The organism is Paraburkholderia sp., assembly GCF_050742655.1.
In the GTDB taxonomy this organism is placed as follows: Bacteria; Pseudomonadota; Gammaproteobacteria; order Burkholderiales; family Burkholderiaceae; genus Paraburkholderia.
Window position 1 is genome coordinate 1 of sequence record NZ_JBOIGG010000010.1, and the last position, 230686, is coordinate 230686.

Genomic DNA, 230686 nt, shown 5'->3' on the forward strand with positions numbered 1-230686 from the left:
TGCGAGCCACGTCGGATACCAGAACGAGCGGACCTCGCGTTTGGCCTGATAGCGCGAACCCGCGCCGCCATCGAATCCGTCGTACGACGGGGCCTGCAAAAACAGCGTTTTCATGAATGCTCCTGCATACCAGCGCAGGCGCGTTTCTTGCCGTGCCAGGAGGGCGGGCAGCGCGGCGCTGCGAATGGCGCGAATGGTAGGGGGAGAAGCTGAAGGAAACCTTAAGTCGATATTGTCGCGATCTGCCCGGCGGGTGCGCGTTTACGTTTGACTGGCGGGCGCCTTTCACATTGGTATTTCCGATGACCGTTCGCTTGCGCCACTGCACGGCTCATTGCGTATGCTACCGGTTTCGGTGCGAGCAATGAACTGGATCAGAAATATTCTCCGGACAGACGCATCTCATCACACGAACATGACAGCTTGTCGATCGAACCGGTCGCGAGGCTGGAGGCGTTTTACCAGCAGCACTTCGGGCTCGAAGTCGTCGAGGAGATCGAGAACGAGTGGGCGGTCCTGACGGCGGGCGCGATGGAACTCGCGCTGCATCGCGTCGGCGCCGGGTGGCGCGATGCAGCGGCTACCGGCAGCTCGAATGCGAAGCTGGTGTTCGCTGTGCCGTCCGGGCTCGAGGCGCTGCACGACCGGCTCGTCGCCGCAGGGGTGCCAATGCGCGGGCTGAAACGCTACGATGGCTTTGCGCAGTTGATGTGCGATGGCGAGGATCCCGAAGGCAATGCGTTCCAGCTCGCGCAACAGGACTGAACAGGCGCCGCAGGAATAATCCGGCGCGCCGCTTCGTTCTTCCGTGCGTCTTCCTTGCATCTGCCTTGCTTCTTCACCTTTACCTCAAACGACCGCCGGAGACTCCATCATGACCCGCCCCACTCCGTTCCGCTTCGGCGGCCGTGCCGCACTCGCGGGCCTCGTCGCGATCTGCATGCTGTATCTGCCGACCGCACGCGCCGCCGATGCATTCGTGCTGGCTTCACCCGGCCTCACCGACGGCGCGACGCTCAATGCGCGTCACGCCGCGAGCGCGCGCGATTGCGGCGGCGGCAACGTGTCGCCGGCGCTGCAATGGCGGCATGCGCCTGCCGGAACACGCAGCTTCGCGGTTACGATCTTCGATCCCGACGGTGCGAAAGGACTCGGCGTCGTCCACTGGATGCAGTACGGCATCCCGGCTTCGGTCGATTCGCTCGCGGAAGGCGGCGCGATGCCGGCGGGCAGCGTCGGCGGCGTGAACCGCACCGGGCACACCGGCTATTTCGGCCCGTGCCCGCCGGTCGGCGACATCGCGCATCACTACGTCGTGCAGGCCTACGCGCTCGATCTCGCGCCCGATGCGCTGCCGGCCGGGCTCACGCGCGACGCGCTGCTCGTCGCGTTGAAGGATCACGTACTGGCGGCGACGAGCATCGTGCTGCGCTATGCGCGGTAGCGCGGCGGTTGTTTTGATCTACGCGGAAGATCCTGCGGTGCTCGACGACCCAACGATAAGGGCCTGCGTGGAAATGCCGCCGCCGCGTCGCAGATGAACGCAGCGGCAGGCACTGCAAGCGTCAGCTCGACGTATAAGCGACGTACGGGCCGGTGACACTGCCCGCGGCCGGTCTGCCGACAATCCCGTGATACACGTGCCGCCCGTAGTAGAACGGAATGCCAAGATCGAAGTTGCCGGGGATCGACGCCGCGAGGTTGTTGAACGCGAAGTTGCCCGAGTTGAACAGCGTGGTCGCGTTCCCGACGTTGAACTGCACGGTCGCTGTCGTAGAATCGGCCGCGGTCAGCGTCGCGGTCAGGCCGGTCGCGCTCGCCGGAATGAAGAAGCCGCTCGAGTTGGTCGGTAGCGACGCGTCACCGAAGAACAGGCCGTTCGATCCCGAGTCCATGAACGCGCCGTTCGTGTACGTGCGGCCGTTGAATACGGCAGTCAGGTTGCCAACGTCATCGGTCGGCAGGATTGTCGCGGACGTGCCGGCAAGCGCGTTGTTCGACTGCGTGTCGATGCCGAACACGAGCGTGCCGGTACCGGTCGATGCACCGGTGTCCGCCACCTGTGCCATCTCGACGATCACGCCGTTGTTATCAGTCGGGAACGATGCGACCGGATTCGAGACCTGCTGCACAACCGGCACTGCTATCGCCGTGCAAGTCGTGCCAGTGCATGAATAGTACGTACCCGGTACAGCCTGACTCGCGCAATTCGCGCCGCAGTCGTTCACCGCGGAACCGATGCCGAGAATGCCATTCGCGCCGAGCTGCGATACCGTCGTGATGCTCTTGCCGGTCGTGCAGTCGGTCGTCGGCATGGTCGCGCTTAGATTCGCGCTGTCGCCGATCACCTGGATCGACACGTTGGTCGCGATCTCGCCCGACAGCTTCACGTCGGCGGCACGCACGGTGCCCCATGTATCGCCGGAACCGAAGCCTGCGCACTCGGCGGTCGTCCCGCCGCCGACGCCGACGTTCGTGAAGGCGCTCAACTGCGTGGCGGTAAGCGTCGACGCGAACACACGCAAACCATACGAGCCGGTATCGACCAGCACATTCGGAATCGTCACGCAGTTCCCCGCCGCATTCGTATTTGCCGTGCAGATCACCACGCTCACCATCGGGAAGTTGCGGATGCTGCTACTGCTGCCGAACGGCGCCGACACCAGGATCGGCATCGCGTTCGTCGCGTTGCTCGACACCGGCACCGCGCTCGCGTCCGCGAACGTGCTCGCCGTCGTGGTAGTGGTCGTCGTCGGCGTGTTCGTACCCGCAGTCGTGCCACCGGTCTGCGTGCTGCCGTTGTTCGTGCTGCTCGTCGACGAGCTGCCGCCTCCGCCGCCGCACGCGACGAGCACCGCACACACCCCCGCTACCGCGGCCATCCAGACAAACTTGCGTTTCATATTTCCCCCGATCATTGGATATCGTCTGTCGTCACGCCGCTCGGCAACGCGGCCGGCAGCCATGCGCGGCCGGAGAAGTTGCCCATGTGGCCGCCGCTCTGCACGACGAGATCGCTACGCTGCACGACCGCCGAACCGATGCCGCCGCCCTGCGCGGCACGCGTTTCGTCGAGCGATTGCACGTAGCTGGGGAAGTAAGTGCCGAGCAGCGTACCGAGTTGCGGCATCCGCGGCCCTTGCCACGCGATCGCGAACACGCTGCCGTTCTGGCCGACGTACTCGCGCACAACGGTACCGGTCGCGAGCGTCGTCGAGTTGACGGTGTACGCGACGGCAATCGCGCTCATGCGCCGCACGGCGATCGTGCCCGCGCTGCCCGTGCTACCCGATGCGCTGGACGATACGTTGCCGGCCGGCCAAGTGGGCGCGCCGCCGAGCGCGGCATGCGCGGGCGTCGCCGTGATGGCGGCGACCGCTGCCGTCAGCGCCGCCGCGTTGCGAAGGATGCGAAGCTTCATGAAGTCCCCAAAGAAGGTGCTATTGGAATGTCGAATGCCGCGCTTCGCCGATGAACTGGCGACGAAGCGGGTATGGCGATGAGATGAGCTGCGGCTCGCGCCGAAGGGAGAAGTCGAGACAGGAGAGAAAGGTCGACAGAAGGCGCCGCAGCGCGACGCGCGCGCAACCGCGCAGCATGCCGCCGCACGATCGTCGTCGCTCACATGGAAAACAAAGCGCGGGCTGGACCATCGCGCCTTCCTCGATTTCGACATCCGCTGTTGCGTCGCCTGGCTACGCGACGTCCGTCCGTTTCGGTGTTGTTGTTCGTTGTTCCGCGCGCGGTCTCGTGCCGGCGCGTCGCTCAACGTCTGCTGCCATGTACTGCCGTGTGCTACCCGGTTTCGCGCTGCGTCCGTGCCATCCCGATCGTCTGAATGTTACGGACATTTCTTACGGAGAATTATCGACGCGCCCGCCCGCGACTTTAGGCTCCCATCCCAATATTTTTTATTACGAAGTTATTACGTCATGCGCATCGATGCGCAATGGGTCGAAACCCGTTGACCAATCAACGCCCTACCGGCTCGACGGGTGCGGGCGCAGCGCGTGAGCCACGCGATGCCGCGATCCCTGCGCGGGCAGGAAGCACGGTCGATGAGTGGATCGGCTGCGTGCATTGCTGTCGACTAATGGCGCCGCTATCCTGATGCGTCGCGGACAAACGCAAGGCACGCACATCGCGCGGCGCCTGGCGTTTGTCCGCCTCGATCCAGTCACTCAAAAGATCTAACGGGGAGCGCGAACCGATGTTCAGCACAGGTCTCTTTTTCACGGCGGCGGGCGTGGGTCTCGCGGTGGCCGCACCGATCGGTGCGATGGGGATGCTGTGCATCCGCCGCACGTTGACGGCCGGGCCGCGCGCGGGTCTTGCGATCGGCTTCGGGATCGCGAGCGGCGACGCGTTCTATGGGCTCATTGCGGCGCTCGGGCTCGTGGGCGTCTCGCACTTCATGCTGGCCTTCGACCGGCCGCTGCATCTCGCCGCCGGCTTGTTCCTGCTGTACCTCGGCCTGCGCGCGGTACTGCAGAAGACGCCCTCCTCCGACGCTCAGGCCGAAGGCCCGGCGCTTGCACGGATCGGCCGTGCCGGGGCACTGCGCGCCTATGGCGGCGCGTTCCTGCTGACGCTCACCAATCCACAGACCGTCATCATGTTCGCCGCGCTGTTCGCGACGCTGGCGCCGCGCGGACCGTTTTCATCGAGCGTCGCACTGACGACGGTGGCTGGCGTGTTCTGCGGATCGATCGCGTGGTGGTGCTTTCTCGTGACAGTGGTCTCGCTCGCGCGGCATGCGGTCGGTAGCCGCGTGCGCACGCTGATCGACCGGGCGGCCGGCGTGGCCCTCGCGGCATTCGGTGTCGTCGAGATTCGCCGCGCGATCTGAGGTTCAGGGAAGGTTCAAAGCGCGCGCGCCGTCTTCGCCCGCCACACTCCTTCGAGCGAATACACCGCGAGTGCGATCCAGATCGCCCCGTAGCCGATCATCCGCACCGGACCAAACGGCTCCGAGTAGATCAGCACGCCGATCAGCAGTTGCAGCGTCGGCGTCACGTACTGGATCACACCGAGCATCGACAGCGGAATGCGGCGCGCGCCCGCCGCGAACAGCAGCAGCGGCACCGCGGTGATCGGCCCGGCCAGCGCGAGCAGAAACTGCACGCCCGACGATGCCGAGACGAAGCCGCTGTCGCCGTGCGCAGCCAGCCATCCGAGATAGAGCAGCGCCAGCGGAAACAGGAGCACCGTTTCGAGCGTGAGCCCTTCGAGCGCGCCGAGCTGCGCAGTCTTGCGCAGCAGCCCATAGCCGCCGAACGACAGCGCGAGCACGAGACTGATCCACGGTAGATGGCCGCTCTGCCACGTGAGCCACACGACGCCGCTGGCCGCGATCGCCACCGAGAGCCATTGCAGGCGACGCAGCCGCTCGCCGAGAAACGCGAGCCCAAACAGCACGTTGATCAGCGGATTGATGAAGTAGCCGAGACTCGCCTCGACGATATGGTCCGCGTTCACCGCCCAGATGTAGATGCCCCAGTTGGTCGACAGCAGCACGGCGCTCGCGGCAAAACGTGCGAGCAGCCGCCGGTCGCGCAGCACGGGCCCGAGCCAGCGCCACTGCAACCGTACGGTAAGCACGACGAACAGGAACAGCATCGACCAGATCATCCGGTGCGACAGCATCTCCAGCGGAGAGATCTGGTGCAGCGCCTTGAAGTAGACCGGAAAGAGACCCCACAGGGTAAAAGCGAGAAACGCGTAGACGACGCCGGGATTCATTGTTTTATCGATTGGGCGGAGAGGCTGGCTTCGAACGGACAGGCGAAACACGATTGTAAGCCGGCACGCTTCGCGAGCGACGCACCGACATACACGGTCGCGCCGGTTTTGCGACAATAGCGGACTTTCGCCGCCAGGCAGGACCCATCGGCTCCGTTCCCCCGAACGAACGATCCATCCGGCCGACGCGCTTCACAACCCGTATCCCTACGACCGCCCCCGGTCTGCCCAATGGTTCTTCCCCACATCGATCCGCTGTACTCCGTCTCCGGCCTCGCGGTCGGCTTCCTGGTCGGACTGACGGGAGTCGGCGGCGGCTCGCTGATGACGCCGATCCTCGTGCTGCTGTTCCACGTGCATCCGGCCACCGCGGTCGGCACGGACCTGCTGTACGCGGCCGCAACGAAGGCGACCGGCACACTCGTGCATGGACTGAAGGGCTCGGTCGACTGGCAGGTAACAGCGCGCCTCGCGGCCGGCAGCGTGCCCGCCGCGACGCTCACACTGCTGATGCTGCATCGCTACGGGATGGACACGCCCGGCGCGAGCCGCCTGATCCAGATCGTGCTCGGCGCGGCGCTGCTCGTCACCGCGATCGCGCTGGTGTTCCGGCCGCAGCTCGCGGCGCTGGCCGCGCGACGCGATCGCGCGCCGCGCCAGGGACGCACGCTCGCGTTGACGGTGCTCACCGGCGCGGTGCTCGGCGTGCTGGTGTCGCTCACTTCGGTGGGTGCCGGTGCGATCGGCGTGACGGTGCTGTTGCTGTTGTACCCGGCGCTGCGCACGACCCGCATCGTCGGCTCCGACATCGCGCACGCGGTGCCGCTCACGCTGCTCGCGGGCGCGGGGCACTGGCTGCTGGGTTCGGTCGACTGGTCGATGCTGCTGTCGCTGCTGACCGGCTCGCTGCCGGGTATCGCGGTGGGCAGCCTGCTGTCGTCGCGTGCGCCGGATGCGCTGTTGCGCAATATCCTCGCCGCGACGCTGACGCTGGTAGGCGTGCGGCTCGTGCTGGCGTGAGTCGTGACCCAGGCGCCGGTGTGAACCAACACGGGCGCGACGGAAACGCCTACTTGAAGAACCGGCAGTTCAGATCGGTCTCGAACTGCCGCACCCACTGACCGGCGTCGTCGGCGATGTACGACTGCGCCCAGCGGCCCCGCCGGATCGTCACGAGCGGACGATGCGCGGCGTCGTCCGGATCGGCGCCTGCGGTCACGTCGAAATGCGCGGGCGCGAATCCGTGCCGCGCACATACCAGTTCGAAGGCGGCCCGCGAGCCGATCGGCAGGTCGGTATAGCGCTCCAGCGTCCTTTCCATGGCGTCTGCTCCCGTTGCACGTTCACACACAGTACGCCTGAAGCCAGGAAAATTGTGTGTCATCGGACACGTGCATGATGCATTCGCACAAATGTGCGGCACGTTCATGCGGCCGGCATGCCCTGTTCGGACCGCAGTCCTCGCAACGCAGCCCGGAATCAATCCCAAAAAACAGAACGGGCCCCGGCAATGTGCCGGGGCCCGTTCGATAGCGATTCGTATGCGCGCCGCGTCGCCGGTACGAAACCGGCCGACGCAGCCGCTACGACGCGTGGCTTATTGCTGCACCACTGACAGCTTGTTCGTCACGGACGTCACGCCCGCGACTCCCTTCGCTGCGTCGCCGGCCTTGTCGATCTGGTCCTGAGTGGGCACCGAGCCGGTCAGCGTCACGTCGCCGCCGCGGGCGCGCACGGCGATGTTCGACACGTCGACACCTTGCACCTTGCCGATCGCGGCACGCACCTTGTGGCCTAGCTGACGATTCGCCTTCTTGACCGCCTTCGTGTTCGTCGTTGCAGCGGGCGCCATCGTGGTGCCTGCATCGCTCGACTGCGCGTACGTGTTGCACGCGACGACCACCGCAACCACACCACCCAACGCTTTCAGAAAATTGACCGTTTTCATGACTTCTCCTTTTGTACTTCGGTTTGGACCGCATCTACAGGCGGCTTCGTTACGACTACCGGCGGCGGGTTCGCGCGGCGCCTCGTGGGCGCGGCGGCGAGCCGACCTGGTCTGCGACACGGTGCGAGTGGCATGATGACGCGGCCGCCGCACCACCTCCTCGTGACGATGCGCCGGCCGGCATGCCGCATCGCTTCGCGACGCGCCCGGTTCTACTCCCTCCTTGCCGCGCCGCGCCGCGCAAACGTTCAAAGCGGCAGCGATGCACAATTTAATCTAGCCGCGCGAGAAGCGCAAAGGGTTTAGCAGCGGGGCGGACGCCCAGCGGCGAGCAACGGCCGGTGCGGCTTCGCAGGATCCTGCGGACCGGGCGCGCACCGGTACGGCCTGATGACACGGCGCGCGGTCACGGGCGTGTTCACTATTTGTTACGGGTTTGTCCGTCCGACGGGTATTGGGCCCGTGCCGCGGCCCCAGCATCTCATGTACCATCGGCGCGAATATGCGCGGCATGCCTAAGCAAGGAAACTGAGCAAGGCAAGCATCGGGCGGCTGGTCCGCGCCGCGCGCTTTTTTAAGCGTCCGCTGCTGTATGGCGGCGCACGTTTCGCCACTCGACCAGATGAGACCTTCGAAGGGTTCCGCCTCCTCTCCCCGTAAAAAGCCGCGCCTCGTCGCCCGCTTCGTCGCGATCTCGTGGCGCGATCTCGCCGTGTCGTTCGGGCCGATCGTGCTCATCTGCGCCACGGCGGTCTGGTTTGCCGTGCGGCTGATCCAGCCGGCGCCGCCCGACACCCTGACGATCAGCGCGGGTCCTAAGGACAGCACGTTCTGGACCGCCGCGCAGAAGTACAAGGAGATCCTCGCGCGCAATCGCGTGACGCTCGTCGTGCTGACGTCGGAAGGTTCGCTCGACAACCTGAAGCGCCTCAAGGACCCGACCGCGCATGTCGACGTCGGCCTGGTGCAGGACGGCATCGCGCCATCCGTGTCGCGCGACGGCCTCGTCTCGCTCGGCAGCGTGTCATACGTACCGCTCGCGATCTTCTATCGCGGACCGACGATCGCACGGCTCTCCGAGTTCAAGGGCGAGCGCCTCGCGGTCGGTGCCGAGGGCAGCGGCACACGCGACCTCGCGCTCGCGCTGCTGAAGGCAAACGGCATCGCGCCCGGCGACGGTCCGACGAAGCTGCTGCCGCTCTCCGGCGACGCCGCCGCGCAGGCACTCGTCACCGGCAAGATCGACGCCGCGCTTCTGAGCGGCGACTCGGCGCAGCCACCCGTGATGTACAAGCTCTACAACACACCGGGCATCCAGTTCTACAACTTCACGCAGGCCGATGCGTACACGCGACGCTTTCCCTATCTGACGCAGGTCGATCTGCCGCCGGGCTCGTTCGATCTCGGCAAGAACCTGCCGTCGGCGACGATCCACATGGTCGTGCCGACCGCCGAACTCGTCGCGCGCGATTCGCTGCACCCCGCGCTCTCCGACCTGCTGATCGAAGCCGCGCGCGAAGTGCACGGCAAGGCGAGCGTGCTGCAGCGCGCGGGCGAATTCCCCTCGCCGCTCGCGCACGACTTCCCGATCAGCGACGACGCCGCGCGCTACTACAAGTCAGGCAAGAGCTTCCTCTACCGGATCCTGCCGTTCTGGCTCGCGAGTCTCGCGGATCGATTGCTCGTCGTGCTGGTGCCGCTTATCGTCGTGCTGATTCCAGGGCTGCGGCTCGTGCCGGCGCTGTACGCGTGGCGGGTGAAGTCGCGCATCTATCGCTGGTACGGCGCGCTGATCGCGATCGAGCGCGGCGCGCTCAGCGACACGTCGCCGGCCGAGCGCGAGACGCTGCTCGACCGGCTCGACGCGATCGAGGAATCGGTGAACGGTCTGAAGATGCCGCTCGCGTACGCCGACCAGTTCTACGTGCTACGCGAGCATATTGGCTTCGTGCGCGAACGGCTGTCCCGTGCGCCGCGCGACGCGGAAAGCCCGCACGGGCCGACGGACTCTGACGAAGGCGACGGTGAATCCGCCGCACAAGGCAACCCTCGCACCGTGCCGCCGCAATCGGCCTGAACCCGGCCACGCGAGCCGAAACCGCTGCGCGGACGGGCCGCACCGCGTAAGATCGAAACAGCGTCGGCGGCCCCTCGGACCGCCGGCCGCCGAAATCCGGGAGACATCCATGACCGATGGCATCGACGCCAGACAGCCGCTGTGGCTTTTCGACTTTGTCTCACCGTTCTCGTACCTCCTGCTCGAACAGCAGGACAAGTGGCCGAACCTGCCGTTCCTGCCGGTGCCCGTCTCGCTGTTCGAGTTGTACGGGCACTGGGGGCAGCGCGTCGGGTACGAAATCCCGGCGAAGCGCGTGTTCACGTACCGCCACGCGCTGTTTCGCGCGGAACAACTGGGCATCCCGTTCCGGATGCCGCCCGCGCATCCGTTCAATCCGCTGAAGCCGCTGCTGCTCGCCGTCGCCGCGAAAGCCGATCTCGCGTGCGTGCGCGAGATCTTCCGCTTCATCTGGCGCGAGGGCCGCGATCCGTCCACCGACGAAGGCTTCGCACTGCTCTGCGAGCGCATCGGCGTGTCCGACGGTCAGGCGCTGATCGAACGCGACGAAACGAAAGCGCAGTTGCAGCACAATACCGCCAGCGCAATCTCGCTCGGCGTGTATGGCGTGCCGACGTTCCGTCTCAACGACCAGTTGTTCTGGGGCGAGGACGCGCTGCCGATGGTGCTGTACTGCGCGCGCACGCCGAACTGGCTCGAATCGAAGGAAGTGAAGCGGATCAGCTCGCTGCCGTCCGGGCTCGCGAAAACCTGAGCGCACGGACGCCCGGCCTGTGATGCCGGCCATACCGCGCGCGCTATGCCGGCATGCGTCAAAGGGCCTAAGGTTATGGACTTCGCGCCCCCGCGTGTGCGCCGTCCGGCAGGCGGTTCCACGCAGCGCTTTCGATAAGCCCGCCTGACCCCGCCCGATCATGGACGACGACACCGCCGCCTCTCTCGACATCTGGCTCGTGCGCGTGCTGCGCACGCTGCTCGTCGAGCGCAGCGTCACGCAGACGGCGCTGCGGCTGAACCAGACGCAGCCTGCGATCAGCACCGCGCTGCGCAAGCTGCGCGAAACGCTGAACGATCCGATCCTCGTGCGCGGCAAGTCGGGCATGGTGCCGACCGAGTACGGCACGTCGTTGCTGCCGTCCGCGCAGCGCGTGCTGCGCGAAGTGGATTTCGTCGCGACGCCGCACGGCGATTTCGATCCGCTGCGTTCGCGGCGCACGTTTCGTGTCGCCGCGCCCGACTATCTGAACGACTTCTTCATGCCGACGGTAATCGCGCAGTTTCGCGAGGCCGCGCCGCACGCGCATCTGGAAATCGATTCGCTGAACCCGACGCTCGATCACGCGGCCGCACTCGATGCCGGCGAACTCGATCTCGTGATCGGCAACTGGCCGAAGCCCGACGTGCGCTTCGCGCGCAGCGACCTGTTCTCCGATACGGTGGTGTGCATGATGCGCGCCGATCATCCGCTTGCGCAGACGCCGCTCACGCGCGAAGCGTATCTCGCGGCACCGCACCTCGCACCGACGCCGTACAGCGGCGGACGCGGCGGCGCAATCGACAGCGGCCTCGCGAAGGCGCGCGCCGAACGCCACATCGTGACGACGCTGCCGTACTTCGGGCTCGTGCCGCAGGTGCTGCTGCAATCGGATCTGATCTTCACGACCACGCGACGCTTCGCGATGCACTACGCGAACCTGCTGCCGCTCGCGGTCGTCGAGGCGCCGATTCCGTTTCCGCGGATCAAGTGCTATCAGCTGTGGCATCCGCAGCCGGACCGGCCGAGCGATATCGGCTGGTTGCGCGGATTGATGGCGCAGGTGTCGGCGCGGCTCGTCGCGAAGGGGATGCGGCGCACGCGCCGTGGGTCGGGCGATTGAACCCGTGTTAAACGCGCTTCAGACGTTCGCTGCAATAGCGCCCAACGTAGCGTTCACAGTCTGCTGCGACCGCACCTGCAGCAGTTCGGCGCATACGGCGAGTGCGATCGAAGGCGGCGCCTTGTCGACGATGCCCGCCACGCCGATCGGACAGATCATCTGCGCGAGCCGCTCGGGTTCGACGCCGCGATCGATCAGCCGGCGTTCGAATTTCACACGCTTCGTCTTCGAACCGATCATCCCGAAGTACGTGAAGTCGCGCCGCCGCATGATCCTCGAGGCGAGCGCGAGATCGAGCGCGTGGTTGTGCGTCATCACGAGGAAGTACGCGCCGGCCGGCACGCTGTCGACGATCGCATCGGGCGTGTCGGTTGCCTCGACCTGCACGTTGGCCGGCACCTCGTCAGGAAACAGCTCGTCGCGCTCGTCGACCCACTGGACCACGCACGGCAGCGTGCCAAGCAGCGTCACGAGCGCGTGGCCCACGTGCCCGGCGCCGAACAGCACGATATGCATCGGCGCGTGAGGGCGTACGGGCACGTCGTGGCGGCGGCCGATCGAGCGCGTTGTGTCGAGACCGGCGATCACGATGCGCTCGCAGCAGCAGTTGCGGCGGCACGGCGCACTGCGCCAACCGCCTTGAGAATTTCCTCGGCCGTCGCGGGCGCGTTCATCGGCGGATTGACTGCATAGTCGCCGACGCTCGCGACCGCGTCGCGGATCGCAAAGAACACCGAGAACGGCAGCAGAAGCGGCGGCTCGCCGACTGCTTTCGACCGATGAATGCTGTCCTCCGCATTGCGGTTTTTGAAGAGGCGCACGCGGAAATCCGGCGGCGTGTCGTTGACGGTCGGAATCTTGTAAGTCGACGGCGCGTGCGTCATCAGCTTGCCGCCCGCGTTCCACCACAGTTCTTCGGTGGTGAGCCAGCCCATCCCCTGAATGAAGCCGCCTTCGACCTGACCGAGGTCGAGCGCCGGGTTCAGCGACGCGCCGACATCGTGGAGCGCATCGACGCGCAGCACCCGCATTTCGCCGGTCAGCGTGTCGATCACGACCTCCGACACGGCCGCGCCGTACGAGTAGTAGGAGAACGGCCGGCCCTGCAGCGTCGCCTGATCCCAGTACAGTTTCGGCGTCGCGTAGAAGCCGTCGGACCACAGCTGCACGCGTGCGAGATACGCCTTCGCGACGATCTCGTCGAACGGCATGATCGCGCCGCCGACGCCGACCGCGCCGTTCGCGAAACGCACGTCGGCGGCGGCTACCTGACCCGCGCCGTAGCGCTCGGCCGCGAATGCCGCGAGCCGCTCGCGCAGTTGCCGCGCCGCGTCCTGCGCGGCCTTGCCGTTCAGGTCCGAGCCCGTCGATGCCGCGGTCGCCGACGTATTCGCGACCTTGCTCGTATCGGTCGCGGTGACGCGCACGCGCGCGAACGGAATACCGAGTTCGTGCGCGACGACCTGCGCGACCTTCGTGTTCAACCCCTGGCCCATCTCCGTGCCGCCGTGATTCACGAGCACCGAGCCGTCGGTGTAGATATGGACGAGCGCGCCCGCCTGGTTGAAGTGCGTCACGTTGAACGCGATGCCGAACTTGACCGGCGTGACCGCGATGCCCTTCTTCAGCACCGCGTTCTGCGCATTGAATTCACGGATGCCCGCACGGCGCGCGCGATAGTCGCTGGTCGATTCGAGTTCGTCGAGCAGCTCGTGGATCACGTTGTCTTCGATCTCCTGACCGTACGGCGTCCGGTTGCGTTCGGTCTTGCCGTACAGGTTGCGACGGCGTGCGTCGAGCGGATCGAGGCCGAGCGTGCGCGCGACGTCGTCGAAGATGTACTCGATCGCGAACGCCCCTTGCGGACCGCCGAAGCCGCGAAACGCAGTGTTCGACTGCGTGTTCGTCTTGCCGCAAAAGCCCGCGATCGATACGTCCGACAGCCAGTACGCGTTGTCGAAATGGCAGACGGCGCGCGTCATCACCGGGCCGGACAGATCGGCGGAGAAACCGCAGCGCGACGTCATGTCGACCGACACGCCTTCGATCGTGCCAGCGTCGTCGTAGCCCACTTCGTACGTGTAGTGAAAATCGTGGCGCTTGCCGGTGACCATCATGTCGTCGTCGCGGTCCGGCCGCAGCTTCACCGGGCACAGCAGCTTCCACGCAGCGAGCGCCGCGCAGCACGCGAACAGCGCCGACTGCGATTCCTTGCCGCCGAAACCGCCGCCCATCCGCCGGCATTCGACCAGCACGTTGTGCGACGCGATGCCGAGCGTGTGCGCGACGAGGTGTTGCATTTCGGTCGGGTGCTGCGTCGAGCACCAGATGTGCATGCCGTCGTCGTCCTTCGGCACGGCGTACGAAATCTGTCCTTCCAGATAGAACTGCTCCTGGCCGCCGAGCAGCATCTCGCCCGCCTCGCGATGCGCGGCGCGCGCGATCTTCGCGCCGGCGTCGCCGCGTGCGAGCTTCATCGGCGGCAGCACGCGCGAGTCCGCCGCGCGCGCCTGCTGCGCGGTGAGGATCGCGGGCAGTTCCTCGTAGACGATCTCGGCGCGACGCGCGGCGAGCCGCGCGGTATCGTGCGACGTCGCGACGACGATAAAGACCGGCTGGCCGACGTACTGCACTTCGCCGTCGGCGAGAATCGGATCGTCGCCGTGGATGATCGGCCCGACATCGTTCGCGCCGGGGATGTCCCCGGCGGTCAGCACGGCGATCACACCGGGTGTCGCGCGCACGGCGTCGAGCGAGATCGATACGATCCGCGCGTGCGCCTTCGCCGACAGCCCGAGCGCGGCGTGCAACGTGCCCGCGAGGACCGGGATGTCGTCGGTATAGGTGGCACGTCCGCTCACGTGCAGATGCGCGGATTCGTGCGGACGCGACACGTGGACCTGCGCGAAGCCGTCGAGGCTCAGCGCGTCCTTCAGAAACGGTTCAGCTTGCTGGTTCATTCGAGTGGTTCTCCGTATCCCTGTGCCGTATCACGCGCTCGTGGCTTCGACCGCGCGCACGTCGAGCGCACTCTTCGGCAGCGGATCGTGCGGGCGCGTTTCGAGCCAGAAGCGGTACAGCGTGTTCTTCGCGGACTCGAGGCGGTAGTCGCTCGTCGCGCGCATGTCGGACAGCGGCGCGTAGTCTTTCGCGAGCGCGAGCATCGCGGCCTGCGCCGTGGCTTCGTGCCACTCCGCGTCGGCGAGCACCGCTTCGACGTGCGCGGCGCGCTTCGGCGTCGCGGCCATGCCGCCGAACGCGATGCGCGGTTCGCGCACCGTGTCGCCGTCCGCGATGAACGAGAACGCGGCGCAGACCGCCGAGATGTCCGAATCGAAACGCTTCGACAGCTTGTACGTGCGGAATTGCAGGTTCGCGCGACGGCCGGTGCGGGTCGGCACCTTCAGCGCGACGACAAATTCGTGCTCCGCCATGTCCTTCTTCTGGTACGCGAGGTACAGGTCTTCGAGCGGCATCTCGCGCTCGACGTCATTGCCGCGCACGACGACATGCGCGCCCAGCGCGATCAGGCCCGGCATCGAATCGCCGATCGGCGAGCCGTTCGCGACGTTGCCGCCGATCGTGCCCGCGTTGCGGATCGGCAGCGACGCAAAGCGCAGCCACATCTCGGTCAATTCAGGGTAGTGCACAGCGAGCTGCGCATACGCGTTCTCGACGGTGACGCCCGCACCGATCTCGATCCAGTCGTCGGTCACCGCGATCTGGCGCAGGCCAGCGATCTGCCCGACGTAGACGATGTCGCCGAGATCGCGCATCTGTTTCGTGACCCACAGGCCGATGTCGGTACTGCCCGCGAGAATCCGCGTAGCCGGCTGCGCGGCCTTGATCTGCGCAAGCGCATCGATCGTGCGCGGCGCGTCGAAATTGCGCCCCGCGTGCATGTAGTGGAACGTGTCGTCGCGTTCGAGCGTCGCGAGTGTGCGCGACAGCGCGTCGACGTCGACCGGCGCCTTTGGCGGCGGCGCGTCGAACATCCGCACCGCGGCGTCGACGATCGGACGGTAGCCCGTGCAGCGGCACAGATTGCCGGTCAGCGCATTGGCGATCTCGTCGCGCGACGGCACCGTGCGATCCGCGCACGACTGCTCGTGGCCGTGCTTGCCGTATAGCGACCACATCGACATCACGAAGCCCGGCGTGCAGAAGCCGCATTGCGAGCCGTGACACTCGACCATCGCTTCCTGTACCGGATGCAGCGAGCCGTCGGGCTGGCGCAGGTCCTCGACGATGAAGAGCGCCTTGCCGTCGAGCGTCGGCAGAAACTGGATGCACGCGTTGACCGTCTTGAAGTTCACGCCGCCGGCCGCGTCGCGTTCGCCGAGCACCACCGTGCACGCGCCGCAGTCGCCTTCGGCGCAGCCTTCCTTCGTGCCCGTGCAATGCGCATCCTCGCGCAGGTACTGAAGCACGGTGCGGGTGACGGGCGCGTCGCTGATCTCGCGGATCGCGTTGCGGTGGTAGAAGCGAATCGGCTGGCTCATGGGTGGATCGATCTCGATGTTCAGGCCTGTGCGGCCGTGCTGCGGGGACATTTGAAAACTATCACCTTCAATAATGGCAACCCATAGGCGCATCCGCATGCGGGATATATCGTTGAAGCGATGAATCGATGCATCGGGCGGGTGGCGGGCTTATGAAGCCTGTGTATTTTTGGCCTTTTTCAAGATATAAAGCGCCTAAAATGACAAAATTATTTGCGTGCTTTCATGGCAAAAAGCCCGCCAGACGGGCTGTTGCGCATTTCTCACACGACGCCGCACTCCAACACCGTTCTTATCCCCGAAATTATTAAGCAAATCCTGCAACGGGACCGGTTCCATGGGAAAATCACGTCTTTCCGCCGATTTCAAGTCTCGTTTTCCCCATGTCCGCCGATTCCGCCACCTCACGCAGCCAGTTTGCGACGACTCTGCAGATCCTTCCGGTCGTCTTTTTCACGTTCATCTGCTATCTGACCATCGGGATTCCGCTCGCGGTATTGCCGGGTTACGTGCACGGCGACCTCGGCTACAGCGCCGTGCTGGCCGGCGCCGCGATCAGCGTGCAGTACCTCGCGACGCTCGCATCGCGTCCACTCGCGGGCCGTTCCGCCGATACGCTCGGCCCGAAGCGGACCGTCTCGATCGGGTTGATCGGCTGCGGCACGAGCGGCGTGTTGCTGTTGCTTGCGGTGCTGTGCGGCCGCTGGCCCGTGCTGAGTCTCTCGCTGCTGGTGCTGAGCCGGCTCGTGCTCGGCTTCGGCGAAAGCCTGTGCGGCACCGGCGCGATCCTGTGGGGCATCGGCCGCGTGGGCACGACGAACAACGCACGCGTCATCTCGTGGAACGGCATCGCCACCTACGGCGCGCTCGCGATCGGCGCCCCGCTCGGCGTCGGCATCTCGCAGGGGATCGGCTTCTGGGTGCTGGGTGTCGTGATCATCGTACTCGCGGCGCTCGGCTACGCGCTCGCACGCCTGATCGCGCCGGTGCCGGTCGTGCACGGCGAACGGATGTCGTACCGCAGCGTGTTCACGCGTGTGCTGCCGCACGGCATCGGACTCGCGCTCGGGTCGGCGGGCTTCGGGTCGATCGCGACGTTCATCACACTGTTCTACGCGGCGCGGCAATGGCCGCACGCGGCGCTGTCGCTGACGGTGTTCGGCACGCTCTTCATCGGCGCGCGGCTGCTGTTCGCGAACACGATCAAGACGTATGGTGGTTTCCGTGTCGCGATCGCGTCGTTTGCATTCGAATGCGCGGGGCTGCTGCTGCTGTGGCTCGCGCCGGTGCCGCACGTCGCGCTGATCGGCGCGGCATTGACCGGCTTCGGTTTCGCGCTGGTGTTCCCGGCGCTCGGCGTCGAGGCGGTCGCGCTGGTGCCGCCGGCGAGTCGCGGCGCGGCGCTGTCCGCGTATTCGGTGTTTCTCGATCTGTCGCTGGGTATCACCGGGCCGCTCGCCGGTTATGTCGCGGGTGAGTTCGGCTATGCGTCGGTGTTCCTGTTCGCGGCCGTCGCGGCGGCTGGCGGCGTCGCGCTGTCGGCGATGCTGTACTCGCGGTACACCAAAGTGCCGAACGCGCCCGCAGCGACGTAAGTGGTTCGACGGGCTCGATGAACTGCGACGCCGGCTAGCCCGGCGTCGTTTTTTTTGCGAGCCTGGCTCACCACACCGCTCGCACCACCCTTCTCGCCGTGCCACATACCGCGCGGTTCCCCACGAATCTCATCCTTGCAACGCCGCGCCTCGCGTGCCATTGCTCAGCGATTTCTCCAGCGCAGCCACACCGGCCGGCAGATCCACCGCGACGCCGAGATCGACCATCGTGCGCCCGAGCGCATGCAGCGTCCTGAACAGGTTGTGCTCGCGGCACTGCTCGCCCATCTGCCCGATCCGCACGATCGGCAAACCGAACGACCCCGAAATCTCCACCTGATGGTGCCGTGAAATGTGCCCGCAGATGTCGCCGGGACTCAGACCCTGCGGCGCCTCGATCCCCACGACCGAATTCAGCCGGCACGACGGTGGCGTATAGAGCGCGAGCCCGAGCGCGGCGATACCTTCCTGCAGCGCGACCGAACACTTCTGATGGCGTGCGAAGCGCTTCTCCAGCGTCTCCGCGCAGACAAGCCGCAGCGCCTCGTGCAGCGCGAGCACACCCGACACCGGCGCCGTGTAGTGATAGCCCGCGTTGTGCCAGAAGTTCTCGGCCAGCGACGCGTCAAGACACCAGTGCGCGTTCGGGTGACTGCGATTCTTCAGGCGGGCCCACGCGTCGTCCGAAAACGCGACCAGCGACACGCCCGGAATCGACGACAAGCCCTTCTGCCCGCCAGTGATCACCGCGTCGATGCCCCACGCGTCCATGTCGAGCTGCATCGTGCTCAGCGTGCACACCGCGTCGACGATGACCAGCGCGCCCGCCGCCTTCGCGAGCGCCGCGATGTCCTTCAGATGGTGATTCCACACCGTGTTCGACGTCTCGCCCTGCACGATCGTGACGATCTCAGGACGCTCGCGGCGAATCGCGGCTTCGACCTCTTCGAGGCTCACCACCGCGCGGTCCGCGGCGTCGAGCGTCGAGACCTGAGCGCCAACACGGCGGCCCATCTCGGCCATCCGTTCGCTGAAGAAGCCGTTGCGGATGCTGAGCACGCGCGTGCCGCTCCACGCGAGATTCGAGATCGCCATTTCCATCGCCGCCGAGCCTGGACCCGCGACACCGAGCACCCACTTCGAATTCGTCTGGAACACGTAGCGCGCCATCGTCTTCACCTGGCCGACCACCTTCGCCATCGTGCCGCCGAGGTGGTTGATGACGATCGTGTTCGCTTTCGCGACCGCGGCGGGAATCGGCACGGGGCCGGCGCCCATCATCAGCAGCGGTTCTTCGGGGAGGATCGCGTCGAGCGACTCGACTTCGGGGCACGGAACGGACGATGGGGCAGTAGACATGATCGGTACGGTGAGAACGGTGGGTTGAGCAGCGTCGAGGCTGCACAGAAACAGCGGCCCGCTGCGCATCACGCCAGCGGGCCGTCGTTCGATGATTCACTGAACCGCAGAATTACGCAAGCCCGACGGCGCTATCGCCCCCTATCGGACCTTGTTCGGATCGAGCTTGCTGCCGGTCTGCGCGTTGAAACGCTCCACGTATTCTTCGATCAGCTTGCGCATCGCCTTGCCGATCTTCCGGTAGTCCGACTCGTTCAGGTTCGCGAGCGACACGCGCCCCGACGGATGCGCGGTCCCGAAACCACGACCCGGCAGCAGCACGACGCGCGCTTCGCGGGCGAGCCGGAACAGCAGCTCGGACGGCTCCGTGTTCTTGAACAGCCAGTCGACGAACTCGCGACCGAACGCGCGCTCGCCGAGAAACTCGAGGTCGAGGATCGTGTAGTAGTCGACCTGGTTCGGATCGTCGTCGTCGAACGAAATGCCGATCTCCTCGAACAGCGCCTGCTTGCGGCTACGGATCAGCCGCTTGAGCGCGTTCTTGTACGCATCGGGCGTGTCCATCAGCGAGAACAGCGAAAACAGCACCATCTGCACCTGCTGCGGCGTCGACAGCCCGGCGGTGTGATTCAGCGCGACGGTGCGGCTGTCCGCGACCAGCCGGTCGATGAACTTAAGCTGGTCCGGCTCCGTCGTGATCGATTCGTAGCGCTTGTGCAACTCGCGCTTCACCGTGGCGGGCAGCTTGCCGATCAGCCGGTCGAGCACGTTGTCGCGATGCGTCGCGATCGCGCCGAGCCGCCAGCCGGTCGCGCCGAAATACTTCGAGTACGAGTACACGAGGATCGTGTTCTTCGGCGCGAGCGCGAACAGCGACACGAAGTCGTCGGCGAACGTGCCGTACACGTCGTCGGTCAGCAGGATCAGGTCGGGACGCTCATCGACGATCGATGCGATGTAGGCGAGGCTTTCGTCGTCGATCTTCACCGACGGCGGGTTGCTCGGATTGACGAGGAAGAACGCCTTCACCTTTGGATCGCGCAGCTTGTCGAGTTCCTGCTTCGAGTACTGCCAGCCGTTCGCGACGTCCGCGTTCACGTTCACGACGTTCAGCCCGTAATCGTTCAGCTGCGGGATCTCGATGTACGGCGTGAAGATCGGCATGCCGAGCGCGATCGTGTCGCCCGGCGCGATCAGGCGGTTCTCGCGCAGCGTGTTGAAGATGTAGGTCATCGCCGCGGTGCCGCCTTCCACCGCGAACACGTCGAACTCGCCGACGAACGGATGCCGGCCGATCATCTCGCGGCGCAGATACTGCGCGACGATGGTCTCCGAGAGTTTCAGCATCCGGTCGGGCACCGGGTAGTTCGACGCGAGGATGCCTTCGCACATCTCGTACAGAAAGTCGCCGGCCGACAACCCGAGCTGGTCGTGCACGTACGACACCGCGCCCGCCAGGAAGTCGATGCCGGGCGTACCGCGGTTCTCGCGCACGAACAGTTCGAAGCGCTCGGTCAGACCGTCGCGCTTCGGAAATCCGCCCACGCCCTCGGGCATGTACGCAAACGAGCGTTCCGCCTCGCGCATCGCGAACAGGCCGAGCTGCCAGAAGCCGTGACGCGGAATCGTCGCGAGAAAGTTCGGGTTGCCGCGACCCGCGTTGAGCATTGCGGCGTTCGCCGGGCGTTCGACCGCGCCGCCCCCTGCCGCCTTGATGAGTTCGTCCTTCAGTTCGAACGGGCTCAGTGCGGCGAACTTCGACTGTTCGCTGCGCGCGCGCTTGCCGACACTTTTGCTCACACCTTCGCCCGCGCTCTTGCTCGTGGCGACCTTGCTCTTTGCCATGACGGATGCTCCTCGAAAAATGAAATGGACCGACCGGTGTGCGGCGCAGGACAGATTCGATCCGCGCCGCGAAGACATTGGAACGACAGCGTCAGACCAACCCGACGACGAGTGGCCCAAGCAACGTGAGCAGCACGTTCGCGATCGCATAGGTAATCGCGAACGGCACGGTCGGCACCGCGCTCTCTGCCTTGTCGAGCACGCCGCCGAACGCCGGATTCGCGCTACGCGAGCCCGTCAATGCGCCCGCCAGCAGCGCCGCGTTGCGATAGCGCAGCACGTAGCGGCCGAACAGCATCGTCAGCAGCAGCGGCACCAGCGTGACGATCACCCCTAGCAGGAAGATCGTCACGCCGCTTTGCTTCACGGTGACGACCGCCTGCAGACCGGAATTCAAACCGACGACCGCGACGAACGCGGCGAGACCGAAATCCTTCAGCAACTGCGACGCGGCCGATGGCATCACACCGTACATCGGATGCTTGCCGCGCATCCAGCCGAACACGAGGCCCGCGAGCAGGCACCCGCCGCCCGAGCCAAGCGTGAGCGGAATACCGCCCACCTTGACCACGACGAGGCCGATCAACAGCCCCAGCACCATGCCGACTCCCATGTAGATGAAATCGGTCTTGTCCGTGTACGGCAGTTCGTAGCCCGTGGCCTGCACCGCGCGCAGCGTGTCTTTCGGCGAGCCGTAGAAGGTGATCACGTCGCCGTGCTCGAGCTGCGTCCCGGACAACACCGGCAGCGGCCGGCCCGCACGCGTCGCGCTCTCGACGAACACACCGTGACGCAGTTCGCGGTCGACGTTCGCGCGCACCGCGGCGATCGTCGTGTGGTTCATGCCTTTGCGCGTGAACACGGCCCGGCGCGTCTGGATCGCGAGACTCATGCCGTCGGCCTCGATGACTTCCGCGCCGATCAGCGGCGCCGCGTCGACCACCGCTTCGCGCCGCCCGACAACCAGCACCACGTCGTCCGGCTGCAGCACGACGTCGGGCTGCGGTTCGAGCGCCTTGCCGCCGCGGCGAATCCGCTCGATCGTAAAGCGGTCCTGCTGTGCGAGCTCGACGTCCTTTACGGTGCGCCCGGCCGCGCTGCTGACGCGGTAAGCGCGCCCCACCAGTTCGGGCAGTGCGTCACGCTGCCCGGGCTCGAGTGCCGTCGCGCCGCCGGCAAGGGCCTTTTCAGCTTCGACGGATGCTTCGCGCAGCCCCTGGCCCATGAACTTCGGCAGGATGTTGACGCAGACGATGATCGCGCCGAGCGTCCCGAACACATAGGTGACCGCATACGCGATCGCGACGTCCGATTGCAGCGCTTTCACCTGGTCGGCAGGCAAGCCGAGCCGCGCGATCGCGTCGCCGGCCGTACCGATGATCGCCGACTGCGTCAGCGCGCCGCCCGCGAGCCCGGCCGCGAGACCCTTGTTCAGATGGAACAGCTTCGCGCAGATGAGCACCGTGACGAGCGCGGACACGGCAAGAAACACCGCCATCGCGATCTCACGCAGCGTCTTGCGGTTCAGCGAATTGAAGAAGCCCGGCCCCGAGTCGTAGCCGACCGCGTAGATGAAGACCGCGAACATCACCGACTTCACGCCGTTGTCGATCGTCACGCCGGCCTGACTGATCACGACCGCCACCAGCAGCGAACCGCCGACGCCGCCCAGCTGGAACCTGCCGAACTTGATCTGGCCGACGAAGTAGCCTGCGGCGAGCGAAAGGAACAGCGCAATCTCGGGAGATTTCTGGAAGATGTCGTGCAGCCAGATCATGATGTCCTCGCGATGATGAGCGTTGCGGCGATTTGCCGCGATTTGCCGGATAACGCTCCGATTCGACGGAAATTCAGGAATAACGCAACCCGCCATTAATTTAACATTAACCGGACGGCATAAGGAGATATGCGCATTAACATATCGATGTCGTTCAGGATGCCAATAAAAATTTATTTGCCACAGATGGAACTGAGGGGCCGGGGTCGGCTCGAACGGAGGGAGACACGACGCAAAGCCGCATGTAGAAACACTATCCGCCATTCACACCCCACGGGACCGGACGCCGGGAGGATCTCGCATGAACGCCGCAAGCCCTGTGGCCCACTAATGGGTCAAACCACTCATGCAAAATCGATAAAACCATTTTCGCGTCGATTCTCAATAATTTTTTACAACATCCAAACAATGAGGTTTTATCAAAAAATATTGATATCCCACTCAACTGTCCATATGATTTTTATCGAGAATCATCGAGAATCGCAATCCGCCATAACCGGTCCGGGTCAGCACCAGCCGGTATGCCGCTGCCATGCGGCGCGCTTGCCCGCGCGTCCTTTACGAGGCGAGGTCCCATGAACCAGATTCACGCGATGCGTGTCTTCGTCAGCGTGGCCGAGACCGAAAGCTTTCGCCGTGCCGCACAGCAACTCGACGTATCGAATGCGCTCGTCACGCGTTCGATCGCGATGCTCGAAGCGCATCTGCATACGCGGCTCATCCATCGCACCACCCGCAACCTGTCGCTGACCGAGGCTGGCGTGCGCTACCTCGAAGGGTGTCGCGAGTTGCTCGAGGAACTCGATCATCTGGAGCGCGCAGTCGCCGACACTGAACGCGAGCCGGGCGGCACGCTGCGCGTCGTCGCGGCGGGCATGCTGTCGCCGGCGGCGCTGACACCGCTCGTCGACGGCTACCGGCGCCATCATCCGCACGTGCGGGTGCGGCTCACGCTCGCCGAACGGTCGGTCGATCTGCAGGAAGACGGCTACGACGTCGGAATCGTCACGGCGGCCGCGACGTCGGGCAAGGATCTCGTCGAGCATCCGCTCGGTGCGAATCCGCTCATCGTGTGCGCCGCGCCGGGCTATCTCGCCGAACGTGGCGTGCCGCGCTCGCCGTTCGAATTCCCTCAGCACGCGTGGGTCGCGCTACCCCCCGCGCAGCGTAGTCCGACATGGCATTTCGCGGGCGTCGACGGCCATTCGCATGCGATCACGCTGCGGCCCGCGTACACGGTGAACAGCATGCTGATGGTGCGGCTCGCGGTGCTGTCCGGCATGGGCCTCGCGATCCTGCCCGCCCGGCTCGTCACGCACGACATCGAAACGGGCACGCTCGTGCGCGTAATGCCCGAACAGACCATCGACGATCCAGAAGCGCGCGTGTCGATCGTCTATCCAGGGCGCCGCTTTCTCGCCGCGAAGACGCAATCGTTCATCGATCACGTGGTGGCCTCGTTCGAAGGCGACCTGTCGCTGCCGCAGGGACTCATTGAAGTAGTGTCGCCGGTATCGGCCGGCGCGCCGCACACGACGCTGCGTGTCGTGCCGCATGCGTAGGGGCGCCAGTAGGGGCGCTACGGGCGGGGATCATTCCTGGGCAACCGCTACGCGGCCGCAATAACCCACATCAACCACCCGATTCCGCGACGCCCGGCCGCAGCGCCGTGCGCGCATCGTCGACCGCGCCGCATACCTCGCGCAGCAGCATCGCCTCGCGCTCGTGCACCTCGACCGGCAGCCAGCGCGCGCCCGCCTCGACGAGATAGCGCGCGCGATGCTGGCCGTTGCGAAACGCGACCACGCCTTCATGCTCGAGTCCAAGCCAGCCGAGGAGACCCGGCGCGCGACGCCGCGTCACCGTCACGTACGGCATCTCGGGAATACGTTCGTTCTCCGGATCGAGAAACTCGCGGATACCGCGCACCTTGCCCGAGTGCCATTCGTTGACCGGCTTCAGCACGTAGTCGGTGTTGTCGCGGTCGGCGCACGCGAGCAGCTTGCGCAGATCGACGAGCACGACCTGATGACGCGTGCCATCGGCGATAAACACGCGCTTCAGCCGCACGTGATCGTACGGAGCGTGGCTGGGCAGCGGAATGGTCCAGACCGTTGCGGTTTCGGGCGGCACACCGCCGGCGGCGGTCGATGACAGAGAGTCGGGCATGCGGGGGAGTCGGGCCGGCCGGCCCGTTAAAAAAGCGCCTAAGCTAAGAGTGGATTATGAAACCGGCATGACAGCGAGACCAGCGCTATGTGCGGCCTAGTTCGAACGACCCGTGTCGCATAGCGTTTTGCGGTGCAACGGACGGTGTGGCAATGCCAGGACAATGTGCGCAACCATGTTGCATGGGACCGCAGTAAGCGCTAAAGCGCTAACTGCGGTCGACAAGGACCCGAGAATGATCATCGAAACATTCAGCGAACACGTGCGCATCGAAGCCGTCGATGCGGTCGCGACGATCGTGCTCGAACGCCCCGCTCGCCGCAACGCGGTCGACCGCCCGACCGCCGATGCGCTCAGCGCCGCGTTTCGCCGCTTCGACGCACACCCCGCCTGGCACGCAGCGGTGCTGTTCGGCGCGGGCGGCACGTTTTGCGCGGGCGCGGACCTGACCGCGCTGGCAGACGACAGCCGTCGCAACGAACTGCATCCCGACGGCAGCGGCCCCGGTCCGATGGGCCCGACCCGCATGTCGCTCGACAAGCCGGTCATCGCGGCGATCGCCGGCTATGCGGTCGCGGGCGGCCTCGAACTCGCGGCGCTGTGCGACCTGCGCGTCGTCGAGGACGACGCGGTGCTCGGCGTGTTCTGCCGACGCGTCGGCGTTCCGCTGATCGACGGCGGCACGATCCGGCTGCCGCGGCTGATCGGACTGTCGCGCGCGCTCGACCTGATTCTCACCGGTCGCGCGATCGATGCGCAGGAAGCACTCGCGTTCGGACTCGCGAACCGGGTCGTGCCGCGCGGCACCGCACGCGCCGTGGCCGAGCGGCTCGCGGCCGAACTGGCCGCGTTGCCACAGGCCGCGCTGCGCGCCGACCGCCGCTCCGCGCTCGACAACAGCCCGCTCGACGATCTCGCCGAAGCGCTGCGCCGCGAAGGCGCCGGCGGCTACGACGCGGTATTCGCCGAGGGCGTCGCGGGAGCTGCGCGTTTCGCCGAAGGGGCTGGCCGACACGGCGACGCGGTCGAACCGCCAGCTTCGCCCGCTTCTTCAAATCCGGATGGCCGGTAGCGTCGCGCGCACGACAAAACGCTCGAAAAACAACGCCCCGACACGTCCCCGTTTTTGGCTCTTCCGCGCCGTTTTGGCTTAGGTACAATCCCCTACTGTTTTACCCTGGCAGCGCCCGCGTCCCCGGCCGCGCGTCTGCCGCCCGAAACGCGCGCCGCGCTCCCGTACCGATCCGCCCCATCATGCCTTTGCCTCTTCTCGCCCTTGCCGTCGCCGCGTTTGGGATCGGTACCACCGAGTTCGTCATCATGGGGCTGCTGCCCGACGTGGCGCGCGATCTGTCCGTGTCGATTCCCGCGGCCGGCATGCTCGTGTCGGCCTATGCGCTCGGCGTCACGATCGGTGCGCCGATCGTCGCGATCGCGGTCGCGAACATGCCGCGCAAGAAGGCACTGCTGAGTCTGATCGGCGTGTTCATCGTCGGCAATCTGCTGTGCGCGATCGCGCCGGGCTACGCGGTGCTGATGGCCGCGCGGATCGTCACCGCGTTCTGTCACGGCGCGTTCTTCGGGATCGGCTCGGTGGTCGCGGCCGGGCTCGTCGCACCGAATCGCCGCGCGCAGGCAATCGCACTGATGTTCACCGGCCTCACGCTCGCGAACGTGCTCGGTGTACCGCTCGGCACAGCGCTCGGTCAGGCAGTCGGCTGGCGCGCGACGTTCTGGGCGGTCACCGTGATCGGCGTGCTCGCCGCGGCTGCGCTCGCGGTATGCCTGCCTGCACGGATCGAGATGCAGAAGGCGAGCCTCATGCGCGAATTCAGCGTGCTGAAGAATCCGCAGGTGCTGATGGTGCTCGGCATCAGCGTGCTCGCATCGGCGAGCCTGTTCTCGACCTTCACGTACATCACGCCAATTCTCGAAGACGTCACCGGCTTCACGCCGCATGCGGTCACGCTCGTGCTGCTGCTGTTCGGCCTGGGACTGACCGTCGGCAGCACGCTCGGCGGCAAGCTCGCGGACTGGCGGCTGATGCCGTCGCTGCTCGCGTTCCTGCTCGCGATCTGTGTGATCCTCGCGGTGTTTTCGGTGACGATGCATACGGCCGCCGCCGCGATGGCGACGATCTTCGTGTGGGGCGTGCTCGCGTTCGCGATCGTGCCGCCGCTGCAGATGCTGATCGTCGACCGCGCAAGCCACGCACCGAATCTCGCGTCGACGCTCAACCAGGGCGCGTTCAACCTCGGCAACGCGACGGGTGCATGGCTCGGCGGGATGGCGATCGGTGCAGGCATTCCGCTCGCATCACTGCCGTGGGTCGGCGTGACGACCGCGGTCGGCGCGGTGCTGCTGACGCTGTACTCGGTGTCGATCGAGCGGCGCACGCAACGGTTGCCTGCGACGGGTGGGGCTAGCTGAAACGGCAGCGGCACTACATACGACTCCGCATCACCCCACGCGTGCGCACGCCATCCCGCCGGTGTAGCATTCCGGCCGATGAAAGTCGTCTTCACCCGTGATTTCCTCGCACTGATCCTGAGCGTCGCCGTCGTCGGACTAGGCAGCGGCGCCACGCTCCCTCTCACCGCGCTCGCGTTGACGCAGGCCGGCTACGGCACCGACGTCGTCGGGCTGCTGACTGCCGCGCAGGCGGGCGGCGGCCTGCTCGTCGTGCCGATCGCCGGCTGGGTCGCGGCGCGTTTCGGCGGACGCCAGACGATCGCCGGCGCCGTGCTCGTCGTCGCCGTCGCGACCGCTGCCATGCAGCTCACGTCGAACCTGTTTGTCTGGGCCGTGCTGCGCATGGCGTGCGGCGCCGCGCTGATGCTGCTCTTTACGATCGGCGAGGCATGGGTCAACCAGCTCGCCGACGACGCGACACGCGGCCGCGTCGTCGCGATCTACGCAACCACCTTCACGCTATTCCAGATGTCGGGCCCGATACTGGTGAGCCAGATCGCCGACTTCGGCGGCGGACGCTTCCTGCTATGCGGCGCGATCTTCCTGCTCGCGCTGCCGACGCTCGCGACGATCCGCGCCGCCCCGCATGTCGAGAGCGAGCAGGCACACGACAGCTGGCGCCACGTGCTGCCGCGGATGCCGGCGATCGTCGTCGGTACGATGTTCTTCGCGCTGTTCGACACGATCGCGCTGTCGCTGCTGCCGCTCTACGCGATGGCGCATGGGATCGCGACCGAAGTCGCGGTGCTGTTCGCGTCCGCGCTGCTGCTCGGCGACACGACGATGCAGTTTCCGATCGGCTGGCTCGCGGACCGGCTCGGCCGCGAGCGCGTGCATCTCGGCTGCGCGGCGGTCGTCGTCGTGTTGCTGCCGCTGTTACCGTGGGCCGTCTCGTCACCGTGGCTATGCTGGCCGCTGCTGGTCGTGCTCGGCGCCGCGGCCGGCGCGATCTACACGCTGTCGCTGGTCGCGTGCGGCGAGCGCTTTCGCGGCGCCGCGCTGGTGTCGGCAAGCTCGCTCGCGGGTGCGTCGTGGAGCGCAGCGAGCTTCGGCGGACCGCTCGTCGCCGGCGCGCTGATGAAGAGCGTCGGCAATGAATCGCTGATCGTGTTGCTGCTCGTGTGTGCGCTGGCGTTCGGTGCTGCCGTGTTGTGGGAACGTCGGCGCGATCTGCAAACTGCGTCGTGATGCGTGAAGCGCCCTACCGCCGCGCAGGCAGAATCTCTCCGCTACAGATGCCGAAGCCCACGCGGTATCCATCGCCCTGGCACCATCCGGCGAGCGTCAGTTCGTCGCCGTCCTCGATGAACGTCCGCGTGCCGCCGCCGTCGAGCGCGAGCGGACGCTGACCGTTCCACGTCAGTTCGAGCAGGCTGCCGGATGAATCGGCAGCTGGTCCACTGATCGTGCCCGAGCCCATCAGATCGCCGATCCGTGTGTTGCAGCCGGACACTGTGTGATGCGCGAGCTGCTGCGCCATCGTCCAGTACATGTGGCGGAAATTCGTTCGAGAAATCGTCGTGGCTGCCGTAGTCTGCGATGGCCGCAGCCGCACTTCGAGTTCGATGTCGAACGCGTGCGCGCCGTCGTGCCGCAGATACGCGAGCGGCTGCGGCGACTGCTCCGGCTGCGCGACGCGGAACGGCTCCAGCGCATCGAGCGTGACGATCCACGGCGAGATCGTGGTCGAGAAAGTCTTCGAATTGAACGGACCGAGCGGCACGTATTCCCACTGCTGGATATCGCGCGCGCTCCAGTCGTTCAGCAGCACCATGCCGAAAATGTGCGACTCCGCGTCCTCACACGCGATCGGCTCGCCGAGCACATTGCCGCTGCCGATGATGAAGCCCGTCTCCAGTTCGATGTCGAGCTTGCGGCACGCGCCGAACACCGGACGCTCGGCATCGGGCAGCTTCAGTTGTCCGTTCGGCCGCCGCACCGGCGTGCCGCTCACCACCACCGACGACGCACGTCCGTTGTAGCCGATCGGCATCTCCGACCAGTTCGGCAGCAACGCGTTCTTCGGGTCGCGGAACATCGAGCCGACGTTCGTCGCGTGCTCTTTCGACGAATAGAAATCCGTATAGCCTGGAATCCGCACCGGCAGATGCAGCGTTGCATCGGCCGCATCGACGAGCACGCGTTCGCGCAGCGCGACGTCGTCGCGCAACGTCGCGGTGTGCCGGTCGAGCAGATTGCCAAGCTGAACCCGAACGCTGCGCCATGCGTCGCGGCCAAGCGCGATGAACGCGTTCAACGCGCCGTCGTGCAATGTTTCGGCAAGACCCGGCGCAGCAGTGCCCAGCGTCAGCAACCCCGCTTCGTCGAGCATCGACAGATCGACGATGCGATCGCCGATCGCCACACCGACGCGTCGAGCCGCATCGCGCGAATCGCTGAAGATACCGAACGGCAGGTTCTGGATCGGGAAATCGCAGGCCGGATCGTTAGCCGCATCAAGCCAGCTCCTGCGCGACGGATCGAGCGTCGCCTTGAGATCGCTCGATGCGCTCATCGTTGCCCCGGGGTGAAATGTTTCTGGATGCCCTGCCAGCATTCGAAGTAATCCGCCTGCAGTTGCGCGGTTTCGAGCGCGAAGCGCGTCGGCCGGATCAGCGTGCGCGTTTCGAACATGAACGCCATCGTGTCGCTGACCTTATGCGGCTTCGACGTATCGCTGCGCGACGCTTTTTCGAACGTGTCCGCGTCCGGACCGTGACCCGACATGCAGTTATGCAGACTCGCGCCGCCGGGCACGAAGCCCTCGGCCTTCGCGTCGTACGCGCCGTGCACGAGGCCCATGAATTCGCTCGCGACGTTGCGATGAAACCAGGGCGGGCGGAACGTGTCCTCGGCCGCGAGCCAGCGCGGGGGGAAGATCACGAAGTCGAGCGTATCGACGCCGGGCGTGTCGCTCGGCGAATGCAGCACGAGGAAGATCGACGGATCGGGATGGTCGTAGCTGATCGAGCCGATCGTGTTGAAGCGGCGCAGATCGTACTGATACGGCGCGTAGTTGCCATGCCACGCGACGACGTCAAGCGGCGAGTGACCGATATCCGCACGCCATAGCTGGCCGTTCAGTTTCGCGACGAGTTCGAAGTTGCCTTCGCGATCTTCATAGGCCGCGTGCGGCGTGAGGAAATCGCGCGGATTCGCGAGGCCGTTCGAGCCGATCGGCCCGAGATCGGGCAACCGCAGCAGCGCACCGAAGTTTTCGCAGATATAGCCGCGCGCGGAGCCCGCGGTACCTTCAGGCAGCATCACCGCGAAGCGCACGCCGCGCGGGATCACTGCGATCTCGAATGGTCCGACGTCCAGCCGGCCGAGTTCGGTCGCGATATGCAGACGCCCTTCCTGCGGCACGATCAGCAGTTCGCCGTCGGCGCTGTAGAAGAAGCGATCCTGCATCGAGCGGTTCGCCGCATACAGATGGATCGCGCAGCCGTTCATCGACTCGGCCGAGCCGTTGCCGGCCATCGTCACCCAGCCGTCGATGAAATCAGTCGGCTCGGTGGGCATCGGCAGCGGATTCCAGCGCAACTGGTTCGGCGGCGTCGGCGGCACGTCGTGAAAATTCGCGACCAGCCGATGCGATGGCAGCGGCGTGAACGGCTTGTGCATCGCCGCGGGCCGGATGCGGTACAGCCACGACCGTCGATTGTGGCTGCGCGGTGCGGTAAACGCGGTGCCCGACAGTTGCTCCGCGTACAGTCCATAAGCCACGCGCTGCGGCGAATTGCGGCCCGTGGGCAGCGCGCCCGGCAGCGCTTCGGTTGCGAACTCGTTCGCGAAACCGGATTGCCACGCGCCGTGTCCGTGCGGGTTGGGTTCGACGTCGCGGCGACTGTTCGTATCGTCAGTCATCAGATTCTCCGTAAACGTTCATGCGGCGCAGGCACGGCTTCGCCCTCATCGCCCGATATTTTACGTATAGTAAAACCAATTACGATTAGTGAAAATAACGTAAACCCTGGCTTGTCGAACGAACCGGTCAATAACGTTATGACCATTTAGTGCATGCGCGTGCTACACGGACTGCTAACATCGTTAAATGAGTGCGGCATGCCGCCGCAGACCGACAAGAAACGCCCTGCCCGTCCATGATTCCCCTAACCATCCCCGATCTCGTCGCGCGCGCCGCGAGCCGTCCGTTTCTCGGCGAGCATCTGGCGCTCGGCACAGGCGAGCACAGCGGCACCGCGGTGGCCCGCTTCAACGGCTTCCAGCTGGGGAGCGCGTACGAGCCGATCTTCGACATCAGCGTGCATGCGTATGGACAGTCGCTCGGCTCGGCGCCGGAACAGGCCGACCGCCTCGGCGACGAACTCGGCTTCCAGGCGGTCACCGAGCGCATCGACGGCGAGCCGTTCGATGCACACGATTCGTTCGAGCGAATCGCTGAAGATACGCAGCTGGTCGCGCTCGACCGGATGTCGCGTGCGATGCACGCGATCAATTTCTTCGGTGCGCAGCGTCACGGGCTGCTGTTCCTGCGGGTTCACGAGCGGCTGCTGAAGAGCGTGAGGTACGACCACGGCCGGCACTTTTCGGCGGTGCTCATTTCGTTTGGGCTGAATCCGTCGCGCATCGTGATCGAACTGCCGCAGGCCGCGGTCGCGCACCGCACGTTCCTCGGCTATCTGACGAAGAGCTACCAGCACTACGGGTTCAAGGTCGCCGGCAACCTGCCGAACGCCGGACAGATCCTGTCCGTGTCCGACATGGCGCGGCTCGATTTCATCAAGATGGATGCGGGCGCGGCCTTGCGCGATTCGATGGTGAAGCCGCTCGTTGGCTATGCGAACCGGCTGCGCATTCCGCTGATCTTCGATCGCGTCGCCGACGAAGCGCAGTTCGATCTGCTGCAGCAATACGACGTGCGCTTCGTGCAGGGCCCGCTGTTCGCGACGCACGATCATCCGCGCGCGGCTTGACCCGATCTGGCTCGGTGCACTGCCACGTCGTGTCAGCCCGTGTCGCCGAGCCGGCGTGCCAGTGCCTTCAATCGCGGCGCGACGCTGTTGCGAAACACCTCCTCTCCCATCGACGAAGCCGGCCCGCTGCAACTGAGCACGAGCCAGCGGCCGTCGCGCGTCTCGCGAAACGGTACCGCGACCGCATTCACGTCGTCGTGCCATGCGCGAAACGAAAAGCAGCAGCGCGCGTCGGCGAACGCCTCGATCTCGCGCTGCGCGTCCACGACCAGCGCCGCGCCGTCGCGGCCGGCTGCCTTCTTCAGTTCGGCGAGCAAGGCGACGCGTGCATCGGCGGACTGCACAGCAAGGTACGCGCGGCCCATCGAACTCGTCAGCATCGATAGCTTCGAACCCGATGCGAGACCGAGCGTCAGCGCGGTCTCGCTGCGGATCGTCTCGAGATAGATCATGTCGAGCCCGTCGCGGCAACCCAGCGACACCGCCGCGCCGACCTCGCGTGCGAACGTGCGCATGTGCGGCCGTGCGAGCTCGAGCGTGTCGGTGCCCGACAGCAGCGCGAAGCCCAGCGACAGCACGCCCGCATCGAGTGCGTACTTGCCGAGCGTCTCGTCGAAGCGCAGATAGCCGAGCACCGTCAGCGTGTACGCGAGACGGTTCACGGTCGCTTTCGCGAGGCCCGTCCGCTCGACGAAATCGCGGTTGCCGAGCATCGTTTCGCCGGGACGGAACGCGCGCAGCAGGTCGAGCCCGCGGGCGAGCGCGGTGACGAACTTGCGCTCGTCGATGGAACCGGAGGGGGTGGAGTTGGGCGTCATCGGGTGGTACACTCGGTGCTGATTTGCAAAACATTGTTCCGCATAGCGGAACTTCCGTCAAGCGCTCAGTTAAGCAGAACCCGGGCTGTGCCGTTTGCGCGCTTGCCCATCTCGACGCCGTTTTCACCTGTTAGAAGAGTCACGAAGGAGATCCGCATCATGGCCGACGCCGCGCAGTTTCACTGGGAAGATCCGCTGTTGCTCGACCAGCAGCTGACCGAAGACGAACGCATGGTGCGCGACGCCGCGCAAGCCTATGCGCAGGACAAGCTCGCGCCGCGCGTGCTCGACGCGTTCCGCCATGAGAAGACCGACGCGGGCCTTTTCCGCGAGATGGGCGAACTCGGCCTGCTCGGCCCGACCATTCCCGAACAGTACGGCGGTCCCGGGCTCAACTACGTGAGCTACGGGTTGATCGCGCGCGAAGTGGAGCGCGTCGATTCCGGCTACCGCTCGATGATGTCGGTGCAGTCGTCGCTCGTGATGGTGCCGATCTTCGAATTCGGCTCCGACGCGCAAAAGGAAAAGTACCTGCCGAAGCTCGCCACCGGCGAATGGATCGGCTGCTTCGGGCTGACCGAGCCGAACCACGGCTCGGATCCGGGCAGCATGGTCACGCGCGCAAAGAAAGTCGACGGCGGTTATTCGCTGTCGGGCTCGAAGATGTGGATCACGAATTCGCCGATCGCCGACGTGTTCGTCGTGTGGGCGAAGCTCGAGGAAGACGGCAAGGACGCGATCCGCGGCTTCATTCTCGAGAAGGGCTGGAAGGGTCTGTTCGCGCCTGTGATTCACGGCAAGGTCGGCCTGCGCTCGTCGATCACCGGCGAGATCGTGCTCGACGAAGTGTTCGTGCCGGCAGACAACCTGATGCCGAACGTGAGCGGCCTGCGGGGCCCGTTCACGTGCCTGAATTCGGCGCGTTACGGCATCGCGTGGGGCGCGCTCGGCGCCGCGGAATCCTGCTGGCACACGGCGCGGCAATACGTGCTGGACCGCAAGCAATTCGGCCGGCCGCTCGCCGCGAACCAGTTGATCCAGAAAAAGCTCGCCGACATGCAGACCGAAATCACGCTCGGCCTGCAAGGCGTGCTGCGCCTCGGCCGGATGAAGGATGAAGGCACGGCGGCCGTCGAGATCACGTCGATCATGAAGCGCAATTCATGCGGCAAGGCGCTCGACATCGCGCGGCTCGCGCGCGACATGCTCGGCGGCAACGGCATTTCGGATGAGTTCGGCATCGCACGTCACCTCGTGAACCTCGAGGTCGTCAATACGTACGAAGGCACGCACGACATTCACGCGCTGATTCTCGGTCGCGCGCAGACGGGGATTCAGGCGTTTTTCTGAGCGCTGGGCTCACGCCCGCCGCGTCGCAGGCTCAAACAAAAACTCCCGCGTTCTTCGCAGAACGCGGGAGTTTTTTCGTACGCCAGCCGCTTACCTGTTCGGCTGCGGCGTGAGACGCAGATACGGACGCAGCGCCTTGTAGCCCTTCGGAAACTTCTGCTTGATCACTTCCTCGTCCTTCAGCGACGGCACGATCACCACGTCGTCGCCCTGCTTCCAGTTGCCCGGCGTCGCGACCTGGTAGTTGTCGGTGAGCTGCAGCGAATCGATCACGCGCAGCACCTCGTCGAAGTTGCGTCCCGTGCTGGCCGGGTACGTGATGATCAGCCGCACCTTCTTCTTCGGATCGATCACGAACAGCGAGCGCACGGTGAGCGTCTCGTTCGCGTTCGGATGGATCATGTCGTAGAGCTGCGAGACCTTGCGGTCGCCGTCCGCGAGAATCGGGAAGCCGACGCTTGCCGCTTGCGTCTCGTTAATGTCCTTGATCCACTCGTTGTGCGACGACGCAGTGTCGACCGACAGCGCGATGGTCTTCACGTTGCGCTTCTCGAACTCGCTCGCGAGCTTCGCCGTGAGGCCGAGTTCGGTCGTGCAGACCGGCGTGAAGTCGGCCGGATGCGAGAACAGCACGCCCCAGCTGTCGGCGAGCCATTCGTGAAAATGGATGCGGCCGAGGCTCGAATCCTGTTCGAAATCCGGTGCGATGTCGCCGAGACGCAAACTCATGATGCAGCTCCTTGAAGTGATCGGGCGAACCCGCGGCCTGCGGCCGCGCGAGTCGCAAGGAGTTGAAGCATACGGGAAGCCGCGGCGGCGCCGAACGAACATCGCGTCAGAACTTTATGAGTTTTTGTAATTTTCACCAGGCGCGTGGAAACTTTACGGGACAGATCCCGTCCATCCGAGGCACACTGTGCGCGTGCTTCTTCCATGCCGCCGCCGGTGAATAGCCGTGCAATGCGAGCGGTTCCGCCGCGACCCGGCCCGTATCGACGGGAACGGTTCGTGCGTAAGTGTGAGTTTGGTGCGCCGGCCAGTGCACTCGCCAGCGGACGTTTCTTTCGTTACGATTCACGCGTGGCGTGACACAGGGAGCAGTCAATGTCGGAAGTCAACAAGGAGAGATTGATGTCGGATATCAAAACCGTCCTCGCGGACGCTGAAGACCTGCTGAAGCAGGCCGCGAGCGCAACGGGCGAGCGCGCGTCGGAACTGCGCGAGACCGCGCTGTCGCGCCTGAAGCAGGCGAGAGAAAAGGCCGCCGACGTCCAGGTGGTCGTCGTCGAGAAGGGCAAGAAAGCCGCGCGCGCGACGGACGACTACGTTCACGAGCATCCGTGGGCGTCGATCGGCATCGCCGCCGGCGTCGGCGTGCTGGTCGGGCTGTTGATCAACCGCAAGTAAGCGCAAATAAGCGGGCTGCGCGGGCATGTCCTTCCAGACACGCTCGGCGTAGCGCAGCGGCGTAACCAGGCACGAAGCCGGTGACGCCAACATGCCAACATGCCGGCCGGTTTTCCGGCCGACTCCTTTCTGGTGCATCTGCACGCACAACGCGCTGAGGCCATGACGAACGAAACCCATTCGCGCGCGGACCACGGGCCCTTGCGCCGCATCCTCGGCTCCGTATTCGCCATTCTCCAGACCCGGCTCGAGCTGATCGGCATCGAGTTGAGCGAGGAGAAAGACCGCCTGCTCACGGTGCTCTTTCTCGGGCTCGCCGCGATGATGCTCGCGACGATGGCGTTGATCGCGCTGACCGCGCTCGTCGCGATCGCGTTCTGGGACACGTACCGCTGGCAGGCGCTCGCCGGTATCACATTCGTCTATGCGCTTGCCGCGCTGTTCTGCGGATTGCGCGCGCGCAGCGGGCTGCACAACGCGCCGATCGTGTTCGAGGCCACGCTGAAGGAATTCGAGAAAGACCGCGATATTTTCCGCAAGCCCTGACATGACATCCGCGGGCGGTCTGTTTTTGTCCGCTTTTATCATGTCCCGTCACTCCGTCATCACGCAGCCGACAGACCGATCATGAGCCAGTCCCAACCCGATACCGCATTTCGCAAGCGCCCCTACGAGAGGGAACTAAGCGCGCCGCATCTGCGCGCGCTGCGCAAGGAGTTGCTGATCGTCCGCGCGGATGTCGAGCGGATGGAACTCGCGCAGGCCACGCTCGAACTGCGTCAGGCCGTCACGCACTTCAGCTGGCTCAAGTTTCTGCTGCCGGGTTTCGGCCGCACGCGCTGGGGCTTCGGCCGCGGCATGAACATGGGCATCGGCGCATTGCTCAAGCAGTATCCGTTCGTCAGCTCGCTCGCGTCGATCCTGCTCGCGAAACCGTTGCGCGCGACCGTTGTCGCGGGTGCGAAGCCGTTGCTCAAGTGGGGCGGCCTCGCGTTTGTCGCGTGGGAGGCGTACCGTGTCTGGCAGCAGATGAAAGATGGCCGCAACGGAGACTGAGTAGCCCTCGAAGTCATCGCGCGACTCGCTTCATCCCGTTGTTCACGTTCTGCGCTCAACGCCTGTTCCAGCATTCGTCGACGGCGTCCGCCGCGACCTCCCCTCCACCGCCGGCACCACCAGCGCCACGGTTTGTTCGCGCGCCGGTCGCATCGAGCACGAAGGTGCCGCACGCATCGTCGCTCATCGGCCCGGGGTCAACGGGTGCCGCACGAATCGCATAGCCGCCGTTCGTTGCATCGGCTGGTAGCACGCTCAGCCGATACACCGCCGTCCCGGATTCCGGCGCGCGATCGAGACCGGGCGGCAACGTGCGCTGCGCGTCGGGGTTCGCGGACTCGACGAATTGCGCTGCCCGATACAGCGCCGCGGCGGCATCGATGCGATGCGCACGTGCGATGTGACTGCGATACGCGGGGATCGCGAAGACCGCGAGCGTCGCGGCAATCGCGAGCGCGATCACGAGTTCGAGCAGCGTGAAGGCGGTGGTCCGTCTCGTCATGAAGTGCTCGCCATCATTCAGAAAGGCCGCGCGACAATCTGTCGCCAGTGACGTTCGACCCGTTCGCCGTCGACGACCAGTTCCATCTGCAACCAGATCTGCGAAGCCCGTGTCGCGCCGAAGCCTCGCGCGGTAATCAACCACGCACGCGTCTCCGGGCGCGCCGGCAGCAGCCATCCCTCGACCAGACATTGCGGCGGCCGGGGCGTGCCGGGCCACTGCATCACTGGCGTCAGCGCAGCGGCATCGAACGTCGCTGCGTGCTGCCAGCCGACGGGCTCCAGCGCGACGTCCGGCAACGCCGACGCGGTGCCGTTGAGGGCCATCTGCGCACAGCGCGTCAACGCGGCGTCGGCGGCATGAAACGCCTGCAACGCATCCTGTGTATTCGACGCTGCGCGCGCGGCGGCAATCGACATCTCGAACCAGGCCACCGACGTCGTGAGCATCATTGCGGACAGCATCAGCACGATCGGCAACGCGACGCCGCGCTGCATACGCCGCGTGGGTATGCGGATCATCACGTGCCCTCTTCCTGATTGCGGATCGCGATGCGCCGCCAGAATGCCTGCCGGGCGCGCGCGTCGGCGGCGACGACTGTCGCGTCGTCGCAGTCGACGTAGCGCATGCGCCGGCCAAGCGGCGCGCCGCGCACCAGCACGCACAGATCGACGGCGACAACCCGCGGCCACTGGCTCCGCGCGATCGCGGATGCATCGAGTGCGCTCTGCGCACCCCGCAGCCAGTAGCGGATGCGCAGGCGCTCGATGCCTTCCACCAACGGTTGCGCGAAGCCAGGCCCGCTGCCTTCGCAATACAGTTCGGGTTCGCCGGTCGTGCTGCCCGTCTTGATGTAGAAGCCGTTGACGATCGATGCATACGGTCTGCCGTCGCTACTGTCGGCATCGCTGTCGACGCCCTGTCCGAGACAGTCGGTCGCGCGACCATCCGCCGACATCCACGTTGAAACGGTATCGCCGACGTAGCGCACGCGCAGTCCATCCGAATGGGTGGCGAGTGTCTCGCACGCCGGCTGGTCACTGGGACCGACGACTCGCGCGCCCGAGCAGCCGAAGAGTCCGGCCACAACATCCGCAGGCGGCACCTGGGCCGGCGTGAAGCCCGCCATGCGCACCTGCGCGGCAAGCAGCGACAGTGCGGCGATACCCGAGTCGTGAATGCGCGCGGTGTCCGCGGCCTGCGCAAACGCCGCCCGCTGCGAGCGATACAGCGACACGGCACCGGCCACCACGACGAGCCCCAGCGCAACGGCGATCATCAATTCGATCAGCGTATGCCCACGCGGACGACGCATCGCGACGGTCATCGCGCAAACGCCATGACGACGCAATGCATGCCCGCAGGCGCCACGATGCCGCCGCACGACTCGGGCATGTCGACCACATCGCCGCGCATCGGTGCTTTCGGCGCTTTCGACTGCGCCGTCCACAACACCTGCACGACCGACGCACCGCCGCCCAGGTCGCGCACCGATGCATCGCCTTGCGGCAGAAGCGTTGCCGCGAGTGAGCGCCAGCGTGCCGATGCCGCATCGATGGCCCCGGGGCTGCGCGCGGCCTCCGTCAATGCATCCGCCAGAAGCACGGCTTGCACGCGTGTCGCCGATGCGCGTGCTTCGCGAGCGGTCCATAGTTGAGCGGCTATCAGACCGAGCGCGGTCCCGGCCATCAGCGAAACGGCAAGCATGACCTCGATCAACGCATTGCCCTCTACACCACGACGAAACGCACGCCACTTCACGATGCCGCTCCGCAGCCGCCGTCGGCGATCCGCGCACGCCCACCCGACGCGATCCGGATACAGCGGCGCCAGCCGTCGCCGCGCATCGCCTGCGAAGCCGCACGCGGCGCGAACTCGAAGCTACGAAAGCCGCCAATCGCGAGACCGGCTGGCGGCGTGAACGTGAGATTCGTGAGGAGGCCCGTCACCCTGACAGCCGCGACGCCGGTCTGCAGGCGCAACAGCGCGGGCGGCGCCGAGCTACCCTCGTCGGCCATCACGGCCCAGCCGCACGACCAGTCCGATACGCCACTGCCGCATGCGCTACCCACCGCGAGGCAATGGCGCAGCGTATCGATGCGGCACACGGTCACACGCACGCCACGCCGCAGCGCTTCGCTGCGCGCATAGCTCAGCGTCGCAACCATCGCGTGCGCTTGCGCGTCGACCTGATCGCGCATGTGCCACGCGACGAACGAAGGCACGGCGAACAGCGCAAGCGACGCGATCAACGCAACCACCACGAGCGTTTCGACGAGCGTGAATCCACTGCGCGCACGCGGCGGCAACGGTAAAGAAACAAGCGTCATCGCGCATCTCCTGACTCGACTGGAACGCAGTCAATCTATCGATGCATGCGGGGCGAAACAATCGGCCGGACGGCCAGGTGGCGGACAGACGCAGCCCCGTGCGAGCCTGCACGTGGACAGCGAAAACGGGGAGAAGGAATGAACGAACTGAACGAAGCAGGCGTGGCGCCAACACGCATACGTAAAGCTTCAGCGTTTGCGCGACGGCTTGACGGGCGCGGGCGGCGAACTCGCGCGACGGAATTCCTCGATCACGTCCTCGAATTCGGAGACGTCTTCGAAGCGCCGGTACACCGATGCGAAGCGCACGTAGGCAATCGTATCGAGCGCACGCAACTCGTTCATCACGAGTTCGCCGAGACGCTCGCTGCGCACTTCGCGCTCGCCGCTACCGAGCAGCTGGTATTCGATGCGTGCAACCGCCGCATCGATGGCGTCGGCCGCGACCGACCGCTTTCTCAACGCAAGCTGCATGCTCGCGACGATCTTGCGGCGGTCGAATTCAGTGCGACTGCCGTCCTTCTTGACCACCGACGGCAACGCCAGCTCGACCCGCTCGTACGTCGTAAAACGTTTGTCGCAGGCCGCGCAACGACGGCGCCGGCGAATCGCGGCACCGTCTTCGGACACGCGGGAATCGACGACCTGCGTGTCCTCATGCCGGCAGAAGGGGCAGTGCATGGCAGCCTAGCGATAAACCGGGAAGCGCTTCGTCAGCTCGGCGACCTGCGCGCGCACGCGCTCGATCGTCGCTGCATCTTCCGGGTTCTCGAGCACGTCGGCGATCAGGTTGCCGACCTGCTCGGCTTCCTTCGTGCCGAAGCCGCGCGTCGTCATCGCGGGCGAGCCGAGACGCACGCCGCTCGTGACGAACGGCTTTTCCGGATCGTTCGGAATCGCGTTCTTGTTCACCGTGATGTGCGCGGCGCCGAGTGCGGCTTCGGCAGCCTTGCCGGTGATCTGCTTCGCGCGCAGATCGACCAGCATCACGTGGCTTTCGGTGCGGCCCGACACGATGCGCAGGCCACGCTTCACCAGCGTTTCGGCGAGCACACGCGCGTTGTCGACGACCTTCTGCTGATACGTCTTGAATTCCGGCGACAGCGCTTCCTTGAACGAGATGGCCTTTGCGGCGATCACGTGCATCAGCGGGCCGCCCTGGATACCCGGGAAGATCGCCGAATTGATCTGCTTCTCGTACTCGGCCTTCATCAGGATCACGCCGCCGCGCGGACCGCGCAAGCTCTTGTGCGTGGTGGTCGTGACGAAATCGGCGTGCGGCACCGGGTTCGGATAAACGCCCGCGGCGATCAGACCGGCGTAGTGCGCCATGTCGACCATCAGATAGGCACCGACCGACTTCGCGATGGCCGAGAGGCGTTCGAAGTCGATGCGCAGCGCAAACGCGGACGCGCCCGCGACGATCAACTTCGGCTTGTGTTCTTCGGCGAGCTTCTGTGCGGCGTCGTAATCGATGTCTTCTGCTTCGTTCAGCCCGTAGCTGACCACGTTGAACCACTTGCCCGACATGTTGACGGGCGAGCCGTGCGTGAGGTGACCACCGTGCGCGAGGCTCATGCCCATGATCGTGTCGCCTGGCTTCAGCATCGCGAAGAACACGCCCTGGTTCGCCTGCGAGCCGGAATTCGGCTGCACGTTCGCGGCTTCGGCGCCGAACAGCTGCTTCACGCGGTCGATCGCCAGTTGCTCGACGACGTCGACGTATTCGCAACCGCCGTAGTAGCGCTTGCCCGGGTAACCCTCGGCGTACTTGTTGGTGAGTTGCGAGCCCTGTGCGGCCATGACGGCCGGGCTCGTGTAGTTTTCCGACGCGATCAGTTCGATATGGTCTTCCTGACGGCGGTTTTCCTGCTCGATCGCCTTGAAGATTTCGGGATCGACGCTGGCGATAGTGCTTTCGGCTCTGTCAAACATACGGGTTCCGTTGAGTGTGTTCAGGTTGACCGGATCGTGCGCCGGACGGTGCGCGAAAAAACATGGCGGGCACGCGGCGCTGCTGGCGGCTGGGCCAGCCTTGACATGGCGGATGAAGGAGCGCCGCACACGCGAGGCAGGACAGCCACCGACGGCGCTAAATAACGGCGCGCGGATCACGGCTGCCCAGGCGAACGGCAAAACGGCACCCTGCGCTTCACGGTGGGTCGTTCCACCTTGAACCCGTAGGGTTCTATCGCCAGTCACGCAGGGATTGAGCGCGTTAGTGTAGGGGAACGGCCTTGAATAGGCAACCGGGGCTATCACCCGCCCGTGTCCGCCGACAGCCCCGCCCCACGGCGCCCGCACGCTGCCCGTAACGGCGAATCGACCTTGCCGCAGCGCGGCATTGGAAGTAGGCTTGTGCCCTTCCTTTTTCACCGACCATGGAGCAGCAATGATCGTGTTCGTTACCGGGGCGTCCGCAGGGTTCGGCGCAGCCATCGCAAGAGCGTTCGTCAACGGCGGCCATCGTGTCGTCGCCACCGCACGCCGCAAGGACCGTCTCGACGCGCTCGCCGGCGAACTCGGCGAGCGCCTGCTGCCGTTCGAACTGGACGTGCGCGACCGCGCCGCCGTCGAGGCCGTGCCGGGCACGCTGCCGGCCGATTTCGCCGCCGTCGACGTACTGGTCAACAACGCCGGCCTCGCGCTCGGCCTCGAGCCCGCACAGCGGGCTGTGCTGGACGACTGGCAGACGATGATCGACACCAACTGCACGGGGCTCGTGCAGGTCACCCGCGCGCTGCTGCCGGGGATGGTCGAGCGCAATCGCGGGCACGTGTTCAACCTCGGCTCCGCGGCGGCCAACTGGCCGTATGCGGGCGGCAACGTGTATGGAGCGACCAAGGCCTTCGTGCGCCAGTTCAGCCTGAATCTGCGCGCCGATCTGGCCGGCACGGCCTTGCGCGTCACCAACGTCGAGCCGGGCCTGTGCGGCGGCACCGAGTTTTCAAACGTGCGTTTCCATGGCGACGACCAGAAGGCCGCGGGCGTCTATCAGAACGTGCAGCCGCTGACAGCGGAGGACATCGCCGACTCGATCTACTGGATCGCCACGCGCCCCGCGCACGTGAACATCAACACGATCGAACTGATGCCGGTCGCCCAGTCGTTCGCGGCGCTGTCGGTGCATCGCGGCTAGGGATACACGCGATACTCGCGATACACGCGATACTCGCCGCGCATCGCTGCCGCAAGTGGCCGGATAAGCTACAAATCGCGAAGCGGCGGCGCGTTCCGGTAAAATGCGCGGCATGAATATGTCCAGCAGCCAGCCCGGCATGGAAATCGGCTTCACCTGGCCGATTCGGGTGTACTACGAAGACACCGATGCCGGCGGCATCGTGTTCTACGCGAATTATCTGAAGTTTTTCGAACGGGCGCGCACCGAATGGTTGCGCGCGTGCGGCGTCGACCAGCGGCGGCTCGCCGACGAAACAGGCACGATGTTCATCGTGCGCAGCACCGCGCTCGACTACCGGGCGCCCGCGCGGCTCGACGACGTCCTCACGGTGATCAGCCGGATCGAACGGCTCGGCCGCGCATCGGTCGATTTCGTGCAGGAGGCATGGCGCGACGGCACGCTGCTCGCCACCGGTACTATCCGGGTTGGCTGCGTCGAGCGCAGCGCGTTCAAGGCCACCGCCATTCCTCCACCGGTACTCGCCGCGTTGCGGCGCGGTCCGGTAACGACCGGCGTGTCAACGACAGGCGACTGAATCCCGTTGATACATCGCCAGTGAACTCGCAACGATCAAAGCCACACCAAGCATGGTTCGGCGAAGGATACGCCGAAGCTTCCGGTTAGCTCACCGCCAGCTTCGACACACCTTGCAGCCGGACGCCCCTTTCGGGACGTGACCAAGAACCTCTATGAACACTACACAAGATCTGTCGATCGTTTCTCTCGTCCTCAATGCGAGCCTGCTGGCCCAGGCCGTGATGGCGCTGCTGCTGCTGCTGTCGCTGATGTCATGGACCTTCATCTTCCGCAAGTGGTTTGCGATCCGCCGCGCGCGCTCGCAGACCGAACGCTTCGAACGCGATTTCTGGTCGGGCGGCGACCTGCAGGCGCTGTACCAGAGCGCCGCGAACAACCGTCATACGATCGGCGCGCTCGAACGGATCTTCGAATCCGGCATGCGCGAATTCCTGAAGGGCAAGGAAAAACGGCTCAACGATTCGAGCGCGATCCTCGACGGTGCCCGCCGCGCGATGCGCGCCGCGTTCCAGCGTGAAATGGACGTGCTCGAGGCAAACCTCGCGTTCCTCGCGTCGGTCGGCTCGGTGAGCCCGTACATCGGTCTGTTCGGTACGGTGTGGGGGATCATGAACGCGTTTCGCGGACTCGCGAACGTGCAGCAGGCCACCCTCGCGAACGTCGCGCCCGGCATCGCCGAAGCGTTGACGGCGACGGCCATCGGCCTGTTCGCGGCAATCCCCGCGGTGGTCGCGTACAACCGCTACGCGCACGACATCGATCGCCTCGCGATCCGCTTCGAGACCTTCATCGAAGAGTTCTCGAACATCCTGCAGCGCCAGGCTCACTAAGGGGTCCACCATGGCCGGTTCCTCCTCCAGCATGCGCGGCAGCCGTACGCGCCGCGCGATGGCCGACATCAACGTGGTGCCGTACATCGACGTGATGCTCGTGCTGCTCGTGATCTTCATGGTGACCGCGCCGCTCGTCGCACCGTCCATCGTCAATCTGCCGACCGTCGGCGGCGCGGCGCCGCAGCAGCAGATGCCGCCGGTCGTCGTCAACATCCGCGCGGACGGCAACATGAACGTCAAGTACAAGGACGACGCCGGTACGCAGCAGCAGGAAGCCATGACCAGGGCCGATCTGAACGGCTTCATCACGGATCGCGCGCAGACGCATCCGGATCAGCCGGTCGTGATCGCCGCCGACAAGACCGTGAAGTACGAAGTCGTGATGAACGTGATGTCGGATCTGAAGGCGCGCGGCGTGAAGCGTGTCGGGTTGCTCGTCAAATCGCAATGAATCGCAAGGAATCCGCCTACCCGCTCCAGCCGCCGCGCGAACGCGGCACGGGGCGTGCTATTACCCTTGCAATCGTGATGCATCTGCTGCTCGGGTACTTCCTGTATCACGGCATCCAGTGGCAAAACAGCACACCCGCGGGCGCCGAAGCCGAACTGTGGACCGAGGTGCCGGACACGTCGCAGCCGGTGCCCGTGCCGACGCCGGCCGTGCGGGTCGCGCCGCCGCCCGTCGACAACGAGGAAGCGGACATCGCGCTGCAGGAAAAGAAACGTCAGCAGGAACAGGCGCGTCTGGCGCAACTCGCGGAACAGCAGCGGCAGAAGCTGCAGGCCCAGCAGGAAGCGGAGGCCGACGCGAAACGCCAGCAGCAGCTTGCTGAGCAGGCGGCTCAGCTTGCCGCTCAAAAAGCAGCAGATGTGAAGCAGAAGCAGCAGGCCGACAAGCTCCGGCAGCAGCAGCTCGCGGACCAGCAAAAGCAACAGCAGCTCGAGCAGCAGAAGGAAGATCAGCAGAAGCAGACGCAGGCCGACGCGAAGAAGAAAGCCGACGCGGATAAAGCCGCGAAAGCGAAAGCCCAGACCGATGCGCAGGCGAAGAAAGTCGATCAGGAACGCCGGGCCCGCCTCGCGCAGATGCAGGGGATGGCAGGCGGTGAAGGGTCGACGGGCAATGGTCTTGCGAAGAACGGGACGGGTAGCGGTTCGGGCGGCACGGCGTCATCGTCGGGATATGCGGAAAAGGTTCAACGGCGCGTGCGGCCGAACATCGTGTGGGCCGGCGATACGCAGGGCCTCGTAACCGTCGTGTCGGTACACTGTGCGCCCACCGGCACGCTGCTGAGCGCGACCATCACAAGTAGCAGCGGCAACGCTCAGTGGGACGATGCCGCGCTGCGGGCGGTCCAGCGGTCCGATCCGATGCCGCTCGATACGGACGGCAAGGCACGGGCCAGTTTTACGATTACATTGCGGCCGGCAGGCTAGTCCGAAGCGCCCGTGCCCCGTCCCATATGGCGTGGCGGGGAACGAATCCGGCGTTTGCGGGTCTCTCTGCTGTCGCAAAGCGTTAGAACATCCGTTTTTTTTGGGGAATCGATACAGCATGAGTTTGATGACCAAGCTAGGCCTGCGAACACTGGTGGCGTCGTGCCTGATTGCGGCAGGAAGCGCCGCGCACGCACAGCTCAACGTTCTGGTGACGGGCGTCGGGTCGACGCAGTTCCCGATCGCGACCGCGAATTTCGCCAATGAGGCGAACTCTCCGCAGCAGATCAGCACAATCGTGCGCCAGGACCTGCAACGCAGCGGCAAATTTACGAATATCGATGCAGGCGGCACGCCTGTCTCAGAAACCGACTCCGTCGACCTCGGCGGATGGAAGGCCAAGGGTGCCGACGCGTTCGTCGCGGGCAGCGTCAACCGCCTCGCCAACGGCCAGTATGAAGTGCGTTTTAAACTGTACGACACGGTCAAGCAGCAGAGCCTCGGCGGTCTCGTTCTCGTGAGTCCCGAGAGCGGCCTGCGGATGAGCGCGCACAAGGTGGCCGATTTCATCTACGCAAAACTGATGGGCTCGCGCGGCGTGTTCGCGACGCGTCTGTCGTACGTGATCAAGACCGGCAACCGCTACCAGTTGCAGATTTCCGATTCGGACGGCCAGGACGCGCATATCGCGCTGTCTAGCCCCGAGCCGATCATCTCGCCCGCATGGTCGCCGGACGGCACGAAGGTCGCGTACGTATCGTTCGAAAAGAAGAAGCCGATCGTCTACATTCACGACCTGCCCACGGGCCGTCGCGTGATCGTCTCGGACCAGAAGGGTAACAACAGCGCGCCGGCGTGGTCGCCGGACGGCCGCACGCTCGCGGTCGCACTGTCGCGCACCGGCAATACGCAGATCTTTGCGGTCAATGCGGACGGCAGCGGGTTGCGGCGCCTCACGCAGGGCAGTTCGATCGATACCGAACCCGCCTTCTCTCCTGACGGGCAATCGATCTACTTCACGAGCGATCGCGGCGGCGCGCCGCAGATCTACCGGATGTCGGCCCAGGGCGAAAACGCCGGCGGCGCGCAGCGCGTGACGTTCACCGGCAACTACAATACGAGCCCGCGCGTGAGCCCGGACGGCAAGCAGCTCGCGTACATCTCGCGTGTCGGCGGCGCGTTCAAGCTCTATGTGCAGGATCTGCAGTCGGGCGTCGCGACGGCGCTCACGGACACCACACATGACGAATCGCCAAGCTTCGCGGCGAACGGTCAGTACATTCTTTACGCCACACAGGTGAACGGCCGTGGCGTGTTGGCGGCAGTGTCGACCGACGGTCGCACCCGGCAGGTCCTGTCCGTTCAGGGCGGCAGCGTTCGCGAGCCGTCCTGGGGCCCGTTTATGCAATAACACACAAGGAGAGTAAAAATGATGTCCAAACTTCGTATCGCCTTTGCCGTCCTGATGCTCGGTGCACTGGCTGCGTGCCATTCGGGCGTGAAGCTCGACGAAAACGCCAACAAGGGCGGCGCCGTGTCGACGCAGCCGAATCCGAACGCCGTCGCACAGGTCAACGTCGATCCGCTGAACGATCCGAATAGCCCGCTCGCGAAGCGCAGCGTCTACTTCGACTTCGACAGCTACTCGGTGAAGGACGATTACCAGTCGCTGCTGCAGCAACACGCGCAGTATCTGAAGAGCCATCCGGAACGTCACGTGCTGATCCAGGGCAACACCGACGAACGCGGCACGAGCGAATACAACCTCGCGCTCGGCCAGAAGCGTGCTGAAGCAGTGCGCCGTGTACTGTCGACGCTGGGCGTGCCCGATTCGCAGATGGAAGCCGTGAGCCTCGGCAAGGAAAAGCCGCAGGCGACGGGTCATGACGAAGCGTCGTGGGCACAGAACCGCCGCGCCGATCTCGTCTATCAACAGTAACCGTAACGGGTGATGAGCCGTATGACGCACCGTTTCTCCTGGCTGCGGATCGCCGCGGCCGTCTGCGTGGCAGGGACGGCCCTCGCGGCCGCTCCTGCGCACGCGGGCATCTTCGACGACGACCAGGCTCGCCAGGCGATCCTCGACCTGCGCACGAAGACCGATAGCCTGTCGGGTCAGCTGTCCGCCGCGCAGCGCACGATCCTCGATCAGACCAACCGCCTCGACCAGCTGAACCAGCAGGTCGCGACGCTGCGTGGGCAGAACGAGGACATGGCGAATCAGCTCGCCACGTTGCAGAAGCAGCAGAAGGACTACTACACCGACCTCGACACGCGGTTGAAGAAGTTCGAGCCGCAGCAGCAGACGGTCGATGGCGTAGACGGTACCGTGCAGCCGGGCGAAACGGATGCGTTCAACGCGGCGTCACAGCAGTTCCGCAGCGGCGACTTCAAGAATGCGGCGGCGTCGTTCCGCAGCTTCATCGCGAAGTATCCGCAGAGCCCTTACCAGCCGACCGCGCAGTACTGGCTCGGCAACGCGCTGTATGCGCTGCGCGACTACAAGGGCTCGACGGCGACGTGGCAGGGTGTCGTGAAGAATTATCCGCAGCACCCGCGCGCGCCGGATGCACTGCTCGCGATTGCGAACAACCAGCTCGAACAAGGCCAGAAGGCTGCGGCGAAAAAGACGCTCGAGCAGATCGTCGCGCAATACAGCGGTTCGGACGTCGCCCAGTCGGCGCAGAGCAAGCTGTCGCAGATCAAGTAATCAAGTAGCACCGCGCGAGCATGCAGCCGCACGTTCGCGCGACGCGCAGTGCCGGACAGTTATAACGACACGCGCGCCTCTCGCTGAAAAGCCCGGAGCACGAACGTGCTTCGGGCTTTTCTTATTTGCGTGCCGCACGATCACATTGCTCGCCCCGCTGCGGCCATGGCCGCGCGGTTGACACCCGAGCAGGGGTATCGCTATAATTCCGCTTCTCTTTTTGGGTCGTTAGCTCAGCTGGTAGAGCAGCGGACTTTTAATCCGTTGGTCACAGGTTCGAATCCCGTACGGCCTACCAAAAGATTCAAGGGCTACCGCGTCATACGCGGTAGCCCTTTTCATTTTGTCGGCGACGTGTAGGCGCCATGCCGGCATTTTGAGTCGATACCAGCCGAAGTGGACCTACCGGCGCAAACGGAAAACCACGGCTCAAAAGCGCATCGAGCGACAGGGTACCCGGGCCCAGGACGGCCAGCCAGACGAGCAGCGGCAACACCATGAGTTGCTGGATACCCAAGTCGGTGGACATTTCGCCGGCAAGCAACACAACCGCTACCGGGCGGGTCAGCAGTCCGATCGAAACGACTATGGGAGCGACGCTACGTATTGCGACCTCGACACTCGACGACACCGGCAAACCACCTTGAGGCAGCCCGTGCGACTTGCCCTGAACCATCTGCATCATCTGATGCACGAATACGACCTGCCCGACCCAGAGGCGCGTCGCCAGCAGAAACCAGGGCGCGCCGGGTCGACGTATCGACCTGCTCACGCGCGTCACGAATGTCAGCAGATTGCGGAGCATACGATCTCCTCGGAGATTGCCGGATGATCGTCCGCGTCAGCGCGAAATATCTGCCGTCCAGTCCTCAGTTTTGCGACGAACGGTACGCTGCCCGCGACAAAAGTCTGGTCACGATCTGAACGATCGATCGCCAAGCAGATAGTCGATCGATATCCGGCCCGGCCCCCAGGCTGCAATTCCCAACGCCATCGCTAGCCACGTCACGTGGATGGGCCAGCCGTCCGGCACCGTCAGTTCAATGAGGCAGATCATCAGTATCAAGCCGGCTGCGGCGAACCGGGTCCCGAGGCCCAGCACGAGCAGGACAGGGAATCCCACCTCCCCGCAGGCGGACAGAAATGCAAACACAGCGGGCGCAGGAAACGGATAGGGGCCGCCGGGGAGATGCAGCTTGAACACCAGCGTGAAGAGATCGATCGCCGTATCGTTAAGCTGAAGAAACCCGCGCCATTTCAGAATGCCCGATTTCCAGAAAGGGACGGCCAGGCCAAGTCGTAGCACGAGCTGAACCAGCCACGGTTGCGCGAGTCGCTGGATCAGCCGGTTCACCGCCGAGATCGCCGATACGGCTACCAATGCAATGGGCGGTTTCGTGTTCTGTGAGTTCGAGATCATGATCAATCTCCATGTTGAATGGCGGTAAACACGCCGGCCGAGATCATCCCGGCGAGGTTGGCCTTCAGGTCGAACGAAGGGGCGTCGTCAAACGCGACGGTGACCGCTTCGCCCAGTGTCGCGCCGCTGAAAAGGCGAATGAGAAATGTCGCCCCGCCAGGAGGCAACCGCGATACGGTCACGTCCTGCTCGGGTCTCGTCACAAGGGCATCTTCTGGCTCGCTTGAGCGCAGCGGTGAAACCGGACCTTCATTGCGGTTCATCGCAAAGATTGCAACGGCCGGATAGGGTGACCGTATGATTCGCGTGGCCGGGTGGGGCTTGAAACGCAACCCTGCGAGCGAGGTCGGTTTGATGCTTCCCAGGGCTTCTGCGGCAAGCACCGGCATATCGGCTGCATGGTATGCGTCCAGCCATGCGCGCTCGATGCGCGCAGTATCCGCAAGCCACGGCATCTCCTGCGCATACTCGTACGATTCGATGAACGCGGGAAAATCCCGCCCATACTCGAACAGCAACGGAGAAACAGGCGGCGTCGCGCGGACATGGAAGCGCGCCATCGCCCTGAAGAAGTCGACACCGGTGATACGCTGGACCGCAGGATAAACGGCAGCCAGCGCATCGATCAGGCTGACCGTGACGTTGTTCCGATACACGTTGTACCGCTTGACCACGCCTTTCCCGGACGCGATCACCACATCTCCCGGTGCGGCAATCGCAGGGTCCGTCAAACCCGGCGCGAACCTCGCGGTGTAGTCGTAGGGACGATTGTCAGGACACATCGCTGGCTTCCTGAACGAGCGATCTGTCGTGCACCTGCATGATCCGCTGAGCTGTCAGTGCCTGGGCGCGCAGTACAAGCCAGTCGGGCAGATTGCTATCCCATTCGATCAACGTCGGCGTTGCGCCAATACGAGCCACGACGTCTGTGTAGAGACTCCACACAGGGTCGGCGATCGCGCGGTCATGGCTATCTATCAGCAGCGGTTCGCCTTCGTCGTCGCTCTGCTGGCTATGTCCAGCCAGATGAATCTCGCCGACCCGTTCAAGCGGAAACTCCGCAAGGTAGGTCGTCGCGGAAAAGCCGTGATTGGCCGCCGAGACGAAAACGTTATTGATGTCCAGCAGAAGGCCACAACCGGTGCGTTGGGCGACTGCTTCGATGAAGCCGGTTTCACTCATCGTCGAGGACGCGAATGCAACGTACGTCGACGGATTTTCCAGGAGAATCGGACGTTTGATCGCCTCCTGAACCTGATCAATGTGTCGGCATACCGTCCGCAACGTATCTTCCGTATAAGGAAGCGGAAGAAGGTCGTTGAAGAACGTCCCGCCGTGCGACGACCAGGCCAGGTGTTCGGACACCAGTGCCGGCTCATAGCGAGCGACCACGTCGCGAAAGCGCGCGAGATGCGTGGTATCCAGCGCGCCTCGCCCGCCAATCGACATGCACACGCCGTGAATCGATACCGGATAGTTCTCGCGGATGGCCGCAAGTGCCCGATGCGGAGGGCCGCCGGCACCCATATAGTTTTCCGCGTGCGCTTCAAAAAAACCGTGTTCCAGTCCGTCCGCAAGAATCGCGGACAGGTGTTGATGCTTGAAACTGGTACCAGCGAGCACCTCGACACCGGATATCTCGCCGCGGGGGCGACCCTGCTCACCGACTGCTCCTGCCCACCTCGCGTTATTCATGGTCGCCCCCAGGTTCCGTTTATCGCCCGCTAGATCACGACTTCAGCGCAGTGAGGGAGCCATGGCCGCCGCCCGGAACCTGGATACTCGTGCAGGTACCGCCCTGGACGAACTTCCACGAGTTACCCTGGAAATCCACTGAGGACGTACCCTGGCATGTGGTACCGGGACCCGCCGCGCAGTCGTTCTGCCCTTTCAGGGCAACGCCAAAACACATCTCCTTGTGAGCGGCAACAGCAGCGCTCTCCTCGGCCTTCGTGAGCGGTGCAGCATGCGCAACAGATGCGAGAAGGCTTGCAACGGCGCCGGCGAGCACAGCAGAACTGATAGAGGTCTTTGCAGACATTGAATTTCTCCAGTAGTTGAGAACGTACCCGTGGCGGATACATAGCTAGTTCGCTAGCTGCGGCTGCCCGGTTACAGGGAAGTCGATTTTTTTAACCGGCAGCGGGAACCACTGGCTGATCGACGACGTCTGGAACGAAGAATGACCGGCGAGGCTTGCTGAAAAAGCGCGGATGCCGGGTGCCGTGTCGACACGGCACCCGGCTATTGATGCCCTCTTCATTTCACCGCCGGCAAGACCGTCTTCTGGAACGCAAGGCTGCCGGACGCATCCGGCACCTGCGCTAAACTCGGGGACCCCGCGAGCCACGCATCGAGCTATGCAGCGCCCCCGGCGGAGTTCGTCAAGCTATCGTGCCGTGTACGCCCGCGACAATGAACGGGAGAGCGTCTGTGTCAGGCAGCACCGTGAACGGCTTCGTGTCCGACCGCTTCGCCGCGGCACGCGACATTTTCGAGGCCAACTTTTCGGACCGGGCGGATGTCGGCGCGTCGTTCTGCGCGACCGTCGAAGGGGAGACCGTCGTCGACCTGTGGGGCGGCTGGGCCGACGCAGAGAGAACAAGACCGTGGGAGCGCGACACGATCGCCAACGTCTATTCGACGACCAAGACGATGACCGCGCTCACCACGCTGCTGCTCGCCGATCGCGGCGAGCTCGACTTCGCCGCGCCCGTCGCGAAGTACTGGCCCGAGTTCGCGGCCAACGGCAAGGCGCAGATCACGGTCGCGCAAGTGATGAGCCACACGTCGGGCCTGTCGGGCTGGCGCGAGCCGTTCAGCGGCGCGGACTACTACGACTGGGACAAGGCGACGCGCCTGCTCGCCGCGCAGGCGCCGTTGTGGGAGCCCGGCACCGCGTCGGGCTATCACCCGTACACCTTCGGCTTCCTGATCGGCGAGGTGGTGCGCCGGATCACCGGCCAATCGCTCGGCACGGTGTTTCGCGAAGAAATCGCCGAGCCGCTCGACGCCGACTTCTGGATCGGACTGCCCGCTTCCGAAGACCATCGCGTCGCCGACCTGATCCCGAGCGAGCCGGTAGCCGACGCCCCCGAGCCGGCGCTGACCGACATCCAGCGAATCACTATGCTCGACTCGCTGCCCGAACCCAACGCCACGCTCACCCGCGCGTGGCGCGGCGCCGAAATCCCGGCGGTGAACGGTCACGGCAATGCGCGTTCGATCGCGCTGATCCAGTCGATCGTCGCGAACGGCGGCATCGCGAACGGCAAACGGATCCTGTCGGAAGCCGGCTGCCGTCGCGCGCTCGAACAACAGATCCAGGGACCCGATCTGGTGATCATGGGAATCGAGGTGCGCTTCGGTCTGGGTTACGGCCTCGCGCCGTGTCCGCTTTTCAAGCTCGTGCCGCCGAATCCGGACACGATCTTCTGGTCGGGCGGCGGTGGATCGCTGATCGTCGTCGACCTGAACGCGCGCACGACCTTCGCGTATGCGATGAACCGGATGAAGCGCACGCTCATCGGCAACGAGCGGTCGTTCAGGATCATCGAGGCGATGTGGGAAGCGATGGCGTAGCGTAGCGGTCGATGCGGAGCCACGCCCTCCTCTACTCAAACGCCGCATCCACCGGCACCCGATACCCCACCGCCAGCCGGTTCGTTTCGTTCGCCATCCCGACCACCGCGAGCAGTTCGCCGAACATCTCGTCGGTCATGCCGGCGCGGCGCGCCGCCGCGGTGTGGCTCGCGACGCAGTACGTGCAGTTGTTCGTCACGCTCACCGCGACGTAAAGCAGCTCCTTGACGAGCGGGTCCAGCGCGCCTGGCGACATCACGTCTTTCAGGCTGTCCCACGTGCGGGCGAGAGTCGGTGGATGCTGCGCAATGTACTTCCAGAAGTTGTTGACGTCGGGCACGCCGCGCGTCTCCTTGATGTCGTCGTACACGGCTTTCACTTCCGGCGCGGCGTCCGCGTATTCGACGGGCTTCTGTTGGCTCATGACTTCCTTCTCCAGTTCCAGTGAGAAATCGACGAGCCTGTAGACTACAGGACATCTCCGCATGTCATGCAGCGCTTGCTTGCAGGAACGACCAGGATGATTTCCCACGTATTCGTCGGTGTGACCGACTTCGACCGCGCGTACCGTTTCTATTCGCCGCTGATGCAGGCGTTGCAACTCACGCAGAAGTTCTGCGACCGCGAGACGCAATGGGCGGGATGGATGGCAGCGGACGCGCCGCGTCCGCTCTTCCTGATCGGCAAACCGTATGACGGCAATCCGGCGGACCGTGGAAACGGTCACATGATCGCGTTGCTCGCGCAGGACCGCGATGCAGTGGACCGCGCGCACAAGACTGCGCTTGCCCACGGCGGCTCATGCGAAGGGCCGCCAGGACTGCGGCCGCGCTATCACCCGAACTACTATGGCGCGTACTTCCGCGACCTCGACGGCAACAAGCTCTGCGTGTGCTGCCACGATCCGGTGTAGCTGCGTGTTATAGCGGCACGTCTTCGATCAGCGTCGAGCGCAACGCGCGAATCCGCCGATCGACGAAATACCCGCCGCCTTCCGTATAGCGCAGATAAAGACGGCCGCACGACGAGCATCGCCACACCGAACAGCGGTTGTACGGGAAGTAACGCGGCGCGATCGGTGCATCGGCGGACCAGTAGTTCGTCGCACCCGGCAGGTACTCGCTGAACGTCGGCTCAGGCTCGGCGCCATAATCCGGCGATAACAACGTACCGATCTCGACGAACTGCGTTTCGTCGAGCGACAGCGGCTGCGACTGCCAGCCGTCGAGCGGCGTTTTCGTACACGCGCAAGGCGTGCTTGCCGCTTGTTCCGCTTCCGCCTGCTCCGCGAGTTCACGGAGCGCGGTAGCGTCCAGGTATTCCGACATGAGGGATTCGATTTCCGCGGGGTTCAGAAGCAGGTTGTGCACGCGACTCTACTTCGTTCGCGTTCGCGTGCGAGCCGTTATCGCGCGAATCAACCCTGCATCATGCGGTCGCGCTGCGGGATCACCCACGAGCGGTCAAAGCGATCATGAGCAATCGCGTCGAGTGCCGCCGCTTCCTTTGCCGCTTGTTTACGTGCGCCTTCGATCACCGCCTGCACGTCGGCCGGTGTGATCGCGAGCAGCCCATCCTCGTCGCCGACGATGATGTCGCCCGGCATCACGACCGTACCGCCGACGGTCACCGGCACGTTGATCTCGCCCGGTCCGTTCTTGTACGGCCCGCGATGCGTGACGCCGCGCGCGTACACCGGAAAGTCGCGCTGACGGATCGCGCCGACGTCGCGGATCGCTCCGTCGATCACGAGCCCCCGCACGCCGAGCCGCTCCGCGAAACTCGCCATGATCTCGCCCATCAGCGCCTGCGTGATTTCGCCCTCGCCGTCGATCACGAGCACGTCACCGGGCCGGCAATAGTCGAATGCACGATGGATCGCGAGGTTGTCGCCGCCACGTGTGCGCACCGTCACCGCGGTACCCACGAGCGGCTTCGGCCGATGGAACGCCTGCAGGCCGACGATGCCGCTCGACCGCGCCATGTTGTCGCTGAGCAGCGACACTGCCAGTTCGCGCAATGCGTCCAGCGTCGCCGTGCTGGCCTGCGGCGCGGATTCGTACTCGCGCCATCCAATCGGATTCATGTCGTCGCTCCTTCTGCGGATCGTTGCCTGTCCAGTTGATGCGTGAGCCGCGCGTACACGGCGCGTGCGTTGCCTTCGTAGATGCGCTGCCGGTCGTCGGGACTCAGCCAGTCGATCGCGTCGATGTAGCGGCGCGTGTCGTCGTAGTAGTGGCCCGTTTCGGGATCGATGCCCTGCACGGCGCCGATGGTCTCCGACGCGAACAGGATGTTCTCGACCGGAATCACCTTCGCGAGCAGTTCGGCACCCGGCTGGTGATAGACGCAGGTATCGAAGAACACGTTCTTCAGCAGGTAGTCGCGCAGCAGTGGCCGCTTCATGTCCTGCGCGAGCCCGCGATAACGGCCCCAGTGATACGGCACCGCGCCGCCGCCATGCGGAATGACGAGGCGCAGCGTCGGGAAGTCGGCGAACAGATCGGCGGTCAACAGTTGCATGAACGCCGACGTGTCGCCGTTGATGTAGTGCGCGCCCGTCGCATGGAAATTCGGATTGCACGACGACGACACGTGGATCATCGCGGGCACATCGAGTTCGACCATCGCCTCGTACAGCGGATACCACGAGTGATCGGTGATCGGCGGCCCGGACCAGTGTCCGCCGGACGGATCCGGATTCAGATTGCAGCCGATGAAGCCCAGTTCCTGCACGCAGCGCCGCAGCTCCGCAATGCAGTTTTCAGGTGCGACGCCGGGCGCCTGGGGCAGCTGGCATACGCCGACGAAGTTGCGCGGAAAGAGCGTGCACACGCGGTGCACGAGGTCGTTGCATTCGCTCGACCATTGCTCGTTCGCCTCTGCGCCGGCGAGGTGATGGCCCATGCCGGCCGCACGCGGCGAGAAGATCGTCACGTCGGTGCCGCGTTCGCGCTGGATGCGCAGCTGGCCGGCTTCGATACTCGCGCGGATCTCGTCGTCGGTAATGGCGGGACGCGGCGGGACCGGACCGCCGTCCTTCAGCGCGGCGATCTGCTTCGTCCGCCATGCTTCATGCTGCGGCGGAGCGGTCGTATAGTGACCGTGGCAGTCGATGATCATGTGGTTTGTTCCGTGGGTATGTTGGCGATATCGCTTGATTCAGGTATGTGTGGCCGGATCGGCGGCGAGCGATGCGATGTCGTCTTCGCGGGGCGTGACACGCATCACGAGCGCGATGATCGTCGCGATCACGAGAAACGCCGCGATGGTCAAGAGCGCGTACTTGAAGTTGCCTGTCGCGCTGCGCACGAGGCCGATGCTCCACGGGCCGACGAGGCCGCCGAACTGCGCGATGGTGTTGATCAGCGCAATCGTCGCGGCGCCCGCGGCGCCAGTTCTGAACGACGACGCGAGACTCCAGAACAGCGGGTTGCCCGAATAGATGAAGAGACCAGTCACGCACAGCAGCACATACGCGATCACCGGATTCGGGGCGTACGCGCTGCCCGCGATCGCGAGCGCACTCATGCCGTAGACGAACGCGAGATGCTTCTTGCGATCGCCGGTGCGATCGGAACTGCGGCTGATCAGGAACGTGCCGAGCACGCCAAGCAACGGCGGCGCAGCCGACAGAAAACCGACCTCGATATTGGTCGGATGACCGAGACTCTTGATGATCTGCGGTAGCCACAGAAAGAGCCCATAGATGCCGACCAGCGCGCAGCCGAACAGACACGCGAGGCTCCATACGCGGATGTCGCTCGCGACCCGTAGCAGCGGATAGTGCGTATTGCCGCCGAGTGCCGCGCGTTCGGTCGAGAGCGTCGATTCGAGCCAGCGTTTCTCGTCGTCGGCGAGCCAGGTGGCGTCGGCGGGACGTTCGGTCATGATGCGCAGCGTGATCAGTCCGAGCAGCATCGCGGGCACGCCTTCGAGGATGAACATCCATTGCCAGCCCTGCAAACCGAGCGTGCCGTTCGCGTAGGTCATCACCATGGTCGAGATCGGGCCGCCCAGCACCGCTGAAAACGACCCCGCGATGATGTAGCCACCGACGGCCCGCGCACGATAGCGCACCGGAAACCATTGCGTCAGATACACAGCGATGCCCGGCAGGAAGCCCGCTTCCATCACGCCGAGCAGAAAGCGCAGCACGTAGAAGCTCGAATCGTTGAACACGAAGGCGGTTGCCGCCGCGACCGCACCCCACGTCAGCAGAATGCGCGCGATCCAGCGGCGCGCGCCGACGCGATGCAGCAGCAGGTTGCTCGGCACTTCGAGCAGCATGTAGCCGAAGAAGAAGATGCTGCCTGCAAAGCCGAACACGGCGGGACTAAAACCGAGCTCGTGGTTCATGTCGAGCGCGGCGAAACCGATGTTGATCCGGTCGAGGTAGTTGAAGAACATCATCGCGAAAAGCAGCGGCATCAGCCGCTTGTAGACCTTTCGCATCGTTACTGTTTCATCGAAAGAAGCCGTACTCATACTTATTGTCTCCAGCCATGCCGCGGCGGCCGTGGCCTGAGCGGCGTTCTTATCGTGTATTCGTTCCGGAACGCTAACGCATCGAGCAGAACGAAAACGTCAATGATAAAAACCGGCAGACGGTGCGTCCAAGACGAGTTGCTTATGCTTGTATTGGATTTTTCTTATACTGTGCCGCCCGCGAGCGGCGCGGGCAGACAGCCGAGAAATGCGCGCAGATGCGGCGATAGATCCTCGGTGCGGAAGGTCGCAGCCAGCGTCGAGCGGTACGACGAACCGGGGCCGATGAGATGGCGAAACACGACGTCCGTGCGCCCGTGCCGCGCGACCGATTCGCCGATCAGCGTCACGCCGAGTCCCGCCGCGACGAGCGCGATCGCAGTCTGGATTTCATAGGCCTCGTGCGCGACGACAGGCGTCACGCCGGCGTCGCGATAAAGCGACTGCACCGAGCGCTTGAACTGCGCGTTCTGATGCTTCGGATAGAGGATCAGCGGCGTATCGGCGAGATCGACGATGCGTATTTTCTTGCGTGCCGCGAGCGGGTGCCCGGGTTCGAGTGCGACCATCACGCGCTCGCGCAGCAGCGGGTACGACGTGCAGCCTGGAATCGCGAGCGGTTGCCGGCCGATGCCGACGTGAATGCGCATGTCGCGCAGCGCGTCGGTCTGCTCTTCGGTGAGCATTTCGAAGAGTTTCAGTTCGACCTGCGGGTACGCGTGATGAAACGCCTTCAATGCGGGCGGCAGGATGCTGTACATCGCCGAGCGCGTGAAGCCGATGCTGAGCCAGCCCCGCCGACCGATACCGATCTCCTGCGCCGCGACGCTCGCCTGTTCCCACGAACCGAGAATCTGGCGCGCCTCGGTGCACAGATAGTGACCCGCTTCAGTGAGCCGCAACGGCCGTCGCGCGCGGTCGACCAGTTGCGTGCCGAGCCGTTCTTCAAGCAGGCGAATCTGCTGGCTCAGCGCGGGCTGTGCGATATGCAGGCGCTCGGCTGCGCGGCTGAAGTTGAGTTCTTCAGCCAGGATCACGAAACACTGCAGCGCCCGCAGATTCATCCCGACGGTTCCAGTTAGCGGAGGATCTCTTCATGGTACATCCACCGCGTTCCTGAAACGCCGCCGCTCCATCGGCACTCAGACGCACCGCAGGTGCTCGCTGTTGCAGCTGATGCCGTTCCCGCTGTCCGTCGACGCGCCAAATAAATTTATGGTACGACCCGCATCCGGACTCCCGTCTGCGTCGTAAATGACCTTGAAGACGTGCCGCTTCCGGGTTGCATTCCCCACGAGACAGGGGCGGTGCCTCTTCGTGTCCGCGATTTGCATCGCTGCGTCGCGAAGGACTTCCATGTCGTGTGCGCGCCTGCATTGCGAATCGAGCGAGATCTCCACATGTCACTTGAGGAGCATGGCCATGTCAGACAGTTCGTCAACACAGCTTGTCGATGCATTCGATCGTCGTGTGGAACGCCGTCAACGGCGCAGGCAGTTTTTCCGCAACGCGGGAGGTCTTAGCCTGGGATTGGTCGGCGGCACGTTGATCAGCGCTTGCGGGGGCGGCTCAGGCGTCTCCGCTTCCGCGGCCGCTGCGCCCACGGACGACGAAATTCTCAACTTCGCCCTCAACCTGGAATATCTCGAAGCGCAGTTCTACACCTATGCGACCACGGGTAGCGGTCTGCCCGCGAGCATGCTCAGCGGCGTCGGTACGCAAGGCTCGGTGACTGCCGGGGCGCAGGTGCCGTTTCAGGATCCGCTCGTGCAGGCCTATGCGAACGAGATCGCCAACGACGAGCGCGAGCACGTCGCCTTCCTGCGCACTGCGCTGGGGTCCGCCGCTGTTGCGCAACCGGCGATCGACATCAGCGGAACCAATCCGAACGGCGCATTTTCCGTCGCCGCGCGTGCGGCCGGTCTGGTCGGCGCGGGTGTCGCGTTCAATCCGTACGCAAGCGACAACAACTTTTTGCTCGGCGCATTCATCTTCGAAGACGTCGGCGTGACTGCCTATAAAGGCGCCGCCCCGCTGCTCTCCAGCAAGACGTTTCTCGAAGCCGCGGCCGGCATTCTCGCAGCCGAGGCTTACCACGCCGGCCTCGTTCGTACCACGCTTTACGCCAAAGGGTTGAACACCGCGAGCCTGATCGCCGCGGCCAATGCCATCTCGGCGGCCCGCGACAGTCTCGATCAGGTCGGCAACGACGACCAGGGCATCAGCGGTTCGACGGCCGGCACGTCGAACATCGTGCCGCTCGACAGCAACGGCCTCGCCTTCAGCCGCAGCGCGGCCGACGTGCTGAACATCGTCTATCTGACGAGCACCGCTGCGGTCAAGGGCGGGTTCTTCCCGAACGGCGTGAATGGAAGCATCAACATGAGTGCTTGACGGCGCGCTGAAGGCAATGCATCCCGCCGGCGGCCACGCGCTTGCGCCCGCCGGCGTGAAAGTCGAGCAATCGAAAGTCGAGACCGGCCGGTTCGCCGTGACGATGCACAGGAGACTTCATGAACGATGCGACAGGTCAGCTGGTCGCGCGGCAAACGCTCACCGAGCAAGTCCGCGTCGATGTCCGCGAGATGCTGGCTGGCCGGCGCCGCGGCCTCGGCGCGATGCTGTCGTTTGCCGGACCGGCGGTGGTCGCGTCGATCGCGTACATGGATCCCGGCAACTTCGCGACCAACATCCAGGCCGGCGCGAAATACGGCTATTCGCTGCTGTGGGTAGTGGTGTTCGCCAACGTGGTCGCGATGCTGTTCCAGATTCTGTCCGCGAAGCTCGGCCTCGTGACGGGTCGCAATCTGGCGGAGTTGTGCCGGGAAACGCTGCCTCGCCAGGCCGTGATCGCGCTGTGGCTGATGAGCGAAGTCGCGGCGATGGCAACCGATCTCGCCGAATTCGTCGGCGGCGCAATAGGGCTGTCGCTGCTGTTGCATCTATCGCTGATCGCCGGGATGACAGTGACTGCCGTTCTGACGTACGGTCTTCTCCAGTTCGAGCGCGCGGGCTTCAGACCGCTCGAACTGGCGATCGCTGCACTGGTCGGCGTCATCGGACTCTCCTATCTGGCGGAATTGCTGATCACGCCAGTCACATGGCCTGCCGTGGCCGCCGGTGCGTTCGTTCCGTCGCCGCTCGACCACGACGCGCTGCTGCTGTCCGTCGGCATCGTCGGGGCGACCGTGATGCCTCACGTGCTGTTTCTTCATTCCGGGCTAACCCAGAATCGCGTGCGCCCCCGCAACGACAGCGAGCGTCGTACCCTGCTGGCCTTTTCGAATATCGAAGTGATCGTGGCGCTCGGCGTCGCCGGTCTGATCAACCTCGCGATGGTGATCACCGCGTCCGGCGCATTCCATGCGTCCAACCCGGGCATCGCGGAGATAGAGACCGCCTACCGCACCTTGTCCCCGCTGCTGGGAGGCGCCGCCGCGTGCTTCTTTCTGGCTGCGCTGATCGCATCCGGCATCTCGAGTTCGGTGGTGGGAACGATGGCCGGTCAGATGATCATGCAAGGCTTCGTCGGCTTCCGTCTTCCCCTCTGGCTGCGACGACTCGTGACGATCGTGCCGGCGTTCGTCGTCATCGGTCTCGGCGCGAATCCGACCCAGGCGCTGATCGTCAGCCAGGTCGTGCTCAGCATCGCGCTTCCGGTGCCGATGGCGATGGTCGTCTGGTTTTCGTCGAACCGGCAATTGATGGGACATCACCGCAACCGCACGCCGATCATCGTTGCCGCGTCGCTCGGCGCGGCTGCGGTGACCGCACTGAATCTCGTACTGGTCTGGCAGACGCTGGCTTAGCCGGCGCATGACGAGGTCCGCTCAAAGGGAGGACATGATGCGATGGCAACTGCAGCAAGCACTTGTTTCGGATGGCCGCCGCATGGCGATGCCGCCGCCTGTCGCGGTCCCGACCGACCGCTTCACTGGAGACAGGACGCACGCGCGGGGCAACATGGCACCCGATGACCGCCGCACGACAGACGACGCGGACACACGTCGCCGCGACCAGCTGAATCGCCTTCTGCTCGAAGCCGGTACAGGCAGCGAGGCCGCGTTCGCGACGCTCTATCAGCGTACCAGCGCGAAGCTGTTCGGCGTGTGCGTGAAAATGCTGCGCGATCGGAACGAAGCCGAAGAGGTTCTGCAGGACGTCTATATCACGGTATGGCGCCGGGCCGCGACCTTCGACCCGTCGCTGGCCAGCGCAGTCACCTGGCTGGTGGCGATCGCGCGGAACCGGGCCATCGACCGTTTGCGGCGGCATCGCGAGGAGCGGATGGACGAGTCGACCGAAGAGGAAATCGTCGACGAAAGTCCCTCGCCTGCTGCGATGGCGGAATACAGCGAGGAGCGGCGACGTCTGGAACGCTGTCTGGAGATGCTGCCCACCCGACAGGGCAATGCCGTGCGGGAAGCGTTCTTTACCGGCGCGACCTATGTCGAACTGGCCGAGCGACTGAGCGTTCCGCTCGGCACCATGAAAAGCTGGATCCGGCGCAGTCTGCTTCAACTCAAAGCGTGTCTCGAACCATGAATACCTCACTCTCCGGTCCCGGCGATCTGCGGTGCGCGGAATACGTGCTGGGCGTCCTCGACACTGCCGGGCGCAGGGAGATCGAGAAGGCGCTGCAGCGCGATCCCCGTCTGGCCGACAGTACCGCACGCTGGCAGAACCGCCTGCTGCCACTCGGCGAAGACATCGGCGAGATGGCGCCGCCGGCGTATGTCTGGACCCGCATCGAGTCCGAACTCGGGTTTGTGTCCGCCGCACCGCGACGACCACCCACCGGGTTCTGGAACAATCTCCGCGCGTGGCGCTGGGTCGGCATCGGTTCGAGCATGGCGGTCGCGGCACTCGTGGTGCTGTCCGTCGTGCCTCTGCTACACAAGCCTGCTGCAGTGCCGGGCGCCGGCGGTTATATGGTCGCGTCCATCGTCGGACAGGATAGCGGCACCGGATGGACCGCGACCGTCGACGTTCAGCGTGCCCGTATGGTGATTGTCCCTGTGACAGCTACACCGATAGCGGTCGGCCATTCCGCCGAGTTGTGGCTGATTCCGCCAGGCGCGAGACCCATCCCGCTCGGCCTGGTCGCCGCTGACCATCCGACCATTGTGTCGCTGTCTGGACCCGGGCTCGCGCAACTTGCTACGCGGACCGTACTGGCCGTTTCGCTGGAGCCGCCGGGTGGATCGCCGACGGGACTGCCGACCGGCCCCGTAGTGGCGAAGGGCGTGGTCGACGGCGCGTGAGTGCGTGAGTGTCAGTGAGCGATGCTGCCGACGGAACACGCGCATCCGCCGCTTCGCTCGAACCGTATCTTCGATTGCTTCCAGCGAGGAAGCATCGACCATGAAGGAGAACCAACATGCGATCCTGCAACGAAACAAAAACTGTCGGCGCTACATTCGTCCTCACCCTCACCGCCGCTGTTGCACTGGCCCTGGGAATGGCGACGTCCGCTGCGACGGCCGGTTCGATGTCGACTGAAGCGACCGTGGAGGTGGGCGGCGCAGCGATGTACCCGTCGAAAAACATCATCGAAAACGCGGTGAATTCGCACGATCACACGACTCTCGTTGCAGCCGTCAAGGCGGGCGGGCTCGTGCAGACCTTGTCGGGCACCGGTCCCTTCACGGTCTTCGCGCCGACCAACGAGGCCTTCGCCGCGTTGCCAGCCGGCACGGTTCAGACACTGCTCAAACCCGAAAACAAGCCGACGCTGGTGAAAGTGCTCACCTATCACGTCGTGCCGGGGCGCATCACCGCACACGATCTCGCGATGGCGGTCGAACAGGGCGGGGGCAAGGCAACCCTCAAGACGGTCGAGGGCGATTCGCTCGTCGTCAGCAAGGACGACAAAGGATGGGCGATCACCGACGACAAGGGCGACGTCGCGCATGTGACGATCGGCGACGTCATGCAGTCGAACGGCGTGATTCACGTCGTCGATACCGTGTTGATGCCGTGACGTCCACGGTCTCCTGAAACCGTCAACCCGCGGCCGGCGTGAAGGCGCGTTCCTGGCCTTCGCGCGGCGCCTTCAGCGTGAGCCGCGCTTCAAGCCCGCCGCCGTCGCGATTGTGCAGCGACAGCGTCGCGTCGATCGCCTGTGCGAGCTGACGCGCGATCGCGAGGCCGAGTCCAGTGCCACCAGTCTGCCGGTTGCGCGACGACTCGATCCGGTAGAACGGTTCGAACACCGTGTCGAGCTGCTCCGCCGGAATGCCGGGGCCGCGGTCGAGCACGGCGATCGTCACCGGTCCGTGCGGCGTGACGGATACTTCGAGCGCTGCGGCCCCGCTGAACTTCAGCGCGTTATCGACCAGGTTCACGACGATCCGCCGCAGCGCCTGCGGACGCGTCACCACCGCGGCCGGCTGCGGGTTCTCGTACGACACGGCATGACCGGCGTCCGCGTAGTCGTAGACGAGGCTGTCGAGCAACGCATCGAGATCGATCCGACACGCTGCCTCGGCGGTGCCGTGTAGTGTGCGGGCATAGGTCACGCCTTCCTTCACCAGGCTTTCCATTTCCAGCAGATCCTGGCGTAGCTTCGCGCTCTGCGCGTCGTCATCCATCACGTCGATGCGCAGCCGCATCCGTGTGATCGGCGTCTGCAGGTCGTGCGAAATCGCCGCGAGAATCTGCACGCGCTCGGCGAGGTACATCGCGATGCGGTCCTGCATCGCATTGAACGCACGCGCGGCGCGCGCCACTTCGGATGGACCGTCCTCGCGCAGCCGTGCGGCCTTCAGATCGGGGCCGAGCGTATCGGCTGCCTGCGCGAGTTCATGCAGGGGACGCGTTGCGAGCCGCACTGCGATCCAGCAGCACGCGGCGAGCACCGCGAGCTGCAGCACGAGCACGAGCGGCAACCAGCCCGACAGCGGGATCGACGACAGCGGGTGAATGTCGATCGTGAGCGGCGTGCCGTCGGTGAGGCGCAGATGCACCTGCAGATGTTCGCGGTCGCCGGGCACCTCGTTCGCGGTGAGCGGGTACTCGGCGCCGATGCCGTCCGAGATCGAACGCTCGACCCGCGCGGACAATCGCGCGCCCGGCGGCGTGCCGGTGATGCCGGGCCCGAGCACGAACTGGTAGCTGCGCCGGGCGAGCCGCGGCAACCATGCCGCGCGTTGCGCGGGCGGCAGATGATCGAGCAGCGCGACCGAACTCGCAACTTCACGTTCGATATAGTCCATCATCAGGTTAGTCGTCGCCTGATCGCGTTCGGTCATCGTGAGCCAGAACGACAGTGTCTGCGCGAGTGCGAGACCGACACAGAGGATCAACGCGAGCCGCGCGAACAGGGTCCGCGGCCAGCGCCAGATGAACGGCCTCACGATGGATCGCCGACGACGTCGACCGCCGCCGAGAACACGTAACCCTCGCTGCGCAGCGTCTTGATGTAGCGCGGCTCGCGCGCGACGTCCCGCAGACGCTGACGCAGACGGCTCACCAGCAGATCGATCGAACGGTCGAACGGATCGGCCTGACGTCCCTGCGTGAGATTGAGCAACTGGTCGCGCGTCAGCACGCGCTGCGGATGATCGAGGAACACCCGCAGTAGCCGGTACTCCGCGCCGCTCAGCGCGACCATCGTGCCTTCGGCGTCGAGCAGATGGCGCGCGGTCGTGTCGAGCCGCCAGTCACCAAATCCAAGCAGCGGTGCTGTTTCGGCGACCTGCATGCCGGGCGGCAGCATGCGCGTGCGACGCAACACCGAGCGGATCCGCGCAAGCAGTTCGCGCACGGCGAACGGCTTCGCGAGGTAGTCGTCGGCGCCCATCTCGAGGCCGACGATGCGGTCGGTCTCTTCGCTACGCGCGGTCAGCATCAGCACTGGCACTGCGCGAAATTTGCCGGCGCGCAGTTCGCGGCACAGCACGAGGCCGTCTTCGCCTGGCAGCATCAGGTCCAGCACGATCAGGTCAGGGGCGCCGTTGTCGAGCGCAGTGCGCATGTCGCGGCCGTTGGCCGCGAGCGACACGCGCATGCCGTTCTTCTCGAGATAGCCTGCCAGCAGTTCGCGAATGCCGCGATCGTCGTCGACGATCAGCACGTGGTCGATCTTGTCCATCGCGAAATCATACCGTGCGGCGGGTCGGGTCGACGCGGCGCCGCAGCAGCCCGCTGGATGGCACCATCGAGCATTGCAGCGGATGGGAGAGCTCAGCCGCGAGGCCGCCCGCAAGGAATGCGAGGATCGCGACGAGCCGTCTCAAGCGTCCTCCACGACGGACAGGCTCGCGCCGTTCGAGACACCCGCTTCGAGCGCATACGGATCGACACCGTCGAGGCAGCCCAGGTTGACGCGCCACAGATCCGGATGCATGCGCGTCTGATGAAATGGATAGATGCCGCAATGCCGGCAGAAATAGTGCTTCGCGACCTGCGTGTTGAACTGATACAGCGACAATGCGTCCGCGCCTTCGACGACCTGCAGGTCGGCTGCCGCGACCATCGGCGACATCAGTGCGCCCTTGCGCCGGCACAGACTGCAGTTGCAGCGCGTCGCGGGTGCGACGGCGGTACGGACTTCGAATTTGACGGCCCCGCAATGGCAGGACCCGTGCAGCAGCGATTCGCTCATGGTGCGCTCCGGTTCAGGTGATGGAGGCTTTATAGCGCACTGCGCGCCGCCCGCCGAGCCGGTTCTGTATCTCAATGTATCCGGTCGGTCGACAGATACAAAACATTGCCTGCGCGGGGGGCGCCGGATACGTTTGGGCGTGTCGATGCGGTCTGCTCGCGCAGAAATGACAGAGACGTGCGGGCTTGCCGGTGGGACAGCAAACGCGCCACGCCGGCGATTACGCAGGAGAATGGAACGCGGCGGTTTGCCGCGAAGACGGCGCCGCGGGTACCGCTAGATAAGCGGTGTCAATGAAGCATCGTGACCGGCGTGGCCGTCAGCCGCCACAAACCCGTCAGCAGCGCGAGCCGGCGAAACAGGCCGAAATGGCTCGCGTCGATCACGACGACGTCGGACTGCTTCTGCTGCGCGTAGTCGGCGATCGCCTTCGCGCCGTGACCGAACACGCGCTTCCATTTGTACGGGACGCCCGCGTCCTCGAGAATCTCGCGCGTCTGTATCAGCGCGCTGGACATCGCGTGCTTCTCGTGGAGACGCAGAACAGCGGGCGAATGGAACGCGACTCCGCGCCCTTCGTCGACGGGTTCGAGCACCTCGAGCAGTTCCACTTCGGCGACGCATCGCTCGAGAAACAGGAATGCCGCGTGGCGCGCGGCCAGTACAGCGCCCTCGCGATCCACGATGGGAATCAGCAACCGCAGCATTCAAACTCCAGTTTCGACGGACGAAAGTAGTCAGGACGCTTCGATTTCAGCACACGGCGGATCTACACACTGCAAAAGCTGGGCGGGAAATGCGTAAAAATTTCGTAAACGCCGGGCGATGACCCAGCCGCGAACTCAGACGATCTCGTCGACCAAGACCGCGAGAATCATCGCGTCCGCGTTGATGGGCGGCGGATCGCTCCTGCGCGGCCGGTAGATCGCGTCGCCGGCGCGCACCGGCTGACCGCTCAACGCGCACACGCCCTTCCTGCGTGCCAGCGCCGTTCGCCACACCTGATCGCCGTAAGACCCCCAGCGCGGGTCGCTCCACGACACCACCGCTGTTCTCGGGCCGATCCGGTCGACCACCGTTACGGTCACGGTGAGCATCGATGCGGCTGAGGCGGACACGGTCGGCATCGACGCTTTGCTGCGCTTGCGATCGGCGGCGCCCGCACGGACGACTGCGTTCACCTTCGCGACCGCGACGCCGACCATACCGGTATCGAGCAGGCGCACGGCCCATTGCCATGCATCCATCGGCATGCTGCTGTCACTCACGATTCACCTCGACTGATGAAGTACCTTCGCTTCAATGGACGACGCATGCCGCACCGGACGGGATGCGTCCTCGGCCGGACATTCGTCGACGCGCACTGGCAAGCGCGGCCGCGCGGCACGTTCAGGTACCTCGCGCCGCTATTGCCGGGCTGCGAATACATATTCATCTAATGATGAATTACTTGATGGTACGTACCAGCGATCGATCTGTCAAACGAGGGGAACGGAGGGGGAACCGCGGGCAGGAACGGCCATATCTGCAGGCTCGCGCATCATGCGGTTAAACTTGTGCCGGTGTGACTGCGATAAAAATCAGTGAGGGCCCGATTCGACAATGATTGCTGGAGATACCGAGAAGAGCCACGCCAAACCCGTGCGACGTGCACGGGGGCGCCCCGCATCGTGCAGCATGGTCGGCGCCGACGCGCTGCTCAGGAGCGCGCGCGAAGCGTTCGCGCGGCAGGGATTCGAAGCGACGAGCATCCGCGATATCGCGCGGCGATGCGGCGTCGATTCGGCGCTGATCGCGCATCACTTCGGAACGAAGGAAGGGCTGTGGATGGCGGTCGTCATGCAGATCGTCAGCGAGATCGCCCCGATGAACGAAAAGGCGACGAAATTGCGGGACCGCACCGAGCTCACTCCGCGCGCGCGTTTCGAGAAAGGGATCGCGCTGCTGGTCGACCAGGTGTTCCTGTCACCGGATGTCGGGATGTTCTTTTCGACCGCCGCGACCGAAAGAGGCGATCGTCTCGACGCGCTGACCGAGCACCTGATGCGCCCGTTCTATGGCGCATTCGTGCCGCTGATGAAAGACCTGATCGCGACCGGCGAGATCGGCAAACAGGACCCGTACGTTGCGCTGTCGCTGCTCGTCAACGGGATCGGGAAAACAGTGGCCTATAGCGACGTGATACTACCGTTCACGTCGCTGCCGAAGCGGCCCGCCGCGTTCAAGGCGGCGGTGCTCGCGGCAGCGTTGCGTCTGCTGCGTTGAGACGATAACGCGGGCTCGCGTACTTCGGCCGCGAGCCGGCCGCCTCTGGAATTACGAGCGCGCGGGGCGACCCGTCTTGACGGTTTCAACTGCCGCAATCGCGGCCAGCAACTGGTTCGCCGGTACGGATTCGAGCAGTCCGAGCCCAGCCCGCAACAGTTCGCTCTTCTTCACGACGACGCCCGCTTCGAGGCACTTCTGCTTCAGCACGGCGATCTTCTCGTAGTCGGATTTCGGCATCGTGAAGCTGTCGCGCACGACCTTTTCCTTCTTCGAGCGCTTTGCCTTGACTTCGACTGGCGCGGGTGCCGGCGCCGGTGCTGCGGGCTTCGCTGCCTTCACGGTTTTTGCTGCTTTCACCGTCCTGGCCGGCTTCGCTGCCTTCACCGCTTTCGGGGCGGCCTGAACTGGCTTCTTGACCGGTGCCTTCAGTGCTTTCGCGGTCTTCGCCGTCTTGACTGCCTTCGCCGTCTTCACAGCACGGGGCTTCTTCACTGTGGTCTGTGCCACTTCGACTGCCGGTTGCTTCGGTTTTGCCGCGGCGCGCGGGGCTTTCTTCACGGGAGCCGCGGCTTTCTTCGCGGGTGTCGCGGCTTTCTTCGTTGCGGTCCGGGTCGTACGGGTGGCGTTCACATTTACCTCCTTGATCAATAAACAATATAAACAGTATATATCGTTTATGAGATACCTCGAAAGTACACCAGAATACCGCGCTCAGCCCGCATCGACCGGCACGTACAGACGCGTGGCACCGCGCTGGATCAGCAATGCGATGCTGCGGCGGTTCTCGCCGACCTGGGTCGCGAATTCCGCCACCGTCGCGACCGGCGCATCGTTGACCGACAGCACGATGTCGCCCGCATGCAGGCCGATACGCGCGGCACGCCCCGCGACGCGCTGGATCAGCAGCCCGTGATCGACCTGCGACTGCTGCTGTTCCTGCGCGGTCAGCGGACGCAACGCGAGACCCCATTCGGTCGGCAGCGCGGCCTCGGCCGGGGTAGCGCCACCGTCGCCGGGCAGTGCCCCGACGGTCGCTGCGAGCAGCACCGCGCCGCCCGCGCGCCACACGCGCAGATCGACGCGCGTGCCCGGGCGCAGCTTCGCGACCCGGCCCAGCAGATCCCCGGAATCGTTGACCGGCACCTCATCGATAGCCTGCACGATATCACCGGCGCGCAGCCCCGCCGACGCGGCGGGCCCACCCGGCTCGACCATGCTGATCAGCGCGCCGTCCGCGCGCGTGAGGCCAAACGAGCGCGCGAGCGACTGGCTCAGATCCTGCGCGGCGACGCCGAGCCGTCCGCGGCTCACGCGTCCGGTGCGCAGCAGTTGATCCTTCACGTCGAGCGCGACGTCGATCGGCACCGCGAACGACAGCCCCTGATAACCGCCGGTCTTCGAATAGATCAGCGAGTTGATCGCGATCACGTGACCGTTCAGATCGAACAGCGGACCGCCCGAGTTGCCCGGATTGATCGGCACGTCGGTCTGGATGAAGGGCACACCGGTCTCGCCGGGCAGCGAACGCGACCGCGCGCTGACGATACCCGCCGTGACCGTATTCGCGAAGCCGTACGGCGAACCGATCGCCATCACCCAGTCGCCGACCTCTACCTGCGCCGGGTCGCCGGTGACCGCGGCGGGCAGATTCTGCGCATCGATCTTCACGAGTGCGATGTCCGACAGCGCATCGCTGCCGATCACCCTGCCCTTGAATTCGCGCTTGTCGGTCAGCTTCACGTCGACGACCGACGCATCGCCGACCACATGACGATTCGTCAGCACGTAGCCGTCCGCACTTACGATGAAGCCCGACCCGAGATTCACTTCCTCGCGATTGCCGATCACGCGGCGGCCGACAAACGGCGCGAGCGGATTGTCCGGCGTCATGCCCGGCGGAAGCTGCACGCCGACCTGCTTCACTTCGCGCGTCACGCTGATGTTGACGACTGTCGCGCCGTAGCGTTTGACGAGCGTCGAGAAATTCGGCAAGACGATTCGTGCGCGTTCATTGGGGGGATTGGCGTCAGCCGCGGATGCATCGAGCACCGCGGTCAATGAGACGCTGCACAGCACGGCCAGAACGACCCGCGGCAGGTTCGGTTTTCGCATGTCGTATCGCTCCGAAAAACGCTGTCCGCGATTTTACCGGGCAATATCGGTCAGCCGCGGGTCAATGGCCCGGCGGCACCGGGACGGGTGGCGCCGGACGCTGCGGCTGCACGGATTTGCCCCAGTTCGAACCGAACCGGTTGCGCTCGGTGGACAGGTTGAACGTGCCGACGCGGTTCGACGGTTGCGTGGCGAGCGCTTCCGCCGCGCTTTTTTTGTCGACGCTCGTGCCACCAGGAACCGTACTGTCCGGACTCGCGGTCGGCGAGAGCTGCCGGCTCAGGCAGTCGTACGACAGCGTGTGCTCGCCGTCCACTTCGACGTCAACGCACACGGGCGGCTTCGCCGACGGCGCCGACGCGTGCTGTGCGGATGCGGGGCCTGCAGGAAGCGCGATCGTCGCCACTGCAAACAGGCAGACGCACGCGACGCGTGCCTGCCTGCGAAGCCTCACGACAGCGCCGCTCACATCCGCATCGAACCACGGCAGGCAGGCGTTCATTGCGCGGTGGCCAGCGCCTTCTTGAGCGCGTCTTCATCGATCGAAGCCGCACCGGGTCCCGCGAGCTTCGCCAGATAGGCCTGCGCATTCTGCTGCGCACGCTGCTGCCGCAGCGACGCGCGCAGTTGCTCCTTCACGTCGGCGAGCGGCCGCAGTACAGGCGCGCGCACGTCGATCAGCTTGACTATGTGAAAACCGCTCGCGGTCGTAATCGGCGCGGACACGTCGCCGGGTTTCATCGTCGTGAGCGCCTGGCGGACCTCCGGTACGACCAGCGGCTCGGCGATATAACCGAGATCGCCGCCGGTGACCGAACCCGCCTTGTCCTGCGCAGTGGCACTGGTACTGGCACTGGCCAGCGCGGCGAAATCGGCGCCGGCCGCGCGTGCCTTTCGACCGAGATCGACCGCACGTTGACGTGCCGCGTCGCGAGCCGATGCATCCGCATCCGGCGGCACCGCGATGAAAATCTGCGCGAGGTGCAGCGCACGCGGCGTCATGAACGCCGCCTTGTTCTGGTCGTATGCGCGCTGGAGATCGTCGTCGGACGGGTAATCGGCGGGCGGCATACTGACCGATGCCAGATAGCTGCGCACGACGACCTCGCGCTGCGCTTCGTCGACCGCCGTCTTCACCTGCGGCTGACGGTCCCATCCCTTCGCTTTCGCTTCGGCGAGCACCGTTTTTTGCGCGAGACGCGCGCGCACCATGTTGTCGAGCGCGGCCGGATCGGCCTCGATCCGCGCGCGGCTTTCCGCACCCAGGGTCCGGACAAACCCGGCGACGTCGGCCTGCGTGAGCGCCGTGCTTCCCGTTCCCGCTACCACGTCGCCTTGCGCCAGCGCGTGTCCCGATGCGATCGCAAGCGCGCCGCACAAGCTATACACGATCGTCGCGATCGCCTTCATGTTGCCTCCTTCTGTTCTATCGATCTGTTCTATCGATCCGCTCATGCGTCCACTCAAGGCGCTTCGGCCAGGCCGATGCGGATCACGACCGGCTGCCGCATGCCGCGCGGCGGCGCGGCGTTCATCTGCTGCAGCGTCAACAGCGTACGCAGATCCGCCTCGGCTGCCTCATCGCCCAGCGGCGGGAATTCGACCCGCGTCACGTGGCCCGACGCATCGAACCACGCTTTCACGCGCAGCGTCGACGGCACGCGCGCGTCGGCGTCCGTAGCGTTGGCATTGGCAGTGGCATCGCTGGCTGCTGCGTCGTCGCGTGCGTCGAGAAACGCATGAAAGCGTTCCGCCGGTTCGCTGTCGCCCGCCAGTGCCTGCTGGAAACGCTGCGACGCTATCTGAGCATAGGCGACCCACGCGCGCGGTGCATGACCTTCGGCAACCGGCCGCCCCTGCGCGGCCGCGTCGTGACCGAAGAGCGCGAGCACTGCCGCGAACAGCATGCCGGCCGGTCCGCGCGATTTCATTGCAGCGTCGGGTTCGCGGGATCCTTCGGCGCAGCTTTCTCTTCTGTTGCCGCTGAAGTTGCCCCTGAGCCGGTTGCGGCCTGCTCCGCCGCCGCGAACACCGGACGGTTACGCAGATGCAGCAGGAACTCCTGAATCAGCCGGTCCCACAGTTCGATCATCGAGCGGATGTGGCGTTCGCTCACGCCGCCGGCCACGACGACATCCATCTCCAGCACTAGAAACTGCTGATGCGCGGACAGCCGTGCAAAACGCTTCGTGCGGTTCCACGTCGGCACGAGTTCGGCGGGCAGTTCGCCTTGCACCTGCAGCGCGCAGCTCAGCGTGTAGTCGAAAAATGCGGCGGGTGCCGCGGAATCCGCCGCATCGGCCGGTGCCGGATTGCCGAAGCGCACCGTGAAGCCCACGCCCTGGCTTGCGCTCATCAACTGCACGTTGCCGTCGAATTCCGCGGCGGTCACGCGATAGCCCGCGCCCTTGAAGATGTCGGCGAGTTGCTCGACGTGGATCGTTTCGATCGGCGTAGCGTTGGCAAAAAGCGCGGCACCACCGTCCTTCTGCGATTCGTTCGTATCGGTGTTCATGAGTCGAATCCTCTGGTTGTCAATGCAGCGCACATGCGCGCCGCATCGGAATGCCTAGGGTGCAGACGCGGCCGACGGCGCCGAAGCAGCCACCGTAGCCGACGCTGCCGGCAACGGCGCCCGCGGATCGTATTTGCCCGCATACAGACGGTCACCGTAGCCCTGCGCGATCTGATCGTACTTCACGCGTGCGCTCTGCGCGAACGGCTCGCGCGAACTGAAAATCGTGCCGATCCCGACATGCTCATACGCGGACAGCACCTCCTGCCCGACGTCGTAAAGCTGCGCGTTCTTCGCTTCGCAAACCTGCAGCTGCGCGGCACGTGCCTTCAACGCGCCCTGCTGCCGCTCCTGCTCCGCGCCGCGCGTGCGCAATGCGGCGACCTGTTCCTCGTACGCGGAGCGGTACTTCGCGAGCTGCTGGCTGTCCTGCGCGTGGGCCGCCTTTTCAGCGGACAGCTCCCGTTGCATCGCCGCTTGCGCATCGGGCTTGCCCTTCGACGCGGCGAGTTCGGACTGCGCGGCCTTCAGATCGGCGAGCGCCTTGTCGCGTTGCTGCTCCACCTGCGCGCGATCCGCCTGCGATTGGGCCTGCGTGTCCTGCAGTTCGCGCAGCTGCTGCGTCGTCGTGCGCAACTGGCTGCGCAGACGGTCTTCAATGCTTTGCGCATGCGCCGGCAACGCGGCGCCCAGCAACGCTGACGCACACAAGGTCGCAGATAGAGCGCGAACCGGGAAGCAGGCTGTTCCGATGACTGGCTTCATGGCGGGCCTCAGAAGCGTGCGTTCAGTTCGATCTGCAGCACGTCGATCGACACCGGCGGCCCGTACACTTCCTTCGCGCTCAGATAACGCGCGGAGAGCCACGTATCGCGCGCGACCGCATACGCGGCGCCGATGATGTAGCCGCGCGCATTCGTGCCGCCCAGATGGAAGTCGGGATCGGTGAACGCATCGAGCGTCGCATCAGGCTGCAGATACTTGTACGCGATCGAGAAATTCCACTGGCCCTTGCTCTTCGGATCGGGCTCGCCGATCGTCGCCTTCGCCATGTAGCCGTTCGGGCCGCTGCGGAAATCCGATTGCGTCGGGGTCGCGGAGCTCGATTCGTAGTTGTTCACGGGCAGCGTCGCCGCGCTGAACGCCTTGTTTTCGTTGTACGCGAGGTTGCGCACGTACTCGCCGTCGAGCCGCAGCTTCACGCGATCGGCGACGACCGTGTCCCACTGCGCCTTCACGTCGAAGAGCCGGTAGTTGAATGCCAGCCCGAACAGTTGCGGATCGGGCGTCAGGCCCGGCGCGAGGTTCGGGTTCTGCGCGATGTTGCGCAGCGCGATCAGCGTGTTGCCGCCCTGCATGAACGAGGGTGCCTCGTTGTCGGTGCTGCAGCTCGTCTGGCCGAGATAGACCGCGCACGGCGACGACAGCGTGCCGCGCATGTTCTGGAAGTCGTAGTACGCGAACGCACCCTTCACACGGTTCTGCTCGTTGATCTTCCATTCCGCGCCGAACTGCGCGCCGAACATCCACTTCGTATCGCTGCCGGCCTTCGAAATGCTTGTCGACGGGAAGCTTTCGGCCGTGTACTGGATCGGGAACACGCCGAGCGTGCCGAACAGCGTGACGTCGGGATCCGCGGGCAATGCGTGACGGAAATTCGCCGCGAGGCCGTCCATTTCGAGGTCGTTCGAGAACAGCAGGTCCGACGAGAAGAACGGATTGTCGAAACGGCCACCGGTGATGTTCAGCCACGCCGTCGGCTGATACGCGATGTAGGCCTTGTTCAGCCAGATGCTCTTTTTCGCGAAGCCGCCGCCCGCAGTTGCGGTGGTCGACACCGGGCCGTTGTCATTGCCGCTTGCGAACTGCATGCCGGCCGTGAACTCGTCGGACAGCGTCGCAGTGACGCCGAGGCGGGCGCGATAACGTTCGAGGTTGTTGCGATTCTGCGTCGTGTTGAGCGTCGGCGGCAGTGTCGTGTTGGTGTTCTGATTGATGTCGAACGGACTGCCCGCGTTGATCGCCGCGAAGTTCGTCAGGCCAGTCGCGTTGCGGCTCGAATAGAAGTGATATTCGTCGCGCACACGCAGATCACCGTCGAGCTTGATCCGCGACACCCAGTCCGGGAACGTGTTCGGCTGCGCCCAGTTCTCGGCCTTCGCCTGCGCGATCACTTCCTGCTTGACCTCGGACTTGATCTGGTCGCGCACGACCTGCGGCACGTACGGCACCGCGACGTCGCCGGGCTGCGTCGGGCCGTTGACGATTGCCGCACCCGCCACCGCAGCGGTGCCTGCGCCCGCACCTGCACGCGATGCATTCGCGGCCTTCACCTGCGCGGCCTCGGTACGTGCCTCGTGGATCAGGTCGTTCGCGCTCGCCTGCGTGATCACGCCGCGCTTCACGAGCAGGTTGATCAGGTTGATCACCGTGTTTTCGGTCGGCGACGCGTTACCGGTTGCGGCCTGATCTTCGAGCGACTGCGCCTGTGCGGCCGCTGCGAACGCGAGACCGAACACCGCGACAGCGATGCGCGAGCCGCGCAGCAGCGGCTCCGCGCGTTGAGGATTGCGGCCACCCCGTGCCGTCCTGATCTGCATTCCCGTTCTCCACTTGAAGTCGAATTGCCTGCGTTGCATACCGTTTTCCCGAGGCCTGGCGTCAGGCCGGCTGTTTGCCGTGCAGCTTGACGAGCTTCGGATACGTCGCGCCGGGCGGCGGCTCGTCGACCTTCCCGAGCGCCATCAGCGCGCCGACGACCGCGTCGTCGAGCTTCGTATCGCCACTCGACTGCACGACCGCCACCTTCGTGATGCTCCCCGAAGGCTCCATCCAGATGTTCACGTTGATGTCGAAGCGCGAACCGCCCTCGTCCTGCACGTTTTTGTCGCGCTCCAGCGCCTGCTGAAGCAGGTAGCCGAGATACCGCTGATACGTCGCGTTGCCGAAGTGCCCACCGCCACCGCTGCCCGCCATCCCCGACCCATCGCCCGCACCGATGCCGAAGTTGTCGGTGCCCGCCTGCGCCGGCGCGTTCATCGTCATCTGCTTCGGCTGGTTGTCCGATGGCTTCGGTGTATCGGCGGGCTTCGGCACGTCCGTCGGCTTGTCGACCGGCGTCTTCACGTCGACCGGCTTTTCAGGCGGCGGCTTCTGCGGCGGCGGAGGGGGCGGAGGCGGCGGCAACGGAATCACGGTCGTCACCTGCGGCGCTTCGGCACGCTTCACGCCGGTCGTATCGCTCGCGAAATGCCAGATCACCGCGGCGAGCGCGACCAGCAGCAGCACGATCACCACCGGCTTGATGAAGCGCCCCGGTCCCTTGCCAGGACCGCCGTTGTAGGTCATTTCCATGATCGGCCGCTCGCCCTAGCTCGCCTTGCTCTTGCCGGTCACGAGACCGACCTGCGACAGGTCGAGACGTCGCAGCAGATCGAGCACGTCCATCACGCGCTGGTACTGCACGGTCGCGTCACCCTTCAGCACGATCGGGAAATCCGGCGTCAGCGCTTTCTGCGTCCGCAGCCGGTCTTCGAGTTCAGCCATCGTCACCGGGTATGCGTCGAGAAAAATCTGCCCCGATTCCGCGACGGTGATCGCCTTGGTCTTCGGCTTCGCGAGACTCGTCGCCGAACTCGCCTTCGGCAGATCGACCTTGATGCCCTGCACCGACGCGGTCGTCATGATGATGAAGATGATCAGCAGCACGTACGCCAGATCGAGCATCGGCGTGATGTTGATGTCGTCGTAGGGCTTGTCGTCGTCCTGAACCTGCATCGCAGTTCTCCCGGTTCAATCCGTTTCAATCCGCGGCGAGCGAATGATCGACCGAGCGATGCGCTTCGGCGAGCCGCGTGACGAATTCGTCGACGAACACCTGCATGTTCGCGGTCACGTTCTTGTTGCGGATCAGCAGGTAGTTGTAGCCAAACAGCGCGGGAATCGCGACGAACAGACCGGTCACCGTCGCGAGCAGCGCAGCCGCAATACCCGGCGCGATCGCGTTCACGTTGACGTCGCCGGCCGCGGCGATCGCCGCGAACGTGATCATCACGCCGACCACCGTACCGAGCAGGCCGAGGAACGGACCGCCGGAAATCGCGATGGTCAGCAGCACCATCGACTTCGACAGCCGCTGGTTCTCGCGCACGAGCGTCGCATCCATCGACGCGCGGATCGCTTCGATCGATTCGGCGGTAATCACCGTGCGGCCGTTGCCATCGACGCGGCTGTGAATCTCGTCGACGCCCGCCTTATACAGGCGATACAGCGACGAGCGATGCAGACGCCGGCCTTCGTCGGTCTTGTCGTCCGCGTGCGCGAGCCCGACCAGATGCTTGCCGGCCACGGCGCGGAAGCGCTCGATGAAGAAGTTGTTCGCCTTGTCGACGGTGCCGACGTAGGTCGCCTTCGTCCACATCACGACCCACGATATGAACGCCATCAGCAGCAGGATGCCGATCACGACCCATGCATCGACGGTCACCGAATGCACGATCACGCCGAAGTAGCCGAAGCCGAAGCCCGACTGCTTTTCGTCGGCGCCGTAGTCGATCAGTTTCGATTCCGCACCTTGCGACAGCGTGTCGATCGCGAGCGCCGCGGCGGAACGCGCGACCTTCGACAGACGCAGTTCGTCGATCTCGCCGGTGAAGCCGGCAAAGGGTGCCCCCCCAGCCGCAGGCGCAGGTGCATTCGCGACGTCGCCGCCGACCGCGGCCGCGCTGTTGAGCGCAGGCAACGCACCGGCAGTCTGTGCAACCTGCTTGCCGCCGACGTACAGCGTGAGGTTTTTGCTGTCGGCCGTGAACGCGATCTCGCTCCATTGATTCGCCGTGACCGGCTGCGGCCCGGTCACGTGCACCGGCGCGGCGCCACCGTCGATCTCGGCGAACGGCACGCCGTTGTCGAGCCCGACGAGCAGCGCGTTCGCACCGTCGCGGCGGGCATACAGCAGGGTTTGCGGTGCGAGAGCGGTGGGCTTGACCCACGCGCTGAACGTGAACGCGCCACCGGCCGCGACGTTCAGCGACGGGCTCGCCGGCAGATTCAGCGGGCTTGACCCGTTGAACTGCGCAGCCTTGCCGACGATGCCGTCCTCGGCGATCCGGGCGGGCGAGCTCTGCGCGTTGTTCGCATACGCCGTCACGTCTTTCGGCGGCGCACCAGCCGCGCCGTTGAAGTGATAGACGAGCGTGTAGTCCGCGTCGAATGTCTCGGCGGCCCTGGCGCCGTCCGGCGCCTTGGTGTTGCCGTAGTACATCCACATCGGCTGCGTCGCGCCCGCAGGCAGTTGCGGCACGTCGACCCAGATCAGCGCGACGCCCAGCACCGGGTCGTACTGTTCGATGTGATAGTTGAGCGGCGTCTTGTCGTCGGCGGCGACGAAGCGGATGTCGGCGCCGCTGTCCTGCAGGCCGTCGAACTGGAAGTTGCCCGAGTGCAGCCGGATCAGCAGCGGCGTGCGGCCCGCGGCATCGGTGAGATTGGCGCCCTTCGGCCCGGTATCGATCGTGATCGCCTTGCGATACGACCAGTCGTTCTGCCACCACGCATGCGCGATCCCCGGCAGGCAGCCGAGCAGCGCGGTCAACAGCATGAGCAAAGCACGTTTCACAATCTTCTCCCTCTCAAGCCAGCTCGTTGCGCGAGCGTGGCCAATACCGGTCCCGGTCAGAAACCGAGTCGCACATAGAAATCGAAGCGGGGGCTGTACGCCCGCGTATAGACACCCGAGCGCAACGGCCAGCCGGCCTCGAAATCCGCGCTCGCGTACTTCAGCAACTTCACGCGCGTGCCGAAGCCCGCGCTCACCAGGTTGAACGACGACGTCTGCTCCGGCAGCGGGCTCAGCAGCCACAGATGCGCAGCGTCGACGAACACGTGAAAGCGCCACTCGTCGAGTGCGCTCCCGACATACGACGCGAGCGACGGACTGCGCAGTTCGATCGATCCGATCACGCCGCTGTCGGCGGTGTCCTCGGCCTGCATGTAGCCGCGCACGCTCGTCATGCCGCCTGCCGCGAACTGTTCGCTCGAGACCAGCGGCGAGCCCGAGATCTGCACGCTCACGTGCGCGTTCGCCTGAACGTCGTGCGGCAGGTTCTGCGTGTGATTGACGTCGAACTTGCCGTACACGAAATCGGGTGTCGCGTTGAAGCGCTTGTTGTCGAACTGGTCCCACGTGCTGCCGAGGCCGCGAATCCCCGCCGTCATCGACGCGGAGAAGGCGGTCTGCGAATTCTTCAGGTTCAGCTGGCTGTTGTAGGCGAGCGTGATCGGCACGTAGGTGAGCGGCGCCGACGACCCCTGCCCGCCCAGGCTCACGTTCTCGTCGTAGTGCTTGTGGTCGATTTCGACGCTGACCGAATGCGCATACGTGTCCGTCGAAGGCAGCGTGTAGATCGCGGTGAAGCCGTACGACGTGCCCTTGCCGAGCACGCTGGTCCCGCCGAGCGACGCGACGTTGCTGTCCGAATGCAGCACGGTGCCGAGCAGGCTCCAGTGCGAATCACCGAGCGGCGCGAGGTACGAGAACGAGTACACGCGCGTGTCTTCCGGATGCTGCGGCGCGAGCAGGTAGGTCGCCGACACCACGTGCCCCAGCTGCCACAGGTTCGAATAACTGACCGTCGCGCTCGTGCGCAGCGTCGATGTGCCGGGGCTGTTGTCGTTGTTCACGTCGAGCGTGCCGTGCGCCGGATTGTGATCGTCGACCTTCAGGTCCACGTCGACGGTCTGCGGCATCGCGCCCGGCTTCAGTACCGGAATCACCTGGCGGTCGGCGGAACGGTTCAGGTCGCTTAACTGCTGCTGCGCCTGCGTGAAATCCGGCACCTTGCCTTCGGCGAGCGCAGGCACTGCATCGCGCACGTTTTGCGGCGAGTAGTACTTCGCGCCTTCCACGCGCAGACGTCCCACCTTTGCCTCCACGACCTGCAGCACGATCACGCCGTTCTTCACCTGCTGCTGCGGCAGCTCGACGACGACTGACTGATAGCCCTTGTCCTGGTACACCTTCTGCAATGCATCACGCGCGGCGTTCACGTCGTCGAGCGAGCGGCCCGGACCTTCGAACGGGTAGACCGCTTTCTCGATGTCGAGCGACGGCAGCACCGTGTTGCCACGCACGATGAATTCGTTCACGTCGAAGCTCGACGGCTGGGTCGAGTGCGCCGGAGCGTTCGCCGTGCTGCCTGCAGCCGCCTGCGCATGGGCAGTGCCGGTGGCCAGGACGACGCTTCCCGCGAACAGCGCCGATACCCAACCAAACCGCCTGCCAGTTGCTTCCCCGTGACTCGCGGGCGCCATCACGCCACTCCTCTCTGATTCGATTGACTGTGTCGACCCGCGTGGCGGATTCAGTGGATTTTTCAAGTCGTGCACGATACAAATTTCTAAAGTCGGGATCGTGACCTGTTGTACGTACAGCGAAGCGTTTCGATCCTGCCCGCATTCGGTACGCATTTTTTTAGGTGTTCTGTGCTGCATTTCGTCCCGCGTCTGGTCTGCCCGGCTGAACGAAAATCCGGCCATCGTAGCGGCATGCCATGTCTGTTTCGCGCCGAAAAATACGTAACTTCTGTCATCCGAAGCAAAGCGCGGAGCGGCTACTATCGACAGCCGCGAGGGAACGCGAGAGACACTCGGGTGCACGGGGAACGCATGCAGGTACGCCGCAGCGAAGCACGCATCGAACGACGCGCGGCGCATCACAGGCCTGTGCGCAAAAGGAAACCGGTGACGCGCGAACGCGGCGTTGCAATCGTGACGGTGCTGCTGATCGTCGCGCTCGTGGCCGCGCTGGCCGCGAGCCTGCTGTGGCGCGAGTGGGTCGCGGTGCGCGACGTCGAGAACCAGCGCATCGCGACACAAACGATGTGGGTAGAACGCGCGGCCGTGGAATGGGCACGCGCGGAGCTGCGGGTGCAGACGTCGACGTCGGGTATCACTCACACGGGGCAGCGCTGGGCCGTACCGGTGCAAGCCACCCATCTGGCCGACCTGCTGCCGGCCGACGTCGTTGCGGTGAACGGCGAACTCGCGCAGGCGACGATCTCCGGCGAAGTCGAAGATGCGCAGGCGAAATTCAACCTGATGAACCTGGTGGCCCGGCCCGGCCCGAGCGCACCGTTCCAGATCGATCCGGACGGCCTTGCGGCGTACCGTCGACTGCTCAGCGGCGCAGGGCTGGACCCGGCGCTCGCGAAACCGACCGCCGACCATCTGCTGCGCGCGCTCGCGATTGGCCCCCGCAATGGCAATGGGGGCGACGCGGACGACTGGCCGCTGCAGCCCACTTCCATCGACGATTTCGCCAGCGTTCCCGGCTACGACCCGCACACGATCAGCACGCTCGCACCGCTCGTCACGGTGCTGCCCGACACGACCATGGTCAACGCGAACACGGCGTCCCCCGAAGTGCTCGCCGCCGCGATTCCGATGCTGTCGCACGGCCAGGCGGATGCGCTGATCACCCGACGCAATACCGCGTACTTCGTCAGCACCGGCGACATCGCGACCACGCTCTACTCGACGCTCGGCAACGGACAGTTGCCGCCGGGCTCGCTAGTGGGCGTGACCAGTGGTTATTTCATCGTGCATTGCCGGATCCGGTCGGAGCGTATCAACATGCGGATGGACACGTTGATCGCGCGGTACGGGATCGGCGATATCAGCTGGACCGTAGTGACGTGGGTACACCGGTTGAGCGGCTGACCTTACCGCCCATTGCAATCACATGTCGCGTCGCTCGAGGCGAGTCGATATATCTATATTGCGCAGCATCTCGATCACCGAATTCCAGTAATCGATCGGAATCAGACACGCCACCGGCTGACCATATTTGGTCACCATGACAGGGTGAGTGCTTGCCTCTCGCAATGCTTTGGAGGGGTTCCTGCTGAAATCGCGCGTGGCCATGCTGACGGCCTGTTGCCAAAAGAATTGCTTCACCTGTCAGTCCTTATAGAAGGTCTTCTGGCGGGCACGTATCCCCGATTGCCGAAGCCCGTCGGGAGAAACCGCGGTGCTTCAAGACCCTGACCTTATTCGTGTGATTCATTCTATAGACGAGTAAATTGTTTAACAACTGATTAATACAGTGCTTCAAAGAATATCTTTTCGAGATTCGAATTATTAATTTATCGCGACAGAATGTACGTATAAAAGATGGGATAGCGGGGCTCTAATATGGGGTGATACGTATCATTCAACATCAAGTATTCACAATCCGGGAAACCTGCGCGAGTGGTCTTTAGTAAATCAGGTTCTGGTCGAATTGATTATGCGAAATGCATTAAGGTCGCCGCACGCTGAAACTACCGATACCCGTGCTCATCACCAGCATTCGCACGTCGCCGGAATACAGCGTCACCGTGACCGGCGCGTCGATGCTTTCCTCGCCGAATACGACACGCTGCGTCGTGCTGCCGCCGGTATAGCGGATCGATACGCCGGTGACTTCCGCCCCCCAGCGATGCGCGCCGAGCACGCTGTCGGCGAGCGGCTGCCAGCTGCCATTCGCGGCACGCCGCATGAAGCGATAACCACCGCCGACCGGTTGCCACGCGATCGGCGTCGAACGGATCTGCGCCTCGTCGACTGCGGATTCGAACAGCATCGAAAGCCGCTGCGCTTCCTCGGTGAGATCGGTCCTGCGGTTGTGCGTCGGCGCGAGCGAGACGATCGCAATCAGCAGCCCTGCGATTAGCAGCACTACCAGCATCTCGAGCAGCGTGAAGCCGCGCTCGCCTCGCCGCTTGCGAAAATCGCGCATCGTTCAATGGACCAGGTTGTTCAGCTCGATGATCGGCAGCATCACCGCGAGCACGATCACGAGTACCGTGCCGCCCATCGCGAGAATCAGCAGCGGTTCGAGCAGGCTCGTCAGGAACATCGTGCGACGCTCGAGTTCCGACGCCTCGCCGGCCGACGCGCGGTCGAGCATCGTCGTCACGTCGCCGGTCGCTTCGCCCGAGCGGATTAGATGCACCAACACAGGCGGAAACGTTTTCGTATTGCCGAGCGCGCGCGACAGCGATGTGCCTTCGCGCACGCGCACGATCGCATCGCTGACGAGCCCGCTCATCGCGCGGTTGCTGAGCGTTTCGCCCGCGGCCTGTAGCGCGCGCAGGATCGGCACGCCGGCCGCGATCAGAATGCCCAGCGTGCTCGCGAAACGCACCGTGTTGTAGCCGCGCACGAGATTGCCCGCGAGCGGCGCGGTGAGCAGCCAGCGATCGAATGCGAGGCGTGGGCCGGGACGCGACAGCGTCGCGCGCACGAAGTAAGCAATGACCGCGACGGCGAGCGCCATCGCCCACCACCAGTGACGCACGACGTCCGACAGCGCCATCATCAGCACCGTGAGAAACGGCAACTGCTGCTTCGTGCTCGCGAACACGTTGACGACCTGCGGCACGACATAGCTCAGCAGGAACGCGACGATACCGAACGCGACGACCGTCACGACCGCCGGGTACGTGAAGGCGAGCGTGATTTTCTGTTTGAGCGCATTGCGCTGTTCGATGTAGTCGGCGAGACGCGACAGCACGAGGCCGAGCTTGCCGGTATGTTCACCGGCCGATACGAGCGCGCGATAGATGTCCGGGAAATCGCGTGGATGTTGCGCGAGCGCATTCGCAAACGAATGGCCGCCGAGCACTTCGCTGCGGATCGCGGCCATCAGTTCGCGGATGTAGTCGCGCTCGGCCTGATCGGTTAGTACCGACAACGCTTCGTCGAGCGGCAGGCCCGCGATCAAGAGACTCGCTAGCTGACGCGTGAGCAGCGCCTGTTCGCGCTGCGACAGCTTGCGTCCGAAGCGGGCTGCGGCTGCGTTCTGGCCTGCGGCGCCGCGTGTGCGTCCGGCGGCGGTCGTGACCGTCATCGGGACCAGACCCTGCGCGCGCAGCTGGCTGCGTACCGAGCGCGCGCTGTCGCCGTCGAGTACGCCCTTGCGCGCTTTGCCGGCCGTATCGATGGCTTCGAAACGGAATGCGGTCATCGTGGGTTCCTCTGGGTACGGTGCTTCTCAATGCTTCTGATTGCTTCTCGATGTTTCGATGCGAGCAGGTCGTAAATGGCAGGTTAAGCAGCGCGATTGGCACCGCGTGTGACAGATTGTGCGCATCACGTGCGCTGGCTCTGGAAGTGAAAATGCGTACCGGCGAAGGCCTTCGCCGGTACGCACATTGCTGCTAACTCTTTCCCTGCACGGCACGTTGCATGCCGCGTTACGACCTGATTGCTTTTGTTCCGTTGAGAGGGCTTCGGGATGGACGCTGTCTAAGCGTCGTGGGTCCGTCGGCGGTCTACGCGGAGTGAAGCGTCATCGATTAACGGCCGAGCGTACCGCAGACCGAGTTGCCGATGTTCAGGTTGTAGCCGTTGGTGTTCCCGAGGATGTCGCTGTTGATCGCCGTTTGATACGAAGTCGGGACCGTATCGAAACCGTTGTTGTGCAGAATGGCCGCGTACGTGGTGCTGCCGTAGTGGGCCGTCAGGAAGTTGATCAGACGCGCGCGCAGCAAGGCCGTCTTGTAGCACTGGCTCACGATGATGTTGCTCGTGCCCGAGATCGGATAGCCGGCGGTCGGATTCGAAATGGCGATCCACGACGGGTCCGTCTTGCTGATGTTGGCACCCGGCACCCAGTTGAACGGATTGGCTTCGGCAGCCGCACCACTCGGAGCCGCCACCGAGCCCAGTGCTATCGTCGCGTTCTGATACGTCGGGGCAACGTCGGCGTTCGTATGCGAGTTGCGCAGGCTGGCCACCGTCAGCGCGTTCGTCGCGTTCGGCGAGGACGGCGCAAGCGTCGTGTTCGTGTAGTCCGGGCTCAGGTAACCGAATGCAGCAGTCGCCGTCGGCGTGACGTTGCGGTACGCCACCAGTTGGGCGGCTACGCCACCGCTACCCGTCGCGCCGATGAAGTTCGCCGGCACCGTGGTGAAGTTGCTTGCAAACGTCTGCGTTTCGTTGAACGTGACGTTCGAGTTGCCGCCAGTGCCGGTCGTGCAGACCGCGGCCAGGTGGCGCGTCAGCAGGTCGGTCGTGCCGCTGCCGTCAAGGCGGTACACCACCTGAATCGGCGTGCTGACCGTCGTATAGACGGAGCTCGTCGTCGGATTGATGATCTGGTTCCAGTTCGTGATCTTGCCGGAGTAGATACCGCACAGGTCATTGTCGTTCAGCGACACCGTGCCCGTCACCGACGACGGTTGAGCCACATAGGGGACCGTGATCGGCGTGACGATGTACGGCAACTGGATCAGCTTGCCGTCGGTGGCCGTACGTACATACGAGCCCGTCGTGTCGACTTGCGTCAACGACAGTGCCGCGTCGCTGTTCGCGAAATGCACCGTAACGGTCGACGCCAGGCCGAACTGGGTCGCGTCGTTGTTCAGGAATGCCTTCTGACCGGCGCCGCTGCCAACCGAAGCGTAGCTGAGGCCGCCGCCAAACTGCGTGATTTCCAACCCGATGCTCGGAGCCACGAGCGACGAGCCGCCGCCGACGAGGGTTGCCTGTGCCATCGCTGCCGATGCGCCGAGTGCCGAGAATGCGAAAACGACTGCGGTGCAGATCTTGCGCTTGCTGAATTTCATCGCTATTCCTTCTGGATTGTCCAAGGGGAAGCTACGGAATACAGACGACTATTTCGTCGCTCTGCCATGCCAAATATATGTTTGAGTTCCCTGGTCATGGATTAAATGTGCGTGAATTACAGGAGGCGGTTTGGCAACAGATTGTGCTTAACTTTCCAGATGCTTTTATGCGAATTGATTCATAACTAATTGCGATTTACTTTGCTGATTATTGGACGATGACTGGTGATTTTTTGATCTGCCAAGCAAAGCTCGCGGATCAGACTCAGGCCATACCGGAATCGTTGGCTGTCTGCCCGGCAACTTCGCAAACGGGTATGAGCGCATATGCCGAAAGGGGATTCGCCGCTGCGGATAGTTCGCAACGGCTCATCTGTGTCGTAGCGCTACCAAGGATGAGGTTTCTACCTTCCCAGACCGCTACGTGCGGTTGTGTTGCCGACGTTACGGTTCAAGCCGTTAATGTTCGGCAGGATGTCGACGTTGATCGCCAACCGATACGAATCCCGAATTCACAATCTAGATCGCACGGCAATTAACCAGGTTAAATCTCAATGAACCTTGCAAGTCGAATTGGCAACCGAATCTACGTAACTTCGTCTTACGCAATCACGAATGCTGAGAGCTATCAAGCGTTACGCATGCCTTCACATGCACCGCGACCAGCTCGATCGCAGACTCAGCATCCAATTGTGCGCTATCGACCACGAGTTCCGCCCTCTCCGGCGGTTCGTATGGCGACGAGATACCGGTGAACTCGGCAATCTCCCCACGCCGGGCGCGCCGGTAGAGCCCCTTAGGATCACGCGCCTCGCACACGGCACGATCAGCCTCCACGTAGATCTCGTGGAACGCATCGCGAGGTGCGAGCCGCGCAACGGAACGCCCCTCGCGAAACAGCGAAATCAACGCGACGATCGCGATCATCCTCGTATCGACCAGCAGCGCAGCCACCTCGCCGACCCGGCTCACATTCTCCGCGCGATCATCGGCGTGGAACCCGAGATCACGATTCAGGCCAGTTCTCAAACGATCGCTGTCGAGCACCATCAACTTCATACCCGGCATCGAACAGCATCTGCTTGATGCCCGAAGCGATCGCCGACTTGCCGGCACCCGACAGTCCCGTCAGCCAGATCACCGCACCGCGATGACCATGCCGGCGTTCACGTTCCACGCGCGTCGGCGCAACACAATCAGGCACCCGCGCCCTCTTCGTCTTCTGCGGTCTGATCGGGCGAGCGCCGCTCCCACATGCCGCCGTGCGGCGTCACGAGGCTCGGCGTCTGAAACCATTGCTCAGGCGACAGAATCTCCGCGCGGCGCACGCGCGGAATCACCTGCACGTCGAACACCTCATCGACACCGTTGAAGAAATGCAGAATGCCCAGCACGCTACCCGTATTTGCATCGAGCGCGGCGACGCCCGCCATCAATTCGCCTTCGTCCTCGATCGGCAACCCCTGCGGACCACGCTTGTCGCGCAGCTTCGACAGGCCCACGAACAGTACGCCGCCGTACTCAGTAAGACCATGCGTAAAGCCAGGCAATGTCGCCAGCACCGTGACCTTGCCCGACTGCGGATCAACGCGCAGCACACGTCCGCGACCGCCTTCGAGCACATACAGGTGACCGTTGATCACGCGCGGCGAATGCGGCATAGAGAGCCCTTCCGCGACGATGCGTCCGCTCGGCACCTCCATCAAGATGCCGCCATGCGCCATGTCCTTGCGCCAACCGTACGGTGTATTCGTCCGGCCGAGCGCGGTGACGAAGCGCACCTTGCCGTCTTCCATCGCCATGCCGTTCAGATGGCAGCGATCATCTGCCGCAAACTCCGTGATGAACGGCGGCTGCCAGAGCGGCGTGAAATTGTAGAACCCGTCGATCACCGAAATGCACGAGAAACGCGTATTGACTGCGACCACGACCTGTTTGTTGAACGCCATGTCGTGCAGATCGCAGTACGCGGTGAAGAACGACACGCGCGGTACGAACACCGCGTCGTAGTGATCCGGGCGCAGCGGATACTCCGCGGCAATCGAGCGCACGTTCGCGTAGATCATCAGCTCACGCGCGGTAGCGATCGCGAGCCGGTCACCGCTTGCGGCAAGTCCTATCGAGCGCGGTAGCAGGCACGCCGACAACGTCGGCACGCCGTTATCGACGCCGAGTAGCGCAACACCCGATGGTCTGCGGCTGATGGCAAGCGTGCACTGCAACGCTTCGAGCACCGGCAGGAAGCGGCCTGTATCGCGCAGATTGATGAACGGCTGCGCGTCATCGGGCGAGGCCTGCGTGGAATGTTTTTCCTCGAGCAGAGTCAAGTCGTCTTTCCTTTTGCGATCGCCATGCGATGGTAAAACCCCTGCATTACGGCTGTTTGCGCTTACGCGAGTCGTCCGTGCCCGAATCGTCGTCGCCGAATCCTTCGACCTCGACGGTAATGACCCAGCGCCGCCGCGACACGCCCGATGCGGCGTTACGGACGATGTCCTGTGCAATCTGGTTGACTGCAGATCCCACTGAACTCGCCGCAGCCAATGCACCGGCATCTACTGTCGGTGCCGTCTGCAAACCGCTGCTCGGGCCGGCTGCCGTGAAATTGTCGGCATTCGCGACGTGTAGCGCCGCGACGTTCACGCTACCCGACGAACGGACACCAGCATCGCCAGCGTCGACGGTGCCGCGCGGCGCGATCAGGTTCACGTTGCCGACTGCTGCGCCCGGAATGGTCTGCAACGTCGCGATACCGGCGCCGGTCACTTCGCCACGTGCATCGACCGTGCAGTAATGATCGCGATCGCACAGGTACTCCGGCGGCGGCACATCGGCGATGGACTTCGATCCCTTGCCCGCGTTGATGTCGCCGTTCGAACTCCAGATTGTCAAGCCGCCACCCTGCTCGGTGAAGATCCGGCTCTGCGCGAGCAACACGCTCTGATCGGTAAAGATATTGATGTCGCCGTTCTCGAGCGTAAGAATGCCGATTTTGCCTGCGTTGCCGACACTCGGCGCCGCCGCGCTGCTGCCGACCAGCGCTTCGCCGCCAGGGCCGAGAAGCGAGATGGTGCCGCCCTGCTGTGTCTGGATCGTCGAACTGCGAATGTCCAGGTTGCCGGTCGGCACGGGTTTGTTCGAGCCGTTGCTGCCTCCCGCCGTGTCGTTCGACGTGTAACCGAGCGACGCCGGGAACATCGTTGCGATGGCCTGGTAGCCGCGTGCGTATTGCTTGGAGAACGGACTGTTGGGATCGTTGTAGTCCGTGCCGACCGCGGTCAACACACTGAACAATACCTGCTGCGCGAAAATCTGCTGCACGTACGCGGGCAGCGCCTGGAATTCCTTCCATGCCTCGGTGGCGGTCAGTGTGCCAACCGCATTCTGCGCGCTCGTCTTGTCCGCCTCCAGCCCAGTGTCGACGCCCTTGCTCGCGTCGTATTGTTCCATGAACGCGATCAACGCCGGTGTCGTGCTCGGTACGCCAGCTACTGAATGCGAAGGGTCAATATATGTCGCGATGAAATTCGCGTTGTCGATGCCGGGCGCGACGCCGAACAGCACCTGAACATTCGCGCTCTCGTGCGGGAGGAACGGGTTGTTCGCATTGCCGACCGCATTGATACCGGTTGTGCCACCGGGTACCTGAAGCTGGTTTATGAACGGACCGATGTTGCCACCGGCTTCGATATCGAACGTGCCTGGGCCGCCAAGCACGAGTGCGGGTTTTACGTTAACGTTGGGAAGCGAAGTGACGGGCACGTCCTGGATGTTCCCGCCGGCCACGATGCGCGTGACGTCGTCGACGCTCAGATTCTGCCCATTGAACGCAAGATTGACGATGTCCTTGCCGGCATAGAGCTGCGCGACCTTGTCGACGTCGAGCGTCATCAAGCCCTGGTAGATGCCGTTCGCATCCGGTGCGCCGTTGACGATACTGCCATTGAGGCTATAGATACGCACGGGCTGTGTGTCGTCCCCATGCAGTGCGGCGACCTGATGCACGAGGGTAAAGTTGTCGGTCACCAGACCATTCAGATAACCGTTGACGGCATTGATACTGTTGGCAACCGTGTTGGTCGGCGACGGCATTGTCGAGGGATCGACGTCGATCATGCCGAAGGTCGACAACGCGTTAGCCCACACGCCGTTCATCGAGAACACGACCGACTGCGCCGCGATCAAGCTCAGTTCGCCATCAGCAGACGGATACATCTGCCCCGGCGCGTCGATTGCGATGCCACCCGTGAAAGCAGTCAGACTCAGGTTCGCGGGCAGGATTTCAATGGCCGCTTGCGCTCCCTGTCCGCTGGCTCCGATCAGGAACGGCATATCGCCACTCACCCCGACCCCGGTCGACCCGTATGTGACATTACCGGTCGTCGACGCGATGTTCACGGCGGAGCTCGTCGAGTAGCCCTGCGAATCTGCATGCTGCTTGTAGACCAGGGCGTCGACACCCTCGATATACGACGGATTGAAGATGCCGCCGATGTTCGCTCCGGAGCGAGCCGATACATCGATCTGGCCGTTCTGCGTCGCAAGCAGCGTCGATACGGTACCGACCGACCTCGCCTCCCCGCCCAGGTTGGCGAAATAGGTCTGCCCGTCGGAGCCGATCTGTCCGCCAGCCGTGATCGTGCCCGTTCCGTTCGCGACAAAATAATCGCCGCTCAGGATGTCGCCACCCGCCTGCACGACGAGGTTGCCACCGCCCACGACGCGAGGCTGCGAGGTACTTCCGGCCACGTTGCCGGTGTAGGTGGTCGGCAGCGACACCGCGAGATCGGTGATGTTGCCGCCCGCGCTCACCGACACATTGCCGCCGACGCTCATGACGCCCTGGTCGAACGCGCCAAAGTTGATCGACGTCTGCGTAATCGTGCCGGTCGCATCCACCGTGTTGCCGAGCTGCATCCACGGCCACCAGAACTGCGTGATCGATGTGCCCGCAGTGCCCGTCACCGCGCCCGTCGTATCGACGACGTTCTCGATCCCCGTGATGTCGTTCTGCGCGTGAATCGAAATGTCGCCCGCGCTGTCCGGATTGACCGCGGGTGTGATCAGGAAATTCTGCGCGGCCGCCGAGGCCTGGCCCGCTGCGATCACCGACGTCGATCCCTGCGTCGTGCCTGCCGCCGGCGCCCCCGCCGTGTAGATCGCACCAGGCGCCGACGTATCGAGCAATGTAACGTCGTTGGCCGCAGCAATATCGATCGAACCAGTACCCGTGCGGATCAGTGTGGGGGCGACGATCGCGAGCGAGTTCGCCGGGTTGTCAGTGAAGTGACCAGCAAGCGACGTGTTGTAAGTGAAGTGGCCGTCGATCGTGACGCTGCCCGTCGAGGTAGCAGGCTGCAATGCCAACGGGTCCGCGCTACCCAGGTCCGCGCCCCCGACGAGACGGAACGACGTGCTAGCGCCACTGTTGAGCGACGCTGTTAGCAGCGGCAGTGGGTTGGTCGACGTCGCGACAGGAGACGGTGAGTTGTCGACTGGCGCGGGGGCACCCGTGGTAATCGTCGTCGTCGTGGTCGATGATTGGATCAAGGTTGTAAGTACGGCCGGCGGCGGGGCGATAGGTACGACGTTGAAGGCTATGGCTGAATTGGCATTCAGGCCATGCCAGGCAAGCACCGCCTGCGCGTAGGAACTGTAGGCAGCTTCGTACTTCAGCCACGCGTCAGGATCGGCCAGCTGTTCGGCAGCGGTAGGTGGTGTGCCACTGAACGTGGGTTGGCCAGGTGCAACGGGGTTCTTGCTTGCCCCAAAAGTAACCGCCTGCACCATCGCCAGATGAATAGTGGAATTGCGACTTGCACCATTTCCACCTCCGAGTACATCGGCAAGATAGTCCTGGTATAAACCATAGTACTGGGCTACTTCAGCAGGATCGGCATTCGCGGGAAATGTGCCTGCCACCGCCGGCCCTTTTAGATATCCCTTCCAGATGGTACTCGGGCTGTATTTGCCGTTGTACACGTAGTAGTAGGGATCGAGGGCAAACGCCTTATATTCACTTGAAAAGCTACTCGCCGTCGGCGGCGTGATCGTCACCGTAATCGTCGTCTGTACTCCTGGCTGCGTCGGATTCGCAATCTGGAAGAATCCGTCCGTCAGACTCGCTTCCACCTTCACATCGTGTTCCGCACGGAACGTGATGTCAGGTCCTTGCCCTTCGTAGCGGAACGCAAGACTCGTAGGGGAACTGCCTGCTCCGAGATTCCAGTTCGTCTTGATCGCGATGTCGCCGTTGTTGATCGCAGGGCTCGGGTTATCGAGTTCAATGCCTGGTATCGCATGGAAATTCGCGACGCCCGCGAAGCGGTTCTCGAACGTGAAGCCAGGTGCCTCGACGAAGCCCATCAGCGTGCCTGGTGTATTCGTCGTGCCGCTCTGATAGCCATAGAACGTCTGGTGATCCGCGTTCGGCGTAGTCGGCGCGAAGTAATCATTCTGCAGCGCCACCGCGAGCTGATCAGCCGTCATGCTGCCCGGTGTGTACGCGATCGTCTTGCCACTCTGATCGGTGAACGTACCCGCCAGCAAATTACCGTTGCTGTCGTACCAGCCGGCCGGATCGACGATCGAATCGAAATGCTTCGGACCGCTGCCCGGATCAGTCGTGCTCCACACCGCATACGCTTCGAGTGTCGTCGCACGCGAGCCGGCGATCTGCACGCCAGGCGCATCCGCCGACGTCCCCGGCGTGAGCGTCACGTTGACGTCGCCGTTCGCGAGCAGCGGTGCGCGGAAGTTCACGGTACCGCCCGACAATCCACCCGCCGTGCCGCCCGAAACATCGATCTTCGCGCGATTGCCGAGCGTGATCGTGCCGGAGTTCGCCGCCGACACGTCCTCGTACCCATAGGTCGGATTCAGCTGCACAACGCCGCCGACGGTATCGGGCGTCCCGGTCGTCCCAAGATTGACCGTACCGCCGCGCTGGGTCGGACTGGAGCCCGTTGCGATCAGCGAGCCTTCGACATCGACGCCGCTGTGTCCATACAGATCGATCTCGCCGCCCGCGTTACCCGCCGCATTGATTGTCCCCAGCACCTGCACGTTACCGCTCGTCGTAGTCGGCACGCCGGTACCGTCGGCAGTCAGTTGAACCACGTGCGCGGTCAGCGTATTGCCGGCCGACAGCGTCAGGTTGCCTGACTTCGTCCACACCGAGATCGCATCGTTGACGCCGCTCGCGGCGAGTGTGTTCGCGAGACCGTCGAGGTTCACCGAGCCGCCGGTCTCGAGCGAGAACGAGCCGCCCATGTAGCCAGTCGCGGCCGCGCCCTTCAGCGTGCCGCCGAGCTGCACAGTCTGCACCGGTGCAGACAACGTAACGCTGCCTGCCGCGCCGCCGCCAGAAGCTCCGGAAAAGTCGAGCGTCGCACCCGGCTGCACGTTGATCGAACCCGCATCGGCGGTCAGCTTGATTGCGCCGGCCGGCGCGTACGCGGTGACGTCGAAGAATTGCAGCGCGACGCCCGCCGAACTGATGAGCGAACCGGCGCCCACGTTCAGGTCGCCCGTGGTCGCTTCGAGGTTCACGTTACCAGCCGGCGCAGCGATCGTCGCGCCGTTATCGTTCAGCGTGCCACCCGTGAACGACAACTGGCCGCCCAGCGGCTTAAGCGTCGACGCGGTGCCACCCGCGGCATTCAGGTTTAGTGCGCCCGTGGTGGTCACGGTTTCGTTAGAGCCAGTGTCGGCAAGATAGATCGGTGCGGCGAGCGTCACCGGCGCCGCGCCAAAATCGAACGACCCGTTGCCCTGCCCGATGATCCCGCTCGATGCGTTCATCGTCACCGCGCCGATGCCACGGGTGCCCTTGGTGCCCGTGCCGAGATCGATTTCCTTCGCGTTCACCGTCAGCGCGCCGGTACCGCCCGTGCTTGCAGGAACTGCTGTACCGAGTTCATTCGTAAATGCAATCTGCTGGCCGTTCAGCACAACCGAACCGCCGTCGCTGGCGAACGTCGGAGCGCTCAGGTCGACGTTCGGTCCAAACGTGATGTTCTCGTCGCCGGTGAACGTCATTGCGCCACGGCTGCGCAACGTCAGCTGGCTCGTGTTGCTCAACTGCGCAAGCGTGTTCGGTCCGATCACGAAACCGGGCAAACTCGCAGCGCCAGGATCGGTGCGGTCGGTGAACGTGATCGCCGAGCCATCGGCGGCGATCGCCTTGCCCGACAGCGCGACGCTCGGGTCGACTCGCAGGTCACCGGACGAATCAAGCGTCAACGACTGGCCGCCCGACAGCGTCGCACCCGCGCCGACCGTCAGCACACCGGGCACGGTATCGGTCACGTCATTGCGCGTCACCAGCACCTGCGCGCCCTGCGACACGCGCAGCAGCGAGCCGTCGCCTGCGATCGCGCTTGCGCCGGTCGTCGTGTTCGCGTTCTGGCCGATCGTGATCGGCTGATCCGCCGCGGCCGGGTAGCTGCCCGTCGCATTGATCACGCTGCCGGCCGCGATGTCGAGCCCGCGCGATGCGTTCGGGTCGGTACCCGTCGGATCGGTCTTCGTGACGAGAAGAATTTCCGGGCCGCTCAACGGCGACGCGGCGTCGTTGTTCACGACGACGCTGTTCGCGAGCGCGTTGATCGTGATGCCGCTCGTCGTCTGCGTACGCGTGCCGCCGATCAACAAGCTGCCCGCGCCAAGCGCATCGAGCTGGCCCGCACTGATCTGCAGATAGCCGGGCAACGCCGCCTCGCCGTCGCCGACGATCTGGATGTCCTGCGATGCAAGATCGACGTTGGCCGGCGCACCGCCCGTCGCCGCAGCCGAGTTCAGCGTCGCGCCGAGCGTGAGCCCCTGGGTCGCGGCGAGCACCAGTTGCCCACCATCGATCGGCAGACGCGGCGTTACGTTGCCAGCCTTGCTTGCGAGCGCCGGGAAGAACGTGTTCGCGCTCGTCTCCGTGTACTGCGAATACTGCTGCCACACCGGACCCGACTGCACCGTGAAGAGCGTCGGCGTCGCGCTGCGGCTACCACTCAGCGCATTCACCGTGTAGCCCGCGACCACTGCGGTGCCGTCCGGCAGCACGCCCGCCGCATTCGCGGCCGGCGCACTCGGACTCGCCTGCGCGACCACGCGGAACGCACCCGGCAGCGTCGCGTACTGCGCGGGCAGCAGCGTATAGACACCCGCTGCGAGGCCCGGCACGCCCTGTAAATACACGGCCTGCCCAACCATCCCACCGACTGCTGCCTGGCCGACGCCCATCGAGACCGTCTGCGTGCCGCCCGTCGAGGTCGGCTGCGTGACCTGCGCGATCACCGGATCGTAAGCAGCGACCGGCGCGCTGTAGCCCGGCACGACCGCGTACACGTTCGCGGCACCCGGATTGACCGGCACCGCGGTGCCCGACGTGCTGGTCGCGTAGCTGACGTTGTACTGCTGCAGCAGGTTGCGGCTGCCGCCCGTCCCCGCTATCCATTCGGATGCCTGCAGATCGCCGCCGCCCGACAGGTCGATCGTGGCACCAGGGCTCAGTGATACCTGGCTGCCGTTGACACTGACGAGCTTCGCTGGCGGCGCGGTGACGTCCGGCGCTTGCGACGAATTCGTCGCGTTGTATTGCCACTCGGTGCCGTCGACGGTCACGCCGTATGGGATCACCGTGTTGCCGTTCGACACCGACGTAATGCTGCCCGGCGCGAGCGACACCGATTGCGTCGCGACAAGCGGTACTCCGCCGAACAGATTCTGCGTCGCCGGGTCCGTTGCATCGCCGACGCCGAATATCAAGCTGCCCGACGGCGCACGCACCGTGCCTCCCTGAACGATGTGCGTTGCGTCGACGAGCAGGCTGCCGCCCGCCGACAGCGGCACGTCCGATGTGCCGTTCGACTGGAACGTGACGGTGGTCGGCGCGGCGGTACCGGTCGACGGATCGACGGGTGCGACCGCGGCGACGACAAATGTGCTGCCGCTCGCCGGGTAGAGGTCGGCGGCCTTGAAGGTAACGTTGCCGGAGGTGAACAGCGTACCGGGTACCAACGCTGGCGTCGGGCCGTGGTTATTGGTCGACGACAGACGGATATCGCCGGTACTCGCAAACGTTGCGTTACCGAAGTTGCCGAGCTGCAACTGGTTTTCCAGATCGATGAACGACGCGTCGACCTGCAGCGTACCGCCAGCCGCCATCGGTGCCGACGTCGGCACAACGACTGTCGACGGACCCACGAACGCGACGTACGGCGCGTCGATCCGGACAGTCGGCGTGCCGATGTTCGAAATCCCCGAGAGCGACGAAGGCAGCGACGTCGCACCGGCTGCGAGTGCAATGATCTGCGATGTGTTGAGGATTACGGCATTGCCAAGCGACAGGTTGACGTCACCGGCAAAGGCGACCGGCTGCTGGCCGGTCTGCGCCGGCCCGTTGAGCACGAGCGTCGTGATGCCGGAGTTGTCGAGACGATCGGCAGAGAAGCTGATCGCGCCTTTTGACGGCCCGAGATCGTTGCCCGGTGCACTCGCCACCGGCAGAATATCGCCGCTCTGCTGGATGATCAGCACGTTCGCACCAACAGACACTACCGTGCTGCCGTCAGGCAGCGTGGTGGTAAACCCACCGGCCGGATCCGGCAGCAACGTCAGCGTGCCACCCTGCGCAAGTGCCGAACCGCCATGCGCGTCCAGCGTGCCGTTGAAGTACAGACCGGTCGCCGCGCCGAGCGTGATCGAACCCGCGTCGCTCCATACCGGCTGCGACGCGTATGTGCCGTTCGCCTGCAACTGGTCGAAATTCGCGGATGTGCCCGACACATCGATGCGCGCACCGGGCTGCACGATCACCGACCCTGTGTTGTCCGACAGCACGACGTTACCGCCCGCGAGAACCTTGCCGGTCTGCGGCACGGCGATCGTCGACCCAAGACGGACCGGCGCGGCAAGCGGATTGGTCAACGCGATGCCGGACACGTCGAGCACCGCGTTCGGGCCGACCCATACGGACTGGCTGGGCGTCGCGTAGCCGCCGGCTGCGAACGCCGGCTGCCCCGCGAGCGTATAAGCGCTGCCGATGGTGTCAGCGGTCAGCGTGATCGAGCCGCCCGGTGCGACGATCGAACCGAGCACCGTGACCTGGGTCGGTGACCAGAGTCCGATCGACGCGCCCGCGTCGGCAACGATCGACGCTCCCTCGCCGATCGTCACGCCACCCGTCACGTCGGAGTAGACCCCCGGCGGTGTCGGAAACCCGGGGCTGCCCCCGTGCCAGTTCGCGAGATAAGCGCCGCCGGTCATGGTCAGGTTCGTGGCCTGCCGGTGATACGCGTCGAGCGTTCCGAGACTCGTCAAGCCGCCTGCCGTAATGTCGCTGCCGCTGACAGCGGATTGCAGCGCGACCGCATCCGGCAGCAGATTTTGTTGCGTGACCCTCACCGTCGTGCCCGCCGCAATACCGGCATCGTACATCGCGTTTAGCACGTACTGGCCAAAGCCTTGCGATGCAAAAAAGCTGGCAGGCAATACGGTTGCCCACGGCGAAGCGAGCGCCGGATCACCGCCGATCTGAAAGCCGAGGCCATGCAGCGTCAGCGTGCCGCCACCGGAGAAGCCCGCGCTTTTCAGCGTACCGTCGAGCACGAGCCTCCCGGACTCCGGTTCCGTGCTGGGGATAAACACGGTAGGAATATCGTCAGCGTTGTAGGTGCCCGCATAGGTCGACAGCGTGATGCTGCCGCCCTTGCCTTGGGCGATGCCGTTGCTCATCAACAACTGTCCGTTCGCCTGCATCATGCCGCCGCCGGACACGTCCAGCACACTGCCCTGCTGCAGCACGATCGAGCCGGTCGTATCGGTAACAGTGTTATTGGGCAGGTGCGCACTCGCCGCACCGACAGACAGTGTGATGCTCCCGCCGTTGATGTATTCGCTGTCGCCAGGTGCCGACGTGCCGCCGGTCGCCTGCACGTCGTTGTTAACCCATTGGCCTGCGGTGCTGATCACCGCGTCGGGGCCGACCGTGATGTTCGCGGGCGTCGTGCCTCTATTGGAGACACTCTTCAGCGCGAGCGTGATGCTGCCTGAGGGCGCGATCAGATCGCCAAGTACGCTGATCGGTGCGCCCGACGATCCCGTGAGCGTAATCGATCCACCTGGCTGCACGTGCAAGCTCGTGCCGGGTGCAACGACGATACCGCCGCCACTGATCTTGTCCGTCGTCACACTCACGTTCGACATGCCCGCCGCGTTCAGTGTATCGACCGGCACGGTCTGCCACGCGAGCAGGTTGTTGGGGTTGCTGCTGCCGAGTGCGTTGAGCGCTGTCGTGTCGAGCGGTGTCTCGGCGCCGAAGTCCGGCCCAAGATCGCTCAGCTGCGGCGCGGTGTTTTGCAGGATCACGTTGGCTGGCGTACCGGTCAACGTGCCTGTCGGGTCCGCCAACGTCGGGTTCGCACCCAACGCAAAACTGCCACCTGAAGGCTGCGCATTGCCCTGCACCTGCTTCATGCCGGCAAACGACTGCGCGCTGATGTTGCCGTCCAGTACGAGCGCCTGCTCCGCGAACACGTTCAGCGTGCCCGCGTTGCCGCCGACAATGTAGTCCGCCTGATAAGCGCCGCCGGTCAGCAACGGGTTGTACCAGGTCTCTACGACACCCCAGCGTCCATGTCCCTGCGAGAACTGGCCCGCGATCCCTACATAGGTGTCGTACGGACTCGCCTGGCCGATCGGCACGATCACACCGTTCGCATCGACGAGTCGCGTCGTCGCGACCTGGCCGCCGAGATAATGCACGTAGCCGCCGTTCAGGTTCAGCGACGATCCACTCGCGGTCATCACCTCGCCGCCCGCGAGCGTGATCGTGCCGCCGTTGGTCAGCAGTTGATCGACCGAGCGCGGAATCAGGCTCACATAGCCCGCCAGATTCAGGATCGGGCTGCCAACCCACTGCAGGCCGTCCGCGTTGGTCCCCGACAGCGTGCTATCGACGACGACCTTCGAGCCAAACAGGAAGCTGTTGCGCAGCAGCGGTGAATCGGCGAGTTCGTTCTGGCCGATACGTGGAATCGTGACCAGCGTCGACGCCATCGGTTCTGTGACGTTCGCGAGGCCTGAAACGTCGATCGTCGAACCGGTGTCGAGATAGATCCGTCCCGGCGCGACGGTGTCGCCGGGCGCGGTCGTCTCGATACCCGCTTGTACCAGCGCTACCATCGACACCGTCGAACCTGGCGCCTCGATCAGCGAGCTGGGCTGCATCCAGATCGAGCGGCCGGTCAGCGTGATGCTGCCAGGCGTGAACGGCGTGGTAGGACTGGACGTCGCGGTTTCGCCGTCTTCGTCAGGCAGGATCGTTGTGACAGAATCCGGGCCGAACGAGAGCAACCCTGCGCGGCGGTTCGTGGGTGAGGTCACCGGGTCGGGCCCAATGCCGTTACCGCCCGCGTCGATGTATCGCGTCCCGTTGGGACTCAACGCTTTCGCTTCGTCGGTGGCAGAAATATTGATGCTGCCCGGGTAACTGACACCGGTCGTCACACCGACAACACCATTCTGCCGAACGTTCGCGCCGAGTAGCGTGATGTTGCCCTTGTCCGCCTGAATGATGCCGGTATTCGTAAGCGTGCCCGCCGGCGTGACGTCAGTGCCGTTGAACAATATCTGTCCGCTCAATTGCGGTCGCAGCAGTTGCGAATTCGCGGCCGGCGGCAGCATGCTGAGGCCAACGCCCGCGGCAAGTATGGTTTGCCCATTGCTCGTCGTGATCGATCCGGCATTCGTCACATTAGGGGCCGCGACCAGCACGAAGCCACCATCGCTGACCGTGCCGTTCGTGTGCGTCGTGATCGATGCACCCGGCGCGATCGTGATATCGCCGGGGGGCTGATACGCATTCGCCGAGGTCGGCGTCACGGTGCTGCCGAGCCCGAGCACTTCTGTCAGGTCGGTCGATTGCGTCCCGACAAGCCCACCCAACTGCGCCGTGAACTGATTATTGCTGTTCTGAACGTCCGTGGCCGACTGCTTCAACGTGTCGTTCATGTTCAGAAAATCAAGCGACGACGCAACAAGCGAATGCACGTTCACCTGCGAGCCCGCGCCGAACAGAATCCCGTTGCGGTTGATCACATAAACCGAGCCCTGCGCCTGCACGTTGCCGAGAATCTGGCTCGGCGCGGTCGAATTGTTGATCCGGTTCAGCACGACCCAGTTGTTCGCGCCGTTGCTCTGCGTGCCGCCGGACTGGTCGAACGAGAGCGTCGTCTGCCGCCCGACATTCATCGTCTGCCACGTGAGAATCGCGGTCTGACCGTTCTGCTTCACGCCGACATCGACGTGGCCGCTCGAATCGACCGTTTGCGTCGGCAGGTTCGCGTTCTGCCACAGCGTCGAATTGCTCGTTGCGCCCGGCGCGACCTGCAGGCCGCCCGTAGCGAGACCGTTCGGCACATTCGCGGCGGCCACCGCAGCAGCAGCCGCAGCCTGCTGCGCGGCGATCTGCGCCACGATGCTCTGCGCGGCGCGTCCGAGATTCTGGATCGACGGCTGGCTCGCCTGCAGCGCCTGCTGCGGCGACACGCCGAGATTCGGCACGCCCACACCGCCCGCCGCGCCGGTGCCCGTAGCCGCCATCCGCGCGCCGACCTGACCGAGATTCACGATGCCCGCGGCATGCGCATGCGCCGACATGCCGGCCGCCACCATCAGCGCAACCGCGCGATACAGTGGCCGCAATGCGGACTGCGGCAGATGAGCGGGGCGCTGGACGCGCTTCTTGTTGTGATTGAAGCTACGAGCTCGCATCGTCGAATCCCTGAAGCGCAAATAAGCGGAAACCGCGCAGCAGGCGACCCAGCGCCGACTGCACGGCCGATGGCGGGCGCGACAGCCCGCCAAATCCAGAAGAGGTTACGCAGCGACGATGGCAGTCGTATTTACGATGTTACTGACATATCGCACTACGGATTCCTGATAAAAGTACGTACCTTTTGCCATTCTTCCGCCATCCGAACGACACGGACGCGTTCGCTTCACGTTGAAGCAGCGTGTTCGCGCAATGCGTTTGCGACGCGCTCGATCACCGGGCGCCAGTCCCCGGGCGCTTGCTGACGGAACAGCGTGGCTTGCGGGTACCACGGGGTGTCGTCGCGTGCGAGCTGCCAGCGCCAGTCCGGCACGAACGGCAGCAGCATCCACACCGGTCGGCCGAGCGCGCCGGCCAGGTGTGCGATCGACGTGTCGACCGAAATCACCAGGTCCAGGGATTCGACGAGCGCGGCCGTATCCATGAAGTCGCGCAACGCCTCGCCGAAATGCAGTACACCGCTCTGCGCGAGCGCGTCGCTATCGGTTGGACGTACGACTTGCTGCAAGCTCACGAACTGCACGTCGGGCGCGAAGCACTCGGCGAGTTGTGCGAATGCGATCGAGCGGTTGTGATCGTTCGCATGGTCGGGATTACCGGACCATGCGAGCCCGACGCGCAGCCGCGCCCCAGTTTCGCGAGCCACGACGCGTTCGCGCCACTGCGATACGAGCTCCGGGTCGGCGCGCAGATAAGACGAGGCCGGCAGTGGCCCGGCATCGCACCATCCTGCAGTCGCACATGCGAGCGGCAAACTCAGCATCGGACAGTGAAAATCGAATGCGGGTAGCGGCTGACCGTGCGAGATCAGCGTGGCGACACCATCGAGCGTTCCGATCAGACCAATTAACGGCGCCGGCACCTCGAGCAGTACGCGCACACCGTGCTTCGCGGCGACGCTCACGTAGCGGCAGAACTGCAGCGTATCGCCGAAACCCTGCTCCGCATGCACGAGCAGCGTCTTGCCCGCTAGCGGCTGCTGTCCGAGCCACAACGGCCGGTCGAAATGACGCACGCGGCGCGCAGCACCCGGATCGAGCCAGCGCGTTTCATACTCGCGCCAGCCCGGCAAAAAATCGCCGCGCAACAGCATGCAAATCGCGCGCCCTGTCAGCGATTCGGCATGCGACGGCTGCAACGCGATCGCCTGCGAAAAGCAATCGAGCGCTGCGTCGTGACGGTTCAGGTGTTGCAGCGCGCTGCCGCGATGAAACCATGCGGGTGCACAGTCGGGTTCGTGTAGCGTCGCCTGCGTGTAGCTCGCGGTCGCGTCGTCGTAGCGGCCGATCTGCTGCAGAAGATTGCCGCGCACGCCCCACATGTCAGCTCGCGTGGGCGCGGCCGCGAGGGCGAGCTCGTAGCTGTCGAGCGCTTCGTCGTAGCGTCGCAGCATATGCAGCGCCGCGCCGCGATTGCCGAGTGCGTCCGCGTAGTGCGCATCGAGCGCGAGCGCGCGGTCGTACGCGTCCAGCGCATCGTCGTAGCGCAGCAGCCCTTGCAGCGCGTTGCCGCGGGTCAGCCACACACGTTGATCGTCGGTGACGAGCGCGAGCGCGCGGTCGCAGTACGCGAGCGCTTCGGCATGGTGTTGCAGATGCTCGTGCGAGATGCCGCTGCCGAGCAGCGCCTCGACATGCGCAGGCGCGAGCCGCAGCGCCGTGTAGTAGCTGTACAGCGCGAGTTCGTCGCATCCCAGTTCCTGCAATGCAACACCGCGCAGGCACCAGATGTCCGGTGCCTGCGGCTGCAGTTCGAGCGCGTGGTCGTAGCTGCGCAGCGCTTCCTCGTGACGGCCGAGCGCACTCAGCGCGTTGCCGCGATTCACGTGCGGCGGGAACGCGCGCGGCGCGATCGCGATCGACCGGTCCACGCTAGCGATCGCATCGGCGAAGCGGCCGAGCTTCAGCAACGCCTTGCCGCGATTGGCCCATGCCTCCGCAGACAACGGATCGAGCGCAAGCACGCTTTCATAAGCCGGGTCGCATTCGGCGTAACGCTGCAGACCGAGCAGCGCATTCGCGCGCGCGAGCCGCGCGGCGAGGCAGCGGCCGTCCAGACGCAGCGCGCGATCGGCCGGCGCGAGCGCATCGGCGAAACGGCCCTGCGCGTTCAGCACGACCGCGTAGTTTGCCCACGCCCAGCCCTGCTTTGGATCGACCCGCACCGATCGCGCGATCCATTGCTCGGCACTCACCGGATCGCCCTGGCCGAGCGCCACGAGGCCCAGCATCTGCAACGCGTCGAACTGATCGGGCATCAGCGTCCGGACCGCTTCGCACGCGCGCTTCGCGTCGTCGAGTGCGCCTTCCTGATAGTGACGCCGCGCGCGCAGTACGCCTTGCATGATCGCGTCTCGCACGATGCCACCCGGCATCGGTGCGGATGCAGTCGGCGTTCCGGTCCGTTCGTGTCGCATGCGGCGGGGCCGTCAGCGCGCGGCCGACCAGTCGCGCAACGCCGGCACGAGTTCGCCGAGCGCCTGGCTCCAGTCCTTCGGCGTGCGCTGCCGGAACAGGCGCGTGTGCGGATACCACGGGCTGTCGCTGCGTTCCGCGAGCCAGCGCCAGTCGCACGGCATCGGCAGCAGCACCCACGAGGGCTTGCCGAGCGCACCGGCCAGATGTGCAATCGACGTATCGACGGACACGACGAGATCCAGTGTCTCGATCAGCGCGGCGGTGTCGGCAAATTCGCGCAGCCCCGTGTCGACCTGACGCAGCGGCAACGTCGCGAGAATCGCCTCGTCGTCGACGGGCACCTGCTTTTGCAGGCTGATCCATTCGATGTCGAGATCGAACAGCGGCGCGAGCGCGGCGAGTGCGATCGACCGGTTGCGGTCGTTGACGTGCTTCGGATTACCGGCCCATGACAACCCGACGCGAGGCCGACGCGCTTCTCCCAGCGTGTCGCGCCACTGCGCGACGCGTTGCGGATCGGCCGACAGATACGGCGCCGTCGCCGGCACGGTGTCGACTTCGGTGCGCAACGCGAGCGGCAGGCTCATCAGCGGGCAGTGCAGATCGAACGGCGGCAGCGTCTCGCCCTTCGTAACCAGTTGATCGACACCCGGCAGTGTCTGCATCAGCGTCGTGAGACCCGGCTGCACTTCGAGCACGACACGCGCGCCGAGTTGCTTCACGAGCGCAGCATAGCGGCTGAACTGCAGCGTGTCGCCGAAACCCTGCTCCGCATGCAGCAGCACGGTGCGCCCCGTGACCGGTTCGTCGCCGAGCCAAAGCGGCTGCGGGAATGGGCGCTGATTCGCGAACACCTTATGGTCGCGCCAACGCCATTCGTACTTGCGCCAGCCTTCCGGAAAGCGGCCAAGCGCCAGCAGCAGGAAGCCCAGCGCGCAATGCGGGTCGACGTATTCCGGATCGACGTCGATCGCGCGCTCGTAGGCCGCGATCGAATCGACCGGACGGTTCATCTCCTGCAGCAGGTTGCCGCGGTTGAACCATGCCATCGCATAACGCGGATCGGCTGCGAGAATCGCGTCGCTCTCGCTCAGCGCCTCGTCGAAACGATTCAGATCCTGCAGCACATTCGAGCGATTCAGATGCGCCTGCGGAAAATCCGGCTGCAGCGCGAGTGCGGCTTCGTAGGCATCGAGCGCATCGTTGTGACGCTGCAGGTGGCGCAGCAGACTACCGCGGTTGCACAGCACATCGGCGGCATGTGGTTCAAGTTCGATCGCGCGATCGTAGCTCGCGAGCGCTTCCGGACGGCGCTCGAGATGCGCGAGCGCGTTCGCGCGCGTCGCATGCGCCTTCGCATGACCCGGTTCGAGCGAGATTGCACGGTCGCAGCGCGCGATCGCTTCGTCCATCCGTTCGAGCCGCTCCAGCGCGACCGCGCTGTTATAGATCGCCTCGACGAAATCGGGCTGACTCGCGATCGCTTCGTTGAAACTCGCGAGCGCTTCCTGGAAGCGTTCGAGATCGACCAGCGTGATGCCGCGCAGCGACAACACCGGCGCATGGCCGGATGCAAGTTTGAGCGCGCGATCGTAGCTCGCGAGCGCTTCGTCGGAGCGTGTGAGTTCGCGCAGTGCGTTGCCACGGTTCACATACGATTCGAACGACCGCGGATCGATGGTCAGTGCGCGGTCGTAGCTCTCGATCGCTTCCTGGAAGCGTCCGAGACCGCGCAATGCCGCGCCGCGATTACAAAGCGCATCGAGCAGCGTCGGTGCGACGGCGAGCGCGCGGTCGAATGTCTTGACCGCGTCTTCGTGGCGCTCGAGTTCGACGAGCGTGTTGCCGCGGCGAATCAATGCATGCAGATGAACCGGGTCGAGCGCGAGCGCCGCATCGAACTGCACGAGCGCCGCTTCGCGCTGCCCTGCAGCCGCGAGCACGGAGCCGAGGTTCGCGAGCGGCATCGGCATCGGCTCGATTGCGATCGAGCGGCGCATCAGCGCTTCGGCTTCGCGCACGCGGCCGGTCTGGAATTCGAGCACACCGTACAGGTGCAGCGTTTCCGCGTTATCGGGTGCGGTGGCGAGAATCACGTCGTAAAGCTTGCGGGCGTCGTCGAGGCGGCCCTGATCGTGCAGCGCCTTCGCCCGTGCGATGGCCTGCGCGGCGGAAGCCTGCGGCGCGGCGGCGCGCCACCCGGCCCGTTCGTCTACTGTGCTCATGGTCGTGCAGCCTCGTTGCGGATGGCGATTCGGCCGAGCTTAGAGACGCGACTTAACCGGCACGTGACCGATGTTGCGAACAATCCGGGGGTTGTCCAGCTTCTATTCACCGAGCATCACGGTGCGCGTATAACCACCCGTCCTGCCAAGCGTGATCGAGAAGCGCAGCCCGCGCGGCTGCGGCACTTCGCGCGTGGCAAGCGTGCTGACCGCGTACTGCTTGAGGAATTGCGCGTATGCGGCGTCGATCGCTTCCTGGCTGGACGTCCAGCCGCCTGGCGGCAGGAATACGGCGAGCTTCATCTCGCGTACGTCGTCGCTTGCGGTGACGCTCGCGAAGTCGTCCATGTGATGCAACGCGTCCGCGAGTTGCGACAGCGTTTCGAGCGGCTGCGACGCACTGCGTTGAAGCTGATGCCCGAGCAACCGGTAACGCACGATCTGCACGCGGCTCGCACCGTTGCCCGCACCGAGCCGGCGCACCAGCACGAGTTCATTGGGACGGATACGCAGCGGCGCGCCGCCGGTTTCGTTCGGCGGCACGAGATTCAGCATGTCGTACTGGAGCTGCGAGAAGTAGCGCCCGAGTACGCGCATCTGCGTGACGCTGGAAACGATATCGTCGCGTCCGCGGATCGTCGCGTCGAGACCGCGCCACGACAACACGGCGAGCATCGCTAGCAGCGCGATCGCCACGAGCATCTCGATCAGCGTGAAGCCCGCTTGTTGTTTGCGCCCTCGGCACCGGCTAGCGCTGTCTTTCATCCTGCACCTCGGTCGTCACGGCGGCGAGCACATTCGTGCTGCCGACCGAGCCGTACACGCGAATCGTCACTTCGCGCAGCAGCGGACTGCGCGACGCCCGCGCGGTCTGCCGGCACACAAAGCGATAGGTTCCTTGCGGACACGAGAACGTCTGCTGCCCGATGTCGGGCCACGTGCGCGCGATGCGCACATCGGCCAGCGCGTTGTCCGCGCTCCACAGCGCAAGCGAGCGTGCCCGTGCGGTCTCGGTGTCCGTTGCCATCGCGCCGACCGCACGCAGCGCAGCGCCCATCGCAATCGCGACGATCGCGAGCGCGATCAGCACTTCGATCAGCGTGAAGCCACGCGACGATACGGTGGGCAAGCGGCGCGAACGAATGGAACCGACGGCAGGGAGAATCATCGCTCGCTATCTATCCGGCATACAGATCGAGAAGGAAGGCATAGCGCACGCAAGCGTGCGTGCCTGTCCGGAGCAGCGACACGAGCGTAGCCAGCACACGTGGCACAACCATGTCGAAATCTACGCACGACAGACCACCCACGATGAAAGTGCACTGTACTCACAATCGTTCATCGCTTCGTCTCGGACGCACCTTACTCTCCGGTGCGATATCCGGTACCCGGCGGCAGACCGGCGCGTGCGTCGCATCGCCGTCCGCCACGCAAAATGGGCAACGAGGGGCACGACCCCGACCGCGCCGGCACCCGTCCAACCGCTCGCACCACACGCCATGAAAGAAAATCCGGTGCTAGTAAGTGCATTTCATCCGCTCGAAGCGCGGATGGCGACCGTCGCGGAGTATCTGGCCGAATTTCCCGACGACAAGCCCCTGCCGCACGCGCCACCGCGCTGCCCGCTGTGCGGCGACGAACTGCACGTCGTGCAGTTGCGCGATCGCGCGCATACGCGCCACTTCGCGCATATCGCGCACGAACGGCCCGCGTGTCCGCTCGTCAACGACGCGCTGCCCAACCCGCTGCTCGTCAACGCGCATGCGCCCGATCCGGACCACGAACGCGTGCGCCGCGACGAATTCGCGCGTCACTGGCGTCAGCATCTGCACGCGATCCGTCAACAGGTGCCTGGCTTCACCGCCGTGCGTCTGACGCGTGTGATCGAGCACGCCGACGTTCTGCACGTGTGGGCGTGGCCGACGCTCGTCCAGGCGGACCTGCCGTACATTTTTCTGGTGCTCGCGGAGTTCGTCGCGACGACGCCGGGCGTGCCGCAATCGGCGTGGCTGCGTTTCTGGTTCGATGCGTCGGTGCAGTGTGTCGGCGATCTGCGCGCCGGGCGCGCGGCAGTCCCCCGACTGTTCCGGCTGCGTTACCGGCCGCCGCGCGTGTCGATGTTTCCTGGGCCGCAGCATCTGCTCGCGTGCGACGAAGTGTCGATGAACGCCGATTTCCTGTCCCACGGCATCGCACGTCTCACGCGCGCGGAGGTGATGCTCGTCGAAAGTTTTCTGGGGCAGCCGGTGCCGGTGATCGATGCGGCGTCCCAGCCGCTTATGCGCTAGCGTGGTTGCCGCGTGCAGGGGCGCCGGCGATCAGCTGCTGCGCGATCTCCCACGCGAGCATCGCCGAATCCGGCTTGCCCGAAATCTGCGCGGTCACCGTCGCGCCGTCGATCAGGATCAGGAACTGCACGGCGAGACGCGCGGCGACATCAGCGGCAAACAGCTCCTCCAGCAGCGTACCGAGCAATTCGGTGACGTGACGCTTCTGCGCCGCGGACGCGCGATGGATCGCATCGGCGCGATCCGGAAACTCGGATGCGGCGTTGATGAACATGCAGCCGTAAAACGTCTTCTCGCTGAACCATGCTTCGTGCCACTCAAACACCGCCTTCAGGCGATCGAACGGCTGCATGTAGCGATCGACGAACGCACGCAGCGATTCGGCGGCGCTCGCCTCGCGCTGCCTGAGCACTTCGAGCACGAGTTCGGACTTCGATGGAAAGTGGTTGTAGAGCGTCATCTTCGCGACGCCCGACTCCGTGATGATGCGGTCGACGCCGACTGCGTGATAACCCTCTTGCGAGAACAGCTCAGTGGCCTTGTCGATCAGCGCCTGGCGCTTTCCGGTACCTTGAGTGGTACCCAGACCGGCACCGTTTTTCTGCGTCAATGGCATTGTTCTTTGAAACCAGGCTGCGATGCGCCCGGCTGGTATCGATTTCAGAATGTCGCGACAATTGACCGCCGCTCAACCGCGACTGCACACATGCGTCCGGCCGCTTGCGCGGCCGGTTCCACATCATTTGCCGTTTGTCGATGCAACGACAGCGGGCCAGCTGCTCTTTGCCACCTGCATCGCCACATCGGTCGGAAGAGCGGAATGCACAGGCAGATCCGTCCGCGCGATGCTCGTGTTCATTTCGATGTCTTTCAACCTGCCGATCAGCTCGGCCCATTGCTCGATCGATATGAGGCATGCAACCGGCCTCTGATGACGCATCACGATCAACGGCCGTTCGCCGACGTCGCGCAATGCCTTCGACGGATTCTTGCTTAGATCGCGTGTGGTAATAGCCACAACCCCTGGTGTCGACCAGTCGTCCATTTCAACCTCTTTTTCAGGCGAAGATAGCCGGCGGAACAGGCCGTCGGTCTCGGTACGTGCTTCCCGTGCGTCTCTTGTGATTCGCGCACGTTGCAACGGAAACAGGTGGTAAGGCGTAGTAAAGAAAAGAAATGCGTCGACGCATTCTATACAGAAGGGTCTTGTTATGCGATGGGCAAAAGCAGGGTTTTCATTGAAATATTTTTGACAGGACGTATTAATATCGTTACCAATGCGAATGTGAAGAGCTCGCATGAAAAAAGCCGCTCTCGATGTCGCGCGACGCGACGTTAAAGCGGCTTTTTTATGGCTTCGACGAAGCCACACTAAATGGGATAAGGCGACGTTCAACTGATTCGCATATAACCACCGCTACGCCGCTTCACGAAATGCAAAAACCCGCTGCTGTCCCTATAGACAGCAGCGGGTTGAACGCGAAGTAGTGGTACGCGTCTTTTCGAACAGCGTGATAAATGCCTAGCGTTGCCGGTCCTTCGTCAGCACGACGGTTTCGAACAGTTCGTACGTCGACGTCGGTGTCTGGTCCGCGCCGGGCGCGTGATAGTAATTCATCGTGATCGTCGTTTTGCCCCCGGGGCTACCGGGGTCGTGATCGAATACCGCGATGCCGTAACCCGTGCCAGTGTCGCGTCGCGCAGACCAGATCGCATCTTCGAGCGCGTCGGCCGGATTGCGGACGAACGTGTTCGCGCTCGTGCCGGGCACCGGGCGGTTCGGTTTCGTGAATATCTTTGCCTGCGTGACGCCGGTGGCCGTATCGTTGCCGTACACGTCGAGCGGCGCGCTGGTGCCGCCGCCGCCGAGTATCAAATGGATCGTGCCGCGGCTCGTGTCGAACGTCGCATCGGGCGGATCGCTCGCCATCACCGGACGCGGCTGCAGCGTATCGACAACCTCGCCCGTCGTCGCATCGACGCCCGCGTGATGATTGCAACCACGCACCGGGTAGCTGCGCTCGTAATCGTGATCGTGGCCGCACAGCACGAGGTCGACGCCGTATCGATCGAACAGCGGCAGCCACGCTTCGCGGATGCCCTTGTCCGATCCATTGCCGGTCTTCGACGAACTGAGCGCGTCCTGATGCATCTGCACGACGATCCAGTCGATGTCGTCGTGGTGCGATGCTCGGCGCAATGTCTCCTCGAGCCAGCGTGTCTGTTCGCCGTGGCTATAGCCGCGCACATAGAACGACGTGCCGGGTTCGATCGACGGCTGACCCGTACTCGCGGCAGGCACGAGCGGCGCCGGCCCCGCGACGAACGCCGCCGCGTCCTGATAGACCACGTCGTCCGCATCGAGCGAGATGAACAGCACCGAACTCACGCGGAAGCTGTACCAGCGGCCCGGAAAGTGCGTGCCGTTCTCGGGCAGCATATAGCGCGTGAGATACGAATCGAGCCCCTGCGGTCCGTTGTGAAACTCGATCTCGTGATTGCCAGGGCACGGCATCCACGGACGGTTCGCCGCCGACGTCTGGTTGTTGTTGCCGAAGTCGCGCCACACGTCCGGCTGATGCGTCGGGTTCAGGTTCGCGTAGCACAGGTCGCCGTTCAGCAGATGGAACAGCGGTTCGAAGCGCTCGACAGCCTGCACCGCGAAACGGCTCTGCGGATACGACAGCACCCATGCGGTGTTCGGCGTCGCGAGATCGCCGTAGCTGGTCCAGCGAAACGGCGCACGGCCACGCGGCGCAGTTTCGAAGCTCGCCGAAAAGGGACTTGCGGCGTTGCTGTCGTTGTCCGCGGTGACTTCATATTCGTAGCGTGTCGCGGGCTTCAGGTCATGCACGCGCGCATGGCACACGAACACGACTTCGCCGTTCAGGCCGTCGGTGTAGGTGCGCTGCACGCCGTGCACGGTGCGGTGCTGCTCGCCCGGTCCCGAGAGGCGGACCCGCGGATTCGCCGACTGCGCGAGCGTGGCCCAGGAGATCACGACCTCGCGTGTCGGGTCGTTGCCCCACGTCAGGTGGATCTGTTCGGGTGTGCCATCAGCGGTGGCCGCGGCGGTGGACGTTGCTGCGCGGCTCGCCGAAGCGAGCGCGCCAGTGGCGGTGGCGAAACCGGATGCGCCGGCGAGCTTGAGGAAACCGCGGCGCGAGACGGCGGCGGCCAGATCGGCAGCGCGCGCGTCGGAGTCTTTGTCGTTCGACATGGTGAGCGTTCTCGTCGTGGGGTGGCGAAAGGAAGCGCACGCATGAGCGGCTGCGTTGGCGCAAACCGCGCTGCGAACGGCGCGGCACGTCCATTATTCGAGCTTGTGTGACGTCGCGATGTCAGCGGGCGTGTAGCCGCATGTCGAGACCGGCATGCAGCGACGGGGAATCAGCGCGATGGCGCCGTGCCCGTCTGTTCGAGCGCATCGAGAAAGCTCGAACACCACCAGTGCACGTCCTGTTCGCGGATGCGCTTCATCAGCCGCTCGTGCCGGTTGATGCGTTCGTCCTGCGGCATCGTCAGCGCACGTTGAATGGCCTGCGCGGTGCCCTGCGCATCGTACGGATTCACCAGCAGCGCGTCCTTCAACTGCTCGGCGGCGCCAGCAAAACGCGACAGCACGAGCATGCCCGGATCGGCCGGATCCTGCGCGGCGATGAATTCCTTTGCCACGAGGTTCATGCCGTCGCGCAACGGCGTCACGAGCGCGACGCGGCTCGCGCGATACAGCCCGGGCAGACGCTTGCGCGCGACGTTGCGATGGATGTAGCGCACCGGCATCCAGTCGAGTTCGCCGTAGTCGCCGTTGATCTCGCCGCACAGGCTGTCCATCTGCCGGCGCAGGTCGTCGTAGGCGCCGACGTCCTCCCGGCTCGGCGACGCGATCTGGATCAGCGTCGCGCTGTTGTGATTCTCGGGGTACTGCGCGAGCAGTTCGCGAAACGCGTGCACGCGCTGCGGCAAGCCCTTCGAATAATCGAGCCGGTCGACGCCGATCAGCAACCGGCGCCGCGAATACTCCTCGCGCATTCGCGCAAACATCTCGCGCCCATCCTTGCCCTGCGCGAGCCCGACGAATTCGTCGACGTCGATACCGATCGGATAGGCCCCAACCCGCAGCGTGCGTTCGAATGCACGCAAACGGCCCTGCTCCAGCCGGCTCGCATGCGCTTCGGATTCGACGTAGTGCGCGAAATGCGTCACGTCGGCTTCGCTCTGAAAGCCGACAAGGTCATACGCGAACAGCGAACGCATCAGCCATTCGTGTTCGGGGATCGCCGCCATGATCAGCGGCGGCGGCATTGGAATATGCAGGAAGAAACCGATGCGGTTCGTGCAGCCCATCGCGCGCAGTTCGGCGGCGAGCGGGATCAGATGGTAGTCGTGGACCCAGATCAGGTCGTCGGGCCGCAGGAGCGGCATCAGCTTGCGCGCGAACAGCTGGTTGACGCGGCGATAGCCCGCCGCGAACCGTACGTCGAAGTTGGCGAGATCGAGCCGGTAGTGAAACACCGGCCACAGTACGTCGTTCGCGTAACCGAGGTAGTACGTGTCGTAGTCGCGTTGATCGAGATCGAGTGTGGCGAGCGTGACGCTACCCATCGTCTGCACGCGCACATCGGATTGTCCGGCAGCGCCTTCCGTCTCGCCGTGGATTTTTCCGCTCCAGCCGAACCACAGTCCGCCTGTCTGCTGCAGGCTTTCCCGGACTGCCACCGCCAGGCCGCCCGCCGCAGTCTTGCGGGGATCGGCCGTGCGGTTCGACACGACAACCAGACGGCTCATCGGCTCGATCGCCTCAGGACTAGCTGTTCACCACGTCCTTGAATGCCTTGCCCGGCGTGAACTTCACCGTCTTTGCCGCAGCGATGGCGATCGCTGCGCCGGTAGCCGGATTGCGCCCGGTGCGTGCGGCACGCGCGCCCTGGGTGAAAGAGCCGAAGCCGACGAGCTGTACGCCGTCGCCCGACGCGACTGCCTGCGTAATTGCGTCGATCACGGCCTCGATGGCCTCGCCTGTCGCAGCCTTGCTGGCACCCGTGGATGCCGCAACGGCGTCGATCAATTCCTGCTTGTTCATGAAGTCTCCCAAAGAGTCGTGCAATTCGATCGCGATGCGATACCGGCCCCCTGCTCGCTCCGCGCAATGCCAACGTCGGCGGGCAATTGCGCGGATGCAGGAGCCGCCCGCACATACCGTAACCCATGCGGGGCGCCTTGCACAAGTCGCGTCGAGCCTGCTACGCGGGCGTTCAGCACAATTGACCGGTCATTTGCACGCGATGCGGCCGTTTCTACCGCATCGTGTGTCGCGGTGGTGCAGCGGAAGAGGAAAACACGCGTATGAACCCGCCAGGCGGCCATCCGGCCTGCAGACGTCACGCGACGTTCGATACCGGTAATCGCCACGCCACGCACCCGCGCGTCGACGCGATCCGCAGTTTGCAAAACTTCAAAATGAGCCTGTCACGGCTGCATAGAATTGGCCGTTCGTCCGTACAGGAACCTGCCGCTGAACGGACGAACCGCTCCCTCGGTCTTCAGTCGCCTTGCGAGAACGTCGCCCGCACGAAGCGTTATCGCGTGCAGCCATGTCGCGAGGGAGTGTGTGTCGCCCTGTCCCGTCAATGCTTTCGACTGCCCAGCCGGCGTCGGTCCGCAACGCCCGCCGGCGAGCCCACAGGAACTCCGCTTCATGACCCGCTCCGTCCCGACGCTCGCGTCACCCCCTCGCTCCGCCCGCCCTGCTCACGGCGGCACGCCCACAGCCCCGACCGCCACCGCACACGACACGCCATCCGCGCCCGTCGCCCAGGATTCCCCCAGCGCGGACGCGGCGCTTCGACCCAGGCGTCCGCGCCGCGACCCGAACGGATTGGCCCGTCTTCACGCGGCCGCCGCCGCACGCGGCGGCGAATGCCTCGACGACTTCTGCGCGAAGCTGCAGGCGAAGTACCGCTTTCGCTGCGCACAGGGACACGAATGGCTCGGCTGGGGGCATCTGATCCTGGTCGGGAAGTGGTGCCGGCTGTGCGCGAACCAGCGCATGCGCCGCACGATCGAAGACATGCGGGAAGTCGCCCGTCAGCGCGGCGGACTCTGCCTGAGCACCGAATATCGCGACTGCGAATCGAAACTCACGTGGCAATGCGCGATCGGTCACGTCTGGGAAGCCGCCCCGCGCAACGTGCATAGCCGCCGCACATGGTGTCCGCATTGCGCCCGGCTCAACAAGGGCAAGCAGCCGGCCACGCAACCCGCGGTGGCACCGCGCGTGGTCGAACCCGCAGTCGAACCGGCTACGGAGTCGGCGTCCAAAGCCAGGCTCGAATCCGCTTCGACCTGAGCGGCACCTCTCCCGAACCCGATCGCATGCGTCACTTCGCATGCGACGCCGCTCCCGTCGCACGCATCGGCGGCATGGTCGTCCGTCGATGCGACGGGAATGATCCTTGCGCGTGGGTCGCGCGTCGGCTATAACTCCCGGGAATCTTGGGGATCCTGGGGATCGCACCCAACCCGGTTCATGCGCGGCAGGTGTCCTCCTGCCATCGCGACGCAGTTGTTCGCCGTATCGGAAGAAAGCGCAACGCAGCAATGCGCCACAACGCAGTCAAACGCAACCGACTCTAGCGAGGACAACGTGGATCTCGAAACCGTACATACATTCCTGATGACCCGGGGCATCGACATCGGGACCAAAGTGGTCGCGGCAATCGTTCTGTGGATCGTCGGCCGCTGGGTGATCGGTCTCGTGATCGGTCTGCTGGGCAAGATGCTCGCGCGTAACGGGCGTGTCGATCCGACGCTTGCGCACTACCTCGGCTCGATTCTCGGGGTGCTGCTGAACCTGCTGCTGGTCCTCGCGATCCTGCAGGTGTTCGGCGTGCAGACGACGTCGTTCGCCGCGTTGCTCGCCGGCCTCGGCCTCGCGATCGGTACTGCGTGGGGCGGGTTGCTCGCGCATTTCGCGGCGGGGATCTTCATGCAGGTGCTGCGACCATTCAAGGTCGGCGACTTCGTCATGGCCGGCGGCGTGACGGGCACGGTGCACGAGCTCGGGCTGTTCGGCACGACGATCATCACGCCGGACAACGTGACCACGATCGTCGGCAACAACAAGATCTTCTCGGACACGATCTCGAACTACAGCGCGCTGCCGATACGGCGCGTCGAGCTGACCGCGAAGATCGCGAACGGCGTCGATCCGCTCGATGCTGCGACGCGTCTGCGCGCCGCAATCGCGAAGATTCCGAATGTCGCGACCGATCCGGCGCCCGACGTCGAGGTGCTGTCGTTCACGCCCGAAGGTCCGCTGCTGTGCGTGCGGCCCTACACGCATACCGATCACTACTGGCAGGTCTATTTCGACACGAACCGCGCGATCGTCGAGACGTTCCGCGAGGCCCGCTATCCGACGCCGGAAACGCCACTCGTGCGCCGCAACGCGAGCTGAATGCGGTCGCGGCTTCTGTAAAAAAAAGGCGTCGCGAACATTCATTCGCGACGCCTTTTTGTCTGGTGCCTGGACTTGCCGTGTCTGGCGCCCGCTAGCGCGAACCACCGCCCGCTGCCGGCTGCTTGCGCAGCACCTTCCACAACGCGCCCAGCACGACCGGCACGACGGCCGCGCCGATCCCCACGAGCACGATGATGTTCAGATACTGGCGAATGAACGGAATGTTGCCGAAGAAGTAGCCGAGCAGCACGAGCAGCAGCACCCAGAACAGCGCGCCCGCGATGTTGAATAGCTGGAAGCGGCGCACCGTCATCTGCGACGCGCCCGCGACGAACGGCGCGAACGTCCGCACGACCGGAATGAAGCGCGCGAGCACGATGGTCTTGCCGCCATGCTTCTCGTAGAAGTTGTGCGTCTTCTGCAGCGCGGCGCGGTCGAGGAAGCGCTCCAGCACCGGAATGTGCGAATCGAACACCTTCGAACCGATCGACCGGCCGATCATGTAGTTGACAGTATTACCCGCCCCCGCAGCCACGACGAGCAGCACGATCAGCAGACCGAGGTTCATCTCGCCGGTCGCGCAGAACGCCCCGCCGATGAACAGCAGCGAATCTCCCGGCAGAAAAGGCAGCACGACGAGACCGGTCTCGCAGAACACGATCAGAAACAGCACCGCGTACACCCACGCGCCGTACTGGTGGATGAAGATCCCGAGAAACTTGTCGATGTGCAGGACAAGGTTCGCAAACTGCAGCAACGTATCCAAGAAGCAACCTCTACGAAAGGAGGAGATGACCGGCTCGCCGCTCATTGCGCAAGACCGGTGGGCTGAATGCGCTCGCGCGAAAGCACGAGCCAGAAAATCGACCGCGCCATCATACCGAAAGTGCCCGGCCGCGATAAAAAAATACCCTCGGCACGCCGCGCGTTGCCCGCAACGGGCGTTTCGCACGCCCACGGACGACGGGCGCGAATCGCTATAATCCGTCCATGTCCGAATTTTCCGAAACCGCCGCCGGCTCCACGAGCGCGACCGGTACCGCAGCCGATGCCGATGCCGCTACGCAGCCGCGACGCATGCCCCACGCCGCGCGCGCGATCCAACCGCTGCCCGACCAGCTGATCAGCCAGATCGCCGCGGGCGAAGTCGTCGAGCGTCCGGCGTCGGTCGTCAAGGAACTGCTCGAGAACGCGCTCGACGCCGGCGCGACGACGCTGCGCATCCTGCTTGACGAGGGCGGCGTCAAACGCATTTCGATCACCGACGACGGCTACGGCATCCCCGAAGGCGAACTACCGCTCGCGCTGATGCGTCACGCGACCAGCAAGATCCGCTCGCTCGCCGAACTCGAATCGGTCGCGACGCTCGGGTTCCGTGGCGAAGCGCTTGCGTCGATCGCGTCGGTCGCGGAGATGGCCATCACGAGCCGCAGCGGCGACGCGTCGCACGCGGTACGCATCGACGCTCAGACCGGCGTGCTCGCACCCGCCGCCGGCACGCAGGGCACGACGATCGAAGTGCGCGAGCTGTACTTCAATACGCCTGCGCGGCGCAAATTCCTGAAAAGCGAACAGACCGAACTCGGCCACTGTCTCGAGATGATCCGCCGCGCTGCGCTCGCGCGGCCCGACGTCGCGATCTCGGTGCTGCACAACGGCCGCGCGGTCGAACACTGGAACGCAACCGACCCGGCAACGCGCGTCGCGAAGATCCTCGGCGACACGTTCGCCACTGCACATCTGCCGCTCGACGAATCGGCCGGCCCGCTCGCCGTCTACGGCTGCGCGGGGCTGCCGACCGCGAGCCGCGGCCGCGCGGATCAGCAGTATTTCTTCGTCAACGGCCGCTTCGTGCGCGACAAGCTGCTCGCGCACGCGGTGCGCGCCGCGTACGAAGACGTGCTGCACGGCGACCGCTACCCGTCGTATGTGCTGTTCCTCGACTTGCCGCCCGAAGCGGTCGACGTCAACGTGCATCCGTCGAAGATCGAGGTACGTTTCCGCGATTCGCGCTCGATCCACCAGTTCGTGTTTCATGCGGTGCAGCGCTCGCTCGCGCGGCACGCGGGCGCGTCGCCGGAAACCACGGCGGGCGGTCATGCCGCGCATCTTGCGCCGATCGGTGTGGATGGCGCGCAGGCGCCGGGGGCGGATGGTTTTTCGCGTGCGAGTGTCGGTGGCCTCGGTGGACCCGGCGGCTTCGGCACAGGTGGTGGCGCGCAGGCACAGCCGGGCAACACATGGCTGCGGCAAGCGCGCATGACTCAAGGCACACTGCCCGTCGCGCAACCGCTCGCGCTCTACGATGCGCTGTTCGGCCGCCGCGATACCAACACCGGCACGCCGCAAGGCATGACCACGACCGACGCGCGCGACAGCAACGATGCATCTACGTTGTTCGCCCCGCCCGCACCCCAGTCATTCTCCGACGACGAACAGCCGCTCGGTTTCGCGCTCGGCCAGATTCACGGCATCTACGTGCTCGCACAGAATGCGCGCGGGCTCGTGATCGTCGACATGCACGCCGCGCACGAACGCATCCTCTACGAGCAGTTCAAGAACGCACTCGCGGACCGCACGATCGCCGTGCAGCCGCTGCTGATCCCGCTGTCGATGCCGGCCGACGCGGTCGAAATCGGCGTCGTCGAAGAAGAGCGCGACACGCTCGATGCGCTCGGTTTCGATCTCGCGGTGCTGTCGCCGACCACACTCGCGATCCGCGCGGTGCCCGCGCTGCTGAAGGACGCCGACCTGCAGGCGCTCGCGCGTGCGGTGCTCGCCGATCTGCATGCATATGGCGGCTCGCGCGTGCTGACCGAACGGCAGCACGAACTGCTCGGCACGCTCGCATGCCATCACGCGGTACGCGCGAACCGGCGTCTCACGCTCGACGAGATGAACGCGCTGCTACGCCAGATGGAAGCGACCGAACGCGCGGATCAATGCAATCACGGCCGGCCGACGTGGTACCAGCTGACGCTGACCGATCTGGACCGCCTGTTCATGCGCGGACAATGAGTACGCGGCGGTTCTGGACGATCAGGTCATGACGGCGCTTACTGCTGCCCGCAAGCCGGTGGCCTGCCTGCTCGGACCCACCGCATCCGGCAAGACTGCCGCCGCGCTCGCGTTCGCCGCGCAACGTCCGGTCGAGATCGTCAGTGTGGATTCGGCGCTCGTCTACCGCGGCATGGACATCGGCACCGCAAAGCCCGACGCCGACGAACGTGCGCGCGTGCCGCATCACCTGATCGATATCGTCGATCCCGCCGACGCCTACTCCGCCGCCGACTTCCGCGCCGACGCGCTGCGTCTCGTCGGCGAGATCGACGCGCGTGGTCATGTGCCGCTGCTGGTCGGCGGCACGATGCTCTACTACCGCGCGCTCACACAAGGGTTGAACGACCTGCCAGCCGCCGCGCCCGACATCCGCGCGGCACTCGATGCCGATGCTGCCCGCGACGGCTGGCCCGCGCTGCACGCACGGCTCGCGGATGTCGACCCGGTCACGGCCGCGCGGCTCGCCCCGAACGATTCGCAGCGCATCCAGCGCGCGCTCGAGGTCTTCATGCTGACTGGCCAGCCGATGTCGGCGCTGCTCTCCGTTCCGTCGCGTTCGGACGAGGCCGCGTGCTTCCGGTTCGTCCCGGTCGCGCTGGAGCCGTCGGATCGCAGCGTGCTGCACGAGCGCATCGCGCGACGCTTCGACGCGATGCTCGCGAGCGGCTTTATCGATGAAGTGAAACGCCTGCGTGCGCGCGACGATCTGCATCCGGGGCTACCGTCGATGCGCTGCGTCGGGTATCGACAGGCGTGGGAGTATCTGGACGGCGCGATCGACTACGACACGATGCGCGACAAGGGCGTGTTCGCGACGCGCCAGCTCTGCAAACGCCAGCTGACGTGGTTGAGGTCGATGCCGGAACGGATCGTCGTGGATTGCTGCGCGGCCGATGCGACCGACCACGCGCTCGCCGCACTCGATGCGGCGTTGCGGGTGTGACTATCGGAAGGAAAGATGCGACGAGGCTGGAGTCAGCCTCGTTGAAATAAAGCGATGAAGCGGGCCAGCACAGGCCCGCTCAGAACAAACCTCAAACCACCACCGTCTGCGCTTCGCCTTCGCGGCTCTCACGCACGGTGCCGATCTTCCAGACCTGTTCGCCGGCGGCGGACAGCAGACCGATCGCCTGATCGGCATCCGCGGCGGACACGATGACCGCCATCCCGATCCCGCAGTTGAACACGCGATGCATCTCCGCATCCGCGACGCCGCCGTGCTGCTGCAGCCACGAGAACAGCGGCGGCAGCGGCCATCCGCGGTGATCGAGTTCGGCGGTGAGACCTTCGCGCAGCACGCGCGGAATGTTTTCGACGAGCCCGCCGCCGGTGATGTGCGCCATCCCCTTCACGGCGATCTGCTCCATCAGCGCGAGCAGCGGCTTCACGTAGATCCGCGTCGGCGCCATCAGCGCGTCGGCGAGCGAACGGCCGTCGAAGTCCGCGTCCAGATCCGGCTGCACGCGCTCGATGATCTTGCGCACCAGCGAGAAACCGTTCGAATGGATGCCGCTCGACGCGAGGCCTAGCACCACGTCGCCCGGGGCGATCGTGCTGCCGTCGATGATCTTGCTTTTTTCGACCGCGCCGACCGCGAAGCCCGCGAGATCGTACTCGCCGTCGGGGTACATGCCGGGCATTTCCGCGGTTTCGCCGCCGATCAGCGCGCAGCCCGCGTATTCGCAGCCCTGCGCGATGCCCTTCACGACCGTCGCCGCAGTGCCGACTTCGAGCTTGCCGCACGCGAAGTAGTCGAGGAAAAACAGCGGCTCGGCGCCCTGCACGAGGATGTCGTTGACGCTCATCGCGACGAGATCCTGGCCGACCGTGTCATGCCGGTTCAGCTGGAACGCGAGCCTCAGCTTGGTGCCGACGCCGTCGGTGCCCGACACGAGGACCGGCTCGCGGTACTTCTTCGGCACCTCGAACAGCGCCCCGAAACCGCCGATGCCGCCCAGCACGCCGTCGCGCATCGTCTTTTTGGCAAAGGGCTTGATGGCGTCGACGAGGGCGTCGCCCGCATCGATGTCCACGCCGGCGTCGCGATACGACAAACCTTGGGCGTCAGGGGCGGTTTTCGGTTGATTCATGGGGAAGCGCGAGAAGGTCGGTAAAATGCGATTTTACCCGATGCAGGCAGGCCGGTCGGAATTTGCCGCTGCCGCCGTGAACGGCCTGTCACCCGGGCCGCAGCCGCCGTCCCGCCGATCCACCGTTCCGCTCACCAGGAAACACGCCTTGCAGCAAAACGCTCCGATTCTGACTCCGTACCAGCGCCGCGCCTTCATCTGGCTCGCCATCGCGCTCGGCACCGGCATCCTGCTGTGGCTGCTGAGCCCCGTGCTCACGCCGTTCCTGCTCGGCGCGATCCTCGCGTACATCCTGCAACCGGGCGTCGCGTGGCTGGTACGGCGGCGGGTGCCGCGCGGCCTCGCCGCGCTGCTGATGATGCTGCTGTTCGCCGTGCTCGTATCGCTGCTCGTGCTGCTGATACTCGCGGTGATCCAGAAGGAAGGCCCGCAGTTGCGCCAGCAGGTGCCAGGGTTCTTCGCGCACGTGCACGACTGGGTACAGCCGAAGCTGGCGGTGCTCGGTCTCGCCGATTCGCTCGATTTCGCGAGTCTGCGCGACATGGTGATGGGCCAGCTCGAAGGCAGCGCGAAAACCGTCGCGATGTACGCGTGGACGTCGATCCGCACGAGCGGCAACGTGATGATCACGCTGATCGGCAACGTGGTGATGGTGCCGCTCGTGCTGTTCTATCTGCTGTACGACTGGAACGACATGCTCGCGCGCACGCAGAGTTTCATTCCGCGCCGCTGGCTCGACAAGACGCTGCAGATGGCACACGACATGGACCAGATGCTGTCGCAGTACCTGCGCGGCCAGCTGCTCGTGATGGCCGTGCTGGCCGCGTTCTATGCGATCGCGTTGTCGATCGCCGGTTTCGAGATCGCGCTGCCGGTCGGCATCTTCACCGGGCTCGCGGTGTTCATTCCGTACATCGGCTATGCGACCGGCCTCGTGCTCGCGCTGCTCGCCGCGCTGCTGCAGTTCGGCAACTGGTACGGCTTTGGCGCAGTCGCGGTGATCTATGGCGTCGGGCAGATTCTCGAGGGCTTCTTCCTCACGCCGCGGCTCGTCGGCGAGCGCATCGGGCTGCATCCGCTCGCGGTGATCTTCGCGTTGCTCGCGTTCGGCCAGCTGTTCGGCTTTTTTGGCGTGCTGCTCGCGCTGCCGGTCAGCGCGATGCTGACGGTCGCGCTGCGCGAACTGCGGCAGAGCTACCTCACGAGCACGCTCTACAAAAACTAATCGATCCCAGGTTTCACAGCCTTCATTTTCGCGCCACACCTATCGTGCTCCGACAGCTGACGCTCGATCTCGGCACCCCGCCGCCATCGACATTCGACAACTTCTTCGCCGCGGCGAACGCCGAGCTCGTGACGCGGCTGCGCGAGCTCGACGGCGCGCTCGCGGCGGGCCCTGTCGCGGATCGCACGTTCTACATCTGGGGCGAAGCGGGCAGCGGCCGCACGCATCTGCTGCAGGCGTTTGTCCATGAAGCGGCGCCGGGGAATGCGCGATTCGCCGGTCCGCAAAGCAGCCTCGACGCATTCGCGTTCGATCCGCAGGTCGCGCTGTACGCAGTGGACGATTGCGACGGCCTGTCGGCCGCGCAGCAGATCGCGCTGTTCAACCTGTTCAACGAAGTGCGCGCGCATCCGACGAGCGCGCTCGTCGCGGCCGGCAACGCAGCGCCGATCGGCCTCGCAGTGCGCGAGGACCTGCGGACGCGGCTCGGCTGGGGGCTCGTGTTCCATCTCGCGCCGCTGCCCGACGACGGCAAGGCGGCCGTGCTTAAATACGCGGCGCACGAGCGCGGCATCGCGCTCGCCGATGACGTGCCCGCCTACCTGCTCACGCATTTTCGCCGCGACATGCCGAGCCTGATGGCGTTGCTGGACGCGCTCGACCGCTTCTCGCTCGAACAGAAGCGCGCGGTCACGCTGCCGTTGCTGCGCGCGATGCTGGCCGCGCCCGCCGACCCCGAAGACCCGCGTACGGGCGCATTGCCCGCTGCCGGAACCCGCTTCAAGTAAAATGTGCCCCCATGGCTAATCTCGCTCTGTTCGATCTCGACCACACGCTCATTCCCACTGACAGCGACCACGAATGGGGCCGCTTCATGGTGAAGCTCGGAATCGTCGACGGGGACACCTTCGCGCGTGAAAACGACCGCTTCTACGCGGACTACAAGGCCGGCAAGCTCGACATCCACGCGTACCTGGTCGCGATGCTGACGCCGCTCGCGCGCTATTCGCGTGCGCAGTTGAAGGAATGGCACGACCAGTACATGCACGAAGTGATCCGGCCGGCCATCGTTCCGGCCGCGCTCGGGCTGGTGGGCCGGCACCGCGACGCCGGCGATCTGTGCTGCATCATCACCGCGACGAACGAATTCATCACCGGCCCGATCGCGGAAGTGTTCGGCGTCGACAAACTGATCGCCTGCGAGGCCGAGACCGTCGACGGTCATCCGCAGTCGGCCTACACGGGTCGCCCCACCGGCACGCCGAGCTACAAGGAAGGCAAGATCGTACGCACGGAGGCCTGGCTCGCGTCGCTCGGCAAGACGTGGTCCGATTTCGAACGCAGCTACTTCTACAGCGATTCGCACAACGACATCCCGCTGCTCGAACGGGTCACCGACCCCATCGCGACCAACCCCGACGACACGCTGCGCGCCCATGCGCAAACACGCGGCTGGCGCATCCTCGAACTCTTTCAACCCACGTGATCAAGAAACTCATCCGCAAGCTGTTCGGCCAGGATACGGCAGCCACTGACGCGGCAACCCCCGCCGATACGACAGCCGCCGACGCCACCTCCCCCGCCACCGCGGCAAAAACGCGCCGCAAGCCAGCGCGCGATGCCGGCACGAAAGGCGCAAAAGCCGCGAAAGACACGAAGAGAGACCCCGACGTCCCGGTCATCATTCCGTCCGACATTCACGGCATCGACCCGTCACTGATCTCGCGCAACGCGATCCGCGTCACCGAGGGCCTGCAACAGGCGGGCTTCCGCGCGTTCATCGTCGGCGGCGCGGTGCGCGACCTGCTGCTCGGCGTCGCGCCGAAGGATTTCGACGTCGCCACCGACGCGACGCCCGAACAGGTGCAGAAGCTGTTCCGTCGCGCGCGCATCATCGGGCGGCGCTTCCAGATCGTGCACGTGCAGTTCGGCCAGGAAATCATCGAGACCTCGACGTTCCGTGCGCTGGTCGATCCGCCCGTCGCTCCGAAGGAAGACAGTACGGAAGACGCGCCGCCGAGACGGCTGCGACGCGACGAACTCGATCGCCGCACCCATGCGGTCGACGCGAGCGGCCGCGTACTGCGCGACAACGTGTGGGGCGAGCAGCACGAAGACGCGACGCGGCGCGACTTCACGATCAACGCGATGTACTACGATCCCGCGACGCAGACGGTCCTCGACTATCACAACGGGATGGCCGATATCCGTGCGCGCCTCCTGCGGATGATCGGCGACCCGGCCACGCGCTACCGCGAAGATCCGGTGCGGATGCTGCGGGTCGTGCGCTTCGCCGCGAAGCTCGATTTCGAGATCGAGGAAATGACGCGTGCACCGATCACGTCGCTCGCCGACCTGATCAACAACGTGCCGGCCGCGCGGCTCTTCGACGAAATGCTGAAGCTGCTGCTGTCGGGCCACGCGCTCGCGTGCCTGCAGCGGCTGCGCAAGGAAGGGCTGCATCACGGGCTGCTGCCGCTTCTGGACGTCGTGCTCGAACAGCCGCACGGCGAGAAGTTCATCACGCTCGCGCTGACCAACACCGACGCACGCGTGCGCGCCGGCAAGCCGGTATCGCCCGGCTTCCTGTTCGCGACACTGATGTGGCACGACGTGCAGCAGCGCTCGCAGCAAAACGCGGCGCGCGGCGAATACCCGGTGCCCGCGCTGCATCGCGCGATGGACGACGTCCTCGACATGCAGACCGAGAAGCTCGCGATCCACAAGCGCTTCTCGTCCGATATGCGCGAAATCTGGGGCCTGCAGTTGCGTCTCGAAAAACGTGGCCGCGGTGCGCTGAAGGTGCTGGAACACCAAAGATTTAGAGCAGGGTATGATTTCCTCCTGTTGCGCTGCGAATCCGGCGAACTCGACGAGTCGGTGGGAACGTGGTGGACGGAGTTCATCGAAGGAGACATCGCTGCGCGCGAAACATTGCTCACGCAAGGCGGGAAGGACCGGGCACCCAAAAAACGACGGCGGCGCGGTGGCGCCAGAAACCGCGCACCGGGTGACGGAATGGAGGGCGGTACGACAGCAGATAGCCGCGCAGCAAGCGACGTGAGCCCCGGCGGTACTCACGAGGATTGATGCGGCGCCTGCGTTCGCCGTCGAACGAAAGTTGCAGGAAGTGATGCCATGACGGTTGCCTATCTCGGCCTCGGCGCGAATCTCGGGGACGCGCGCCAGACCCTGAAAGATGCAGTGGTGTGCCTCGCACAGCAGCACACCATCTCCGTGCTCGCGAAATCGAGCTTTTATCGCACCGCGCCGATCGACGCGGGCGGCGACGACTACTTCAACTGCGTCGTGAAACTCGACACGACGTCGCCCGTACGGCACCTGCTTGCGCTGTGCCACAAGATCGAGCACCACTTCGGCCGCGAGCGTCCGTTTCGCAACGCGCCGCGCACGCTCGATCTCGACATCCTGCTGTACGGCGAACAATCCATCGAAGAACCTGATCTGATCGTGCCGCATCCGCGGCTCGTCGAACGCGCGTTTGTGCTCGTGCCGCTCCTCGAGATCGAGCCGGCGCTGATCATTCCGCAGCGCGGCCGCGCCGATGCGTTTCTCGCCTCCGTTGCACAGCAGCGCATCGAGAAAGTCAAATCGCCGTGTCAGTGCCCGATGTTGAGCGCACTCGCGGACACCGGCGACACCGCCAAAGGCACCTGCTCATGAGTTCGCCGCCGCTTACCGTCACCGCGCCGGCGCTGCGTCCGCCGTTCCGTTATCTGGCGATCGAAGGGCCGATCGGTGTTGGCAAAACGTCGCTCGCGAAGCGGCTCGCCGGACGCTGGTCGATGAACACGCTGTTCGAGCGGCCGCAAGACAACCCGTTTCTCGAGCGCTTCTATCGCGACACGAGCCGCTACGCGCTCGCCACGCAGCTGCACTTCGCGATGCAACGCGCGCAGCAGGCGCAGGAGATCGGCGCCGCGTATGCGACTGGCACGCCGCTCGTCGCCGATTTCATGACTCAGAAGAACGACATCTTCGCGCGTCTCACGCTGCCCGACGACGAGTGGCAGCTGTACCGTGCGCTCGCCGCGCGCATCGATGTGCCGGCGTCCGAAGGCAGCCCACGCGGCGCGCCTTCACCGGACCTCGTCGTCTATCTGCAGGCCAGCCCCGAAGTGCTGTTCGCGCGCATCCAGAAGCGCGCGGTGCCGATGGAACTGCAGATCCCCGATGCCTACCTGCGCGCGCTGTGCGACGCGTACAACGAGTTTTTCTACCATTACGACCGCACGCCCGTGCTGACGGTCAACGCGGAACATCTGAACCCGCTCGCATCCGACGCGGATCTGGCGCTGCTCATCGAACGGATCGAGACGATGCGCGGACGCAAGGAATTCTTCGTCAAGGGCACGTCGCTCTGACCGACGCTGGGCCGCGCGACGCGCACGACACTCTTCAACGCACCTCAAACGGATTCCCCCATGACCTATCTGCAGGAAGCGAGCCGGCACGCGATCACCGTCCCGAAGCTTCAGGCGATGCGTGACGCCGGCGAAAAGATCGCCATGCTCACCTGCTACGACGCGAGCTTTTCGGCGCTGCTGGACCGCGCGGGCGTCGACGTGCTGCTGATCGGCGATTCGCTCGGCAACGTGCTGCAAGGCCATACGACGACGCTACCCGTTTCGCTCGACGACATCGCGTACCACACGGCCTGCGTTGCACGCGCGAAGCCGTCGGCGCTGGTCGTGTCGGACCTGCCGTTCGGTACCTACGGCACGCCTGCCGATGCGTTCGCGAGCGCGACCCACGTGATGCGTGCCGGCGCGCAGATGATCAAGCTCGAAGGCGGCGAATGGCTCGCCGACACGGTGCGTTTTCTCGTCGAGCGCGCGGTGCCGGTCTGCGCGCACGTCGGGCTCACGCCGCAATCGGTGCATGCGTTTGGCGGCTTCAAGGTGCAGGGCAAGACCGAAGCCGGCGCGAGCCAGCTGCTGCGCGATTCACGTGCGCTGCAGGACGCGGGCGCACAGCTGATCGTGATGGAGGCGATCCCGACGCTGCTCGCCGCGGACGTCACGAAGCAGTTGCGCATTCCGACGATCGGGATCGGCGCGGGCATCGACTGCTCGGGTCAGGTGCTGGTGCTGCACGACATGCTGGGCATTTTCCCCGGCAAGCGGCCGCGCTTCGTGAAGGATTTCATGCAGGGTCAGCCGGGTATTTTCGATGCGGTCTCGGCCTACGTGCGCGCGGTGAAGGACGGCTCGTTTCCTGGGGCTGAGCATACGTTTTGAGTGGGGCTACGGCGTGACGATCCGCGCGGGCAGTGCGCCTCGTAGCGCGTTGCACAGCACGAGCGCCTCGGCGCGCTGCAAGTCGGCACGCGTGAGCACACGCTCCGCCGCCTGCCATACGGGATCGTCGAGCAGTACCGAGCGCATCACGCCGGGCAGCACACCTGCTGCGAGCGGCGGCGTCCACCAGCGACCATCGAGCTTGACGAACACATTCGAGCGCCCGCCTTCGGTCAGCTCGCCGCGTTCGTTGAAGAACAGCGTATCGAATGCGCCGTGTGCCTCGGCGTCGCGCCAGCCGCGATCGTAGTCGGCACGGCGCGTCGTCTTGTGGAGTAGCAGCGGATCGGCGGCCTGCGTCGCGGCAAAGCCGTGGTCCGGCCCGAGCAGCACGCCGATCTCGTCGTTTGCAATCGGTACGAGCGGCGCAAGCGGCGCGGCGACGATCTGAGCGACGCCTTCTTTACCAAGCGCAAGCCGCACGCGATGCGCGACACCCGGCGGCAGCGCCGCGCACTGCTCGTCGAGCCGCGCGCGCACCGCTTCTTCATCGAACGCAAAGCCGAAGCAGCGCGCGCTCGCGGACAACCGCTTGAGATGCCGGTCGAGATGACGGATGCGCTGCTCTTGCGTCGCATACATCGTTTCGAAAAGCTCGAAGCCCGGATCGGCGTCGGTGAGGAAACGGGCTTTCAACCGGCACTCGGCGTATTCGTCGGCGGCGACGCTGTCGAGTACGATTCCCGCGCCGACGCCCAACGTGCCGCGCCGTTCGCCTTCCGCCCGGCCGGGCGCATCGAGCGTCAGCGTGCGGATCGCCACCGACAGGCAGAAATCGCCGCACACACCTTCTTCCGTGGGCGCATCGAGCCAGCCGATCATCCCGGTGTAGAGTCCGCGCGGCGTCGTCTCGAGCGCGTCAATCAGCTGCATCGTGCGATGCTTCGGCGCACCGGTAATCGAGCCGCACGGAAACAGCGCGCGCAGCACGTCGCCGAACGACGTACGCGGCCGCAGCGCCGCGGTCACCGTCGACGTCATCTGCCACACCGATCCGTACGGTTCGACGGAAAACAACGCCGGCACGCTCACCGAGCCGATCTGCGCGACCCGCGACAGATCGTTGCGCAGCAAGTCGACGATCATCACGTTCTCGGCGCGGTTCTTCGGATCGTTCGCGAGGAAATCGGCGGCACGACGGTTGGTGTCGGGGTCGGTGGAGGTCGGGGCGGTGCCCTTCATTGGCCGCGCGACGAGCGTCCCGCTGTCATTGCGCACGAACAGCTCCGGCGAGCACGACAGCACCCAGCGGTCCCCCGGCAGCGCGGCCAGCGCGCCGTACGGCACCGGTTGACGCGCACGCAGCCGCCGGTAGAACGCGAGCGGCGCGCCGAACGCATCGAACGTCATCCGGTACGTGTAGTTGACCTGGTACGTCTCGCCGTCGCGCAGTGCTGCGTGAATGCGGTCGATCGCGTCGGTGAACTGCGCGCGATCGACGCTTTCGCGCAGGTTCGCCGCGCCGGCCACCGAAGGCTGTTCGGTCCCGCCGTCGCGTTGCGCGAGCCACGCGTCGACCGCGTCGCGCGACAGGCGCTCGCAGCACTTGAACAATAAAAAACGCAGCGGGGCGTTGCCCGGCTGCGTCGTATGAGTTTGTGTTTGCGTGTGCGAATCGCGGCTGCGCGACAGGTCGCGGCCGAACTCGTAGTCCGCCAGCACGACCGCGTGCAGACCTTCGCGCTGGCCAGCCGTGACTGCGTCGCACACCGCGTCGAGCGCGGCACCGCTCGCCTCCGTGCAGACATGCTCGCGCACGAAGCCGGTGTACAGGCGGCTCGACGGACGCTGCGCGGTCGACCCGCTGTCGTCGAGCAGGACGAACACGGCGTCGCGTTCGTCCTGCTCGTCGGTTGTCGTCGGGATTATCGGCATATCGGCATGACCCTGTTCACCCCGCGTGACCCCGCGTGACCCGATAGCGCTCAGTCGAAGAAGCTCTTCACCCGATCAAACCAGCTCTTGCTCTGCGGGCTGTGCCGCGCGCCGCCTTCCACCAGCGACTTCTCGAACTGTTGCAGCAGTTCGCGCTGCTGTTCGGTGAGCTTGACCGGCGTCTCGACCTGGACGTGCACGTACAGATCGCCCGCAATGCTCGAACGCAGACCCTTGATACCCTTGCCGCGCAGACGGAACGTCTTGCCCGACTGCGTGCCTTCCGATACCGGGAAGCTCGCGCGGCCCGCAAGCGTCGGCACTTCGATCTCGCCGCCGAGCGCCGCCGTCGTGAACGGAATCGGCATCTGGCAATGCAGATCGTCGCCGTCGCGTTCGAATACCGTGTGCGCCTTGATGTGGATTTCCACGTACAGGTCGCCCGACGGTCCGCCGTTGATGCCCGGCTCGCCGTTGCCGGCCGAGCGGATCCGCATGCCGTCGTCGATGCCAGCCGGGATCTTCACCTCGAGGGTCTTGGTTTCCTTGGTCTTGCCGGCGCCGTGGCAGTGCGTGCAAGGCTCGGGAATGTAGGTGCCGGTGCCGTGGCACTTCGGGCAGGTCTGCTGGATGCTGAAGAAGCCTTGCGACATCCGCACCGCGCCGGAACCGTTACAGGTCGGGCAGGTTTCCGGCTTCGTGCCGGGCTTCGCGCCGGATCCGTGGCACACCTCGCACGATACCCAGCTCGGCACGCGGATCTGCGTGTCGTAGCCGTGCGCGGCCTGTTCGAGTGTGATTTCCATGCTGTAGCGCAGATCGGCGCCGCGATACACCTGCGGGCCGGCACGGCCTCCCCCTCGGGCAGCGCCGCCGGCCGCCTGGCCGAAGATGTCGCCGAAGATGTCGCCGAACGCGTCGGCGAATCCGCCGAAGCCCTGTGCACCCGCGCCACCCATATTCGGATCGACGCCCGCGTGGCCGTACTGGTCGTAGGCCGCGCGCTTCTGCGAGTCCGACAGCATTTCATAGGCTTCCTTCACCTCCTTGAAACGCTCTTCCGAATCCTTGTTGTCCGGATTGCGGTCGGGGTGATGCTTCATCGCGAGCTTGCGATAAGCCTTCTTGATTTCGTCGTCGCTCGCGTTCTTCGCGACGCCCAGAACCTCGTAGTAATCCCGTTTCGCCATATCGGTTCAGCGCCAGCCGTGCGGTACAGCGCGGCGGCTCCTGTTGAATGCTGGAGTCTCGCGACTCGTCCAGGCACTGCGCACGATGCCGTTTGCACGGCGCACGCAGCGACCTCCACAAAACAAACGTGCCCGGGGAGCCAGAAGGCTCGCCGAGCGTGGTAACCGGTCATGCGCCCGATCAGCGCAGACCGTCTTGCAGCCGGTCATGCGCAGCATCGCTGCGCATGGTGTCGCGGTTAAACGCAACTGGCCTTAGTCCTTCTTCACTTCCTTGAACTCGGCATCGACGACGTCGTCTTCCGGCTGGCCGGCGGCACCACTCTCTGCCCCGCCGGCAGCGCCCGCGGCACCTGCTGCTGCGCCCGCGGCGCCTTGCGCAGCCTGCATGTCGGCGTACATCTTTTCGCCGAGCTTCTGCGACGACGTGGCCACCGCTTCGATCTTCGCCTCGATCGCGGCCTTGTCGCTCGCGCTGCTCTTCAGCGTTTCTTCGAGATCCTTCAATGCGGCTTCGATCTTTTCCTTCTCACCGGCTTCGAGCTTGTCGCCGTATTCGGTGAGCGCCTTCTTCGTGCTGTGCACGAGCGCATCGCCCTGGTTGCGGGCATCGGCCAGCTCGCGCAGCTTGTGATCTTCTTCGGCGTTCGCTTCGGCGTCCTTCACCATCTTCTCGATCTCGGCTTCCGACAAACCCGAGTTCGCCTTGATGACGATGCGGTTTTCCTTGCCGGTCGCCTTGTCCTTCGCGCCAACGTGCAGGATGCCGTTCGCGTCGATGTCGAAGCTCACTTCGATCTGCGGCACGCCACGCGGCGACGGCGGAATGCCTTCGAGGTTGAACTCGCCAAGCAGCTTGTTGCCGGCTGCCATTTCGCGTTCGCCCTGGAACACCTTGATCGTCACGGCGCCCTGGTTGTCGTCGGCCGTCGAGTACACCTGCGCATGCTTCGTCGGGATCGTGGTGTTCTTGTTGATCATCTTCGTCATCACGCCGCCGAGCGTTTCGATGCCGAGCGACAGCGGGGTCACGTCGAGCAGCAGCACGTCCTTGCGGTCGCCCGACAGCACCTGACCCTGGATCGCCGCACCGACTGCGACGGCTTCGTCCGGGTTCACGTCACGGCGCGCTTCCTTGCCGAAGAACTCCTTCACCTTGTCCAGCACCTTCGGCATACGCGTCTGACCGCCGACCACGATCACGTCGTCGATGTCGCTGACCTTCACGCCGGCGTCCTTGATCGCAACGCGGCACGGTTCGATCGTGCGTTCGATCAGGTCTTCGACCAGCGCTTCGAGCTTCGCGCGGGTGATCTTCAGGTTCAAGTGCTTCGGACCCGACGCGTCGGCCGTGATGTACGGCAGGTTGATTTCGGTCTGCTGGCCCGACGACAGTTCGATCTTCGCCTTTTCAGCGGCTTCCTTCAGGCGTTGCAGCGCGAGCACGTCCTTCGACAGGTCGACGCCCTGCTCCTTCTTGAACTCGCCGATGATGTAATCGATGATGCGCTGGTCGAAGTCTTCACCGCCGAGGAACGTATCGCCGTTGGTCGAGAGCACTTCGAACTGCATTTCGCCGTCGACATCCGCGATCTCGATGATCGAGATGTCGAACGTGCCGCCGCCGAGGTCGAACACCGCGATCTTGCGGTCGCCCTTTTCGGCCTTGTCGAGACCAAACGCGAGCGCGGCTGCGGTCGGCTCGTTAATGATCCGCTTCACTTCCAGACCGGCGATGCGGCCGGCGTCTTTCGTCGCCTGACGCTGGCTGTCGTTGAAGTACGCGGGAACCGTGATCACGGCTTCAGTGACTTCCTCGCCGAGATAGTCTTCGGCGGTCTTCTTCATCTTGCGCAGCACTTCCGCCGAAATTTGCGGCGGGGCGAGCTTCTGGTCGTGGGCTTCGACCCACGCGTCGCCATTGTCGGCCTTGACGATCTTGTAGGGCATCAGGCCGATGTCCTTCTGCACTTCCTTTTCTTCGAAGCGGCGACCGATCAGGCGCTTGACGGCAAACAGCGTGTTGCGCGGGTTGGTGACCGACTGGCGCTTCGCCGGTGCGCCGACGAGCACTTCGTTGTCGTCCATGTAGGCGATGACCGACGGCGTCGTACGGGCGCCTTCCGAGTTTTCGATCACCTTGACCTGATTGCCTTCCATCACCGCCACGCACGAGTTCGTGGTGCCGAGGTCGATGCCGATGATTTTGCCCATTTTTACCAATCTCCAGAAATTCGATGTGCTGCGGAACGCCTTGCGCCTGCTGGCTTTCGACCGACTTCCGCGTCCAGATTCGTACCTGCACTCAAGGTAAGTGCAACCGCATCGTTTTCAAGACCTTGTACCCGATGCGGTCTTTAATTTTTTTCAATCGCCGCCGGCTCCGGCCAGGGCCGCGTCGAACGACTCCGCGGTCACTTCCCGTATGTCGAACGCGGCGAATGCGGTCGCGTCGACCGGAATGCTGCTCCTGGCCGGCTCACCTGCTGCTGGTCTGGGGAAATCCGCAAACGCGTCCGCAAACGCGCTCGATACAGACGTGCAAATGACTTCGCCGGATTACTTCGGCTGCGTAACGGTTACGAGTGCCGGTCGCAGCACGCGGTCCGCGATCACGTAACCCTTTTGCAGCACCGTCACGACGGTGTTCGGCTCCTGCTCGGCCGGCACCATCGAAATGGCCTGGTGGCGATGCGGGTCGAACTTCTCGCCGACCGGATCGATCGGTACGACGCGCCCTTTCTCGAGCGCGCCCGTTAGCTGGCGCAGCGTCAGCTCGACGCCTTCGCGGACTTTCACGAGATCGTCCGACGAGTGGACGAGCGCAGCCTCGAGGCTGTCGACCACCGGCAGCAGATACTCGGCGAAGTTTTCGATCGCGAACTTGTGGGCCTTCGTGACGTCTTCCTGCGCGCGACGGCGCACGTTCTCGGTCTCGGCCTTCGCCCGCAGGAAGCTCTCCTGCAGATCGGCGATCCTGGCCTGCGCTTCGGCGAGCGCGGCGACGGCTTCGTTCGCCGCGTCCGCGGGTTCCTGCTGGGGCTGCGCGGCGGCCTGGCTCTCAACTTCGCCCCCCAAGGGGACTTGCTTCGCGGCGTCGGCGGGAGCCGGATCCTGGCCCGTCGGATTCTCTTGCGTGTTTTCCATGTCGCTGAAAGTCGTTAGAAATAATAGAAACCAGAAGCAAAAACAAAGCAGCCGGCGTCGCCGCTGCCCCTCGCAGACCGTGTTGTCGCGGCGCGACGCCGTACCGCTCGCTGCCGGTGCAGATGGGCGCGAAAACGGCGTTTTCAAGCCAACGGCGACGCTTTTTGCACTGCAACCGTGCTGCCGAAACGGCCCGTTACAACCATTACCCGCGCTTCATCAGATTGAGATTGAGCCCACCTCGCGGCTGGCCTAAACTCCATCCAAGCGTCAGAAAAGGCACGTTTACCCTAACCTTACGCGAACCCATCATCTTCCAATTGCCCGTTTCCATCCTGTGTGTTCAGGAGGTACCAGTGAAACTGACCTTTGCCATATCGGTGGTCGCCTTGGTACTCATCGCGGGCACCACGACCATCTGCATGTCCGGAGCCGTCACCGACAGCACGACCGAATACGGTAGCGTGCACGCGACGATGGAACAGATCTTCAATCCCCACCTGAAAGTTTGTCGATAACCCGCCGGTCCCGCTTGGTCGGCCGGCCGTGAAACGCCGCGGCCGGTTCGCGGTACGTCTTGCGGCGCTCCAGTTCCAGCAGCCGCTTCGCCTTTCCCTCAGCCGTCTCCTCATACAGTGTCTGCGCGACGCTGGCCGGACCGCGCACGTCGCATAGACCCAGCACGTCCACCTGCCAGACCGCGTGCTCGATCTCGATCTCGACCCGGTCGCCGACCCGCACGTCCTTTGCCGGCTTGACCGGCGCGCCGCCGACCCGCACCCGTCCTTTCTCGACAGCATCCGCGGCAAGCGACCGCGTCTTGAAGAAGCGCGCCGCCCATAGCCACTTGTCGATGCGCAGCCGCGCGCCTGGGTCCGTCGAAATCCTGTAGTTCATCGGCCGCTCCGGATCGCGCGGGCGCCTCGATGCGGGGCGTAACCCAATGCAGATACCATGCCTGCGCGCGATGTCGGGACGAAGGCATTCATGTCGTCACGGCCCCGTGCGCGTGTACCGTATGCGCCGCCTGAACCGGCCAGCCCTGCAGATTGACCGCGACGATCTCGCCGAGCGCCGCGATCCACGCGGGGGCGGTGTTCACACACGGAATGCGGTGAAACTCCTTGCCGCCTGCATGCACGAACTCGTCGCGCACTTCGATGCCGATCTCCTCGATCGTCTCGAGACAATCCGCTGTAAAGCCCGGGCAGAATACGTCGGCACGCCGTACGCCCGCTGCGCCCAGTTCCTTCAGCGTCGGCGCGGTGTACGGCTGCAGCCACTCGGCCTTGCCGAAGCGCGACTGGAAGGTCACGCGGCATTCGACCGGCGTCAGTTCGAGCGCATGCATCAACAGCGTGGCTGTTTGCTGGCACTGCTCGTGATACGGATCGCCGAGATCCAGCGTGCGCCGCGGCACGCCGTGGAAGCTCAACACCAGTTTGTCGCCGGCCGAGAAGTCGGGACGGCCGTGCGCGTGCCAGTAATGGTGCACCTGCGCCGCAAGCGCTGCGATGTACGCGGGATGATCCGCGTAGTGGCGCACGGTGCGGATCTCGGGCTGGTTGCGCATGCGGCCCAGCGCCGCGAACGCGTCGTCGAACGCGGTGGCCGTGGTCGACGACGAGTACTGCGGATACATCGGCATCAGCAGCACGCGCTCGGCGCCCGCGAGCTTCAGCTGGTTCAGCATCGCCGGGATGCCGGGCGTGCCGTAGCGCATCGCGTATTCGACGAGCGTGGTATAGCCGTTCGCGTGCAGCAGCTGGCGCAGCGCATCGACCTGCTTTTCGGTATGCACGCGCAGCGGCGAACCCTCGGGCATCCATACCGCCGCGTACCTCTTCGCGGACGACTGGCCGCGGAACGGCAGGATCAGCGTGCGCAGGATGATCTGCCACAGCAGCGCGGGGATTTCGACGACGCGCGGATCGGACAGGAACTGCGCGAGGTAGCGGCGCACCGCGCGGGGCGTCGGCGCATCCGGCGTGCCGAGATTGATCAGCAGCACGGCCACGCGATGGGCGGCGGCGGATTGCGACGGCCGCTCGAGATCGAAACGCATAGGCAACGGTCAACCGCGTACTGCGGAGTGGGGGCGAAAACGACCATTATAGCGGCGCGTCCCTGACCGGCTAGCTGGCCGTCCGGCCGATTGGCGGCGGCGGACGCCGCGCGCACTATCTACCTGCAGTGACACATACAGTGGCGCAGCGAACCGTTACTGCTGGGTTATTGCTGACTGAGCGTCAGCGACAGCAGCCGCGCGGTGATGTCGACGATCGGGATCACGCGGTTGTACGCCATGCGGGTCGGGCCGATCACGCCGAGCGTGCCGACGATCTTCCCGTTCACCTCGTACGGCGCGGTCACGACGCTCATTTCCTCGATCGGCACGAGGTTCGACTCGCCGCCGATGAAGATCTGCACGCCCTGTGCATGACTCGATACGTCGAGCAACTGAAGGAGGCTGGTTTTTTGGTCGAACACGTCGAACAGTTTGCGCAGCCGGGCCATATCGGACGACAGGTCGGCTACTTCGAGCAGATTGCGCTCGCCGGAGATCAGCACCGTGTCGCCAGTGTCGGACTCTTCGGTGCTCGCGGTAACGGCCGCGTGCATCAGCGTGGTCATGTCGCCGCGCAACGCGTCGATTTCTTCGCGCAGCCGGCGGCGCACGTCGTCGAACGACAGCCCGGCGAAATGCGCATTGATGTAATTGGATGCCTCGATGAGTTCGGACGGCGAGAAGTCGCGCTGCGTCGCCATGATGCGGTTCTGCACGTCGCCTTCGGGCGTCACGATGATGAGCAGGATGCGCTTGTCGGACAGCCGCATGAATTCGATCTGCTTGAACACGTGGCTGCGCCGCGGCGTGAGCACGACGCCGGCGAATTGCGACAGGCTGGACAGCACGCTCGCCGCGGCGGCGACGATCTTCTGCGGCTCGCCTGCCTGCAACGTGGTCTTGACCATGCGCGTTACCGCTTCCTCGTCCGCGGCGGACTCGAGCGTCAGCATCGTATCGACGAATAGCCGGTAGCCGCGCGGCGTCGGAATCCGGCCAGCCGACGTATGCGGACTGACCACGAGCCCCAGATCCTCGAGATCGGACAACACGTTGCGGATCGTCGCCGGGCTCAGCTCCAGCCCCGAGTAGCGCGACAGCGTGCGCGAGCCGACCGGCTGACCTTCGGCGATGTAGCGCTCGATCAGCGTTTTGAGGAGGGTTTGTGCGCGAGGATCTAGCATGGGGAAAAATTTTAGCTCAATGGCACGGCGAACGATATGACGGGAAGGTCGGCGCTATCCAGGGCCCCGTCGAACCCTGGGCCGGCACCGTGCACCCGCACGCAGCCGCGCCGCGGGCACGGGCAACACCCGCTGTCATCGGCGCTTCACCATTCTAACGATAATCGTCACCGTGCAAGCCGGGAATACCACGTCCGACGGTCGTCCGGCGCGCGCCGCGCTACAGGGCGGCAACGGGGGCGGCGACGGTTCTTTTCAGAACCCACCTATGGTGTAATGCCGGCATGCAAGTTACCAGCCAGTTCAGGACCGTTGCGCTCATTGGGCGCAGCAACACGCCCGGCATCAGCGAGCCGCTGACGGCGCTCGCCGCGTGCATCGAGAAGCGTGGCTTCGACATCGTGTTCGAAGCGGACACCGCCGCCGAAATCGGCGCGTCCGGCTACCCCGCACTGCAGCCCGCGGAGATCGGCGCGCGCGCCGACGTCGCGGTCGTGCTGGGCGGCGACGGCACGATGCTCGGCATCGGCCGGCAACTGGCGCCGTACCGCACGCCGCTCATCGGCATCAACCACGGGCGGCTCGGCTTCATTACCGACATCCCGCTCTCCGACATGTACGAGGTTATCCCGCAGATGCTCGCGGGCAGCTTCGAGCGCGAGGAGCGCACGCTGCTCGAAGCGCGCATCATGCGCAACGGCGATCCGATCTACCACGCACTCGCGTTCAACGACGTCGTCGTGAACCGCAGCGGCTTTTCGGGCATGGCGGAGCTGCGCGTGTCGGTGGACGGCCGCTTCATGTACAACCAGCGCTCCGACGGTCTGATCGTCGCGACGCCGACCGGCTCGACCGCGTACGCGCTGTCGTCGCAGGGGCCGATCCTGCATCCGCAGTTGCAGGGCCTCCTGCTCGTGCCGATCGCGCCGCACTCGCTGTCGAACCGGCCGATCGTGCTGCCGGACGACTCGAAGGTGAGCATCCAGATCGTCTCCGGCCGCGACGTCAACGTGAACTTCGACATGCAGTCGTTCACCGCGCTCGAACTCAGCGATACGATCGAAGTGCGCCGCTCGCGTCACACGGTGCCGTTCCTGCACCCGGTCGGCTACAGCTACTATGCGACGCTGCGCAAGAAGCTGCACTGGAACGAGTACCCGTCGCACGAAGAAGACGGCCCCGCCAGCTAGCCGCCCCCGGTCACCCGTCACCCCTGCCAACCAGACGACTCCATGCTTCGCCACCTCTCGATACGCGACTTCGTCATCGTCGCCGCGCTCGACCTCGAATTCGACAGCGGCTTCACGGTTTTCTCGGGCGAAACGGGCGCCGGCAAGTCGATCCTGATCGACGCGCTGGCACTCGCGCTCGGCGCCCGCGCGGATGCCAGCGTCGTGCGCACCGGCGAAGCCCGTGCGGACATCACGGCCGAATTCGATACCCATGACGAAGTCGACCGCTGGCTCGACGACCAGGCACTCGGCACCACCGACGACGCGGCGCACGGCACAGTGCTGCTGCGTCGCGTGATCGATGCGGGCGGGCGTTCGCGCGCGTTCGTCAACGGCACGCCGGCGACGCTCACGCAGCTACGCGAACTCGGCGAAATGCTCGTCGACATTCACGGGCAGCACGCACATCAACTGCTGATGCGCCCCGACGCGCAGCGCCAGCTATTCGATACGCACGCCGGCCTGCTCGACACCGCCGCGACCGTGAACCGCGCGTGGCGCGGCTGGCGCGACGCGGCCCAGGCCGTCGAACTCGCGCAAACGCGCGATCGCGAGTTGCAGCTGGAACGCGAGCGCCTCGCGTGGCAGCTTGCCGAACTCGACAAGCTCGCGCCGCAGCCCGGCGAATGGGACGACGTGAATGCCGAGCATCGGCGGTTGTCGCATTCGGCGAACCTGATCGACGGTGTGCAGAGCGCGCTCGGCGCGCTGTCCGAATCCGACGGCGCGATGATCTCGCAGCTCGGCTCGATCGTCTCGAAGCTGCGCGACCTCGCCGACATCGATCCGGCGCTGAACGATGCGCTCGCCGCGCTCGAACCCGCCGAAATCCAGTTGCAGGAAGCGGCCTATTCGCTGTCGCATTACGCGCAGCGTCTCGAACTCGATCCGAACCGGCTCGCGCAGGTCGAAAAGCGTCTCGAAGCACTGCACTCGGCCGCGCGCAAATTCCGCCTGCAGCCGCAGACGCTACCGGAAGAACACGAAGCACGTCGCGCGCAGCTCACCGCGCTCGACGCCGCCGCCGATCTCGACAGCCTGCGCGCCGCCGAAGCGAAGGCGAAGGACGCGTACCTCGCCGAAGCAAAACAACTGTCGAAGGCGCGCGTGAAGGCCGCGAAAGCGCTCGGCGCGGCGGTAACGACGGGCATGCAGGAACTGTCGATGGCGGGCGGCAGCTTCGAGGTCGCGCTGGTCGCGTTGCCGGAAGGCGGTGCGCACGGGCTCGAGCAGGTCGAGTTCCGTGTCGCCGGGCATGCGGGTGTGCCGCTGCGGCCGCTCGCGAAGGTCGCGTCGGGTGGCGAACTCGCGCGGATCAGCCTCGCGCTCGCCGTGATCGCGAGCGCCGCGAGCCCGACGCCCACGCTGATCTTCGACGAAGTCGATACGGGCATCGGCGGCGGGGTCGCCGAAGTGGTCGGGCGGCTGCTCCATCAGCTCGGCCGTAATCGCCAGGTGCTGTGCGTCACGCACTTGCCGCAAGTCGCCGCGCGCGGCGATCATCATTTTCAGGTAACGAAGGTGGCGCAGGCGTTGAATGGCAAAAGCGGCAAGACCGGCACGATCAGTACCGTCACGCCGCTCGATCGCGCGAGCCGCATTGAGGAAGTCGCGCGAATGCTCGGCGGTATCGAGATCACCGCGACCACGCGTAAGCACGCGAAGGAAATGTTGACTGCCTGAAGCGGGTGAGGTGCGCTGCCAGGAAAAAGCGGGAGCGCTGGGGCCCGGCGCGCACATCACGCATCTAACGCACCGGTCCAACGCACCGCCTAGTCCGCAGGCTCGACCTGCTCGCCCGCCCCCACTCCACCGAACACCCGGTTCCACAGCGTCAACACCACACCGCGCTCAATCGCAACAGCCGCCGGATCGACGCGCGCCTTCTCCATCCCGTCGAGCCGCAGCCGATGCTGCATCTTCCGGTACGCGCGATACGCGGCACCGACCGTCTCGGCCTCGTCCGCGCTCATCAAACCGAAGCGCGATCCCTCGCGCAGCAGCGCGATGTTGCCGGTATTGCGGATCAGCTCCGGATCGCGTGCCGCGTGCAACAGCACCCAGTACTGGACCAGGAACTCAATGTCCACCATCCCGCCGCGATCGTGCTTCAGGTCGAACAGCTCTGAACGGTTCGGATGGCCGGCCTCGACGCGCTCGCGCATATCGACGATCTCGCGTGCAAGCGGCCCGGCTTCGCGCGGCATCGTCAGCACCTGCTCGCGGATCGCCTCGAACTGCGCGCCGATCTCCGTGTCGCCCGCGCAGTAGCGCGCACGCGTCAGCGCCTGGTGCTCCCACACCCACGCGGTGTTGGCCGCGTCGCCCTCGCGCAGTTGATAACGGCGAAACGCGTCGAGATCGGTGACGAGTAGCCCCGACTCACCGTTCGGCCGCAACCGCAGATCGACGTCGAACAGCGTGCCCGCGCCGGTCGCCATCGTGAGCCACGTGATCAGGCGACGCGTGAACGACGTGTAGACGTCGGCGGCCACATCGTCGGGATCGTCGTACAGGAAGATCACGTCGAGATCCGATGCGTAGCCCAACTCCTTGCCGCCCAGTTTGCCGTACGCGATCACCGCGAAACGCGGCACGTCGCGATGGCGTTTTGCGAGCTGCGCCCACACCGCTTCGAGCGTCACGTCGAGCACCGCATCGGCGAGTTCGGACAGCCGGTCGCTGACGTGCTCGACGCTCAGCTTGCCCGCGAGATCGATCAGCAGGATGCGGAACACTTCGGCCTGGTGCGCGTGACGCAACAGGTCCATCTGCTGTTCGACGCCGTCGGCGGCCGCGAGATGCGCGCGCAATGCGCGCTTGAACTCGGGCCAGTCGAACGGGCTCGCGATCGCCTCGTCGTCGAGCAGTTCGTCGAGCAGTTGCGGATGGCGGATCAGATACCCCGCCGCCCAGTGCGATGCGCCGAGCACCGACAGCACGCGATGCAACGCATTCGGATATTCGGTAAGCAGCGCGAGATAGGCGCCGCGCCGGCTCACCGCCTCCAGCAGATCGAAGAAACGCGCGACCGTATCGCCTCGCCGCTCCGGCGGCTCGAGCGTGCGGGCCGCCTCGAGCGCCCGTTGAGCGGCGACGTCGAAGCGCTGCCGGCTACGCTCCGGCAGCCCCGCGTAACGCGACGACTGCCACATCGCGCGCAGCCGGGCGAGCAGCGACGCCGGCTCGGCGACGCCCAGTTCGATGATGTGCGCCTCGAGCGCGTCGCCCGCGCTGTCGTCGGCGAGCGCGCTGCTCCAGACCCACACCGCCGCGCTGTCCTCGGCGACGCCGCAGCCGCGACGGCCCTTCACCTTGTCGGAGAAAATCTGGTCGAACTGCAGTTCGACGCGGTCCCGATGCGCTTCGAGCTCGGCCATCAGTGCCGCGTAGTCGGCGAAGCCCATCACGGTTGCGAGGGCCGCGCGCTCCGTCGGATCGACGGGCATCGCGTGGGTCTGTGCGTCGTCTCGATATTGCAGCCGGTGCTCGAGCTCGCGCAGAAAGCGATACGCATTCGATAGTTCCGCGCACACGGACCGCGCGATCAACCCGCCCGCGGCAGCATGGCGCAGCACGGAGAGCGTCGGCCGCACGCGAAAGCCAGCGTCCTGGCCGCCGCGGATCAACTGGAAGACCTGCGCGCTGAACTCGATCTCGCGGATGCCGCCGCGGCCGAGCTTGATGTCGTCGGCCTTGTCGGGGCGCATCGACGCGCGGCGCTGCGCCTCCTGGCGAATCTGCACGTGCAGCGCGCGGATCGCGCCGATCACGCCGAAATCGAGATAACGCCGATAGATGAACGGTATGCAGATCTTGCCGAGCTGCTTCGCCAGACGCCGCGCAGATTCGCTGCGACCCTCCGACACGAGGCGCCCCTTGATCCACGCATAGCGCTCCCACTCGCGGCCCTGCACGTAGAAATACTCTTCGAGCATCCCGAGGCTGCAGACGAGCGGTCCCGAATCGCCGTTCGGCCGCAGCCGCATATCGACGCGGAACACGTAGCCGTCGGCGGTCACTTCGGCGAGCGCGCCGATCAGTCGCCGGCCGACCCGCGTGAAGAATTCCTGCGTCGCGATCGGCGCGCGTTCGCCGCCGGCCGTCTCGCCGTCGTCCTCGTAGACGAAGATCAGATCGATATCCGACGACACATTCAACTCGCGCCCGCCGAGCTTGCCCATCCCGACGACACCGAGCGTCAGCCGCTCGCCGTTCGCGCCGCGCGGCTCGCCGTACAGCGCTTCGAGATCGGCCGTGACGGCAGCAAGCGCGCGCTGGACCGTCGCTTCCGCGAGGTCGGTCATCGCACCGGTCACCTCGGCGACGTCGGCGATACGCGCGAGGTCGCGCTCCATCACGGCGCAGAACACTTCGGTGCGCAGCTGCCGCAGCGCCCGCTTCAGTGCATCGTCTCCAGCGGCGGTCGCGGCACACGCTTCGCACAACGCGTCGAGCCGCGCTTCGATGCGCTCGCGCGTGATCGGCGCCGCGGCCAGCGCCGCCACGCGCACCGCAAGGTCCGGGCGGGCGACGACTGCGCGCGCGACGTAATGCGAATAGCTGGAACTCAGCGGGATGGCATCAGTCTTCAAAGGTCTGGCTCGCTCGTTGCTTCGTGGTGGTTACCTGGCTGTTGCCTGGTTACCGCTTCGTTTGCTTCGTGGTGCTGGACAGTCTCGATCCGCTCGTGCCAAGTGCACCACGCGAGCCTGCGGACGGGCTGCAAAACGGCATGGACAACGGGTTTGCAGGGAGTCCGTGCACGCAGGCCCGTGTGTTACATTTCGTCGTCAGACCGCAAAACTACCATACCCGCTATCCGCCGCAGCATGTCCGAGCGAAACGACTCCGCCGACCCGCAACAAGCCGGAAGTACCCGGCCCGCAGGCGGAAGCGACCACGTGGTACTGCGCCACACGCTGCGGGTGGTGCTGTGTATCGCGCTCGTCGTTTATTTCATCGCAGCCGCGCTGTTTTTCGGCCTGCGCTACGTCGTGCTGCCGCGCGTCGACGATTTCCGCCCGCGCATCGAAGCGCTCGTCTCCAGCAAGATCCACGCTGAACTGCGGATCGGCAAGCTCGCGCCGCACTGGGTCGGCTTCCAGCCCGGCGTCGACGTCACCCAGCTCACCATTCGCGACCACGACGGCCACGTCGCACTGAACATTCCGCACGCCACCGCGACGGTGTCGTGGCGCTCGCTCGTGCAGCTCACACCGCTGCTGTCGAGCGTAGTCGTCGATCAGCCGGACGTGCTGGTCGAGCGCGCATCGGACGGCACGCTGTCGGTCGCCGGCGTGCCGATGCCGAGCACCCACACCGGCAACGACACGTTCACGACATGGCTGCTGCGCCAGCAGGCAATCGTGCTGCGCGGCGGCACGCTGCGCTGGCGCGACGCGCAGCACGATGCGCCCGAACTCGCGCTGCAGGACATCCGCCTCGCGATTCTCAACGACGGCTACGACCACCGCGTCGCGCTGCAGGCGCCCGCCGAAGGCACCGTCCTGCACGGCCCGCTCGACTTCCGCGCACAGTTCCGTCACGCGCGGCTCTCGGCGATCGGCAAGCCGGTCAACTGGAGCGGCACCGCGTACGTGTCGACCGGCCCCGTCGATCTGCCGACGCTGTCGCACTACCTCGACTTCCCGATCGAGACCTTCGCGGGCCGCATCGACAACGCGATCTGGATCGACTTCGGCGAAGGCCGGATGAAGTCCGCGCACGGCGAGCTTTCCGGCATCGACGTGTCGCTGCGCGTGCGGCCGACGCAGCCGAAGCTCGACATGCCGGTCGCGCGCTTCTCGTGGACGCTCGCCGCGCCCGGGCGCGGCGACTACACGCTGACGCTGCGCAACCTGCACGCCGAACTCGGCCAGCCGCCGCTCGACGATGGCACGCCACTCACGCGCACCCTCGCCTTCTCGACGCTGACCGGCCGCTACCGGATGCCGACCGTGCAGCACGGCCAGTTAGTCAGCGTGGCCGGCGATCGCGTCGACCTCGGCATGCTCGCCGAATTCAGCCGGGCGCTGCCGCTGCCGCGCCGGCTGCTGAACGAACTGGTGCTCTTCAATCCGCGCGGGCTCGTCGCCAATTACGAGATGGAGATCGAGCGCGCGACGCCGGAAGGCGGCGAGGCCGCTGCCGAGCGTGGCACGACCGGCAAGGAGCCGGTCGAGCACTATCGCTTCAAGGGCGATCTGCAAGGTATCAGCTTCGCTGCGCAGGAACCGCCGCCCGGCCTCACCGCGCTGAATCACCCGCGCGCCGGCATTCCCGGCGTCGAAAACCTGTGGGGCCACGTCGATGCGGACGAATCGCATGGCTCGATCATGCTCGACACCGCGAACGCGGCGGTCACGCTGCCCGGCGTGTTCGACGATCCGCGGCTGACGTTCGACCGGTTGCACGGTGCGGGCACGTGGACCGTCACGCCGGCGCCGGGCGAAGCGCACAAGGCGTTTGCCGTGTCGGTGTCCAGCCTGACCGTGCAGAACGCCGACCTGCTCGGCACGATCGTCGCGAATTATTCGAATCCGGGCCACGGCCGCGGCGCACTCGACCTGAAGGCGACCATCGATCGCGCGCAGGTGCCGCGCATCGTCCGCTATCTGCCGACCAGCATCAGCGAGAAGCTGCGCACCTATCTCGGCCACGGGCTGCAGTCCGGCACGTCGCACGGCGCGACGATCGAAGTGCATGGCGACCTGACCAAATTCCCGTATTCACGCGAGCCGTCGGCGGGCGTGTTCCACATCGTCGCACCGTTCAAGGGCGGCTCGTTCGACCCGTCGCCGTTTCCGCCGAAGACGATGAAGGACGGCACACCGAGTGTCTGGCCACCGCTCGTCGGGATCGACGGCGTGTTCGAGATCAAGGAGAACCTGCTGCGCTTCGACGTCGACCGCGCGCACTACCAGCGCGTCGCACTCCACAAGGTGACCGGCAAGATCGACGATCTCGGCACGAAGGCCTCGAGCCTCGTGATCGCCGGCGACGGCCGCGGCCCGCTCGCCGACATGCTCGACTACGTGAACCGCAGCGCGCTCGGCGGCATGTCGAAGCACAAGGCGGAAAAGATCCACGCCGACGGTCCCGCCACGCTCGCGTTGAAGCTCACGGTGCCGCGCACGCCGAAGCCGCACGTCGCGGTCGAGGGCACGGTCGGCTTCCAGAACAACCGTCTCGCGATGGATAACGTGCCGCCGCTGTCGCAACTCAACGGCAAGGTCCACTTCACGCAGCGCACGGCTGCGCTCGACCGGCTGTCGGGCCGCTTCCTCGGCGGCGACGTGCGCGCGAACGGTGGCCTGAAACAGGACGGCAGCTATGCGCTCGACGTCGCGGGCCACATCGCCGTCGACGCCGCCCGCGGCCTGAATCTGCACGGCCCCGCCGCGCAGGTGCTGACGCGGATGTCCGGCAACGCGCCCTACGACCTGAAGGTGCAGGGCCGCAAGGGGCAGTCGCCCAACGTGACCGCGAACTCCGATCTCACCGGCCTCGCGCTGAATTTTCCGGCGCCGTTCAACAAGCCGGTCGGCACACCGATGCCGCTGCACTTCGCGCTGCAGCCGGCCGCGCAGGAGCCGCACGTCGGCGCCGGGAACGCTGCCGGTCTGCAACGCGCGGATCTGACGTTCGGCCCGATCGCCGCCACCTATCTGCTGCAGCTCGCGCCGAACGCACAGCCGGCCGTCGTGCGCGGCGCGGTCGGCGTGAACAAGCCGGCGGACCTGCCGTCCGAAGGCGTCATCGCGGCGGTCGATCTCGATACGTTCGACGCCGACGCGTGGCGCACGCTCGTCACCGACATGCGCCGCAACGGCGACAGCCCGCCGCCGGGCGTGACGCCCAGCGCCGCGGCGCAGTTCCTGCCGAACCGGTTCGCGGTTCATATCGGCATGCTGACGCTGCTCAAGCGGCATTGGGAAAGCGTTGTCGTCGGCGCATCGCACATCGACAACAATTGGCAGGCGAACATCGCGTCGAACCAGGTGTCAGGGCACCTGTCGTGGCTGCCCGGCGCCACCAAAGAGTCGCCGGGCACGCTGCAGGCGCGGCTCGCGCGGCTCGTGATTCCGTCGGCATCGGAAAACGATCTGCTCGGCCAGGCCATGTCCCAGCCGGCGCAGAACATGCCGTCGATCGACCTGATCGTGAACGAGCTCATCGTGCGCGGTCGCAACTTCGGCCGGCTCGAGGTCGATGCGCACAACACCGACGAGGACGGCGTAGCAGTCTGGCAGCTCGACAACCTCGAGATCAGCAACCCGGCCGCGAAGCTCACCGCGACCGCGAACTGGCGCACCTCCCGCCGCCTCGGCGCGAATGCCGACGAGGACACGCCGCGCCGCACGGTGTTCGATTTCAAACTGGACATCAAGGACGCGGGCGCGCTGCTCGAACGCGCGGGCCTGCCGCGCACCCTCAAGGGCGGCTCGGGCACGCTCGCGGGCAAGGTCGGCTGGCGCGGCGGCCCGACTGCGATCGATTACCCGACGCTCGGCGGCAATCTGTCGGTCGACCTGCGGCATGGGCAGATCCTCAAGGTCGATCCGGGCGTCGCGAAACTGCTCGGCGTGCTGAGCCTGCAAAGCCTCGCGCGCTTCGCGACGCTGAACTTCCGCGACGTGATCGGCGAGGGCCTGCCGTTCGAAAGCGTAACGGGCACCGGTCGCATCGAGAACGGCATCGGCCGCACCGACGACTTCAAAATGGTAACCGCGCCCGCGCGCGCCGAGATGCGCGGCACCGTGAATCTCGCGAAGGAAACGCAGGACCTCGACGTCCACGTCATACCGACCGTCAGCGCCGGTGCCGCAGTGGTCGCGGCGGCGGTCCTCAATCCGCTGCTCGGGCTGGGCGCGCTGGTCGCCGACTTCGCGCTGTCGCATTCGATCAGCAAGGCGTTCGCGCTCGACTACGCGATCACCGGATCGTGGTCCAAACCGCACGTCGAGCGGGTGCATGGCGATAGAGGTAAGATGGACGCACCCGCTTCGGCGGCGGCCGTACCCTGAGCCCACGTCCCGCGCGGGTCGGAGCCGAAGCCACGGCCGGTTCATTGCTCCGCGCCGCCCTTGTCAGGAGTCTTGCGAAACGCCCATGAGCGACCCACACGTTTCTTCCCCGTCGGCCCGCGTCGCCGCGCTGCAGATGGTCAGCACGCCGGAGCGCGACCGCAATCTGGCGCAAGCGGAGCAACTGATCGCGCAGGCCGCCGCCGACGGCGCACAGCTCGTGCTGCTGCCCGAATACTTCTGCTTCATGGGCTTCAAGGACACCGACAAACTGTCGATCCGCGAGCCGTATGGCGACGGCCCGATCCAGCGGTTTCTCGCCGACGCGGCGCGCCGCCACGGCGTGTGGATCATCGGCGGCACGCTGCCGATCACGGCGCCGGAACCGTCGCGGGTCCTCAACACGACGCTCGTGTTCGATCCGCAGGGCCGCGAAGCGGCACGCTACGACAAGATCCACCTGTTCAGCTTCGAAAAAGGCGACGAATCATTCGACGAAGCACGCACGATCCGTCCCGGCGATGCCGTCCGCACGTTCGACGCGCCGTTCGGCCGCGTCGGCCTGTCGGTCTGCTACGATTTGCGCTTTCCGGAGCTGTATCGCAAGCTGGGTGACTGCGCGCTGATCGTGGTGCCGTCCGCGTTCACCTACACCACCGGACGCGCGCACTGGGAAATGCTGTTGCGCGCCCGCGCGGTCGAGAACCAGTGCTACGTGCTCGCCGCCGCGCAGGGCGGCCACCACGAAAACGGTCGCCGCACGTGGGGACATAGCATGCTGATCGACCCGTGGGGCGAGATCGTCGCGGTGCGCGACGAAGGCGCCGGGGTCGTGGCCGGCACGCTCGAACGCGCGCGCATCGACGAAGTCCGCGCGAGCCTGCCCGCATGGCGTCACCGCGTGCTCGCATGAAGCGATTCCATCGAAGCCTTTGACGAAGCTATTGAAAGTACGGCCCATCCGATCCATCTTGATGAAACAGCCTGCGCCCGACATCCCGCTCAACCCCATGTATCGAACGGCATTTCGCGACGCTTCCGACACTCCCGACCCGACGACCCGACTCCATCGACCCACATACGCATGAACATCATCGAACCCGGCATCCGTAATCTCGCCACCGCGAAGGACGTCCTGCTGACGCCCTACGGCCTCGACGAAGCCGTGCTCACGCGCACGCTCGCGGAAATTTTCACCCATCGCATCGACTACGCGGACCTGTATTTCCAGGCGACCCGCAGCGAGGCATGGAGCCTCGAAGAAGGCATCGTCAAATCCGGCAGCTTCAGCATCGATCAGGGCGTCGGCGTGCGCGCCGTGTCCGGCGACCGCACCGCGTTCGCCTATTCGGACGACCTGTCGCCCGAGGCGATCCGCCAGGCTGCGATCGCGACCCGCTCGATCGCGAAGGCCGGCGGCGGCAAGCAGAAGGTGAAGGTCGCGTCGTCGCTGACCGGCGTCGCGGGCCGCAATCTGTATCTGCCATCCGACCCGCTGCATTCGCTCGACGCAACCGCCAAGGTGAAGCTGCTCGAACGCGTCGAGCAGATGGCACGCAGCCGCGATCCGCGCATCACGCAGGTGATGGCAGGGCTCGCCGGCGAATACGACGTCGTGCTGGTCGCGCGCAGCGATGGCGTGCTCGCGGCCGACGTCCGGCCGCTCGTGCGTGTGTCCGTGACGGTGATCGCCGAGCAGAACGGCCGCCGCGAGATCGGCAGCGGCGGCGGCGGCGGTCGCTTCGACTACGGCTACTTCACCGACGCCGTGCTATCGAAGTACGTCGACGACGCGGTGCATGCAGCTCTGGTCAATCTCGATGCGCGTCCTGCACCCGCCGGCGCAATGACCGTCGTGCTCGGACCGGGCTGGCCGGGCGTGCTGCTGCACGAGGCGATCGGCCACGGACTCGAAGGCGACTTCAACCGCAAGGGTTCATCCGCGTTCGCCGGCCAGATGGGCGAGCGGGTCGCGGCGAAGGGCGTCACGGTTGTCGACGACGGCACGCTACCGAACCGTCGCGGCTCGCTGAACATCGACGACGAAGGCAACCCCACGCAGTGCACGACGCTGATCGAGGACGGTATCCTCAAGGGCTACATCCAGGACACGCTGAACGCGCGCCTGATGAAGATGCCCGTCACCGGCAACGCGCGCCGCGAGTCGTACGCCGCGCTACCGATGCCGCGCATGACCAACACCTACATGCTGAATGGCGACCGCGACCCGAAGGAAATCATCGAGTCGGTGAAGAACGGGCTGTACGCGGTGAACTTCGGCGGCGGCCAGGTCGACATCACGAACGGCAAGTTCGTGTTCTCGGCGTCCGAGGCGTACATGATCGAGAACGGCAAGATCAGCTACCCGGTGAAGGGCGCGACGCTGATCGGCAGCGGCCCGGAATCGTTGAAGTACGTGACGATGATCGGCAACGACATGGCGCTCGACACCGGCGTCGGCGTGTGCGGCAAGGAAGGCCAGAGCGTGCCGGTCGGCGTCGGCCAGCCGACACTGCGTATCGAGAAAATGACGGTCGGCGGCACCGCTTAAGTCGCACAATCCGCACGTTTCTTGCATTGAATCAACGAAACGTGCGGATTTCCCGCATTTTTACGTGCCGCAGCTTGTCAGCCGTTCGATGCCGGGTTATAAAGCACGACACCCTTTTCCAGATCAGCGATCACTTTTAACGCCATGTCCGCCAGGTTTTATTTTTACTTCTTTTGGCATCTCAGACCGCTGGCGGATCGAGAGGGGTGACAGTGCACGTAAGGCACACGAAATTCCCGAAAAAACCGCCAGCGAGTCTGGCGGTTTTTTTTCGCCCTCGCCGTTTCCCTTTTTAAACCTGTTTAGCCTGACGAGTTTTCCGCCGCGGCCCGCCGCGCGAACACGCTACAAGCAAAACCCAGCAAAATCCTGGAGAAAAACCATGCCCCCGCACAACACCGACGATGTCCGCATCCGGGAACTGAAGGAACTCACGCCGCCGGCGCACCTGATCCGCGAATTCCCGTGCAATGAAACGGTGTCGAGCCTGATCTACAACGCACGCCAGTCGATGCACCGCATCCTGCACGGGATGGAAGACCGTCTGATCGTGATCGTCGGGCCGTGCTCGATTCACGACACGAAGGCCGCACTCGAATACGCGGGACGGCTCGTCGAACAACGCAAGCGCTTCGCGGGCGAACTCGAGATCGTGATGCGCGTGTATTTCGAAAAGCCGCGGACGACAGTGGGCTGGAAGGGTCTCATCAACGACCCGTTCATGGACAACAGCTTCAAGATCAACGACGGTCTGCGCACCGCGCGCGAACTGCTGCTGCATATCAACGAACTCGGTCTGCCCGCGGGCACCGAATACCTCGACATGATCAGCCCGCAATACATCGCCGACCTGATTTCGTGGGGGGCAATCGGCGCGCGTACGACCGAATCGCAGGTGCATCGCGAACTGGCGTCGGGGCTGTCGTGCCCGGTCGGGTTCAAGAACGGCACCGACGGCAACGTGAAGATTGCCGTCGATGCGATCAAGGCGGCGTCGCAGCCGCACCATTTCCTGTCGGTGACGAAGGGCGGCCACTCGGCAATCGTGTCGACGGCCGGCAACGAGGACTGCCACATCATCCTGCGCGGCGGCAAGACGCCGAACTACGACGCCGAAAGCGTCAACGTGGCCTGTGCGGACATCGGTAAGGCCGGTCTCGCGGCGCGTCTGATGATCGACGCGAGCCACGCGAACAGCTCGAAGAAGCATGAAAACCAGATTCCGGTGTGCGCGGACATCGGCCGGCAGATCGCCGGCGGCGACGAGCGGATCGTCGGCGTGATGGTCGAGTCGCATCTGGTCGCGGGACGCCAGGATCTGCAGGAAGGCTGCGCGCTTACGTACGGCCAGAGCGTCACCGATGCGTGCATCGGCTGGGACGACAGCATCGGGGTGCTCGAAGGTCTCGCGGACGCGGTGAAGCAGCGTCGGGTTGCGCGCGGCAGCGGTAATTGACCGGCTGCGGCTGCGGTCGGGTTTTGGGGCGTCGCATTGCTTCGTGAAGCCCCTCTAGCGGGAAGCCCTAACCCGCGCCGCGATCGTGACGCCACAGCACGTCGCTGCCGCCGTCCGCGCGGTTCAGCACGCGAGCCAGCACGAACAGCAGGTCCGACAGACGATTCACGTAGCGGCGTGGTGCCGCGTTGATCGTCTCCGATTCGCCGAGCGCAACGATGGTCCGCTCGGCTCGCCGGCACACGGTCCGGCAAACGTGTGCGAGCGCCGCCGCGCGCGATCCGGCCGGCAGGATGAACTCCTTGAGCGGCGGCAGCGTCGCGTTGTAGTCGGCGAGCCAGCCGTCGAGCCGCGCAAGATATGCATCCGAAATCACCGTATGGCCCGGTATGCAAAGCTCTCCGCCGAGATCGAACAGATCGTGCTGGACCGCGATCAACGCCGCGCGCACGTCGTCGGGCAACGGTTCGCCCAGCAGCACGCCAAGATTCGAATTCAGTTCGTCGACGTCGCCGATCGCCGCGATCCGCGCATCGTCCTTGCGCACGCGCCGGCCATCGCCGAGGCCGGTGCTGCCGTCGTCGCCGGTACGGGTGGCGATCTTGCTCAAGCGGTTGCCCATGATGAGTCCCGGTGGATTGCGGCCGGCGGCCGCCGTCGGCGCCGCGCGCCGGGTCGATGAATCGGTAAGTCGACAGGTTGCAGCCATTATAGGTGGCTGGGGATGACACCCGACACGATGCGCACGCCGCGCACGCGCCCACCGATCGCGGCGTAAAATGGCCCGATACGTTCAGACGGATACTTCCAGATATCCCGCCGCCATCAGGAGACATGCGTGAACCATCCCGTGCCGCCGGCATCCGTGCGCCGCCCCTTTCCCGAAGCCTTGCTCACCGCGCTGAAAGCCGCCTTCGGCGAACGCGTCTCGACCGCCGAAGCGGTGCGCACAAACCACGGCCGCGACGAATCGCCGTTCGATCCTCAGTTGCCCGACGCCGTCGTCTACGTCCGCACGACGGAAGACGTGCAGACGCTCGTCAAGCTGTGTGCGCAGCATGACACGCCGATCATTCCGTACGGCAACGGCTCGTCGCTCGAAGGCCATCTGCTGGCCGTGCAGGGCGGCGTGTCGATCGACCTCAGCGAAATGAACCACGTGCTGTCGATCAACGCGGAAGATCTCACCGTCACCGTCGAGCCCGGCATTTCGCGCAAGCAGCTGAACGAAGCGCTGCGCGACACGGGCCTGTTCTTCCCCATCGATCCGGGCGCCGACGCGAGCATCGGCGGGATGTCCGCGACGCGCGCATCGGGGACCAACGCCGTGCGTTACGGCACGATGCGCGAGAACGTACTGGGCCTGACCGTCGTGCTCGCGGACGGCCGCACGATCCATACCGGCACGCGCGCGCGCAAGTCGTCGGCGGGCTACGACCTCACGCGTCTGTTCGTCGGCTCCGAAGGCACGCTCGGCGTCATCACCGAAGTCACGCTGCGGCTCTATCCGCAGCCGGAGGCGGTGTCGGCGGCGGTGTGCGCGTTTCCATCGATGGGCGATGCGGTACGCGCGGTGATCGAAACGATCCAGATGGGTGTGCCGATCGCACGCGTCGAGTTCGTCGATGCGCTCGCGATCCGCTCGATCAACCGTCATGCGCATCTGACGCTGCGCGAAGCACCGACTCTGTTCTTCGAATTTCACGGCACCGAGGCGGGCGTGAAGGAGCAGGCCGAAATCGTGCAGGAGATCGCCGCACAGAACGCAGGCCAGGGCTTCGAATGGGCGACGCGGCCCGAAGACCGCAGCCGTCTGTGGAACGCGCGGCACAACGCGTACTTCGCGATGCTGCAACTGAAGCCCGGCTGCCGCGCGGTGACGACCGACGTCTGCGTGCCGATCTCGCGGCTCGCTGAATGCGTCGTCGAAACCGAGCAGGATCTGATCGCGTCGCCGCTGCCCTGCCCGATCGTCGGTCACGTCGGCGACGGCAACTTCCACGTCGCGATCCTGATCGACCCGAACAAACCGGAAGAATTCGCCGAAGCCGAACGGCTCAACCAGCGAATCGTGCAGCGCGCGCTGCGCATGGACGGCACCTGCACCGGCGAACACGGCGTCGGGTTGCACAAGATGAATTTCCTGCTCGAAGAACACGGCCCCGCTGCCGTGGATACGATGCGCTCGATCAAGCACGCGCTCGATCCGCGTAATCTGATGAACCCCGGCAAGATTTTCTCGTGGGTTGCCTGATGAGTCTGATGAGCTTAACGATACGGAGCGCCCGGACATGAAAGAGGTCGCCGCAGCCGAAGACCTGAACACCCCCGCCGAGCTGTCGGCCGACGTGCTCGCACAGCGTCAACGCGAAGTCGTGCAGGCGCTGATGGCCGTGCTGCCCACACATTGTTTGCTGTATCGCGAGGAAGACACGACCGCGTACGAATGCGATGGCCTCGCTGCGTATCGTCGTCTGCCGCTCGCGGTCGTACTGCCGGAAACGGAGTCGCAGGTGCAGCGCATCGTGCAGATCTGCAACCGGCTCGACGTGCCGATCGTGCCGCGCGGCGCCGGCACCGGGCTGTCGGGCGGCGCGATGCCGATACGGCATGGCATCGTCGTGTCGCTTGCGCGCTTCCGCAAGATCGTCGAAGTCGACTCGTATGCGCGCACGGCTACCGTGCAGCCCGGCGTGCGCAACCTCGCGATCTCCGAAGCGGCCGCACCGTACGGGCTCTACTACGCGCCCGATCCGTCGTCGCAGATCGCGTGCACGATCGGCGGCAACGTGTCGGAGAATTCGGGCGGCGTGCATTGCCTGAAGTACGGGTTGACGGTTCACAACGTGCTGCGCGTGCGCGCTGTGACGATGGAAGGCGAGGTCGTCGAATTCGGTTCGCTGAGTCCCGATGCACCCGGGCTCGATCTGCTCGCGGTGGTGATCGGCAGCGAAGGCATGTTCGCGATCGTCACCGAGGTCACCGTCAAGCTGATCCCGAAGCCGCAGACCGCGCAGGTGATCATGGCGAGCTTCGACGACGTCATCAAGGGCGGCGACGCGGTCGCCGAGATCATCGCGGCCGGCATCATTCCCGCAGGCCTCGAGATGATGGACAAGCCGGCGACGCGCGCGGTCGAAGGCTTCGTCAACGCCGGCTACGATCTCGACGCGGCCGCGATCCTGCTGTGCGAATCCGACGGCACGTCCGAGGAAGTCGCCGAAGAAGTGGTCCGGATGACCGCGGTGCTGCGCGAACACGGCGCTACGCGAATCCAGATTTCGCGCTCGGAAAGCGAGCGGCTGCGCTTCTGGTCGGGCCGCAAGAACGCATTCCCGGCGGCGGGCCGCATCTCGCCCGACTACTACTGCATGGACGGCACGGTGCCGCGCCGCAGCATCGGCCCGCTGCTCGCGCGCATCGAGACGATGGAAGGGAAATACCAGCTGCGCTGCATGAACGTGTTCCATGCGGGCGACGGCAACATGCATCCGCTGATCCTCTTCAACGGCAACGATCTCGACGAATGGCATCGCGCCGAGGCGTTCGGCGCGGACATCCTCGAGGCCTGCGTCGAACTCGGCGGCACGGTGACGGGTGAGCACGGCGTCGGCATCGAGAAGATCAATTCGATGTGCGTGCAGTTCTCGCCGGAGGAGCGCGACGCGTTTCACGCGGTCAAGCGCGCCTTCGATCCGGCCCGCCTGCTAAACCCCGACAAAGGCATCCCGACGCGCGCGCGCTGTGCCGAATACGGGAAGATGCACGTGCGCGGCGGCCTGCTGCCGCATCCCGACCTGCCCCGCTTCTAATGCTGCTTCTAATGCCGCTTCTGATGCCGTCCGCATGCCGGGCAACGCGGCTGTGCGCCATGCATGGCCGCTGTTTTCTCCCGCGTCCATGGTCCGCGGCCTAGGGGTCCGCTCCGGGTTGCCAGCACGGTCCCGCCCGGTACAATCAGACCAAATACAACGAAGCGACAACCAAGCAGGACACCATGGAAGAGGACGACATCGTCGCCAACTGGTCCGAGCGCATTCGCTCGGCTACCGCTGCGGGACGCGTGCTGCGCATCCGTGGCGGGGGCACCAAGGACTGGTACGGCCAGACGCTGGAAGGTGAAATCCTCGACACGCGCGCCCATCGCGGCATCGTTTCCTACGACCCCGCCGAACTCGTCATCACCGCGCGCGCCGGCACGCCGCTCCTCGAGATCGAAGCGGCGCTCGCGGAACACGACCAGATGCTGCCGTTCGAGCCGCCGCACTTCGGCGCGCAGGCGACCTTCGGCGGCTGCATCGCGGCCGGCATCGCGGGGCCGCGTCGCCCGGCCGTGGGCGCGGCGCGTGACTTCGTGCTCGGCGCGGTCGTGATGAACGGCCACGGCCAGGTGCTGCATTTCGGCGGGCAGGTCGTGAAGAATGTCGCCGGCTACGACGTATCGCGGCTGATGGCGGGCTCGCTCGGTACGCTTGCCCTGATCCTCGAGCTGTCGGTGAAGGTGCTGCCGCGCGCGAAGAGCGAAGCCACGCTGAAGTTCGACATGAACGGCACCGATGCGGTACGCAAGCTCAACGAATGGGGCGGCCGGCCACTACCGATCACTGCGAGCGCATGGCGCAACGGCACGCTCGCGCTGCGGCTCGGCGGCGCGGAGGCGGCCGTCAAAGCGGCGAAGTCGGCACTCGGCGGCGAAGTGGTCGACGCAGTCGAGGCCGAGCGCTTCTGGGCTGGCCTGCGCGAACAGACCGATCCGTTCTTCTCGGCGATCGCACCGAAGGCCGCGTTGTGGCGCCTCGCGCTGCCGACCATCACCGAGCCGCTGCAACTACCTGGTGCGCAACTGATGGAATGGGGCGGCGCACAGCGCTGGTGGATCACCGACACCGATGCGCAGACTGTACGCATGAGCGCGAAGCAGGCCGGCGGCCACGCGACCATCTTCCGCACCGGCCACGGCTACGACCGCAGCTCCGGCGTATTCACGCCGCTGCCCTCGCCGCTGATGAAAATCCACCGCGGCCTGAAGGCTGCGTTCGACCCGGCCCGCATCTTCAATCGCGGCCGGTTGTATCCCGATTTCTAAGGGACGCGATGCAGACGAACCTCGCGGACTTCATCCGCAATACACCGGAAGGCGACGAGGCCGACGCGATTCTGCGCAAATGCGTGCACTGCGGCTTCTGCACGGCGACCTGCCCGACGTATCAGCTGCTCGGCGACGAACTCGACGGTCCGCGCGGCCGCATCTACCTGATCAAGCAGATGGTGGAAGGCGCGCCCGTCACGCGCAGCACGCAGACTCACCTCGACCGCTGCCTCACGTGCCGCAGTTGCGAGACGACGTGCCCGTCCGGCGTGCAGTACGGACGGCTCGTCGAGATCGGTCGCAAGATCACCGAAGAGAAGATCCGGCGGCCGGTCGGCCAGCGCTTGATGCGCCGCATGCTGGCGAGCTTCGTACCGAACAGCGCGCTGTTCACGCCCGCGATGCGGCTCGGCCAGCACGTGCGCCGGCTGCTGCCGAAGAAGCTGCGCGACAAGGTGCCCGCGCGGCAACGCGCGCTCGAATGGCCCACCGCGACCCATCCGCGCAAGATGCTGATGCTCGCCGGCTGCGTGCAGCCTTCGATGATGCCGAACGTCAACATCGCGACAGCCCGCGTGCTCGACGCGCTCGGCGTGCAGACCGTCATCGCGCCGGAAGCGGGCTGCTGCGGCGCGATCCGCCTGCATCTCGGCTATCACGACGAAGCGCTCGACGACATCCGCGCGAACATCGACGCCTGGTGGCCGCACATCGAGCAAGGCGTGGAAGCGATCGTGATGAACGCGTCGGGCTGCGGCGTGACCGTGATGGAATACGCGCACCTGCTGCGCGACGACCCGGCGTACGCGGACAAGGCGCGGCGCATCGTCGAACTGACCCGCGACATCTCCGAAATCCTGCCCGACTTCGAAGAGCCGCTGACCGCGCTCACGCGACGCCGCGCGGTGCATACGGTCGCGTTCCATCCGCCGTGCACGCTGCAGCACGGCCAGCAGATACGCGGCAAGGTCGAGCATTTGCTGACCGCGCTCGGCATCGACGTGCGCCTGCCCGCCGACAGCCATCTGTGCTGTGGCTCCGCCGGCACCTACTCGCTCACGCAGCCCGCGCTGTCGTACACACTGCGCAACCAGAAGCTCGAGAAGCTGAACGCGCTCGAACCGCAGATGATCGTCTCGGCGAACGTCGGCTGCATCGCTCATCTGCAAAGCGGCACGTCGATGCCGGTCGCGCACTGGGTCGAACTCGTCGAGCACATGTTGTCAGCGTAACGGAGCTGCTTCGCCGCCGCCACCTGGCCGATCGGCCAGGTCGGCTGCGCACGCGGGTGTCCGTATAATCGGCTCATCGTCCTGCCGCGCTCCCTCTCCATGCCCGATCTCGTTCACAACCTCTCCGCCGTACAACAGCGCATCGCGCTCGCCGCGCAGGTGGCCGGCCGCGACCCACGCACGGTGACGCTGCTCGCGGTATCGAAAACCTTCCCCGCCGAGGACGTGCGCGCCGCCCATGCGGCTGGTCAGCGCGCGTTCGGCGAAAACTACGTGCAGGAAGCGCAGACCAAGCTCGATGCGCTGGCCGATCTGCGTGCGTCGCTCGAATGGCATTTCATCGGGCCGCTGCAGTCGAACAAGACGCGGCCCGTCGCGGAGCGGTTCGACTGGGTACATTCGGTCGACCGTCTGAAGATCGCGCAGCGGCTCTCCGAACAGCGGCCGGACGATCTGCCGCCGCTCAACGTGTGCCTGCAGGTGAACGTCAGCGGCGAAGCATCGAAGAGCGGCGTCGTGCCCGCGGAGGCGCTGGCCGTCGCTCAGGAAATCGTCGCGCTGCCGCGCTTGCGGCTACGCGGCCTGATGGCCATTCCGGAACCGGCGGGCGGCGTCGACGAACAGCGTGTGCCGCATCGCGCGCTGCGCGATCTGTTCGACAGCCTGCGCGCGCAGGGGCTGGAGCTCGATACGCTGTCGATGGGCATGTCAGGCGACCTCGAAGCCGCCGTGCTCGAAGGCTCGACGATGGTCCGCGTCGGCACCGCGATTTTCGGCGCACGCGATTACTCTCACTAGACACTCACCATCATCATGAAAATTGCCTTCATCGGCGGCGGCAACATGGCCGCCGCGCTCATCGGCGGTCTCGTCAAGCGCGGCACCGCGCCGGCCGATCTGTACGCCATCGATCCCAATGAGGACGCACGGGCGCGCGTCGCGCAGCAGTTCGGCGTCCGCACCGGCGCGTTGGCCGACGCGAGCCTCGCGTCATACGATGCAATCGTGCTCGCGGTGAAACCGCAGGTCGTCCGGAACGTCGCCGAAGCACTCGCGCCGTTTATCGGTGCGACGCAACTGGTAATCACGATCGTCGCCGGTATCCGTTCGGCGGACCTGTCGCGCTGGCTAAACGGTCATGCACGCATCGTGCGCACGATGCCGAACACGCCCGCGCTGATCGGCATGGGTGTGACCGGGCTCGTCGCGACATCGGGTGTCGACGAGGCAGGCCGCGAACTCGCGTCGCAGGTGCTGGGCGCGGTGGGCGATACGGTCTGGTTCGACGACGAAGCGAAGATCGACGCGGTGACCGCGATCTCGGGTAGCGGTCCCGCCTATGTGTTCTATTTCATCGAAGCGTTGCAGGAGGCCGCTCGTCAGTTGGGTATGGACGACGAACAGAGTCGCGCGCTCGCCGTGTCGACGTTCGCAGGGGCGGCCCAGCTCGCGGCGCAATCGACGGAATCGCTCGCGGTGCTGCGCGAGCGCGTGACGTCGAAGGGCGGCACCACGGCCGCGGCGCTCGCTGCGTTCGACGCGAAGGGCGTGAAGGACGCCATCGTGCGCGGCGCGCTGGCCGCGGATGCACGCGCGAAGGAAATGGGCGACGAATTCGGTAAGCAGTGAGCGGATGCTGCACTGATGCGCCGGCATCGTGTGCCGGCGTATGCGTCTTACCTCGTGTGCACCTGGTTCAGAGCGCAGCCACCGCGTAATGCGCGGCAATCCCCGCGAACAGCGCACCACCCAGCCAGTTGTTGTGCCGGAATGCAGCGAAGCACTGCATGCGGTCGCGGTCGCGAATCAGCCTGTAGTGGTAAATCGCGCACGCCAAGGCCGCCGCCCAGCCAAGCCAGAACAGCACACCGAAACCGAGCTTCACGGCGATGACCGCATAGATACCGAGCGTCCCTGCATAGCAGAGCATCACGGCCAGCACGTCGAAGCGGCCGAACGTCAGCGCCGACGTACGGATGCCGATCTTGATGTCGTCGTCGCGATCGACCATCGCGTACTCGGTGTCGTAGGCCACCGACCAGAACACGTTCGCGATCAGCATTGCCCACGCCAGCATCGGCACGTGACCCTGGATCGCGGCGAACGCCATCGGAATGCCAAAGCCGAATGCGATCCCGAGATACGCCTGCGGAATCGCGAAGAAGCGCTTCATGAACGGATACGAGCCAGCGACGAACAGCGCCACGACCGACAGTTCCTTCGTTAGCGTATTGAGCGGCAGGATCAGCAGGAATGCGAGCAGCGCCAGCCCGGTGGCAAGTGCGATCGCTTCCCACGCGGCGATCTTGCCCGAGGTCAGCGGACGGTCGGCGGTGCGCTTCACGTAGCGGTCGAAGTCGCGGTCCGCGTAGTCGTTGATCGCGCAGCCCGCCGAACGCATCAGCAGCGTGCCGACCACGAAGATCACGAGCAGTTGCAGCGACGGCTTTCCCCCTGACGCGATCCACAGCGCGTTGAGCGTCGGCCATAGCAGCAGCAGGCTGCCGATCGGCTTGTCCATGCGGACAAGGCGCAGATAAAGCGGGAGTCGGGCGAACATGGCGGTACGGATCGATACGATGCCGATATTCTAGAGCAGTGCGGCGTCAGGCCATCCGCTACGTGGCATGCAAGGTCACCTTCGTGTCGGTCCGCAGAAAAGAAAACAGCCCGGCAGGCAAAACCTGTCGGGCTGTTTCTGCAAACCTTTTGCAAGCCTTACCGATACGGGTCAGCGCCACATGGCGCAACCTGCGGACAATCTCACGCCAGCATCGAGCGCAACATCCACGCGGTCTTTTCGTGCGTCTGCATGCGCTGCGTCAACAGATCGGCGGTCGGCTCGTCGTGGGCCGATTCGGTCGCCGGGAAGATTTCGCGCGCCGTGCGCACGACCGCTTCCTGACCTTCGACCAGTTGGCGGATCATCTCTTCCGCAGCCGGCACGCCGTCCGCTTCGGGGATCGACGACAGCTTCGCGAATTCCTTGTAGCTGCCCGGCGCGGCCACGCCCAGAGCACGGATACGTTCGGCGATCGCGTCGACGGCCATCGAGAGTTCGGTGTACTGCGTCTCGAACATCAGGTGCAACGTGTTGAACATCGGACCCGTGACGTTCCAGTGAAAATTGTGCGTCTTCAGATACAGCGTGTACGTATCCGCCAGCAAACGCGACAGACCTTCAGCGATTTTCTTGCGGTCCTTGTCGCTGATGCCGATGTTGACGTGCGGTACAGAGGTTCCTTTTTTGGCCATGACGACTCCTTTGAAGAGTGATGCGAACCTGTCAGCGGCGCCGGGTTGCCGCAAGGGCAACCGGACGCTCGAACGCCCGACAGTGTAGCGTAGAAAGCCAGCGTTTCTATGCGTTGCGGCCCTGTGCCGCGGTCGTTCGGCGGCGTTGCGTCACGCGCCGAACAGGTGCTGCAGACCGTGCGCGAAGATCACCGCGAAGCCGCTGCCGACGACCGCGAGCCCGGTCAATTTCCGCACGAATGCGGCGCCTCGCAGGCGGTACGCGTGCTGCGCAAATGCGTTGCCACCAATGGTTGCCATCATCATCTGGATCATGATCGTTCTCCTTCGATTCGTCTTCGAAACCGGTGGAGCTAACCGCGCCCCACCGCCGTTCTGACTTACTCCGCTGCAACCGCTTCGTCGAGCTTCACGAGTGCCGCGACGACACCTTCGGCATAAGCCGGATCGATCCGGCGGAAATGCTCGACCTGCCGCGCGACGATTTCATCCGGCACACCGTTGATCGACCGCGCGACGTTCGCGAACAGACGCTGGCGATGCGCGGCGTCGAAGATCCGGAACAGCGCAGCCGGCTGGCTGTAGTAGTCGTCGTCTTCGCGATGGTCGTAGTGGTCGACCGTGCCGGCCGCGAGCGGCGGTTCGATCGCGTTGCGATCCTGTGCGAAATCGCCGAAGCGGTTCGGCTCGTAGTTCGCCGTGCCGCCGAGGTTGCCGTCCGCGCGCATCGCGCCGTCGCGATGGAACGAGTGCTGGAACGGGCAACGCGACGCGTTCACTGGAATCTGGTGATGGTTCACGCCGAGCCGGTAGCGCTGCGTGTCTCCGTACGAGAACAGGCGGCCCTGCAGCAGACGGTCCGGCGAGAAACCGATGCCCGGCACCACGTTCGCCGGCGTGAACGCAGCCTGCTCGACGTCCGCGAAATAGTTCTGCGCGTTGCGGTTCAGCTCGATCGTGCCGACGTCGATCAGCGGGTAGTCGCCATGCGGCCACACCTTCGTGATGTCGAACGGGTTGTACGGCACCTTCGCTGCATCGGGCTCGGGCATCACCTGAATCCGGAAAGCCCACTTCGGGAAGCGACCTTCATCGATGCTGGTGACCAGATCGCGTTGCGCGCTTTCACGGTCGCCGGCCACCACCTCCGCCGCTTCGGCATCGCTATAGTTCTCGACGCCGTTCAGCGACTTGAAGTGGAACTTCACCCAGAACCGCTCGTTGTTTGCGTTGATGAACGAGTACGTGTGCGAACCGAAGCCATGCATCTGCCGATAGTTCTTCGGAATACCGCGATCGCTCATCAGGATCGTCACCTGATGCAGCGACTCCGGATGCCGCGACCAGAAGTCCCACGCCGCGATGTTGCTGCGCATGTTCGTGTACGGATCGCGCTTCTGCGTATGGATGAAGTCCGGAAACTTCAGCGGATCGCGGATGAAGAACACCGGCGTGTTGTTGCCCACCACGTCCCAGTTGCCTTCTTCCGTGTAGAACTTGATCGAGAAACCGCGCACGTCGCGCTCCGCATCGGCCGCGCCGCGCTCGCCGGCCACCGTCGAAAAACGCATGAACAGCGACGTGTCCTTGCCGACTTCGGCGAACACCTTCGCCTTCGAAAAACGCGAGATGTCGTGCGTCACCTTCAGCGTGCCGAACGCGCCCGAACCCTTCGCATGTACACGGCGCTCGGGAATGACCTCGCGATCGAAATGCGCGAGCTTCTCGATCAGCCAGACGTCCTGCAGCGCAACCGGGCCGCGTACGCCCGCGGTCAACGAATTCTGATTGTCGGCGACGGGTGCGCCAGCGGCTGTGGTGAGCTTGCGTTCGGACATGCTGAACTCCTGTGTATCGGGGATATCGGAATCGGGGGCTGGAAAGAAAAGCGGAAGGTGCGGTTCGCGCTCAGGCGGACAGTGCACGGTCGACCAGCAGTGCGAACGCCACCGTACGGGCGCCGCGCATCGTGGCGGCAAAGGCGCTGACCGACTGGGTTTGCGGAAGACTGGACTGGGACTGTTGCGATTGCGGCTGCATCGTGAGTTCCTCCGTAAGTGCGTTGGATCGGGCGATCCATGGAGGTCACTATAACAATACTATTGAATTTCTATATTTGATTAATTTTATCTATTCAATAGGTGCTGCAGCGGGCGCTTCTGGAGACCGGACACGCCGCATGCAAAGCGGCGGTCCGTGTTCAGTTCACTGCAACCGACATGTCCAGCTTGTTGACGCCCGACAGATCGCAGGAGGCGATCGCGTCGCTGACCGCGTCGATCGCGGGCATCCGTGTGAAGCTCTTGCGCCACGCGAGCACGACGCGGCGATCCGGCACCGGTTCGCCGAACGGCACATACGAAAGCAGTCCCGAATCGACGCCGCCCGCGTGCGGTTTCACCTCGTGCACCGACATCCGCGGCAGCACCGTAATGCCGACGCCGCTCGCGACCATATGGCGGATCGTCTCCAGCGACGACCCCTCGAACGTCTTCTGGATGCCGTCCGCGTTCTGCGAAAAACGCATCAGCTCCGGGCACACGCCCAGCACGTGGTCGCGGAAGCAGTGCCCACTGCCGAGCAGCAGCATCGTTTCCTGCTTCAGATCGTCCGCGGCGATCTTCGGACGCTTTTCCCATGCGTGGCCGGACGGCAGCGCGACGACGAACGGTTCGTCGTACAGCGGACGCAGCATCAAACCGGTTTCAGGGAACGGCAACGCCATGATCGCGACATCGATTTCGCCCTGCTTCAGCAGTTCGATCAGCTTCAGCGTGTAGTTTTCCTGCAGCATCAGCGGCATCTGCGGGACGCGCCGGATCATCTGCTTGACGAGCGTCGGCAGCAGGTACGGCCCGATCGTATAGATCACGCCAAGCCGCAGCGGCCCGACGAGCGGATCCTTGCCCTGCTTGGCGATTTCCTTGATGGCGAGCGTCTGTTCGAGCACGCGCTGCGCCTGGGTAACGATCTGCTCACCGATGGGCGTCACGCTGACTTCGCTCGTGCCGCGCTCGAAGATCTGCACGTTCAACTCGTCCTCGAGCTTCTTGATCGCCACGGACAGCGTCGGCTGGCTGACGAAACACGCCTCGGCCGCACGGCCAAAGTGCCGTTCGCGGGCAACCGCGACGATGTATTTCAATTCGGTGAGCGTCATTGGGGACCAATCAGTATGTTGGATTCGATAGGTTTCTGTTATACACCTATGGGGCCAATTCGCCAACCTTCAACCGGAGAGCCGCGCCCCAGGCGGCGCCGGGGCCATAGCCAGGCCTTCGGCTTAAGCCTTCAGATACTGCTCGCGCGCGCCCAGCCAGCGCGCCAGATGCTGGGTCACGGCGTCCGGCCAGCCTTCGAGCAGTCGCGCGGCGGCCTCGCGAGCCGGTTCGATCAGCCAGCCGTCCTGTTCGAGATCAGCGAACCGGAGCATGGCCGCCCCGGATTGCCGCGCGCCCAGAAACTCCCCCGGACCGCGAATTTCGAGATCGCGGCGCGCGATCTCGAAGCCGTCCGTGGTTTCGCGCATCGTCTGCAGACGCGCACGTGCCGTCTGCGACAGCGGGCCGGTATAGACCAGCACGCAGACCGACGCGGCACTGCCGCGCCCCACCCGGCCGCGCAGCTGATGCAACTGCGCGAGGCCGAAACGCTCCGCGTGCTCGATCACCATCAGCGACGCGTTGGGCACATCCACGCCGACTTCGATCACCGTCGTCGCGACCAGTAGCTGGACCTCGTTGCGCGTGAACGCGTCCATCACCGCGGCTTTTTCGGCCGGCGCGAGCCGCCCGTGCACGAGTCCCACGCGGAGTTCGGGCAGCGCCGCGACCAGCGTCTCCCAGGTTTCCACCGCAGTCTGCAGTTGCAGCGTCTCGCTTTCTTCGATCAGCGGGCAGACCCAGTACACCTGACGCCCCGTCAGCGCCGCTTCGCGCACGCGGCCGATCACCTCTTCGCGGCGCGCGTCGGCAACGAGTTTCGTCAGCACGGGCGTGCGGCCGGGCGGCAGTTCGTCGATCGTCGAGACGTCGAGATCGGCGTAATAGGTCATTGCGAGCGTGCGGGGAATCGGCGTCGCCGACATCATCAGTTGATGCGGCTGGAAGTCGTGTGCGCCATCCGCGGCGTTCTGAGCTTTCGCACGCAGCGCAAGACGCTGCTGGACGCCAAAACGATGCTGCTCGTCGACGATCACGAGGCCGAGGCGCGCGAATTCCACCGCGTCCTGGATGATCGCGTGCGTGCCGATGACCAGCTGCGCGGTGCCGAGCGCGGCCGCTTCGAGCGCGGCGCGCTTTTCCTTCGTCTTCAGACTGCCCGCGAGCCACGCGACCTGCACGCCGAGCGGTTCGAGCCAACCGCGCAGTTTGCGCGCGTGCTGCTCGGCGAGGATTTCGGTCGGTGCCATCAACGCGGCCTGGTAGCCGGCGTCGATCGCCTGCGCGGCTGCGAGCGCGGCCACCACCGTCTTGCCACTGCCGACGTCACCCTGCAGCAGCCGCTGCATCGGATGCGGCTGCGCCAGATCGGTGCCGATCTCCCCGACGACGCGCTGCTGCGCCCCCGTCAGCCCGAACGGCAACGCCGCGGAAAGCCGCGCGAACAGCGTGCCGGAATCGTCCGCGGCGAGCTGCGGCATCGCGGGCGCCGCGCGCGTGCGACGCGCTTCGTGTGCGCGCTTCAGCGACATCTGCTGCGCGAGCAGTTCCTCGAACTTGATCCGCACCCACGCCGGGTGCGTGCCGTCGATCAGCGCGGTTTCGTCCGCATCCGCGGCCGGATGATGCAGCGTGCGCACCGCCTGAATCAGCGGCGGCACACCGAGCGGATCGAGATACGCGCGCGCAATCGGCTCCGGCAACAGTTCGGGCAGAGCGGCGCGCGAGAGCGCGTTGTCGATCGCCTTGCGCAGGTACGCCTGGCTCACGCCGGCCGTCGTCGGATAGACCGGCGTCAATGCCTGCGGCAGCGGCGCGTCTTCTTCGACGGGTCGCACGGCCGGATGCACCATCTCCATCCCGAAGAAGCCGCCGCGCACATCGCCGCGCACACGCAGACGCGTACCGATGGCCATCTGCCGCACCTGCGAGCCGTAGAAATTCAGAAAACGCAGCACGAGTTCGTCGCCGGCATCGTCACGCAGCTTGACGAGCAACTGCCGGCGCGGCCGGTACGCGATCTCATTGTCGAACACGACGCCTTCGGTCTGCGCGACGCCGCCGGGCAGCAGTTCACCGATCGGTGTGAGCGTGGTCTCGTCTTCGTAGCGCATCGGCAAATGCAGCACGAGATCGATGTCGCGGGTGAGACCGAGCTTCGCCAGGCGGTCGGCGGTTTTGGTGGGGGCGGGCTGCTTTGCGGTTTGCTTCGCAGCCTTCTTCGCGGCAGGTGCATCGGCGCTGCTGCCTGCATCCGCGCCAGGCGGATCGACCGGCTCTACGGCTTTCCTGCCTCGCGCGGCGCGGCGCGGCGCATCGGCGCTGGCTTCGTCGGGTTCGGCGGTCGGTCGGCGGTCGGACAAGGGCATGAGTCGCTTCGCAAGTACAATATCGGCTTTCAACGGATTCATCGTGCTGCCGGCGCAAACCGGTGCGAGCGCCGCTACGGCGGCGTCCCGCAATCATAGCCGCTCGCCGCGCAGCGGCGGCCCGATCCGTTCTCCCGTCTTTCGTTCCGTATCCAGTCCGTTCGCATGTTCACGCTTTCCGATTTCGATTTCGCGCTGCCTCCCGAGCTGATCGCGCAAACCGCGCTGCCCGAGCGCAGCGCGAGCCGCCTGCTCGAGGTGGATAACGCAACGACGCCGGCCCGCTTCACCGACCGTCGCTTTGCGGATCTGCCTGGTTGCATCGCGCCCGGCGATCTGCTGGTCTTCAACGATACCAAAGTGCTGAAGGCACGCTTCCTCGGCCAGAAGGCCAGCGGCGGCCGCATCGAAGTGCTGGTGGAACGGCTGACTGGCGACCGCACCGTGCTCGCGCAGATCCGCGCGAGCAAGAGCCCGGCGACCGGCACGACGCTGCGTCTCGCCGATGCGTTCGACGTCACCGTCGGCGAGCGCGTCGAGCCGTTCTACACACTGCACTTCCCCGCCGATTGCCTGACGTTGATCGAGGAGTTCGGTCGCCTGCCGTTGCCACCGTACATCGAGCACGACCCCGACGCCATCGACGAAACACGCTATCAAACTGTCTACGCGCAGAATCCCGGCGCGGTCGCCGCGCCGACCGCGGGGCTGCATTTCGACGACGCGCTGCTCGCGACACTCGACGCTCACGGCGTCGAGCGCGCGACGCTCACGCTGCACGTCGGTGCCGGCACGTTCCAGCCGGTGCGGGTCGAGAACATTGCCGAGCATCGGATGCACAGCGAGTGGTACGCGCTGCCGCAAACGCTCGTCGATAAGATCGAGGCCGTGCGGGCACGCGGCAACCGCGTGATCGCGGTCGGCACGACGTCGATGCGTGCGCTCGAAGCCGCCGCGCGCGACGCCGAGGCCGCGGGCCGACCGCTCGCGGCGACGAGCGCGGAAACCGATATCTTCATCACGCCGGGCTACCGGTTTCGCGTGGTCGACCGGTTGGTGACGAATTTCCATTTGCCGAAATCGACGTTGCTGATGCTCGTGTCCGCGTTCGCTGGCGTCGAGACGATCCGTGCCGCGTATCGTCATGCGATCGACGAGCGTTATCGGTTTTTCAGTTATGGCGACGCGATGCTGCTGACACGGCACGAAGAAGCAGGCCGTTAAAAGTTTCCGCCCCACCCGCCGCCGCGCTCATCGCGACAGCGTCCAACACATGCGCCGAACTGTATTTCGGTGGCACAGGAGTTTTTGATGACCGACGGTCACACCCACGATCGCACCGATACGCCGCCCATCGACGGCCTCGCCTTCGAACTGCTCACCACCGACGGCGCCGCGCGGCGCGGCCGGCTCACGCTGAATCACGGCGTCGTCGAAACGCCGATCTTCATGCCGGTCGGCACCTACGGCACGGTCAAGGCGATCCAGCCGCGCGAGCTCGAGGAAATCCACGCGCAGATCATCCTCGGCAACACGTTCCATCTGTGGCTGCGGCCCGGCCTCGACACGATCGCCGCACACGGTGGCCTGCACGGCTTCATGGGCTGGAAGCGGCCGATCCTCACCGATTCCGGCGGCTTCCAGGTGTTCTCGCTCGGCGACCTGCGCAAGATCACCGAGGAAGGCGTCACGTTCGCGTCGCCGATCAACGGCGACAAGCTGTTCCTGTCGCCCGAAGTGTCGATGCAGATCCAGAAGGTGCTCGACTCGGACATCGTGATGCAGTTCGACGAATGCACGCCGTACGCGACCGACGGCGTGCCGACGTCGCACCAGGATGCCGCCGACTCGATGCGCATGTCGATGCGCTGGGCACAGCGTTCGATCGACGAATTCCGCGGGCTCGGCAATCCGAACGCGCTGTTCGGCATCGTGCAGGGCGGCATGTTCGAAGACCTGCGCGACGAGTCGCTCGCCGGCCTCGCGGCGATGGACTTCCACGGTCTCGCGATCGGCGGACTGTCGGTCGGCGAGCCGAAGGAAGACATGATGCGCGTGCTGAACCACATCGGTCCGAAGCTGCCCGCGCACAAGCCGCACTACCTGATGGGCGTCGGCACGCCGGAAGATCTCGTGGCCGGCGTCGCGGCAGGCGTCGACATGTTCGACTGCGTGATGCCGACGCGCAATGCGCGCAACGGCTGGCTCTTCACGCGCTTCGGCGACGTCAAGATCCGCAACGCGACGCACCGCAATTCGCTGCGCCCGCTCGACGAGCAGTGCGGGTGCTACACGTGCCGCAACTTCACGCGCGGTTATCTGCACCATCTGCATCGGGTCGGCGAAATTCTCGGCGCGCAGCTGAACACGATCCACAATCTGCACTACTACCTGGAACTGATGGGCGAGATCCGCGCGGCCATCGAAACCCACACGTTCGAAGCATTCCGCGCGACGTTCCACGAGAATCGCGCGAAGGGTGTCGACTAGTTCGACTGGCCCTCCACGTCATCGCGCCGCGACACATTACAATATCCTTTCGCAACGGCACCCGACCGCACCCATCCACATTGCATCGGGTAACGGCTTGATCGGAAAGCCGATTCAGGCACGCCGTCGCGTGAAGTGCCGGTGGTAGAATGACCGGCTGTTTTTTTGATCGTTATAACGGAGAGACCAACGTGTCGTTCATTTCCAATGCCTTCGGGCAAGGCAGCGCAGGTGGCGCCGAATCGAGCCTGATGAGCTTCCTGCCGCTGATCCTGATGTTCGCGGTGCTGTACTTCATCATGATCCGCCCGCAAATGAAGCGTCAGAAGGAACATCGCAACATGCTTTCCGCGATGGCGAAGGGCGATGAAGTGGTCACGAACGGCGGCATCGTCGGCAAGGTAACGAAGGTCGGCGATGCATACGTCGGCGTCGAAATCTCCGAAGGCACCGAAATCACCGTGCAAAAGGGATCGGTCACGACGATTCTCCCGAAGGGCACGATCAAGTCGCTGTAAGGCCGGCTCTCCCCGCGTCCGGCCTGTCGCGGTGCGTGAAGCCCAACCGTCGTCAACGGTGCTTCGCCGCCGCGCTCCCCGCCGGACGCCGCGCTCTCCAGCCAACCGTCCCGTTGGACTACCCTCATGAACCGTTACCCCCTCTGGAAATATGTCGTGATGCTGGTGGCGCTCGTCATCGGCCTCGTGTACACATTGCCCAACTTCTTCGGCGAAGCACCTGCAGTGCAGGTGTCAAGCGGCAAGGCGACGGTCAAGCTCGATTCAGGCACGCTCGCGCAGATCGAAGCGGCGCTCGCCACCAGCCAGATCAAGCCTGACGAAATCACGTTCGACAACGCGGCGATCAACGCGAACATCCGCGTGCGCGTCGGCGACACCGACACGCAGCTGCGCTCGAAAGACCTGCTGCAGAAATCGCTGAACAGCGATCCCAACGACCCGCAATATATCGTCGCGCTGAACCTGCAAAGCGCGTCGCCGCACTGGCTGACCGTGCTGCACGCGCTGCCGATGTATCTCGGTCTCGATCTGCGTGGCGGCGTGCACTTCCTGCTGCAGGTCGACATGGCCGGCGCGCTGAACAAGAAGCTCGATTCCGACTCCTCCGACGCGCGCACGCTGCTGCGCGACAAGAACATCCGCGACGGCGGCGTGAACCGCGTCGACCAGTCGGTCGTCGTGAACTTCGCCGATCAGGACGTCGCCGAGACCGCGCGCAAGCAGCTCGTCACCGGCGTGACCGAACTGCAGTGGGCCACGCAGCCGGCACCGACAGGCGGTTTCCAGGTGGTCGGCACCTTCACGCCGGCCGAGCAGAGGACCGTTCAGGACGCCGCGCTCAAGCAGAACATCACGACGCTGCATAACCGCGTGAACGAACTGGGCGTCGCCGAGCCGGTGATCCAGCAGCAAGGCTCGGACCGCATCGTCGTCGAGCTGCCCGGCGTACAGGACACCGCGAAGGCGAAGGACATCATCGGCCGCACGGCGACGCTCGAAGCACGCCTCGCCGACCCGAACGGCTTGCATCCGAATCCGACCGACCCGGTGCCGCCGGGCGACGAACTCTTCACGCAGGGCAACCAGGCGCCGGTGCTGCTGCGCAAGCAGGTGATCTTCACCGGCGATCGCATCATCGACGCGTCCGCCGGCTTCGACGAACACCAGCGTCCGTCGGTCAACATCCGCCTCGATTCCCGGGGAGGCCGTGCCGTGGCGAGCGTGTCGCGCGACAACATCGGCAAGCCGATGGCGATGGTGCTGTTCGAACGAGGCAAGGGTGAAGTACTGACCGTCGCGACGATCCAGTCCGAACTCGGCGACCGCTTCCAGATCACCGGCCAGCCGACCCCGCAGGCCGCGGCCGATCTCGCGCTGCTGCTGCGCGCCGGCTCGCTCGCCGCTCCGATGGACATCATCGAGGAACGCACGATCGGCCCGAGCCTCGGTGCCGACAACATCCGCAAGGGTTTCCATTCGGTCGTGTGGGGCTTTGTTGCGATCGCCGTCTTCATGATCGCGTACTACATGCTGTTCGGCGTGATCTCGATGATCGGGCTGTCGGTCAACCTGCTACTGCTGATCGCGATCCTGTCGATGCTGCAGGCCACGCTGACGCTGCCGGGTATCGCGGCAATCGCACTGGCGCTCGGTATGGCGATCGACGCGAACGTGCTGATCAACGAGCGCGTGCGTGAAGAACTGCGCAACGGCGCGCCGCCGCAGCTCGCAATCCAGAACGGCTACGCGCATGCATGGGCGACGATTCTCGACTCGAACGTGACGACGCTGATCGCCGGTCTCGCGCTGCTCGCCTTCGGTTCGGGCCCGGTACGCGGCTTCGCGGTTGTCCACTGTATCGGCATCCTGACGTCGATGTTCTCCGCGGTGTTCTTCTCGCGCGGCCTCGTGAACGCCTGGTACGGCGGCAAGAAGAAGCTGAAGTCGCTCGCGATCGGCCAGGTGTGGCGCCCGGCCGAGGTCGGCGTCGACGGTGCCGCCGCGTACCTCGAGAACAGCGACGCGGACACCGATACCGCCAGGGCGATCAATCAGGCCGCCAACCAGGCCGCCGCCCGTGCGAAAACGCCGGCACGTCCTGGCAAGCCGGTGGTTCGCCGCCGCGATGCGGGCAGTGCGCCGCGCAAACCGGGCTCGTCTCGTTGAGCCCCCGCTGAGTCCCGGAGACGCACACCATGGAATTTTTCCGCATCCGCAAAGACATCCCGTTCATGCAGCGCGCGTTGATCTTCAACGCGATCTCGCTGCTGACGTTCATCGCCGCCGTATTTTTCCTGCTGCATCGCGGGCTGCATCTGTCGGTGGAATTCACCGGCGGTACCGTGATCGAGGTGCAGTATCCGCAGGCCGCCGTGCTCGAGCCGGTGCGTGCGACGCTCGACAAGCTCGGTTATGCCGACGCGCAGGTGCAGAACTTCGGCACGTCGCGCGACGTACTGATCCGGCTGCCGATCAAGCAGGGCCTCACGTCTGCGCAGCAGAGCGATCAGGTGATGGGCGCGCTGAAGGCCGCCGATACGCAGGTGCAACTGCAGCGCGTCGAGTTCGTCGGCCCGCAGGTGGGCAAGGAACTCGCTACCGACGGCCTGCTCGCGCTCGCGTGCGTGGTCGTCGGCATCGTGCTGTATCTGTCGTTCCGCTTCGAATGGAAGTACGCCGTGGCCGGCGTGATCGCCAACCTGCACGACGTGGTGATCATTCTTGGCTTCTTCGCGTTCTTCCAGTGGGAGTTCTCGCTATCGGTGCTCGCCGCGGTGCTCGCGGTGCTCGGCTACTCGGTGAACGAATCGGTCGTTATCTTCGACCGGATTCGCGAGACCTTCCGCCGCGAACGCAAGCTGACGGTGATGGAGGTGATCAACCACGCGATCACCAGCACGATGTCACGCACGATCATCACGCACGGCTGTACGCAGATGATGGTGCTGTCGATGTTCCTGTTCGGCGGCCCGACGCTGCACTACTTCGCGCTCGCGCTGACCGTCGGTATCCTGTTCGGGATCTACTCGTCGGTGTTCGTCGCTGCGGCGATCGCGATGTGGCTCGGCGTCAAACGTAAAGACCTGCTGAAGGACAAGAAGGAACGTCACGACCCGAACGATCCGAACGCGGGCGCACAGGTGTAAGCGCTACGACGGTTCGTACGAAGTCTCGAAGCACAAAGGCCGGTTCTCGCGAACCGGCCTTTTTCGTTTACCGCCCACGCCCCTGCGTGAACAGAAAAGCGGCAACCGTTCAGCGATATCCCAGCTTGAGCCGCGCGCCAGCCAGCGCGATCAGACTCACCAGCGCGGCGAAGATCATATAGAAGCTCGGCGCGACCTTCGTGCCAGACGCGTCGATCAGCCACGCGATGATGAACGGCCCGAAGCCGCCGAAGATCGTCACCGCGATGTTATAGGCGAGCGACATGCCGGTCGTGCGCGTCTGCACCGGGAAGATCTCCGACAGCAGGCCAGGCAGTGCCGCAAAGTAACCGGTCATCAGAAAGCCGAGCACGATCTGCACGACGATCAACGTGCCGAGCGTTGGGTTCGCGACAAGGTACGCGAACAGCGGGTAGATCAGCACCAGCAGCAATACCGCCGGCACCAGCATGATCGACGTGCGGCCCAGCCGATCCGACAGATGCCCGACGAACGGCGCAAACACCAGCTGGATCAGGCCGGTCAGCGCGATCGCACCGAACGTCAACGACGGCGCGAGGCCCAGCTGCTTGACACCGAAGGTCGGCATGAACAGCACGAGATAAGTCGACACGGTGCCGAGCACGACGATGCCAACCGCGATCGCGAGCCGCAGCTTCTGGTTTGCGAACGTGTCGCGCAACGGCGTGTCGGTGGTTTCGGCCGCGAGGAATTCCGGCGTTTCGTCGAGCTTCGTGCGGATGTACCACGCGACCGGTCCGATCAGCAGCCCGAAGAAGAACGGCACGCGCCAGCCCCACGCGGCCATTTGCGCAGGCGACAGTCCACCGGTCAGCACTGCGCCGAAGCCGGCCGCAAGCAACGTGGTGAGCCCCTGGCTCGCCACCTGCCAGCTCGCGAAGAAGCCGCGCCGCGCGGGCACGTGTTCGGCAAGAAACGCGGTCGCGCTGCCGAACTCGCCGCCCGCCGAGAAGCCCTGGATCAGCCGCGCGGTAACGAGGATCACGGGCGCCGCGACGCCGATCGTCGCGTAGGTGGGCAGGATCGCGATGATCAGCGTGCCGATCATCATCAGCAGGATCGACAGCGTGAGCGCCGCCTTGCGGCCCGCGCGGTCGGCGTACGCACCGAGCACGATCGCGCCGAGCGGCCGCATGAAGAACGACACACCGAACGTGCCGAGCGTCAGGAGCAGCGAGACCGCGTCGTTGCCGGCCGGAAAGAACAGCTTCGAGATGATGACCGCGAAGAAGCCATACACCACGAGGTCGAACCATTCGAGCGCGTTGCCGACCGATGCGGCCGCGACCGTGCGCCACGCACTCTGGCGGGGTACCGCCGCACCTGCTGCCGTCGTTGTACTCATGCAGATCTCCGTCGCGCGCGCCTGGTGTGGGCGGACGGTCGTAGCCGTTCCGCAGACCGGCCAGGGTGCGCGCATACCCGGTCCGGTGTCTGCGCTCTATGTACCTGAAAAATTAAAACCACGCGAGTGGGGCTTACCGTGCGATGCCATGCAATCGATACGATGCAGCCATGAAAAAAACCGCTTCGCCGCCGTGAGGCGGGCGAAGCGGTTGTCATGACGGCAGTACTGCGGCCGCGCGGCTTGTTGCCAGGTTACTGCTTGATGCCTTCAGCCTGGATATGCAGCTTCGTTTCCATCTTGAAGCCGTACGTCTTGCCGAAGCCGACGCCGAAATCGTCGCGGTTGAACGAGCCTTCCGCTTCGACACCGCACACTTCGCGCTTGAGCATCGGGTGCATGACGCACTTGAACGAATCGATCTTCAAGTTGAGCGGCTTCGTCACGCCGTGCAGCGTGAGCGAACCCACCACTTCGACCGGCTTGTCGCCGTCGAACTTGATCTGCGTGCCCTTGTAGGTCGCGGTCGGGAACTTCGCGGTGTCGAGGAACTTCTCGCCCGTCACTTCCGTGTCGAGCTTCGCGTTGCCGGTCTGGATCGAAGCGGGATCGACGGTGACGTCGACCGTACCGGTCTTCGCCGCGCGGTCGAGCGTCACGGTGCCCGAGCTCTTCGTGAACTTGCCGCGCCATATCGACAGTCCGTCGAAGTGATCGGCTTCGAAGCTCGGATACGTGTGCTGCGGGTCGAGCTGATAGGTGTCGGCGGCGAATGCACCGAACGACAGGGACGACGCGAGCGCGCCGACAGCGATCAAGAGGGTCTTGTTCAAGTCATGCTCCTTGTTATAAAAGCGCACCGCACAAACGCGCCGTGCATACGGACAGGTTGCTACTCCTTTACCTTGCTTCGTTGCGCTTACTTGTGTGCAGCAACGATATGAAACTTGATCTCCACTTCATCGGCGACGACCGACGTGTCCTTCCATTCGCCAGTGCCGATGTCGAACTGCGAACGCTTGATCGGTACCGAACCATCGAAGGTCTGCGTCGCGCCCTGCTGGGTGACCGTCACCGGCACGGACACGGTCTGCGACTTACCCTTGATCGTGAGCTTGCCGGTCACCGTGAACTTGTTGCCGCCAGCCGGCGCGATCGCGCTCGACACGAACGTCGCGCCCGGATAAGTCTTCGCGTCGAACCATTCCTTGCCGCGCACCTGATCGTTGTAGGCCGGGTCACCAAGGTCGTAGCTGCCGATGTCGACCGTGAACTGCGCGCTGCCCGCCGCGGGCTTCGCCGGATCGAACGAGACCTGCGCGGTGAACTTGTTGAACTTGCCTTCCACCGGCACGTTCATCTGCTTCGAGATCGCGGTGACCGTGCTCTTCGCGACGTCGACCTGCGCAAAAGCGCTGCCGGCAGCGGTCAGCGACGCGGCAGCGAATGCCGCCAGCATGTAGCGATAAAACGAGACCTTCATGGTCATCCTTATTTGAGGAAAGGGATCATCCGCGACAGCAACCCGTCGCGGTCCAGCCAATGATGCTTGAGCGCCCCCGCGACGTGCGCCGCGACGAGTGCCAGCAGACCGTAGTTCAGCGTGATGTGGATGGTCTTCAGCACGACCTTCAGCGTGGGATCGGGCGCGATCAGCCGCGGCAGAGGAATCAGGCCGAGATAGACGACCGGCACGTTGGCCGCCGAGCTGTACAGATAGCCCGACACCGGAATCGCGATCATCAGCACGTACAGCAGCAGATGCGTGAGGTTCGCCGCGCTGCGCTGCCATGCGGGCATCTGGCGCGGCAGCGCGGGCGCCGTATGGGTCGCGCGCCACAGGATGCGCAGCACGGCGAGCGCGAAGACGGTCACGCCGATCCACTTGTGCCAGGAGAAATAGCGCAGCTTCGTGGGGGTAAAGCCCGGAATGTCGGTCATCACCCAGCCGAGTCCGAAGCCGCAGACGATCAGCAGTGCAATCAGCCAGTGCAGCGCGATCGCCGTCCGCGTGTAAGACTCGCGGGTAGCGAATGAGGGGGTCTGTGCCATGAGGGTCGGTGCTTGAAAAAAAGTTAACGGAGCAGCGGGGCCCGCTATTCCCGATGCGCTTCGCATCGGCCACACACACAGGGTGCACTACGGCCGCCATGCTACCTTAAGCCGTAAAAAACGGCGTGTCGCACCCCGGCCGCCGCAGCGCAGATTCCGATGCTGCAGCGCACGAGGAACAATGACTGCATGGAACTGTCGGATATCGGTCGGCTGGCACGGAAACGTTCCCAAGCGTTCCCACCGCCCCGCCGTAAAACCCCGTCATCGGCTGAAAAGCCCCGCCCCAGGCGCGTTTGGTACTATTGCGTCACTCCCAGGACGGCCCCCCGGCGCCGCCATTTCCCGTTCACGCCGTTTGCCTTTTCGCCCGCATGGAACATGACCACAATCTGATCGCGTGCCACGAATGCGACGCACTGTTTCGCAAACCGCGTCTATCCGGCCGTGCTACCGCACGCTGTCCGCGCTGCGGCGCCGCGCTTTACCGGGGTGTGTCGGGCCGGCTCGACAGCATCTGCGCGCTGACGGTCGCCGCGCTGATTACCTTTCTAATCGCCCAGGGCTTCCCGATCGTCGAACTCGAAACCAGCGGCATCACGTCGCAGACGAGCCTCGCCGGCGCGCTCGTCGCGTTGTGGGAAGAAGGCATGCAGGTCGTCGCGGTGATCGTGTTCTGCGCGACCACGCTGTTCCCGCTCACCGAACTCGTCGCGCTGCTGTACGTGCTCGTGCCGCTGCGCCGGGGTCACGTGCCGCCGGGCTTCAATCACGTGCTGCGCGCGATCCAGTTCGTGCGGCCGTGGGGAATGATCGAGGTGTTCATGCTCGGCGTGCTGGTCACGATCGTGAAGATGGTGAGCCTCGCGCGCGTGATTCCCGAAGCAGCGCTGTTTGCGTTCGGTGCGCTGACGCTGATGTTCGCGGTCGTCGTGACGTTCGATCCACGCACGCTGTGGGATCTCGCCGACGACCTGCGCGCCCGCGGCAAGGGTCCTGCCCCTCGGCCGGTAGCCCCCACTCCGCCCGCCTCACCCGCTGCGCCCGCCGCGGCAAACGAACGGTGAACCGCCGATGAGATATGTCACCGCGTCGCGCGCCGGCCTCGTCGCCTGCCATGCCTGCGGACGCGTATCGCAGCGCGAGCGCTCGACCGCCCCGCAGCACTGCCCGCGCTGCGGCGCGGCGCTGCACCGGCGTAACCCGGACAGCCTGATGCGCACGTGGGCGCTGCTGATCGCCGCCGCGCTGCTGTATATTCCGGCGAATCTGCTGCCCGTCATGCACACGTCGTCGCTGGTCGGCGCCGAGGACGACACGATCATGAGCGGCGTCGTCTACTTCTGGACGTCAGGCGACTGGCCGCTCGCGGTCGTCGTGTTCGTCGCGAGCATTCTGGTGCCGATGATGAAGCTGTCGACGCTCGTGCTGCTCACCGTGACGACGCAGCGCCGCTCCGCGTGGCGGCCGCACGAACGCACGACGCTGTACCGGATCGTCGAGCGGATCGGCCGCTGGTCGATGCTCGACGTGTTCGTGATCACGCTGACCGTCGCGCTCGTGCGCTTCAAGTCGCTCGCGGTGATCACCGCCGGACCCGGCGCGCTCGCGTTCGGTTCCGTCGTGATCCTGACGATGCTCGCGTCGATGCAGTTCGATCCACGGCTGATCTGGGACAACGTGCGCCACCCGCCGCCAGCCGAACCCACGCCGAACCTGCCGCACCCAAACGGAAACACAGTTCAGGACCCCCACCATGACTAGCCCGCAAGGCCCTATCGTTCCACCCGACCTGCCCGAGCCCGAAATCGAGCCGCGGCGGGCCTGGCTGCCGTCGCTCGTCTGGGTCATTCCGCTGATCGCCGCGCTGATCGGCATCGGGCTCGTCGTCAAGTCGATACTCAACAGCGGTCCGACGATCACGATCTCGTTCGTCAGCGCCGAGGGCCTCGAGCCCGGCAAGACCAAGGTCAAGTACAAGGACGTCGACATCGGTGCGGTGAAGACCATCAAGCTGACGAAGGACCATACGCACGTGCAGGTCGAAGTCCAGCTCACGAAGGAAGCCGAGGACTTCGCCGTCAAGGACACGCGCTTCTGGGTGGTGCGTCCGCGGGTCGGCACGAGCGGCGTGTCCGGGCTGAACACGCTGCTGTCGGGCGCGTACATCGGCGTCGACGCGGGCCGCTCGCAGGACGGGGAAGACGATTTCGTCGGGCTGGAGACGCCGCCGCCCGTCACCGGCGACCAGCGCGGCCACCGCTTCACGCTGCGCGGCGAGTCGCTCGGCTCGATCGACATCGGCTCTCCGGTCTACTACCGGCGCGTGCAGGTCGGCCAGGTGGTCGGTTTCTCGCTCGACAAGGACGGCACCGGGGTCACGATGCAGGTGTTCGTCAGCGCGCCGTACGACCAGTACGTCGGCACGAATTCGCGCTGGTGGCACGCGAGCGGCGTCGATCTGCGGCTCGATTCGAGCGGCTTCACGCTGAACACCCAGTCGCTTGCGACGGTGATCACCGGCGGTCTTGCGTTCCAGTCGCCGCCTGGCCAGCCGGCCGGCGCACAGGCACCGGACAACATGACGTTCCGCCTCGGCGCCGACGAAACCGATGCGATGCGCGAGCCCGACGGCCAGCCGGTCCGCGTCGTGATGAACTTCAACCAGTCGCTGCGCGGGCTGTCGGTGGGCGCACAGGTCGACTTCCGCGGCATCGTGCTCGGACAGGTGACGGATATCGGTGTCGAATACGATCCGAAGGCGCACAACTTCACGATGCCGGTGACGATGAACATCTATCCGCAGCGGCTGATGCGGCGCGGCCGCGGTGCGGCGGTGCCGGCGCCCGGCACGCCGGAAGGGCGCGATCTGATCCAGCGTCTCGTCGCACATGGTCTGCGTGGCCAGCTGCGCACCGGCAACCTGCTGACGAGCCAGCTGTACGTCGCGGTCGATCTGTTCCCGAAGGTGCCGCCCGCTACCGTCGATACGAGTCGTGACCCGATCGTGCTGCCGACGATCCCGAACACGCTCGACGAACTGCAGCTGCAGGTCGCGGACATCGCGAAGAAGCTCGACAAGGTACCGTTCGACCAGATCGGCACGAACCTGAACAGCGCGTTGAAGAACGCGGACAACCTGTTCTCGCGACTCAACACCGAGGTCGTGCCGCAGGCGCGCGACACGCTGTCGGCCGCGAAACAGACCTTCAATTCGGCCGAAGCGACGCTGCAGCAGGATTCGCCTCTGCAGTCCGACGTTCACCAGGCGCTGCAGGAACTGACCCGCACGCTGCAATCGCTGAATGCGCTGTCGGATTATCTGGAGCGCCATCCCGAATCGCTGCTGCGCGGCAAACCAGGAGATAAACCATGATGCGAACCTGGCTCTTCCGCCGGCCTGCTGATCCGCTGCGCGCACTGTGCGGACTCACCGCCTGTGCCGGACTCGTCGTGCTCGCCGCGTGCTCGTCGCCGCCGAGCCGTTTCTATACGCTGGGCTCGGATGCTGCGGCGACACCCACGGTCAGCGCCGCGCGTGCGCCGCTGCTGATCGAAGTGCCGCCGGTCGACGTGCCGTCGCAGGTCGCGAAAACCTCGTTCGTCGTGCAGACCGGGCCTAACCAGGTCGACGTGCTCGAACAGACGCGCTGGGCGTCGCTGCCGGGCGACGAGATCCGTCGTGCGCTGTCGGTCGATCTGACGCAGCGGCTCAACACCATCGACGTATTCGGCACGCCCTATCCGGACGGCGTGCCGGTGTATCGCGTCAGCGTGAACGTGCAGCGCTTCGAGTCGTGGCCTGGCTCGCACGCGCTGATCGATGCGGTGTGGAGCGTGCGCGCGGTGCGCACGCAGGCGGTGCTGACGTGCCGCAGCGTGATCAGCGAACCCGTAGCGGGCGGCTACGACGCGCTCGTCGACGGCCATCGCCGTGCGGTGCAGGACATCTCGGCACAGATCGCGGCGGGCATCGGCGCGCTCGCCGCCGCACCGCAGCCACGTACTGTCAAGCCAGCGAAGGGTGCTTCTTCCGCGGCTGCGGCGTCGGTACGCGCCGCGACGGTGCCTTGTCCCGCATCGGTCACGGGCGGCATGGCGGACGCTTCCACAGGTCACTGATCGCGCGAGGCGAAGCCGCCTCGCACCGCGTCGCGTGTCACCTCACGCGACGCGATTTCGCTGTCCTGCTCACCCAGTACACGCACGGCCGCGCTGCGGCTTCGATCAATGCGGTGCCGCGCCGCCCGCTTCACTTCATTCGCACGACACGCCATTGCCCATGTTCCGATCGCTCACGACCTTCCTGAAGAAATGGCACGCGTCGCGCAGCGGCGGCCATCAACTGGATGCGCTGCTCGCGATCGCCGATGCCGATGCGGCCTACGCGGAGCGCAGCGAATGGCTGATCGAACTCGCGCACTGGATCCATCGTGGCGGCAACGTGCAGGCCGATCCGTCCGATGCAAACGACGACGCGCCGCGCGCAGTGCCAGCGCATACGCGCGTTCGCTACCTGCTGCACGTGCTCGACCGGAATCCCGTATGGAAGGCGAACGTCGCGGGCATCCTGCGCGGGCTACTGCGCGACAGCGACGGCATCTCGCTGCTGTGCGACGCGGGCATGCCGGTGCACTCGGGCTTTTTCGGCGCGTTGTTCGAGCGCGCGCAGTCGTCGCTGATTCCGCCTGCGCCGAATCGCCGCGAACTGTCGGCGCTGTTCACGCTGATGTTCACGTCGACGCACGACGCCGAATGGATCGCGTCGCTGCCCGCGGATCTGCTCGCGCGGATCCGCGATCTGTTTGCTTATGAAGCCGGGCATGAAGCTGATGAGCGCCCGCATCAACCGGCCGGCACACTGTCGCTCGACCTGCTTGCCGCGCTGCATAACCTGACCTGCCAGATCAGCTCGACCGGGCTGTCGCAGACCGTGCGCAGCCGGCTCGGCGATGCCGACGCGCGCATCCCGCTCGACAAGCAGCCGTTCTACCGGCTGACGCGCGCGATGCTCGCGGTCGAGACCGCGCATCAGGCAATCGAGGAAAACGCCGAAGGGGCGGGCGCGAACCGCCTGCTGCACGAGGTCAACTATCTGCGCGTGCTGCTCGACGAATGCCGGATCGCGACCGACGACGTCTTCGCGCACCTGTACCGCAACGGCGTGAGCGTCGACATCGTGTTCCAGGTGGAGCGGATGCGCATGCGCATCGTGCGTGCCGAACTGCTGCTCGACGCATGGATGGCTTCCGACGACCTGCACGCGCTCGCGCGCCTCGTCGCCGAACTCGTCGATGCGAATCACGCGAGCCAGAGCGTGTCGCATCTGCTGCGCAGCAACTTCTCGCTGCTCGCGCGCAAAGTGGTCGAGTACAGCGCCGACACCGGCGAGCACTACATCGCCCGCGACCGCGCCGAATACCTGAAGATGCTGCGGATGGCCGCGGGCGGAGGACTCGTCACCGTCGTCACGGTATGCGTGAAGTTCGCGCTCACCGGCGCGCATCTGCAATCGATGCTCGAAGGGCTGCTCGCCGGCATCAATTACTCGGCGAGCTTTCTGCTGATCCACTTCCTGCATTTCTCGCTCGCGACGAAGCAGCCCGCGATGACCGCGCCGACGATCGCGCGCGAACTCGACGGCACCGGCACACAGGATGGCGTGGACCGCTTCGTTTCGTCGGTGGTCGCGCTGATCCGCACGCAATCGGCGGCGGTGGCGGGCAACGTCATGGTGGTGTTTCCGGTGTGCCTCGCCGCGCAGCTGCTGTGGCACGGGATGTTCGGCGCGAACCTGATCTCCGTCGACAAGGCGCACGCGACGCTGCAATCGTTCTCGCTGCTCGGCCCGACGCCGTTCTACGCAGCGCTCACGGGCGTTTTGTTGTGGTCGTCGAGCCTGCTCTCCGGCTGGGCCGACAACTGGTTCGTGCTGCATCGGGTCGGCGACGCACTCGCGTACAACCGCCGTCTGCGGATGACGCTCGGTGCCGCGGGGACCGCGCGGCTCGCCGCCTTCTGCCGCTCGAACATCGCGGGCGTGGTCGGCAACATCACGCTTGGGCTGATGCTGGGCGTCGTGCCGGCGATCGTCAGTGCGCTCGCGTTCCACTTCGAGGTGCGCCACGTGACGCTGAGTTCGGGATCGATCGGCGTCGCGCTCGGCGTGCTCGGCAAGGACGCGCTGCATCTGCCGGAACTGTGGTGGGCACTCGCGGGCACCTTCAGCATGGCGATCCTGAACGTCGCGGTGAGCTTCGCGCTCGCGTTCCTGATGGCGGCCCGGTCGCGCGATCTGCGACCGAAGGACATGCGCTCGCTGCGCAGCGCATTCTGGCGACGGGCGCTGCGTCATCCGCTCGATCTGGTGTGGCCGGTGCGGAGAGCGGGGGAAGCGGTGCGCGAGGCGGGCTAGCAAGCTGAAGCGCCTCGGGCCCGCACACCCGACCGCGTACAATGGCGCCTTATTCAACGCCTCCCGGCACGCTCCATGTCCTTCGATTTCTTCCTCCCCTGCCCGCGCGGCCTCGAAGCCGCGCTCGCGGCCGAACTCGCCGGAATCGCCGCGCGTCATCTGAACGGCGCGCCGTTTGCCGCCGGCGCTCAGGTGCCGGGCGGTGTGCACTTTCGGGGAGGATGGGCGGCCGGCATGGCCGCGAACCTGCATTCGCGGATCGCGAGCCGTGTGCTGCTGAAGATCGCGCACAGCCCGTACCGCAACGAACAGGACATCTACGCGCTCGCGCTCGAACAGCGCTGGGAGCAGTGGTTCTCCGCGAACGAAACGCTGCGCGTCGACATGACGGCGATCAAGTCGCCGCTGCGCAGCCTCGAATTCGCGACGCTGCGCGTCAAGGATGCGATCTGCGACCGTCTGCGCGAAGTGAGCGGCGAGCGACCGAGCATCGACACGGCCGCCCCCGATGTCCGCGTGTTCGCGTTCCTCACCGCCACCGACTGCACGCTGTACCTCGACACGTCCGGCGACCCGCTGTTCAAACGCGGGTGGCGGCTCGACAAGGGCGCGGCGCCGCTGCGCGAAAACCTCGCGGCCGGCATCCTCGCACTGACCGGCTGGACGCCAGGCACACCGCTCTACGATCCGATGTGCGGCAGCGGCACGTTCCTCGCGGAAGCCGCGCAGGTCGCGCTGAACATCGCGCCGGGTGCCGAGCGCCGCTTCGGTTTCGAAAATCTCAAGCAGTACGACACCGCCGCATGGCGCAACCTGAAGGCCGCCGCGCAGGATGCGAAGCGCTCGGCCGCGGCGTCGCGTGCCGATCTGCAGATCTTCGGCAGCGACATCTCCGGTGACATGCTGGACAAGGCCCGCACGAATTTCCAGCGCGCCGGTCTGCCTGCAATCTCGCTGAAACAGGTGGACGCCCGCGGCATGGCTGCGCCGGGTGCGACGCCGGGCATTCTCGTCGCGAACCCGCCGTATGGCGAACGGATCGAGGTACGTGGCCGAGGCCCGCGCGGCGAAGTGCGCGAGACCGGACGCGAGCGTCGTGAAAGTCGTGAGGATCGTGAATTACAGGCCGACGAAGGCTTCCGCCGCGTGCACACCGACGCCGACGCGCCGCCCGACAGCGAGTTCTTCAAGGCATTCGGCGACGCGCTGAAGCAGCGCTTCACCGGCTGGCACGCGTTCATCCTGACGTCCGACCGCAAGCTGCCCGGTCAGCTGCGGCTGCGCGAATCGACGAAGACGCCGCTCTTCAACGGCGCGCTCGAATGCCGGCTGTTCCGCTTCGACCTGATCGCGGGCAGCGTGCGCCAACGCCCCGCCGCCGATCGGCCAGAGTGACGGTTCCCCGAGGCTACTGACAGAACGCTGTCAGTAGCCCGGCAGCACACTCTCTCTCACGCCATCCGGCGTCGCCGTTCCTCCCATATGAGGCGCGGCTCACCGCGATCATCAGGAGAGAGTCATGTCCACTACCGCAACTGCAACGGCGACCACTGCAACGGCCACCGCCACGCCCGCCCGCGTCATCGCGTGGTTCGAGATTCCGTCGACCGATTTCAACCGCGCCACGCGCTTCTACGAAGCCGCGCTCGACGTCCAGCTGCAACGCGAAGTCATGAGCGGCGTGCCGATGGCGGTGTTCACCCATGAAGACGGCGCGACCGGCGGATGCATCACCTATAACCCGCAGGAAATCAAGCCCGTGCGGGACGGCGTGCTCGTGTACCTGAACGCGGAGCCGTCGGTGAAGGCCGCACTCGACCGCGTCGAACGCGCGGGCGGCAAGAAGGAAGGCATGGCGATCGAGCTGCCGAACAACTTCGGCTACATCGGTTTCTTCATCGATACCGAAGGCAACCGTATCGGCCTGCATTCGCCGAAGCTCGCGTGATCGCCGTGCCGGTCGTGTCCGTGGCGCGGCGCTATCATCGTGGCATCCCGTTCCCAGTCGAGTTCCGACTCCCGCCACGATGACGCGCCGTGCCGACCGTCTGTTCCAGATCGCCGAACTGCTGCGCGGTCGCCGTCTGACGACCGCGCAGCAACTCGCCGACTGGCTCGGCATTTCGCTGCGCACCGTCTATCGCGACGTGCGCGATCTGCAGCTGTCGGGCGTGCCGATCGAAGGCGAAGCGGGCATTGGCTACCGGCTGAGCCGAGCGGCGAGCCTGCCGCCGCTCACGTTCACCGCCGACGAACTCGCCGCGCTCGCGACCGGCGCGAAGATGCTCGAAACGTGGGGCGGCGCCGGCCTCGCGAGCGGCGCACGCAGCGCGCTCGCAAAGATCGCGTCGGCGATGCCCGCCGACAAGCGCGCGGCCCTCGAGCGGCTCGCGGTATTCGCGCCGTCGTTTCACGTCGACCCTGCCTTTTTCGTCAAGGTGGATGCGTTGCATCGCGCAGTCGATTCGCGTCATATCACGAGCTTCGCGTATTGCGACCGGTTGGGCACGAACACGGAGCGGCGCGTGTGGCCACTCGGATTGTTCTATTGGGGCGGCCGCTGGACAGTCGGCGCGTGGTGCGAACTGCGCGAAAACTTCCGCACGTTCGACATCGCCAGGATGGGCAGCGTTGCGCTGCACGAAGTCTTTCCGGATATGGCCGAAAGGCGGCTCGCGGACTATCTGCGTCATGTCGAGGCGCCGAAGCATTGACGCTCACTGCACCTACATAAACAAGCAAGGCGGTCGCTCGGACCGCCCTGCATCTTCCGCACTCCATGCGGCCTACTCGACCGCCTTCACCATATCCTCGATGACCTTCTTCGCATCGCCGAAGACCATCATCGTCTTGTCCATGTAGAAGAGGTCGTTGTCGAGGCCCGCGTAGCCGGCCGCCATCGAGCGCTTGTTGACGATCACCGTGCGTGCCTTGTACGCCTCGATGATCGGCATCCCGGCGATCGGCGATTTCGGATCGTTCTTCGCGGCCGGATTCACCACGTCGTTCGCGCCGAGCACCAGCACCACGTCGACCTGGCCGAACTCGCTGTTGATGTCGTCCATCTCGAAGACCATGTCGTAGGACACCTCGGCTTCGGCCAGCAGCACGTTCATATGCCCCGGCATGCGACCCGCCACCGGGTGGATCGCGTAACGCACGTTGATGCCCTTCTCGACCAGCTTGTCGGTCAGCTCCTTCAGCGCATGCTGCGCGCGCGCCACCGCGAGCCCGTAGCCCGGCACGATCACGACCGTTTCCGCGTTGCCGAGCATGAACGACGCGTCGTCGGCCGAACCGGATTTCACCGGCCGCTGCTCCTGTGCGCCACCCGCCGCGGCTGCGCCCGGCTCCGCGCCGAAGCCGCCCAGCAGCACGTTGAAGAACGAGCGATTCATCGCGTGGCACATGATGTACGACAGGATCGCGCCCGACGAACCGACCAGCGAGCCCGCGATGATCAGCATCGCGTTGTTCAGCGAGAAGCCGATCCCGGCAGCTGCCCAGCCCGAGTACGAGTTCAGCATCGACACGACCACCGGCATGTCCGCACCGCCGATCGGGATGATGATCAGCACACCTAGCGCGAACGCGATCAGCGTCATGATGATGAACGGCAGCCATGCCTGCGTGAAGAAGAAGATCACGCCGAAGCCGATCATCGCGATCGCGAGCATCAGGTTCAGCAGATGCTGCCCCGCGTAGACCACCGGCGCGCCCTGGAACAACCGGAACTTGTACTTGCCGGACAGCTTGCCGAACGCGATCACCGAGCCGCTGAACGTGATTGCACCGACGAACGTACCGATGAACAGCTCGATCCGGTTGCCGTACGGCAGGAAGCCCTGGTACGGCGCGTCTTCGATGCCCAGCCCGAATGCAGCCGGCTCGTAGACAACCGCGTACGCGATGCACACGGCCGCGAGACCGATCAGCGAATGCATTGCCGCGACGAGTTCGGGCATCTTCGTCATCTCGACGCGCGCAGCGACGAACGCACCGATCGCCCCGCCGACGACGAGTGCACCCAGCAGCAACCCGAGCCCGAGCGTCAGGTTCGAGCCGAGCGTCGCGGCCTGCTTCACGATCAGCGCGATCGTCGTGAGAATCGCGATCGCCATGCCGGCCATGCCGAACACGTTACCGGCGCGCGCACTCTTCGGATTCGACAGTCCCTTCAGCGCCTGGATGAAACACACCGACGCGATGAGGTACAGCAGCGTAACGACGTTGATGCTCATTTACGCACCCTCCTTGGCCGGGCTCGCGAGTTTCTTCGGCTCTTTCTTGCGGAACATCTCCAGCATTCGCCGCGTGACGAGAAAACCGCCGAACACGTTGACCGCTGCGAGCAGCACCGCGAGCGTGCCGAAGAACTTGCCCGGCCCGCCGACGGTGAGCCCGGCCGCGAGCATTGCGCCGACGATCACGATCGCCGAGATCGCGTTGGTCACGGCCATCAGCGGCGTGTGCAGCGCGGGCGTGACGTTCCAGACGACGTGGTAGCCGACGTAAATAGCCAGCACGAAGATGATCAGGTCGATCACGGTGTGGTTGATGATTTCCATCGCCGGTCCTTACTATGCGTTGCGCGTGACGGCGCCGTCGCGAGCCAGCAGCGTGGCCGCGACGATATCGTCTGCGAGATCGATGTTGAGTGCGCCTTCCTTCGTGACGATGAGCTTCATGAAATCGAGCAGATTGCGTGCATACAGCGACGACGCATCGGCAGCAACCATCGACGCGAGGTTCGTAAAGCCCACGATCTGCACGCCATGTTTCGTCACGACCTTGTCGGCTTCGGTGAGCGGACAGTTGCCGCCACGCTGGCCCTCGTATTCGGCCCCGCGTCCGGCGGCGAGATCGACGAGCACCGAGCCGGGCTTCATCGCCTGCACGGTCTCGACCGAGATCAGCGTCGGCGCCGCGCGCCCCGGGATCAGCGCGGTGGAGATCACGATGTCGGCCTGCTTCGCGCGTTCGTGGACCAGCGCGGCCTGACGCGCGAGCCAGCTTGGGGGCATCGGCCGTGCATAGCCGCCGACGCCTTGGGCGGCTTCGCGCTCGTCGTCGGTTTCGTAAGGCACGTCGAGAAACTTTGCCCCGAGCGATTCGATCTGCTCTTTCACTGCGGGGCGCACGTCGGACGCTTCGACCACGGCCCCGAGGCGCTTCGCGGTCGCGATTGCCTGCAGCCCCGCGACGCCCGCACCGAGGATCAGCACGCGCGCGGCCTTCACGGTGCCGGCTGCGGTCATCAGCATCGGCATGAAGCGCGGATAGAGATCGGCGGCGAGGAGCACGGCCTTATAGCCTGCGATGTTCGCCTGCGAGCTGAGCACATCGAGACTTTGCGCGCGGGACGTACGCGGCGCGGCTTCGAGTGCGAAGGCGATGATGCCTGCGGCAGCCAGCTTTGATGAGTTTTCCGTATTAAACGGTTCGAGCATCCCGACGAGCACGCTGCCGCGTTTGAGGAGCGGCAGTTCGGCGTCGGTGGGAGTCTGGACCTTGAGGACGAGTTCGGCGCCGAACGCGGCAGCCGCGTCGACAAGCTCGGCGCCCGCGGCGGCAAAGGCTTCGTCGGTAAAGCTGGCGCCGGTTCCGGCGCCTTGCTGGACCGTGACCCGATGACCTTGGGCGACGTACTTCTTGACCGTCTCGGGCGTCGCGGCGACGCGGGTTTCATGCGTGCGCGTCTCGGCTGGCACTCCGATGTGCATCGTTGAATCCTCCTCGACTTCTTGTGAATTGCCGACGAGGCACGCCGGCTTGCTAGTGCAATAGGCAGAGTTGCCGATGAGGCACGCTGGCCTGCTGGTGCAATGGCTACGCTACGGCGTCACTGTAACCGATTGTTTGCCTGGGGAGGCCCCAGCAATAAGTACTGTTTTAGTGGCTACTGTTTTCCGATTTGGTTTTCAATTTCAATTTCAATTTGGGTTGCGGCGCGAAGGCGCTGGTGCTCTTTGCTGGTTGGTTTTTGTCGGTTTGGTGTTCGTCGCCTTGCAGGCGGGTGCTTATCGGCGCCTCGCGGCGTGGGTGTTGCTCCTGCTTTTTGCTCTGCCTTTTGCCCTGCCTTTTGCCCTGCAGGCGGCTGCGATTTGGCGCCTCGCGGCGCAGGCGTTGGTTTTGCTTTTTGCCCTTGCAAGCGGGTGCTTATTCGCGCCTCGCGGCGCAGGCGTTGGTTTTGCTTTTTGCCCCTGCAGGCGGGTGCTTATTCGCGCCTCGCGGCGCAGGCGTTGCCCCTGTGCGGGGCGGCACCTCCTTTCTTTGCCGCGGCAAAGAAAGGAGGCAAAGAAAGCCGCTCGACACGTTACCCAGTCCTTTCCGCGCGTAGCCAGAGATGGCCCGCACCTAAGTGTTGTCCTCGTAGGGATGCGGTAGTGGTCCGAGACGAGATCGTCCCTCGCGTTGCACATCGGAGTGGCAAGGGGCCCGCCCACCCCGCGGCGCACCGGTGTGCGCGCGGACGGGTCTGCATCGGAAGCCATTGGGCACTCACGGACCTAGGGGAAATTCCCTGGTGCCCGCCTGCAACACCCATGCGCATCAAATGAGGGGGAACGAGGGGTTATGCCCATCGGCGGCGAAGCTCGCCGGAACGGATGACTGCTGTGTCACTACCGCGAGTGGTGCGAGGGCCGGTCTCGTCTCGGACCACTATGCTGTGTGAACGAGGTGCCCGCTTAGGCGAGGGCCACCACGGCAAGCCTCCGGAAACGAGAAGTTTCGTCTCGAGCGGCTTTCTTTGCCTACTTTCTTTGCCGCGGCAAAGAAAGGAGGTGCCGCCCCGCACAGGGGCAACGCCTGCGCCGCGAGGCGCGAATAAGCACCCGCCTGCCAGGGCAAAAAGCAAAACCAACGCCTGCGCCGCGAGGCGTCAAATCGCAGCCGCCTGCACAGGCAAGAAAGCGCGAGGCGCACAGCAACCCGCCAAAAATCCAGTAAAAAAACAGGCAAAACCCAAACCAGCTAAAATGCCACCCCATGGAAACATGGGCTCCCCACGTCACGGTCGCAGCCGTCATCGAGCGCGATGGCCGCTTCCTGCTGGTCGAGGAGCATACGCCCGCAGGGCTACGCCTCAATCAGCCGGCAGGCCATCTGGAAGCAGGCGAATCGCTCATCGAAGCAGCATCCCGCGAGACGCTCGAAGAAACGGCACATCCGTTCAAGCCCGACGCTATCGTAGGCATCTACATGACGCACTTCGAGCCGGCCGCCGGCAGCGACAATGGCCAAGGCACGACCTATCTGCGCTTCACGTTCCGCGGACAAGCCGGCGAACGGATCAACAACCGTGCCCTCGATCCGGACATCGTCCGCACGCTATGGATGAGCGCCGACGAACTGCGCGCATGCCCCGAACGGCATCGCACGCCGCTCGTGATGCGCTGCATCGACGATTACCTCGCAGGACGGCGGTTTCCGCTCGATCTCGTGCACACGCACGCGGTCGCACCGCCCGCATCAAGCAAGTCAGGCAACTCATGAGCAAGCAGAAAATCGTAGTAGGCATGTCGGGCGGCGTCGATTCGTCGGTGACCGCGTGGCTGCTCAAGGAGCAAGGGTACGACGTCGTCGGTCTCTTCATGAAGAACTGGGAAGACGACGACGACAGCGAATACTGCTCGACCCGCGAAGACTGGATCGACGTCGTGTCGGTCGCCGATCTGATCGGCATCGATGTCGAAGCGGTCAACTTCGCCGCCGAATACAAGGACCGCGTGTTCGCCGAATTCCTGCGCGAATACTCGGCCGGCCGCACGCCGAATCCGGACGTGCTGTGCAACGCCGAAATCAAGTTCAAGGCGTTCCTCGATCACGCCATGTCGCTCGGCGCAGAGACCATCGCGACCGGTCACTATGCGCGCGTCCGCGAAATCGACGGCCGCTTCGAACTGCTGAAGGCGAAGGATCACACGAAAGACCAGTCGTACTTCCTGCATCGCCTGAACCAGGCGCAGCTATCGCGCACGATGTTCCCGCTCGGCGAGATCCCGAAGACGAAGGTCCGCGAAATCGCCGAACAGATCGGTCTGCCGAACGCAAAGAAGAAGGATTCGACCGGCATCTGCTTCATCGGCGAGCGGCCGTTCCGCGACTTCCTGAACCGCTATCTGCCGACCCAGCCTGGTCCGATGAAAACGCCCGACGGCGAACTCGTCGGCGAGCATATCGGTCTCGCGTTCTATACGTTCGGTCAGCGTAAAGGTATCGGCCTCGGCGGCAGCAAGGAAGGCAGCGGCGAACCGTGGTTCGTCGCCGGCAAGGACATTCCGTCGAATACGCTGTACGTCGCGCAGGGCCACGATCATCCGTGGCTGCTGAGCCGCACGCTCGTCGCGGGCAATCCGAGCTGGGTCGCCGGCGAACCGCCCGCCGACGGCCTCCCGTGCGGCGCAAAAACACGCTACCGCCAGGCCGACGCCGCGTGCACGTTCGGTACCGCGAATAGCACAGGCACGTTCGAACTGCATTTCGACGACGCCCAATGGGCTGTCACACCAGGGCAATCTGCGGTGCTCTACGATGGCGACGTCTGTCTCGGTGGCGGCATCATCGAGCATGCGGTAACCTCACAGCCCGCTACGCGGCGCCCGCAGCAGGCCGCGCTGCTCGGCGCGCGCTGACGCTACGGACACTACGCACCGCAGCAACACATAGCAGGCAGCACCGGGCAAGCAGCATTTCTATAACAACGCAGTCGTCCGTTTCCCCCGCAGCGGATCCCTTCCGCACCCGAGCGTAACGATCCCGCCGCGGGGATTCACTGCAAGGGAGTCCCCATGTTTTATCGACGCTATCTGGCGATGTGGTGCGCGGTGCTGCTGCTCGCCGCCTGCGCGGCGCTCGCCGCGCTGCATCATCTGTCGTGGTTCTGGATCGTCATACCGGTGCTGCTCGTCGCGCTCGGCATCTTCGATCTGACGCAGGAGCGCCACGCGATCCTGCGCAATTACCCGCTGTGGGGGCACTTCCGCTTCCTGTTCGAATTCATCCGCCCCGAGATCCGTCAGTACTTCATCGAAGACGACACCGACGAAAAGCCGTTCTCACGCGCGCAGCGCAGCATCGTCTATCAGCGCGCGAAAAACGACGTCGACAGCCGGCCGTACGGCACCGAACTCGACGTGAAGGCGGTCGGGCACGAATGGATCAGCCATTCGTTAGCTCCAACGAAGATCGACAGCCACGACTTCCGCGTGCTCGTCGGCGCGACGCGCGAGCAGCCGTACTCGATGTCGATCTTCAACGTGTCGGCGATGAGCTTCGGCTCGCTGTCGGCGAACGCGATCATGGCGCTCAACCTCGGCGCGAAGAAAGGCAACTTCGCGCACGACACCGGCGAAGGCTCGATGTCGAAGTATCACCGTCAGCATGGCGGCGACATTATCTGGGAGATCGCGTCGGGTTACTTCGGATGCCGCAACGACGACGACACCTTCAACCCCGACAAGTTTTCGAAGCAGGCGCACGAGCCGCAGGTGAAGATGATCGAGGTGAAGCTGTCGCAAGGCGCGAAGCCGGGCCACGGCGGCGTGCTGCCGGCCGCGAAGATCACACCGGAGATCGCCGAGACGCGCGGTGTGCCGATGGGTCGCGACTGCATCTCGCCCGCCACGCATTCGGAGTTCTCGACGCCGCGCGGGCTGCTCGAATTCGTCGAACGGCTGCGGCGCCTGTCCGGCGGCAAGCCGACCGGCTTCAAGCTGTGCATCGGCCATCCGTGGGAATTCTTCGGCATCGCGAAGGCGATGCTCGAAACGGGCATTCTGCCGGACTTCATCGTCGTCGATGGTGCGGAAGGCGGCACGGGCGCGGCGCCGCTCGAATTTACCGATCACGTCGGTGTGCCGCTGCAGGAAGGCCTGCTGCTCGTGCACAACACGCTGGTCGGCATCGGGCTGCGCGACAAGATCCGCATCGGCGCGAGCGGCAAGATGATCACCGCGTTCGATATCGCGAAGACACTCGCGATCGGCGCGGACTGGGTCAACGCAGCGCGCGGCTTCATGTTCGCGGTAGGCTGCATCCAGGCGCAGACGTGCCATACGGGCCGTTGCCCGACCGGCGTCGCGACCCAGGACCCGGTGCGCCAGCGCGCGCTCGTCGTGCCCGACAAGTCGGACCGCGTCGTCAGCTTCCATCACAACACGCTGCACGCTTTGCAGGAAATCATCCAGGCCGCGGGCCTGCACGATCCGTCGGACCTGCGCGCGCATCACATCGTGAGGCGCGTGTCGTCGCACGAGGTGCGGCTGATGTCGGATCTGCTGAAGTATCTGGAGCCGAACGACCTGGTCAACGGTAACTACCGCTATACGCTGTACGAGCGCTGGTGGCCGGTCGCGCAAAGCGATTCGTTCGCGCCGGCGACGGAGCCAGCCCGAACCGCCGCGTAGCATCGAGCGATAACCCGCGAAAACGAAAACGCGCGCCCGGCATCAGCCGGAGCGCGCGTTTTTTATCGCAGCAATCGCCAGGTGAGTGCCGGCGGCACCGTCAGGCTATACCGCCATCGGCCGCCATTTCAGCAAACGTTGTTCGACTGCGGTCAGCAAATAGTCCGCGGCGAGTGCGACGACCGCCAGTACGATCATCGCCGCGAACACGCCGCTCGCGTTGAACGCGCCCTGCGCGGTCGAGATCAGCAGGCCGATGCCCTGCTTCGAGCCGAGAAATTCACCGACCACCGCGCCGACCAGCGCGAAGCCAAAGCTCACGTGCAAGCTCGCGAGAATCCAGCTGAGTGCCGACGGAATCACCACCGACGTCGTCACCTGACGGCGCGACGCCCCAAGAATCTGCGCGTTCGCGATCATGTAGCGGTCCGCTTCGCGCACGCCCTGGAACGCATTCGCGAACACGACGAAGAACACCATCACGACGGCGAGCGCGACCTTCGACGCCATCCCGAGGCCGAGCGAGATCACGAAGATCGAGCCGAGCACGACACGCGGAATCGAATTGGCGATCTTGATGTACAGGCTGAACACGTCGGACAACAGTTTGTTGCGGCCGAGCACGATCCCGCAGAACACGCCAGCTACCGAACCGATGATGAAGCCGAGCCCGGTTTCCTCGAGCGTCACCCACACCTGCGTGAGCAGCGGCCCTTGCGACGTACCGTTCACGAACCAGTCGACGATCTGGTCGAAGATCGCCGAAGGCATCGAGAAGAAGAACGGATCGATCCACTTGAGGCGCGCGGACAGCTCCCAGCCGCCGAGCACGACGACCAGCACCGCGATCCGCAGCCCGATCACGAGCGCCCGGCGGCGGCGGATGCGTTGCTGCGCGACGCGCTCGACCTGCGCGAGCGACGCGGCATCGATGCCCGAAGGCAGCGCCTGTTGATGAGTAGTAGACATGTGAAGTTCCTGCATTGCTGCTGGGTTGCGGGTTTGCGGGTTTGCAATCAACCGATCTGCACTTCTTCGCGCAGGTCGCGCCAGATATCGCGCGAAATCTCGATGAAGCGCGGCTCGTAGCGGATTTCCGACGTGACGCGCGGACGCGGCAGATCGATCTCGTAGACCTTCTTCAACGTCGCGGGCCGCGCAGTCAGCACGAACACGCGGTCGGCGAGCGCGATCGCCTCTTCGAGATCGTGCGTGACGAACACCACCGAGCCGGCATTCGCGGACCACAGCTGCAGCAGCTCGTCCTGCATCAGCGTGCGGGTCTGCATGTCGAGCGCGGAGAACGGCTCGTCCATCAGCAGGATTTCCGGCTTGTTGATGAAGGTCTGCGCGAGCGCGACGCGCTTCCTCATGCCGCCCGACAATTGATGCGGATAGTGCTTGCCGAACTTGTCGAGACCGACGCGACGCAGCCATTCGTTCGCTTCGTCGTAGGCCGCGGATTTCGAGCGGCCGCGATACAGCGGACCGGCCGCGACGTTGTCGAGCACCGAACGCCATGGGAACACGGCGTCCGCCTGGAACACGAAGCCGATGCGCGGATCGATACCGTCGACCGGCGCGCCCATCACCCGCACTTCGCCGGTGGTCGGTTTCAGCAGGCCGGTGATCATGCTGAGCGTGGTCGATTTGCCGCAACCGGTCGGTCCGACGACGGCGACAAACTCGCCGCGCGCGACGCTCATGCTGAAATCGCGCAGCGCGATCGTCGCCTTGCCGTCCGGCGAGATGAAGCGGCACGAGACGTTGCGCAGCTCGATCGCCGGCGTGCCCTGGGATGCCTGGGATAAAGGTGAATTCATGCGTGCTGCCTCGCTGGTTGCATGGGCGCCGTGCGCGGATCCCGGCTCCGCGTGCGGCGCGTTTGCGGTGTGTTCGCGTTGCGTTATTTGGACTGCGCGACGAAGTCGTTGGTGTAGGTCTTCGTCAGATCGATGTGCTTGCCCTTCACCGACGGATTGAACGCGGCCAGTACCTTCAGTACCGTGTCCGGACCGTCGGCGGGCATCTTGCCGTCCTTCGTGAACATCGGCAGCGATGCCTTCAGCGCACCGACGTACAGGTCGCGGTTCGCGCCGTAGTAGTCCTTCGGCATCTTGTCCGCGATCTCGTCGGCGCTGTGTGTTGCGATGAAATTCAGCGTGCGCGCGAATGCGTGCGCGAGCTTGCCCGCTTCGACCTTGTGCGATTCGACCCACGCGCGCTGCACGTAGAAGCTCGACGCCGGGTAGGTGCCGCCAAGCGCGGCGCGCGTGCCTTCAAGCGTGCGCATGTCGACCAGCACCTTCGCGTCGCCGGTCTTCAGCAGCTGCGACACGGTCGGCTCGGTCGTCATACCGGCGTCGATGCGCTCCTGCTTGATCGCGGCGATGAAGCTGTTGTCCGCGCCGACCGGCAGCAGCGTGTACTGCGTCGACGGGATGCCCGCGCGTTGCGCGAGGTATTGCGTGAGGAAGCTGGTCGACGAACCGAGACCGGTTACGCCAAGCGTCTTGCCCTTCACGTCGGCCATGCTCTTCAACGTGGCGGAGGCCTTCGTCGAAACCATCTCGACTTCGCCCGGCACCTGGCCGAACACGACGATCGCCTCGACTTCCTTGCCCTTGCTCTGCAGATCGATCGTGTGATCGTAGAAGCCGACCACGCCCTGGACCGCGCCGGCCAGCAGTTCGTTTTCCGCGTCGACGCCGGCTGGCTGCGACAGGACCTCGACGTCGAGCCCTTCGTCCTTGAAGTAGCCGAGCTGTTCGGTGAGCTTCGCCGGCAGGTAGATGATCTTGGTCGCGCCGCCGACCATGATCGAAATCTTCGAATCGGCAAACGCCGCGCTCGATGCCGTCGCGAGCGACAGCGCGACGACGGCCGACGTGGACAGGGCCATCATGTTTCGCAAGGTACGCATCCGCTAGTCTCCTGTGCTGGATTGGAGCCGCCTTGCATGCTGCCGGCGGCGTTTTATTGCTATCGATTGCTACGGGTTACTACTGTTGTTTACTATCGCCGGATTCCGACGCGTGACGGGCATTATAAAAATCGGAAACCTTCTGCGAGCTATCGGAGGGTTGGGGCAAACGTGGGTGTTAACCCGAAATGAGCCGGAATGAGCGGACGTGTGGACCATTGAACGCGCGTCCTGTCCGCACAACCCCGCGTCGCGCGGCTCGCACAACGTGTGCTATTTTCGTGGCGGCCGCCGCAGCCCCAGCGGCCCTGTACCGCTTGTTTCACTCCTTTGTTTCACTCTTCACTCGCCTGTCGTCCGCTGCCCGCCATGAAGCTCCTGCTGATCGAAGATAACCCGACGCTGTCGCACTGGCTCGCGAAAATGCTCACGCAGGAAACCTTTGCGCTCGATGCAGTGCAGGACGGCGACGCCGCCGACCAGCTGCTGCGCACGAATCACTACGACGTCGTGCTGCTCGACCTGAACCTGCCGAAGCTGTCCGGCAAGAACGTGCTGCGTCGGCTGCGCCAGCGCGGCGACGCGACGCCGGTCATGATCCTCACTGCGAGCGGCTCGATCGACGAAAAGGTCGAACTGCTCGGCGCCGGCGCCGACGACTATCTGGTGAAGCCATTCGAAGTGCGCGAGCTGGTCGCGCGCATCAAGGTGCTGATCCGCCGGCAGTCGCCGTCGAAAGCGAGCGAGGTGATCTGCGGCGATGTTGCGTTCGACATCGACACGCGGCAATTCACGCTGAAAGGCGCGCCGCTCGCCGTCACGCCGCGCGAACGTACCGTGCTCGAAACGCTGATCCTGCGGCTCGGCAAGACGGTGTCGAAAGCGGCGTTGATGGACTCGATCTTCACGCTCTCCGACGAGCCGAGCGAAGACGCCATCGAGATCTACGTGTCGCGGCTGCGCAAGAAACTCGACGGCAGTTCTGCCGCGATCGTCACGCTGCGCGGGCTGGGCTATCTGCTGCGCAAGAAAGACGACGACCAGTAACGATGACCAATAGCCTGCGCGTCCGTCTGCTGTGGTGGCTGCTCGTGCCGCTCGCGCTGTACGTGTTCGTCACCGGCAACGCCGAACACGACAACGCGCGGCGCACCGCCGATCTCGTGCAGGACAACGCGCTGCTGTCGTCGGCGCGGATGATCGCCGGCGAAGTCGAATGGGTCGACGGCTATCTGCGCGTCGACGTGCCGCCGGCCGCGCTCGAAATGTTCGCGTCGCCGTATCGCGATCAGGTGTTCTACAGCGTCGGCATCGACGATGGACGGCTGCTCGCGGGCACGCCGGATTTCCCGCATGGCACGTATGCGTCCTACGACGAACCGCGCTATTACGATACGACGGTCGCGGGCCAGCCGATCCGCGCGGTCGGCTTCGTGCGGCAGATGTACGACAACGGCGCGACGCGGCGCGTGCTGGTGTCGGTCGGCAAGACGGCAGGCTCGCGCGACGCGATGATGCAGCAGTTGTGGCGGCCGCAGCTCGTGCGGCAGATCGAGATGATCGTGCTCGCGGTCGCACTCGCGTGCATCGGGCTCACGTTCGAGCTACGCCCGCTGATGAAGATGAAGGACGACGTCGCCGACCGCGATCCGATGCAGCTCGCGCCGCTGCGCATCGAGCGTCTGCACACCGAATTGCGGCCGATCGTCGATGCGATCAACCAGTGCATCGCGCGGCTCGGGTTACAGGTCGGCGCGCAGCGGCGCTTCATCGCCGATGCGGCGCATCAGCTACGCACGCCGCTGACGCTGCTCGACACGCAGTTGCAGTTCGCGCGCCAGCATCGCGGCCTCGAACCGGCGCTCGACGAAGCGCTCGCAGCGATGCATCGGAGCAACCGCTCGATGGTCGGACTGACCAACAAGCTGCTGCTGCTCGCGCAGGCCGAATCCGCCGACTACACGCAGCTCGCGAGCCAGCCGGTCGATCTGGGCGCGCTCGCAAAGGACGTCGTCGAGGATCTCGCGCTGCTCGCGCAAGCGCGTACGATCGATCTCGGCGCGGAATTGCAGAGCCCCGCGCGGATCGTCGGTCATGCCGGGTTACTGTCCGCGCTGATCGCGAACCTCGCGGAAAACGCGATCCGCTACACGCAGCCGGGTGGTCACGTGACGGTCGCGGTGCGCAGCGACGACACGACAGTCACGCTCGTCGTGTCGGACAACGGGCCGGGCATTCCACCCGAAGCGCGCAGCCGGGTGTTCGAGCCGTTCTATCGCGCGGCCACCGATACCGAAGGCACCGGCCTCGGCCTCGCGATCGCCCGTGAGATCGTGCATGCGCATCGCGGCGAGATCGCGCTGTCGGTGGGCGGTCTGCCGGCCGCGGCCGGCAGTGGCCGCGGCGTGACCGCGACGGTCACGTTCACGGCGGCGCGCTCAGTCTGAAGGGAAGGTGTCGGCGAACGACGGGCGTTGCGACAGTTTCTGGAAGTGCTTGTCGAGGGTCGGGTACGGCTCGCGCCAGTTGAGTTCGGGCATCCGGAAATCGAGGTAGCCGAGCGCGCAGCCGACCGCGACGTCGGCCAGCGTGTAGTGATTGCCGGCGCACCACGGCTTGCTGCCGAGCCCCTGCGCCATCGCGACAAGACCTTCATCGATCTTGCGCCGCTGGCGCGCGAGCCAGCCCTCGTTGCGCTGTTCGGCGGGACGCTGCGTGCCTTCGCAGCGGATCAGCACGGCCGCGTCGAGCATGCCGTCGGCGAGCGCTTCCCAGCAGCGCACCTCGACGCGCTCGCGCCCCGACTGCGGAATCAGCTTGCCCACCGGCGACAGCGTATCGACGTATTCGCAGATCACCCGCGAATCGAAGACCGCTTCGCCGTCTTCCATCAACAGGCACGGCACCTGGCCGATTGGATTGAAGGTGTGGATGGTGGTTTCCGGCACCCAGACGTTTTCGAGCACCAGCTTGTAGTCGATCTTCTTTTCGGCGAGCACGATCCGCGCCTTGCGGACAAACGGGCTCCCCAGCGAACCGATGAGTTTCATTACATCTGCCTTTTCTGGAATCCGCCGAAAGTATAACGTTGGATATCGGTCATCAAGACGACGGCCGCACAGCTTCCGGATCCGCGCCACACCCTGCACGTGGGCGAATTGTAACGTTGCCGCGACGAGCCGCGTTCGTCCAGACAGCCGGACGGCCACTGCCCCCGGAATATTGCCGGCCGCGTGTGCGAGGCTCATGCGAAACCGCATCCGGATTGGGCGCTACAATCTCACGATGAACCAGCCGACCGAACTCCCGGGCGAACTGACGGCCGCCGCGCCCCCGGCCATCGACGTCTATCGCGCACGCCGCGAACGCGTGCTCGCGGCGTTACGCGCGCAGGGCGGCGGCATCGCGATCGTGCCCACCGCGCCCGAGGTGCTGCGCAACCGCGACGCGGACTATCCGTACCGGCACGACAGCTACTTCTACTACCTCACCGGCTTCACCGAACCCGAAGCAACGCTGGTGCTCGATGCGAGCGCGCAATCGGGCGAACCCGCGTCGATCCTGTTCTGCCGCACGAAAAACGCCGAGCGCGAAACGTGGGAAGGCTTCCGCTTCGGTCCCGAAGGCGCGCGCGATGCGTTCGGCTTCGACGCAGCCTTTGCAATCGACGACATCGACACCGAACTGCCGCGTCTGATCGCCGACCGGCCCGCGCTGCACTATGCGCTCGGCGCGTCGGCGGAATTCGATACGAAGGTGCGCGGCTGGCTCGACGCGGTCCGCGCGCGTAGTCGCGGCGGCGTCGCGGCGCCGTCGGGCGCGCACGACCTGCTGCCGTTGCTCGACGACATGCGCCTTTTCAAGGACGCACACGAACTGTCGATCATGCGCCGCGCCGCGCAGATCTCCGCGCTCGCGCACTGCCGTACGATGGCCGCGTGCCGTCCGGGCATCCGCGAATACGAACTCGAGGCCGAACTGCTCTACACGTTCCGCCGCCACGGCGCGCAGGCGCCCGCGTACGGCTCGATCGTCGCGGCCGGCGCAAACGCGTGTGTGCTGCACTACCCGGCGGGCAACGCGATCGCGCGGGACGGCGACCTGATCCTGATCGATGCCGCGTGCGAGCTCGACGGCTACGCGTCCGACATCACCCGCACGTTCCCCGCGAACGGCCGCTTCTCGCCCGCGCAGCGCGAGCTGTACGACATCGTGCTCGCCGCGCAGCAGGCCGCGGTCGACGCGACGCGCGCCGGTGTGAACTTCGAGGCGCCGCATGACGCGGCCGTGCGAGTGCTCGCGCAGGGGCTGCTCGATACGGGTATCGTCGACCGGCAACGCTTCGCATCGGTCGACGACGTGATCGCCGAGCGCGCGTACGCGCGCTTCTACATGCATCGTACCGGCCACTGGATCGGGATGGACGTGCACGATTGCGGCGACTATCGCGAACGCAGCGCCGCGCGCGACACCGACGGCGCGCTGCCGTGGCGCACGCTGCAACCGTCGATGGCACTCACGATCGAGCCGGGCCTCTACGTGCGCGCGGCCGAAGACGTGCCCGAGCGCTACTGGGACATCGGCATCCGCATCGAGGACGACGCGGTCGTCACGCCCGACGGCTGTGAACTGCTGACGCGCGACGTACCGGTCGCCGCCGACGAGATCGAAGCGCTGATGCGCGATGCGCAGAGCGGCACCGGCCGCGCGTGACGTGACTTGACCTGGCTTGACGTGCGCACAACGAAGACCACCGACGTTATGAGTGAAGCATTGCCCGCAGCTGCACGCCCCTCTTCCTCCGGCCAGGCCGAAACCCCGTTCGACTACGACGTGACGATCGTCGGCGCGGGGCCGGTCGGCCTTGCGCTCGCGGGCTGGCTCGCACGGCGCAGCGCGACGCAGTCGCTGTCGATCGCGTTGATCGACGCGCGCGAGCCCGATCACGCGTTGACCGATCCGCGCGCGATCGCGGTCTCGCACGGCAGCCGGATGATTCTCGAACCGCTGCGCTGGCCCGCCGACGCGACCGCGATTCACCGGATCCACGTGTCGCAGCGCGGTCACTTCGGTCGCACGCTAATCGATCGCACCGAACACGATCTGCCCGCGCTTGGCTACGTGCTGCGCTACGGCTCGATCGTCGGCGCGCTTGCGGACGCGGTGCGCCCGACTGCCGTGCACTGGCTCACGTCGACGTCGGCGCTGGCGCCTGTGCAGGAAGACGACGGGGTTACGTTGCCGGTTGAAACGTCAGGAGCGTCCGGTGCGGTGCGCACGCTGCGCACGCGCGTGCTCGTTAATGCCGAGGGTGGCCTGTTCCAGGATCAGGCGCACCGGACCGATGCGGACGGCAGTTCGCGCGACTACGGACAGACCGCGCTGGTCGGTACCGTTACGGTGTCGGCGCCGCAGCCACACGTCGCGTGGGAACGCTTCACGCCGCAAGGGCCGATCGCGCTGCTGCCGGTAGGCGGCGCGCGCGATGCGGACTTCTCGCTGGTGTGGTGCTGCTCGCCCGACGAGGCGGCACGTCGCGCGCAATTGCCCGACGATGCGCTGCTGCGCGAACTCGGCGTCGCGTTCGGCGACCGCATGGGACGCTTCACGCGAATCGTCGGCCGCGCGTCGTTTCCGCTTGGGCTCAACGCGGCGGACACGCTCGTCAAAGGGCGTATCGCCGCGATCGGCAATGCGGCGCAAACGCTGCATCCGGTGGCGGGCCAGGGCCTGAATCTCGGGCTGCGCGACGCGCACGCGCTCGCCGACGCGCTGTCGCAGCACGGCGCGACGCCGCTCGCGCTCGCCGGGTTCGCGCAGCGCCGCGCACTCGACCGCCGGATGACGATCCGCGCCACCGACACGCTCGCCCGCCTCTTCACGGTCGACTTCGCGCCGCTCGGCGTGCTGCGCGGCCTCGCGCTGACCGCGCTCGAATTCGCGCCGCCGGTCAAGACGGCACTCGCCCGCCAGATGATGTTCGGACAACGCCGCTGAACGTACGGACCGCGAGACCGCGTGGGTCCATACGCGGCGGACGTTCTATGAGTGCGGGCACTTTCATAGAAGATTTAAAGGGTTACGACAGGCTCAAGTGATTTGCGAAGAATCCGTTAACGGTAAAATGGCGGTTTTCCCTCGCGAATCGTGATCGGCTTTTGTCACGACATATCGCGAGCAACGCCGCACTTGCTTGCCGTTTTGCGTTCATCTCATTTTTCGCTTCATTTTTCACTTCACAACGCCCGATGCTGACTCTCGGTTCCCACAATCTGCGCAACAACCTGTTCGTCGCCCCGATGGCCGGCGTGACGGACCGGCCGTTCCGTCAGCTGTGCAAGCGGCTCGGCGCGGGCTATGCGGTGTCGGAGATGGTCGCGTCGAACGCACAGCTGTGGAAGAGCGAGAAGACGATGCGTCGCGCGAACCACACGGGCGAGGTCGAACCGATCGCGGTGCAGATCGCCGGCGCCGATCCGGCGATGATGGCCGAGGCCGCGCGCTACAACGTCGCGAACGGCGCGCAGATCATCGACATCAACATGGGCTGCCCGGCGAAGAAGGTGTGCAATGTCGCCGCCGGTTCCGCGCTGCTGCAGAACGAGCCGCTCGTGCAGCGCATCGTCGAGGCGGTGGTCGGCGCGGTGGGCGTCGGGCCAGACGCCGTGCCGGTCACGCTGAAGATCCGCACCGGCTGGGACCGCGACAACCGCAACGCGCTGAAGGTCGCGCGCATCGCCGAGGAAGCCGGCATCTCGATGCTCACCGTGCATGGCCGTACGCGCGCCGATCTCTATCGCGGCGACGCCGAGTACGACACGATCGCCGCGGTGAAGGCCGCGGCGCGCATTCCGGTGGTGGCGAACGGCGACATCGCGACGCCGCAGAAAGCACGTGAGGTGCTGGCCGCGACTGGCGCCGACGCGATCATGATCGGCCGTGCCGCGCAGGGTCGTCCGTGGCTGTTCCGCGAAATCGCGCATTTCCTCGACACCGGCGAGCTGCTGCAGGCACCGCGCGTCGATGAAATCCAGCGGATCATGAACGAGCATCTGGAAGATCATTACGCGTTCTACGGTGAATTTACTGGCGTCCGTACTGCGCGCAAGCACATCGGCTGGTACACTCGCGGCCTTTCCGGCGCCGGCGTGTTCCGCCAACGCATGAATACGCTGGACACGACGCGCGAACAACTGCTCGCCGTCAACCAGTTCTTCGACGCACAGAAGGCGCTGTCAGACCGCCTCGTGTACGTTGAGGACGAAGCCAGCGACGTTGCCAGCAGCGAAACCCGCACTAACGGCGAGCCGGACCATACCGACCGACTAGCAGCATGAGCAAGCACAATATCGAACAATGTGTCCGCGACAGCCTGGGGATGTACTTTCAGGATCTCGACGGCTCCAACCCGCACGACGTCTACGACATGGTGATCTCGTGTGTTGAAAAACCGTTGCTCGAGGTGGTGCTCCAGCAGGCGGGCGGCAATCAGTCGCTCGCAGCCGAATATCTCGGCATCAACCGCAATACGCTGCGCAAGAAGCTGCAACAGCACGGCCTGCTGTAGCGACTCGCGCCCCGCCTCGTTCCCTTTCGGCTTCCCGTCCCCATCATGATCAAGCAAGCCCTCATCTCCGTTTCCGACAAGTCCGGCATCGTCGATTTCGCGAAGGCGCTGTCCGGCCTCGGCGTGAAGATCCTGTCGACGGGCGGCACCGCGAAACTGCTCGCCGATGCCGGTCTCGCGGTCACCGAAGTGGCTGACTACACCGGCTTTCCCGAGATGCTCGACGGCCGCGTGAAGACGCTGCACCCGAAGGTGCACGGCGGGATTCTCGCGCGCCGCGATCTGCCGGAGCACATGGCCGCGCTGGCAAAGCACGACATCCCGACGATCGACCTGCTCGTCGTGAACCTGTACCCGTTCGTACAGACGGTGTCGAAGGAAGAGTGCTCGCTTGAAGATGCGATCGAGAACATCGACATCGGCGGCCCGACGATGCTGCGCTCGGCCGCAAAGAATCACCGTGACGTGACGGTTGTCGTCGACCCGGCGGACTACGCGGTCGTGCTCGACGAAATGCGCGCGAACGCGAACACCGTCGCCTACAAGACCAACTTCCGGCTCGCCACCAAGGTGTTCGCGCACACCGCGCAATACGACGGCGCGATCACGAACTATCTGACGAGCCTCACCGACGAACTGCAGCACAAGTCGCGCAACGCGTACCCAGCCACGCTGAACCTCGCGTTCACGAAGGTGCAGGATCTGCGCTACGGCGAGAATCCGCACCAGGGCGCCGCGTTCTATCGCGACCTCGCGGCACCGGCCGGCGCGCTCGCGGACTACCGGCAGTTGCAGGGCAAGGAACTGTCGTACAACAACATCGCCGATTCCGACGCGGCGTGGGAATGCGTGAAGACGTTCGACGTGCCCGCGTGCGTGATCGTCAAGCATGCGAACCCGTGCGGCGTCGCCGTCGGCAACGATGCGCACGACACGTATTCGAAGGCATTCCAGACCGACCCGACGTCGGCGTTCGGCGGCATCATCGCGTTCAATCGCGAAGTCGACGAAACGGCGGCGCAGGCAGTGGCGAAGCAGTTCGTCGAAGTGCTGATCGCGCCGGCGTTCAGCGAAGCCGCGAGACAGGTGTTCGCCGCGAAGCAGAACGTGCGTCTGCTCGAAATCGCGCTGGGCAACGGCCACAACGCGTTCGACCTGAAGCGCGTGGGCGGCGGCCTGCTGGTGCAGTCGCTCGATGCGCGCAACGTGCAGCCGCACGAACTGCGCGTCGTGACGAAGCGCCACCCCACGTCGAAGGAAATGGACGACCTGCTGTTCGCATGGCGCGTCGCGAAGTACGTGAAGTCGAATGCAATCGTGTTCTGCGGTAACGGCATGACGCTCGGCGTCGGCGCGGGCCAGATGAGCCGCGTGGACTCCGCACGGATCGCGAGCATCAAGGCGCAGAACGCGGGGCTGTCGCTGAGCGGCTCGGCGGTTGCGTCGGATGCGTTCTTCCCGTTCCGCGACGGTCTCGACGTCGTGGTCGCCGCGGGTGCGACGTGCGTGATCCAGCCGGGCGGCTCGATGCGCGATGACGAAGTGATCGCCGCCGCCGACGAGCACAACATCGCGATGGTGGTCACGGGCGTGCGGCACTTTCGCCACTGAGCGCGCTTTCAAGCGTCGCGACACCGCAGCTGGTACCGATAGCGGCCGGCCGGGCTTCATGCCTCGCCGGCCGTTTTTCATGCGATTCGTTGTAGTATCGCAGGCAGTCCTTCCCCAGCGGTTTTCATGAGAATTCTCGGCATCGACCCAGGTTTGCGCGTGACCGGCTTCGGCGTCATCGATCAATCCGGTCATCAGCTCACGTACGTGGCTAGCGGCGTCATCAAGACCTCGGATGCAGACCTGCCGTCGCGCCTCGGCACTATTTTCGAAGGCATCTCGACGCTGATTCGCCAGCACGCGCCCGATCAGTCCGCGGTCGAAAAAGTCTTCGTGAACGTCAATCCGCAGTCCACGCTGCTGCTGGGCCAGGCACGCGGCGCAGCGATCTGCGGGCTGGTGGCGGGCGGCGTGCCGGTGGCCGAATATACGGCGCTGCAATTGAAGCAGGCCGTCGTCGGCTACGGCCGCGCGACGAAGGAACAGATGCAGCACATGGTCGTGCGCCTGCTGAACCTGTCGGGTCTGCCGGGCACCGACGCCGCAGACGCGCTCGGCATGGCGATCTGCCACGCACACGGCGGCGGCGCGTTGAGCAAGCTCGGCGGTATCGCACCGGGCCTCGCCAAAAAAGGCCTGCGCGTGCGCCGCGGGCGCCTCGTCGGCTAACCTGCGCGCTGCGCTACACTCGGGCTCCCTTCCCCTTCTCACTCGATTGAACCCGCCATGATCGGTCGCATTGCCGGCGTCCTGCTGGAAAAGAATCCGCCGCACCTGCTGGTCGACTGCAACGGTGTCGGCTACGAAATCGACGTGCCGATGAGTACGTTCTACAACCTGCCCTCCACCGGCGAACGCGTCGTGCTGCTCACGCAGCTGATCGTGCGCGAGGACGCGCATCTGCTGTATGGATTCGGCACCACGCAGGAACGCATGACGTTCCGCGAGCTGCTGAAGATCAGCGGCATCGGCGCGCGGATGGCGCTGGCGGTGCTGTCGGGGATGAGCGTGCATGAGCTGTCGCAAACCGTCACGCTGCAGGATGCCGCGCGCCTGACGCGCGTGCCTGGGATCGGCAAGAAAACCGCTGAACGTCTGCTGCTGGAACTGAAGGGCAAGCTCGGTGCGGATCTCGGCGCGATGGCGAGTGCGGCGTCGGCATCCGATCACGCGAGCGACATCCTGAATGCGCTGCTGGCATTGGGGTACTCCGAAAAAGAAGCGCTGGCCGCGATCAAGAATGTGCCGGCCGGCACGGGGGTATCCGAAGGGATCAAGCTCGCGCTGAAGGCGCTGTCGAAAGCCTGACGTTGCGTGCTGCAACGCGCCTTGAGGTGGACGCACTGCAGCACCTGAATGAAGCTTCCCACGCCGGCGCGCGCGGCGCACCCTGGCCGATCGGCCGGCTTGGCGATCGTGCGGTGCGCGGTACAATGCCCGAATGATTGAAACCGACAAACTCGCCGCTGAACGCATCATCGCCGCCACGCCCGTGTCGCCGAATGAAGAGGCGTTCGAGCGCGCGCTGCGCCCGAAGCAGCTTGACGAGTACGTCGGGCAGGAGAAGATTCGCGGGCAGCTCGAAATCTTCATCGAAGCGGCCCGGCGCCGCTCCGAATCGCTCGATCACGTGCTGCTGTTCGGTCCCCCGGGACTCGGCAAAACCACGCTCGCGCACATCATCGCGCGCGAGATGGGCGTGAACCTGCGGCAGACATCGGGACCGGTGCTCGAACGCGCAGGCGACCTCGCCGCACTGCTGACCAATCTCGAAGCCAACGACGTACTGTTCATCGACGAAATCCACCGGCTGTCGCCGGTCGTCGAGGAAATCCTGTACCCCGCGCTCGAGGACTACCAGATCGACATCATGATCGGCGAAGGTCCAGCCGCGCGCAGCGTGAAACTGGACCTGCAGCCGTTCACGCTGGTCGGCGCAACCACGCGCGCCGGCATGCTGACGAATCCGCTGCGCGACCGTTTCGGTATCGTCGCGCGGCTGGAGTTCTACAACGCGGAGGAACTGGCGCGTATCGTCACCCGTTCGGCGTCGCTGCTCAAGGCGCAAATCCATCCGGACGGCGCCTTTGAAATCGCGAAGCGCGCGCGCGGCACGCCGCGTATCGCGAACCGCCTGCTGCGCCGCGTGCGCGATTTCGCCGAAGTGAAAGCCGACGGCAACATCACGGCGAAAGTCGCCGACGCAGCGCTCGCGATGCTCGACGTCGATGCGGTCGGCTTCGACCTGATGGACCGCAAGCTGCTCGAAGCGATCCTGCACAAGTTCGACGGCGGCCCGGTCGGCGTCGACAATCTGGCCGCGGCGATCGGTGAAGAACGCGACACGATCGAAGACGTGCTCGAGCCGTACCTGATCCAGCAGGGCTTTTTGCAACGCACGCCACGCGGCCGCGTCGCCACGCAGCTGACGTACCGGCACTTCGGCCTCGCCGCGCCGGATGCGTCGACGCCGCTGCCCGGCCTCTGGGAATCCGGCGAATCCTGAGCCGGCCACGGACCGCGAGGAGCCCACAGCGATGTCCGACCGCACCACCCGCACCGCCCGGCACGACAATCGTTTCAGCCTCGGCACCCTGCTCGCGCAGCGCGTGCGCGCATCGCTGGTCGACAGCGTCACGCATCTCACCGTCGGCAGCGGTCCGGTACTCGATCTTTCGTCGCCGCCCGGCGACCCTGGCCTGTTCGGTCCCGATGCGGTGTGCTGGCAGGTGCACGGCGATTTCACGTCGATGATGGTGGGCGGCATCAGCGCGCTGCTACTGCAGGCGCTGCACCCGCTTGCGCTCGCCGGCGTCTGGGATCACTCGACCTTCCGTACCGATATCCTCGGCCGCCTGCGCCGCACCGCGACGTTCATCACCGGGACGACGTACGGTAACCGTCGCGACGCGCTCGCGCTGATCGAACGGGTCAAGACGATTCACCTCGGCGTGACCGGCACCGCACCCGACGGTCGCGCATATCGCGCAAGCGATCCGGCACTGCTCACGTGGGTGCATGTCGCCGAGGTATCGAGTTTCCTCGCCGCTCATCTGCGCTATATGAATCCGGCGCTATCGGTACAGGCGCAGGATCAGTATTTCGCGGAGACCGCACGCATCGCCGAACTGCTCGGTGCAGTCGACGTGCCGCACTCGCGTGCGGCGATCGAAGCGTATCTGCTGAAGATGCAGCCGGAACTCGAAGTCGGGCCGCGTACGCAGGAAGTCGTGCGGATTCTGATGAACGCTCGCGCGCCGAGCGCCGCGATGCGACCGGCCGGCGCGCTGATGCTCAACGCCGGTGTTGACCTGTTGCCCGACTGGGCACAGCGGATGTTCGGTTTCGACCGGCTCGCCGGTGTGCGACGTGCGCTCGCGCGGCCCGGTGTGAAGCTCGTTGCACCGATGATGCGCTGGGCGCTCGTCAACAGCGCAGCGAAGCGGGCACGCAGGCGCTCTGCCGCGACGAAGGCCTAGCGCCTGGATTCCGGGATACGCGTGGGCGTCTTGCGCAGATTGTCGTCGTCGCTTGCGCCGTCCAGATGCGCGACGTCGCCCCACGACAGCACCGTCGCACGATCCTTTTCCATATCGACGATATTGACGCTCGTGTTCAGCAGCGGGTAGTCGCGCGGCACATCGAGCGACCGCCCGCGCGCGAACCGATACACACAGTCCAGCACACCACCATGCGCGACACAGGCGATCCGTCCGCCCGGATGCGCCGCGACGATCGGTTCGAGCGCATGCAGCACGCGCTGATAGAACGCGCGCTGCGATTCGCCGTCGGGCGGCGCGAAGCCGGGGTCACGGGTCTGCCACTGTGCGTATTCGTCAGGAAAACGGGCCGCGATTTCATTGCTGTCGTGGCCCTGGAACGCGCCGTACAAACGCTCGCGCAGCCCGTCGCTCAACTGCAGCGACAGACCCAGTGCAGTCGCAATCGGCTGCGCTGTTTGCTGCGCGCGTTGCAGATCGCTCGAATAGATTGCATCGAGACGGGCGCCTTCGCGCACCTCATGGGCGAGCCGTTGAGCGAGACGCTGCGCCTGCTCGACACCGCTCGCAGCCAGCGGAATATCAATGTGGCCCTGGATGCGCTTGATGCGATTCCATTCGGTTTCGCCGTGCCGGATGAAGAGAATCTGTGTGGACATGAGCGGCGCTTCGTCAGGCATGCGTTTGCAGCCAGAACGTGACCGGGCCGTCGTTGACGAGCGACACCTGCATGTCCGCGCCGAATTCGCCGGTCTCGACGATGGGGTGTTTGGTCCACGCGGCCGCGACGAAGTAGTCGAACAATCGACGCCCTTCGTCGGGCGCGGCGGCCGGCGTGAAGCTCGGGCGCAGGCCGCTGTTCGTGTCGGCGGCCAGCGTGAATTGCGAGACCAGCAGCAGGCCGCCAGCCGTCCCCGCGCCGTCGATTTTCTGCACCGGCAGGTTCATCTTGCCGGCAGCGTCGCTGAACACGCGGTAGCCGAGCAGTTTCGCGAGCAGCCGGTCGGCAGCCGCGTCGGTATCGCCGCGCTCCGCGCAGACCAGTGCAAGCAAACCCGCACCGATCGCGCCCGTCACGCGATCGCCGACGCGCACTTCCGCACGCGTGACCCGCTGGATCAACGCAATCATGCCGACAGCGTCACGCGCGCAAAGCGCCGCTTGCCGACCTGCACGACGTACTCGCCGGCTTCGACCTTCAACGCCTTGTCGGACACCGTCGTACCGTCGATCTTCACGCCGCCCTGCTCGACGTTGCGCAACGCGTCGCTTGTCGACGGAGCGAGACCGGCCTGCTTCAGCAGCGCACCGATCGCGAGCGGTGCGCCGGCCAGCGTCACCGAAGGAATATCGTCGGGCACACCGCCCTTCGCACGATGATTGAAGTCTTCAAGCGCGCGCTCGGCATCGGCCTGCGAGTGGAACCGCGCGACGATCTCCTGCGCGAGCAGCACCTTGAAATCGCGCGGATTGCGACCCGCTTCGATCTCTTTCTTGAAGCCGGCGATCTCGTCCATCGGACGGAACGACAGCAGCTCGAAGTAACGCCACATCAGCACGTCGGAGATGCTCATCAGCTTGCCGAACATGTCGTTCGGCTTTTCGCTGATACCGATGTAGTTGTGCTTCGACTTCGACATCTTCTCGACGCCGTCGAGCCCTTCGAGCAGCGGCATCGTCAGGATGCACTGCTGCTCCTGGCCGTACTGCTTCTGCAGTTCGCGACCCACCAGCAGGTTGAACTTCTGGTCGGTGCCGCCGAGTTCGAGATCGGCGTTCAGCGCCACCGAGTCGTAGCCCTGCATCAGCGGGTAGAGAAGTTCGTGAATCGAGATCGGCATGCCGCCCTGGTAACGCTTCGTGAAATCCTCGCGCTCCAGGATACGCGCGACCGTGTAGCGCGACGCGAGCTTGATCATCCCGTCGGCGCCGAGCGGCATCGACCACTCGCTGTTGTAGCGGATCTCCGTCTTCTCGCGGTCGAGCACGAGCGCGGCCTGCTCGAAATAGGTCTTCGCGTTCGATTCGATCTGCTCGCGCGTGAGCGGCGGACGCGTCGCGTTGCGGCCCGACGGATCGCCGATCAGCGACGTGAAATCGCCGATCAGGAAAATCACCGTGTGGCCGAGATCCTGCAGCTGACGCATCTTGTTCAGCACGATGGTATGGCCGATGTGGATGTCGGGCGCGGTCGGATCGAGACCGAGCTTGATGCGCAACGGCTTGGCCGTAGCCGCGCTCCGCGCGAGCTTCTGCGCGAACTCGTCTTCGATCAACAGTTCGTCGACGCGGGACTTCGTGATGGCGAGCGCGTGGCGGACTTCATCAGTGATCGGAAACGCGGGGGTGGGCGTAGAGGTGGGCTCGATGCTCATGCTGGAAACGGAAGGTCGCAAAAGCAGAGATTGTCCCATAGATAGTGCGCGCCACGCCCCGAAGCGGCGGAACGCGAATCGCGCCCTCGTTTGCGCGGATAATCTGCTACAACTACAACGGTTGGACGACCACTGACAGGAGCGAAAACGTGGCGCAAGACACGGCGAACGGCGTGTATTTCGGGCTGATGTCGGGCACGAGCATGGACGGTGTGGACGGCATCGCCGTCGAATTCACGAAGGGCAAGCCGCCGGTCGTCAAGGCCGAGGCGTTCGTGAGCTTTTCGGCCGGCCTGCGCGATGCACTGTTCGAACTGCAGCAGCCAGGCGACAACGAGATCGAGCGTGAATCGCTCGCGGCGAACGCGCTTGCGGCGCGCTACACCGTCTGCTGCCATGAACTGCTGCGCGGCGGCAGTCTGTCCGCCACCGACGTGCGGGCGATCGGCGTGCATGGACAAACGGTGCGGCATCGTCCGGAAAAGGGCTACACGCGGCAGATCAACAACCCGGCGCTGCTCGCCGAAATGACGCACATCGACGTGATCGCCGATTTCCGCAGCCGCGACGTCGCGGCCGGCGGCCAGGGCGCGCCGCTCGTCCCCGCCTTCCACGCGACGATCTTCGGCGCGCCCGGCGAAACCCGGGTGGTCTGCAATCTCGGCGGCATCAGCAACATCACCGTGCTTGGCGCGTCCGGCAATGTCCGAGGCTTCGACTGCGGCCCCGCGAACGCGCTCCTCGACGAATGGGCGCAACGGCATCTGGGCAAACCGTTCGACGAGAATGGGCATTTCGCTGCGAGCGGCCAGGTGGATCGTCCGCTGCTGCATGCGCTGCTGGACGAACCGTTTTTCTCCGAGAAGCCCCCCAAGAGCACGGGCCGCGATCTCTTCAATCCCACGTGGCTCGATGCAAAGCTGCAGCCGTTCGCCGCGCTCGCACCTGCCGATGTGCAGGCGACGCTCGCGGCGCTCACTGCGGTGACGGTGGCGCGCGAAATCGAACGCCATGCGCCCGACAGCCGGGCCGTCTATGTCTGCGGCGGAGGTGCGCGCAATCCGGAACTGCTGAGGGCGTTGCAGGAAGCGCTGGAGGCGAGCGGCGTCAGCGGCGTGCCGGTTCTGACCACCGACGCGCTGGGTGTGCCGCCGCATCAGGTCGAGCCGCTGGCGTTCGCGTGGCTCGCGATGCGCTGTGTCGCGCGTGAGCCGGGCAATCTGCCGGCCGTTACCGGTGCGGCCGGCGAGCGGGTGCTTGGCGCGATTTATCCGCGGTAACGCTGGTCACGACCGGCGTACCTCGGCCCACGAACGAAGTCGGCGATGCGAATAAAAAACGGAGCCGAAGCTCCGTTTTCTACTTACTAATGCGTCCGCTCAGACCGAGAACGACGAGCCGCAACCGCAGGTGGTCGTGGCGTTCGGATTCTTGATCACGAACTGCGCGCCGTTGATGTCGTCCTTGTAGTCGATCTCGGCGCCGACCAGATACTGGTAGCTCATCGAGTCGATCAGCAACTGGACGCCGCTCTTGTCCATCACGGTGTCGTCTTCGTTGACCGTTTCGTCGAAGGTGAAACCATACTGGAAGCCCGAGCAGCCGCCGCCCTGCACGAACACGCGCAGCTTCAGCTCCGGATTGCCTTCCTCGTCGATCAGTTGTTTGACCTTGTCAGCCGCTGCTTCGGTGAAGACGAAGGGACCCGGCATTTCGGCCACGGCGGTGTCGGTGACTGCGTTCATACGAACTCTCCAAAAAAGCTTCTAACCGCTATTGTAGGGCTGATCCGGATATCGTGCCGATGCCCATGAAATCAACAGGTTCTTCGCGAAAAAGCCACCTGCGGGCATTACGCGGCCTACCCTGCAAAACCCTTTCGCGGAAGTAAAAAAGCCGTCTGCGCGGACGCAGACGGCTTTTTGCAGCGGCCCCGGCCCGGAGGCGGAACCGGCAGCCCAAAGCGGATTAACGCTTCGAGAACTGCTTCCTGCGGCGTGCCTTGTGGAAGCCGACCTTCTTACGTTCGACTTCACGTGCATCGCGCGTCACGAAACCAGCCTTCGACAGTTCCGGCTTCAGCGTCGCGTCGTAGTCCATCAGCGCACGGGTGATGCCGTGGCGAACCGCACCGGCCTGCCCCGTTTCACCGCCGCCCGTCACGTTCACCTTGATGTCGAACGTGCCGGTATGGTTCGTGAGTTCCAGCGGCTGACGCACGATCATCAGCGACGTTTCGCGCGAGAAGTAGTCGGCGATGGGCTTGCCGTTCACCACGATGTCGCCCTTGCCTGCCTTGATGAACACACGAGCAACAGCGCTCTTGCGGCGGCCCGTACCGTAATTCCAGTTACCAATCATCTGGGCTCCCCTTAGATCTCGAGCGCTTTCGGCTGTTGCGCCGAATGCGGGTGCGTTGCTTCGGCGTAGACCTTCAGCTTCTTGATCATCGCGTAGCCGAGCGGGCCTTTCGGCAGCATGCCTTTGACCGCTTTCTCGAGCGCGCGGCCCGGGAAGCGTTCCTGCATCTTGCCGAACGTCGTTTCATAGATACCGCCCGGGTAACCCGAGTGGCGATAGTACTTCTTGTCCGTGGTCTTGTTACCCGTGACCTTGAGCTTGCCGGCGTTGATGACGATGATGAAATCACCGGTGTCGACGTGCGGGGTGAACTCGGGCTTGTGCTTGCCGCGCAGACGGCGTGCCACTTCGCTGGCGACACGTCCGAGAATCTTGTCCGTCGCGTCAATCACGTACCATTCACGCGTCACCTCATGGGCTTTTGCGGAAAACGTCTTCATGATCGATCCAAAATAAAAATGCTGTGCCCTGTGTTTTTTCCTGCTTAGGTGTATCGCGCATCGTGGCGCTGTGCAGGCTCTCCCCGTTCTTCTCCCGCGGGCATATGCGGAAAAGCCCTGAATTATAAAGGAAATCCTGCGGCCGAGTCAAAAGCTGGAGGCCGGCGACAGTGAGGGCGAAAAAAAACCCGAACGAGCGGTTCGGGTTTAATCCACCAAAGGAGGAGGTGGAGGAGACATGCGGAGGTTGCCCAACATCGACAACCAATGGACCGCATTATATGAGTCGACCTTGTGCGACGCAAGAACAACTACATTACGAAATGTGATTTCATAATTTGGGAAATGCCTGGCCCGGAGGAGAAATCCGAAAACCCTTTAAAAACAGGCCACGCAGCCGATCCGGCGCTTTTTAAATATTCGCCTCATAGAGGAAACCTCCTAAAACCCCTACGGGCAATCCCGGAACGCCCGGCCATGCGGCGATGCAACAAGCAAGGCCCCGTCTAGCGAATATGCCCGCCGCATCACCCTCGGGCAGACCCGTAAGCGGCGGGCTACAATGCCGTCTCAAATTTAAGCGCACGCTGGAGTACAGGCATGGAATGCAAAGTAAGCTGGATGGGGCCGGACGGTATGGCGTTCGCCGCGGAAACGGGCAGCGGCCATCTGGTAACCATGGACGGCGCGCCAGAAGGCGGTGGCCGTAACCTCGCGCCGCGCCCGATGGAAATGGTCCTGCTCGGCACCGGCGGCTGCACCGCCTACGACGTCGTGATGATCTTGAAGAAGAGTCGCCAGGAAATCGCCGGCTGCTCGGTAACGCTCAAAGCCGAACGCGCCAGCGAAGACCCGAAAGTGTTCACCAAGGTGCACTTCCACTTCACGGTGACCGGCAAGAATCTGAATCCGGCGACCGTCGAGCGCGCGATCAACCTGTCGCACGACAAGTACTGCTCCGCGTCGATCATGATCGCGAAGACCGCCGAACTGACTCACTCGTTCGAGATCGTCGCGGGCTGAACGTGAGCGCAGTGGCGTAGTAGCGTCGCGGCCGAAAGAAGGCTCAAAAGAAAAATGCCGGCGTCCTCCACGGACGCCGGCATTTTTTGTTCAGCGGCAAAGCGGGCCGATAAGCCGGATTCTGTGCGCGCCCGGCCCGAAGGCACGAACGCGTGGCAGTCATTCCTCTAGGCGCGCCATTACTGACGCGCTCGAGCTTCCTACCCGCAGACGAGACGGGGGCACCGTCCTGCATCTCGAAGATGCGCGCCTGCCTACTTGGAATTGCTCCGGGTGGAGGTTACCGTGCCGGACTGCGTCGCCGCAGCCGCGGTGCGCTCTTACCGCACCGTTTCACCCTTACCTGATCCCGGCTTGCGCCGGGCCATCGGCGGTTTGCTTTCTGTTGCCCTGTTCCGCGTGTCACCACGGATGGCCGTTAGCCATCACCCTGCCCATTGGAGTCCGGACTTTCCTCGCCCTTCCCGGCCGAAGCCGGCAAGGCCGCGACTGCCTGGCCCACTTTGCTGGCCGCGATTTTAGCATCGCCGGGTCGCTCCCGCCGGCCCCGGCGAAATACCGACGCGTCGTCGTAGAACGATGGACTGCAATTGGCCGGCCACCAGCCCGGAATGCCGAGCACCGGCAACGGGGCAAACGCGCGGCTGCCCGACAACTCGCCAGCCGACAGCGCTTCACTGACCGCACGATCCAGCCACGCATCGCGCGCCTCATCCGGCCACGCGAAATATTCGGTCGGCACGTCGACGATCCACGCATGCGCGGTGCACGCGTTGAACGGCGTCAACAGCTTTTCGAGCAGCGCGTGCCCGAAGCAGCGCACCTCGCAGCGTACTGCCCATGCATCGCGCGACGTCACGAACAAGGTCCGCCAGTCGAAGCCGCGCAACGCGGCGCTGAGCGCCGGGTCGGCGCTCGCGAACAGCACGGCGTTTTCGTCGAAGTGCGTCAGCGCGTCGCGTACGCCGCCGCGCATCGACGCGCTCCCGTTTTCAGGCGATTCGAGTGCAGCGACGCCCAGCGCATTCAGCGTCAGCTTGAGCCGTGGAAACTGGAACCACGACAGCCCGTTGAAGAAATCGTGCAGGTTGTGCCGCGTCGGTACGCAACCGGTCCGCGCGATGTGCCGGCCGTACGAACTGTCTATAGGAAGCATGTTCTGCGGAACGAACGCGAGCCGGCAACTGCTCGCGGTGACGTACCGCGCCTTGTCGGCATCGGCGTTCATCGCGTCGAGCAACGCGGCTTCGCCGACGAGCGCAGCCTGCTGCCAGCGCCTCCCGCGTGCGGCCCACGGCGCGAACCACGGCGCCATCCAGTCGATCGCGGCGAAATCCGGTTTGCGCGGACCCGACTGCACGGCCGTCTCCAACGCCGTCAGACCAGACGCCAGCCCATCGGCTCGCCGCCGCGCAGCGGCACGACCGGCGTTTCGCCGACCGTGATCTCCGCCGGCAACGTCCACTCTTCGCGCCGCAGCGTGACCCGTTCGGCGCTCCGCGGCAGGCCGTAGAAGTCCGCACCGAAGAAGCTCGCAAACCCCTCGAGACGATCGAGCGCGCCGGCGTTGTCGAACGCTTCCGCGTAGAGCTCGAGCGCATGCAGCGCGGTGTAGCAACCGGCGCAGCCGCACGCGTGCTCCTTGAGTCCCTTCGCATGCGGCGCACTGTCGGTGCCGAGGAAGAAGCGCGGATTACCCGACGTCGCCGCCTGCACCAGCGCCACGCGATGCGTCTCGCGCTTGAGCACCGGCAGACAGTAGTAATGCGGACGGATGCCGCCGAGGAAAATCGCGTTGCGGTTGTACAGCAGATGGTGCGCGGTGATCGTCGCGCCGAGCAGCCCGGGCGCCGCGTTCTCGCCGACGATATAGTCGACCGCATCCTTCGTCGTGATGTGTTCGAACACGACCTTGAGCGCCGGAAAATCACGGCGCAGCGGCATCATCACGCGATCGATGAACACCTTCTCGCGATCGAACAGATCGATCGACGCATCTGTCACCTCGCCGTGCACGAGCAGCGGCATACCGGTTTCCTGCATCGCCTCGAGCGCCTTCGCGCATTTCGCGATGCTCGTCACGCCTGCGTCCGAATTGGTCGTCGCGCCGGCCGGGTACAGCTTCACGCCATGCACGAGGCCGCTGTCGCGCGCGCGGCGGATCTCGTCGGCAGGCGTGTTGTCGGTCAGGTAGAGCGTCATCAGCGGCTCGAACGTCACGCCGGCCGGAATCGCGGCGACGATCCGCTCGCGATACGCACGTGCCTGCGCTGTAGTCGTGACCGGCGGCTTCAGGTTCGGCATGATGATCGCGCGGCCGAACTGCCTTGCCGTATGCGGCAAGACGGCCGCGAGCATCGCGCCGTCCCGCACGTGCAGGTGCCAGTCATCGGGACGGGCAAGCGTCAGGGAATCGATAGAAACGGTGGAAGCAGTCATGGCGGGAAAAGTGGCGTTCACCGGACGGCCGCGCGAAGTGGATAAACCGCAACATGGCGACATGGATCCCCGCCGATTTTGCTGTTTGCCGCGCCTGGCTCGGTGATATGCTTGGAAAATCATCATTGTAACGGGTCGCTCCGTTCACCTGCTCCGCCTCAGCACCATGTGCCAACTCCTCGGAATGAACTGCGCCGCGCCGACGGACGTCACGTTCTCCTTCACCGGCTTTGCGGCGCGCGGCGGCGTAACCGATCACCACGCCGACGGCTGGGGGATCGCGTTCTTCGAGGACAAGGCCTGCCGGCTGTTCATCGATCATCAATCGTCGGCCACGTCGCCGCTCGCCGAGATGGTCAAGCGCTACCCGATCAAATCCCGCAACACGATCGCGCACATCCGCAAGGCCACGCAAGGGCACATCCTGCTCGAAAACTGCCACCCGTTCATGCGTGAACTGTGGGGGCGTCACTGGATCTTCGCGCACAACGGCGATCTGCAGAACTACAGCCCGTTTCTCACCGGCGTCTATCAGCCGGTCGGCACGACCGACAGCGAACTCGCGTTCTGCGCGCTGCTGCAAGGGCTGCGCAAACAGTTTCCCGGCACCCAGCCGCCGCTCGACGAACTCTTCGCCACGCTCGAGGCGCTGACCCGCGAGATCACCCATTTCGGTGTGTTCAATTTCCTCATGTCGAACGGTCAGGCGCTGTTCGCGCACTGCTCGACACACCTGCACTACCTCGTGCGCCGCTGGCCGTTTTCCACCGCGCACCTCGTCGACGCGGACGTGTCGATCGATTTCGCGAAGTACACGACACCGGAAGACCGCGTCGCGGTCATCGCCACGCAGCCGCTCACCGACGACGAAGTGTGGACCGCGTTCCAGCCCGGCGATCTGCTGATGTTCCAGCATGGCGAGGTGATCGGCCGCGCCAATGTGCCGGTGCCGCCGGCGGTGCTCGAAAAAGCGCGTAATCCCGCATGCGACGTGTCGGCATCCGCGACGATGGTCCGCGAACCGGCCACGCTCGACCTCGAAGCCGACGACGCCGCCGCATTCGAATCCTGATCCACGCGCGGTGACTCGCCGCGACGTCCCGCGAAAGCAAAAAACAAAAGCCGCTTCCCTCACGGAAAGCGGCTTTTTTCTCACCGGCCGGCCGCATGCCGACGCACGCAGCCGAAACCGCGATATAGCGATAACGCGGCTAGTGCAGAATCTTCGCGAGAAAATCCTTCGCGCGATCCGACTTCGGGTTCGCGAAGAATTCTTCCTTGCGGTCGTCCTCGACGATCAAGCCCTGGTCCATGAAGATCACGCGATGCGCGACCTTGCGGGCAAAGCCCATTTCGTGCGTCACGCACATCATCGTCATGCCTTCCTGCGCGAGTTCGACCATCACGTCGAGCACTTCATTGATCATTTCGGGATCGAGCGCGGACGTGGGTTCGTCGAACAGCATCGCGATCGGGTCCATCGACAGCGCCCGCGCAATCGCCACACGCTGCTGCTGACCGCCCGACAGTTGCCCCGGGTACTTGTCCGCATGCGCGCGCAGGCCCACGCGATCGAGCAGCTTCAGCCCCTTCGCCGCCGCTTCGTCCTTCGACCGGCCGAGCACCTTGATCTGCGCAAGCGTCAGGTTCTCGGTGATCGACAGGTGCGGGAACAGCTCGAAGTGCTGGAACACCATGCCGACTTTCGCGCGCAGCTTCGACAGGTTCGTCTTTTTGTCGCCGAGCGATTTGCCGTCGATCGTGATCTCGCCCTGCTGGAACGGCTCGAGTCCGTTCACGGTCTTGATCAGCGTCGACTTGCCCGAACCCGACGGTCCGCACACGACGACCACCTCACCTTTTTTGACTTCCGTCGTGCAGTCGGTCAGCACCTGGAACTGACCGTACCACTTCGAAACGTTCTTGATAGAAATCATCTTGCGACCTTTTTCTGAAGACCTTTGACAAGGCTCGATGCGATCACGCAAACCACGAAATAACACGCGCCCGCGAACAGTATCATCTCGACGTTGGTACCGTCACGGTCGCCAATATTCGTGGCCGTGCGGAAGAAATCGGCGAGGCCGATCACATAGACGAGCGACGTATCCTGGAAGAGCACGATGGCCTGGGTGAGCAGCAGCGGCACCATCGCGCGAAACGCCTGCGGCAGCACGACGAGGCGCATCGCCTGCGCGTAGCTCATGCCGAGCGCGAACGACGCGTTGATCTGCCCGCGCGGCACCGCCTGGATGCCCGCGCGGATGATCTCCGAGTAGTACGCCGCTTCGAACAGCGAGAACGCGACCATCGCCGACGCGAGCCGGATGTCGATGTCCGGCGATAGTCCGAGCACGTTCTGCAGCACCTGCGGCACGATCAGGAAGAACCACAGCAGGACCATCACGAGGGGGATCGAGCGGAATACCGTGACGTAGGCTTTCGCGAACCACTCGAACGGCTTGAACGACGACAGCCGCATGATCGCGAGGACGGTGCCCCAGACGATGCCGATGATAATCGCGAGCACCGTGATCTCAGCCGTGATGATCGCGCCGGTCCACAGCGTAGGCAGCGCGCCCGGAATACCGCTCCAGTCGAAATGATGCATCACTTACCTCCGATATAGCCGGGCAGGCGGCTCTTGCGTTCGACCCAGCGCATCAACTGCATCACGATGAGATTGATGATCACGTACGCGAGCGTCACCGAAATAAACGACTCGTAGGTTTGCGCGGTGTAGTCGACCAGCTGGCGTGCCTGCGCCGACAGATCGAGCAGACCGATCGTCGAGGCGACCGCCGAATTCTTGAAGATGTTCAGGAACTCCGACGTGAGCGGCGGCACGATGATCCGGTAGGCGACCGGCAGCAGCACGTAGCGGTACGTCTGCCACTGCGTGAAGCCCATCGCGAGGCCGGCTGCCCGCTGGCCGCGCGGCAGCGCATTGATGCCCGAGCGCACCTGCTCGCACACCCGCGCGGCGGTGAAGAGGCCGAGACAGATGATCGACGACGAGAAGAACTGCGCGGTCGGCGGCAGCTGCTTGAACCACGTGCCGATCGAAACGGGCAGCAGTTCCGGTATCACCAGATACCAGATGAAGAACTGCACGATCAGCGGAATATTGCGGAAAATCGCGACGTAGACGGTACCGATGCCCGCGAGCCATTTGTTCGGCACGGTGCGCAGCACGCCGAAGAACGACCCGACAATCAGCGCGATCACCCATGCCGAAAGCGACACGGTAATCGTCACCCAGAAGCCGGACATCAGCCAGCCGAGATAGGTCGTCGGCTCGCCGGTCGAAACCGGACTCAGCAGAATGCCCCAGTTCCAGTGATATGACATGACAAGACTCCAGCAAAAAGAAACGGAAGAAGCGCGTGGCCTCTTCCGTTTCGTTCAGCGTTGAACAGACCGCTAACGGTTAATCGATTGCCTTGTCGTTCGGGCTCTTGAAGAGCGCCTTGATGTCATCGCTTTCCGGGAAGTTCAGGTTGAGGCCCTTCGGCGGAATCGGCGATTCGAACCACTTCTTGTAGATCTGATCGGCTTCGCCCGACGTTTCGACCTTCGCGATCGCGTCGTCGACCACCTTCTTGAACTCCGGATCGTTCTTGCGCATCATGCAGCCGTACGCTTCATGCGATTGCGGCGCACCGGTGATCACGAAATCGTTCGGCGTCTTCGACTTCGCGCGTTCGCCCGCGAGCAGCGCGTCGTCCATCATGAACGCCACGGCGCGGCCGGTTTCCAGCGTCTGGAACGACTCGCCGTGATCCTTCGCGCTGATGATGTTCATGCCCATGCTCTTGTCCTGGTTCATCTTGCGCAGCAGACGCTCGGACGTGGTGCCAGCCGTCGTCACGACGGTCTTGCCCTTCAGGTCCGGGAAATCCTTGATGCCAGAATCCTTACGCGTCATCAGGCGCGTGCCGATCACGAAAATCGTGTTCGAGAACGCGGCCTGCTGCTGACGCTCGGCGTTGTTCGTCGTCGAGCCGCACTCGATGTCGATCGTGCCGTTCTGCACCAGCGGAATCCGGTTCTGCGACGTGACCGGCGTAAACTTGACCTTCAGGTTCGGCATGTTCAGCTTCTGCTTCACCGCCTCCACGACCTTCATCTGGAACTCATACGAGTAACCGATGACATTCTGCTTTTCGTCGTAATACGAGAACGGAATCGACGATTCGCGGTGACCCAGCGAGATGACCCCCGTATCCTTGATCTTCTTGAGCGTTCCAGCGTCCTGCGCGTGCGCGCCCACCGTAAACAGCCCCAGGGTTGCGAGCAGCAACGCAGCTTTTTTAACCTTCATGTGTGATCTCCTTGGCAAGAACGGCGCCAGTTTAGCAAAGTAATTATTCTGAAAGTAATGCTTGTTAACCATGCGACAGCCTGCGCCTGCGGCGCCGCTCCAGGAGCGGTCGGGCGATGCGCGGCGGACAGGCGCAAAAAGGCGGTCGACCTCTTGGGGAGATCGACCGCCGATACTGCACGCGCTCTTGTGGAGCGAGTCTGAATGTCGAAAGACCAGCCCGGGGGTAGGGGCCGATCCGCCGAAAAATGTCTGCCCAGTGAATCAGGAATACAGGCTCAGGGGTACAGGCCGCGCATTTCGCGCGCCTGCAGGATGCGCTTACACGCGACGATGAACGCCGCCGTGCGCACCGACACCTTCTGCTCGCTCGACACCTGCCACACAGCCGCGAACGCTTCGCGCATCACGCGTTCGAGCCGCTGGTTGATCTCGTCTTCGGTCCAGAAGAAGCTCGAGAAATCCTGCACCCATTCGAAGTACGACACCGTGACGCCACCCGCATTCGCGACGACGTCGGGGATCACGAGGGTGCCCTTGTCGTGCAGGATGTCGTCGGCCGCTGTGGTGGTCGGGCCGTTCGCGCCTTCGACGACGATCCGCGTGCGGATCTTGTGCGCGTTCTTTTCGGTAATCTGGTTTTCAAGCGCGGCCGGGATCAGGATGTCCGATTCCACGGTCCAGAACTCGTCGGCGGCGATCACATCGGCGCCGGCAAAACCGCCCACACCGCCCGTCTTCGCGACGTGCTCGAGCAGCGCAACGGCGTCGATGCCCGACGCCTTGTACAGCGAGCCCGTGTGATCCTGCACCGCGATGACCTTCGCACCGGCTTCCTGGAACAGCCGCGCGGCGATGCCGCCGACGTTGCCGAAGCCCTGCACCGCGATGCGCGCGCCTTCGATGTCGAAGCCGATCCGCCGTGCCGCTTCGCAGCCAACGACGAACACGCCGCGGCCCGTTGCCTCGCGACGGCCGAGCGAACCGCCGAGCGTGATCGGCTTGCCGGTCACGACGCCCGTGGCCGTCTGGCCCTGGTTCATCGAGTACGTGTCCATCATCCACGCCATGATCTGCTCGTTCGTGTTCACGTCCGGCGCGGGGATATCGGTGTTCGGTCCGATGATGATGCCGATTTCGCTGGTGTAGCGGCGCGTCATGCGTTCGAGTTCGCCGCGCGACAGCTTGCGCGGGTCGACGCGGATACCACCCTTCGCGCCGCCGTACGGCACGTTCACCGCCGCGTTCTTCACCGACATCCACGCCGACAGCGCCATCACTTCCGACAGCGTCACGTCCTGGTGGTAACGCACGCCGCCCTTGCCCGGACCGCGCGACACGTTGTGCTGCACGCGATAACCTTCGAAGTGCGCGACGGTGCCGTTATCGAGTTCGATGGGTACGTCGACGATCAGGATGCGCTTCGGGCGCTTCAGCGTTTCGAGCCAGCGCGACAGCGGGCCGAGGTACGGCGCCACGCGGTCGACCTGACGCAGATAGTTGCCCCAGGGGCCGAGGTCGTCGCTGTTCAGATAGGACGGGACGGACTGCAACGATGATGCGGACTGCGGTTGTGATGACATGAACGCTCCAGCGGTGGATCGAATCCGGCCATTGTCGAAAAACGCCGCCGCGAAATCCAATGCCGTTTGTTCATCCCGTTATGTTTTTCATGCATAACGTCGAAAAGGCGCAAAAGACTGTCGCGAACGGCGCAATGAATGTGTCCTCGAAGCGTGCATCATAGTCATGTCATTTTGATCGCGTCACTTCTCGCGTGTCTGCAGTTCGGCACTCACCGTGTCCCACAGCTGACGCACCAGCAGGTGCCGCGGATCGTCGCCCTGCACGGCCAGCTTGTCGCAGTACAGGCGAATTTCCATCGTTAGCGTGAACTGCCCTTCGGCAACGCCGCGAGTCGCGCGATCGAGCCGGATCAGCCGGCCGTCGGCGGTCGCGTCCTCGACCGCGCTGTGCGGCAGGAACGCGATGCCGTGACCCGCCAGCGCCATCGCCTTCAGGCCTTCGGCCATGTCGGTTTCGTACACCCGGTCGAGATAGAGGCGCGCCGGCGCGTTCGCGACGATCACTTCGGTCATCCGTCCCAGATACGCGTTCGGCGTGTACGACAGATACGGCGCGGGAGACTCCGGCGTGCCCGGCAGCGTGAAGCGTGCACGGCCCGCGCGCGTCGCGGCCGAGAACGGGCTGATCGATTCAATGCCGATCGTCAGCATGTCGTAGCGGGCCGGATCGAGCGCGATCGGATGGCTCGCATGGTGGTAGCCCATCACGAGATCGCAGCCGCCTTCGACCAGCGACAGTACCGCGTCGTGCACGTTCAGTGCGCGCAGCCGCGTGTGCACGGGCCCAAGCCGCGCCTCGATGCGCTGCAGCCAGCTCGGAAAATACGTGAGCGACAGCGTATGCGGCACCGCGAATTCGATCGTCGTGGCGGGCGTCGCGGTATGGCCGCGCAACAGCGTTCGCGCTTCGTGGAACTGCGACAGCATCGCGAGCGCCTGTTCGTAGAACACCTGGCCGGCCGACGTTAGCCGGGTCGGATAAACCGAACGATCGATCAATTCAGTGCCGAGCCACGCCTCGAGCGCCTGGATACGTCGCGAGAACGCGGGCTGCGTCACGTGGCGCAGTTCCGCCGAACGGCTGAAACTGTGGGTCTCCGCTAGCGAAACGAAGTCTTCAAGCCATTTGAGTTCCATGGGACCTTGTGGCAACAGGCAGGGTAAGCGTGGCGACGGGCGTCCGGCAGCCAGCATTCTAGCGGCCGGCCGCCGTTCCCGACGTGGGGCCGGTCGGGCGCACGCAGCGCGGGACGTCAGCCGTGCAGTGGTAAAATTCGCGGTTCTCCCGATCTTCACCCTCCGGTCCGCCCCATCATGTCCGACACCCGTCCCGATACCCTCTTCGCGCTGACCGCGCTTTCTCCGCTCGACGGCCGCTATGCGTCGAAAACCGAAGCCCTGCGCGAATGGCTGTCGGAGGCCGCGTTCATGCGTCATCGCGTGACGGTCGAGATCCACTGGCTGATCGCGCTGTCGCGTGCCGGTTTCGCCGAGGTGCCGCGCTTCTCCGACGCGTCCGAGCAGTTCCTGCTGCAGCTCGCCGAGCGCTTCACCGCGCACGACGCGGCGCGCATCAAGGACATCGAGCGCGTGACGAATCACGACGTGAAGGCCGTCGAATACTGGCTGAAGGAATCGGTGAAGGGACAGCCGGAACTGGAGCGCGCCAGCGAATTCATCCACTTCGCGTGCACGTCCGAGGACATCAACAACACGTCGCACGGGCTGATGCTCGCCGGCGCGCGCGAGCACGTGATTCTGCCCGCGCTGCGCTCGGTGTACGAACGGCTCGTCAAGCTCGCGCACACGCACGCCGAGCAGCCGATGCTGTCGCGCACGCACGGCCAGCCGGCCAGCCCGACCACGCTCGGCAAGGAAATCGCCAACGTCGCCGCGCGGCTCGCGCGCGCGATCGAGCGCGTCGCCAACGTCGAACTGCTCGGCAAGATGAACGGCGCGGTCGGCAACTTCAACGCGCATCTGTCCGCGTACCCGGAGTTCGACTGGGAAGCGTTTTCGCGCGAAGTCGTCGAAGCGCGACTGAAGCTGAAGTTCAACCCGTACACGATCCAGATCGAGCCGCACGACTACATGGCCGAGCTGTTCGACGCCGTTGCGCGCGCGAACACGATCCTGCTCGATCTCGACCGCGACGTGTGGGGCTACATCTCGCTCGGCTACTTCAAGCAGAGGACGAAGGCCGGCGAAATCGGTTCGTCGACGATGCCGCACAAGGTCAATCCGATCGACTTCGAGAACTCGGAAGGCAACCTCGGCCTCGCGAACGCGACGCTGCGCCATCTCTCCGACAAGCTGCCGGTGTCGCGCTGGCAGCGCGACCTGACCGACTCGACGGTGCTGCGCAATATGGGCGTCGCGTTCGGCTATTCGCTGCTCGCGTACGACGCGCTGATCCGCGGGCTCGACAAGCTCGAAGTGAATCCGCAGCGTCTGAACGACGACCTCGACAACTGCTGGGAAGTGCTCGCCGAGCCGGTGCAGACAGTGATGCGCCGCTACGGCATCGAGAATCCGTACGAGCAGCTGAAGGAGCTGACGCGCGGCAAGGGCATCACGCGCGACGCACTGCAGACGTTTATCAACGGCCTGCAGATTCCGGCCGACGCCAAAGAACGTCTGCTCGCGATGACGCCGGCGTCGTACGTCGGCAATGCGGTGGAACTCGCGAAACGGATCGCTTGATCGATTCGTCGGCGTCGCGCTTCAGGCTGTATTTCAGGCTGCACGCACGACATCCGCTGTAAAAAAATGGCGCTCAACTGAACTGAGCGCCATTTTTTATTTGACCCGCCACGCCGCCTGAAGCGGCGCAAAGTCACACGCCGCTGCGTCCCTTCAACTGCACGAACACGTTGTCGACGATCTGCTCCGGCGTCAGGTCGATGCTCACCGTGATCGCCTCGTCTTCGCCCGGTTCTTCGAGCGTATCGAGCTGGCTTTGCAGCAGCGAAGGATCGAAGAAGTGGCCGGTACGCGTCGTCAGGCGTTCGCGCAACGTTTCCACCGTGCCGTGCAGATACACGAACACCACATCGCTGTTGCCGTTACGCAGGATGTCGCGATAGGAGCGCTTCAGCGACGAGCACGTGAACACGGCCGTCTCGTTCGCGTGCTGCTTCTCCTCGATCGCCGCGCGGATCGTGCGCAGCCACGGCCAGCGGTCTTCATCGGTCAGCGGAATGCCGTGATGCATCTTCTCCTTGTTGGCCGCGCTGTGAAACGCGTCGCCGTCGGTGAAGCTGCATTGCAGGCGCTCCGCCAGCATTTCGCCGATGCGCGTCTTGCCCGCGCCCGACACACCCATCGCTATCAAGATCATCTACTGCTCCTTACTTACACGACCGTCGCGAGTGCGAACGTCAAACCTAAACCGAGCAACGAGATGATGGTTTCACACAGCGACCATGTCTTGAAGGTCTGCCCCACCGTCATGCCGAAGTATTCCTTGACCAGCCAGAAGCCGCCGTCGTTCACGTGCGAGAAGATCAGCGAACCGGAGCCGGTGGCGAGCACCAGCAGTTCGGCGCTCACGTGCACGCCGCTCGCCGTCGCGATCGGCGCGACGATGCCGCAGGCCGTGGTCATCGCGACCGTTGCCGAGCCCGTCGCGAGACGGATCAGCGCGGCAACGAACCAGCCGAACAGCAGCGGCGACAGATGTGCGTTCGTCGCTACTTCGACGATCTCCTTCGAAATACCGCTGTCCATCAGCACACGGCCGAACCCGCCGCCCGCCCCGACGATCAGCGTGATACCCGCGATCGGCGCGAGACAGTCGCCGCAGAACTTCTGGATCTGCGCGCGGTTGAAGCCGCGCTTCGCGCCGAACGTCCAGAAGCTCACGAGCACCGCGATCAGCAGCGCGACGTCGGAGTTGCCGACGAACTTCAGCAGATCGTTAGGCAGCGACTTCGGCGTGGACACGAGGTCGGCCCAGCTGCCGATCAGCATCAGGATCACCGGCAACAGGATCGTGAACAACGTGATGCCGAAGCTCGGCAACTCCCCCTTAGCGGGCGCGGCGCTGTCTTTATCGGTCGAACCCGTTTCGCCGGTCGCCCCATTCCCGCCGACGAACTGCGCGGCGAGCGCATTGTTTTCCGGCAGCTTGATGTAGCGATGAACCAGCAGCGCGAACAGCGGGCCAGCAACGATCGCCGTCGGAATGCCGATGATGAGCCCGTACGCGATCGTCCGGCCGATATCGGCGTGATACGCCTGGACCGCGAGCATCGCGGCCGGGTGCGGCGGAATCAGCCCGTGCACGACCGACAGCCCCGCGACCATCGGCAACCCGATCAGCAGCAGCGACTTGCCGGTGCGCTTCGCAACGTTGAACGCGATCGGGATCAGCAGCACGAAGCCCACTTCGAAGAACACCGGCAAGCCGACGATGATCGCGACGAACATCATCGCCCAGTGAATGTTCTTCTCGCCGAACCAGTCGATCAACGTGGTCGCGATGCGCTCGGCGCCGCCCGATTCCGCCATCATCTTGCCGAGCATCGTGCCGAGGCCGACGACGATCGCGATGTGCCCCAGCGTATTGCCGTTGCCGGTCTCGAACGACTTCACGATCTGACTCATCGGCATACCGACCGCGAGCCCGAGCAGCAGTGAGACGATGATCAGGACGAGGAACGGATACACCTTGTAGCGCGTGATCAGCAGGATCAGCAGCGCGATGGCGATCAATGCGTAAATCAGCAGCATGCTGCCGTGGACTGCTTCCATGGGGCGTCTCCTCTTCGTGATGGGGCGTTATGGGCCTGAACGCGATGCGGCTCGCGTCTTGTATCGCAACCTGGAGCGACGCCAGTCTGGCCGTCGCGCGGTCGCTGAATTTTACTGTCTGTTTCGCGATCAGGCGTGCCGAAGTGCAACATGAATGAGTTTGTCGCGCCTTGCGCCGCACAACGAAAAGCCTCGCGCAACAGCGATGACAGCTGCTACGCGAGGCTCGAAGGGCAAGTTCCATTCCCGGCTGCTTCGCGCAATGCGCAGCCGGTGTCGCTCGTGAGAACCTCTGTGGATCAGTGCGCGGGTGGCGCGAGTTCGCTCGCGGCACGTGCAAGCCGCGTAACCTCCGCCCAGTTCTGCGCGGCGACCGCGGCCTTCGGCGTCAGCCACGATCCGCCAACGCACACAACGTTCGGCAACGCGAGGAAATGCGGCGCGGTCTCCGCGCTGATACCGCCCGTCGGGCAGAACTTCAGCGTCGGGAACGGACCGTGGAACGCCTGCAGCATCGGCACGCCGCCGGCCGGCTGCGCAGGGAAGAACTTGACGATCTCGTAACCGAGTTCGAGCGCCGCGATGATGTCGGTCGGCGTCATCACGCCGGGCAGCAGCGGCAAGCCGGCGTCCTGCGCGGCCTGATGCATTTCCTTCGTCAGCCCCGGCGATACGCCGAACTGGGCGCCGGCCTTCTTCGCGAGCGCGCATTGCTCGGGATGCGTGATCGTGCCGACACCGACGACGATGTCGTCGGCCAGACCGCTCGCCCGCTCGATCGCCTTCAGGCCGGCTTCAGTGCGCAGCGTGATTTCGAGCACCTTCACACCGCCCGCGTGCAGCGCGCGCGACACGTTTTCGCCCTGCTCGGCCGATTCGAATGCGAGGACCGGAATGACCGGGCCGAGGCGCACGATGTCGCCCACTGTCTTCGTCGTCATGATTACGCTCCTTGTTTCTGCAGTTCGTGGCCGGCCTGAGTGGCGTGCGCCGGTTCGCCGATCAACGGTCCGAATATCGATGCGCCCAGTTCCGCCGGCGCGGCCGCCGCGCGGAACACGCCGAACAGTTCGCGGCCGAAGCCGACTTCGTTCGCAGCCTGATGCTCGGGCTCGGCGACCGGACGCGCGGCCCATTCCGCCGTGTCGATGTCGACGTCCAGCACGCCCGCGTCCGCGTCGATCACGATCGTGTCGCCCGTGCGCACCTTGCCGAGCGGGCCTTGCAGCAGCGCTTCCGGCGACAGGTGAATCACCGCGGGCACCTTGCCCGACGCACCCGACATGCGGCCGTCGGTGACGAGCGCGACGTGGAAACCCTGATCCTGCAACACGCCGAGCAGCGGCGTCAAACGATGCAGCTCCGGCATGCCGTTTGCACGCGCGCCCTGGAAGCGCACGATCGCGACGAAATCGCGCTTCAGCTCGTCGTTGTCGAACGCGGCCTGCACCGCTTCCTGCGAATCGAACACGATCGCAGGCGCAGTCACCTTGCGATGCTGCGCCGCGACCGCCGAGATCTTGATCACGCCACGGCCGAGCTTGCCCTGCATCAGGCGCAGGCCGCCGTCCGGCTGGAACGGCTCCGCGATGCCGCGCAACACGCTCGTGTCCTGGCTCGCCGGCACGCCGTCGACCCACGTCAACGTACCGTCCAGCAACTTCGGTTCCTGCGTGTACTTCGAGAGCCCGTGGCCGGCCACCGTCTTCACGTCTTCGTGCAGCAGACCGCCTTCGAGCAGATTGCGCACGAGGAACGCGACGCCGCCCGCTGCATGGAAGTGGTTCACGTCGGCCTTGCCGTTCGGATAGACCTTAGCAAGCAGCGGCACGGCCTGCGACAGTTCGTCGAAATCGTCCCAGTCGATCAGGATGCCGGCTGCGCGCGCGATCGCGACGAGGTGCATCGTGTGATTGGTCGAGCCGCCCGTCGCGAGCAGCGCGACGATGCCGTTGATGATTGCTTTCTCGTCGACGACGTGGCCGATCGGCGTGTAGTGACCACGATCGACGGTGAGATCGAGCACGCGGCGCGCGGCGGCGGCGGTGAGCGCTTCGCGCAGCGGCGTGTACGGATGCACGAACGCGGAGCCCGGCAGATGCAGGCCCATCACTTCCATCAGCATCTGGTTGCTGTTCGCGGTGCCGTAGAACGTGCAGGTGCCGTGACCGTGATACGCGGCTGCTTCCGCTTCGAGCAGCGCGTCGCGGCCGACTTTGCCGGTCGCGAACTGCTGGCGTATCTTCGCCTTGTCGTCGTTGGAGAGGCCGCTTGCCATCGGGCCGGCGGGCACGAAGATGGTCGGCAGATGGCCGAACTGCAGCGCGCCGATCAGGAGGCCGGGCACGATCTTGTCGCAGATGCCGAGACACAGCGCGGCATCGAACATGTTGTGGGTCAGCGCGACCGCGGTGCTCATCGCGATTACTTCGCGCGAGAACAGCGACAGCTCCATCCCGGCGTTGCCCTGCGTGACGCCATCGCACATCGCGGGCACGCCGCCGGCGAATTGCGCGACGCCGCCGTTTTCACGCGCAGCGCGCTTGATGACGTCCGGGTAGTCCTTGTACGGCGCGTGCGCCGACAGCATTTCGTTGTAAGAGGAGACGATACCGATGTTCGGCGCGTGGATCGCCTTGATCGTGAGCTTGTCGTTGCCTTCGAGGCCCGCGAACCCATGGGCGAGGTTCGCGCATGACAGCGCGCCGCGGGCGGGAAACCGGCCCTGCGCCGCATCGATGCGGGCCAGATAGGCCTCGCGGGTAGCCTTGCTGCGCTCGATCACGCGCCGCGTGACCTTCATCAAATGCGAGTGCGGGGAAACCATCGAATCTCCTTCGTCTTCGGGCAGGGACGTGTTGCACGATACGGCGTGGCCGGGTGGTCCCGGCATCTTTGATTCGGCATCTTAGTAGAAAAACTACACGCAGGCAATCCAGAAAGGCGCGGTCACAGCATCTCTTGTCCATCCATAAAACCCTTAATCTACGGCGCCTTCGCCGCTTCAAGCTAAAACCCAGGGAATACACCTACCATCGATATGTAGTTTTTGTACATTTTCACGAATCCGCTATAGTCCACCCATCTCTTTCCAGCATAGAGCGAGTTTTCCGATGATGCTGTCCCAGGTGGAAGCGATGCGCGACCAGTTGCGCCCGTCCGAGCGCAAGCTGGCCGACTACGTCATCGAGGCGCCGCGCGAAGTGCTCGATCTGTCGATGACCGAGGTCGCGCGCCGTGCTGGCGTGAGTCAGCCGACCATTGCGCGCTTCTGTCATGCGCTTGGCTTCTCGGGCTTCCGTGAATTCAAGATCCGGCTCGCGCAGGGCGTCGCCGCCGACGTGCCCGCCGTCTATCGCGACGTGCGGCCCGACGAGCCGGTGCCGGGCGTCGCGGCGAAGGTGCTCGACCGGACGATCGGCGCGCTGATCCAGGTGCGCAACAATCTGTCGTCGGATGCAGTCGCCGCGGCGATCGCGCTGCTCGCCGCCGCGCGGCGCATCGAGTTCTACGGCGCGGGCGGTTCGGGCATCGCCGCGCA

206 protein-coding genes, 1 tRNA gene, 1 other RNA gene, 1 pseudogene and 1 riboswitch (1 of these 210 cut by a window edge) are annotated in these 230686 nt (G+C 64.9%); of the genes and pseudogenes, 91 read left to right on the top strand and 118 right to left on the bottom strand.

The genetic code is table 11. The annotated features are described in order from the left end of the window. Positions 1–423: 423 nt before the first annotated feature. Together ACREXZ_RS15485 and ACREXZ_RS15490 are read left to right on the top strand one after the other, a co-directional pair. Positions 424–765 (top strand): VOC family protein, encoded by a 342-nt coding sequence (locus ACREXZ_RS15485; protein ID WP_431764976.1) that lies wholly within the window; start codon positions 424–426, stop codon positions 763–765. 109 nt (positions 766–874) lie between these two features. Further along, entirely contained in the window at positions 875–1444 is a 570-nt protein-coding gene (locus tag ACREXZ_RS15490) for a YbhB/YbcL family Raf kinase inhibitor-like protein (protein ID WP_431764977.1), read from the top strand. A 121-nt stretch (positions 1445–1565) separates the two neighbouring features. Here ACREXZ_RS15490 and ACREXZ_RS15495 read toward each other — a convergent pair whose 3' ends face one another. Together ACREXZ_RS15495 and ACREXZ_RS15500 are read right to left on the bottom strand one after the other, a co-directional pair. Next, entirely contained in the window at positions 1566–2903 is a 1338-nt protein-coding gene (locus ACREXZ_RS15495; protein WP_431764978.1) for a DUF3443 domain-containing protein, read from the bottom strand. 11 nt (positions 2904–2914) lie between these two features. Then, a complete protein-coding gene (locus tag ACREXZ_RS15500; protein WP_431764979.1) occupies positions 2915–3421 on the bottom strand; it encodes a DUF2844 domain-containing protein in 507 nt (168 codons plus the stop codon). 789 nt (positions 3422–4210) lie between these two features. On the opposite strand from ACREXZ_RS15500, the gene ACREXZ_RS15505 reads away from it, so the two are divergent. Beyond that, on the top strand, positions 4211–4849 hold the full coding sequence (locus tag ACREXZ_RS15505; protein ID WP_431764980.1) for a LysE family translocator: 639 nt from the start codon (positions 4211–4213) through the stop codon (positions 4847–4849). Positions 4850–4863: 14 nt separating this feature from the next. On the opposite strand, the gene rarD is transcribed toward ACREXZ_RS15505, so the two are convergent. Further along, entirely contained in the window at positions 4864–5742 is an 879-nt protein-coding gene (gene rarD, locus ACREXZ_RS15510) for an EamA family transporter RarD (protein WP_431764981.1), read from the bottom strand. Positions 5743–5973: 231 nt separating this feature from the next. Here rarD and ACREXZ_RS15515 point away from each other — a divergent pair, with 231 nt between their 5' ends. Next, positions 5974–6762: a sulfite exporter TauE/SafE family protein gene (locus ACREXZ_RS15515; RefSeq protein WP_431764982.1), complete on the top strand. Its 789-nt coding sequence runs from the start codon at positions 5974–5976 to the stop codon at positions 6760–6762. 49 nt (positions 6763–6811) lie between these two features. Here the strand turns inward: ACREXZ_RS15515 and ACREXZ_RS15520 are convergent, their stop codons facing one another. Further along, positions 6812–7063, bottom strand: a complete 252-nt coding sequence (locus tag ACREXZ_RS15520; RefSeq protein WP_431764983.1) for a hypothetical protein — start codon at positions 7061–7063, stop codon at positions 6812–6814. 276 nt (positions 7064–7339) lie between these two features. Beyond that, entirely contained in the window at positions 7340–7690 is a 351-nt protein-coding gene (locus ACREXZ_RS15525) for a BON domain-containing protein (protein WP_431764984.1), read from the bottom strand. A gap of 622 nt (positions 7691–8312) precedes the next feature. Here ACREXZ_RS15525 and ACREXZ_RS15530 point away from each other — a divergent pair. The 3 genes from ACREXZ_RS15530 (at position 8313) to ACREXZ_RS15540 (ending at position 11644) form a co-directional block, all read left to right on the top strand. Beyond that, on the top strand, positions 8313–9767 hold the full coding sequence (locus tag ACREXZ_RS15530; RefSeq protein WP_431764985.1) for a TAXI family TRAP transporter solute-binding subunit: 1455 nt from the start codon (positions 8313–8315) through the stop codon (positions 9765–9767). Between the two features lie 109 nt (positions 9768–9876). Further along, positions 9877–10521 (top strand): 2-hydroxychromene-2-carboxylate isomerase, encoded by a 645-nt coding sequence (locus ACREXZ_RS15535; RefSeq protein WP_431764986.1) that lies wholly within the window; start codon positions 9877–9879, stop codon positions 10519–10521. A 160-nt stretch (positions 10522–10681) separates the two neighbouring features. Beyond that, positions 10682–11644 carry a LysR substrate-binding domain-containing protein gene (locus ACREXZ_RS15540; RefSeq protein WP_431764987.1) on the top strand — a complete coding sequence of 321 codons (963 nt, stop codon included), beginning with the start codon at positions 10682–10684 and terminating at the stop codon, positions 11642–11644. 18 nt (positions 11645–11662) lie between these two features. On the opposite strand, the gene xdhC is transcribed toward ACREXZ_RS15540, so the two are convergent. The 3 genes from xdhC to xdhA are packed head-to-tail and all read right to left on the bottom strand — an operon-like array spanning position 11663 to position 16146. After that, positions 11663–12202: a xanthine dehydrogenase accessory protein XdhC gene (gene xdhC, locus ACREXZ_RS15545; RefSeq protein ID WP_431765195.1), complete on the bottom strand. Its 540-nt coding sequence runs from the start codon at positions 12200–12202 to the stop codon at positions 11663–11665. A 26-nt stretch (positions 12203–12228) separates the two neighbouring features. Further along, on the bottom strand, positions 12229–14604 hold the full coding sequence (gene xdhB, locus ACREXZ_RS15550; RefSeq protein ID WP_431764988.1) for a xanthine dehydrogenase molybdopterin binding subunit: 2376 nt from the start codon (positions 14602–14604) through the stop codon (positions 12229–12231). Between the two features lie 30 nt (positions 14605–14634). Beyond that, the gene (gene xdhA / locus ACREXZ_RS15555) at positions 14635–16146 is read right to left on the bottom strand and encodes a xanthine dehydrogenase small subunit (protein WP_431764989.1); all 1512 of its coding nucleotides are present in this window, start codon (positions 16144–16146) and stop codon (positions 14635–14637) included. Between the two features lie 383 nt (positions 16147–16529). On the opposite strand from xdhA, the gene ACREXZ_RS15560 reads away from it, so the two are divergent. Next, on the top strand, positions 16530–17741 hold the full coding sequence (locus ACREXZ_RS15560; RefSeq protein WP_431764990.1) for an MFS transporter: 1212 nt from the start codon (positions 16530–16532) through the stop codon (positions 17739–17741). Positions 17742–17870: 129 nt separating this feature from the next. Here the strand turns inward: ACREXZ_RS15560 and ACREXZ_RS15565 are convergent, their stop codons facing one another. The 3 genes from ACREXZ_RS15565 to aspT all read right to left on the bottom strand — a co-directional run bounded on the left by ACREXZ_RS15565 (position 17871) and on the right by aspT (position 22722). Beyond that, complete coding sequence (locus tag ACREXZ_RS15565; protein ID WP_431764991.1) at positions 17871–19100, bottom strand: pyridoxal-phosphate-dependent aminotransferase family protein; 1230 nt, start codon at positions 19098–19100, stop codon at positions 17871–17873. A 141-nt stretch (positions 19101–19241) separates the two neighbouring features. After that, positions 19242–20945, bottom strand: coding sequence for a bifunctional aspartate transaminase/aspartate 4-decarboxylase (locus ACREXZ_RS15570; protein WP_431764992.1), 1704 nt, complete (start codon positions 20943–20945; stop codon positions 19242–19244). 91 nt (positions 20946–21036) lie between these two features. Continuing rightward, positions 21037–22722, bottom strand: coding sequence for an aspartate-alanine antiporter (gene aspT / locus ACREXZ_RS15575; RefSeq protein WP_431764993.1), 1686 nt, complete (start codon positions 22720–22722; stop codon positions 21037–21039). Between the two features lie 575 nt (positions 22723–23297). Between aspT and ACREXZ_RS15580 the strand changes: the two genes are divergently transcribed. Beyond that, positions 23298–24284, top strand: a complete 987-nt coding sequence (locus ACREXZ_RS15580; RefSeq protein ID WP_431764994.1) for a LysR family transcriptional regulator — start codon at positions 23298–23300, stop codon at positions 24282–24284. Positions 24285–24354: 70 nt separating this feature from the next. Here the strand turns inward: ACREXZ_RS15580 and ACREXZ_RS15585 are convergent, their stop codons facing one another. Then, entirely contained in the window at positions 24355–24891 is a 537-nt protein-coding gene (locus ACREXZ_RS15585; RefSeq protein ID WP_431764995.1) for a plasmid fertility inhibition factor family protein, read from the bottom strand. 235 nt (positions 24892–25126) lie between these two features. Here ACREXZ_RS15585 and ACREXZ_RS15590 point away from each other — a divergent pair, with 235 nt between their 5' ends. The 3 genes from ACREXZ_RS15590 (at position 25127) to ACREXZ_RS15600 (ending at position 28551) form a co-directional block, all read left to right on the top strand. Further along, positions 25127–25963 (top strand): crotonase/enoyl-CoA hydratase family protein, encoded by an 837-nt coding sequence (locus ACREXZ_RS15590; protein WP_431764996.1) that lies wholly within the window; start codon positions 25127–25129, stop codon positions 25961–25963. Between the two features lie 182 nt (positions 25964–26145). Beyond that, a complete protein-coding gene (locus ACREXZ_RS15595) occupies positions 26146–27321 on the top strand; it encodes an MFS transporter (RefSeq protein WP_431764997.1) in 1176 nt (391 codons plus the stop codon). A 78-nt stretch (positions 27322–27399) separates the two neighbouring features. Further along, positions 27400–28551: an MFS transporter gene (locus ACREXZ_RS15600; RefSeq protein WP_431764998.1), complete on the top strand. Its 1152-nt coding sequence runs from the start codon at positions 27400–27402 to the stop codon at positions 28549–28551. A 13-nt stretch (positions 28552–28564) separates the two neighbouring features. Here the strand turns inward: ACREXZ_RS15600 and fahA are convergent, their stop codons facing one another. Together fahA and hmgA are read right to left on the bottom strand one after the other, a co-directional pair. After that, positions 28565–29878 (bottom strand): fumarylacetoacetase, encoded by a 1314-nt coding sequence (gene fahA, locus ACREXZ_RS15605; RefSeq protein WP_431764999.1) that lies wholly within the window; start codon positions 29876–29878, stop codon positions 28565–28567. Beyond that, a complete protein-coding gene (gene hmgA, locus ACREXZ_RS15610) occupies positions 29875–31230 on the bottom strand; it encodes a homogentisate 1,2-dioxygenase (protein ID WP_431765000.1) in 1356 nt (451 codons plus the stop codon). The genes fahA and hmgA overlap by 4 nt, the downstream gene beginning before the upstream one ends. 236 nt (positions 31231–31466) lie before the next feature. Here hmgA and ACREXZ_RS15615 point away from each other — a divergent pair, with 236 nt between their 5' ends. Next, entirely contained in the window at positions 31467–32300 is an 834-nt protein-coding gene (locus ACREXZ_RS15615) for an EAL domain-containing protein (protein ID WP_431765001.1), read from the top strand. Between the two features lie 32 nt (positions 32301–32332). Here ACREXZ_RS15615 and ACREXZ_RS15620 read toward each other — a convergent pair whose 3' ends face one another. Further along, positions 32333–33118 carry an IclR family transcriptional regulator gene (locus tag ACREXZ_RS15620; protein ID WP_431765002.1) on the bottom strand — a complete coding sequence of 262 codons (786 nt, stop codon included), beginning with the start codon at positions 33116–33118 and terminating at the stop codon, positions 32333–32335. A 159-nt stretch (positions 33119–33277) separates the two neighbouring features. Here ACREXZ_RS15620 and ACREXZ_RS15625 point away from each other — a divergent pair, with 159 nt between their 5' ends. Continuing rightward, positions 33278–34468 (top strand): acyl-CoA dehydrogenase, encoded by a 1191-nt coding sequence (locus tag ACREXZ_RS15625; protein ID WP_431765003.1) that lies wholly within the window; start codon positions 33278–33280, stop codon positions 34466–34468. Positions 34469–34558: 90 nt separating this feature from the next. Here ACREXZ_RS15625 and ACREXZ_RS15630 read toward each other — a convergent pair whose 3' ends face one another. Further along, positions 34559–35197: a peroxiredoxin gene (locus ACREXZ_RS15630; protein ID WP_431765004.1), complete on the bottom strand. Its 639-nt coding sequence runs from the start codon at positions 35195–35197 to the stop codon at positions 34559–34561. A gap of 375 nt (positions 35198–35572) precedes the next feature. Here ACREXZ_RS15630 and ACREXZ_RS15635 point away from each other — a divergent pair, with 375 nt between their 5' ends. From ACREXZ_RS15635 to ACREXZ_RS15645, 3 genes are all read left to right on the top strand, one after another. After that, positions 35573–35875 (top strand): DUF883 family protein, encoded by a 303-nt coding sequence (locus ACREXZ_RS15635; RefSeq protein WP_431765005.1) that lies wholly within the window; start codon positions 35573–35575, stop codon positions 35873–35875. A gap of 162 nt (positions 35876–36037) precedes the next feature. Then, positions 36038–36421 carry a phage holin family protein gene (locus tag ACREXZ_RS15640; RefSeq protein ID WP_431765006.1) on the top strand — a complete coding sequence of 128 codons (384 nt, stop codon included), beginning with the start codon at positions 36038–36040 and terminating at the stop codon, positions 36419–36421. Positions 36422–36502: 81 nt separating this feature from the next. Then, entirely contained in the window at positions 36503–36931 is a 429-nt protein-coding gene (locus tag ACREXZ_RS15645; RefSeq protein WP_431765007.1) for a DUF3318 domain-containing protein, read from the top strand. A 55-nt stretch (positions 36932–36986) separates the two neighbouring features. On the opposite strand, the gene ACREXZ_RS15650 is transcribed toward ACREXZ_RS15645, so the two are convergent. The 7 genes from ACREXZ_RS15650 to glyA all read right to left on the bottom strand — a co-directional run bounded on the left by ACREXZ_RS15650 (position 36987) and on the right by glyA (position 41698). Then, a complete protein-coding gene (locus ACREXZ_RS15650) occupies positions 36987–37433 on the bottom strand; it encodes a type IV pilin protein (RefSeq protein WP_431765008.1) in 447 nt (148 codons plus the stop codon). A 17-nt stretch (positions 37434–37450) separates the two neighbouring features. Next, entirely contained in the window at positions 37451–37954 is a 504-nt protein-coding gene (locus ACREXZ_RS15655) for a pilus assembly PilX family protein (protein WP_431765196.1), read from the bottom strand. Then, on the bottom strand, positions 37954–38760 hold the full coding sequence (locus ACREXZ_RS15660; RefSeq protein ID WP_431765009.1) for a PilW family protein: 807 nt from the start codon (positions 38758–38760) through the stop codon (positions 37954–37956). Before ACREXZ_RS15660 ends, ACREXZ_RS15655 begins: the two co-directional genes overlap by 1 nt. Continuing rightward, positions 38757–39194, bottom strand: coding sequence for a type IV pilus modification PilV family protein (locus tag ACREXZ_RS15665; protein ID WP_431765010.1), 438 nt, complete (start codon positions 39192–39194; stop codon positions 38757–38759). Before ACREXZ_RS15665 ends, ACREXZ_RS15660 begins: the two co-directional genes overlap by 4 nt. Next, a complete protein-coding gene (locus ACREXZ_RS15670; protein WP_431765011.1) occupies positions 39191–39763 on the bottom strand; it encodes a GspH/FimT family pseudopilin in 573 nt (190 codons plus the stop codon). The genes ACREXZ_RS15665 and ACREXZ_RS15670 overlap by 4 nt, the downstream gene beginning before the upstream one ends. Before the next feature lie 189 nt (positions 39764–39952). Then, on the bottom strand, positions 39953–40444 hold the full coding sequence (gene nrdR / locus ACREXZ_RS15675; protein ID WP_431765012.1) for a transcriptional regulator NrdR: 492 nt from the start codon (positions 40442–40444) through the stop codon (positions 39953–39955). Positions 40445–40450: 6 nt separating this feature from the next. After that, the gene (glyA, locus tag ACREXZ_RS15680) at positions 40451–41698 is read right to left on the bottom strand and encodes a serine hydroxymethyltransferase (protein WP_431765013.1); all 1248 of its coding nucleotides are present in this window, start codon (positions 41696–41698) and stop codon (positions 40451–40453) included. A gap of 177 nt (positions 41699–41875) precedes the next feature. Continuing rightward, positions 41876–41975, bottom strand: a riboswitch (ZMP/ZTP riboswitch). A 180-nt stretch (positions 41976–42155) separates the two neighbouring features. Between glyA and ydfG the strand changes: the two genes are divergently transcribed. The 9 genes from ydfG (at position 42156) to ACREXZ_RS15725 (ending at position 48759) form a co-directional block, all read left to right on the top strand. Next, entirely contained in the window at positions 42156–42902 is a 747-nt protein-coding gene (ydfG, locus tag ACREXZ_RS15685; protein ID WP_431765014.1) for a bifunctional NADP-dependent 3-hydroxy acid dehydrogenase/3-hydroxypropionate dehydrogenase YdfG, read from the top strand. Positions 42903–43005: 103 nt separating this feature from the next. Next, positions 43006–43479, top strand: a complete 474-nt coding sequence (ybgC, locus tag ACREXZ_RS15690) for a tol-pal system-associated acyl-CoA thioesterase (RefSeq protein ID WP_431765015.1) — start codon at positions 43006–43008, stop codon at positions 43477–43479. Between the two features lie 154 nt (positions 43480–43633). After that, positions 43634–44311, top strand: coding sequence for a protein TolQ (tolQ, locus tag ACREXZ_RS15695; protein ID WP_431765016.1), 678 nt, complete (start codon positions 43634–43636; stop codon positions 44309–44311). A gap of 10 nt (positions 44312–44321) precedes the next feature. Beyond that, complete coding sequence (gene tolR, locus ACREXZ_RS15700; protein WP_431765017.1) at positions 44322–44765, top strand: protein TolR; 444 nt, start codon at positions 44322–44324, stop codon at positions 44763–44765. Beyond that, a complete protein-coding gene (gene tolA / locus ACREXZ_RS15705; protein WP_431765018.1) occupies positions 44762–45751 on the top strand; it encodes a cell envelope integrity protein TolA in 990 nt (329 codons plus the stop codon). Before tolR ends, tolA begins: the two co-directional genes overlap by 4 nt. 118 nt (positions 45752–45869) lie before the next feature. After that, on the top strand, positions 45870–47162 hold the full coding sequence (gene tolB / locus ACREXZ_RS15710) for a Tol-Pal system beta propeller repeat protein TolB (protein WP_431765019.1): 1293 nt from the start codon (positions 45870–45872) through the stop codon (positions 47160–47162). Between the two features lie 18 nt (positions 47163–47180). Continuing rightward, a complete protein-coding gene (gene pal, locus ACREXZ_RS15715; protein WP_431765020.1) occupies positions 47181–47690 on the top strand; it encodes a peptidoglycan-associated lipoprotein Pal in 510 nt (169 codons plus the stop codon). Positions 47691–47711: 21 nt separating this feature from the next. Continuing rightward, positions 47712–48461, top strand: coding sequence for a tol-pal system protein YbgF (ybgF, locus tag ACREXZ_RS15720; protein ID WP_431765021.1), 750 nt, complete (start codon positions 47712–47714; stop codon positions 48459–48461). A gap of 222 nt (positions 48462–48683) precedes the next feature. Next, a tRNA-Lys gene (locus tag ACREXZ_RS15725) sits at positions 48684–48759 on the top strand. Between the two features lie 21 nt (positions 48760–48780). On the opposite strand, the gene ACREXZ_RS15730 is transcribed toward ACREXZ_RS15725, so the two are convergent. The 5 genes from ACREXZ_RS15730 to ACREXZ_RS15750 all read right to left on the bottom strand — a co-directional run bounded on the left by ACREXZ_RS15730 (position 48781) and on the right by ACREXZ_RS15750 (position 51922). Continuing rightward, a complete protein-coding gene (locus tag ACREXZ_RS15730) occupies positions 48781–49266 on the bottom strand; it encodes a DoxX family protein (RefSeq protein ID WP_431765022.1) in 486 nt (161 codons plus the stop codon). Positions 49267–49374: 108 nt separating this feature from the next. Next, positions 49375–49881: a DoxX family protein gene (locus ACREXZ_RS15735; RefSeq protein WP_431765023.1), complete on the bottom strand. Its 507-nt coding sequence runs from the start codon at positions 49879–49881 to the stop codon at positions 49375–49377. 2 nt (positions 49882–49883) lie between these two features. Continuing rightward, positions 49884–50663, bottom strand: coding sequence for an HvfC/BufC family peptide modification chaperone (locus tag ACREXZ_RS15740; protein ID WP_431765024.1), 780 nt, complete (start codon positions 50661–50663; stop codon positions 49884–49886). Next, positions 50653–51576: an MNIO family bufferin maturase gene (gene bufB, locus ACREXZ_RS15745; protein WP_431765025.1), complete on the bottom strand. Its 924-nt coding sequence runs from the start codon at positions 51574–51576 to the stop codon at positions 50653–50655. The genes ACREXZ_RS15740 and bufB overlap by 11 nt, the downstream gene beginning before the upstream one ends. 34 nt (positions 51577–51610) lie before the next feature. Beyond that, positions 51611–51922 carry a BufA1 family periplasmic bufferin-type metallophore gene (locus ACREXZ_RS15750; protein WP_431765026.1) on the bottom strand — a complete coding sequence of 104 codons (312 nt, stop codon included), beginning with the start codon at positions 51920–51922 and terminating at the stop codon, positions 51611–51613. Between the two features lie 392 nt (positions 51923–52314). On the opposite strand from ACREXZ_RS15750, the gene ACREXZ_RS15755 reads away from it, so the two are divergent. Further along, entirely contained in the window at positions 52315–53463 is a 1149-nt protein-coding gene (locus ACREXZ_RS15755; protein ID WP_431765027.1) for a serine hydrolase domain-containing protein, read from the top strand. A gap of 31 nt (positions 53464–53494) precedes the next feature. Here the strand turns inward: ACREXZ_RS15755 and ACREXZ_RS15760 are convergent, their stop codons facing one another. Continuing rightward, entirely contained in the window at positions 53495–53887 is a 393-nt protein-coding gene (locus tag ACREXZ_RS15760) for a carboxymuconolactone decarboxylase family protein (protein WP_431765028.1), read from the bottom strand. Between the two features lie 96 nt (positions 53888–53983). Here ACREXZ_RS15760 and ACREXZ_RS15765 point away from each other — a divergent pair, with 96 nt between their 5' ends. Further along, on the top strand, positions 53984–54376 hold the full coding sequence (locus tag ACREXZ_RS15765; protein ID WP_431765029.1) for a VOC family protein: 393 nt from the start codon (positions 53984–53986) through the stop codon (positions 54374–54376). A gap of 7 nt (positions 54377–54383) precedes the next feature. Here the strand turns inward: ACREXZ_RS15765 and ACREXZ_RS15770 are convergent, their stop codons facing one another. The 5 genes from ACREXZ_RS15770 to ACREXZ_RS15790 all read right to left on the bottom strand — a co-directional run bounded on the left by ACREXZ_RS15770 (position 54384) and on the right by ACREXZ_RS15790 (position 59015). Beyond that, a complete protein-coding gene (locus ACREXZ_RS15770) occupies positions 54384–54791 on the bottom strand; it encodes a hypothetical protein (protein WP_431765030.1) in 408 nt (135 codons plus the stop codon). Positions 54792–54880: 89 nt separating this feature from the next. Then, complete coding sequence (locus ACREXZ_RS15775) at positions 54881–55549, bottom strand: RraA family protein (RefSeq protein WP_431765031.1); 669 nt, start codon at positions 55547–55549, stop codon at positions 54881–54883. Beyond that, on the bottom strand, positions 55546–56586 hold the full coding sequence (locus ACREXZ_RS15780; RefSeq protein ID WP_431765032.1) for an amidohydrolase family protein: 1041 nt from the start codon (positions 56584–56586) through the stop codon (positions 55546–55548). The genes ACREXZ_RS15775 and ACREXZ_RS15780 overlap by 4 nt, the downstream gene beginning before the upstream one ends. A gap of 39 nt (positions 56587–56625) precedes the next feature. Continuing rightward, positions 56626–57951: an MFS transporter gene (locus tag ACREXZ_RS15785; protein WP_431765033.1), complete on the bottom strand. Its 1326-nt coding sequence runs from the start codon at positions 57949–57951 to the stop codon at positions 56626–56628. 164 nt (positions 57952–58115) lie between these two features. After that, positions 58116–59015, bottom strand: coding sequence for a LysR family transcriptional regulator (locus ACREXZ_RS15790; RefSeq protein ID WP_431765034.1), 900 nt, complete (start codon positions 59013–59015; stop codon positions 58116–58118). A gap of 358 nt (positions 59016–59373) precedes the next feature. Between ACREXZ_RS15790 and ACREXZ_RS15795 the strand changes: the two genes are divergently transcribed. From ACREXZ_RS15795 to ACREXZ_RS15815, 5 genes are all read left to right on the top strand, one after another. Continuing rightward, positions 59374–60345 (top strand): ferritin-like domain-containing protein, encoded by a 972-nt coding sequence (locus ACREXZ_RS15795; protein WP_431765035.1) that lies wholly within the window; start codon positions 59374–59376, stop codon positions 60343–60345. Positions 60346–60464: 119 nt separating this feature from the next. Further along, positions 60465–61760, top strand: coding sequence for an Nramp family divalent metal transporter (locus ACREXZ_RS15800; protein WP_431765036.1), 1296 nt, complete (start codon positions 60465–60467; stop codon positions 61758–61760). A 37-nt stretch (positions 61761–61797) separates the two neighbouring features. Then, on the top strand, positions 61798–62496 hold the full coding sequence (locus ACREXZ_RS15805) for a sigma-70 family RNA polymerase sigma factor (RefSeq protein ID WP_431765197.1): 699 nt from the start codon (positions 61798–61800) through the stop codon (positions 62494–62496). After that, positions 62493–63215, top strand: coding sequence for an anti-sigma factor (locus ACREXZ_RS15810; protein WP_431765037.1), 723 nt, complete (start codon positions 62493–62495; stop codon positions 63213–63215). Before ACREXZ_RS15805 ends, ACREXZ_RS15810 begins: the two co-directional genes overlap by 4 nt. 197 nt (positions 63216–63412) lie before the next feature. Then, positions 63413–63934, top strand: a complete 522-nt coding sequence (locus tag ACREXZ_RS15815; RefSeq protein WP_431765038.1) for a fasciclin domain-containing protein — start codon at positions 63413–63415, stop codon at positions 63932–63934. Between the two features lie 22 nt (positions 63935–63956). Here ACREXZ_RS15815 and ACREXZ_RS15820 read toward each other — a convergent pair whose 3' ends face one another. The 6 genes from ACREXZ_RS15820 to ACREXZ_RS15845 form a co-directional block, all read right to left on the bottom strand. Beyond that, positions 63957–65309, bottom strand: a complete 1353-nt coding sequence (locus ACREXZ_RS15820; RefSeq protein ID WP_431765039.1) for a sensor histidine kinase — start codon at positions 65307–65309, stop codon at positions 63957–63959. Continuing rightward, positions 65306–66046, bottom strand: coding sequence for a response regulator (locus ACREXZ_RS15825; protein WP_431765040.1), 741 nt, complete (start codon positions 66044–66046; stop codon positions 65306–65308). Before ACREXZ_RS15825 ends, ACREXZ_RS15820 begins: the two co-directional genes overlap by 4 nt. Before the next feature lie 7 nt (positions 66047–66053). Beyond that, positions 66054–66191 (bottom strand): hypothetical protein, encoded by a 138-nt coding sequence (locus tag ACREXZ_RS15830; RefSeq protein WP_431765041.1) that lies wholly within the window; start codon positions 66189–66191, stop codon positions 66054–66056. Further along, on the bottom strand, positions 66188–66559 hold the full coding sequence (locus ACREXZ_RS15835; RefSeq protein WP_431765042.1) for a GFA family protein: 372 nt from the start codon (positions 66557–66559) through the stop codon (positions 66188–66190). The genes ACREXZ_RS15830 and ACREXZ_RS15835 overlap by 4 nt, the downstream gene beginning before the upstream one ends. Positions 66560–66849: 290 nt before the next feature. Beyond that, on the bottom strand, positions 66850–67266 hold the full coding sequence (locus tag ACREXZ_RS15840; protein WP_431765043.1) for a universal stress protein: 417 nt from the start codon (positions 67264–67266) through the stop codon (positions 66850–66852). Between the two features lie 135 nt (positions 67267–67401). Further along, positions 67402–67827, bottom strand: coding sequence for a DUF3331 domain-containing protein (locus ACREXZ_RS15845; RefSeq protein ID WP_431765044.1), 426 nt, complete (start codon positions 67825–67827; stop codon positions 67402–67404). Positions 67828–68236: 409 nt separating this feature from the next. Between ACREXZ_RS15845 and ACREXZ_RS15850 the strand changes: the two genes are divergently transcribed. After that, positions 68237–68824, top strand: a complete 588-nt coding sequence (locus tag ACREXZ_RS15850) for a TetR/AcrR family transcriptional regulator (RefSeq protein ID WP_431765045.1) — start codon at positions 68237–68239, stop codon at positions 68822–68824. Positions 68825–68875: 51 nt separating this feature from the next. Here the strand turns inward: ACREXZ_RS15850 and ACREXZ_RS15855 are convergent, their stop codons facing one another. The 12 genes from ACREXZ_RS15855 to ACREXZ_RS15910 form a co-directional block, all read right to left on the bottom strand. Then, a complete protein-coding gene (locus ACREXZ_RS15855) occupies positions 68876–69457 on the bottom strand; it encodes a hypothetical protein (RefSeq protein ID WP_431765046.1) in 582 nt (193 codons plus the stop codon). 81 nt (positions 69458–69538) lie between these two features. After that, a complete protein-coding gene (locus ACREXZ_RS15860; RefSeq protein ID WP_431765047.1) occupies positions 69539–70939 on the bottom strand; it encodes a Do family serine endopeptidase in 1401 nt (466 codons plus the stop codon). Positions 70940–71000: 61 nt separating this feature from the next. Further along, positions 71001–71441: a hypothetical protein gene (locus tag ACREXZ_RS15865; RefSeq protein ID WP_431765048.1), complete on the bottom strand. Its 441-nt coding sequence runs from the start codon at positions 71439–71441 to the stop codon at positions 71001–71003. Next, on the bottom strand, positions 71438–72349 hold the full coding sequence (locus tag ACREXZ_RS15870; protein ID WP_431765049.1) for a peptidylprolyl isomerase: 912 nt from the start codon (positions 72347–72349) through the stop codon (positions 71438–71440). The genes ACREXZ_RS15865 and ACREXZ_RS15870 overlap by 4 nt, the downstream gene beginning before the upstream one ends. Positions 72350–72402: 53 nt before the next feature. Beyond that, positions 72403–72870 carry a YbaB/EbfC family DNA-binding protein gene (locus ACREXZ_RS15875; RefSeq protein ID WP_431765050.1) on the bottom strand — a complete coding sequence of 156 codons (468 nt, stop codon included), beginning with the start codon at positions 72868–72870 and terminating at the stop codon, positions 72403–72405. After that, positions 72867–73454, bottom strand: coding sequence for a YbjN domain-containing protein (locus tag ACREXZ_RS15880; RefSeq protein ID WP_431765051.1), 588 nt, complete (start codon positions 73452–73454; stop codon positions 72867–72869). The genes ACREXZ_RS15875 and ACREXZ_RS15880 overlap by 4 nt, the downstream gene beginning before the upstream one ends. A gap of 54 nt (positions 73455–73508) precedes the next feature. Continuing rightward, the gene (locus ACREXZ_RS15885) at positions 73509–74219 is read right to left on the bottom strand and encodes a hypothetical protein (RefSeq protein WP_431765052.1); all 711 of its coding nucleotides are present in this window, start codon (positions 74217–74219) and stop codon (positions 73509–73511) included. A gap of 8 nt (positions 74220–74227) precedes the next feature. Then, a complete protein-coding gene (locus ACREXZ_RS15890; protein WP_431765053.1) occupies positions 74228–76054 on the bottom strand; it encodes a putative porin in 1827 nt (608 codons plus the stop codon). A gap of 61 nt (positions 76055–76115) precedes the next feature. Next, on the bottom strand, positions 76116–76808 hold the full coding sequence (locus tag ACREXZ_RS15895; RefSeq protein ID WP_431765054.1) for a TonB family protein: 693 nt from the start codon (positions 76806–76808) through the stop codon (positions 76116–76118). Between the two features lie 15 nt (positions 76809–76823). Beyond that, complete coding sequence (locus ACREXZ_RS15900) at positions 76824–77231, bottom strand: ExbD/TolR family protein (protein WP_431765055.1); 408 nt, start codon at positions 77229–77231, stop codon at positions 76824–76826. A 25-nt stretch (positions 77232–77256) separates the two neighbouring features. Next, positions 77257–79071, bottom strand: a complete 1815-nt coding sequence (locus ACREXZ_RS15905) for a DUF2341 domain-containing protein (protein ID WP_431765056.1) — start codon at positions 79069–79071, stop codon at positions 77257–77259. A gap of 56 nt (positions 79072–79127) precedes the next feature. Further along, on the bottom strand, positions 79128–80765 hold the full coding sequence (locus ACREXZ_RS15910; RefSeq protein ID WP_431765057.1) for a ShlB/FhaC/HecB family hemolysin secretion/activation protein: 1638 nt from the start codon (positions 80763–80765) through the stop codon (positions 79128–79130). 429 nt (positions 80766–81194) lie between these two features. Between ACREXZ_RS15910 and gspK the strand changes: the two genes are divergently transcribed. Beyond that, positions 81195–82172 (top strand): type II secretion system minor pseudopilin GspK, encoded by a 978-nt coding sequence (gspK, locus tag ACREXZ_RS15915; RefSeq protein ID WP_431765058.1) that lies wholly within the window; start codon positions 81195–81197, stop codon positions 82170–82172. Positions 82173–82190: 18 nt separating this feature from the next. Here gspK and ACREXZ_RS15920 read toward each other — a convergent pair whose 3' ends face one another. From ACREXZ_RS15920 to gspI, 12 genes are all read right to left on the bottom strand, one after another. Beyond that, positions 82191–82409, bottom strand: a complete 219-nt coding sequence (locus ACREXZ_RS15920) for a type II toxin-antitoxin system prevent-host-death family antitoxin (protein WP_431765059.1) — start codon at positions 82407–82409, stop codon at positions 82191–82193. Positions 82410–82752: 343 nt separating this feature from the next. Further along, positions 82753–83232 carry a GspH/FimT family pseudopilin gene (locus tag ACREXZ_RS15925; protein ID WP_431765060.1) on the bottom strand — a complete coding sequence of 160 codons (480 nt, stop codon included), beginning with the start codon at positions 83230–83232 and terminating at the stop codon, positions 82753–82755. A gap of 3 nt (positions 83233–83235) precedes the next feature. Beyond that, on the bottom strand, positions 83236–84462 hold the full coding sequence (gspF, locus tag ACREXZ_RS15930) for a type II secretion system inner membrane protein GspF (RefSeq protein ID WP_431765061.1): 1227 nt from the start codon (positions 84460–84462) through the stop codon (positions 83236–83238). A 331-nt stretch (positions 84463–84793) separates the two neighbouring features. Beyond that, positions 84794–86065: a substrate-binding domain-containing protein gene (locus ACREXZ_RS15935; RefSeq protein WP_431765062.1), complete on the bottom strand. Its 1272-nt coding sequence runs from the start codon at positions 86063–86065 to the stop codon at positions 84794–84796. 609 nt (positions 86066–86674) lie between these two features. Continuing rightward, a complete protein-coding gene (cysC, locus tag ACREXZ_RS15940; RefSeq protein ID WP_431765063.1) occupies positions 86675–87124 on the bottom strand; it encodes an adenylyl-sulfate kinase in 450 nt (149 codons plus the stop codon). After that, positions 87072–87269 carry an adenylyl-sulfate kinase gene (locus tag ACREXZ_RS15945; RefSeq protein WP_431765064.1) on the bottom strand — a complete coding sequence of 66 codons (198 nt, stop codon included), beginning with the start codon at positions 87267–87269 and terminating at the stop codon, positions 87072–87074. The genes cysC and ACREXZ_RS15945 overlap by 53 nt, the downstream gene beginning before the upstream one ends. Further along, entirely contained in the window at positions 87262–88392 is a 1131-nt protein-coding gene (locus ACREXZ_RS15950; RefSeq protein WP_431765065.1) for a TIGR03032 family protein, read from the bottom strand. Before ACREXZ_RS15950 ends, ACREXZ_RS15945 begins: the two co-directional genes overlap by 8 nt. Positions 88393–88438: 46 nt before the next feature. After that, positions 88439–100834: a filamentous haemagglutinin family protein gene (locus tag ACREXZ_RS15955; protein ID WP_431765066.1), complete on the bottom strand. Its 12396-nt coding sequence runs from the start codon at positions 100832–100834 to the stop codon at positions 88439–88441. A gap of 227 nt (positions 100835–101061) precedes the next feature. Then, the gene (locus tag ACREXZ_RS15960; RefSeq protein WP_431765067.1) at positions 101062–103311 is read right to left on the bottom strand and encodes a tetratricopeptide repeat protein; all 2250 of its coding nucleotides are present in this window, start codon (positions 103309–103311) and stop codon (positions 101062–101064) included. A 12-nt stretch (positions 103312–103323) separates the two neighbouring features. Then, positions 103324–105537, bottom strand: a complete 2214-nt coding sequence (locus ACREXZ_RS15965; RefSeq protein ID WP_431765068.1) for a tetratricopeptide repeat protein — start codon at positions 105535–105537, stop codon at positions 103324–103326. 102 nt (positions 105538–105639) lie between these two features. Then, complete coding sequence (locus tag ACREXZ_RS15970) at positions 105640–106302, bottom strand: PulJ/GspJ family protein (RefSeq protein ID WP_431765069.1); 663 nt, start codon at positions 106300–106302, stop codon at positions 105640–105642. Beyond that, positions 106286–106705 carry a type II secretion system minor pseudopilin GspI gene (gspI, locus tag ACREXZ_RS15975; protein ID WP_431765070.1) on the bottom strand — a complete coding sequence of 140 codons (420 nt, stop codon included), beginning with the start codon at positions 106703–106705 and terminating at the stop codon, positions 106286–106288. The genes ACREXZ_RS15970 and gspI overlap by 17 nt, the downstream gene beginning before the upstream one ends. 331 nt (positions 106706–107036) lie before the next feature. Here gspI and ACREXZ_RS15980 point away from each other — a divergent pair, with 331 nt between their 5' ends. Continuing rightward, complete coding sequence (locus ACREXZ_RS15980) at positions 107037–107825, top strand: hypothetical protein (RefSeq protein WP_431765071.1); 789 nt, start codon at positions 107037–107039, stop codon at positions 107823–107825. On the opposite strand, the gene ACREXZ_RS15985 is transcribed toward ACREXZ_RS15980, so the two are convergent. The 5 genes from ACREXZ_RS15985 to ACREXZ_RS16005 form a co-directional block, all read right to left on the bottom strand. Beyond that, positions 107815–108435 (bottom strand): TetR/AcrR family transcriptional regulator, encoded by a 621-nt coding sequence (locus ACREXZ_RS15985; RefSeq protein ID WP_431765072.1) that lies wholly within the window; start codon positions 108433–108435, stop codon positions 107815–107817. The two genes, ACREXZ_RS15980 and ACREXZ_RS15985, sit on opposite strands and share 11 nt — an antisense overlap. A 129-nt stretch (positions 108436–108564) precedes the next feature. After that, complete coding sequence (locus ACREXZ_RS15990; protein WP_431765073.1) at positions 108565–109125, bottom strand: type II toxin-antitoxin system Phd/YefM family antitoxin; 561 nt, start codon at positions 109123–109125, stop codon at positions 108565–108567. Between the two features lie 222 nt (positions 109126–109347). Next, positions 109348–111045: a purple acid phosphatase family protein gene (locus ACREXZ_RS15995; protein WP_431765074.1), complete on the bottom strand. Its 1698-nt coding sequence runs from the start codon at positions 111043–111045 to the stop codon at positions 109348–109350. 170 nt (positions 111046–111215) lie between these two features. Continuing rightward, on the bottom strand, positions 111216–112613 hold the full coding sequence (otsA, locus tag ACREXZ_RS16000) for an alpha,alpha-trehalose-phosphate synthase (UDP-forming) (protein WP_431765075.1): 1398 nt from the start codon (positions 112611–112613) through the stop codon (positions 111216–111218). A 19-nt stretch (positions 112614–112632) separates the two neighbouring features. Further along, positions 112633–112908, bottom strand: coding sequence for an HU family DNA-binding protein (locus tag ACREXZ_RS16005; protein WP_431765076.1), 276 nt, complete (start codon positions 112906–112908; stop codon positions 112633–112635). A 615-nt stretch (positions 112909–113523) separates the two neighbouring features. Between ACREXZ_RS16005 and ACREXZ_RS16010 the strand changes: the two genes are divergently transcribed. Both ACREXZ_RS16010 and ACREXZ_RS16015 read left to right on the top strand, forming a co-directional pair. Then, positions 113524–114174 (top strand): hypothetical protein, encoded by a 651-nt coding sequence (locus ACREXZ_RS16010; RefSeq protein ID WP_431765077.1) that lies wholly within the window; start codon positions 113524–113526, stop codon positions 114172–114174. A gap of 297 nt (positions 114175–114471) precedes the next feature. Next, positions 114472–115284 (top strand): mechanosensitive ion channel family protein, encoded by an 813-nt coding sequence (locus ACREXZ_RS16015; protein ID WP_431765078.1) that lies wholly within the window; start codon positions 114472–114474, stop codon positions 115282–115284. Positions 115285–115378: 94 nt separating this feature from the next. On the opposite strand, the gene ACREXZ_RS16020 is transcribed toward ACREXZ_RS16015, so the two are convergent. After that, positions 115379–116053: a DedA family protein gene (locus ACREXZ_RS16020; RefSeq protein ID WP_431765079.1), complete on the bottom strand. Its 675-nt coding sequence runs from the start codon at positions 116051–116053 to the stop codon at positions 115379–115381. Between the two features lie 224 nt (positions 116054–116277). Here ACREXZ_RS16020 and mutL point away from each other — a divergent pair, with 224 nt between their 5' ends. Continuing rightward, positions 116278–118305 (top strand): DNA mismatch repair endonuclease MutL, encoded by a 2028-nt coding sequence (gene mutL, locus ACREXZ_RS16025; RefSeq protein ID WP_431765080.1) that lies wholly within the window; start codon positions 116278–116280, stop codon positions 118303–118305. 28 nt (positions 118306–118333) lie between these two features. After that, positions 118334–119290, top strand: coding sequence for a tRNA (adenosine(37)-N6)-dimethylallyltransferase MiaA (gene miaA, locus ACREXZ_RS16030; RefSeq protein ID WP_431765081.1), 957 nt, complete (start codon positions 118334–118336; stop codon positions 119288–119290). 91 nt (positions 119291–119381) lie between these two features. Here miaA and purM read toward each other — a convergent pair whose 3' ends face one another. Then, positions 119382–120437, bottom strand: coding sequence for a phosphoribosylformylglycinamidine cyclo-ligase (gene purM, locus ACREXZ_RS16035; protein WP_431765082.1), 1056 nt, complete (start codon positions 120435–120437; stop codon positions 119382–119384). A gap of 148 nt (positions 120438–120585) precedes the next feature. Between purM and ACREXZ_RS16040 the strand changes: the two genes are divergently transcribed. Genes ACREXZ_RS16040 through panB form a run of 7 tightly spaced genes read left to right on the top strand, consistent with a single transcriptional unit; the run spans position 120586 to position 126923 of the window. Further along, positions 120586–121662, top strand: coding sequence for an AI-2E family transporter (locus ACREXZ_RS16040; RefSeq protein ID WP_431765083.1), 1077 nt, complete (start codon positions 120586–120588; stop codon positions 121660–121662). Between the two features lie 44 nt (positions 121663–121706). After that, entirely contained in the window at positions 121707–122450 is a 744-nt protein-coding gene (gene hda / locus ACREXZ_RS16045) for a DnaA regulatory inactivator Hda (protein ID WP_431765084.1), read from the top strand. 11 nt (positions 122451–122461) lie between these two features. Further along, positions 122462–123148, top strand: a complete 687-nt coding sequence (locus tag ACREXZ_RS16050) for an HAD family hydrolase (protein ID WP_431765085.1) — start codon at positions 122462–122464, stop codon at positions 123146–123148. Then, positions 123145–124752, top strand: coding sequence for a polynucleotide adenylyltransferase PcnB (gene pcnB / locus ACREXZ_RS16055; RefSeq protein ID WP_431765086.1), 1608 nt, complete (start codon positions 123145–123147; stop codon positions 124750–124752). The genes ACREXZ_RS16050 and pcnB overlap by 4 nt, the downstream gene beginning before the upstream one ends. A 48-nt stretch (positions 124753–124800) precedes the next feature. After that, complete coding sequence (gene folK / locus ACREXZ_RS16060) at positions 124801–125346, top strand: 2-amino-4-hydroxy-6-hydroxymethyldihydropteridine diphosphokinase (protein WP_431765087.1); 546 nt, start codon at positions 124801–124803, stop codon at positions 125344–125346. Next, positions 125343–126047 (top strand): deoxynucleoside kinase, encoded by a 705-nt coding sequence (locus ACREXZ_RS16065; RefSeq protein ID WP_431765088.1) that lies wholly within the window; start codon positions 125343–125345, stop codon positions 126045–126047. The genes folK and ACREXZ_RS16065 overlap by 4 nt, the downstream gene beginning before the upstream one ends. Before the next feature lie 60 nt (positions 126048–126107). Continuing rightward, positions 126108–126923: a 3-methyl-2-oxobutanoate hydroxymethyltransferase gene (gene panB, locus ACREXZ_RS16070; protein WP_431765089.1), complete on the top strand. Its 816-nt coding sequence runs from the start codon at positions 126108–126110 to the stop codon at positions 126921–126923. A 6-nt stretch (positions 126924–126929) separates the two neighbouring features. On the opposite strand, the gene pabB is transcribed toward panB, so the two are convergent. The 8 genes from pabB to hrcA form a co-directional block, all read right to left on the bottom strand. Next, positions 126930–128858, bottom strand: a complete 1929-nt coding sequence (pabB, locus tag ACREXZ_RS16075) for an aminodeoxychorismate synthase component I (RefSeq protein WP_431765090.1) — start codon at positions 128856–128858, stop codon at positions 126930–126932. A gap of 50 nt (positions 128859–128908) precedes the next feature. Further along, the gene (gene dnaJ, locus ACREXZ_RS16080) at positions 128909–130048 is read right to left on the bottom strand and encodes a molecular chaperone DnaJ (protein WP_431765091.1); all 1140 of its coding nucleotides are present in this window, start codon (positions 130046–130048) and stop codon (positions 128909–128911) included. 255 nt (positions 130049–130303) lie between these two features. Then, complete coding sequence (dnaK, locus tag ACREXZ_RS16085) at positions 130304–132262, bottom strand: molecular chaperone DnaK (protein WP_431765092.1); 1959 nt, start codon at positions 132260–132262, stop codon at positions 130304–130306. A 345-nt stretch (positions 132263–132607) separates the two neighbouring features. Then, positions 132608–133195 (bottom strand): nucleotide exchange factor GrpE, encoded by a 588-nt coding sequence (gene grpE / locus ACREXZ_RS16090; RefSeq protein ID WP_431765093.1) that lies wholly within the window; start codon positions 133193–133195, stop codon positions 132608–132610. A 343-nt stretch (positions 133196–133538) separates the two neighbouring features. Next, entirely contained in the window at positions 133539–133688 is a 150-nt protein-coding gene (locus tag ACREXZ_RS16095; protein ID WP_431765201.1) for a hypothetical protein, read from the bottom strand. Then, positions 133685–134092: an RNA-binding S4 domain-containing protein gene (locus tag ACREXZ_RS16100; RefSeq protein ID WP_431765094.1), complete on the bottom strand. Its 408-nt coding sequence runs from the start codon at positions 134090–134092 to the stop codon at positions 133685–133687. The genes ACREXZ_RS16095 and ACREXZ_RS16100 overlap by 4 nt, the downstream gene beginning before the upstream one ends. A gap of 88 nt (positions 134093–134180) precedes the next feature. Then, positions 134181–135260, bottom strand: a complete 1080-nt coding sequence (gene hemH, locus ACREXZ_RS16105) for a ferrochelatase (protein ID WP_431765095.1) — start codon at positions 135258–135260, stop codon at positions 134181–134183. 167 nt (positions 135261–135427) lie between these two features. Next, complete coding sequence (gene hrcA, locus ACREXZ_RS16110; RefSeq protein ID WP_431765096.1) at positions 135428–136447, bottom strand: heat-inducible transcriptional repressor HrcA; 1020 nt, start codon at positions 136445–136447, stop codon at positions 135428–135430. A 284-nt stretch (positions 136448–136731) separates the two neighbouring features. Here hrcA and ACREXZ_RS16115 point away from each other — a divergent pair, with 284 nt between their 5' ends. Further along, a complete protein-coding gene (locus tag ACREXZ_RS16115; protein WP_431765097.1) occupies positions 136732–137637 on the top strand; it encodes an NAD kinase in 906 nt (301 codons plus the stop codon). Between the two features lie 42 nt (positions 137638–137679). Beyond that, complete coding sequence (gene recN, locus ACREXZ_RS16120) at positions 137680–139362, top strand: DNA repair protein RecN (protein WP_431765098.1); 1683 nt, start codon at positions 137680–137682, stop codon at positions 139360–139362. Positions 139363–139451: 89 nt separating this feature from the next. Here the strand turns inward: recN and glnE are convergent, their stop codons facing one another. Then, a complete protein-coding gene (gene glnE, locus ACREXZ_RS16125) occupies positions 139452–142274 on the bottom strand; it encodes a bifunctional [glutamate--ammonia ligase]-adenylyl-L-tyrosine phosphorylase/[glutamate--ammonia-ligase] adenylyltransferase (protein WP_431765099.1) in 2823 nt (940 codons plus the stop codon). 237 nt (positions 142275–142511) lie between these two features. On the opposite strand from glnE, the gene ACREXZ_RS16130 reads away from it, so the two are divergent. From ACREXZ_RS16130 to aroG, 4 genes are all read left to right on the top strand, one after another. Further along, entirely contained in the window at positions 142512–146708 is a 4197-nt protein-coding gene (locus ACREXZ_RS16130) for a YhdP family protein (RefSeq protein WP_431765100.1), read from the top strand. Positions 146709–146793: 85 nt separating this feature from the next. Then, complete coding sequence (locus ACREXZ_RS16135; RefSeq protein ID WP_431765101.1) at positions 146794–147621, top strand: carbon-nitrogen hydrolase family protein; 828 nt, start codon at positions 146794–146796, stop codon at positions 147619–147621. 171 nt (positions 147622–147792) lie between these two features. Beyond that, complete coding sequence (gene tldD, locus ACREXZ_RS16140) at positions 147793–149259, top strand: metalloprotease TldD (RefSeq protein ID WP_431765102.1); 1467 nt, start codon at positions 147793–147795, stop codon at positions 149257–149259. Positions 149260–149641: 382 nt separating this feature from the next. Then, a complete protein-coding gene (aroG, locus tag ACREXZ_RS16145) occupies positions 149642–150715 on the top strand; it encodes a 3-deoxy-7-phosphoheptulonate synthase AroG (protein ID WP_431765103.1) in 1074 nt (357 codons plus the stop codon). 67 nt (positions 150716–150782) lie between these two features. Here the strand turns inward: aroG and ACREXZ_RS16150 are convergent, their stop codons facing one another. Next, the gene (locus ACREXZ_RS16150) at positions 150783–151337 is read right to left on the bottom strand and encodes a cob(I)yrinic acid a,c-diamide adenosyltransferase (RefSeq protein ID WP_431765104.1); all 555 of its coding nucleotides are present in this window, start codon (positions 151335–151337) and stop codon (positions 150783–150785) included. A 216-nt stretch (positions 151338–151553) separates the two neighbouring features. On the opposite strand from ACREXZ_RS16150, the gene ACREXZ_RS16155 reads away from it, so the two are divergent. The 6 genes from ACREXZ_RS16155 (at position 151554) to proC (ending at position 158665) form a co-directional block, all read left to right on the top strand. Then, positions 151554–152969 (top strand): FAD-binding oxidoreductase, encoded by a 1416-nt coding sequence (locus tag ACREXZ_RS16155; protein WP_431765105.1) that lies wholly within the window; start codon positions 151554–151556, stop codon positions 152967–152969. A gap of 64 nt (positions 152970–153033) precedes the next feature. Further along, positions 153034–154527 (top strand): FAD-linked oxidase C-terminal domain-containing protein, encoded by a 1494-nt coding sequence (locus ACREXZ_RS16160; protein WP_431765198.1) that lies wholly within the window; start codon positions 153034–153036, stop codon positions 154525–154527. 185 nt (positions 154528–154712) lie between these two features. After that, complete coding sequence (glcE, locus tag ACREXZ_RS16165; RefSeq protein ID WP_431765106.1) at positions 154713–155801, top strand: glycolate oxidase subunit GlcE; 1089 nt, start codon at positions 154713–154715, stop codon at positions 155799–155801. A gap of 8 nt (positions 155802–155809) precedes the next feature. Further along, on the top strand, positions 155810–157036 hold the full coding sequence (gene glcF, locus ACREXZ_RS16170; RefSeq protein ID WP_431765107.1) for a glycolate oxidase subunit GlcF: 1227 nt from the start codon (positions 155810–155812) through the stop codon (positions 157034–157036). Positions 157037–157135: 99 nt separating this feature from the next. Beyond that, positions 157136–157834, top strand: coding sequence for a YggS family pyridoxal phosphate-dependent enzyme (locus ACREXZ_RS16175; RefSeq protein WP_431765108.1), 699 nt, complete (start codon positions 157136–157138; stop codon positions 157832–157834). A gap of 15 nt (positions 157835–157849) precedes the next feature. Next, positions 157850–158665, top strand: a complete 816-nt coding sequence (gene proC, locus ACREXZ_RS16180; protein WP_431765109.1) for a pyrroline-5-carboxylate reductase — start codon at positions 157850–157852, stop codon at positions 158663–158665. Positions 158666–158732: 67 nt separating this feature from the next. On the opposite strand, the gene ubiA is transcribed toward proC, so the two are convergent. The 7 genes from ubiA to recG form a co-directional block, all read right to left on the bottom strand. Beyond that, on the bottom strand, positions 158733–159596 hold the full coding sequence (ubiA, locus tag ACREXZ_RS16185) for a 4-hydroxybenzoate octaprenyltransferase (protein WP_431765110.1): 864 nt from the start codon (positions 159594–159596) through the stop codon (positions 158733–158735). 203 nt (positions 159597–159799) lie between these two features. Beyond that, complete coding sequence (locus ACREXZ_RS16190; protein WP_431765111.1) at positions 159800–160291, bottom strand: Dps family protein; 492 nt, start codon at positions 160289–160291, stop codon at positions 159800–159802. 150 nt (positions 160292–160441) lie between these two features. Further along, entirely contained in the window at positions 160442–160606 is a 165-nt protein-coding gene (locus ACREXZ_RS16195; RefSeq protein ID WP_431765112.1) for a hypothetical protein, read from the bottom strand. Between the two features lie 65 nt (positions 160607–160671). Next, positions 160672–162129, bottom strand: a complete 1458-nt coding sequence (locus ACREXZ_RS16200) for a catalase (RefSeq protein ID WP_431765113.1) — start codon at positions 162127–162129, stop codon at positions 160672–160674. 70 nt (positions 162130–162199) lie between these two features. After that, complete coding sequence (locus ACREXZ_RS16205) at positions 162200–162331, bottom strand: hypothetical protein (protein ID WP_431765114.1); 132 nt, start codon at positions 162329–162331, stop codon at positions 162200–162202. 160 nt (positions 162332–162491) lie between these two features. Further along, positions 162492–163451 carry a hydrogen peroxide-inducible genes activator gene (locus tag ACREXZ_RS16210; RefSeq protein WP_431765115.1) on the bottom strand — a complete coding sequence of 320 codons (960 nt, stop codon included), beginning with the start codon at positions 163449–163451 and terminating at the stop codon, positions 162492–162494. A 123-nt stretch (positions 163452–163574) separates the two neighbouring features. Beyond that, positions 163575–165821 (bottom strand): ATP-dependent DNA helicase RecG, encoded by a 2247-nt coding sequence (recG, locus tag ACREXZ_RS16215; RefSeq protein ID WP_431765116.1) that lies wholly within the window; start codon positions 165819–165821, stop codon positions 163575–163577. A gap of 165 nt (positions 165822–165986) precedes the next feature. Here recG and queA point away from each other — a divergent pair, with 165 nt between their 5' ends. The 5 genes from queA to secF all read left to right on the top strand — a co-directional run bounded on the left by queA (position 165987) and on the right by secF (position 171978). Further along, a complete protein-coding gene (queA, locus tag ACREXZ_RS16220; protein WP_431765117.1) occupies positions 165987–167045 on the top strand; it encodes a tRNA preQ1(34) S-adenosylmethionine ribosyltransferase-isomerase QueA in 1059 nt (352 codons plus the stop codon). Positions 167046–167132: 87 nt separating this feature from the next. Next, positions 167133–168311 carry a tRNA guanosine(34) transglycosylase Tgt gene (gene tgt / locus ACREXZ_RS16225; RefSeq protein ID WP_431765118.1) on the top strand — a complete coding sequence of 393 codons (1179 nt, stop codon included), beginning with the start codon at positions 167133–167135 and terminating at the stop codon, positions 168309–168311. A gap of 191 nt (positions 168312–168502) precedes the next feature. Further along, positions 168503–168829 (top strand): preprotein translocase subunit YajC, encoded by a 327-nt coding sequence (gene yajC, locus ACREXZ_RS16230; RefSeq protein ID WP_431765119.1) that lies wholly within the window; start codon positions 168503–168505, stop codon positions 168827–168829. A gap of 126 nt (positions 168830–168955) precedes the next feature. Then, the gene (gene secD / locus ACREXZ_RS16235; RefSeq protein WP_431765120.1) at positions 168956–170998 is read left to right on the top strand and encodes a protein translocase subunit SecD; all 2043 of its coding nucleotides are present in this window, start codon (positions 168956–168958) and stop codon (positions 170996–170998) included. 29 nt (positions 170999–171027) lie between these two features. Beyond that, positions 171028–171978, top strand: coding sequence for a protein translocase subunit SecF (gene secF, locus ACREXZ_RS16240; RefSeq protein ID WP_431765121.1), 951 nt, complete (start codon positions 171028–171030; stop codon positions 171976–171978). Positions 171979–172087: 109 nt separating this feature from the next. Here secF and ACREXZ_RS16245 read toward each other — a convergent pair whose 3' ends face one another. The 4 genes from ACREXZ_RS16245 to ACREXZ_RS16260 form a co-directional block, all read right to left on the bottom strand. After that, positions 172088–173365, bottom strand: coding sequence for an MFS transporter (locus tag ACREXZ_RS16245; protein ID WP_431765122.1), 1278 nt, complete (start codon positions 173363–173365; stop codon positions 172088–172090). A gap of 254 nt (positions 173366–173619) precedes the next feature. Further along, entirely contained in the window at positions 173620–174198 is a 579-nt protein-coding gene (locus ACREXZ_RS16250) for a YceI family protein (RefSeq protein WP_431765123.1), read from the bottom strand. Positions 174199–174284: 86 nt separating this feature from the next. Continuing rightward, positions 174285–174848, bottom strand: a complete 564-nt coding sequence (locus ACREXZ_RS16255) for a YceI family protein (protein ID WP_431765124.1) — start codon at positions 174846–174848, stop codon at positions 174285–174287. Between the two features lie 8 nt (positions 174849–174856). Further along, positions 174857–175417 (bottom strand): cytochrome b, encoded by a 561-nt coding sequence (locus ACREXZ_RS16260; protein ID WP_431765125.1) that lies wholly within the window; start codon positions 175415–175417, stop codon positions 174857–174859. Positions 175418–175791: 374 nt separating this feature from the next. Between ACREXZ_RS16260 and ACREXZ_RS16265 the strand changes: the two genes are divergently transcribed. From ACREXZ_RS16265 to ACREXZ_RS16300, 8 genes are all read left to right on the top strand, one after another. Next, positions 175792–176484 carry a paraquat-inducible protein A gene (locus ACREXZ_RS16265; RefSeq protein ID WP_431765126.1) on the top strand — a complete coding sequence of 231 codons (693 nt, stop codon included), beginning with the start codon at positions 175792–175794 and terminating at the stop codon, positions 176482–176484. A gap of 7 nt (positions 176485–176491) precedes the next feature. Then, positions 176492–177181, top strand: a complete 690-nt coding sequence (locus ACREXZ_RS16270) for a paraquat-inducible protein A (RefSeq protein WP_431765127.1) — start codon at positions 176492–176494, stop codon at positions 177179–177181. Continuing rightward, a complete protein-coding gene (locus ACREXZ_RS16275) occupies positions 177174–178793 on the top strand; it encodes an intermembrane transport protein PqiB (RefSeq protein WP_431765128.1) in 1620 nt (539 codons plus the stop codon). Before ACREXZ_RS16270 ends, ACREXZ_RS16275 begins: the two co-directional genes overlap by 8 nt. Next, on the top strand, positions 178790–179539 hold the full coding sequence (locus ACREXZ_RS16280) for a PqiC family protein (RefSeq protein ID WP_431765129.1): 750 nt from the start codon (positions 178790–178792) through the stop codon (positions 179537–179539). Before ACREXZ_RS16275 ends, ACREXZ_RS16280 begins: the two co-directional genes overlap by 4 nt. 160 nt (positions 179540–179699) lie before the next feature. Then, positions 179700–181832 (top strand): site-specific recombinase, encoded by a 2133-nt coding sequence (locus ACREXZ_RS16285; protein WP_431765130.1) that lies wholly within the window; start codon positions 179700–179702, stop codon positions 181830–181832. Positions 181833–181907: 75 nt separating this feature from the next. Continuing rightward, complete coding sequence (locus ACREXZ_RS16290; protein ID WP_431765131.1) at positions 181908–183227, top strand: THUMP domain-containing class I SAM-dependent RNA methyltransferase; 1320 nt, start codon at positions 181908–181910, stop codon at positions 183225–183227. A gap of 124 nt (positions 183228–183351) precedes the next feature. Beyond that, positions 183352–183780, top strand: a complete 429-nt coding sequence (locus ACREXZ_RS16295; RefSeq protein WP_431765132.1) for a VOC family protein — start codon at positions 183352–183354, stop codon at positions 183778–183780. Then, positions 183761–184546 (top strand): helix-turn-helix transcriptional regulator, encoded by a 786-nt coding sequence (locus ACREXZ_RS16300; RefSeq protein ID WP_431765199.1) that lies wholly within the window; start codon positions 183761–183763, stop codon positions 184544–184546. The genes ACREXZ_RS16295 and ACREXZ_RS16300 overlap by 20 nt, the downstream gene beginning before the upstream one ends. Before the next feature lie 72 nt (positions 184547–184618). Here the strand turns inward: ACREXZ_RS16300 and ACREXZ_RS16305 are convergent, their stop codons facing one another. The 3 genes from ACREXZ_RS16305 to ACREXZ_RS16315 are packed head-to-tail and all read right to left on the bottom strand — an operon-like array spanning position 184619 to position 187555. Further along, positions 184619–186073 (bottom strand): NAD(P)(+) transhydrogenase (Re/Si-specific) subunit beta, encoded by a 1455-nt coding sequence (locus tag ACREXZ_RS16305; RefSeq protein WP_431765133.1) that lies wholly within the window; start codon positions 186071–186073, stop codon positions 184619–184621. After that, entirely contained in the window at positions 186074–186400 is a 327-nt protein-coding gene (locus tag ACREXZ_RS16310) for an NAD(P) transhydrogenase subunit alpha (RefSeq protein ID WP_431765134.1), read from the bottom strand. It lies immediately after the preceding gene. A gap of 12 nt (positions 186401–186412) precedes the next feature. Further along, on the bottom strand, positions 186413–187555 hold the full coding sequence (locus ACREXZ_RS16315) for a Re/Si-specific NAD(P)(+) transhydrogenase subunit alpha (RefSeq protein ID WP_431765135.1): 1143 nt from the start codon (positions 187553–187555) through the stop codon (positions 186413–186415). A gap of 1267 nt (positions 187556–188822) precedes the next feature. Here ACREXZ_RS16315 and ACREXZ_RS16320 point away from each other — a divergent pair. The 3 genes from ACREXZ_RS16320 (at position 188823) to ACREXZ_RS16330 (ending at position 192241) form a co-directional block, all read left to right on the top strand. Further along, positions 188823–189329 (top strand): NUDIX hydrolase, encoded by a 507-nt coding sequence (locus ACREXZ_RS16320; protein ID WP_431765136.1) that lies wholly within the window; start codon positions 188823–188825, stop codon positions 189327–189329. Further along, on the top strand, positions 189326–190468 hold the full coding sequence (gene mnmA, locus ACREXZ_RS16325) for a tRNA 2-thiouridine(34) synthase MnmA (protein WP_431765137.1): 1143 nt from the start codon (positions 189326–189328) through the stop codon (positions 190466–190468). Before ACREXZ_RS16320 ends, mnmA begins: the two co-directional genes overlap by 4 nt. Before the next feature lie 156 nt (positions 190469–190624). Next, entirely contained in the window at positions 190625–192241 is a 1617-nt protein-coding gene (locus ACREXZ_RS16330) for an FMN-binding glutamate synthase family protein (protein ID WP_431765138.1), read from the top strand. Positions 192242–192346: 105 nt separating this feature from the next. On the opposite strand, the gene ACREXZ_RS16335 is transcribed toward ACREXZ_RS16330, so the two are convergent. From ACREXZ_RS16335 to ACREXZ_RS16345, 3 genes are all read right to left on the bottom strand, one after another. Continuing rightward, positions 192347–193210, bottom strand: a complete 864-nt coding sequence (locus tag ACREXZ_RS16335; protein WP_431765139.1) for an ABC transporter permease — start codon at positions 193208–193210, stop codon at positions 192347–192349. Between the two features lie 47 nt (positions 193211–193257). Continuing rightward, complete coding sequence (locus ACREXZ_RS16340) at positions 193258–194064, bottom strand: ABC transporter ATP-binding protein (protein WP_431765140.1); 807 nt, start codon at positions 194062–194064, stop codon at positions 193258–193260. A gap of 83 nt (positions 194065–194147) precedes the next feature. Then, the gene (locus tag ACREXZ_RS16345; RefSeq protein WP_431765141.1) at positions 194148–195164 is read right to left on the bottom strand and encodes an ABC transporter substrate-binding protein; all 1017 of its coding nucleotides are present in this window, start codon (positions 195162–195164) and stop codon (positions 194148–194150) included. A 369-nt stretch (positions 195165–195533) separates the two neighbouring features. On the opposite strand from ACREXZ_RS16345, the gene ACREXZ_RS16350 reads away from it, so the two are divergent. Together ACREXZ_RS16350 and ACREXZ_RS16355 are read left to right on the top strand one after the other, a co-directional pair. After that, positions 195534–196211 carry a response regulator gene (locus tag ACREXZ_RS16350; protein ID WP_431765142.1) on the top strand — a complete coding sequence of 226 codons (678 nt, stop codon included), beginning with the start codon at positions 195534–195536 and terminating at the stop codon, positions 196209–196211. 2 nt (positions 196212–196213) lie between these two features. Continuing rightward, positions 196214–197611, top strand: coding sequence for a sensor histidine kinase (locus ACREXZ_RS16355; RefSeq protein ID WP_431765143.1), 1398 nt, complete (start codon positions 196214–196216; stop codon positions 197609–197611). On the opposite strand, the gene ACREXZ_RS16360 is transcribed toward ACREXZ_RS16355, so the two are convergent. After that, positions 197603–198214, bottom strand: a complete 612-nt coding sequence (locus ACREXZ_RS16360; protein ID WP_431765144.1) for a glutathione S-transferase C-terminal domain-containing protein — start codon at positions 198212–198214, stop codon at positions 197603–197605. The genes ACREXZ_RS16355 and ACREXZ_RS16360 overlap by 9 nt on opposite strands. A gap of 235 nt (positions 198215–198449) precedes the next feature. Between ACREXZ_RS16360 and ACREXZ_RS16365 the strand changes: the two genes are divergently transcribed. The 9 genes from ACREXZ_RS16365 to ACREXZ_RS16405 all read left to right on the top strand — a co-directional run bounded on the left by ACREXZ_RS16365 (position 198450) and on the right by ACREXZ_RS16405 (position 207821). Then, positions 198450–199877, top strand: a complete 1428-nt coding sequence (locus ACREXZ_RS16365) for an aminopeptidase P N-terminal domain-containing protein (RefSeq protein ID WP_431765200.1) — start codon at positions 198450–198452, stop codon at positions 199875–199877. Between the two features lie 48 nt (positions 199878–199925). Then, positions 199926–201161, top strand: a complete 1236-nt coding sequence (locus tag ACREXZ_RS16370; RefSeq protein ID WP_431765145.1) for a UbiH/UbiF/VisC/COQ6 family ubiquinone biosynthesis hydroxylase — start codon at positions 199926–199928, stop codon at positions 201159–201161. A 251-nt stretch (positions 201162–201412) separates the two neighbouring features. After that, positions 201413–202501, top strand: a complete 1089-nt coding sequence (gene dusB, locus ACREXZ_RS16375) for a tRNA dihydrouridine synthase DusB (RefSeq protein WP_431765146.1) — start codon at positions 201413–201415, stop codon at positions 202499–202501. Next, positions 202498–202731: a Fis family transcriptional regulator gene (locus tag ACREXZ_RS16380; protein WP_431765147.1), complete on the top strand. Its 234-nt coding sequence runs from the start codon at positions 202498–202500 to the stop codon at positions 202729–202731. The genes dusB and ACREXZ_RS16380 overlap by 4 nt, the downstream gene beginning before the upstream one ends. A gap of 45 nt (positions 202732–202776) precedes the next feature. Continuing rightward, a complete protein-coding gene (gene purH / locus ACREXZ_RS16385; protein WP_431765148.1) occupies positions 202777–204342 on the top strand; it encodes a bifunctional phosphoribosylaminoimidazolecarboxamide formyltransferase/IMP cyclohydrolase in 1566 nt (521 codons plus the stop codon). A gap of 126 nt (positions 204343–204468) precedes the next feature. Beyond that, entirely contained in the window at positions 204469–205011 is a 543-nt protein-coding gene (ruvC, locus tag ACREXZ_RS16390; protein WP_431765149.1) for a crossover junction endodeoxyribonuclease RuvC, read from the top strand. 57 nt (positions 205012–205068) lie between these two features. Continuing rightward, a complete protein-coding gene (ruvA, locus tag ACREXZ_RS16395) occupies positions 205069–205650 on the top strand; it encodes a Holliday junction branch migration protein RuvA (protein WP_431765150.1) in 582 nt (193 codons plus the stop codon). A gap of 133 nt (positions 205651–205783) precedes the next feature. After that, complete coding sequence (ruvB, locus tag ACREXZ_RS16400) at positions 205784–206848, top strand: Holliday junction branch migration DNA helicase RuvB (protein WP_431765151.1); 1065 nt, start codon at positions 205784–205786, stop codon at positions 206846–206848. Between the two features lie 31 nt (positions 206849–206879). Beyond that, positions 206880–207821, top strand: coding sequence for an oxygenase MpaB family protein (locus ACREXZ_RS16405; protein WP_431765152.1), 942 nt, complete (start codon positions 206880–206882; stop codon positions 207819–207821). Here ACREXZ_RS16405 and ACREXZ_RS16410 read toward each other — a convergent pair. Genes ACREXZ_RS16410 through tyrS form a run of 3 tightly spaced genes read right to left on the bottom strand, consistent with a single transcriptional unit; the run spans position 207818 to position 210217 of the window. Then, entirely contained in the window at positions 207818–208501 is a 684-nt protein-coding gene (locus ACREXZ_RS16410) for a histidine phosphatase family protein (RefSeq protein WP_431765153.1), read from the bottom strand. The two genes, ACREXZ_RS16405 and ACREXZ_RS16410, sit on opposite strands and share 4 nt — an antisense overlap. A gap of 13 nt (positions 208502–208514) precedes the next feature. Beyond that, positions 208515–208973, bottom strand: coding sequence for a D-aminoacyl-tRNA deacylase (dtd, locus tag ACREXZ_RS16415; RefSeq protein ID WP_431765154.1), 459 nt, complete (start codon positions 208971–208973; stop codon positions 208515–208517). Beyond that, positions 208970–210217, bottom strand: a complete 1248-nt coding sequence (tyrS, locus tag ACREXZ_RS16420; protein ID WP_431765155.1) for a tyrosine--tRNA ligase — start codon at positions 210215–210217, stop codon at positions 208970–208972. Before tyrS ends, dtd begins: the two co-directional genes overlap by 4 nt. Before the next feature lie 149 nt (positions 210218–210366). On the opposite strand from tyrS, the gene ACREXZ_RS16425 reads away from it, so the two are divergent. Beyond that, positions 210367–211497: an anhydro-N-acetylmuramic acid kinase gene (locus ACREXZ_RS16425; protein WP_431765156.1), complete on the top strand. Its 1131-nt coding sequence runs from the start codon at positions 210367–210369 to the stop codon at positions 211495–211497. Between the two features lie 99 nt (positions 211498–211596). Here the strand turns inward: ACREXZ_RS16425 and erpA are convergent, their stop codons facing one another. From erpA to rplM, 3 genes are all read right to left on the bottom strand, one after another. Next, positions 211597–211962: an iron-sulfur cluster insertion protein ErpA gene (erpA, locus tag ACREXZ_RS16430; RefSeq protein ID WP_133650158.1), complete on the bottom strand. Its 366-nt coding sequence runs from the start codon at positions 211960–211962 to the stop codon at positions 211597–211599. Positions 211963–212185: 223 nt separating this feature from the next. Next, positions 212186–212578: a 30S ribosomal protein S9 gene (gene rpsI, locus ACREXZ_RS16435; protein WP_091009916.1), complete on the bottom strand. Its 393-nt coding sequence runs from the start codon at positions 212576–212578 to the stop codon at positions 212186–212188. 11 nt (positions 212579–212589) lie between these two features. Beyond that, the gene (gene rplM / locus ACREXZ_RS16440; protein WP_096721115.1) at positions 212590–213018 is read right to left on the bottom strand and encodes a 50S ribosomal protein L13; all 429 of its coding nucleotides are present in this window, start codon (positions 213016–213018) and stop codon (positions 212590–212592) included. A 600-nt stretch (positions 213019–213618) separates the two neighbouring features. Between rplM and ACREXZ_RS16445 the strand changes: the two genes are divergently transcribed. Then, positions 213619–214041, top strand: coding sequence for an OsmC family protein (locus tag ACREXZ_RS16445; protein WP_431765157.1), 423 nt, complete (start codon positions 213619–213621; stop codon positions 214039–214041). 94 nt (positions 214042–214135) lie between these two features. On the opposite strand, the gene rnpB is transcribed toward ACREXZ_RS16445, so the two are convergent. The 3 genes and pseudogenes from rnpB to pyrC all read right to left on the bottom strand — a co-directional run bounded on the left by rnpB (position 214136) and on the right by pyrC (position 216480). Further along, positions 214136–214546, bottom strand: an RNA gene (gene rnpB / locus ACREXZ_RS16450) — RNase P RNA component class A. A gap of 96 nt (positions 214547–214642) precedes the next feature. Continuing rightward, positions 214643–215356, bottom strand: a pseudogene (locus ACREXZ_RS16455) (DUF3025 domain-containing protein); the annotation flags it as partial. Positions 215357–215418: 62 nt separating this feature from the next. After that, the gene (gene pyrC, locus ACREXZ_RS16460) at positions 215419–216480 is read right to left on the bottom strand and encodes a dihydroorotase (RefSeq protein ID WP_431765158.1); all 1062 of its coding nucleotides are present in this window, start codon (positions 216478–216480) and stop codon (positions 215419–215421) included. A 166-nt stretch (positions 216481–216646) separates the two neighbouring features. Here pyrC and ACREXZ_RS16465 point away from each other — a divergent pair, with 166 nt between their 5' ends. Beyond that, positions 216647–217552, top strand: coding sequence for a class II glutamine amidotransferase (locus ACREXZ_RS16465; protein WP_431765159.1), 906 nt, complete (start codon positions 216647–216649; stop codon positions 217550–217552). A gap of 139 nt (positions 217553–217691) precedes the next feature. Here the strand turns inward: ACREXZ_RS16465 and ACREXZ_RS16470 are convergent, their stop codons facing one another. The 6 genes from ACREXZ_RS16470 to ACREXZ_RS16495 all read right to left on the bottom strand — a co-directional run bounded on the left by ACREXZ_RS16470 (position 217692) and on the right by ACREXZ_RS16495 (position 223527). Next, positions 217692–218417 carry an amino acid ABC transporter ATP-binding protein gene (locus ACREXZ_RS16470; RefSeq protein ID WP_431765160.1) on the bottom strand — a complete coding sequence of 242 codons (726 nt, stop codon included), beginning with the start codon at positions 218415–218417 and terminating at the stop codon, positions 217692–217694. Beyond that, entirely contained in the window at positions 218414–219091 is a 678-nt protein-coding gene (gltK, locus tag ACREXZ_RS16475; protein ID WP_431765161.1) for a glutamate/aspartate ABC transporter permease GltK, read from the bottom strand. Before gltK ends, ACREXZ_RS16470 begins: the two co-directional genes overlap by 4 nt. Beyond that, entirely contained in the window at positions 219091–219831 is a 741-nt protein-coding gene (locus ACREXZ_RS16480; protein WP_431765162.1) for an amino acid ABC transporter permease, read from the bottom strand. The genes gltK and ACREXZ_RS16480 overlap by 1 nt, the downstream gene beginning before the upstream one ends. 79 nt (positions 219832–219910) lie before the next feature. Continuing rightward, positions 219911–220804 (bottom strand): glutamate/aspartate ABC transporter substrate-binding protein, encoded by an 894-nt coding sequence (locus ACREXZ_RS16485; RefSeq protein WP_431765163.1) that lies wholly within the window; start codon positions 220802–220804, stop codon positions 219911–219913. Between the two features lie 278 nt (positions 220805–221082). After that, positions 221083–222387: a Glu/Leu/Phe/Val family dehydrogenase gene (locus ACREXZ_RS16490; RefSeq protein ID WP_431765164.1), complete on the bottom strand. Its 1305-nt coding sequence runs from the start codon at positions 222385–222387 to the stop codon at positions 221083–221085. Positions 222388–222570: 183 nt separating this feature from the next. Continuing rightward, positions 222571–223527 carry a LysR family transcriptional regulator gene (locus ACREXZ_RS16495; protein ID WP_431765165.1) on the bottom strand — a complete coding sequence of 319 codons (957 nt, stop codon included), beginning with the start codon at positions 223525–223527 and terminating at the stop codon, positions 222571–222573. Positions 223528–223704: 177 nt separating this feature from the next. Here ACREXZ_RS16495 and purB point away from each other — a divergent pair, with 177 nt between their 5' ends. After that, positions 223705–225093: an adenylosuccinate lyase gene (purB, locus tag ACREXZ_RS16500; RefSeq protein ID WP_431765166.1), complete on the top strand. Its 1389-nt coding sequence runs from the start codon at positions 223705–223707 to the stop codon at positions 225091–225093. 133 nt (positions 225094–225226) lie between these two features. On the opposite strand, the gene ACREXZ_RS16505 is transcribed toward purB, so the two are convergent. The 4 genes from ACREXZ_RS16505 to edd form a co-directional block, all read right to left on the bottom strand. Beyond that, entirely contained in the window at positions 225227–225730 is a 504-nt protein-coding gene (locus ACREXZ_RS16505; protein WP_431765167.1) for a gluconokinase, read from the bottom strand. Positions 225731–225744: 14 nt separating this feature from the next. Continuing rightward, positions 225745–227145 carry a gluconate:H+ symporter gene (locus ACREXZ_RS16510; RefSeq protein ID WP_431765168.1) on the bottom strand — a complete coding sequence of 467 codons (1401 nt, stop codon included), beginning with the start codon at positions 227143–227145 and terminating at the stop codon, positions 225745–225747. 299 nt (positions 227146–227444) lie between these two features. After that, positions 227445–228086, bottom strand: a complete 642-nt coding sequence (gene eda / locus ACREXZ_RS16515; protein ID WP_431765169.1) for a bifunctional 4-hydroxy-2-oxoglutarate aldolase/2-dehydro-3-deoxy-phosphogluconate aldolase — start codon at positions 228084–228086, stop codon at positions 227445–227447. A 2-nt stretch (positions 228087–228088) separates the two neighbouring features. Continuing rightward, complete coding sequence (edd, locus tag ACREXZ_RS16520; RefSeq protein WP_431765170.1) at positions 228089–229972, bottom strand: phosphogluconate dehydratase; 1884 nt, start codon at positions 229970–229972, stop codon at positions 228089–228091. A gap of 286 nt (positions 229973–230258) precedes the next feature. On the opposite strand from edd, the gene ACREXZ_RS16525 reads away from it, so the two are divergent. Then, positions 230259–230686: the 5' portion of a MurR/RpiR family transcriptional regulator gene (locus ACREXZ_RS16525; RefSeq protein WP_431765171.1), read on the top strand. 418 nt of this gene lie beyond the right edge of the window; only the first 428 of its 846 coding nucleotides appear in the window; the start codon lies at positions 230259–230261; the stop codon falls past the right edge of the window.

Bases quoted from the DNA above. Each gene is read 5' to 3' on its own strand.
- xdhB (WP_431764988.1), bottom strand. From the start codon at position 14,604: ATGAACCAGCAAGCTGAACCGTTTCTGAAGGACGCGCTGAGCCTCGAC.
- ACREXZ_RS15520 (WP_431764983.1), bottom strand. From the start codon at position 7,063: ATGGAAAGGACGCTGGAGCGCTATACCGACCTGCCGATCGGCTCGCGG.
- ACREXZ_RS15730 (WP_431765022.1), bottom strand. From the start codon at position 49,266: ATGCTCCGCAATCTGCTGACATTCGTGACGCGCGTGAGCAGGTCGATA.
- ACREXZ_RS16340 (WP_431765140.1), bottom strand. From the start codon at position 194,064: ATGAATTCACCTTTATCCCAGGCATCCCAGGGCACGCCGGCGATCGAG.
- ACREXZ_RS15885 (WP_431765052.1), bottom strand. From the start codon at position 74,219: ATGAAGCCAGTCATCGGAACAGCCTGCTTCCCGGTTCGCGCTCTATCT.
- ACREXZ_RS16275 (WP_431765128.1), top strand. From the start codon at position 177,174: ATGACTAGCCCGCAAGGCCCTATCGTTCCACCCGACCTGCCCGAGCCC.
- ruvB (WP_431765151.1), top strand. From the start codon at position 205,784: ATGATTGAAACCGACAAACTCGCCGCTGAACGCATCATCGCCGCCACG.
- ACREXZ_RS16130 (WP_431765100.1), top strand. From the start codon at position 142,512: ATGTCCGAGCGAAACGACTCCGCCGACCCGCAACAAGCCGGAAGTACC.
- ACREXZ_RS15990 (WP_431765073.1), bottom strand. From the start codon at position 109,125: ATGCGAGCTCTTCACATTCGCATTGGTAACGATATTAATACGTCCTGT.
- ACREXZ_RS16490 (WP_431765164.1), bottom strand. From the start codon at position 222,387: ATGTCATCACAACCGCAGTCCGCATCATCGTTGCAGTCCGTCCCGTCC.
- aroG (WP_431765103.1), top strand. From the start codon at position 149,642: ATGCCCCCGCACAACACCGACGATGTCCGCATCCGGGAACTGAAGGAA.
- tgt (WP_431765118.1), top strand. From the start codon at position 167,133: ATGACCGACGGTCACACCCACGATCGCACCGATACGCCGCCCATCGAC.
- ACREXZ_RS15585 (WP_431764995.1), bottom strand. From the start codon at position 24,891: ATGCCCGACTCTCTGTCATCGACCGCCGCCGGCGGTGTGCCGCCCGAA.
- ACREXZ_RS15515 (WP_431764982.1), top strand. From the start codon at position 5,974: ATGGTTCTTCCCCACATCGATCCGCTGTACTCCGTCTCCGGCCTCGCG.
- ybgF (WP_431765021.1), top strand. From the start codon at position 47,712: ATGACGCACCGTTTCTCCTGGCTGCGGATCGCCGCGGCCGTCTGCGTG.
- ACREXZ_RS16370 (WP_431765145.1), top strand. From the start codon at position 199,926: ATGAGTGAAGCATTGCCCGCAGCTGCACGCCCCTCTTCCTCCGGCCAG.
- purH (WP_431765148.1), top strand. From the start codon at position 202,777: ATGATCAAGCAAGCCCTCATCTCCGTTTCCGACAAGTCCGGCATCGTC.
- ACREXZ_RS15765 (WP_431765029.1), top strand. From the start codon at position 53,984: ATGATTTCCCACGTATTCGTCGGTGTGACCGACTTCGACCGCGCGTAC.
- ACREXZ_RS15750 (WP_431765026.1), bottom strand. From the start codon at position 51,922: ATGTCTGCAAAGACCTCTATCAGTTCTGCTGTGCTCGCCGGCGCCGTT.
- aspT (WP_431764993.1), bottom strand. From the start codon at position 22,722: ATGATCTGGCTGCACGACATCTTCCAGAAATCTCCCGAGATTGCGCTG.
- ACREXZ_RS16405 (WP_431765152.1), top strand. From the start codon at position 206,880: ATGTCCGACCGCACCACCCGCACCGCCCGGCACGACAATCGTTTCAGC.
- ACREXZ_RS15790 (WP_431765034.1), bottom strand. From the start codon at position 59,015: ATGAATCTGCGGGCGCTGCAGTGTTTCGTGATCCTGGCTGAAGAACTC.
- ACREXZ_RS16360 (WP_431765144.1), bottom strand. From the start codon at position 198,214: ATGAAACTCATCGGTTCGCTGGGGAGCCCGTTTGTCCGCAAGGCGCGG.
- ACREXZ_RS16335 (WP_431765139.1), bottom strand. From the start codon at position 193,210: ATGTCTACTACTCATCAACAGGCGCTGCCTTCGGGCATCGATGCCGCG.
- ACREXZ_RS16115 (WP_431765097.1), top strand. From the start codon at position 136,732: ATGCAAGTTACCAGCCAGTTCAGGACCGTTGCGCTCATTGGGCGCAGC.
- ACREXZ_RS16330 (WP_431765138.1), top strand. From the start codon at position 190,625: ATGTTTTATCGACGCTATCTGGCGATGTGGTGCGCGGTGCTGCTGCTC.
- ACREXZ_RS15895 (WP_431765054.1), bottom strand. From the start codon at position 76,808: ATGGAAATGACCTACAACGGCGGTCCTGGCAAGGGACCGGGGCGCTTC.
- ACREXZ_RS15965 (WP_431765068.1), bottom strand. From the start codon at position 105,537: ATGAGCACAGTAGACGAACGGGCCGGGTGGCGCGCCGCCGCGCCGCAG.
- tyrS (WP_431765155.1), bottom strand. From the start codon at position 210,217: ATGAGCATCGAGCCCACCTCTACGCCCACCCCCGCGTTTCCGATCACT.
- ACREXZ_RS15925 (WP_431765060.1), bottom strand. From the start codon at position 83,232: ATGCGCGATTTTCGCAAGCGGCGAGGCGAGCGCGGCTTCACGCTGCTC.
- tolB (WP_431765019.1), top strand. From the start codon at position 45,870: ATGAGTTTGATGACCAAGCTAGGCCTGCGAACACTGGTGGCGTCGTGC.
- tldD (WP_431765102.1), top strand. From the start codon at position 147,793: ATGAACATCATCGAACCCGGCATCCGTAATCTCGCCACCGCGAAGGAC.
- tolA (WP_431765018.1), top strand. From the start codon at position 44,762: ATGAATCGCAAGGAATCCGCCTACCCGCTCCAGCCGCCGCGCGAACGC.
- dtd (WP_431765154.1), bottom strand. From the start codon at position 208,973: ATGATTGCGTTGATCCAGCGGGTCACGCGTGCGGAAGTGCGCGTCGGC.
- ACREXZ_RS15795 (WP_431765035.1), top strand. From the start codon at position 59,374: ATGTCAGACAGTTCGTCAACACAGCTTGTCGATGCATTCGATCGTCGT.
- panB (WP_431765089.1), top strand. From the start codon at position 126,108: ATGACCTATCTGCAGGAAGCGAGCCGGCACGCGATCACCGTCCCGAAG.
- ACREXZ_RS16495 (WP_431765165.1), bottom strand. From the start codon at position 223,527: ATGGAACTCAAATGGCTTGAAGACTTCGTTTCGCTAGCGGAGACCCAC.
- ACREXZ_RS15670 (WP_431765011.1), bottom strand. From the start codon at position 39,763: ATGACGCTTGTTTCTTTACCGTTGCCGCCGCGTGCGCGCAGTGGATTC.
- rplM (WP_096721115.1), bottom strand. From the start codon at position 213,018: ATGAAGACGTTTTCCGCAAAAGCCCATGAGGTGACGCGTGAATGGTAC.
- grpE (WP_431765093.1), bottom strand. From the start codon at position 133,195: ATGGAAAACACGCAAGAGAATCCGACGGGCCAGGATCCGGCTCCCGCC.
- ACREXZ_RS15970 (WP_431765069.1), bottom strand. From the start codon at position 106,302: ATGAAAGACAGCGCTAGCCGGTGCCGAGGGCGCAAACAACAAGCGGGC.
- gspF (WP_431765061.1), bottom strand. From the start codon at position 84,462: ATGACCGCATTCCGTTTCGAAGCCATCGATACGGCCGGCAAAGCGCGC.
- ACREXZ_RS15760 (WP_431765028.1), bottom strand. From the start codon at position 53,887: ATGAGCCAACAGAAGCCCGTCGAATACGCGGACGCCGCGCCGGAAGTG.
- ACREXZ_RS16280 (WP_431765129.1), top strand. From the start codon at position 178,790: ATGATGCGAACCTGGCTCTTCCGCCGGCCTGCTGATCCGCTGCGCGCA.
- ACREXZ_RS15650 (WP_431765008.1), bottom strand. From the start codon at position 37,433: ATGACGAGACGGACCACCGCCTTCACGCTGCTCGAACTCGTGATCGCG.
- ACREXZ_RS15625 (WP_431765003.1), top strand. From the start codon at position 33,278: ATGGCCGACGCCGCGCAGTTTCACTGGGAAGATCCGCTGTTGCTCGAC.
- ACREXZ_RS15635 (WP_431765005.1), top strand. From the start codon at position 35,573: ATGTCGGAAGTCAACAAGGAGAGATTGATGTCGGATATCAAAACCGTC.
- ACREXZ_RS15615 (WP_431765001.1), top strand. From the start codon at position 31,467: ATGATTCCCCTAACCATCCCCGATCTCGTCGCGCGCGCCGCGAGCCGT.
- ACREXZ_RS15770 (WP_431765030.1), bottom strand. From the start codon at position 54,791: ATGTCGGAATACCTGGACGCTACCGCGCTCCGTGAACTCGCGGAGCAG.
- purM (WP_431765082.1), bottom strand. From the start codon at position 120,437: ATGAATCAACCGAAAACCGCCCCTGACGCCCAAGGTTTGTCGTATCGC.
- ACREXZ_RS16255 (WP_431765124.1), bottom strand. From the start codon at position 174,848: ATGAAGGTCTCGTTTTATCGCTACATGCTGGCGGCATTCGCTGCCGCG.
- ACREXZ_RS16260 (WP_431765125.1), bottom strand. From the start codon at position 175,417: ATGGCACAGACCCCCTCATTCGCTACCCGCGAGTCTTACACGCGGACG.
- pabB (WP_431765090.1), bottom strand. From the start codon at position 128,858: ATGCCGATAATCCCGACGACAACCGACGAGCAGGACGAACGCGACGCC.
- queA (WP_431765117.1), top strand. From the start codon at position 165,987: ATGTTCACGCTTTCCGATTTCGATTTCGCGCTGCCTCCCGAGCTGATC.
- purB (WP_431765166.1), top strand. From the start codon at position 223,705: ATGTCCGACACCCGTCCCGATACCCTCTTCGCGCTGACCGCGCTTTCT.
- secD (WP_431765120.1), top strand. From the start codon at position 168,956: ATGAACCGTTACCCCCTCTGGAAATATGTCGTGATGCTGGTGGCGCTC.
- ACREXZ_RS15645 (WP_431765007.1), top strand. From the start codon at position 36,503: ATGAGCCAGTCCCAACCCGATACCGCATTTCGCAAGCGCCCCTACGAG.
- ACREXZ_RS15805 (WP_431765197.1), top strand. From the start codon at position 61,798: ATGCGATGGCAACTGCAGCAAGCACTTGTTTCGGATGGCCGCCGCATG.
- fahA (WP_431764999.1), bottom strand. From the start codon at position 29,878: ATGAGCGCATCGAGCGATCTCAAGGCGACGCTCGATCCGTCGCGCAGG.
- ACREXZ_RS16050 (WP_431765085.1), top strand. From the start codon at position 122,462: ATGGCTAATCTCGCTCTGTTCGATCTCGACCACACGCTCATTCCCACT.
- ACREXZ_RS16210 (WP_431765115.1), bottom strand. From the start codon at position 163,451: ATGACGCTCACCGAATTGAAATACATCGTCGCGGTTGCCCGCGAACGG.
- hmgA (WP_431765000.1), bottom strand. From the start codon at position 31,230: ATGACTGACGATACGAACAGTCGCCGCGACGTCGAACCCAACCCGCAC.
- glcF (WP_431765107.1), top strand. From the start codon at position 155,810: ATGCAGACGAACCTCGCGGACTTCATCCGCAATACACCGGAAGGCGAC.
- ACREXZ_RS15815 (WP_431765038.1), top strand. From the start codon at position 63,413: ATGGCGACGTCCGCTGCGACGGCCGGTTCGATGTCGACTGAAGCGACC.
- recN (WP_431765098.1), top strand. From the start codon at position 137,680: ATGCTTCGCCACCTCTCGATACGCGACTTCGTCATCGTCGCCGCGCTC.
- ACREXZ_RS16175 (WP_431765108.1), top strand. From the start codon at position 157,136: ATGCCCGATCTCGTTCACAACCTCTCCGCCGTACAACAGCGCATCGCG.
- ACREXZ_RS15540 (WP_431764987.1), top strand. From the start codon at position 10,682: ATGGACGACGACACCGCCGCCTCTCTCGACATCTGGCTCGTGCGCGTG.
- ACREXZ_RS15505 (WP_431764980.1), top strand. From the start codon at position 4,211: ATGTTCAGCACAGGTCTCTTTTTCACGGCGGCGGGCGTGGGTCTCGCG.
- mutL (WP_431765080.1), top strand. From the start codon at position 116,278: ATGTCCGAATTTTCCGAAACCGCCGCCGGCTCCACGAGCGCGACCGGT.
- ACREXZ_RS16195 (WP_431765112.1), bottom strand. From the start codon at position 160,606: ATGATCCAGATGATGATGGCAACCATTGGTGGCAACGCATTTGCGCAG.
- ACREXZ_RS15620 (WP_431765002.1), bottom strand. From the start codon at position 33,118: ATGACGCCCAACTCCACCCCCTCCGGTTCCATCGACGAGCGCAAGTTC.
- ACREXZ_RS15580 (WP_431764994.1), top strand. From the start codon at position 23,298: ATGAACCAGATTCACGCGATGCGTGTCTTCGTCAGCGTGGCCGAGACC.
- cysC (WP_431765063.1), bottom strand. From the start codon at position 87,124: ATGAAGTTGATGGTGCTCGACAGCGATCGTTTGAGAACTGGCCTGAAT.
- ACREXZ_RS16355 (WP_431765143.1), top strand. From the start codon at position 196,214: ATGACCAATAGCCTGCGCGTCCGTCTGCTGTGGTGGCTGCTCGTGCCG.
- ACREXZ_RS15495 (WP_431764978.1), bottom strand. From the start codon at position 2,903: ATGAAACGCAAGTTTGTCTGGATGGCCGCGGTAGCGGGGGTGTGTGCG.
- ACREXZ_RS16505 (WP_431765167.1), bottom strand. From the start codon at position 225,730: ATGATCTTGATAGCGATGGGTGTGTCGGGCGCGGGCAAGACGCGCATC.
- ruvC (WP_431765149.1), top strand. From the start codon at position 204,469: ATGAGAATTCTCGGCATCGACCCAGGTTTGCGCGTGACCGGCTTCGGC.
- ACREXZ_RS15740 (WP_431765024.1), bottom strand. From the start codon at position 50,663: ATGTGTCCTGACAATCGTCCCTACGACTACACCGCGAGGTTCGCGCCG.
- ACREXZ_RS15595 (WP_431764997.1), top strand. From the start codon at position 26,146: ATGCCTTTGCCTCTTCTCGCCCTTGCCGTCGCCGCGTTTGGGATCGGT.
- ACREXZ_RS16190 (WP_431765111.1), bottom strand. From the start codon at position 160,291: ATGGCCAAAAAAGGAACCTCTGTACCGCACGTCAACATCGGCATCAGC.
- ACREXZ_RS15590 (WP_431764996.1), top strand. From the start codon at position 25,127: ATGATCATCGAAACATTCAGCGAACACGTGCGCATCGAAGCCGTCGAT.
- ACREXZ_RS15600 (WP_431764998.1), top strand. From the start codon at position 27,400: ATGAAAGTCGTCTTCACCCGTGATTTCCTCGCACTGATCCTGAGCGTC.
- ACREXZ_RS15880 (WP_431765051.1), bottom strand. From the start codon at position 73,454: ATGAACACCGATACGAACGAATCGCAGAAGGACGGTGGTGCCGCGCTT.
- pyrC (WP_431765158.1), bottom strand. From the start codon at position 216,480: ATGACTGCTTCCACCGTTTCTATCGATTCCCTGACGCTTGCCCGTCCC.
- miaA (WP_431765081.1), top strand. From the start codon at position 118,334: ATGACGGCGCTTACTGCTGCCCGCAAGCCGGTGGCCTGCCTGCTCGGA.
- ACREXZ_RS16305 (WP_431765133.1), bottom strand. From the start codon at position 186,073: ATGAGCATCAACGTCGTTACGCTGCTGTACCTCATCGCGTCGGTGTGT.
- ACREXZ_RS15960 (WP_431765067.1), bottom strand. From the start codon at position 103,311: ATGCGACACGAACGGACCGGAACGCCGACTGCATCCGCACCGATGCCG.
- ACREXZ_RS16150 (WP_431765104.1), bottom strand. From the start codon at position 151,337: ATGGGCAACCGCTTGAGCAAGATCGCCACCCGTACCGGCGACGACGGC.
- ACREXZ_RS15780 (WP_431765032.1), bottom strand. From the start codon at position 56,586: ATGATCATCGACTGCCACGGTCACTATACGACCGCTCCGCCGCAGCAT.
- nrdR (WP_431765012.1), bottom strand. From the start codon at position 40,444: ATGCACTGCCCCTTCTGCCGGCATGAGGACACGCAGGTCGTCGATTCC.
- tolQ (WP_431765016.1), top strand. From the start codon at position 43,634: ATGAACACTACACAAGATCTGTCGATCGTTTCTCTCGTCCTCAATGCG.
- ACREXZ_RS15660 (WP_431765009.1), bottom strand. From the start codon at position 38,760: ATGACCGTCGCGATGCGTCGTCCGCGTGGGCATACGCTGATCGAATTG.
- ACREXZ_RS16295 (WP_431765132.1), top strand. From the start codon at position 183,352: ATGTCCACTACCGCAACTGCAACGGCGACCACTGCAACGGCCACCGCC.
- hemH (WP_431765095.1), bottom strand. From the start codon at position 135,260: ATGCGTTTCGATCTCGAGCGGCCGTCGCAATCCGCCGCCGCCCATCGC.
- ACREXZ_RS15850 (WP_431765045.1), top strand. From the start codon at position 68,237: ATGGTCGGCGCCGACGCGCTGCTCAGGAGCGCGCGCGAAGCGTTCGCG.
- edd (WP_431765170.1), bottom strand. From the start codon at position 229,972: ATGGTTTCCCCGCACTCGCATTTGATGAAGGTCACGCGGCGCGTGATC.
- pal (WP_431765020.1), top strand. From the start codon at position 47,181: ATGATGTCCAAACTTCGTATCGCCTTTGCCGTCCTGATGCTCGGTGCA.
- ACREXZ_RS16380 (WP_431765147.1), top strand. From the start codon at position 202,498: ATGAGCAAGCACAATATCGAACAATGTGTCCGCGACAGCCTGGGGATG.
- ACREXZ_RS15735 (WP_431765023.1), bottom strand. From the start codon at position 49,881: ATGATCTCGAACTCACAGAACACGAAACCGCCCATTGCATTGGTAGCC.
- ACREXZ_RS16470 (WP_431765160.1), bottom strand. From the start codon at position 218,417: ATGATTTCTATCAAGAACGTTTCGAAGTGGTACGGTCAGTTCCAGGTG.
- ACREXZ_RS16205 (WP_431765114.1), bottom strand. From the start codon at position 162,331: ATGCAGCCGCAATCGCAACAGTCCCAGTCCAGTCTTCCGCAAACCCAG.
- ACREXZ_RS15980 (WP_431765071.1), top strand. From the start codon at position 107,037: ATGAAAGAAAATCCGGTGCTAGTAAGTGCATTTCATCCGCTCGAAGCG.
- ACREXZ_RS16065 (WP_431765088.1), top strand. From the start codon at position 125,343: ATGAGTTCGCCGCCGCTTACCGTCACCGCGCCGGCGCTGCGTCCGCCG.
- ACREXZ_RS15490 (WP_431764977.1), top strand. From the start codon at position 875: ATGACCCGCCCCACTCCGTTCCGCTTCGGCGGCCGTGCCGCACTCGCG.
- ACREXZ_RS15655 (WP_431765196.1), bottom strand. From the start codon at position 37,954: ATGATCCGCATACCCACGCGGCGTATGCAGCGCGGCGTCGCGTTGCCG.
- rarD (WP_431764981.1), bottom strand. From the start codon at position 5,742: ATGAATCCCGGCGTCGTCTACGCGTTTCTCGCTTTTACCCTGTGGGGT.
- ACREXZ_RS16265 (WP_431765126.1), top strand. From the start codon at position 175,792: ATGGAACATGACCACAATCTGATCGCGTGCCACGAATGCGACGCACTG.
- ACREXZ_RS16270 (WP_431765127.1), top strand. From the start codon at position 176,492: ATGAGATATGTCACCGCGTCGCGCGCCGGCCTCGTCGCCTGCCATGCC.
- glyA (WP_431765013.1), bottom strand. From the start codon at position 41,698: ATGTTTGACAGAGCCGAAAGCACTATCGCCAGCGTCGATCCCGAAATC.
- ACREXZ_RS15535 (WP_431764986.1), top strand. From the start codon at position 9,877: ATGACCGATGGCATCGACGCCAGACAGCCGCTGTGGCTTTTCGACTTT.
- ACREXZ_RS16315 (WP_431765135.1), bottom strand. From the start codon at position 187,555: ATGCACATCGGAGTGCCAGCCGAGACGCGCACGCATGAAACCCGCGTC.
- proC (WP_431765109.1), top strand. From the start codon at position 157,850: ATGAAAATTGCCTTCATCGGCGGCGGCAACATGGCCGCCGCGCTCATC.
- ACREXZ_RS16135 (WP_431765101.1), top strand. From the start codon at position 146,794: ATGAGCGACCCACACGTTTCTTCCCCGTCGGCCCGCGTCGCCGCGCTG.
- ACREXZ_RS15875 (WP_431765050.1), bottom strand. From the start codon at position 72,870: ATGAAATCGCGCGGACCGGCCGGCATGCTGTTCGCGGCAGTGCTCGCG.
- ACREXZ_RS16345 (WP_431765141.1), bottom strand. From the start codon at position 195,164: ATGCGTACCTTGCGAAACATGATGGCCCTGTCCACGTCGGCCGTCGTC.
- ACREXZ_RS15955 (WP_431765066.1), bottom strand. From the start codon at position 100,834: ATGCGAGCTCGTAGCTTCAATCACAACAAGAAGCGCGTCCAGCGCCCC.
- ACREXZ_RS15840 (WP_431765043.1), bottom strand. From the start codon at position 67,266: ATGCTGCGGTTGCTGATTCCCATCGTGGATCGCGAGGGCGCTGTACTG.
- ACREXZ_RS16465 (WP_431765159.1), top strand. From the start codon at position 216,647: ATGTGCCAACTCCTCGGAATGAACTGCGCCGCGCCGACGGACGTCACG.
- ACREXZ_RS16245 (WP_431765122.1), bottom strand. From the start codon at position 173,365: ATGAGTACAACGACGGCAGCAGGTGCGGCGGTACCCCGCCAGAGTGCG.
- dnaJ (WP_431765091.1), bottom strand. From the start codon at position 130,048: ATGGCGAAACGGGATTACTACGAGGTTCTGGGCGTCGCGAAGAACGCG.
- ubiA (WP_431765110.1), bottom strand. From the start codon at position 159,596: ATGTTCGCCCGACTCCCGCTTTATCTGCGCCTTGTCCGCATGGACAAG.
- ACREXZ_RS16350 (WP_431765142.1), top strand. From the start codon at position 195,534: ATGAAGCTCCTGCTGATCGAAGATAACCCGACGCTGTCGCACTGGCTC.
- dusB (WP_431765146.1), top strand. From the start codon at position 201,413: ATGCTGACTCTCGGTTCCCACAATCTGCGCAACAACCTGTTCGTCGCC.
- ybgC (WP_431765015.1), top strand. From the start codon at position 43,006: ATGCGCGGCATGAATATGTCCAGCAGCCAGCCCGGCATGGAAATCGGC.
- ACREXZ_RS16010 (WP_431765077.1), top strand. From the start codon at position 113,524: ATGACCCGCTCCGTCCCGACGCTCGCGTCACCCCCTCGCTCCGCCCGC.
- ruvA (WP_431765150.1), top strand. From the start codon at position 205,069: ATGATCGGTCGCATTGCCGGCGTCCTGCTGGAAAAGAATCCGCCGCAC.
- ACREXZ_RS16320 (WP_431765136.1), top strand. From the start codon at position 188,823: ATGGAAACATGGGCTCCCCACGTCACGGTCGCAGCCGTCATCGAGCGC.
- ACREXZ_RS16510 (WP_431765168.1), bottom strand. From the start codon at position 227,145: ATGGAAGCAGTCCACGGCAGCATGCTGCTGATTTACGCATTGATCGCC.
- ACREXZ_RS15785 (WP_431765033.1), bottom strand. From the start codon at position 57,951: ATGAGTACGGCTTCTTTCGATGAAACAGTAACGATGCGAAAGGTCTAC.
- ACREXZ_RS16480 (WP_431765162.1), bottom strand. From the start codon at position 219,831: ATGTCATATCACTGGAACTGGGGCATTCTGCTGAGTCCGGTTTCGACC.
- otsA (WP_431765075.1), bottom strand. From the start codon at position 112,613: ATGAGCCGTCTGGTTGTCGTGTCGAACCGCACGGCCGATCCCCGCAAG.
- folK (WP_431765087.1), top strand. From the start codon at position 124,801: ATGACGGTTGCCTATCTCGGCCTCGGCGCGAATCTCGGGGACGCGCGC.
- hrcA (WP_431765096.1), bottom strand. From the start codon at position 136,447: ATGCTAGATCCTCGCGCACAAACCCTCCTCAAAACGCTGATCGAGCGC.
- ACREXZ_RS16445 (WP_431765157.1), top strand. From the start codon at position 213,619: ATGGAATGCAAAGTAAGCTGGATGGGGCCGGACGGTATGGCGTTCGCC.
- ACREXZ_RS15900 (WP_431765055.1), bottom strand. From the start codon at position 77,231: ATGCAGGTTCAGGACGACGACAAGCCCTACGACGACATCAACATCACG.
- ACREXZ_RS15870 (WP_431765049.1), bottom strand. From the start codon at position 72,349: ATGAAGGCGATCGCGACGATCGTGTATAGCTTGTGCGGCGCGCTTGCG.
- ACREXZ_RS15630 (WP_431765004.1), bottom strand. From the start codon at position 35,197: ATGAGTTTGCGTCTCGGCGACATCGCACCGGATTTCGAACAGGATTCG.
- gltK (WP_431765161.1), bottom strand. From the start codon at position 219,091: ATGCATCATTTCGACTGGAGCGGTATTCCGGGCGCGCTGCCTACGCTG.
- ACREXZ_RS15995 (WP_431765074.1), bottom strand. From the start codon at position 111,045: ATGTCGAACGACAAAGACTCCGACGCGCGCGCTGCCGATCTGGCCGCC.
- ACREXZ_RS15935 (WP_431765062.1), bottom strand. From the start codon at position 86,065: ATGAAATTCAGCAAGCGCAAGATCTGCACCGCAGTCGTTTTCGCATTC.
- ACREXZ_RS15530 (WP_431764985.1), top strand. From the start codon at position 8,313: ATGAGACCTTCGAAGGGTTCCGCCTCCTCTCCCCGTAAAAAGCCGCGC.
- ACREXZ_RS15865 (WP_431765048.1), bottom strand. From the start codon at position 71,441: ATGAACGCCTGCCTGCCGTGGTTCGATGCGGATGTGAGCGGCGCTGTC.
- ACREXZ_RS15500 (WP_431764979.1), bottom strand. From the start codon at position 3,421: ATGAAGCTTCGCATCCTTCGCAACGCGGCGGCGCTGACGGCAGCGGTC.
- dnaK (WP_431765092.1), bottom strand. From the start codon at position 132,262: ATGGGCAAAATCATCGGCATCGACCTCGGCACCACGAACTCGTGCGTG.
- ACREXZ_RS15835 (WP_431765042.1), bottom strand. From the start codon at position 66,559: ATGAGCGAATCGCTGCTGCACGGGTCCTGCCATTGCGGGGCCGTCAAA.
- eda (WP_431765169.1), bottom strand. From the start codon at position 228,086: ATGACGACGAAGACAGTGGGCGACATCGTGCGCCTCGGCCCGGTCATT.
- ACREXZ_RS16290 (WP_431765131.1), top strand. From the start codon at position 181,908: ATGTCCTTCGATTTCTTCCTCCCCTGCCCGCGCGGCCTCGAAGCCGCG.
- ACREXZ_RS16100 (WP_431765094.1), bottom strand. From the start codon at position 134,092: ATGAACTACAGGATTTCGACGGACCCAGGCGCGCGGCTGCGCATCGAC.
- erpA (WP_133650158.1), bottom strand. From the start codon at position 211,962: ATGAACGCAGTCACCGACACCGCCGTGGCCGAAATGCCGGGTCCCTTC.
- ACREXZ_RS16310 (WP_431765134.1), bottom strand. From the start codon at position 186,400: ATGGAAATCATCAACCACACCGTGATCGACCTGATCATCTTCGTGCTG.
- ACREXZ_RS16285 (WP_431765130.1), top strand. From the start codon at position 179,700: ATGTTCCGATCGCTCACGACCTTCCTGAAGAAATGGCACGCGTCGCGC.
- recG (WP_431765116.1), bottom strand. From the start codon at position 165,821: ATGCCCTTGTCCGACCGCCGACCGACCGCCGAACCCGACGAAGCCAGC.
- ACREXZ_RS16200 (WP_431765113.1), bottom strand. From the start codon at position 162,129: ATGTCCGAACGCAAGCTCACCACAGCCGCTGGCGCACCCGTCGCCGAC.
- ACREXZ_RS15640 (WP_431765006.1), top strand. From the start codon at position 36,038: ATGACGAACGAAACCCATTCGCGCGCGGACCACGGGCCCTTGCGCCGC.
- ACREXZ_RS15825 (WP_431765040.1), bottom strand. From the start codon at position 66,046: ATGGACAAGATCGACCACGTGCTGATCGTCGACGACGATCGCGGCATT.
- bufB (WP_431765025.1), bottom strand. From the start codon at position 51,576: ATGAATAACGCGAGGTGGGCAGGAGCAGTCGGTGAGCAGGGTCGCCCC.
- ACREXZ_RS15810 (WP_431765037.1), top strand. From the start codon at position 62,493: ATGAATACCTCACTCTCCGGTCCCGGCGATCTGCGGTGCGCGGAATAC.
- ACREXZ_RS15570 (WP_431764992.1), bottom strand. From the start codon at position 20,945: ATGGCAAAGAGCAAGGTCGCCACGAGCAAGAGCGCGGGCGAAGGTGTG.
- ACREXZ_RS15775 (WP_431765031.1), bottom strand. From the start codon at position 55,549: ATGAATCCGATTGGATGGCGCGAGTACGAATCCGCGCCGCAGGCCAGC.
- mnmA (WP_431765137.1), top strand. From the start codon at position 189,326: ATGAGCAAGCAGAAAATCGTAGTAGGCATGTCGGGCGGCGTCGATTCG.
- ACREXZ_RS15560 (WP_431764990.1), top strand. From the start codon at position 16,530: ATGTCCGCCGATTCCGCCACCTCACGCAGCCAGTTTGCGACGACTCTG.
- ACREXZ_RS15890 (WP_431765053.1), bottom strand. From the start codon at position 76,054: ATGCAGATCAGGACGGCACGGGGTGGCCGCAATCCTCAACGCGCGGAG.
- ACREXZ_RS16410 (WP_431765153.1), bottom strand. From the start codon at position 208,501: ATGTCCACACAGATTCTCTTCATCCGGCACGGCGAAACCGAATGGAAT.
- gspI (WP_431765070.1), bottom strand. From the start codon at position 106,705: ATGATTCTCCCTGCCGTCGGTTCCATTCGTTCGCGCCGCTTGCCCACC.
- ACREXZ_RS15525 (WP_431764984.1), bottom strand. From the start codon at position 7,690: ATGAAAACGGTCAATTTTCTGAAAGCGTTGGGTGGTGTGGTTGCGGTG.
- ydfG (WP_431765014.1), top strand. From the start codon at position 42,156: ATGATCGTGTTCGTTACCGGGGCGTCCGCAGGGTTCGGCGCAGCCATC.
- ACREXZ_RS15800 (WP_431765036.1), top strand. From the start codon at position 60,465: ATGAACGATGCGACAGGTCAGCTGGTCGCGCGGCAAACGCTCACCGAG.
- ACREXZ_RS15910 (WP_431765057.1), bottom strand. From the start codon at position 80,765: ATGGCGCCCGCGAGTCACGGGGAAGCAACTGGCAGGCGGTTTGGTTGG.
- xdhA (WP_431764989.1), bottom strand. From the start codon at position 16,146: ATGAGCCAGCCGATTCGCTTCTACCACCGCAACGCGATCCGCGAGATC.
- glcE (WP_431765106.1), top strand. From the start codon at position 154,713: ATGGAAGAGGACGACATCGTCGCCAACTGGTCCGAGCGCATTCGCTCG.
- tolR (WP_431765017.1), top strand. From the start codon at position 44,322: ATGGCCGGTTCCTCCTCCAGCATGCGCGGCAGCCGTACGCGCCGCGCG.
- ACREXZ_RS16005 (WP_431765076.1), bottom strand. From the start codon at position 112,908: ATGAACAAGCAGGAATTGATCGACGCCGTTGCGGCATCCACGGGTGCC.
- ACREXZ_RS16365 (WP_431765200.1), top strand. From the start codon at position 198,450: ATGAACCAGCCGACCGAACTCCCGGGCGAACTGACGGCCGCCGCGCCC.
- ACREXZ_RS15565 (WP_431764991.1), bottom strand. From the start codon at position 19,100: ATGTCTACTGCCCCATCGTCCGTTCCGTGCCCCGAAGTCGAGTCGCTC.
- ACREXZ_RS16485 (WP_431765163.1), bottom strand. From the start codon at position 220,804: ATGAAGGTTAAAAAAGCTGCGTTGCTGCTCGCAACCCTGGGGCTGTTT.
- rpsI (WP_091009916.1), bottom strand. From the start codon at position 212,578: ATGATTGGTAACTGGAATTACGGTACGGGCCGCCGCAAGAGCGCTGTT.
- ACREXZ_RS15860 (WP_431765047.1), bottom strand. From the start codon at position 70,939: ATGCGAAAACCGAACCTGCCGCGGGTCGTTCTGGCCGTGCTGTGCAGC.
- secF (WP_431765121.1), top strand. From the start codon at position 171,028: ATGGAATTTTTCCGCATCCGCAAAGACATCCCGTTCATGCAGCGCGCG.